We start from the raw sequence: 216,101 nt of genomic DNA, 5'->3' as shown, positions 1-216,101 counted from the left end.
AAAATTTCAGGACAGGCCTATTTCTTTTTATACTTTTTTTATATTATTGCACTTTTTTACACTTTTTCCCTTTTACACCTCATGGCCGGCCTTGAAACATTCTGCTTCATATTCCTTCGGAGAAAGACCGGCGATCTTTTTAAATACCTTACTGAAATAAAAAGGCGTATCAAAGCCCAGCATATCGGAAATCTCATACATCATATATTGATGGCCGGCGATCAGTTCCTTGGCCTTTTCAATCTTTACGGCTGACACGAATCCTGTAAAGGATTCCCCTGTCTGCTTTTTAAAAGCCGTGCTTAAATACCCCTGGCTGATACCCAAGGCTTCAGCTGTCTGTCCCAGAGTGATCCGTTCCTTATAATGGGTCATTACATAATCCCGGACCATTTCCGCAATCTTATCCGTGCGGCTGTCTCTTCTCCGATCCAAAATAGCAGATATAGAAGCCTCAAACCAGCGGATCCATTTCAAAATCTGTTCCAGTGTGCCAAAACGCCCCAGCTTTTCCATAATGTTGACCTCGTAGGGAAAACCGCCTTCTTCATCATCCTCAAAAAAAGATGCTATAAAAAAATACAGATTGGCACAGGCATTCACAGCCTGTTCCCTTGAAGGGTGATATTCCTCCAAAAGCTGCGTCAACTGACCGATTACCTGCCTTAAGCGGCTGCTGTCATTTAAGGCGATCGCCTGGGACAGATCTTTTTTCAGGAGGCCGATATGAAAGCTTCCCGGGTGACCCGCATCTGTTTCACACTGTCTGGAATAAAAGACTACCGGATCTCCGGAATGGCCGAAATAATAGCTGGTAGCGCTCATGGCCTCATAGAGCAGGGCCGGAAATTCATGCAGGCTTTCCTTTCTGGTGCTGACTGCCACGGATACCGGCACCTCAAAGTAATCCTTTACCACAGACCGGATTTTTTCGCCCAGACTTCGGATGACCGTCTGATAATTTTCCACTCCTGCAACAGACAGTACAAGCACCAGGCTGTCCAGCTCCCGGCACACCAGACAGCTGCTGTCGAAATAACCTCCTGTCATCTGACCGATAATATTTTCTGCAAAGGAAATCACTTTTTTCTGGTCTTCTCGGGTAAATCCCTCCGAAAAGCCCTCAAACCCGTAATTGAAGCTGATAATCACAAGCACTGGCTCTTAAGCGTCTCCTCTGCCTCCTTAAACCCTTCTGCGGGCTCGTCTCCGACCAGAAGCTGCTCGATCAAACGGCGGATCCGGTCTGCTTTGGAGGGAAAGCCCGGGGACGCTTTTTCATTTGCAAGCCGTGTCAATTCGCAGCGCTCTTTTGCAAGCTTTAAGGCCTCTGAAAGTTTCTCCTCTGTCAGTTCCATTTTTACCAGATATTCTACGGCTCCTAAAGACAGCGCCTGACGAGCCAGGTTAAATTCCTCCAGATTGGTGAGAATGATAAAAACAATATCATCCCAGCCCCGTTCCTTTACAGCCTTCATAAAGGAGATTCCATCCATTCCCGGCATCTTAATATCTGTGATCACAATATCCGGTCTCTGTTCCTCCATCAGCTTTAAGGCCTGTTGTCCGTTCCCTGCCTTTCCGGCGATCACACACTCCTGCTTTTCCCAGTCTAAAAGAGAGGCGATTCCTGCAAGAATCAGCGGCTCATCATCCACAATCATAATCTGATACATTCCTCTTCCCCCTGTTGCATTTATATTTTAAAATTCCAGCGGCATGGTAACGGTAATTTCCGTAAATTTTCCCTCTGTGCTGTCAACCATCAGGCTATAGGACTCCCCATAATTTAACTTGATCCGGCGGTCTACGTTGGGAAGCCCGATCCCGCTCATGGAATTTCCCTTTACTTTTTCTGTATTCTCAAGAAGTGTTTTTAACCGTTCCTTTGGAATCCCCACACCGTTATCCCGCACGGTAAGAACCAGCATATCCTCTTGTCTGGATGCCCGGATTTTGATAATTCCATGACGGCCCTTTGGTTCAATCCCGTTGAAAATAGCATTTTCCACCAGAGGCTGCAGTGTCAGCTTAATCACCTTTGCTTCATAAAGCCCGGGATCATCCACCTGTATTTCCAGATCAAACAGCTCCACATACTTTACCTTTTCGATGGTTACATAGTCATTTAAAAATTCCAGTTCTTTTTTCAGAGTCACTTTTTCATTAAAGCCTTTTGCCATGTTTTTAAGAAGGCCTGATAAGGCAGTCACCATTTTTACAATGCCGCTGTTTTTCTGGATCACTGCGATCCAGCGGATGGAATCCAGCGTGTTGTAAAGAAAATGAGGATTGATCTGGGCCTGGAGCATCTTAAGTTCTAAATCTCCCTTTTCTTTTTCTGCCTTCAGCTGCTGATCCATCAGTTCTTTGATCCGCAGAGCCATATCATTTACCACACAGCCTACACGGCCGATTTCATCCTCGCCTTCTATCGAATCGTCCCTGATAAAATTTCCCGCCGCAATGGTTTCAATGTGAGCAGTCAGACGGTCAATAGGCTTTTTTATCTGCTTTGTAATCCGCGCGGATAACAGAAGTCCAAAAATCAAACAGGCCAAAAACATGATCACTACAGTCTGTACAATCATCATCCGGTCATTGGAAAGCTCATCTAAGGGCATGGTTTCATATACCATGATCCCGCTTTTATCATAAATCTCATATGTTACCAGACTGTCTTTCCCATGAACCTTCATTTCCAGTAGTCCTTTTTCCGTTCCTGAAGGCTGCGGATAATCCGGTCATTTTCCTCTCTGTGCTCCCCCCGGTTCTTCAATAGAAGCAATCCGGTCTCCGGCCGCAGTTACGATCACCGTTTCCTGTCCGTTTGCCGTGTCCAAAAGCATATCCTTAAAGAGATCCGTAGAAAGACACAGCACCGCCCAGCCGCCGGAGCCAGAATGCTCCAGCTTCCTGGCAATTGGAAGGATATTTCCCTCATACTGGGAAAATGGAGATGATTCCAGATCCAGCTGATAACGGTCCATGGTTTTTTCAAGCTCCCGATCCAGCCAGCCGCTCTCTATGATCCCCTGCGCGTCATCTGTGCTTCCAAAGGAAGAGCCTGTCTGAACCAGATTTCCCTGATCATCAAAGACAGACAGCTTTACAATATAGTTTCCGTACTCTGTAATCGCACAGTAATCTCTTATAAGCTCCGCATAATCCAGTCCGAGTTTTCTGGTTCCTGAGGTATGTCCTCCGTTTATTCCGGACAAATCAAAGGTTTTCCGCTCTGTACAGTTTAAGATAATATTGAGCATTTCCTCATATGCCAGCCGGCTTCGGTAGGAAATACTTTCTACATGGTGTTTCTGAGAATTTTTTGCCACCTCCAGAGTTTTCTGGTTCGCAGTTATGTAGGTACAGATACTTACAAAGGTTGCAATCAGGCATATGATCAGAAATGATAGCGCATCAACTGAACGCGCAGTGTTTTGGTTCGGATATATTTTTCATGGTTTTGTTTCCTTTTTCATTTTCATCCCTTTAAAAACCACTCTGTAAGCTCCCTGTGGGGCCGGTTCGGATCCTTTTCAAAGAGATTTACAAAATTCAGGGCAGCGCCCCGCTCTTTAAAAGCCGGGTATAAAAAGCCAAACTCCGGCTCTCCCGGCTCATATTCTCCGGTTAAAGGGCTGATAGCGCAGATCAGGTATTCGTACACCTCTTCAGAACCTTCCATCCACGCTTTATCCAGCCCTTTTACCGGCACATCGTATCGGCCATGAAAAAGGAAGCAGGACCATGGACCGTCCGGACGGTATTTCTCTCCTAAAATCTCATAAAACAGATCCGTATAGGCGTCATTTTTCATGCCGCATTCCTTAATGGCGCTTAAAAGCTGCCACAATCCTCCCGGCCGTCTGGCTTCTTTGGTAAGCGTATATTCCTTTAGCAGAGAATTTGTCTCAGAAAAAAGCACAGTCTTGGCGATGGAAAGGTTCTTTTTCCTCTCCGGTACGGAAAGCTTTAAGAAATTGATATTAAAGGTACCGTCCACATAGCCCTCTGCATCAAAGTACGCTCCAGCAATCCGGCCCACAGAAGAACGCTCCGGCGTTAGCCTGCGGGTCAGCTCCAGCATATCATTTCGGTCAATCATCCTGTTTCTTCCTCCCCTTTGTTTTTAAAGCTTAAGCTGGAAGTAAATCATGTCGTCCAGCTGTTTTCCTCCCTCATAAATCGGATGGTCATAGTGATCCATGAAAAAATGCGGAATCACAGATCCCCGTATAAAGCCGCAGTGCTCGTAAAACGGCACTGTAAGAGGGCTGTCTCCCGTTCCTGCCTGAAGGGTATGGAACTGATTTTTATATTTCTGACAGATAAAACGGATCAGCCTGCGCCCATATCCCTTTTTCTGGCACACCGGCTCCACCGCGATGTTTTTAAGCTCTAATACCCCATCTCCCTCATCTGTCACTACACAAAGAGCCATCCCTAAGGGCGTTTTTAAAACATACATATCTCCGCGTTCCAGATACCGGTCAATCATTTCTTCTTTCTCATCCCCCAGAAGCAAAAGCTCTAAATACTTCTTTTTGTTTTCTGTAATATTTATTATCTCTTCCAAATTTATTTTCCTTCCGTTCCGTCTTTTTTTTCCGGCTTTTCCGATGTATTTACAACAAAAATTCCAAGACTTACCAAAATCAGCGCTGCCAGTACATTCCATGATAAAGCCTGGCTGCTTTCCCCTAAAAAAACGGCTGACAGCAAAACTCCAAAGACCGGGATCATAAAGCCAAAAACAGTTACACGGCTGACCGGATTGTATTTTAAAAGAATACTCCAAAGCGTATAGGCCACAGCAGAGATCAGCCCCAAATACAGAAGAAGAACCACAGCTTCAGCTCCTGCCATAAGATCAACTCTTCCTCCGCAGCCAAGTCCGATCAAGATCAAAATGATCCCTCCCATGGTAAACTGATATCCGCTTAAAACAACTACGTCATACTGTTTGGAGTAGCGTTTTACCAATGCGCCGGATAAAGCATAAAAAATCTGTGCAATAAATACAAAGCCTTCTCCCCGGAAGGATACATCAAACAGCCCTTCGGATGTCTGTCCGGAAAGGTTGACCAATACAATGCCTGCCAGTCCAAACAAGCAGCCAAGCAGCTTTCTTCCTGTAAGCTGTTCATATCCAAACAGAAGGCAGGCGATCAGGATTGAAAGAAATACATTGGTACCTGTTATGATCGCCCCATGAACCCCTGTTACATAAACCAGCCCCATATAAAAGAAGTAATACTGGAGCACCGTCTGACATAGGCAGAGCTTTAAAATGCAGCTTCCTGCTCCCGCCGGAGGCAGGATCAGCCTCTTTTTTTGTATACAGTAAAAGCCGATCACCATCAATCCGGCAAGCAAAAAGCGAAGTCCGGCAAACACGATAATACTCCATGAATCCGTACCTTCGATGTGGAATTGTTCATAGCCGATCTTTATGGCTGGAGTGGCGCTTCCCCACAAAAAGGTACAGACGACAGCCAGGCAGATCACCACCGGAAGCCGGGACAGGGTTGTATCTTTATGATTTTTTGTCTCTTCCATTTTTTCACTCTCTTCTTTTCTTCTTTTTTTCTGGTTTCTTTGTCCGTCTGAGACAGAAAAGAAAGGCAGATGCCGCCATAAGATCAAAAGCGCCTAATGCGGCTCCCCACAGAGGAAAGGCAGGATAAATCACCGGCTTTAAAAGACCGGGGTCTCCCATCCTCTGGCTGTACTCTCTGTTTTCCGCTCTGGCATTCAAATACATATAGAGCACCTCTTTGGAGGTTCTGCGAAGAGCATGATAATAGAAAGCCTCATTTTCCTCCGTCAGGAAGCGGAATTTTCCATCATTTAAAATCCCATCCATCCACAGGCTTCCTCCGGCCCGCAGAGCCTGATCCCCGTTCATATATTTATGGTGATCCGCATAATCTGTGACAATGGCTCCATGAAAGCCCCATTCCTCTTTAAGGATTCCGGTTAAAAGGGCCTGGCTCCCCCCGGCCCACACCGCTCCGATCCGGTTATAGGCTGTCATAAAGCCAGTTGCTCCATAATCCTGAACCAGCATCTGGAAGGGCTTTAGATACAGTTCCCTGAGCGTCTGCTCTGTCATCCAGGTATAAATGCCGTCCCGGTAAATTCCCGATTCCTGATCATTGCAGATCAAATGCTTTACATAGCAATATACGCCCATATCCAGGCTTCCCCTCACTACAAGACCACCCATATGGCCTGAGATCAAGGGATCCTCCGAATAATATTCATAATTTCTTCCGTCAAAGGGGCTGCGGTGAAGGTTCACCGCAGGAGCATACCAGCCGCTGTAACCAAACTGGCCTGCTTCTTTTGCAATTGCTCTTCCCATTTCCCAGGCCAATGCGTTATTCCAGGTCTGAGCCAGTATGCCGGCATTGGGGAAGCCAGTTCCTGCCGGAATCTGGTGAAAGCTTCCGATCTGGGCTGGTCCGTCTGCCTCTCTGGCTAAGGGTTTTCCCAGTACAGATAACGGCTCAGTCTTTACATAGCCATGCAGAAAGAGATTTTCCATATCAGAAAAGGTAAGCTGATCCAGTACCTCTTCCCATCTGGGATCTTCCCAGTTTTTTCCAAGCCCATATCCCAGATCTGTAAGGCTTCCCATTCGTTCTACCATAAGCGTAAGCTTTTTTACAGACTTTTTGTCCCGTAACGCTTCATCTGAAGCAGTCCATGTCTCATCTGAATGCCAGGTATCCGCCAGTTCTTTGGTATACAGATTCAGGGCCGCCCCTTTATGAGAAAGACGGCGTACCGGCACATTGGCTTTTGGAAAGGTTTTATTAAAATCAGCCCGGCTCAGATAATGGATCGCTCCTCCTGCATCAGAACCGTCTATGGAAACACCGTCCTGAGCCTGTTCCCCCGTAAATTTATTGAAAACAGGAGCACCTGTGATCCGGTCTGTATCATAAAGCGTTCCAGCTGGTACATACAGACGGATGGTATTTTGATCCATGGCTGCCGGATGGTGGGCATCCGAGCGCAGAGACAGCTCATATATGCCTGCCTCCAGTTCATAACCCTGAAATCCGTTTTTATTTGCATCCTTTTCATCATAGGAAGCAAAGGAAGAAACAGGAACGGTAAGCGTAAAAGTTTCACAGGCTCCCGGCTCAAGGAGCGATGTTTTTGCATAGGCTGCCAGGGCAACGGATGATTTCTCAATTCCCCCCGGAGTATACGGAGGCGACACATACAGCTGGATCACGTCCTGACCGGCCCGTTTTCCCGTATTCGTGACACGGACCATAACAGAAATTTCTCCGAATGGATCCGGAACCGTCTGTTCCTTTGGAGCCTCCAAAAGTTCCCATTGAAATTCCGTATAGGAAAGGCCGTATCCAAACGGATACTGAACCACTCCATCATAGCCCCGCCCATATCTGTTTTCTACCCCATCCCAGAAATGCTGTGCATCTGCTGTCTCATACCATCGATAGCCCACATAGATTCCCTCTGCGTAGTCTACATAGGAAACCTGATCATAGGCAAAATTTTCTCCCAGATTGCCGCATTTCGTGCCATCTGCAGGATAGAGCGTCTCTGCGTTGGTATAGCGTCCCACACCCTCTCCTCCTGCATTGGCGTAGCTGGCGGCTGTGGAAAAATCATAAGCCCAGGTATCCGTTGTCCGTCCGGAAGGGCTTACGCGCCCCCAGAGGATTTCCGGCAGTACGCCCGCTCCTGATTCTCCCGTAAGGCCTGCATAAAGGCAGGCATCAATGCCGGAAAGACGTTCGATCGCACCCAGAGCCATCACATTTCCCGTATTTAAAACAAGGATCACATTTTTATAGCTTACACCCAGATAGCGCAAAAGATCCTCTTCCTCTTTAGACAGATCCAGATAGGTCCGGTTTGGATCCTCTGTAATTTCTCCCCCTTTTTTTGTCTGCTTATACTGTACCTTGGGACAGTCATTACTCTCGCCTGCAAACCGGCCGATCACAGCGATCGCTGTGTCCGAATAGTCTCTGGCATGGTCTAAAAGTTCCTCTGTATAATACTCCCGGTCTGAAATATGAGGTTCATAAAGGCGGCAGGATTCCTGCGGCCAGCTGTTTAAGGTATCACTATAAGGACGTTTGGGCTGAAATTCACGGTACATCCCTATCAGTTCTTCATTATAAGAAACCCCCGCATCCCTTAAGGCAGCCAGAAAATCCGTCTTAACCTGGGTGATCCGTCCGGAACCGGAGCCTCCGCCCAGCCACTGGGTAGACGCCCAGCCAAATACATTTACCTGGCGGACCGAATCAGAAAGAGGAAGTGTATCTTTGGTGTTTTTTAAGAGTACGCTTCCCTCTTCCTGTATCCTGTGAGACAAAAGCTGACTCTCCTGCGTTGTCTTTTCCATCTCCTCTTCCGATACTCTGGTACGGTCTGCTGCCAGATACAGATTTACTATATCTTTAAAATAAACCGCCGTTCCCGTTACTCCAATACTGACGGCAAGAAGAAGGGAAGTAATCACAAGGCCCGGCCTTATAGCACCTTTCTTTTTGGAATGTGTTTTTTTCTGTCGTATCATAAGGTCAAACTCCTGTCTTTTTTGCACTTCTCCGTTAGTTTAACGCGGATTTGCCATAATATCAATCATTCTTTTTAGCCTGTGGTAAATATGTCCTGACTATTTTATTTTTACGGCTATTTATTGTGCATAAAAGAGAACCTTTGTTTTTTTGCGTCTGCTGCGGTATAATTTTCAATCTGGGTATTGATTTTTACAGCCGATTTCGTTTATCCTTAGATAGAAGCTACATCAAAATTTTACATATAGCGAGGTATATGACATGAAACCGTTCAAAGAAGGAAAAGTTCGTGAGATTTATGACAACGGCGACAGCCTGATTATGGTTGCTACTGACCGGATCAGCTGCTTTGACGTAATCCTGCACAACGTTGTGGCCGGGAAGGGTACGGTACTGACCCAGATGTCCAGATTCTGGTTTGATTTTACAAAGGACATCCTTCCCAACCACATGATTTCCGTAGATGTAAAAGATATGCCTGAATTTTTCCAGCAGCCTGAGTTTGAAGGAAAAAGCATGATGTGCAAAAAGCTTACCATGATCCCGGTAGAGTGCATCGTGAGAGGCTATATCACAGGCAGCGGCTGGAAGAGCTATCAGGAAAACGGCACCGTATGCGGCATCCATCTTCCTGAAGGCTTACAGGAATCAGAAAAGCTTCCTGAACCCATCTACACCCCTTCTACCAAGGCCGAAATCGGTGATCATGATGAAAATATTTCTTTTGAGCAGAGTGTTTCCCACCTGGAGAAATGTTTTCCTGGAAAGGGCGAGCATTACGCGACCCTGATCCGCGATTATACGATCGCTCTCTATAAAAAATGTGCAGACTATGCATTAAGCCGTGGCATCATCATTGCTGATACCAAATTTGAATTTGGTCTGGATGAGGATGGCAATGTGGTTTTAGGCGACGAGATGCTGACGCCTGACAGTTCCCGCTTCTGGCCTGCACAGGGCTATGAACCCGGCCACTCCCAGCCTTCCTTTGACAAGCAGTTTGCCAGAGACTGGCTGACCGCTCATCCGGGCAATGACTGGACCCTTCCTGAGGAGATTGTGGAAAAAACTATTGACAAATATCTTCAGAGCTATGAAATGCTTACAGGAACCAAATTACAGTAAGCGACTTCTGTCCCATACCGCTGAGACAAACATTCAGGCAGAACCCTTTTATACAGGATTCTGCCTGTTGTTTATAATGCTACAGCACTCCGCATTCCCTGAGAAGTTCTCCTATCTCCGTATGTTCAATTTTTTTAATCGCCATTTTCCCTGCTTTCTCAAAACATGCCGGAAGCCTTTTCTTTAAAGGTGAAACTCCATCCATAAGCTTCACAGAGGCATTTAAAAGCTCTCTCATATCATAAGCGCTGCCCCATACCTCCGGTACCCCCCGGTCTACGCCGCACAGGCCGTAAACAGCCTCCATAGCCGTGCGCACGGAATACTCCGTTGTAAAAACCGTGTCTCTGGGAGTTTGGGCAAACTGGCCGATAAAGGCGGCATTTACGCTTCCTTCAGGAATTACATCCGGGCGGTCTCCCTCTCTTCTGGGCATGAAAAAGGCCGTAATATAGGGCATCATAGCCGGAACGCAGACCGCTCCCCAAGCAGCCAGATCATGAATCTGGTCAGCCGGAACTCCCAGATGATACAGCCATTCCTCCGTGATTTCCCTTCCCGTGCATTCACTCATAGGCTTGGGCACGAAATTTCCCACTCCATTTGGAAATAATCCATAGAGCCAGATGCATACCTCTTCTTTCTTCTGAGCCTTAAACTGACCCTGGCGGTTGACCGTCCAGCTTAAAAGCCAGCCGGAATCCTGACAGCTGACAATTCCTCCCGTAACTACCTTTCCTGTACGCGGATCTCTTCGGGCTATCTTTTTTATATAAGAAAGGATCGTCTCATCCGATGTAGTAATTGTGGCTGATTCCCAACAGGTCTTTTCACGGTTGGAGCAGAATTTTTCCGGACGTCCAAAGGACGTATCCTGTACTGCTATATTTTTCCAGAGTGTCCAGCAGTGTTCAGCCTCCGACTGTCTTTTCGGATCCGGTTTATGATCCTGGTCTCCGTAAACCGTTCCCTCTGTACAGCTTCCATTTGTAATAAATACCAGATCCTGTTCTGTAAGAGGAATCTGTGCTTTTGCGCCATTTATCATGCAGTCCAGAAATTTTGCCGTCTTTTTTCCCTCTCTGATGTCAAACTCCACATTTGTCACTGCAACTCCAAAGCGAAATTCCACACCGGCTTCTTCCAGATACCGTTTCAGAGGAAGGATCAGTGATTCATACTGATTGTAGCGTGTAAATTTCAATGCTGAAAAATCAGGAAGGCCGCCGATATGATGAACAAAACGCCTGAGATAAAGCTTCATTTCCAGAGCGCTGTGCCAGTTCTCAAAAGCGAACATGGTGCGCCAGTAAAGCCAGAAGGGCGAGTCAAATACTTCATTGTCAAATACATCTTCTATGGTTTTATCATACAGGTCTTCATCGCAGGTAAAAAACAGCCTCATAATCTGACGTCCCGCCTTTTCGCTGAGACCAAAATACCCCTGTGTACAGGCAGGCTTTCCCTGTTTTTCCGTTACCCTGCAGAGGGAATAATTGGGATCAGCCTTATTAAGCCAGTAAAATTCATCCAGCACCGAGGCCCCCGGCGTATCAAGCGAAGGGATGGATCGAAACAGATCCCACAGGCATTCAAAATGATTCTCCATCTCACGTCCGCCGCGCATAATATATCCTCTCGATGAATCCAGAATTCCGTCGCAGGCTCCCCCTGTACGGTCAGAGGCTTCCAGAATATGGATTTTATCCCCGGACATTCCGGCATCCCGGATCAGAAAACAGGCCGCCGCCAGAGAAGCCAGACCACCGCCGATTAACCAGGCCGACTTTTCTTCTATTCCCTCAGGTTTTTCAGGACGGGCAAATGCCTCATAATTGCCTTTGGAATAATAAATCCTCTGATTTTCTCCCTTTGACCCTTTATTTTTACAGGAGGAATTGCTGTCCGTAAGCCTGTGCATCCGTCCCTTTTTCCGGCTGGCCATCATAAGGACTGCTCCTGTTCCCGCAGCCATTATCCCTGCAGCCCCCGCCTTCCACATTTTTCCCTTTTTCATAGACTTTCCTTTCGTTTTTACCAAGTATCCGGCACAGGCCTTTCATTCGCCCATGCTGCAGATCTGATGATAGTCTGTACCGAAAGCCGGATTTTTAAACGAAAAGCGTTTTTCTAATTCCAGGGCATTGGCTGGGAATGAATCTCACAGCCCTCTGACATGACAGCCTCCCGGAGCAGCAGAGCCATATAGCTGTCCTGAAGAGCATCCCTTAAAGGATAAATTTCTTTTCCCGAATCGAGATACTCTCTCATATCATAAAGCATACAGGCAATGGCATATTCATCCTCAATCTCATCCAGATACAGCTCAGGCTTCCAGCCCCGGACACAATCCCTTAAACGTTTTGTTTCAAGCTGTCTGTACCGTGAATCTAATTCCGGCATAAGATATAGGGTTTCAGGGAAATTTTCTTCTGTAAGCCTGTAAAGAATCTGATCCGTAAGCTCTCCTTTCTGTCCGCGAACGGTCACATGGCGGCTGCGTATAAAAGACCGGTACTGTTCCCCCGAAAAATCATAAAGCGCCGTCTTTCCGGAAGCAAATTCAAACAGAGCCATGATTCTCCCCCGGCTGCTTACAGAACCATCCGTAATAGCCCCCTGACGGGAATCTGTCTCTGTCAGCGGAAACGTAAACTGCTTTCCTATAACAGAAAAGCGTTCATGTCCCATCAAAAGATATTTTCTGATCAGACTGGCCCCATGGTATTCATGTACCAGCGACAGATACATGGAGTCTGGCTGCCCTATGGCTTCATTTTGAATCTGATGCAGTCCTGCCCTGAGTGTGGGACAATGAAAATACTGCTCGCAGACCTGAATTTTACAATGGTATTTCTCTTTTAATTCCCAGATTCGTCTTAACTGTTTCAGACTGCATCCAATCGGTGTTTCAGTAAGCACAGGATAGCCCATCAACGCCCATTTCTCTGCCACATCTGCAATATTCCCTTTATTTACTGCCACAACCACGAAATCCGGTTTGGAGTTTTTGCAGTCCTCGTCTGATACAGTTGTGGGAAAGCCTGTTTCCCCATGAACCTTTGCAGCCTTCTCCTCAGATCTGCATAATATGTATTTTAGTGTAAACAGCTCCGGATACCGTCTGGCAATTCTCCCGTAAAACATGGCTCTGAAACCGGAGCCGATGATAACAAATGACAATGGTCTCATATTTCCTCCCTGATCCGTTTTTCCAGCTCCCTCTCATACTGCACTTCGTCTATCGGAAGAGAAACAGGCGCTCCCATCCAGGCAGAAAGATAGGCGGCATTGGTAAGCTCCAGAGAATTTAAGCCTTCCAGCCCATTGACTCTGACCGGACGTTTTTCCAAAACAGCCTGTGCAAAATCCGCCAGCATTTCCTCATAGGGTTCTTCATCCTGAGGAAATGTTTCCTCTGTAACTCTCTCCTTCAGTTCTTCTCTGGAATTGCAGGAAGCCGTCCTTTTATATTCTTCCAGATCCCGATCATACAGATGAAGGGTCAGATGGCTGTCCTCCAAAAGAAGCGTTCCCTTAGATCCCACAATTTCCAGCCGTTCGGTCCAGGTTCCTTCTCCCGTAGTAAGAATAAATACTGCTGTTTTCTTATCCGGATATTTCATCACAATCGTAGCCTCATCATCCACTGAAAAATCGTTATATTTTCCATAGGGAATCAAAGCGTAAAGGCTTTCCGGCATTCCAAAAAGCCACTGCCAGATATCAAGCAGGTGCTGTCCCTGGTTTAAAAGCGCACCGCCTCCTTCTCCCCTCCAGCTGCTTCGCCAGCTTCCGGATTTATGATAATGCCAGGTTCTGTAATATCTGGAGTTCTCCATCAGAATGCGGCGGATCTGTCCCAGAGTCCCACTTTCAAGAAGCTCATGGATCCGTTCGTACTTTGGATACATCCTCTGATGAAACATCATTGCAAAAACAAGATCCTTCTCTTCTGCCTTCTGACGGATCTTCAGGCACTGCCCCATGGAAACGCCTATGGGCTTATCACAGAATATATGCTTTCCCTTATCAAATGCCTGTATAATCATCTCCGGATGCAGCTTATGGGGCGTAACTATAAGACAGGCGTCAAACAGCTCTGAGGCGTCAAACAACTTCTCTGTGTCCTGAAAGACAGGAATCTCTCCGCCAAGCTCCGCTTTTGCCCACTGACTGCTTTCATGGCTCCTGCAGCAGACTGCCCCAAGACACATCCCGGAAATCCTTCCCTCCTGTATCATTTTCGCATATTTTTTTCCCATTGTACCGATCCCAATAACGGCCATTCTGATTTTTTCCATCCGCCTTCCCTTCCTTTCTGTTTTAAGCAGCAGGCGGGCCGGAAAACGTTTCCCGGCCCGCCTGATTCATCATTTACTCCGGATCATTCACGGCGCAGCCGTAAATAAAGAATCCTCTATGGGTATTGTAAACACCTTATCACCAGAATGCAATAGACAGATTAAATAGCTTTCAACGAAGATAGCTTATTCTCCAATACAACGACTGCTTTGAACCCTGATTTAAAATCAGTGCTAACAAATTGAAATAGGCAGCCTTTTTTATAGCTGCCTACCCGCCAATGGAATATTTGGATTCGGGCATTACCCATGCCTTCCTACGGTCTATTTTATTATATTCACAAACAGACCCTTTATCCATGCAAGGACAATATTTTATTATATAAATCCCTCCAATTTGTCGGTAAAATGTTCATCTTATATATATCCAGTTTCGTTTTCCATATAAGTTTATCCAATTCCTCTGCCAACATATCCCCATCCTTCTGCGGCAGTATTTTCTTTAACGCATACAATCTTGAATACAGATTTGTATTATCTGGAAGAACATCGGAACTGTCCCTATTATCTGGTATTACCACTGAAGAAGTCATACCTGCCAGCATAGAATGATGCGCACAGTAATTTCTAAGATTCCTGATCGCATCCAGCCATGTATCCATCTGTTTTGTTGTTTCTTTTTTATAATTATTTCCCGGATAGGTATAATTCAATACTTCCTTTCGCAAATCACCACGCAAATATGAATAAAGCATAACAATCGTTCCCATTTCAAAATATGAAAATGCCGCCCATACAGGCAATACATTATTTTGATGGGTTCCTCCCCTGCGATACTCTTTCAATTCCGGATGTTTAACCACATCTCTTCTCAGTTTTTCTTCATCACTGGTCAAGCCGGCAAAAAACCTTGTATTAAAAAATAATACATTTTTATTTCTGGTCTTTTTATCCTTTTCACTTCTGGTAGGAGTATAATATTGCTTATCCAGATAAAAACCTGCATCTCCAGTCTTTAGTGAAATCGCATTCGCAATCGCACTTTTAAAATAGACTTCTGCCTTCTTACAATATTTGAATAATAACAATCTCAGCTGCATATCGAAATCATACAACTCAAAGAAAACCTTTGCATCTGCTTTACTTCCAAATACATTGACCTGTGTTAATAGATATTTTCCATAACGGCTTGCTCTAAAGTATCCTGCATATTCTAAAAAATCTCTCATCTTTTTTCTCTGTCGAAAGTTTACATACTTTTTCATAAGTACCACCTGATTTTCCAAATCTATAGGCAATTCAGTACTTGACACTCATAACACCTTCTTTCATAGTAAAAAAAAAGAATGGATATACCATTCTTAATCCCGCCAATGGAATATTTGGATTCGGGCATTACCCATGCCTTCCTACGGTCTATAATTATAGTAACACATGCAAAGCAAAACTTCAACCACCTTTTTCACCTGAACCTTCGCAGTTGAAGCCACCCAAAATAAATAAGTATGTACCCCTGAACTACGCAGCATGCGGGCCGGAAAACGTTTCCCGGCCCGCATGATTCATCATTTAGTTATTCTGCAGCCTACTCAATGGGTTCAAAATCAGCTGCGCCATGCTTGCACAACGGGCAGATAATATCATCCGGCAGAGTATCTCCCTCATAGATATAGCCGCATACCTTGCACACAAAGCCCTTCTTGCCATCTGTCTGAGGCTTCGGCTTTACATTGTTCTGATAATAGGTGTAGGTCATGGTCTCCCGATCGCTCATCACCCTTGCTTCTGTTACGGAGCAGATAAACATACCGTGAGTATCCAGATCCACATACTGATCTACCTTTAATGACATAAAGGCATTGATATACTTGGGCAGGAAAGCCAGGCCATTGTCCGAACGGCAGATCTTCATACCTGCAAATTTATCTGCCTGACGTCCGCTTTGGAATCCAAAGGTTTCAAATATCTTGAAGGGAGCTTCCACGGACAGGCAGTTTACATTCATAATACCGGTCTGCTTGATCACATGATGGGAATAATTGGCCTTGTTAATATTCACAGCTACCCGCAGAGGCGTATCTGTTAGCTGCGTTACCGTATTTACAATGAGGCCGTTATCCCTTGTTCCGTCATTTGAGGTCACTACATAAAGACCATAGCCGATCTTAAAGAGAGCCTTCATATCATGCTTATTTGCCGTGACCTGAGAACGGGCAATATACTCCTCACAGAGTTCAGCAGCCATTCTGTCAATCTGCTCTCTGTTCTCACTGCTCAGTGAGGACTGAATGGTAATTTTATCCTTTAACCAGGTAATATCCTTTGACTTTTCAAACATAGACTTCATGGTCTTTGCCGCCAAAGGTGCCCAGGAACCATTTTCAATCAGGCCGATGGTGCGCTTGCAGTATCCCCGCTCTGTCAGATGGTCAATAAAGGTTCTCATAAACGGGAAAATCTCCGCATTGTAAGTAGTAGTTGCCAGTACCAGCTTTCCGTAGCGGAAGGCATTTTCCACTGCCTTTGACAGATCCATACGGGCCAGGTCGCAGACTACTACCTCCGGACAATTTTTTTCACGCAGTCTGGAGGCCAAAAGCTCAACTGCCTTCTTTGTATTTCCATAGACAGAGGTATACGCAATAACCACACCCTCTGACTCTGCCTCATAGGAGGACCAGATATTATATTTTTCAAGATAATGCCCCAGATTTTCCTTGAGAACCGGTCCGTGAAGAGGGCAAATCGTCTGGATATCAAGGGCTGCAGCTGCCTTTAAAAGCTTCTGCACCTGTGCACCGTACTTTCCCACAATACCGATATAATAGCGGCGGGCTTCATCGTCCCAGTCCTCCTCTGCATCCAGAGCACCGAATTTTCCAAAACCATCCGCAGAAAACAGCACCTTATCTGTACTGTCATATGTCACCATAACCTCCGGCCAGTGTACCATAGGCGCAAATACAAAGGTCAGTACATGAGAACCCAGAGTAAGCGTATCTCCGTTTTTCACCTCAAGAGTATGTCCCTCCAAATTCATATCCGGAAAAAACTGTCCCATCATGGCAAACGCCTTGGCGTTGGATACAATGGTTGTATTGGGATAATTTTTCATGAAATTATAAATATTTGCGGAATGATCCGGCTCCATATGCTGGATAATCAGATAATCCGGCGCCTTTCCCTTTAAAATACCGGACAGATTGTCCAGCCATTCGTGAGTGAATCTGGCATCAACCGTATCCATAACAGCACACTTCTCATCGCAAATCACATAGGAGTTATAGCACATCCCGTTGGGAACCTTATACTGTCCTTCAAAAAGATCTACGCTGTGATCATTAACGCCTGCATAAATAATATCTCTGGTAATTTCCATTATTATGCCCCTTTCTTCGTGATAGCTTTATTTTACCACGAATATGACGATTTTTCTATTAAAATCAGGTCTCATATTGTTAATTTTTTATTAATCCTCCCAGAGCATAACATATTCCTTCTGCCCTGTCATCTCATCGGTTTCTTCCATCTGAATCCGGAAGCTCTCCCTCTGATAAAAACGTACAGCTCTGGTATTTTTTGCATATACCCTCAGAGTCAGTCTGGAATGCTGCTTTTTTATATAGTCAAGGAGACGGCCCCCTATCCCCTGTGACCAGCTCTGGCTTTGCACAAAAATCCCCGCAATATACTCTCCGTCCAGTCCCACAAAGCCCTGAACTTTTCCTGAACCCTCTTCTTCCCATACATAAATTTCAGCCTCTGCAAGCATTCCCCTCACCGCTTCAAAATGATCCCTCCAGTATGAGGCAGGAATAAAATCATGTGCCTTAATATTTGTATCCAGCCAAATCAACGCAACCGGATCAAGATCTGATTGTTTCATACTACGTATCATACTATACTCTCCAATTTTGAATTTTCTAACAGCAAAAAGCACCCGCATCGTTTAAACCATGCAGGCGCTTTTAATTTACAACTTTTTATTGGTTGGTGCAAGTTTTTTATTTCTTTTTCAAGATTTATTATACTGCTTATGCTTATAAATATATCAGAACATTTTTCCAAGTGTACAGATATGGCTAAAAATTACATCTTAAATATAACGGCAAATATGATCCACTGCTATATCTGAAAACCCATAGGCTTCCGCCTTTGTCATTTTTCCATTGCAAACCTCTATGACTTCCTTTAACAATCGTTCTCCCGCTTCTTCAATCGTACAGGTTCCTTCCATTATCTCACATACACCTATATCAATGTTATCATGCATACGTTCAAACGTATCTCGATTTCCGGTTACTTTAAGAACTGGTGCCAGCGCATGTCCCGTTGGTGTTCCCCTGCCTGTGGTAAACACAATAAGACTGCCCCCCCGCTACCATTGAGGTAACAGATGCAATATCATAGCCAGGAGTATCCATAATAATTGCGCCTTGTTTTGTAGGTCTTGCTGTCTCAGGCAGAACTTCCACAATGGGCCTTGTACCTCCTTTACGGATACATCCCAAACTTTTTTCTTCCAATGTAGATAATCCCCCTGTTTTATTTCCCGGTGTCGGCTGGCCTGTCCGGCAGTCCTGTCCTGCTAAAGCCAGATGCTTCTCATAATCTTTACAAATCTGGATAATCTGATTATGAATCTCAGGAGTTGCACCACGTTTTGCTCACTTAGACAAATTTTATTATCTATTTACAATAGTTATATGATTTAGAAGCAGAAGTCAACATTTTTCATTATTTTCTTTATAAAGTTGTATGTTTTATAGCTATTTTTACATTAGTTGTAATTTATATCTTTTTATATTTTGACGTTTTATACAATCAGCCCCCGGTCTGTGTGGTCATTTTATCATTTTTTTGGTATTTTGCGTCCTGTTTTATGTTTTTTTACAATTAAATGCTGTCCAGGTGAACAATAACCACTTCCGGCCTGTTATTAAACCGTACCGGAATGATACTGTTTCCTATTCCTCTGCTGACAATCATAGTTGTAAGGTTTTCTGAATAGGCTCCTGCATCATATTTGGGAAAAATCCCCTGACCAGGCGCGATCAATCCACCGATAAAAGGCAACCTGAACTGTCCGCCATGGGCGTGTCCGCTTAATACCAGATCAATGCTTTCGGACACATAGGTTCTGAAATACTCCGGTCTGTGAGACAGCAAAATGCAGTAATCTTCCGTAAGCTTCATCCCCTTTATTTTATTTTTTAATGCGCTTTCTTTTTCAGATAAATTCCCAGTGGTAAAATCCGGATCGTCCAGACCTGCAATCTGTATCCTTTCATTATCCTTCATAAGCCCTACGGATCTGTCATGCAGGATGATAACACCTGTATCAAGCAGTTTCTCCTCTAATTCCTGATACCGTCCGCCAATCCACGCTTCATGGTTTCCTGTCACATAATAGCATGGTGCAATCTCTGTAAGTCTTTTTATCAGCTCCTCCGCTATTTTCATATCGGTTCTTTTGGAATCTACAAAATCTCCAGTTACAGCAATCATATCCGGACTTTCTTTTTTGATTATGGACGTCAAACGGCAATTATTTTCTCCATACTCCCCATTATGCAGATCCGATACAACGGCGATTTTGTATTGGTCAAATGCAGCCGGAAGACTGTCGCTTAAAACAGTATAATGTGTAATACCAACCGTGTTATTCTGCCAGCCGGTCCATATTATCAACGCCGCTGCTACCGCCGCCAGTTTTATATGTTTCACTATTTTCACCTCCGGGGAAATTTCGTCTATGATCCATCCGTTATTTAAAAATCAAATACAGTGCAAGGATAATCCCATTCATCTATCTACCATTTTCCTTCCTTAGCGTGTTTCTGTTTTACCTTTCATCTGTGTTCTTTTCCAGCACCTGGGTAATCTGCTCATAGCCATGTCTATGCAGAACCCTGCTCCAGTACAGGCCAAACCAGATCCTGATATACACCTGCATTATAATCTATAGATTAATGCATCGTAAAGCGCAAATCCGTTTCAAACCGCAAAAAACCCTTGAAAATGCCCATTTCTGAGCTTTTCAAGGGTTTTAACCTAGATTTTATTCAGGAAATTACTTACCCATCTGAGCCGCAACCTCAGCTGCAAAATCCTCATTCTTCTTCTCAAGACCCTCGCCGGTCTCGAAACGAACGAACTTCTTGATCTTAACGTCTGCATTGTTTGCCTTTGCAACAGCTGCAACATACTGAGCTACACTCTGCTTGCCATCCTCAGCCTTTACATAAACCTGATCTAACAGACAGAATTCCTTTAATTCTTTGTTGATACGTCCCTGGATCATTCCCTGGATTACCTTCTCAGGCTTGGAAGCCTCTTTAGGATCATTCTGGATCTGAGCCATCAGGATGCTCTTCTCATGCTCGATGAAAGCCTCGTCAACCTCATCTCTGCTGGTGAACTGCGGCTTTAATGCAGCTGCCTGCATAGCTACGTTTCTAGCCATCTCTTTGATCTCGTCATTTACAACGTTGGTCTCAACGTCAACCAGAACGCCGATCTTTCCGCCTGCATGGATGTAGGAAGCAACAAAACCGTTCTCCTCTGTTACCTTCTCAAAACGGCGGATATTCATGTTCTCGCCGATGATGGAAATCTGAGAGGAAAGAGCCTCTTTTACAGTCAGGGACTCATCCTTAGCCCACTTCTCAGCCATAAAGCTGTCCATATCAGCTGCGGAAGAAGCCAGAGCCTGTGCTGCTACGTCTGCAACGTATGCCTGGAATACGGCATTCTTTGCAACGAAGTCAGTCTCAGCATTAACCTCTACTACTACTGCGGTCTTCTCATCAGCAGTCAGTAATGTATCTACGATACCCTCAGCCGCAATACGTCCAGCCTTCTTAGCTGCGCCTGCAAGTCCCTTTTCTCTTAAGAACTCAACAGCCTTTTCCATATCGCCGTCTGTAGCTGCAAGAGCCTTCTTGCAGTCCATCATTCCGGCACCGGTCATCTCTCTCAACTCTTTTACCATTGCTGCGGTTACTGCCATCTTGTCATCCTCCAATATTAAAAGTTTTAATTACGCCTCTGCACCCTCTGCTTCAAATGCATCTGCAGGTACTTCGATCTCCATTGCGCCCTCTAAAACTTCGCCCTGCTTAGCCTCGATCACAGCGTCAGCCATCTTGGAAACGATCAGCTTAACGGCTCTGATAGCGTCGTCATTGCCAGGGATCACATAATCTAACTCTTCAGGATCGCAGTTTGTATCAACGATACCTAACAGGGTGATACCCAGAGTATGAGCCTCCTGAATACAGATGTGCTCCTTCTTGGGATCTACTACGAAGATTGCGTCTGGAAGCTTCTTCATATCCTTGATTCCGCCCAGGTTCTTCTCTAACTTGTCCCATTCCTTCTTTAACTCGATTACTTCCTTCTTTGGAAGAACATCAAAGGTTCCGTCCTCAGACATAGCCTCGATCTCTTTCAGTCTTGCAATACGGCTCTGGATGGTCTTGAAGTTGGTCAGCATACCGCCTAACCATCTCTCGTTTACATAGTACATACCACAGCGCTCTGCCTCAGTCTTGATTGCTTCCTGAGCCTGCTTCTTTGTACCTACGAACAGGATAGTGCCGCCCTCAGCTGCGATATCAGATACAGCCTTGTAAGCCTCATCTACCTTTCCTACAGACTTCTGTAAGTCAATGATGTAGATGCCGTTTCTCTCTGTGTAGATGTATGGAGCCATCTTAGGGTTCCATCTTCTTGTCTGGTGACCGAAGTGTACACCAGCTTCCAGTAACTGCTTCATAGAAATTACGCTCATGTTTATACCTCCGTTTGGTTTTTAGCCGAACCGCTGAGCATGGGTTCCGGCATCGTCCGCCTGCTTCTCATGCTTCTTCAGAAGACCTCAGGCTCTGCCCCAGGCACCTTTCCAAAAAATCCACAGACGTGTTTTTTCAGCCTTTCTACTATATCATAAAAAAAGACAGCTTGCAAGCACTTTTTGCAAACTGTCCTTTATCTTTTTGATAAAATCCTATTTCAGATTTGAATTAGACGCCTTAATGGCCTTTAACTCATCAAACACCACGTCGTTGAGAACCTTGATATAGGTACCCTTCATGCCGGAGGAACGTGACTCAATCACACCGGCGCTTTCAAACTTGCGAAGTGCATTTACGATCACAGAGCGGGTAATACCAACCCTGTCTGCAATCTTGCTGGCTACCAGAATGCCCTCATTTCCGTTAAGCTCTTCAAAAATATGGATAATGGCTTCCAGCTCCGAGAAAGACAGGGTGCTGATGGCAGACTTTACAATCTGAACTTTTCTTGTCTCCTCTGCATTTTCCTCATTCACAGAGCGCATCATCTCAAGTCCTACCACCGTAGTGCCGTATTCGCTGAGGATGATATCATCAATATCATACTGGCTGTCTGATTTATAAATAAATAATGTACCCAGACGCTCCCCTGCAATATCGATGGGGGTAATAATGGCCTGATACTTTTTCACGTTCTCCTCCGCAAAGCCCAGCGTTGCCAGGTTTACGTTCTCCTTTGTAGACAAAACACTGAGAAGACGTTCATTTAACATTTTGTCAACAAAGCCGCCTACCTGATCTTCGATCAGCTCCTCGATCTCATCCACACCTGGGCAGAGACTTACGCCAAGGACTTTGCCCTTCCTGCTGATAACAAGGATATTGGATAACAGGATCTCACTCAAAACTTTGCAGATGTCATTAAAAACAACCTTATGTGAATTGTTGTTATGCAATAGCTTGTTGATTTTTCTTGTTTTGTCCAACAATTGAACGCTCATAATCGAAACCCTCCTTATCTCAAAGGTATACTATACTAATAATTGAATTTTAGCACAATTCCAAAGCAATAACAAGAGTTTTTTGAAGTTTTCGATTATTTTAAGATATTTGTCTTTTTCTACTTTTCTTTTTCTGCCGGATCCATACGATAACCGCAGGTTTCATCCGCGCAGAGCAGCTTACTGCCCTTTTCTACCATATAAGAGCCGCACTTGGGACATTTTTGAGTGGAAGGCTTCTGCCAGGACATGAAGTCACAGTCCGGATTTGCCTCACAGCCGTAATAAAGACGGCCCTTTTTCGTCTTCTTGCGCACCACCTCTTTGCCGCACTTGGGACAGGGAACGCCGATCTTTTCCAGATAGGGTTTCGTATTTTTGCAGTCCGGAAAGCCAGGGCAGGCCAGGAACTTTCCATGGGGACCGTATTTGATCACCATGTTCCTTCCGCAGAGTTCACAGATTTCATCCGTAACCTCATCCTCGATCTTAACCGATTCCAGCTCCTTTTCCGCGATCGTTACCGCCTCGTCCAGATCTGGATAAAAATTACTTACCACGGTTTTCCATGCCACCGTGCCGTCTGCCACCTTATCCAGAAGGGATTCCATATTTGCGGTAAAGCTCACATCTACAATGCTTGGGAAGGACTGCTTCATGATCCGGTTTACTACCTCTCCCAGCTCTGTCACATAAAGATTTTTATTTTCCTTTGCAACATAGCGTCTGGCAATAATGGTAGTAATGGTGGGCGCATAGGTACTGGGACGTCCGATTCCCTGCTCCTCCAGCGCCTTTACAAGGGAAGCCTCTGTATAGTGAGCCGGCGGCTGGGTAAAGTGCTGGCTGGGCTCCAGTTTTTCCAGAGAAAGCGCACTTCCCTTTTCCATGGCTCCCATGGTCTGGCCCTTCTCCTCTTCATCATCTGCATCTACATATACAGACATAAAACCGTCAAAGGACAGCCGGGACGCAGCTGCACTGAACAGCTGGTTTCCTCCCCGGATTTTTACCATGGTCGTCTCATACACGGCCGGAGCCATGCGGCTGGCAGCAAAACGCTTCCAGATCAGCTGATACAGACGGAAAAGGTCTCTTGGAAGAGATTCCTTTACCATTACAGGAGTAAGGGATATATCGGTAGGGCGGATAGCCTCATGAGCATCCTGGATCTTTCCCGCATTCTTTTTGGCCGGTTCGCCTGCAGCCATATAGTTTTCTCCATAGTGCTCTTTTACAAAGGCTCTTGCCGCAGCATCTGCTTCTTCCGCGATACGGGTAGAATCGGTTCGCAGATAAGTGATCAAACCAATGGTGCCGTGCCCCTTTACCTCTACGCCCTCATAGAGCTGCTGAGCCAGGCGCATGGTCTTCTGGGTCGAAAAATTAAGAGCCTTTGAGGCTTCCTGCTGCATGGTACTGGTGGTAAACGGAATCGGTGCTTTTTTCACACGCTCTCCCTTTTTCACCTCATCCAAAAGGTAGGATACGTTTTCTAAATCCTTCATAACCGCATCCAGCTCTGCCTTGCTGCGGATCACCGTCTTTGCGCCCTTTGCCTTTTCCTCCTTTCCGCTGTCTGCAGGGCCGTAATAACGGGCAGTCAGAGGCTTTTTCATTCCGGCAATTTTAAAGGACGCGTCCAAGTTCCAGTATTCCTCAGGAATAAATGCATTAATCTCATCCTCACGGTCGCAGATCATGCGCAGGGCCACAGACTGAACGCGGCCGGCGCTTAAGCCTCTCTTAACCTTTGCCCATAAAAGCGGACTGATGCGGTAGCCTACCATACGGTCCAACATCCTGCGGGTCTGCTGAGCATTGACTAGATTCATATCCAGCGTTCTCGGAGCCTTTAAGGAAGCCTTTACTGCATTTTTAGTAATCTCATTAAAGCTGATGCGGTAAACGGATTTATTCTTTACCTCATCCAGCTTTAAAGCCTTCATCAGATGCCATGAAATGGCTTCTCCCTCACGGTCCGGGTCCGTTGCCAGATAGATCTTATCTGCCTTTTTTACCTCCTTGCGCAGCTTCGCAAGAACATCTCCCTTTCCGCGGATCGTAATATATTTCGGTTCATAACCATGCTCCGGATCAAAGCCAAGCTGGCTTTTAGGCAGATCCCTTACATGGCCTCCGGAAGCGTCTACCTCGTAGCTGCTTCCCAGAAACTTTTTTATGGTTTTCACCTTTGCAGGTGATTCTACGATTACCAGATGATTCGCCATGGTGTAAAACTCCTTATTTTGTGTTACTGATTCTTTCTGTCAGTTTCCCCTTGGGGCCATATCATAAATCCCCTCTGACATAGTACAGACCTGTTGTCCGCACTGCATAGCCTTCCAGCTCCAGAGTGAGAAGGACATCCATGGACTGGCTTACAGAAAGTCCTGCCCTCGCTGCGATTTCCTCTGCATGGAGCGGTTCGGAATCCAAGCAACTATACACCATTTTTTCACGCTTTGCAAGTCCCTTCTCAATTTTTCCCCCTGCCCGGTCTTTCTTTTTGTAGGAAATGCCCATGTTTTCCAAAAGGTTTTCCGCAGACAGGAGGACAAAAGCACCGGAAGCGATAAGCTGATTACAGCCTTCGCTTAAGGAATCTGTAATCCGTCCCGGAACCGCATAAATATCCTTTCCCTGATCCAGTCCTGTTTGTGCTGTAATCAGGGAACCGCTCTTTTTTCTGGCCTCTATCACCAAAACTGCGTCTGAAAGACCGCTGATGATCCGGTTTCTCATGAGGAAATTGCGGGCCAGAGGCGGGGTATCCGGGGGATACTCCGATATAAGACCGCCCTGTTCCCCAATTTGAGTATACAGGCTGTAATTGGATCTGGGATAACAGATATTTACGCCGCAGCCCAGAACTGCAAAGGTTTTTCCACCTCCATCCAAAGCGCCTTTATGTCCGGCTCCATCGATTCCCCGAGCCAGGCCGCTGATGATCGTTACGCCTGCCTCTGCCAGCTCTTTCGCCATATGCTCTGCCGTCTGCCGGCCATAAGCCGAACACTCCCTGGCACCGATAATAGCCGCCGCCGGTTCATCTTCTTTTGGGAGATCTCCTTTCACATACAAAGCAGCCGGAAAGTCATACATGGAAAGAAGACGGGACGGATAATCCGGATCCAGATGCGTGATAAAACGGATTCCTTTTTCTGCCAGACGGTAATATTCCTCTTCCATCGGATAAAATTCCTTTTTCCAGGCATCATACCGTATGCAGCTTTCCTCTGTCTTTAAGATCCCCGCTTTTTGAAGTTCCATTCCTTCTATATAATATGCATTTCGATAGCTTCCTGCAAATGCTCCGATCCGTTTTACAGTCACAGCTCCCATTCCCTCCATCCGGATGAGCCAGTGCAAAAACAGCCGTTCTAATTCTTCTCCCGTCCCCATAATCGTCCCTCCAGTGTGCGGTATCCAAATGCCTCTGCCAGGTGTTCCCGCCTGATATTTTTCTCTCCTGCCAGATCCGCTATGGTTCTGGCTGTCTTTAAAACCTTATGATAACTTCTGGCACTTAATCCTCTTATTTCATAAACTTTTTCGGCAAACTCCCGTTCCCTTTCTCCCAACGGACAAAAACGCCGGATTTCCGCCGGCCCCATCCGGCTGTTAAAGCGGATTTTCGTTCCTTCAAAGCGCTTTTTCTGTATTTTTACGGCCCGTTCCACCCGTGTGCGGATCTCTTTTGAGGATTCATTTTCCGCCGGAGTCTCTTCCAGCTCCCGAAAGGAAACGGGAGCCGCCTCCACCCCCATATCGAAGCGCTCTAAAATAGGGCGGGACAGCCTTCTTAAATATCCCTGGATCTGCGCCTCTGTACAGCTGCACCGGTTACGGTTCGGAAAAAAGCCGCAGGGGCAGGGATTCATGGCTCCCACAATGAGAAAATCCGCCGGAAACTCACAGCTTCCCCAGACACGGCTGATCACAATTTTCCGTTCTTCCATAGGCTGACGCAGCGCCTCTATGGCGCCGCGGCTGAAATGAGGCAGCTCATCTAAAAACAGCACGCCTCCCGAAGCAAGTGAAAATTCTCCGGGAACCGGAAAGCGGCCGCCTCCTGTAAGGCCCTGAGGAGAAATCGTGTGGTGGGGACTGCGGAAGGGCCGCTTAGAAAGCAGCGGACGCCCAGGGGGAAGCTTGCCGCAGACGCTGTAAACTCTGGATATCTCTATATCCTCTTCTCTGGTGAGACCAGGAAGAATCGTGGGGATACGGGAGGCTACCATAGATTTTCCGGTTCCCGCACTGCCGCACATCAAAAGGCCGTGCATTCCCGCCGCAGCCACCTCTGCGGCCCGCCGCAGCACTCCCTGCCCGTTTATTTCCTTAAAATCGACCAAATCTCCTTCGCAGGATCTATCCTTCTCCTCCTCTTCTGTCTCCTCTTTCTGTCCTGTACTTTTCCAGTCCGGCCTGGCCAGCGTCTGGACCAGCTCTTTCAGCGAGCGGATCCCGATGATCTGTATTCCTTTTATGAGCCTCCCTTCCCTTTCATTTTCCCCCGGCAGGATACACTGTCTCAATCCCCCTGCTCTTGCGGCCTCCGTATGGACCAGAACTCCCGGAACTGGTTTTACGCTTCCATCCAGCCCCAGCTCTCCAATCACAAGACATTCTCCCAGTCCGCCTGTATCTAAGACCCCAAAAGCACCTAATACTGCTACTGCAATGGGAAGATCAAAGGCCGTTCCTCCCTTTTTTACACCTGCCGGCGATAAATTTACCGTAATCTTTTTAGCCGGAAGCTGAAAGCCGGAATTTTTTAACGCGGTCCGGACCCGCTCCTGTGCTTCCCTGACCTCTGTGGACAGCTGACCGGATATGGAAAAACCTGGAAGACCATTTGCCACATCCGCCTCCACAGACACCGGATATGCCCCGATTCCCTGTATTCCGCTGCTGTTAATCCTTGTAAACATAAACCCACCTCCTGTTTCGTTAAAAAGGTACACTTCGCCCCTGACTCGCCAATGGTAAACGGGAATAAAAAAGATAAAACCAATGAAATTCAGATATGATCAAACAGATTTGAAAAATTTGTTTAATAGATCAAACAGATATTTTTACTATACCGGATAACCTGCAAAATAGCAAGCAAAATTTAAGAGCCATACCAGCCGTTGGAACTCTGTCCGCTTCTGCTGATATGGCTCCTGTATTTTATTCTCTGTAGCCGTCCGGATTCATGGACTGCCATCTCCAGGAATCGGCACACATTTCCTCGATTCCCTTTTCAGCAACCCAGCCTAACTCCTCTTTTGCCTTTGTGCAGTCCGAGTAGCAGGTTGCGATATCTCCGGCCCTGCGGGGCTGAATTTCATACTTTAAAGTTTTGTGGCAGGCTTTTTCATAGGCATGAAGCACATCAAGGACGCTGTAGCCTACGCCTGTACCCAGGTTGTAGATGCTGACACCCTCTTTGGATTCCAGCTTCTTCATGGCCTTTACATGGCCTTTCGCAAGGTCTACCACATGGATATAATCTCTTACGCCTGTGCCGTCCGGTGTGTCATAATCATTTCCGAATACATTTAAATGATCTCTCTTACCGATCGCTACCTGCGCAATATAGGGGACAAGATTGTTCGGAATTCCCTTGGGATCCTCTCCGATCCTTCCGCTCTCATGGGCGCCGATTGGGTTAAAGTAACGCAGCAGCATTACATTCCACTCCGGATCTGCAGTATGGAAATCAGTCAGGATCTGCTCCAGCATTCCCTTGGTGCGTCCGTAGGGATTGGTAATCTCACCCTTGGGACATTTCTCTGTAATGGGGATCTGTGCAGGATCGCCGTATACCGTTGCAGAAGAGCTGAATACAATGTTCTTTACGCCGTGATTTCTCATCTCATCACACAGGATCAGCGTTCCTGTAATATTATTGTGATAATATTCCAGAGGCTTCTGAACGGATTCACCTACTGCCTTTAAGCCTGCAAAATGGATCACAGCCTGGATGGATTCCTGATCGAAAATCCTTTTTACCGCCTCGCGGTCCAGCAGATCTGCCTGATAAAATTTCAGCTTCTTTCCCGTGATCTCCTCAACACGCTCCAGGGCCTTCTCACTGGAATTGTAAAGATTGTCTACGACTACTACCTCATAGCCTGCATTCAGCAGCTCTACGCAGGTATGGCTTCCGATATATCCGGCGCCTCCCGTTACTAAAACAGCCATGTCATTTCCTCCTTATCCTGTCTTTCCTACTCAGTATAAACGGAAATCATTTCCATGACAATGCATATTTTTTTAATTTATTTACACTTTTATCCTGTATTTTAGATATTTATGGCGCTGCCGCTTAAAAATGCTCAAATTCTGCCCGAAGCTTCCCTATCGCCCGCTTTTCAATCCGGCTGACATAGGATCTGGATATCCCCATACGGGCTGCAATTTCCCTCTGTGTATGCTCCCTGCCCCGAAAGAGGCCGTACCGCATGGAAATGACCTGTTTTTCCGGATCTGTCAGGCAGCGGTCAAAGGCCCGGTACATTTCCCTGATATCCTGATCCAAGATCAGCCCGTCTATGGTTTCGGGATTTTCCATCTCGATCACGTCCATCAGACTTACGGTTTCTCCGTCCTTGTCTACTCCGATGGGTTCATAGAGGGATACCTCTCTTGCAAGTTTCTTATTGCTTCTGAGCTTCATCAGCACTTCGTTTTCCACGCACCGGGCCGCGTACGTCGCCAGTTTTGAACCTTTGTCTGCATTAAATGTATTGACTGCTTTTATCAGTCCGATGGTTCCCACCGACAGAAGATCCTCTGTTTCGTAATCCGGGCACTGATATTTTTTTACCACATGGGCTACCAGACGCATATTATGCTCAATGAGCATATTTCTGGCAGACTGGTCGCCCCCTTTGCAGCGCTCCAGACACTCCTTTTCTTCCATCTGGGATAATGGTTTTGGAAAAGTTTTCAAAGAAAGCCACCCCTGCATATTCTTACTTCATCATATGCCGGAGCAGCTTGCCAGGTGTACGTACTATTTTTCCAAAATGATCCTGCGGTAAAAAATCAGAGTGAGCACCGTTGCTGCGATCCATCCAAAGGGCCAGGCCATCCAGATTCCGGTGCTTCCAAAATGCGGAGTTAAAAGTTCTGCCATACAGATCCTTAAGATCAGATCCGGCACCGTAGCGATCACAAAATATTTCATAGCCCCAGCTCCCCGGATAATGCCGTCTGTCATCAGCTTTACCGCTATCATAAAGTACATGGGGCTTACGATCCTTAAAAATAATACACCTGCTTCGATCGCATCTTTGCTCTCCCCACTCAAAAACAGCCCCATCATCTGCCTTCCAAAAAAAACATACAAAATCACAAATGGAAGGGCCGCAAACAGCGACAAGCCGATCCCTGTGTGAAATCCGGCCGGAAGGCGCTCCCTTTTTCCTGCCCCCAGGTTCTGGGCCGTATAGCTGGAAAGACAGCTTCCCAACGCCATGAAGGAATTGATGGCAAAGGTATTGAGCTTGATCGCCCCGGAATATCCTGCGATCACCGCAGAGCCGTACCGGTTTACAATCTCCTGGACAAACATATTTCCCACAGACAGGACGCTCTGCTGAAGGATGCTGGGAACCGCAATAGCTGCAATCTGGCCCAGAAGCACCCAGTCAAACAGCCGCGGCCTTCCCTCACAGGAAATCTTCGTAAGCCGGAACCTCAGCGTCACAAGTGCCAGTACAGCGGAAATCCCCTGAGCAATAAAGGTCGCCCAGGCCACGCCTGCCACTCCCAGGCCAAGTCCTGCCACAAACCAGAAATCCAGAAAAATATTTCCCAGAGAAGAACCGATCAGAAAATACAGAGGCTTCCTGGAATCTCCCAGGGCCGTAAAGATTCCCGTACATACATTGTACAAAAACAAAAAGGTCAGTCCATATACATAAATCTTAAGATAGAACTCACCTTCTGAAAAAATATTTTCCGGCGTATGTACCAGCTCCATCATCCAGCTACAGAAAAACCAGCCAAACAGCGTTAAAACCGCGCTTAACACACCGCAGGCAATAAAAGCCGTGCTGACTGCAGATTTCATCCTCTTTAAATCTCCGGCTCCAAACAGCCGTGACACCACAACCGATGCTCCCAGATTGCTTCCTACGGCAAAGGCCATAAATATCACTGTAATCGGATAGGAGGCACCTACTGCCGCCAGCGCATCTTCTCCTGCGAACCGTCCTGCAATGCTGCTGTCCGCAACACTGTAAAACTGCTGAAACATTACGCTTGCCAGCATGGGAAGAAGAAAGCGCCACAGGGTGTGACGCGGATGCTCTCTTGTCAGATCTTTCATTCTCATTATCCTCGTTTCATGCCGGTATAATTTCCCATAATTTTCCTTTTTAAATCGGATAAAAGGCCCATGGACCATTTGGCCCATGAGCCGTGTCTTTTGGCGGGATCCTTTCAGCTGCTCCGATGGATGCAGTACAGCTATGCTTTAATGATGGAACAGGCGGATTCCCGTAAATGCCATCACCATGCCGTACTGATCGCAGGTTTCGATCACCTGGTCATCCCGGACAGAGCCTCCCGGCTGTGCTACATATTTTACACCGCTTTTATAAGCCCTGTCAATATTATCTCCGAAGGGGAAGAAAGCGTCCGAGCCAAGAGCTACGTCCGTAAGGCCGTCCAGCCATGCCCGCTTTTCCTCTTTTGTAAATACAGGGGGCTTTTCCTTAAAAATGCGCTCCCATCTTCCCTCTGCCAGCACATCCATATAATCCTCGCCAATGTATAAATCAATGGCATTATCTCTGTCTGCCCGGCGGATACCGTCGATAAAGGGCAGATTCAGCACCTGGGGTGCCTGGCGCAGATACCAGTTATCTGCCTTGCTGCCTGCCAGTCTGGTGCAGTGTACTCTGGACTGCTGTCCTGCTCCGATTCCGATGGCCTGACCGCCTTTTGCAAAGCAGACGGAATTGGACTGGGTATATTTTAAGACAATGAGAGAAATCAGAAGATCTCTTGCTGCATCCTCTGGAAGTTCTTTTTCCTTTGTAACAATATGCTCGAGCAGAGTCTTGTCAATCTTTAAATTATTGTGACCCTGTTCGAAGACAACGCCAAATACCTGCTTGCGCTCCAAAGCCTCTGGCTCATAGTCCGGATCGATCTGGATCACATTGTAATTGCCGTTTTTCTTGGTCTTTAAGATTTCTAACGCCTCCGGCTCGTATCCGGGAGCGATCACACCGTCTGAAACCTCTCTCTTAATCAGCCGGGCTGTGTCCACGTCGCAGACATCCGATAATGAAATAAAATCTCCAAAAGAAGACATACGGTCTGCGCCTCTGGCTCTGGCATAGGCACAGGCTAAGGGAGAAAGCTCTCCAAGATCATCCACCCAGTAAATTTTCCTTAACACCTCATCCATGGGAAGGCCCACGGCGGCGCCAGCAGGCGAAACGTGCTTAAAGGAGGTGGCTGCCGGAAGTCCCGTTGCCTCCTTTAACTCTTTTACCAGCTGCCATCCGTTTAAGGCATCCAAAAGGTTGATATAACCCGGTCTTCCGCTTAAAACTGTAATGGGAAGCTCTCTGTCATTTTCCATGAAAATCCGTGAAGGCTTCTGATTGGGGTTGCATCCGTATTTTAATTCCAGTTCTTTCATGCTTCTCTCTCCTGACTTATTTTTAAAATGGCTATTGATTCTTATTTACAATTCTTGTCTCTGTCTCACCTGTAGCAATGTCGATATATCGCACAAAGAGGGATACCTTGTTATCCTCATTTAAGCTGTTCCAGACCATTGAGGTAAATTCGTCAATGGTTCCCTCAATGGCTACAGCCTTTGGCTCACCCTCAAAGCTTGGAAGAGGACTGCCGTCATGCATATAGGTATGGATGAAATGGCCCATTCCGGCTGCAGGGTTCTGATATGCATAGGTAAAACGCAGACAGGAGGAGGGGTCACCCTGATTGCTCTTTAAAATAGACATGGCATAGCTGTAACGGCCATTTTCCGTGTGAAGGATACCGGAAATCCGGGGCGTATAGTTGGGAGCATCTGGCTCAAACTCACGGCTGCGCAGAGACTGCTCAAAGGTAAGCTGATGATCCATTCCCTCATAAATGGTATCCGTCTGATCACCGTTTGTTACAATGGTTTTATTGCCCAGCACACGGACCGGAGCATAGATGATCAGGCTGGGATCTTCCAGTTTTTCAGGATCAAAGGCCTGAGTACGGATTCCTTCTCCCTCTGTCACAAATACGCGGTTGCGGCTGTTTGCGCTTCTTCCCATGATAAAATAGGCGGTCACCGCATATCTGCCATCCCCAGTCTCTCCGATGACGATCCCCCGTCCCGGATACGCATTGGTCTTTAATTCCTGTTCCAGTGATCTTACATTCATGTTTTGGCCTCCATATATAAAAGTAAAATAAAAAACCGGTCTCCTGGTACACATTGAAAAAGGTGCCCAGGCGGCCGGCTCGTAACTGCGAACATATTCTGTCCCGTTTCGCGTGCTCCCTGTGGTTATTCCCACCATCCGCCAGTCACACGCTCGCTCATTCGCTTTCAGTATATATGATTTCTGCTTATATTGCAAATTAATTTTAGAAGCATTACTTATTATTTCTGCTTATGAACCGCCCTGTGCCCTATTCGTTCCGAATAGCTGCCAGAGGGCTTAATTTCATAGCGCGGACTGCCGGCATAAAGCCTGCGGCCATGCCTACAAAAACAGCAAAGCCAATGGCTGCCATGGAAAGCCATGGTGGAATCCGGGACAGATCTCCCGAAAGCCCCATGGACTGGGACATATTTACAAAACGGTTTACAATCGCGGAAACACCATAGCTTAAAGCCACTCCTATCGTTCCGCCCATAAAACCGATAAAGCCTGATTCAATCAGAAACATATTCCGTATATTTCCCATATCGCAGCCCAAAACCTTCATCACACCGATTTCCTTGGTACGTTCATAAATCGACATCATCATGGTATTGGCAATACCGATGGCGGCTACAAAAAGGGATACCGCGCCGATCCCGCCCAAAACAGCCTGGACCATGTTGGACTGCTGTCTGGAGCTTTCCAGAAAGTCCATCTGGCTGTTTACCTGATAGCCCATAGCTGCCAGCTGTTCCTGTACCTGGGTCACATTTTCCATATCGTCTACAAAGACCTCTGCGCTGTTGTAAACCAGTTCATTTAAAGGCTTTCCCTTTTTATTGGTGGGCTGTCCGGGGATGGGTGTTCCCTTTTTAAATACTTTTTTTAACTGGGCTTTCAGGCCGTCAATATCCGTAAATACATACCAGGAATAATTGCTGTAGCCGTTTTCCCCTCCTGCCAGCATTCCCGTAGTTTCGATCATGTACTTTTTAGGCGGCTTTACAGGAGTCCCGTCTGAAGAGCTGCCGGAACCCTGACTTTGATAGTAAGCATCCATGTCAAAAATGACAAACATGGGTTTTCCCATAGGATCCACATCCGGCATCTCTCCCGTATCCCAGTAGCCCTTTCCGGTCTTGGCATTCGTAAAATCACGGATTACCCCATTTCCAAATACCAGCCCCAGTTCTCCCGGCTGCGGGAGCCGTCCCTCTGCCAGCTCTAACTGCTCCAGATAGGACTGGCTTACTCCCTTTAACTGGACATAGGTAGAAATATAGGCCCCCTGGCGCATGACTACATTCATGTTTAAAACGGGAGAAACACCCGTCACATGAGGAATCCGCTTAAAATTGTCTATTACCTTATCTGTGATATAGTTCGGTTCCGATTCGCTGTTCTGAGAGGACATCGCCGCTCCCATCATCTGCATCCCCCCGTCGGAACTCTGGCTGTACACTTCAATGGTAGTCAGACTCCCCCAGGACGCAATCTGTTCCATAGTCATCTCATTTAAACCGATTCCCAGGGAAACCATAACGACGATCGCAGCTGTTCCTATGATGACTCCCAGTACCGTCAGCACCGTCCGCAGCTTCCTGCGCCTTAAATTATTCATGCTCATGATCAGAAGATCAGGAAATTTCATCTTCTATATCCTCTTTCTCCTTTGCCGCCCTGCGCTTTTTACGGATATGACGCACGGTGACGAAACCTACAGCCCCTGCAGCCGCTGCGCCTCCCATCAGAATCCACATTTTATATGCTTCAAAAAAGGACGGCTTCTCCTGCTCCATAAGCTCAGGATCCATAGTAAGGGACGGATCAAACTCTGTTTCCATTTCCTCCGTCACCATCAGATTCAGTTCTTTTTCCACCGGCTCCGCCGCCTGTCCGTTTTCATCCTCATAGTGGATCTGAAGACGGATGGTGCCGTCATCCATAGTCGGAGCAATGCCCGTAAGCATGGTATCCACATTTCCCGTCTCTCCGGGCTTAATATTGCCTACATATGTATCCACAGGCTTGATGGAATCTCCCTCAAAGGTTACGTTTACATTATAAAGGATCACCTTTCCCGTGTTGTTGATGCCAAACATCACGTTGGATTCAGAGCCAACCGACATGGTATCCGGCATTACATCAATATTGCTGGTGCTCAGACGGGCATACTGCTTTACGGGAATATCCACAATAATGCTTTCCTCTGCATTTTTAAACTCAGGGCTGTCATACTTTTCTTTTACCGTAATGCCATAGGAGCGCTGATCCACACCTGCCTTGGCTGTGAATTTAGCCCGGATCTCTGTGGTCTGGCCCGGAGCCAGAGAATCCACAACCATAGAGGCCGTACCGGACTCTGTGGTAAAAACAGCGCTGTCGGAAACCTTTTCCGATTCCAGATTAAACAGGATATTCGAGGCCGGAACCGTAGTAGAGGCATTTTTCATATTTAATACAAGCTCAAATTCATTGCCCGCATAGACCTCCTCCGGCACCGTATGATATCCCTCTACGATCACTCTGGCCCGGACTCTGTCATTTGCGTCAAATTCCCCCAGGTCGTCCTCCTTATCCTTGGACACCACATGAACGTAAAATACGCCCTCCTCTGTGTGAAGGTCGCCCTCAGAGCTTAAGCGGAAGGTAATGGTAAATTTGATTGGATAATAGCCTGTATAGGAGTCCTCACGGATGGCCATGCTGTACTGGGCAGCCACGGTTTCTCCCGGACTGACCCGCTCAAAGGTTCGGTCATAATTGCCGTCATTGATCTCAAAGGGGAATTTGGCGTCGTCTTCCGAAAGCCCCATGGAAATGGTTACATCCTGGGCTGTGGTTTCTCTTTTATTGCGGAAATTGACGCCAAAATCAATGACATTGGGATAAACTCCCCTGGGTGTGGACTGATTTTCACCGATCACAAAATAATTTCCCTCTTTTTTATCCTCTTCCTCATCCTCAGAGGTAGTGGAACTGGTGGAAATCCAGATATTGATGTAATCCACATCATAGCCCCCATCCCACTCTAACTGAATGGGGATGCTGTAATAGCCCTGGGCGGCATCTCTGCGGACTCTGGCGGAAAGGGAAACACTTTTTACATTGCCCGCCTTTATATTTCCTACATTTTTCCCCACAAAGGTGGTTTCCATAATTTCAAATGGATAGTAATCAACTGTATAGTCGCTTTCACCTTTTGACTCGATCTGCTGAAATTCCGTTGTTTCAAGAAGGCTTACCTTTAGATTATCCATATCCTCATCCGTCGCCCGAACCCGGAATGAAATGCTCATAGACTTGCCGATATTCCCCTTGGGAGACTTGGTTGTGAATATATGATCATTATCACTGGCATTTGTGTTGTAGCCTGTCTTAAAATCACTGGCCATAGACGGGATGCCTCCCGCTGCTGCCATAAAAGCCGCTGCAAGCATAAGCAGGGCCTTTGCCTTTTTCCATGCTTTCATACTGTTTTCTCCTCCGTCTCATCTAAGGCTGACCGGCCCCCGGTCTCTATGCCCGTGATCTTCCCGTCCACGATCCGGATCCTGCGGTCTGCGTAGGAAGCCAGGTTGTTGTCATGGGTAACCATCACAAGTGTCTGCTTCTGTTCTCTTACAATGCGCTGCATTAACCGCAGTACCTCCATGGTGGTCTTGGAATCCAGATTCCCCGTAGGCTCATCCGCAAAAATGATCTGCGGGTCTACCACCAGAGCCCTGGCGATGCCCACTCTCTGCTGCTGGCCTCCGGACATCTGGTTTGGCATATGCTTTTCCTGATCTGCCACCCCCATCAGCGCCAGAAATTCCCTGGCCTTTTTAAGCCGCACTCTTTTGGCCACTCCCCGGAACGATAAGGGAAGGGCTACATTTTCAACGGCATTCATGGTATTTAAAAGATTATAGGACTGGAAAATAAATCCAACCTTTTCCCTCCTGAATGCCACAAGCTGTTTTTCCGTCAGCCGTTCCATATGAACCTTTCCTATGATGATCTCGCCTTTGGTGGGCTTCTCCAGTCCGGCCAGCATATTCAAAAGGGTGGATTTGCCGGAACCGGAGGTTCCTACAATGGCTACAAACTCTCCCTTATAGATTTCAAAATCCACGCCGTTTAATGCCCGTACCTTTGTCTCTCCCACCCGGTAAATCTTATACAGATTCCTTACACGGATTACGGGAATCGGAGCTTTCTTCTCTGTTTCTGTCAATGAACTCTCCTTTGCCTGCCTGTAAAAGGCATGGTTGTGTTGTCTGTCTTTAGACAGTATACCATAAAACGTCAATAGCCGCTGTCCCTTTTTCCTTTAAAGTTCCTTAAATATTTTTTACGGCCGCCCAAATTCTACTTGACTTCTTTGTCATTCTATGTAAGAATATGACGAGGCACAAATCAGTGCCATATCTGGCTGTCCGGCTATCGCACTGGTTCAGTGTGGACTATTTCCCAAAATCACTTAAAATAAAATAGAAAAGGCAAAGGAGAATCACATGAGACACTTACTGAATCCCTTAGACTTCTCTGTGGAGGAAATCGATGACCTTTTAGCATTAGCCAGAGACATCGAGAAAAATCTTCCCAGATATGCGCACGTTTGCGACGGCAAAAAGCTTGCTACCCTGTTTTATGAGCCCAGCACCAGAACACGCTTAAGCTTTGAAGCAGCCATGATGAACCTGGGCGGCAATGTTCTCGGCTTTTCTTCCGCTAATTCCAGTTCCGCTGCAAAGGGAGAAAGCGTTGCCGACACCATCCGTATGATTTCCTGCTACGCTGATATCTGCGCCATGCGTCATCCCAAGGAGGGTTCCGCATTTGTAGCAGCCCAGAAGGCAGAAATTCCTGTCATCAATGCAGGTGACGGCGGCCATCAGCATCCTACCCAGACTCTGACAGACCTTATGACCATCCGCTCCTTAAAGGGACGCCTGGACAATTTAACCATCGGCCTGTGCGGCGACCTTAAATTCGGCCGTACTGTTCATTCTTTGATCAGCGCCATGGTCCGCTATCCGGGTGTAAAATTCGTTCTGATCTCCCCGCCGGAGCTTCGTATTCCAGACAGCATCCGCGAGGACGTACTGGAAGCCAACAACATCCCATTTGAAGAGGTAGGAAATCTGGACGACGCTCTGGGAAGCCTGGATATCCTTTATATGACCCGCGTGCAGAAGGAGCGCTTCTTCAATGAAGAGGATTACATCCGCTTAAAGGACTGCTATATCCTGACACGCAAAAAGATGAAGCTGGCAAAGCCGGATATGTACATCCTTCATCCCCTTCCAAGAGTAAACGAAATCTCTGTGGAGGTAGATGACGATCCAAGAGCTGCTTACTTCAAACAGGCCCAGTACGGCGTATATGTCCGTATGGCACTGATCATGACATTACTGGAGGTAGAAAAGCCATGTTAAATATCAGCGGATTAAAAGAAGGCATTGTCCTTGACCACATTGAGGCAGGAAAGAGCCTGGATATTTACTATCACCTGGGCCTTGACAAATTAGACTGCCAGGTTGCCATCATTAAAAATGCCCGAAGCAACAAAATGGGCCGCAAGGACATTATCAAGATCGAAGGCGGTTTAGATAAGCTGGATCTGGATATTCTGGGCTATATCGATCACAACATCACCGTAAATATCATCCGTGATGACAGAATTGCTGAAAAGAAGGCCTTAAAGCTTCCCAAAAAGATCACCAACGTGATCCACTGCAAGAATCCGCGCTGCATTACCTCCATCGAACAGGAGCTTCCACACATCTTCTATCTGGCAGATGAAAAGACAGAAACCTACCGCTGCCAGTACTGTGAGGAGAAATACAGCGAGTACAATCAGTAATACGCTCCGTCCAGTTGGACGCAGCCCGTTAAAAAACCGGCTCCCCGCTTTAAAGCGGAGGCCGGTTTCCTTTTTCCTTCTTTATTTGTTTTCCGGAACAATCTCAATCCAGTATCCATCCGGATCGGAAATGAAATAAATTCCCATAGCCGGATTTTCATAGCAGATGCAGCCCATTTCCTGGTGCTTTTTATGGATCGCGTCATAATCATCCACATGGAAAGCCAGATGGAATTCGCACTCACCCAGATTGTAGGATTCTGTGCGGTCCTTAAGCCAGGTCAGCTCCAGAGTAAAGTCGCTGAGACCGTCTCCTAAATACACCAGCTTAAAGGAGCCGTCAGAAGCATCCTTTTCTCTTACCGGCTTAAGTCCCAGGGCTTTCTCATAAAACTCCAGGCTCTTTTCCAGGTTCAGTACATTAAAATTAAAATGATTGAATTTTACCATATATTTACTCCTGTTTATTTCTGAGGAATCATAACTTCCATTCCGCCCATATAAGGCCTTAATGCCTCAGGGATCTTTACGCTGCCGTCTGCCTGCAGATTGTTCTCCAGGAAAGCGATCAGCATACGGGGAGGCGCTACTACGGTGTTGTTTAAAGTATGTGCCAGATACTTGGTTCCGTCTTCGCCATTTACACGGATCTTTAAGCGGCGGGCCTGAGCATCTCCTAAGTTGGAACAGCTTCCCACCTCAAAATATTTCTTCTGCCGTGGGGACCATGCCTCTACATCACAGGACTTCACCTTAAGATCAGCCAGATCGCCGGAGCAGCACTCTAAGGTTCTTACCGGGATATCCAGGGAACGGAACAGATCTACGGTATTCTGCCACAGCTTGTCATACCATACAGGGCTTTCCTCCGGTCTGCAGACAACGATCATCTCCTGTTTCTCAAACTGGTGGATGCGGTATACACCTCTCTCTTCAATGCCGTGAGCACCCTTCTCCTTGCGGAAGCATGGGGAATAGCTGGTGAGCGTCATGGGAAGCTCTGCCTCCGGCGTAATGGTGTCAATAAACTTTCCGATCATGGAATGCTCGCTGGTACCGATCAGATAGAGATCCTCGCCCTCGATCTTATACATCATGGCATCCATCTCGGCAAAGCTCATAACGCCTGTTACTACATTGCTGCGGATCATAAAGGGAGGTACACAGTAGGTAAAGCCGCGTCCGATCATGAAGTCTCTTGCATAGGAAATCACTGCAGAGTGAAGTCTGGCAATATCGCCCATCAGATAGTAGAAGCCGTTTCCTGCTACTCTTCTGGCAGCATCCAGATCAATGCCGTTAAAACGCTCCATGATATCTGTGTGGTAGGGGATCTCAAAATCAGGAACCACTGGCTCACCGAACTTCTCGATCTCTACATTTTCACTGTCATCCTTACCGATGGGTACGCTTGGATCGATGATATTTGGGATGGTCATCATGATCTTTAAGATCTTCTCGGCAAGCTCGCTCTCCTTTGCCTCTAACTCAGCCAGTCTGGCAGAATTGGCGCTGACCTGTTTTTTCACCTCTTCTGCCTCTTCCTTCTTTCCCTGGCCCATGAGAGCGCCGATCTGCTTGGACAGCTTGTTTCTGCTGGCTCTGAGATCGTCAGCTTCCTTCTGGGTAGCGCGGTTTTCAGCGTCCAGCGCGATTACCTCGTCTACCAGGGGAAGTTTTCCGTCCTGAAATTTATTTTTAATATTCTGCTTTACGATGTCAGGGTTTTCTCTGACAAACTTTAAATCTAACATGATACTCCTCCTGGATCTCCTTACTGTATTTACATACTTGTTTATGAGTATATAACATTTTCCAGTGAAATAAAAGCCTTTTTTTGAAAAAGCTCCCTTCCGGCGCCTATTTGTCCGTCATCTGGCACAGGCTGCCTAAAAGCAGTTCAAAACAGACTCCGTTTTTAACCGGTATCTGAAGCTCTCCGGAACGCACAATGCAGTCTCTTACGAAATCAGCCGCCAGATTAACAGACCTCTTTAGGCTCCAGCCCCGGATGCATCCCCCGGCGATAATGGAGGAAAACACATCTCCCGTACCGGGCCGTTCCTCTCCTGCGGCTTTGCGGCTCAAAAAGGAAACCTCACCTTCTCCCTCTGCCATGGCATTTACCAGGTCAGGTCCCTTTCGGATCCCTGTGATCACAACAGCGGAAGGCCCCAGCTTCTGAAGACGTCTTACAAGGCCGGCCAGCGCCTCATAACTCATTTCCCCGCTCTCGTAGGGAACATCGGCGAGAATACAGGCCTCTGTAAGGTTGGGAGTCAATATGTCGGCCATGGCAGCCAGCTCCCGCATCCGGCTGCACATGGACGGCGTGTAGGTCGCATAGGCGATTCCGTGATCTCCCATAATGGGATCTACCAGAACCTTTGTCCCAGGCGTGCGAAAAGCTGCGATCATATCCTTCACAATCTCAATCTGGCGCTCCGAGCCCAGAAATCCTGTGGCAATGCCGTCAAAGGTAAGCCCCAGCTCCTTCCATTTCTCAATATAGGGCTCCATATGGTCGGTATAATCATCAAAATAATACACTGGAAAGCCTGTGTGATTGGAAAGGATCGAGGTCGGCACCGGACAGCACTGGATGCCCATGGCCGATAAAATGGGAAGAGCCACTGTAAGAGAACAGCGGCCGTACCCGGAAAGATCGTTTATCATTGCAATTTTCTTCTGATGGTAATTTGGCATAACGGATACTCCTTATTTCAGCTTGTCAACCAACCCGGACCGGATCAAAGCCCGGCGAAGGGGCATGTAGATCACAAGGGAAGCAATGGCGGAAAGAACTGCATTGATGGAGGTGGAGGCCACGTTCCATACAAGGGCGAGCTCTGCCGCCGGCTTTCCAAGGATCAGAAGCTTGTAATAATATCCAAACAGCGGATCAAAGATCATATTAAAGACAAGACCGCAGATCGCTCCTGCTGCTGCAAAGCGCAGCACATGGCCCTGGTCGCTGCTTTCATCGATATGCCCCAGCCTGTGAGCCACAAACCCGGTGATCAGACCGATACAGAGCTTCAGGATAAAGGTCTTAGGGGCATATATTACATAGACAGGATCGAAAAGATCCCCAATGGTCATGCCGATGGCTCCGCCCAGACCGCCGTAAAAGCCGCCCAGGATCAGGGCGCCCAGCACACAGACCGCATTTCCCAGATGAATGGAGGTGGCATCTCCGCCGGGAAGGGTAATCTTGATCTGCAAAAAGGTAAATACTACATAGGAAAGGGCTGCAAAAAGTCCGGTCATGGCAATCTTTGATAATTTCATAATCATCCGCTCCTCACTTGCATTTTATGATGCATATGGTACCACTAAAGTGGATGGTTACAAATATCCAGTTTATCACTTTTTAACCAGTCCAGTTTCTCCGATCATCAATCATGAGATTCCACCGCCATCAGAACGCCCTCTGAAAAGGTAATCCGTCCCTCTTCTTCTATGAGTTCATTACTGATGCAGAGGCTGGTACCGATACAGATATCTTTATTTTCCAGCGGATATTTAAAGCCCTTTAAGGTAATTCCTGTTACCTCCTGTGTAAGAGGCAGGAAGGAAATATACGTTCCCCAGACTTCATGCCTGCGAAATACAGTTTCTCCGTCAATCAGATACAGACGGTTCTGAGGATCTATGATGCTGGCACGGATTCCCTTTTGAAGGCAGGGATATAAAAGCTGTATATTACCGATCATATGATCCAGACGTCCTCCGGTGGCTCCAAGGATAACGATTTCTCCTGCTCCCATGGCCATGGCCCGCTTTAAGGCCAGCTCTGTATCCGTATCGTCCTTTTCCGGCTGGTGGACCTCCCAGACAATATGCTCCATCTTCCGGTAAAATGCCAGAACCGCCGGATCAACGGAGTCAAAATCACCTACGATCACATCCGGCACAAGGCCCAGCTCCTTTGCACCTTTCAGTCCGCCGTCTACCGCGATCACTCTGTTAAATTCCTCTGTTTGTAAAAAGGAACCGGCGAAGGCCGGATCAAGCCGTCCGCCGGTAAGGATCAGACATCGTTTCATTTCTCGTATTCCTTAAAAATTTCGACCATCTCTCTTGTGCGGGCTGCCGGATCTGTTCCGAACACGGCGCTTCCTGCTACAAAGATATTGGCTCCTGCCTCTAAAACCTCTCTTACATTGGCTGCGCTGATGCCGCCGTCTACCTGTATGTCTGTCGTAAGGCCCCGCTCGTCACAAAGCCTTCTCACTGCTTTTACCTTTTCGATGGTATAGGGGATGAACTTCTGTCCGCCAAAGCCCGGATTAACGGTCATGATCAAAACCATGTCCACCTGATCCAGAATATGTTCCAGCACAGAAACAGGAGTCGCCGGATTTAAAGCCACTCCGGCCCGACAGCCGGCTTCCTTGATCTGGCTGATCACCCGGTCTAAATGCTTACAGGCCTCGGCATGGACGGTGATCACATCCGCTCCTGCCTTCTTTACATCCTCCACATAGCGGCCCGGCTCCTCCACCATCATATGAACGTCAAACACACGATCCGTTACCCGGCGGATGCTTTTGATCACTGGCATGCCAAAAGAAATGCTCGGCACAAAGGCGCCATCCATCACATCCAGATGGATCCACTCTGCTCCGGCCTCTGAAACAGCCCGAAGCTGACTTCCAAGCTCTGCAAAATCTGCCGCCAGAACTGACGGCGCTACCTTATAATACATGATTTAATATCTCCTTTTCTGCTTAAGTTCTTCATAGATCAGACGGTAATTCTCATAGCGGCTGAGACTGATTTTCCCCTCTTTTACCGCTTCCTTTACCCCGCAGACCCTTTCTCCTATGTGGACACAGCCCAAAAAGCGGCATTCATCCTCAAACTCTGCAAACTCCGGAAAAAACTCCTTCAGCTCAGAAGCCTCTATTTCCGGCGTATACATGGAGCTGAAGCCCGGTGTGTCCATCATATAAGTATCTTTTTCCACAAAAAACAGTTCTGAATGACGGGTGGTGTGCTTTCCGCGCTCAATCTTCCGGCTGATGCCTCCTGTTTCCATGGATGCCTCCGGCTGGATCCGGTTTGTAAGGGAGGATTTCCCTACTCCGGAAGGGCCGGCCAGCACCGTCGTACGCCCTCTTAAAAGCTCACGGACCTGATCCATCCCCAGATCAGTCCTGGCACTGATAAAGTGAACTTCATAACCAGCGCCCTCATATATCTTTTTGTACTCCTCCTCCATGGCACCATCTCCCAGATCCGCCTTATTAAAGCAGATCACTACCGGAATCTCCTCCATAGCCATCATCACCAGAAAGCGGTCCAGAAGATTTAAATTGGGGGATGGCTGAGTCAGGGCAAAGAGTACCAGCGCCTGATCCACATTGGCTGCCGCCGGGCGCACCAGGGCATTTTTTCTCGGAAGGATCTCGTCGATATTCCCCTCTCCTGCCTCTTCATCCAGGATGGAAAATTCCACATTATCTCCTACCAGGGGTTTAATTTTCCTGTTTCTGAAAATACCTTTTGCCCTGCACTGGTACACCCGGTTTTCGCCGTCATTTACATAATAAAAGCCTGCAATTCCCTTGATTATCTTTCCTGTCATATTGTTTCCTGTTCTTTTTTATCCTGCCGGGAAAAAGGATACCGGCCAGGATTGGATCACCTTATCGTCATTATCCACATCTACAACCTCCACAATCCCGCTGTCAACGCCGTATGCGCCCTTGATCCGCGAGAATACAACAGGAATATCCTGAGAGCCTACTACCAGTCTGGGACTGATTAGGTTTGTGTATACATAGGTATTGGCATCCTTGGGATCCTTTTGTTTTAAACGGATCAAAATACGCACGCTGCTTGTCTGGGAAGCAGGGCCAATATAATTGCTTAAGGAGCAGGTAGCGTCAATGGAACCAACATAATATTTCTCTTCCTCTCCTGTTTTTGCCGCAGCAGCCTCTGTGGAAGCCTGAGCACTGTCATTAACTACATAATCCACTGCAGACTGGGGCTCCAACATGGTTCCCGGAAGTTCACTCTGAGAAAGAACCTGCCCATGAGGCTTGGAAGGATCGTACTCATAGGTCACTGTACCACTCACAAGACCGGCTGCCTTTAAAAGAGCATCTGCTGCTGCCGCATCGCCGTCCGTCAGCTTTGGCACCTGTCCCTGAACGGTTTTAGGGCCTGAGCTTACAAAAAGCTCCACCGTATCTCCCGCCTTTGCTTCTTCTGTTCCAACACGGATCACCTTTCCCTTCGGCACCGTATCATTTGCTTCTTCTTTTGCAGACGGAATCAGATCCTTATCTTTTAAAATCTCCTCTGCCTGCTTTTTATCCATACCGGATAAATTAAGCGCCTTTACGTCTACCCGTTCGCTTCCCTTGCTGATGATAACTCCTACGGTACTCCATTTTTCTACTGCTGTCCCCTCGTCCACATCCTGGCGCATTACATAGCCCTTGGAATAGTTTTCGGAGTACTCTTCCCCTGTAACCTTCATTACAATGTCATATTCCTTAAGCTTGCTTTCCGCCATATCTCTGGGCAGATCTAAAACATTTGGCATTATAGTCTCTCCCTCATCCGGGATCACCTGGATTTCCTCCATAGATGCGGACTGGGTGACCGCCTCTGTCTGATTTTCCTGGCTGTCTTGCCCGCTTCCGGGCCAGAACAGCCCTGTAAGTCTTGAAAACACAAAAACAACCACGATCACGACCAGTATGGCAGCTATAATGCCAATCGCAGCGATCATCCGTTCAAACTGTGTGCTTACATCCTCGTCCCGCTTTCTGGAGGGAATCTTTTTATGAAATTCTCTTTTGCGGGAAGAATGATACCTGCTGCGATGATCTCCCGTGCCGTCGCCAAACTCCTCCGCATCCTCTTTAGACAGGCTGTCTGGGGATCCATTTTCTTCATCAGACGTTTCAAGACCCTCTGTCACTTTTTCCGCCTCATCTGCACCAGTCTCCCTGCTTTTACGGCGGTGATGATCCCGGATCTGGCTTAACTCGTCTTTAGAAATAGGGCGTGTCTGATAGGGATCCCCCCCTTCCTCTATTTCCTCATTTTGGTAAATATCACATTCCGGATCCATAAGCACCCGGCGCAGATCGTGGATTACCTCCTCCATGGAGCCATAGCGCCTGTCCGGCTTCTTTTTGGTACATTTTAAAATAATATCCTCCAGCCCCGGATAGACCTGAGGATTATAATCTCCTGGCGGGACCACCGGATCCTCTAGATGGGCCAGAGCCACAGCAACCGTATTGTCCCCCTCAAAGGGAACCCGGCCTGTAACCATTTCATAAAGCGTAATTCCAAAGGAATAGATATCGCTTCGCTCATCACAGTATCCGCCTCTGGCCTGTTCCGGTGAAATATAGTGCACCGAGCCCACAGCAGCCGATGAATTAACCGTCTGGCTGGAAACGGCTCTGGCAATGCCAAAGTCTGCTACCTTTACCTTGCCGTCTTTTGAAATGATCATGTTCTGAGGCTTGATATCCCGGTGGATGATATGCTGCTCATGAGCTGCCGCAATCCCCTGTGCCACCTGGATGGCAATACCGATCGCCTCTTTGCTGTCTAAAAGTTCCTTTTTTTCAATGTAGCTTTTGAGGGTAATCCCCTCAATAAGCTCCATCACGATATAATGAAGATTTTCCTCATCTACTACATCATATACATTTACAATATTGGGATGGGAAAGCCGTGCTGCTGCCTGAGCTTCCATCTTAAACTTGCTTACAAAATTCTCATCTGAGGCAAATTCTTCCTTCAGTACCTTAATCGCTACCAGACGGTTTAAGGTATGGCATTTTGCCTTATAGACAACAGACATTCCACCTGAGCCGATTTTTTCCAGAATTTCATACCGCCCCTGAAGGTAGGTTCCAGGATTTAACATAGGCCGGTTCCCCCTTCCTCGAATTTTACAAGAACAACCGCAATATTATCGATTCCTCCACTCTCATTGGCTTCCTCGATCAGACGCTCTGCCTTTTCCTTAAGAGTGCCGGGTTCGGATATAATGGCGCAGATCCGTTCATCGGCCACCATATTGGTAAGGCCGTCGGAACAGAGAAGTATATAGTCGCCCGACTCTAAATCCGCCTCAAAAAAGTCTGCCTCTACATGGGTTCCGATTCCCATTGCCCGGGTAATGATATTTTTCCTGCGGTTATAGTCCGCACTTCCCCGGACCATTTTCCCTCTGGCTACCATTTCCTCCACATAGGAATGATCCTTTGTAACCTGGCGAATCCGGCCTCCATGGATCCGGTAAAGACGGCTGTCTCCGATATTAGCCGCATAGAGGATCCCATCCTCTATCACCGCTGCTACAAGCGTGCATCCCATACCGCTCAGTTCCTCCCTCTTAAGGGATTCATCGTAAAGGCCTGCATTTACCTGGCGGATCCCCTCCTGCAGCTGAGCCACTGCCGCTCCCTTTTGGCAGCGGTTTAAGTACACCACCAGATGTTCCACTGCATACCGGGAGGCAAAATCACCGGCCTGATGACCGCCCATGCCGTCAGCTACCAGAAAAAGGTTTGGAAGGGAACCAATGGTTTCCTGAGAGGCATAAATATAATCCTGGTTCATGGAGCGGACTCTCCCTATATCTGTCAGTGCATATGCTTCCATGTCATCCCCCTCCTTCTATATAACTCTTTCTTAGCTGCCCGCAGGCTCCGCCGATATCCCGGCCCATCTCCCGGCGGACCGTGGCATTGATGCCGTGGTCTTCCAGATAGTTCCGAAACGCCTCAATGGCCCTGCGGTCGGACTGAACGTAATCCCGTTCCTTGATGGGATTAACCGGGATCAGATTTACATGGCCATGCTGGTCCTTTATCAGTTTCGTAAGGGCTGCGGCCTCCTTTAAATTATCATTTACCCCTTTTACCAGGCTGTATTCAAAGGTCAGCCGTCTGCCGGTTGCTTCAAAATATGTATGGCAGGCATCTAAAATATCTTCCAGACGGTAGCTGTTTGCCACCGGCATCAAGGTTTTTCGCACCTCGTCATTGGGGGCGTGCAGAGACAAGGCTAATGTGACCTGAAGCCCCTCTTTAGCAAATTTTAAGATTCCCGGCACAATGCCGCAGGTGGATACCGTCAGATTTCTCTGGCTGATGTTAAGCCCCTTCTCATGGGAGATCAGGCGCAGGAAACGGATCACGTTATCATAGTTGTCCATGGGTTCTCCGGAACCCATGATCACCACATTGGATACCCGCTCTCCTGTAATGGTCTGGATCCGATAAATCTGATCCAGCATTTCTGAGGCCCGCAGGTTCCGCTCCAGACCGTCCAGGGTGGAGGCGCAGAAGCGGCAGCCCATACGGCAGCCCACCTGGGAGGAAATGCATACGGAATTGCCGTGATGGTACTTCATCCACACACTCTCGATCACATTCCCATCTTCCAGTCCAAAGAGGTACTTTCTGGTACCGTCCACAGCCGAAATCCGTTCTCCTACAACCTTTAATGCCGTAACGCTGTAATGCTCTTTAAGCCTTTCCCGAAGGCTCTTTGAGAGAGTACTCATCTGATCAAAGTCTGTCACCAGCTTTACATGGAGCCAGTCGTAGAGCTGCTTTGCCCGAAAGGGCTTTTCTCCCAATGTGCCAAGCTCTGCGGTTACTTCCTCCAGGGTCATGGATTTGATATCTTTTTTACCATTGCGGTCTGTTAAATCTAACATAAAAAACTCCTGTACTTTAAAATAAACCGGTCTTTTTATCCCCGGCGCTTAAAAACGCTGATAAAAAAGCCGTCAAATTCCTTCCATGGGCCAATCCCCGGCAGGATCTGGATCTGTCCCTCCTGTAAAGAAGCAGAAGAGGCTGCTTCCCATCCCTCCGGGAGCTTTCCTCTTATATCCACAGGCTCAAAGGGAAGATTCCCGCGAATCCAGGAAGCATTTTTCTCATTTTCTCCCTTATTGATGGTGCAGGTACTGTAAATCAGTGTTCCGCCGGGCTTTACATACCGCCATACAACGGATAAGATCTGGCGCTGCAATTCTTCCAAAGCTTTCAGACTTTCTTCTGTCATGTGGTACTTGATATCCGGCTTTCTCCCAATAATTCCCATGCCGGAACAGGGAAGATCTGCGATCACGATATCTGCCTTTTCCTCACTGGACGGGTCAAACACAGTGGCGTCCCATACCTTTGTCTGAATATTTGTCAGACCGCAGCGGGCAATATTGTCCTCAATAAGGGAAACCTTCTGTTCTGTTAAATCCCTGGCTTCTACCAGGCCGGTCCGTTTTAGCTGATCTGCCAGATGAAGGCTCTTTCCTCCAGGAGCAGCGCATACATCAATGATGATATCACCCTTTTTTGGAGCAGCCAGCTGTCCTACCAGGCTGGAGCTGATATCCTGAACCTGGATCCAGCCCTCCAAGAATGCAGTCAGCCCTTCCAGATAGTCATAGCCCCACAGGGCGATCATGGAATCAAAGCCTTCCATACACTCTGCACCGGCTCCCTCTTCCTGAAGAGATTTTAATATCTGAGATACCGGTACGGTACTTTCATTGCATCGAACCCAGGTAGGACGGGGCTCTAAAAAGGATGCGGCAATGATCTCGGCCCTCTCTTCTCCCCAGTCTCTGACCCATTTATCATACATCCAGTCTGGAACACTGAAACGCATGGCTGGATTCTCAAAGGAAATGTGTTCCTTTTCTCTGGAAATGGTACGCAGCACTCCGTTTACAAAGCCCTTTAAACCCTGAAACCGATGCTTCACTGCCAGCTTTACCGCTTCATTGCACACAGCGCTGTCAGGCACCCGGTCCATATAGAGAAGCTGATAGACGCTCATTCTTAAAAGGTTCCGGATCAGTGGCTTCATCTTGTTCGTCTTTGTCTTTGAATACCGGTTGATCACCCCGTCCAGCTGAAGCATATACTCCAGTGTCCCTTCTGTGACACGGGTGATAAAGGCTCTGTCTGCCTTATCCAGATATTGATATTTATAAAGAGCCTGGTTTAAAACAAGATGGACGAAGCTGCCCTTTTCGAGCACCTCCGTCAACACCCCAAGGATTATTTCCCTGTTTTCCAGACCCCTGTCTGTCTGTTTTGCCATAAATCCCTCCTGTTAATTATCCCTGTCTCTGTTTCCGAATAAAAGAAGCAGACGAAGGAGCTGGAGGATGGAAGCTGCTGCAGCAGCTACATAGGTTAAGGCAGCTGCGCCTAATACTTTTCTTGCCTGCCCCACTTCCTGATCCCGAAGAATCCCAATGGAATCCAGAAGCTTTACTGCACGGTGGGAAGCATTATATTCTACCGGCAGGGTCACAAGCTGGAAAAGCACGGCGGCTGAAAAAAGCAGGATCCCTATATCAACCAGAAAGCCTCCGCCTATAAAGAAGCCGATGAGGATCAGGGGCCAGGAGATCTGGGCGCCGAAGTTGGCTACCGGCACCAATGCAGCTCTTAACCGCAGGGGAACGTACTCTCCTGCATCCTGCATGGCATGGCCGCACTCATGGGCCGCCACACCGATGGCTGCAATGGAGGTGGCTCCGTATACCGCATCCGACAGGTTTACTGTTTTGGTGCGGGGGTCATAGTGATCTGTAAGGTGACCGGATACACGGCGCACTGCCACATCATAGATCCCCTGGGAACGGAGCAGCCGCTCTGCCGCCTCTGCTCCCGTAAGCCCGCAGCGGCTTCCCACACGGGCATAGGTGCTGTAGGTAGCGTTCAGTTTTGCAGAAGCCATTAAAGACAGCACCATTCCGATGAGGATCAGAACGTAGGTAGGGTCAAAATAGGGCATATAAAACATATAGATTCACTCTCTTTCTAACGTAACAGCATGATTGCGGGAAACTTACTCTCCCAGTATTTCTCCCTCTTTTACGGAATAGCCTCTGAGGAAGGTTTCCACATCCATCCGCTTCTTTCCTTCCAGCTGAAGCTGGCGGATGGATAACAGCCCTTCTCCTGCAGCCACTACCAGACGGCGGGGATCACAAAGGACTACCTCTCCCGGTCTGGCATCCGTCGTTTCCTTCAAAACATCCCCATCCCAGAGCTTTAAGGTCTTTCCATGAAGGGAGGTATAGGCGCTGGGCCAGGGATTTAAACCGCGGATCAGGCGTTCAATGGCCTCTGCCTCCATAGACCAGTCAATGCGTCCCAGAGACTTTGTAAGCATCTTTGCATAGGTAGAATCCTCGTCCTTCTGAGGCGTCCTTACTGCGGTGCCCTTCTCAAGCTTATCAAGGGTGGAAAGAATCAGCTTTCCCCCTGCCTGGCTGAGTTTTTCAAACAGGCTTCCTCCGGTTTCCTTCGGATCCAGAGGGATCATCGTCTTTTCCAGCATGTCTCCCGTATCCAGTCCCACATCCATCATCATGGTGGTAACGCCGGTTTCCTTCTCTCCGTCGATCACCGCCCACTGGATGGGAGCTGCTCCCCGGTACTTTGGAAGCAGGGAGGCATGGATATTGACGCAGCCATAGGGCGGAATATCCAGAATGGCCTTTGAGAGGATCTGTCCGAAGGCGATTACTACGATCGCCTCCGGATGAAGCTCCTTTAAAATCTCCACAAAAGCCGGATCCTTTACCTTTTCCGGCTGATAGACCGGAATGCCGTACTCTAACGCCTGAAGCTTCACCGGCGTCATCTGTACATCTTTTCCTCTGCCCTTTGGACGATCCGGCTGGGTCACTACCGCAGCTACCTCGTGGCCGGCATCCACCAGGGCATTTAATGCCGGAACGGAAAAATCCGGCGTCCCCATAAATACGATACGCATCTTACATCTCCTCTTCCTCTTCTTCAGCCTCTGTATCCAGCAGCTCGCCTTCGACCAGCTCTACATAGAGCTGGCCATCCAGGTGTGCGCACTCATGACAGATGGCTCTGGCTAAAAGATCCTGTCCCTCTAACTCATACTCCTCCATGTTTTCATTCAGCGCTCTTACCTTTACATAATCCGGACGGGTTACGATGCCGGTCTTGCCGGGAACGCTTAAGCAGCCCTCGTATCCGGTCTGGGCGCCCTGCTGCTCCACAATTTCCGGGTTGATCAGCACATACTGATTGCCGTCCTCTACGTCAATTACCACGATTTTCTTTAAAACGCCCACCTGGGGAGCTGCAAGGCCTACGCCGTTTGCCTCATACATGGTCTCAAACATATCTTCGATCAGCTCTGCCGTACGAGGAGTCATCTCCTTTACCGGCTTGCATTTTTTATTTAAAACTTCATCTCCAATTACACGAATCTGACGGACTGCCATTTTATTATCTCTCCTTTTTCATATTCAAACCATAAACGGCGGATATACAAACCCCTTTTCTGCTGTTTGGCCTATAAAGCCAGATCGGACTGGAGGGAAATCCCTTCCATGCCATCCAAGCAGGCCTCCGCCATTTTTCTGATCTGTATCAGTATATCATAGTTTTCATTCTTAATATATAAAATTTTTCTGTAAATATCATTAACTTTGTACACCGGGGCATTCACAGGGCCAATGCAGGCAAGTTTTTTTCCCGGAAAATGCTCCGGAAAACGGGCTGTCATCTTCTCCAGTACCTCTGCGGCCTTTTCAAGGCGCTCCTCACAGCCGTCGGACAGAGTGAGTGTTAACAGCCCCACTGCGGGAGGATATCCCAGAAGCCGCCTGAAATTCATCTCCTGGCTGTAAAAGCTTTCATAGTCCTGGCTGGCTGCCGTCTGTATGCTGTAATGATCCGGCTGATAGGTCTGGATCACCATATTCCCCGGAATATGGCTCCTTCCGGCCCTTCCTGCTGCCTGGGTTAAAAGATCAAAGGTTTCCTCCCCGCAGCGGTAATCCGGAGCATAGAGGGAGAGATCGGCCGCCAGAGCCCCGACCAGAGTGACCTTTGCAAAATCGTGTCCCTTTACGATCATCTGGGTACCGATCAGGATATCGGCCTCTTCTCTTGCAAAGGCAGAAAGGATTTCCTGATGGCCTCCCTTTTTTGAGGTGGTATCCAGATCCATCCTGAGAATCCTTGCCTGAGGAAACATTTTTACTGCCATTTCCTCAATCTTCTGGGTTCCCGTTCCAAAGGGCGCAATATAGGCGGAACCGCAGGAGGGGCAGAGCTTTGGCTGCATCACCGTATGACCGCAGTAATGGCACATCAGACGGCCGTCTTTATGAAGCGTCAGGGTCACATCGCAGTGGGGACAGCGGATAGCCTCTCCGCAGGAACGGCAGGATACAAAATTTGCATAGCCGCGGCGGTTGATAAAAAGCATGGTCTGCTCTCCTTTTTTCAGCCTGTCCTCCATCAGTTCCTTCAGCCTGCGGCTGAAAATAGAACGGTTTCCCGCCTTTAATTCCTCTCTCAGATCTACGATCTCCGCCTGAGGCAGTGCCGCGCTGGCCTTTGCCCGTCTTGTGAGCTTAAGAAGGATATATTCTCCCAGAACCGCCTTTGTGTAGGATTCCAGAGAAGGCGTGGCAGAGCCCAGGATCAGGCTGGCCTGATTGATCCTGGCCCTCTCCTTTGCCGTCTCCCTGGCATCATAGCGGGGGGACAGCTCGCTCTGATAGGCATTTTCATGTTCCTCATCAATAATGATCAGCCCCAGCCGTTCAAAGGGGGCAAACAGGGCAGAACGGGGCCCGATCATAATATCTATATCCCCGGTTCTTGCCCGTTCATACTGGTCATAGCGCTCCCCTGGGGACATTCTGGAGTGAAGCAGGGAAACCCGGTTCCCGAAACGTTTATAAAATCGCATGACCGTCTGCCAGGTAAGGGAAATTTCCGGGATCAAAAGGATTACCTGCTTTTTTTTCTCCACCACATGGCGGATCAGCTCCATATAAACCTCTGTTTTTCCGCTGCCTGTGATCCCATGGAGCAGATATGTGGCGCGGATCCCTCTGTCATACTCCCGGCAGATGCGGTATGCGGCAGCCTGCTGTTCCTCATTTAAGACGGGAATCGGACTGCTTTCGGAAAAATCCATGGCAGAAGCCCTTCCCGTTTCCCCTGTGAGAAGCCGCTTCATCTCAAGAAGGGGATTTCTGTATTTTTCTACGATTTCTACCCGGATCAGCCCCGCTTCCTCCAAAGGCTTAAGGACCGCCGGGGTCAGGTTCAGACGGTTCATGGCCTGATCGTAGGGAACGGGATTTTTCTCTTTTAACAGGCAAAACAGGCGCAGCCTGGCCTTATAGCCTCTGCGCTCTGCCAGATCCACCGCCTCCCGGAAGGCCTCTTTTTCGCCAATGAGCCGGATCTGCCGTTTGGGAGCTTCCTTTATCTTCTGCTTCACAGGAAGGACTGTCTTTAATGCCTGGTTCATGGTAGAGCCGTAGCGCTCCTTCATCCACCAGGCCAGCCAGATCAGCTGTGACTGGGCTGTAACGCTGTGCTCTACAATCCCTTCTATTTCCTTTAATTTTGCCACATCGTATTCCGGCTCATCCGTAAGCTCCACCACATATCCCTTTCTCCTGCGGCTTCCCGCTCCAAAGGGAATGTAAACCTGCTGGCCTACCTTAAGAGTTCCTCTAAGCTTCTCAGGAACCCGGTACTGAAAGGTCTTATCCACGCTTTCATGGGAAATATCAATAATTACATTGGCATATAATCCGGTCAAATCTCATCCAACTTTCTTTTATAATAGACAAAGCCTGCCAGATCGGCTAAAAACCAGCCAACGGGCACAGCCGCCCAGATCCCGGTTACCCCAATGGACGGAACGGCGGACAGGACATAGGCTAAAATCACCCGGGTGCCCAGGGAAATCACAGTCAGGACCACGGACATTCCCGGTCTTCTCACTGCCCGGTAAAGGCCATAGAGCAAAAACAGACAGCCGATCCCACAGTAAAACGCACCCTCAATCCGAAGATAACTCATCCCCACCTTAAGGATCTCCGTTTCATGGGGTTGGACAAAAATCAGAAGGAGCGGCTTTGCAAATACGCATACCACAAAGGAGATAAACAGGCAAAACAGAACGGAAACCGTCACAGCAGAACGGATTCCTGCACGGATCCTGTCTTTTTTTCCTGCTCCGTAATTCTGAGCTATAAAGGTGGAAAATGCATTTCCAAAGTCCTGAACCGGCATATAGGCAAAGGAATCGATCTTTACCGCTGCGGCAAAGGCAGCCATCACCACCGTTCCGAAGCTGTTTACCAGTCCCTGTACCATAAGGATGCCAAAATTCATCACAGACTGCTGGATACAGGTAAGAAAGGAAAACTGGGAAATTTCTCCTAAAACCTGGCGCTCTATCTTCATATGTTCCCGCTCCACCCGGAACTCAGGCATTTTTACAAGCGTATAAATACCGATTCCAATACCGGAAACAAACTGGGAAATAACCGTGGCCTCTGCCGCTCCCGCTACGCCCCGGTGAAGCACCAGGACAAATACCAGATCCAGTATGATATTTAAAACGGCTGAAATTCCCAGAAAAATCAGCGGCACCAGAGAATTTCCCACAGCCCGCAGAAGAGAGGCATAAAAATTATACAGAAAAACTGCCAGGATACCTGAAAAGATCACTCTCAGGTATTCCCGCATCATCCCGTAAATCTCTTCCGGTACGCACAGAAGGCTCATAATGGGATCGGTAAACACCACCACCGCCAGGTTGACGGCCAGAGCCACCGCAGCAATCATTACAAAGGATACATAGATGCTTATTTTTAAACGGGCGCTGTTTTTCTCCCCAAAGCGCAGGGAAAAGACGGCCCCGCTTCCCATACACAGTCCCAAAAGAATAGAGGTAAGAAAGGTCATAAGGGTATAGGCCGAGCCTACGGCTGCCAGGGCATCCGCCCCCAGAAAGCGGCCTACGATCAGCGTATCTGCCACATTGTAGCACTGCTGTAAAAGATTTCCCAGTATCATCGGAAGGGCAAAGCGCAGCATAGTGCCTGTAATGCTTCCCTCTGTAAGGTCTTTCTGCATGGTTTCTTCTAATCTCCTCTTTCCGTTTATTAATATACCCCTATCCGGCTGACTGTCTTTGCCCGGACGCACTCCGGCCTCTGGGCTTTATGGTGCAAAGCCAGAGGCCGTGTATATCAGGGTGTTTTCCCCCTTATGATCTTATTCCTGATCCACGCGGTAGCAGCCTTTTCCCTCTGCTTTTAAACAGGTATTAAAGAACGTCTTTGCTGCCTGGATCAGATAACAGGTATCCTTTACGCCGGCTGTCTCATAAGGGGAATGCATCGCCAGCTGGGGCAGGCCGATATCCACTGTATTGAGAGCCACATGAGCATTGGAAATATTTCCCAGAGTAGAACCTCCCGCCATATCGGAACGGTTGGCAAAGGTCTGGCAGGGAACGCCGGCCTTTTTGCAGATTGCCCGGAAAATAGCTGCGGATACTGCATCTGTAGTATACTTCTGGTTGGCGTTGTACTTGATTACAATCCCCTCGTTCATGGCAGGACGGTTGGTCGGATCTGCAAATTCTCCGTAATTTGGATGAACCGCATGAGCATTGTCAGCAGATACCATAAAGCTGGAGGCCAGAGCCATCAGATATTGATCCTCGCTGCGTCCCAGACTGCGGTTGATCCGGCGCAGGGTATCCTCTAAGAAGGTGGAATCTGCACCCTGTTTAGTGCCGCTTCCCACTTCCTCATTGTCAAATACGGCTGCAACGGATACGCAGGAAGGATGTCCTCCTGCCAGCAGGCCCTTAATGGAAGAAAAAGCACACTGCAGATCATCCAGACGTCCGCAGGAAAGGTAAGCCTCATCGGCTCCCCAGATGGTTCCCTTGTCCCGGCTGTAAAGGAACAGGTCATGGCCCAGGATATCCTCTGCCTTTACGCCTGCTGCTTCTGCCATCAGGGTCATAAAGCTTCCCTTTGCTTCCAGACTTCCAAAAATAGGAAGCGTATCCTTCTGTGCATTATACTTGTAACCGTCATTGACCTGTCGGTTCATATGAATAGCCAAATTAGGGATCATCACCAGATCACGGTCTATATTCACTAACTTTGATACCAGTCTTCCATCCTCTTCTACAACCAGGCGGCCCGCAATGGATAAAGGACGGTCAAACCAGGGAGACATGATCATGCCACCGTATTTTTCTACGTTTAATTTGATAAAATGGCCCTCTGCCTCCATCTCCGGATTCTCCTTAATCTTAAAAGAAGGGGAATCGCTGTGGCTTGCCATGATCTGAAAGCCTGTAAAATCTGCTCCCGGCACCTTAAATGCAATGACAGAAGACTGATTGCGGGTCACATAGTAAGAGCCGCCCGGTAAAAGCTTCCAGTTTTCCTCCTCACGGATTTCCTCAAAGCCTGCTGCTTCCAGCATATTCGTTATATTGGCAATAGCGTGAAAGCTGCTGGGGCTTTTCTCCAGAAAGTGCAGCAGCTCCTCTGCCGTCTGACGGCAGGTTTCTTTCGTTAATTCCATGTGTTTTTTCCTCCAGATAATCATTTTAATTCGTGAGTTTTTCTCTCATAAAGCTCACGGCTTTGGAAAGCCCCATGCTGTTTGAACCCTTAAACAGCAGGCAGTCGCCTTCTCTTACTGCTTCTGCCAGCCATGTTTCAGTTTCCTCCAAAGTGGAGGTTTTTACGCATGAGATTTTTCCTCCATCCATTTTAAGACCCGTTTCAATCTCCCATGCCAGTTCTCCCATAAGCACCAGCTGGTCAATTGGCTGATGTTTTAAAAAGGCGCCTACCTCCCTGTGGTACGTTATGGTATCCGGCCCAAGCTCCTTCATATCCGCCAGAACCGCAATGCGGCGCTTCACTCCTGCCATGGAGGAAAGCACCTCAATGCCTGCCTTCATGGAAACGGGGCTTGCATTGTAGCTGTCATCTATGATGGTGACGCCCTTTTCCTTAATGATCTGCTGGCGTCCCTTAAAACCATCAAACTGTTCTAAGGCAGCAGCAGCCTTCTGTAACGGTATTCCATACCGAGAAGCCACTGCCAGGGCTGCCAGGGCATTGCTTACCATGTGATTTCCCATTACCTTAAGGTGTACCTGTACCCGCTCTTCTTTGCAGACTGCGGTAAAGACAGGAAAGCCATTTTCCAGATGAAGGTTCTCTCCCCGGCAGTCGCAGCCTTCCCACAGGCCATAGAGGATCCGGCTGCGTCCCTGGTCCGGCATTACCGCTCGCAGGAGAGGATCGTCGCCATTGAGGAAAAGAACACCATCCTCTGCCATTCCATCCTGGATATGGAGCTTCTCTTTTAAAATATTTTCCTTAGAGCCAAGCTGTTCGATATGAGCCACTCCGATATTGGTCATCACTGCACAGTCCGTCTGTGCTACCTGGGCAATCTTTGTCATCTCTCCGGGTTCGCTCATGCCAAGTTCAATAACGCCGATCTGCGCTTCCTTTGGTATATTAAAAACAGTGATGGGGACACCCACCTGGCTGTTGCTGTTTCCCGGCGTCTTATAAACCCTATAACCGGCGCTCAAGGCACAGGCTACCATCTCACGGGTGGTCGTCTTTCCCACACTGCCCGTAATCCCTACCAGAGGAATCTGCGCCTGGCTGCGGCACCAGGCTCCCAGCGCCTGAAGAGCCGCTTTTGTATCCTCTACACAGATCCAGGTGCTTAAAAGAGCCTGTCCGCTCCATTCAGGATGCTCCCTGCACTGGCTTTCAATGGCCTCTCTTACCTCTTTTTCACTGTGATGACAACTGGTGAACACCGTTTCTGCCCCGGCGCTTATTGCCTGACAGATAAACCGGTGTGCGTCTACCCGTTCTCCGACGATAGGAACAAACAGATCCCTTCCCTCCATTTTTCTGGAATCCAGGCTGATGTGGCAGATCTTTTTTTCCGGATCACCGAAAATCACCCTGCCTCCGGCGGCTCTGGCTGCCTGTTTCGCTGTTATCTCTCTCATCCCTGTTCCTTCTCTCTCAGTTCCCTTACTGCTTCTTCAATCACTTCCCGATCCAGAAAATGATGGCGGACACCATTGATCTCCTGATAATCCTCATGGCCTTTTCCAATCACCGCGATCATATCTCCCGGCTCTGCATGGAAAACACTGTATCGGATGGCTTCCCTGCGGTCCGGTATCTCCATAAAGGCTCCGCCTGTTTTTTCAATACTTCCCCGGATATCCGCCAGAATATCCTCCACTTTTTCATATCTGGAATTATCCGCTGTGAGGATGCACAAATCTGCCAGCCTTCCGCCGATTTCTCCCATAGAATAACGGCGGTCCTTAGAACGGTTTCCACCGCAGCCAAATACACACACCAGACGTTTGGGGCTGTAATCCCGCAATGTCTTAAGCAGGCTTTCCATGCTCACTGCATTGTGGGCATAGTCAACCAGCACGGTACAGTGGGAGGATGTATGTACGATTTCCATGCGTCCGTTTACCCGGATATGCTCCAGTGCATGGCTGACCCTTTGAGGATCCAGCCCCAATAAGCTGCACAGGCTGACTGCAGCCATGGCATTTTCCACATTAAAAAGTCCCGGTATGCCAAGGCGGATTTCCATCTCACATCTGCCGGAAACATGAAACTGCGTTCCCACAAAGTCCGGCTCTGCCAGATACCGGATATTCTCTACCATAAAGTCATCCGGCACTTTGCTTTCCTTTCCTGCATTGTAGGTATAAAGCTTACAAGAAACTTCCTTCTTTATGGCCTCTGCATGAGGGTCTGCCCCGTTTAAAAGGCCAATGCGGCAGCTGTCAAGGAGACGTGTTTTATAATACAGATACTCCTCAAAATCCTTATGCTCATCCGGCCCGATATGGTCTGGGGAAATATTAGTAAAAATACCGTAGTCAAACAGGATACCGTCTACCCGGTGCATTTTTACCCCCTGGGAAGAAACTTCCATAACCGCATAGTCACAGCCTGCCTCTGCCATCTGAGCAAAGGCTTTGTGAAGTTCGTAAGATTCCGGGGTCGTGTTCATGGTAGGAGTCACATGCTCTCCAATGACAACACCTGTGGTACCGATCAGACCGGCCTTCTTTCCTGCCGCTTCCAGCACAGTCTTTATCATATGGGTCGTGGTAGTCTTTCCCTTGGTGCCTGTAACGCCGATCAGGGTAAGCTTCTTTGCAGGATATCCAAAACGGGCCGCAGACAGCAGGGCCAGAGCCCTGCGGGAATCCTTTACCCGCAGGATCGTAATCTTTTTCTTCTCCTCTTCATCAAGCTCACAGGCTTCAAGCTCCATATCAATGGGCCGTTCGGTCACAAGGATCCTTGTGCCTGCCTTTAACACATCAGGGATAAAGCAGTGGGCATCGATCCGGGTGCCTGTCATGGCCACAAATACAGTGCCCGGTCCCGCTTTTCTGGAGTCATAAATAACCTCTTCCACCTGAGTATCAGGATTTCCCTGAATCAGGGTATAATCCAGTTCTTTTAACCAGTCTTGCAATATCATGAAACTATATTTCCTCTCTCATACTTAAAACAGTCCCGTGATCTTTCCTTCCTCATTCACATCAATCCCCTCTGCTGCCGGCTTCTTGGGAAGTCCCGGCATGGTCATAATGGAACCTGTAAGAACAACCACAAAACCGGCTCCTGCACATACATAGGCGTCTCTTACGTTGATCTGGAAGCCTGCAGGCCGTCCCAGCTTTGTCTGATCATCCGACAGGGAGTACTGGGTTTTTGCCATGCATACGGGAAGATTTCCAAAGCCCATCTCTTCCATGCGCTTTAACGCCTTTAAAGCTGCCGGAGTGTATGTCACGCCGTCCGCTCCGTATATCTGGGAAGCAATGGTTCCGATCTTATCCTTTAAGGAAGCTTCATTCTCATAAAGCACATGGAAATCAGTGGGACGGTTTTCCAATGTGTTTAATACCTTTTCTGCCAGGGCAAGCCCACCCTCGCCGCCTTTTGCCCAGACCTCAGCCAGAGCAAATTCACAGCCTCTTTCCTCACAGAAATGCTTAATATAAGCATACTCCGCTTCTGTATCGCTTATGAAAGAATTAAGGGTAACTATAACCGGAACGCCAAACTTCTGGATGTTTTCAATATGTTTTTCCAGATTTACAATGCCCTTCTTTAAAGCTTCCAGATTTTCTACGGAAAGCTGATCCTTCGGGACACCGCCATTATACTTTAAAGCCCGGACGGTGGCTACCAAAACAACCGCATCCGGCTTTAAGCCTGCTTTGCGGCACTTGATATCCATAAACTTCTCAGCGCCCAGATCCGCGCCAAAGCCTGCTTCCGTAACAACAATATCGCAGAGCTTAAGAGCTGTCTTTGTGGCTCTTACACTGTTGCAGCCGTGTGCGATATTTGCAAAGGGGCCGCCATGAACCAACGCGCCTGTATGCTCCAAGGTCTGGATCAGGTTCGGCTTTAAAGCATCCTTTAAAAGAGCCGCCATGGCTCCGGTGGCATGAAGATCTCCCGCAGTCACCGGCTCACCTGCAAAATTATATGCAACGATAATGCGTGACAGGCGCTCCTTTAAATCCTTCATATCATCGGCCAGACAGAGGATTGCCATGATCTCGGATGCTACGGTAATGACAAAATGATCCTCTCTTACCATGCCGTCGGCCTTTGCACCCAGACCGATCACAATATTACGCAGCGCACGGTCATTCATATCTTCGCACCGCTTCCATAAAATCTGTCTTGGATCAATGCCGAGGGAATTTCCCTGCTGGATATGGTTATCAAGAAGAGCTGCCAGAAGGTTATTGGCAGAGGTAATGGCATGGAAATCACCTGTAAAATGCAGATTTAAATCCTCCATAGGCACAACCTGGGCATAGCCGCCTCCAGCAGCTCCTCCCTTGATGCCAAAGCAGGGGCCAAGGGACGGCTCTCTCAGCGCTATAATGGAATTTTTTCCCATTCTTCCAAATGCTTCTCCCAAGCCTACTGTCACAGTTGTCTTTCCCTCTCCTGCCGGTGTGGGATTGATAGCCGTCACCAGCACCAGTTTACCATCCGGACGGTCCTTGATCTGATTCCATAGCTCATCGGTCAGCTTGGCCTTATATTTTCCATACAGTTCCAGATCGTCCTCTTTGATTCCATATCTGGCGGCCACCTCTTTTACCGGTATCATTGCAGCTTCCTGTGCGATCTCAATATCTGATTTCATTTGGCTGATCCTCCTCTTTTTCGGCGTCCCGATCAGGTTATGTCTTTCTCCTGCCGGTGCCTGGTAATTTATATTTTATGCCCGGAGTCATTGGGATTCTCCTTTGGACTCCTGATGCATTTTAATACCCCTGTTCCATCATTTCCTCAAACTGTTCCGGACTCATAAGGATCTTTCTGGGTTTTGTGCCCTCCTCTTCGCCCACAACTCCTGCCTCTGCCAGCTGATCCATGATCCGGGCCGCGCGGTTAAATCCGATCTTAAAGGCCCGCTGGAGCATACCGATGGAAGCCTTGTCCTTTTCAATAATGAAGGCTCCGGCCTGTGCAAACAGTTCATCCCGGTCTGCCCCTGAGCTTCCTCCATCCATGGAAGGAGATGCAACTTTATTTACCACTTCCTGGCTGTACTCTGCCACCATACCCTGCTCGGTAAGAAATTCTACCACGCGGCTGACCTCCTCATCCGATACAAAAGCGCCCTGTACACGCTGGGGTTTTGGAAAACCTGCGGGATAAAAGAGCATATCGCCCTTTCCAAGGAGCTTTTCTGCACCGTTCATGTCGATAATCGTTCTGGAATCTACACCTGAGGACACGGAAAATGCAATTCTGGAAGGCACGTTTGCCTTGATCAGTCCGGTGATAACATTGACGGACGGTCTCTGGGTTGCAATTACCAGATGGATGCCTGCTGCACGGGCCAGCTGGGCCAGACGGCAGATGGAATCCTCCACCTCTCCCGGAGCCACCATCATAAGATCGGCCAGCTCGTCGATAATGATCACAATCTGGGGCAGCTTCTTTGGCTTTTTGTCATCATCGATATCATCTAATTTCGCAACCCGTTCATTGTAGCCCTTTAAATCCCGGACATTGCACTCGGCAAACTTCTTATACCGGTCTGTCATCTCAGCCACCGCCCAGTTTAACGCCCCGGATGCTTTCTTCGGATCGGTCACGACCGGGATCAGCAGATGGGGGATTCCGTTGTAGACGCTCAGCTCTACCACCTTGGGATCTACCATGATCAGCTTCACATCGGCCGGATCCGCCTTGTAAATAATACTCATGATCAATGTATTGATACAGACGGACTTACCGGATCCAGTAGCGCCTGCGATCAGAAGATGAGGCATCTTTGCGATATCCGTAACAACCACCTGACCGCCGATATCCTTTCCCACAGCAAAAGCCAGACGGGACTTGTGGCGGCGGAAGGCTTCGGATTCAAAGAGCTCACGCAGATAAACAATGTTATTTTCCTTATTAGGCACCTCGATCCCCACTGCGGATTTGCCGGGAATCGGAGCCTCGATCCGGATATCTGCCGCTGCAAGACTCAGCTTGATATCATCAGTCAAAGAAACGATCTTGCTGACCTTTACGCCCTGTTCCGGAAGGAGTTCATAACGGGTAACAGAAGGACCGCAGCTGATATTCGTCACAGTAACGCCTACACCGAAATTATGAAGGGTCTGCTGAAGCTTGATCGCTGTGGCCTTAAATTCATTTTCAGAAAAAGCGGCATTATGCACAGGCTTTTTCAGCAGATCCGTAGGAGGGAATACATATTCCTTTTTTTCCTCTATCTTTTTATGGATCTCCTGAGCCACCGAAACCTCTGCTGCCTGAACCTCTGCCGCCTCCCGTTTCTTTTCCAGTTTTTTCTGAAGAAGATCCGTTTCCGTTTCGATGATCTTTCCGGAGGCAGTGACAACACGTTTTGTGCCTTCCGGCTGATACAGAGTATCGGGAGCGGCCATCATAGACGGCTGTACCGCTTCGAATGGCTTTGGCGCAGAAGTGGGGCTGCTGTCTGGATCCGGATCCCAGGGAGAGGTTCCGTCACAGTCCGGCTCCTCTGAACCTTCATCCAGATGGATGGTTTCCTCTTCAGGTTCTGTATCCCAGGGAGCAATATGTACAGCCTTTTGCTCCGGCATTTCATCTCTCTCCTGCTTCTCCGGCTCCCTTGCCGGCGCGGGGGCAGATACGGGTTCCTGCCGGTAAACTGTTTCCTGTAATCCACTTATATCCTCTTCAAAGCTTACCGGTCTTGGAGCGCCTACACCCATATCCAGCTCATCCAGAGTTCTCCTGTCTCTCTGAACCCGGATCGTTTCATATATCGGCTCTTCTTCCTCTGCTCCCCCGCAGTCTCCCTGTTCTGTCCGGCTCTGAGGCGTCGGTTCATTTTTGCATTCTCTTCTGGCTTCGGATGTTTTCTCACGGTCTTCCAGCTCTCTGGCCAGACGTCCCGCTTCTCCTTCCGTCCTTTCCTGTCTAGCTCCCACAGTGCCTGCTGTGTCATAGTTTCTGGGAAGCTGGATCCTTCCGCGAAATTCATCTGCTGGAGACGCCTCATTTTCTGCAGGCTCACCCTTTCTTACAGGATCCGCTCCAAATTCCCGTTCAAATGCATCCTCTGCAAGGCCTTCTTCCTCATAAAATTCCTCTGTCCGATCCCCTCTTCCCCCCAGAGCAGTCGCCTCCAGATTCACACCGCGGACACGCTGCTCCTCCTTAAGAAGACGTCTTTCTTCTGCTCTCTGAGCATGGAGTTCTCTCCTGCGATCCATATCCTCCCTTGCATACTGATAGGCCCGGTCACTTCCCTGCTGTACAAAGGATACAAAGGATTTTCCCGTAATACATACCATACAGATGATAAGGAGCACCACCAGTACCAGATATGCTCCGGCCCGTCCCAGAAGGAAGCTCAAAAGGCCGGATAATGCTCCGCCGACCAGCCCGCCTCCTGCTCCATTCACAGAGGATACCGTATAATACTCCATCAGGGAAGCGCCCTCAGGCGCCTTTCCAAACATCAGCTGGAGCAGGCCGCAGAGCGTGAAAAACACTCCTATGACTGCAGCCAGTTTCACTGCTGCGTGGATATTCCCCTGATTGGACAGGTGAAAACAGGTTCCCACAAAAAGCATGATAGGCAGAAGATAGCCGATCATGCCAAAAAGTCCCAGCTGCACGCTGCGCAGCACATCTCCAAACACTCCGCATAAGCGGAAATTGCTTAAAAACAAAAGGATTGCCACAGCAAAAGAGCAGATGATGATCACTTCTGCTCTCATAAATCCCATATCCTCTTCTTCCTCATAAGCCGGGCGTCTTGGCCGGCTTTTATCTCTGGATGTGCTGCTCTGCCTCTTTGCAGTAGTTGTCCCCGTGTTCTTTTTTGTCGTACTTCCCTTGGGCCTCCCCGGTTTTCTGGCGCTGCCCTGCTGTTTCTTTACTGCATCAGACACAAATACAAGCCTCCCATTCCTCGTTCCTATATTAAGTCTTGACTTACATTACTTATAGTATACAAAAATTTAATGGGAATTGCAACGCAGTTTTTTACCGCATATAAGATTGGAAAAAACGGTACGCATTTTCAAAGCAGAATTTTTTCACAGCCCCTTCGGGAATCCCCCGCTCCGCAAGATATGTTCCAAAGGAAGCCGCTCCAAACGGCGAGCCAAGGGAAGGGTCGCAGGTGATCTGTCCGTCCAGATCTGTTCCCCAGGCGATACAGTCCTCTCCTCCCAGCTCCAGCATCCTGTATATATGGCGAAACAGCAGTTCGCGCTCCCCCTCTCCCTTCTGATCCGGAACAGAAAGGAAACGGGAATATAAATTGATGCCGCAGAGGCCGCCCCGGCGTACAAGCTCCACAAACTGATCCTCTCTTAAATTTCTTGGCACCTCACAGCAGGAACGCAGGTTGGAATGGGAGGCAACAAATGGCCTTTTCGTTATGTTCAAAAGATCCTCAAAGCCTGCATCGTTTAAATGGGAGCAATCCACAATGATTCCATTTTCTTCCATAAGCTTCACGGCCTCTTTTCCAAATCCCGTAAGCCCTCCGGTTCCGGCACAGCCGCTTCCCAGCTCATTTTCCCCATTCCAGGTAAGGGTCATCATCTTAATCTTCTTTTTGGCAAAATGGACAATCTTTTCCAGATCTCCTCCCAGGGCTGCTCCCCCTTCTATAGTCCGGATAAATACCCATTTTCCTTCCTCTACCCCTTTCTGCAGCTCAGAAGCGGAATATGCCAGGACTGCCCGTTCCGGGATCATTTCCACAAGCGTTTCCAGATAGGCCAGATGGCTGTCTGTAAATTCTACTGCCGCTCTTCCCCGAATGGAATCCGGTACCCAGACGGCCATACACTGGACAGCCGCCTCAAACCGTTCCTGATCCTGTATGGTAAACTGAGTGGTGCTGTTTAAAAAATTCTCCCCGCGTTTTTTCAATTCTTCAATGGTATCGCAGTGAAGGTCAAAATACTTCATGGCTGTTCCCCCTGTCTTATCTTATGTGTATATCATACGATACTTCTGCTCTTTCTTCTACTGTTTTGCGAGATTTTTTCTCTCGTCGATCATCTCATACAGTTTCGCTAATGCCTCCTTTATCCCGCCGACTGCATCGATCAGCCCCACGTCTACTGCCTCTTTTCCCACAAGAACGGTCCCTAGATCCCTGGTAAGCATCTCTGTATTGTGCATCAGGTCATGGAGCTTGTCATAGGCAATGGCGGAATGCTCCGATACAAAGGTTAAGATACGATCCTGTATCATCTGAAAATAGTCATAGGTCCGCTCAGTGCCGATCACCATGCCCGTCATGCGCACCGGATGAACCATCATGGTCCCTGAAGGTACAATGAAGGAATAGCAGGAGGATACGGCCAATGGTACGCCAATGGAATGGCTGCCTCCCAAAACCAGCGATACTACCGGAATGCTCATAGATGCGATCATCTCAGCGATGGCCAGTCCCGCATCCACGTCTCCTCCCGATGTATTTAAAAGAACCAGCATTCCGTCAATGCTGTCGTCATCTTCAATCTGGGCCAGTCTGGGAAGCACATGATCGTATCGGGTGCTTTTGGAAGAACCGGGGCTGTTTTCGTGTCCTTCCACCTCTCCTATAATAGAGAGCAGATGAATTTTTCTCTTTTTTTCATTTTCTTCCAGAGTCATCTGGCCATACTCTTTTAACCCCCTGTCCTCTTTTTCACGGATTTCCTGCTCTGTCTGCCGTTCTTCCTGTCTGTTCATATAAAAAAGACCATCCTTTCCAAATCGGGCCTTACCACAAAGGGATAGGGGATACCTTATATAAGGCACCCGGCCCATATTCTTTCAGGATAGTCTTTCCTTTTTTCTTTCTTTTAATCCAGCATGTTGCGGATTGCTACCGGAGAGCGGTAATTCCAGGTAGAAATCTTGATGCCGCTGCGCCTGCTTGCCGCATGAACCACCTGTCCGTTTCCAATATACAGAGCCACATGGTTGATACGGCCATTGCTGCCTGCATAGAATATCAGATCGCCCGGCTTCATATTTCCAGAAGTGACCTTCTTTCCCATTTTGGCCTGCGAGCCGGAATAGTGAGGAAGCGATACTCCGAATTTCTGCATTACCTTCATGGTAAAGCCGGAGCAGTCTACGCCGTTTGTCAGGCTGGTACCGCCCCAGACATAAGGATTTCCCACAAACTGAATCGCATAGTTCACTATCTGAGAGCGGCGTGAACCGGAGCCTGAGCTTCCTGAACCTCCGGAGCCGCTTTCAGCAGGTTTAAACTTAATAGCCTCATTGATCACATAACGGACTTCCACATTATTATCTCTTGTAGAAATATAGGCTCCGTCTGATACGCCCCCATCTTCTTCATCCACGGAATCAAGATCGATCTTCAGCCAGCCATCCGGCGTTTCAGGATCGTCGATCACAGGATATTTTTCATCCTTTACGATCTGGGTCCAGATCTTGGCGTCCGTACTGGGTTCTGTGCGGACGTTTAACACATCCGTACTGATCACCGCTTTCAGGGATGCGGTCTGAAGGGCAATATCCTTTGCCTCCCTGCCCGTAGCTGTGTACTGGGGATCAGAGGAAATATAACCTACGATAGGGCCGGATTTCACCTTATACCAGCCGTCCAGAGTTTCCAGGATCTCTCCTCCCGCCTTGCTGGTCATCTTTCCGATAATATTGGCATTTCCTTTATCCTCCGGTGAACTGCGCACATTCAGATAACCGTTCACCTTGGACATCACCAGATTTTCATACTGATTAATGGCCTTTGTTTTTTCATCCAGTTTGCGTCCTTCCTCCAGAGCATAGCTTACCTGGGCAAACTGATCGGAAATATATCCGTCCTTAATCTGGATCCATCCGTCCTCTTGGCTAAGCACCTCAAAACTTTCCCCGTCTGATACGGCTCCTATGACATTGTCGCTGGTGGAATCGTCCGGAGTTTCCCGCACCCGCAGTTTTTCGCCTTCTGTCTCCATAGTAATCACAGCTCTGAGCTTTACATATTTTTCCGCCAGATTTTTTGCCTCCTGGCCGGTTACAAGATACTGGCTGCTCACATAGCCCTCTAAACCTCCTGACTGTATCTTTGTCCATTCGCCCTCTGTTCCCAGAACCTCGCATCCGCCTCCGTCTGCGATAGTACCTAAAACCGTACCGTCTGTTCCCGGAGTCTCACGGATATTTACATAGCCCGACACCTGGATCAGACCCAGATTGGCAAAACGGCCCACAGCTTCCTCCACCTGCTGTTCCCACTGTGTCTCTTCATCGCTCTCTGCAGCCACAGCCGCTGCCGGGTCTGTCTGCGGCTCTCCCGTCTGGAGCTGCTCACCCACCGACCGAACCGCCATTTCCCCAGATTCCGGCTTTTTCATATATTTCACCGCAAAAATAATAGCTCCCACAGCCAGGACAGCTGCCAGGATCAGAATCCACAGCCTGGGATCCGGCTTCTGGCTGCGCTTCCTCCTAGCCTTATTCAGGCTGGATAAATAATCCTTATGCTCAAGCATATTTTAATCGTCTCCATCTCAAATTTGATTCCTGCTTTGCAGTGCAAAACAGCCTGTCCTTTTTATTATACCATAAAGGACAGGCTGGATGGGTGAATTTTTTATGAATTTTTAATTTGCCAGCATCATACGGTCATTTGCAAATTCTTTGCCGCTGGCCTCGGCAAATTTCTTTAACAGGTCATCCACCGTGAGGTTCTTTTTCTCCTCCCCCCTCACATCATAGATAATATGGCCGTCATTCATCATGATCAGGCGGTTGCCGATCTGGATGGCATCCTTCATATTATGAGTTACCATCAGGGCAGTCAGCCGCTGCTCCTCTACGATTTCACTGGTAAGCTCCAGAACCTTCTTCGCCGTCTGAGGATCCAGGGCAGCAGTGTGTTCATCCAGCAAAAGCAGCTTTGGCTTTTTTAAAGTTGCCATCAGAAGGGTTAAGGCCTGTCTCTGTCCGCCGGACAAAAGTCCCACCTTAGAGGTAAGGCGTTCCTCCAGCCCCAGTCCCAGCTTTAAGAGCAGATCCCGGTACAGCTTTCTTTCACTGCCTGTAATACCGGGCTTTAATGTGCGGCGCCCTCCTCTTCTTAAAGCCAGAGCCAGATTTTCCTCAATTCCCATAGTAGCCACGGTTCCATTCATGGGATCCTGGAATACACGGCCCAAAAAGGCGGCTCTTTTATATTCCGGAAGCTTTGTCACATCCCTTCCGTCTATCACGATCTTTCCCTCGTCCACAGGCCACACGCCTGCAATCGCATTCAGGGTCGTAGACTTTCCGGCGCCGTTTCCGCCGATGATCGTAACAAAATCTCCATCCTTTAAGGTGAGGTTCAAATCTTTCAAGGCCTGCTTTTCATTTACCGTGCCCCTGTTAAATGTTTTATTCACATGACAGATTTCCAGCATCAGCTCTTACCTCCCTTTGGCGCACTCTTAAAATATCTTCCCTTCCAGGTGGGGATCGCCAGGAAAACAGCTACCACAGCAGCGGAAAGAAGCTTCAGTAAATCCGTATCAACTCCCAGCCAGATCACAACCTGGAGCACCAGATAATATACAATAGAGCCCAAAGCCACACCCAGAAGGCGGAAGCCAAAGTTGTGGAAAACTTTTCCAAAAATCGCTTCTCCGATAATCACAGCGGCCAGTCCGATGACAATGGCTCCGCGGCCCATATTGATATCTGCAAAGCCCTGATACTGGGATAAAAGCGCGCCGGAAAGTGCGACCAGTCCATTGGAAACCATCAGCCCCAGCACACGGTTAAAATCGGTGTTGATCCCCTGTGCTCTTGCCATGCGGTCATTGCCGCCGGTGGCACGGATGGAACAGCCCAGCTCCGTGCCGAAAAACCAGTAAAGCAGACCGATCAGTACCAGGATCATCACAGACACCAGAAAAATGGTATTTTTAAACAGTGGTACATTGCGGATAAAACGCAGGGAAACCAGCAGGTCATACTTGTCTACATTGATGGCCTGGTTGGCTTTTCCCATAATTTTTAAGTTAATGGAATACAGGCCCAGCTGGGTCAGGATACCGGAAAGAATAGCCGGGATTCCCATAAAGGTATGAAGGATACCTGTGCAGAATCCTGCTGCCATCCCTGCCAGAGCGGCACATAAAAGAGCCACCCAGACATTCTGTCCGGCAAGCATCATCACGATGCAGACAGCGCCCCCCGTACAAAGGGAGCCGTCTACGGTCAGATCCGCAAAATCCAGGATGCGGAAGGTAAGGTATACGCCAATCGCCATTATGCCCCACACTAGTCCCTGGGCCACAGCGCCTGGAAGTGAATTAAATAAGCTCATAATACTCATGATCGGTTATTCCTCGATTGCTTCATAATCATCCGGCACGGCAACTCCCAGTGCATCGCAGATGTTTTTGTTGTACTTCTTTGTAAACTGAGGCGCATACTCGATGGGCATCTCAGATACATTGGCTTCGCCGGAAAGGATCTTTGCAGCCATCTTTCCGGTTGCCGTACCCAGATCATAGTAGCTGATGGATAAGGTGGCAACGCCGCAGCCCGCGCAGATGCCCTCCTCGCCAGCTACCACGGGAACGCCTGCCGGCTGGCAGATATTATTGATGATCTCTGTGTTGGAAGCAACGGTATTATCCGTAGGAACATAGATCACATCGCTTGCAGAAGCTGCATTAGTAGCAATGGTGGATAAATCATTGGAATCGGAAAATGCATAATACTCACATGTATAACCCAGCTCTTCCAGAGCCAGCTTTACCGTATCTACCTGGTACTGAGAGTTAGGCTCTGCAGAGCAGTAGAGCAGACCTACATTTTTCTTATCCGGGAACAGCTCTTTGATCATGGCCGCCTGCTCGTCCAGAGGAGCCAGATCCGATGTTCCGGAAATATTTCCTCCTACGGTTCCGTTAAAATCGGAAATTCCCAGGGCCACACCGTATTCTGTTACAGAAGTTCCCAGCACAGGAATCTCGTTGGTGCCTGCCTGAGCGGCCTGAAGAGATGCGGTTGCATTTGCCAGGATCAGATCCACACCCTCTGATACAAAGCTGTTGATGATCGTGGAACAGGTGTTGGAATCACCCTGGGCATTCTGCTCATCAAACTCCACACCGTCTTCTCCAAAGGTCTCCACCAGAGCATCCTTAAAGCCCTGAGTCGCCGCATCCAGGGCAACGTGCTGTACCAGCTGGCAGATACCTACCTGGTATACCTCCTTACCCCCCTCTGCTTCCTTTGAAGTGTCCGCAGCAGCTGCCGTTGTTTCATTTGTGCCTGATCCACATCCTGTTACAGCCGCAGCCATCGCTCCGGCCAGTACGAAGGAAAAAATTTTTGCCGTCTTTTTCATAACATCGCTCCTCGTTTTTATCCAAAATTTCGTCCGTTTCTTTCGAACTTTTTTTATCATACTACAAAAAAAAGGGCGCGTCAATTTTATTGCTTTAAATTTTTGTGTTTTTAACGCATTGGCGCTTTTATGTATCAAAGTATAGCCCAATTATTCCCATTTCAATGGAATTGTAACCGTAAATTCCGTTCCCTTTTCCAGCTGAGAAGCCACATGGATAGAACCGTGATAAAAATTTACGATATGCTTTACGATTGAAAGTCCCAGTCCCGTACCTCCCTGTTTCCGGCTGCGTCCCTTATCCACCCGGTAAAAACGTTCAAAAATACGGTCCAGGCTTTCCTCCGGTATCCCCACGCCATTATCCCGGACACGGATCACCATCTGTCCGTCCTGTTCTCTGATCGTCACCCAAACCTGTCCTCCCGGATGATTATACTTAACCGCATTTCCGACCAGATTTGTAAGAAGCTCCTTCATCTGCTGCACATTGGCCTTTATGCACAGCGGCTGGCAATCTATATGGATAAAGACCTGGCTCTGGGCGGCTGCGGGCTTTAAGCTTTCTGCGATCTCCTCCAAAAGAGGGCTGATCCGCACATCGGAAAGCACCACCTGGGCATCCTTTGCCTCCAGCCGGGAAATCATCAGAATATCCCCGATCAGCCCTGCCATATTGGAAGCCTCCTTTTTGATCCGCCGGATAAAATCCAGCTTCATGGCTTCATCCTGGATCATCCCGCTCTCCATCAGCTCTGCGTAACCCTGGATCGAGGTAATAGGAGTTTTAAGCTCATGGGAGGCATTGCTGAAAAACTCCTGACGGATCTGCTTTTCTTTCTCTATACGGTTCAAATAATCTTTTACATTATTTGACATTTCCATGGTCGTCTCTGCGATCACATTCAGCTCCTGATACGGACAGGGCGAAAAATGGAGCTCCCCGTTTCCTCCCTTCACCTTCTGAAGCTCCGAAACAATATCCTGCAAGGGTCTTGTAACGGAATCCACAAACCGCCTGGTAAATACAAATGCACAGGCTAAAGCGGCAAGAAAGCTCACAAGGGCAGCCGGCAGCAGCATGGGCAGATATTCGCTGAATCCTGAGTAGGGAACGGAAATGCGAAGGATCATATCTGATCTGTGTGACTGGAAGGCAACGTAAAGAAAATGCTTTCCCATGGTTTTAGAATACCGCTTTGCATATCCCATTCCATTCAGCAGAGCCTCTTTTACCTCTTTGCGGCTTAAATGATTATCCAGATCTTCCGTAGAAGTATCTGTGTCAGATACAACCGTGCCATCTAAATGGATCAGTGTAACCCGCGTATCATCCGCGCCTGTAAACTCCTCCATACGCTCGATCTGGACAGCCAGATACGATTCATCCTCATAATCGAGCAGACGGTCAATCATTTCTATAGTATAGGTCATATCCTCTCTGGCCATCTTTAAGATCATATGACTGCTGATAAGATAAAAGATGACGCTGTTAATACACAGCGCCGCCAGAAGTACCAGTATAAATTTTTTCAGAATAGCCCTTCTCATCGATCCTCCTCCTTTGTCTCCGAGCGCACCAGGCGGTAGCCAACGCCACGGACGGTCTTGATGCAGCTTCCGCCCTCTTCTCCCAGCTTCTGGCGCAGGGTACGGATGTGCATATCCAGTGTCCTTGTCTCTCCGTCATACTCATAGCCCCAGATCTGATTTAAAAGTTCATCCCTGGTTACTACTCTGGCCTGATTCTCCAAAAGATAACATAAAAGCTCAAACTCCTTTAAAGTAAGCTCGCAGACACGGCCGCTGCTGGAAGCCTCTCTTGTCTTTTTATTGATACTGATCCCCTGATAGGACAGTATATCCTTTTTTTCTTCCCGCCTTACCCTGCGCAGGAGACTGCGGATCCGGGCAGAAAGCTCCAGAACGCCAAAGGGCTTTACCATATAATCATCTGCTCCGCAGTCCAGCCCCACTACTTTATCCAGCTCCTTTTCCTTTGCTGTCAAAAGCATGATCGGAAGGCCGCTTATCCCCTCGGTCTGACGGATCTGCCGGATGGCCGTCACCCCGTCCATTCCCGGGAGCATCCAGTCGAAGATCGCCATGGACGGGCATTCCTGCCGGATACGCTCCAGCCCTTCTTCTGCTGTTTCAAACCCCTCTGCCTCAAAGCCAAACCCCTCCAGTGCGATCTTTAACAGATTTCTGATATTTTCGTCATCCTCTATGATGTAAATTTTTTCCATAAATGCTGATTCCTGCCCTTTCCCTGTTATTAAATTTACATATTATGCTTTTTAAAGCCTCATGTAAACAGCATACCAAACAGAAGTAAAATCCGAACCAATGAAATGTAAAATCTGCGTAAATTTTCATATATCATCCTATTCAGTTTATACTACGTCAAAAAAGATGTCAATGAAAAATCCCCATCGCACCATATACGGCAGATGGGGAATGTAAACTCCTTATTCACTTCGCAGCGCATCAATCGGATTTAAATTAGCCGCACGGCTGGCTGGCATATAACCAAAAAGCAGGCCGATCCCCACGGATACGCTAAATGAAATTACAATGGCAGAAAATGTAGGTGTAGCCGAAATGCCAATGGCTGCCCCTACTACTGCAGTAGCCCCGCAGCCAATGAGAATTCCGATCACTCCGCCCAGAGAACTGGTAACTGCCGCTTCGATCACAAACTGCTGCATAATGGTTCCCTTGTCCGCCCCAAGAGATTTTCGGATTCCAATTTCCCTTGTCCGCTCAGTCACAGACACCAGCATGATGTTCATAACGCCCACTCCGGCTACCAGAAGGGAAATCCCGGCGATTCCTCCCAGCATACCGCTCATCATGGCAATCTGTCCGTTCAGGGAATCCAGCATTTCACTCATGGCAGATACCCTATAGTAATCATCATCCTTAAAAATCTCAAAAAGGAAATTCTCAATGAGCGTCTTTGCCTCATCCGCATCATCCGTATCTGCCACTGTAAAGGTGTAGCTGTTAATATTAGCGCTTCTCGCCAGACTAATGGAAGCCGTATATGGAAGCCATACAAAATCATCCGTGCCTCCGTCGCTCATATCGTCCTCATCCTGAATTTCTGCTATGCCCACTACCTTATAGGCATAGCCCCCTACCTTCAGCGTATCCCCAAGAGCCTTTTCAGCACTGCCAAACAGCTCCTGGGCCACATACGCTCCGATCACGCAGACCTTCTGACGGGAAAGAATATCCGAATAGGTGATATTTCTTCCCTGCTGCAGCTCATAGTCCTTAATCTCCAGATACTGCTCGCTGCGTCCTGCCACACTGGTAGAAGTCATGGAATCATTTCCCTTTTTTATCGTCGTGGAAATGGTCACGTTGGGGCTTAAAGCCTCAAATACGTCTGTGTGCTCTTCAAAAAATCCATACATTTCATCTGGACTTACAGTTCGGGATGTCAGATTGGTTACGTTTACATTGATCTGGTTCACTCCCATGCTGGCAAAATTTTCTACGATCATCCCCATGTATCCATTTACCAGGCTTACGAGAATGATCACCGCAGCCACACCGATAATAATCCCCAGCATGGTAAGAAAAGAACGCATCTTATTGCCCCATATGCTTTTAAGAGCCAGTTTAAAGGATTGCAGCATAATCTTTTACATCTCCGTCAAAAATTTTATGCCCGTCTGCAATGCGGATCACCCGCTTTGCCTCCACAGCAATGGAATTGTCATGGGTAATCATAACAATGGTATTTCCCTCCTCATTGATCTGCTTTAAAAAATTAAGCACATCACGGCTGGTTTTGGAGTCCAGCGCTCCTGTGGGTTCATCAGCCAGGATCAGGGATGGATTTCCTGCCAGCGCCCTGGCAATAGATACCCTCTGCTGCTGGCCTCCTGAAAGCTGATTAGGCATATTTTTCCATTTTTCCGCAAGCCCCACCTTTTCAAGGGAAGCCATGGCCCGTTTTTTTCGTTCCTCTGCTCCTGTTCCCGCATAAAGAAGAGGAAGCTCTACGTTTTCCAGAAGATTAAGTTTGGGAAGGAGATTATACTGCTGGAAGATAAAACCGATCATACGGTTGCGGATCCTGGCCAGCTGCTTATCTCCCATTTTACTTACATCCTCACCGCCCAGATAATACTCTCCTGTGGTCGGCACGTCCAGAGCGCCGATAATATTCATCAGAGTGGATTTTCCGCTTCCTGATTTTCCTACAATAGCCACAAATTCACCCTTTTGGATAGAAATATTTACATCGTCATTCGCTCTGACTTCTTCTCCTCCCATATTGTAAATCTTTGAAATATGCTTCAACTCGATCAGTGGATGTGTTTCCTCTGACAGCCGTTCATTTACGTTCATAAGCTTTTTCACCCTTTCTGTCAGCGGCCGCCGGGACCGCCTCCCATTCCACCTCCTGGGCCGCCTCCTGGGCCGCCTCCCATTCCGCCTCCGGGCATCATCATCACAGCATCGCTGCTCTGGCTGGATTCCGCCACATAAACCGTATCTCCTTCAGAAAGCCCGCTTTTGATTTCCACATAGCTGTCGCTTATAAGGCCTGTTTCTACCTCCACGGCTTTAAAGCCTGCGGGGATCGGTCCCTGCTGCTCAGTAACTGTATCGTCCTTTATGTAGACCTGATTTCCCCTCATAAGCGCATCTACGGGAATTGAAAGCACATCCTCTGCCTGATCCAGGGTAATAATACCGTCCACATTCATACCCGGAAGAAGATCTCCTGCTTCATCCATGGTTACCGTTACCGGATAGGTGCTGACTCCGTTTGAATAGGTACTCTCCAGGCTTACGTTTGTAACCGTACCTGAAAAGGTCTGCCCCTCATAGGCATCGGCCGCCACAGCCACTTTCTGGCCCACTTCTACTTCTTTGATATCCAGTTCATCAATGGACATTTCAAAGGTAAGACTGGACAGGTCATAGATCACTGCAAGAACGGTGGTATTACTGGTGTTCTTTGTAATATTATCCCCCACCTTATAATTCTTTGTGATGACCTGGCCGGAAATGGGAGCTGTGATCGTATAATTGTCATAGCTGTCCTGAGTGCTCTCCAAATGGCTCTGGGCCGACTCCACGCTCTCCTGGGCCTTATCCAGACTGTCCTTGTAGCTCTGGATCAGCTTATCCGCCGTTTTTGCCGTCATGCGGAAAACAGGTGTTCCCTTTGTAACGTAATCGCCTTCATTTACCAGCATCGCCTCTATTTCTACGCTGGATGAAAGGTCTGCCTCCATAGAGGTATCAATGGAAGCCTCAAAAAGCCCTTCCTCACTTCCGATCCACTCGCCTACCCGGGCAGACGCTCTGGTAGAAACAGTCAACCCACCAGGATTTGCCACTGTAAAGGTCACATACTGTACCAGACGCCCTCCGGAAAGAGCTTCCTCTCGGTTGGCAACTGCCTTAACCGACGCTTCCACCTGTTCTCCTGAATCAGTCAGCGTAAGGACAGCGGAATTTCCCGGGGTAATCTGGGCTGCTTCGCCGGAAAGGAAGGGGATCCGTATCTCCATCACATCATCACTGTACAGATCCGCCAGCTTTGTATTTCCGCTTACCTTATCGCCTGCACTGATATAAAGTTCCTTGATATATCCCGATTCTGTGGCCTTATATGTATTTCCGCTGTAATCGCTTAAGGCCTGATTATAATCCTCCAGCGCATCCTCATAGGAATTCCGGGACCGGGTCAGGGTATTTTCAGCGCTGGTAAGCTCCGTTGTCATGCTGGAACTGTCGATCTCATAAAGCACCTGATCCTTTTGCACCTGATCTCCCTCTTCAAAAGCGGCGGCAACCACCTCGCCCTCAACCATGGACGTGATGCTGTATGTATCCTTTGCCGCCAGAGTACCGGAGGAGGATAGTTCAGAGGTAATGGTTCTCTTTTCCACGGCTGCCGTATTAAGGCTTTGGGCCCGGGCTGCAGCCGCAGCCTTTGTTTTTTTATTTTTCCAAATCATAAGGCCGGTAAGAAGTACTGCCGCTGCCAGAAGAGCCGCCAGCAGACGAACCCATAATTTTTTCTTTTTCATCTCGTTTCTCCCTTAATATTCAATCGCATCCACTGCCGTATAGCTGCTTCCGCTTCTGCTGCACACCAGCACCACATCGTCCCCCACTTCCAGATTTCCATAGATGGAAAACAGATACTGAAGTTCCGAAGAGTCCAGACTGATATTCAGATAGCCGTCGGAATCCACATCCTCGCTGGTATCAAAATCATCGTCTGAATTTGCCTCATCCACCTCGATGCGCACCGAGGTCGGCGTCATCACATCTGTGGACTGATAGTAGATATTTTTGATCTCTCCCTTGATGAGCACATAGGTGTTGTTGCCCGAATCATCCTTTATATCCCAGCCGGTGGTCGTATACGCCCAGATGGTTTTTGACTTCACATTGTAATACAGTACTGCAAAACCAGACTGCTGCTGGGAAGCCTTTACCGCCGCCAGGGTGCTTTCCACGCCGTTTAAAAACACATTGGCATCCTCCGTATCAAAGGGTACAGACTGGGCCACGCTGAAATTCTTATGGACCAGGATGGGGCCTTTGCGCTCATCCTCCAGTATGGAAATGGGATTGATCTCCCCATCTGAATTCAGCTCGCAGTCCAGCACGGTTCCGTATATCTCGTTGCTGTCCTTCTTTTTTGTTTTCAGCAGATTATAAAAAATATTCATGCAGTCCGTTTCCGTAATCGCTTCATCCGCCTGACAGCTCACATCTTCATTCAGTTCCAGATGATTAAATTTCGAAATCCTGGAGCTGGCCATCTCTCCTGTAAAATCCTCATCTGTATAGCCTAACAGCGTTAAAACGGCCTTCACTGCGTCCTTATATAAAACAGGCTCCTCCGGTTTGAAATTGCCGCCCAGATATCCGCTCATCCAGCCCTGAGAAGCTACCACACGGATATAGACCGCGTTTGGATGGTCTGCCGGCACATCCGCATATACCGACACGCTGGAAGAAGGAAGATTTTCCCGGTAGCTGGACGCCTTTACCAGCATCTTCGCAAAATCTCCTCTTGTGATCTGCCCCCGGAAGCTGGAAATCTCCATGATTCCCGTAAGCTTTACTACCTGACGGCGCAGGTCAAAATTGGCGCTGGAAATATTGTCTGCAAGCACTGTAAGAGACAAAAAGGGCGAAACGGCAAACGAAACAGCCAGAGAACCACAGATAAAGCGGCCATAGGATTTGGAACCTTTCATACATAAACTCCTCTAAGTAATTATACATATCAATGATTAACTGTCACTAATGTACCATCCGTTTGTGACGATTTTGTGTTCTGGCTGTGTATTTTTTGATAAACAAAAAGCGCCTACATAAGAGGCGCGATCAGACGCAGCAGCCTTCCTGCCTTGCGGCCCAGCCAGCTGTAGCTATAACAGGTTTCAAGGGTGACCGGAATACATTTTTTTAGTGTTTCCTGATAATCCGCTTCGATTTTTTCAATAACCGGATTGCGGTATAAAAAAGTGCCGCACTCAAAATGCAGGTACAGACTGCGAAAATCCAGGTTGATGGTTCCCACCGTGGCTTTCTCATCATCACTGGCAAAAACCTTCGCGTGGACAAAGCCCGGTTCATATTCAAAAATCCGGACTCCTGCCTTTAAAAGCTCCGGATAATAGGTTCTGGCCAGCAGATAGGCATATTTCTTATCCGGAATATGAGGCATAATGATAATAACCTCCACTCCCCGTTTTGCCGCATAGCACAGGGCGTCCTTCATGCCGTCATCCAGGATCAGATACGGCGTCATAATGTGGACATATTCCTTTGCCTGGCTGAGTATGTCCAGATAGACCTGCTCGCCGATCTGTTCCTTGTCAAAGGGGCTGTCCCCATAGGGGATCACATAGCCTTTCTCCATCCGTCCGGCTGCGGCTTCTCCTGCCGGAGCAGAAAGATATTTCCTGTAATCCTCTTCCTTTTTCTCTGTCACATCCCACATCTGAAGAAACATCATGGTAAAGCTCTTTACCGCATCTCCCCTTACCATCAGAGCCGTATCCTTCCAGTGGCCAAAGCGCACTTTGCGGTTAATATATTCATCTGCCAGATTTACTCCTCCGGTAAAGGCACAGCGGCCATCAATGACTGCAATCTTTCGATGATCCCTGTAATTCTGATGGGTCGAAAGCACCGGGATAATGGGAGAAAACATTTTACAGCGGATCCCTTTCCGTTCCAGCTGCCTGGGATAGTGAAACGGAAGAAGCATCAGACAGCACATTCCGTCATACATCACCCGGACTTCTACTCCTTCATTTACCTTTTCCTCCAGAACCTTTAAGATCTCATCCCACATATATCCCCTGTCAATGATAAAAAACTCCATAAAAATGAAATGCTTTGCCGCCTTCAGCTCTTTCATCAACCGTACGAACATATCCTCTCCCAGGGGAAAATACTCGATGTCCGTATTTTTATATACCGGCGCTCCAGCCATACGTTCCAGGTAATCCGCCAGTCCGGCCGTACGGCCGTCCAGGGCCTCAAGTTCCTTCCTCACATCCTCATTCTGGTTCAGATAGGGTCTTGTTTTGGCAGTGGATGCTGCCAGACGTCTGGCCAGAGCTTTGGTCTGAAACTGCATCTGTACGAAAATGTATAAAAGTACGCCGAACACCGGTATCACGAGTACCGGTATGATCCAGGCCATCTTAAAGCTGGAATCAATAGGTTCATTTAAAATGGCGATCACTGCAAGAGCACTTAAAAGCACACAGAGAATATAAAAATAATGAAGATACCCATTCAAAAACTTAAACGCCGCTATAAATACCCAAAGCTGCAGCCCCAGCCCTGCCATTACAAAAGCAGTCCTGCCAAAGATGATCCTAAAAAGACCTCTCAGTTTTTTCTTCATATGTATGTCCCTTTCTTCTAAAACAATGGCCCCATATTCTTTCCCGAGAGAAAATACGCGGCCAGCCCCAAAGAAGCTAAACCGCGTATTATTATCTCATATATTTTCTTTTCTGGCAAGTATACGAAGCTGCCTCCATTCTGGCCGCTACTGCTGATCGATCTTTTTCACGTCCATATCTTTTGGAAGGATCAGGCTTAAAACAATAGATACTACAAACACTACCGCTACCACATTGGCAGAAAATACGGACTGGATCATCGGCGGGAAGATATCCCAGATCCCGACCTCGCTGGCTGTGGTAAAACCGATTCCGATGGATAAGGACAGCGCTGCAATGGTAATATTTCTCTGAGAGAAACCGCAGTCAGCCACCATCTGAATACCAGAGGTTAAGATAGTTCCAAACATCATGATCGTACATCCGCCTAATACTGCGTCCGGAAGGGAAGCAAAGAAATTTCCCACCGGCGGAAGAAGTCCTGCTAAAATCATGCAGGCAGCGCCCGTCATGATCGTAAAACGGTTCACTACCTTTGTCATATTGACAAGGCCTACGTTCTGTGAAAAAGAAGTTACAGGAGGACATCCAAAGAGACCGGAAATAACGGAACCATAGCCGTCACAGCCCAGAGAACCTGAGATTTCCTCTCCTGTGATCTTCCGGTTTAATCCGCCTGCTACCAGAGCAGAGGTATCGCCGATGGTCTCAGCCGCAGACACCAGGAAAATGATACATGCGGAGATAATAGCTCCCGGATAAAATTCCGGCTTAAAGGGCATCAGATGGGGCAGGGAAATGATTCCACCGGACATGATCATAGACAGATCTACCTTTCCCATGGTGATCGCCAGAATATATCCTACTACCAGGCCGGCTAAAACGGAAAGCTGCTTTAGATATCCCTTTGCAAAAATATTCCACAAAAGACAGGCAGCCAGTGTTACGGTTCCAAGGATCAGGTTCTGGGCAGAACCGAAATCATCATTATAGCCGCCGCCAAAAGATCTGGCTCCTACTGTAAAAAGTGAAAAACCGATGGCTGTTACTACAGAGGCCGCTACGATCGGAGTAATGATCTTTCTCCAGTATTTTGCCATCAGTCCTAAGGTTCCTTCAAAGAGACCTCCCACCAGAACCGCTCCTACTACAGCCGGATAGCCGTAATTGGCTGAAATGGTACTGAGCACCGTTACGAAGGTAAAACTTACACCCATAACCACAGGAAGCTTTGATCCGATCCGCCAGATGGGATAAAGCTGGATCATGGTAGCAATGCCTGCTACAAACATGGCGTTCTGCAGAAGCATACCCAGCTGGGCCGGTGTAAGCGGCGTCTTGGACGCTCCCGCAATAATGGTGATCGGCGCCAGGTTTGAAACGAACATGGCTAAAATATGCTGCAGTCCAAAGGGAATAGCCTTTCCGATGGGCACTCTTCCCTCCAGTCTGTATATGTTGTTAATACTGCAGTCTGCTGCATTTCCTGCTGTTTTTGCTGTTTTCCCCATACGATTTACCGCCTCCATTCTCATGCCGGCAGCTGTCTTTATTTATCTCCCCAGACCAGACATCTGCCGGCACACTCATTCTATGCTTCTTTATGTGTGGTCTGATATACTTCTTCCACAATCCGTTCCATAGCGTTTAAAATGTTCTCATAGCCCGTGCAGCGGCACAGATGACCGGAAATGAGCTTTTTAAGCTCTTCGCGGTTATACTTCTTTCCCGTTCCCACGATCTCAACCGCACTCATGATCAGACCCGGCGTACAGAAGCCGCACTGGACGGCCGCCTCCTCAATGAATGCCTTCTGGATCGGAGAAAGCTCGCCGTTTGGCCCCTTTAAGCCTTCTACGGTCATTACGCTCTTTCCATCTGCCCACATGGTCAGATAAATACAGCTGTCAATGGCCTCTCCGTTTACCAGTACCGTACAGGCTCCGCACTCTCCTACCTCACAGCCCTTTTTCACCGAAGTCAGCCCCAGGCGCAGACGCAGAGTATCTAAAAGGGACTCTCTCTCGTCCACTGCCAGTTCATGCTCTTTTCCGTTTACTTTCATATGTATGATCTTAAGCATTGCAATTACCTCCTGCTCTTGTGATAGATTCTGCCAGTGCACGCTTTGCTAACTCCTCAATGAGCTGTAAGCGGAATTCCTTGGATGCTCTCCAGGAAGAACGGGGATTTACTTCTGTGAGCGCTGTTTTTGCAAACTGCTCTGCCGCCTCTTTGTCATCCACTCTTGCTCCTTTTAAGCCTTCCTCTGCGTTCCGGCAGCGAAGGGGCGTAGGTCCTGCCACTCCGTAGCCCAGACGCACATCCTCAATGACCGTCTTGTCTTCTGAAAGCTTTACCCGGACTGCACAGCCTAAAGTGGCAATCTCCATGGCCTTTCTCTTTCCGTACTTTACATACTGGCCGTACCAGCCCTCATAATCCTCTTTTGCAATGAGAAAGCCCGTACATACCTCTTCTCTGGCTCTTACGGTCCGTCCGGGACCTGTATAAAACTCGCAGATGGGAACGATTCTCTCCCCTTCCGATCCCACTAGGATCACTTTGGCATTTAAGGTCCACATGGTAGAAGCTGAATCTGCAGAAGTAGCTCCATTGCAGATATTTCCGCCGATGGTTCCTGTGTTGCGGATCTGAGGTCCACCCACCATATCCACTGCCTCACCCAGCATGGGGATCAGCTTCTGGATCAGGGGATCATTTGTAATATGGGAAAATGCAGTAGCTGCTCCGATCCAGAGATCTCCGTTTTCCAGAACATTTACTCCCTTAAGCTCCGGAATATTGTGGATAGATACAAGGGCTTTTCCTGCATCCTTTCCCTCTCTTACACGGATCAGTACGTCGGTACCACCGCTGATCACCTCTGCATCCGGCTCATTTACCAGAGCCTGCACAGCATCCTGTACATCCTTTGCCTCGTAAAATGATTTTATATCAAACATGCCTTATTTCTCCTTCCTTCTTAAATAAGTCCCTTTTCTTTAAACGCTGCGATCAGACGCTGGGCTGTCATAGGCGCTGTATTCATATGTACGCCGGTTGCATGAAGGATGGCGTTCCGGATCGCCGGAGCAACCGGAATTGCCGGCGGCTCGCCCAGAGATTTGTTTCCATAAGGGCCTGTAGGATCGTCTAACTGGATAAATTCCACATGAAGCTCCGGAGCATCCATAGCGGTAGGGATCTTGTAATCCAGAAGGTTATTATTTAACGGTTTTCCAGTCTTTTCATCTACTAAAAGCTCCTCAGAAAGTCCAAAACCAAGGCTCATGCTCATACCGCCGTGTACCTGTCCGGCGGCTGTCTTCGGATTGATCAGGATACCGGAGTCATGGACATTGATCACATCCTTTACAGTCACAAGACCCAGAGGCATATCGATTTCCAGATCCACAAAGCAGCAGCCGGAAGCAAAGGTATTGTCCTTGCACTGGTTTGTAACCTCTGCTGTGATATGGATAGAGCGGTCTAAGGAATAGAACGCTGTATCAGCTACTACCGCCACATCAAAGAGTACCGGATCGCCGCCGTTTACAACCACCTGGCTGTCCGCAATGTCTAACATCTCCCAGGTAATTTCCTCCTCTGCATGAAGCCCCAGAACCTGACGTACCTTACCGGCAGCCTCCTTTACAAGATCTGCATAGACCGTCTTTGAAAGATCTGTCACATCATGGTTCAGCATATAGGCAGCATACTCTAAGACCTTCTGACGGAACTCTAAGGCACACTTTTTGCAGGCCATGCCGGATACATAGGTCTGACGGGACGCATAAGCACCTGTATCAAAGGGAGTTACATCCGTATCCTGTGTGGAATTGATATATACCCTGTCTACGCTGATTCCAGTAGTCTCTGCCGCCATCTGGGTGAATACGGTATCTGCTCCCTGTCCGATTTCCGTAGCGCCCATGGAAAGCTGGATGGAACCGTCCTGATTTAAAGTAATGCGGGCAGAAGCAGTTTCCAGAGAAATGGGATAAACGCCTGTTTTGTAAATAAACATCGCCATTCCCACACCTCTTCTCACCGGTCCGTTCTGATTCTTATAGGCCTCTCTCTTTTCGTCCCAGTGAATGTACTCCCGGCCTTTTTTAATGCACTCGGTCAGGCCATATGTATGGAATGTAATACCGTTGGCCGGATCCACAAAGCCTGCATCCAGACAGTTTTTTAAGCGGAATTCACAGGGATCTATACCGACTGCATCTGCCATATCATCTGTCAGACACTCTGCAAACCAATCTGCCTGGGGGATGCCGTATGCTCTCATGGCTCCTGCCGTAGGGGAAGAGGTATAAACGGTCCAGCAGTCTACCTCTGTACCCAGCCGGTCTTTATACAGATCCTTAAATACATTTCCGCAGTTGGCGCAGATAGCGTGACCATGGGAGGCATAGCCGCCGTTATTGGCAAAGGCCTCCAGCCGTCTTGCAAGTACGGTTCCGTCCTTTGTAACAATACCCTTGCACACGCCCTTGATCGCATGGCGGGTACGGGTTCCAGAAATGGTTTCCTCGCGGCTGATCTCCATCCGGACGGCTCTTCCGCCTACACTCATGGAAAGGAAGGCATTTAACGGCTCATAAAGTACATCCTGCTTGTTTCCAAAACCGCCTCCGATATAGGGCTTAATCACGCGAACCTTACCAACTGGGATTCCCAATGCCTGAGCCGTTACACGGCGTACAATATGGGGAAGCTGCGTGGAAGAAACAATGGTCACTTTTCCGTTTGTATCCACATAGGACCAGGAAACGGGAAGCTCAATATGGCAGTGGGAAATCCTTGGAGTATCATATGTTTCATCAATCTCCACCAGATTTTCCTCTCCGTACTCTTCAATGGCTTTCTTTCTTCCCTCTTCAAAAGTAAAATCAGAAGATCCCATGGTCATATGGGAATGAACGACTACGTTGTCCTTTCTGAGATCGGGATGAAGAGGTGTTGCCTCCGGCTTTAATGCCGCTTCTACGGTAACAATGGGTTCGTACTCCTCGTACTCAACCTTGATCAGACGAGCCGCCTGAGCCGCAGCCACTTCATTTTCAGCCACAACTGCCGCAATATCATCCCCATAAAGGCGGACTCTCTGATTTAAAAGCTTTCTGTCACAGATATCCTGATGCTTTAACTCCACGCTCCAGGGATGACCTGCGGTGGGAAACTGGATATCCGGAACATCAAAACAGGTGACGATCTTTACCACCCCCGGCACCTTTAACGCCTCGTCCAGATCAAAGCTCTTTACAAGGCCATTTGCAATGGTGGAATGGACGACTTTTCCATGAAGGATATCTCTGGGTTCCAAATCTGCGGTATACTTGGCTTCACCGGTCACTTTACCGAAAGCGTCCACGCGTGTGATTTCCTGGCCAACAACTTTCATTGTATTTCCTCCTTACTTTACTGTCTGTTTCTGCATCCCGAACGATCGTTCCGATTCTTTCATCCTCGGATAAACGGACAGCTCTCTTTTTATACCAATGCCGCAAGCATGAATTTTTCAGGTAAAAATAACTGTTAAAATCCAACAACGCCCAGCTTATAAACAGGTACAAAAAAAGAGCTGACTACATAAATGTATGTAGTCAACTCTTAAGGTAGTTGGTAGAGACTCTGGGCCAATCCCCAGGATATACATATCAGACAATTTGCTTTATTGAATTATCTATATTATATACCCTTAAAAAAATTTAGTCTATCTGCATTTTTCTCAAATATTTTCTTTATTTTTATGCATTTTTCACAAAAACAACCTAAAAATTTTTGCATTTTATCGTTATATTTTCACAAGAATAACGTCTTATTCCTCTAATGCCTGACGAATATCTTCTATGATATCCTCTGCGTCCTCAATACCGACGCTGAAGCGGATCATGGACGGATCAACGCCTGCCTCTACAAGCTGCTCATTGGTCAGCTGTCTATGCGTATGGCTTGCAGGATGAAGAACGGCTGTGCGGGAATCAGCCACATGGGTTTCAATGGAGCAGAGCTTTAACCGATCCATAAATCTGGCTGCTCCCTCTCTGCCGGATTTTAAGCCAAAGGAAATAACGCCGCAGGTACCATCCGGCATATATTTCTTTGCAAGCTCATAATATTTGTCGCCTTCCAGTCCGGGATAATTTACCCAGGCCACATCCTCTCTGGATTTCAGATAGGAAGCTACCTTATATGCATTTTCACAGTGCCGGGGCATTCTCAGATGAAGGGTCTCAAGGCCTACGTTGATCAGAAAGGCATGCTGGGGAGACTGGATCGATCCAAGGTCACGCATCAGCTGTGCAGTAGCCTTTGTAATATAGGCCATTTTCCCGAATTTTTGCGTATAGATTACACCGTGATAGGACTCATCCGGCTCTGTCAGGCACTTAAACTTATCGTGGTGAGCCTCCCAGTCAAAATTGCCGCTGTCTACGATACAGCCGCCTATGGTCATGGCGTGGCCGTCCATGTACTTGGTGGTACTGTGGGTTACAATATCTGCTCCCCACTCAAAGGGACGACAGTTGATAGGAGTTGCAAATGTATTGTCCACAATCAGGGGAACACCATGGTCATGGGCTGCTTTTGCAAATTTTTCAATATCCAGAACCGTTAATGCAGGGTTGGCAATGGTCTCTGCAAATAATGCCTTTGTATTGGGGCGGAACGCTGCTGCCAGCTCCTCTTCAGTGGCATCCGGGCTTACCAGGGTACATTCCACTCCCATTTTAGGGATCGTAACCGTAAAAAGGTTCGTTGTGCCGCCGTAAATAGCCGCAGAGCTTACCACATGGTCTCCTGCCTGACACAGATTCATCACCGCATAAAAATTAGCCGCCTGGCCTGAGGAAGTAAGCATGGCGCCCACACCGCCCTCCAGCTCGCAGATCTTGGTTGCGACCGCGTCATTGGTGGGGTTTGCCAGTCTTGTATAGAAATATCCGTTTTCTTCCAGATCAAACAGACGTCCCATCTGCTCGCTTGAGGTGTACTTAAAGGTCGTGCTCTGGTAAATAGGCAGCTGTCTTGGTTCGCCGTTTTTCGGCTCCCAGCCACCCTGAATACAGATAGTGTCTAATGAACGCTTTTTTGTCATACTTCTCTTCCTCCTGGGGTCGGTTTCCGTAAAATTTGATACTGTTTGGAACAGCTGCTTTTTATTATAACCCAGGTTGGGTGGGGATTCAACTTGAAATTGTGAGAGTTGTCGTATGGGCGTCCTGCCTCCTGTCTGTCCGGGCTCAGGTTTCCGGCCATAAGAAGATCTAAGGGGCCTGGATTTTTCTAAAAACAAGAGCCACATCAAAAACTCGCTGCGCTCAGACAGGTTTGATGTGGCTCTTAACGAAAAATCCAGCCTCCTAAGACCTTCTAATGACCTCCAAAAATCGCCCGGACAGACAGGAGGCAGGACGCCCCGGCTGGGGATATAATAGCCGATGGGACAAAAATTAATATAATCTCTGATACTGAATGTGTTTAAGCATCTACATAGAGATATACCAATCCTGATAAGATCAGGTAGAACCAGGTGGTTGGGTTGGAGAACCAGGTGGTAAAGAAGGACAGAACCATGTACATGGCGATCTGGGCGTAGATGATGTGGCCTGCGGGGCAGGTGAGTTTTTTCCTGAAACGGACCAGGCCGTAGCAGGCCGCGCCCAGAAGGGTTCCGAAAAAGATCATGCCGAAAACGCCAAAATCGTAGTAGGCATCGTAAAATAAGGTGACCGTCGTCAGTTCCTCTTTTGTTACATATAATGGAAAGTTCACAAGAGACGGAAACAGGAATTTAAGGCCTGTCAGCGCCCATAATGGAAACAGTCCCTTGAGTCCGAAGCTGTGGCGGCCCAGCTGTTCTACCAGGCAGTTGAAGTTGTCGTAATTATTAGCAATGTAGATATAAGGCTGGGTGATGAAAATGGGCATATGGCTGTTTTTCATCTCAAAGATGCCGTTTAAATATTCTACACTGTGGCTTCTTAATACGGTGAGGATCAGGTAGGCCGGGATTAAAAGGACGATCAAAATTCCTGCGTGTATCAGACTGAAGCTTCCGGTCATAGAGATATAGGTGAATACCGCCATGCCTGCTGCAAGGATCAGCTGAAATCTGGATACACATAAAAGCGGGATAGAAAGAGCCACCACATCCAAAACCACTGCCAGCCAAAAGCCTCTGTCTCTTGTAAGTCCTCTTCCCCGTCTGGCTGTCATTACGCTGTAAACCACGGAAAGACTGGGAACCAGTACGCAGGATACGGTAAAGTAATGAACTCCGCTGATGTGGAACTCTGAATAGGCGTGAGGTACGCCGTAAGAAAACATGGGAACAAAGCCCAGTCTCCAGGCCTCAAATAAAAAGGCCAGAAGGGATACTGCAGTGATGACGCTCATGGAAATCAGGATGCGCTTTGCCTGCAGAGGCGATTCCCCGGAGGAAAAAAAGCGGTAAACTGACTGCATGTCCTTTTCCGACCAGCCGTCAAAAAGACGGGTGAGTATCTCAAAGACCGTCCAGAAAAAAACGACAGCCAGAAAAAGGCTGATCCAGGTCATAAGCGCCCAGTCGGTCTGAAGCCTGGAAAGCTTAAAGCAGGAGATTCCCTGTCCGCCCACAAAAAAGAGATAGAACAGTCCCCGAAGATGGATTAGGTTTCCTGTTCTCATATAATCCTTTATATACAGCCACAGAGCTGCTCCTAAGAGCACAAGGCCGGACAGCACATAAATGTGCTGCCAGGCCAGGATAAAACTTACAATGTAACAAATGAGGTAAACTAACATCAGTCGGTCATCTTCTCCATAAATTCTTTCATATAAGCTTCCACTTCTGCCGCTGTAGCAAAGCTCATTGCCTTCTCTGCCACTGCCTGCAGCTCCTTAATGCTAAAGCCTGTTACCAGCTTTCTGGTGCGCAGCACTGCAGAGGCGCTCATACTGAACTCATTTAAGCCAAAGGCAAGCAGCAGCGGAACCATCATGGGATCGCTGGCAGCCTCGCCGCACATTCCTACCATAATGCCTGTTTCCCGTCCGCAGGCAATAATATGGCGGATACTTCTAAGGACAGCCGGATTAAAGGTGGAGTAAAGGTAGGAAATCTTTTTATTTCCGCGGTCTACCGACATGGTATACTGGGTCAGGTCATTAGTTCCGATGCTGAAGAAGTCTGCTTCCTTTGCAAAAATATCAGCGATCAGGGATGCTGCCGCAGTCTCCACCATGATACCTACCTGAATATCCTTCTTATAGGCAATTCCCTTTTCATCCAGTTCCTTTTTGATCTCTTCGATCAGGGCCTTTGCCTCTCTGAATTCATCGATACAGGTTACAAGAGGAATCATGATGCGGATGTTTCCAAATGCACTGGCTCTTAAAAGGGCGCGCAGCTGAGGCTTATAGATATCCTCCTTACGATCCAGGCATAACCGGATAGCACGGTAGCCAAGGAATGGATTTTCATCCTTTTCAAGTCCCATATAAGGAATTTCCTTATCGCCTCCGATATCCAGGGTACGGATGATCACCGGCTTTCCGTTCATAGCGGCAGCTACCTTTTTATAAGCCTCAAACTGCTCCTCCTCTGTAGGCATTGCAGTGCGGTCCATGAATAAGAACTCCGTACGGAACAGACCGATTCCCTCTGCGTCATACTGAAGCACCTTATCAATATCCTCAGGCTTTCCGATATTGGCTACAATCTCAACCTGTACACCATCCTTTGTCACAGAGGGCTGTCCGATATATTTTTCCAGCTCCTTCTTATCCATTAAAAACTGCTCTCTCTTTGCCTCGTAGGCAGCCTTTACCTCTGCCTCCGGATTTACATAAACCTCTCCGGCGCTTCCGTCAAGGACAACCGTGTCTCCATCCTTTACCTTATCTAACAGGCCGTTTACGGCAACTACCGCAGGAATCTCCAGGGCTCTTGCAAGAATTGCACTGTGGGAGGTACGTCCGCCAAGTTCTGTTACAATACCGGTTACATTCGCCGGATTGATGCCTGCTGTCATAGACGGGGTCAGATCCTTTGCCACCAGGATCGTTCCTGCCGGAAGGGCAGATACGTCCACAGACTGAAGTCCCATCAGGGTACGCTGCATACGCACCTTAATGTCCCGCATATCGGTCGCTCTCTGCTGCATCAGCTCATCGCCCATGGACGCGAACATATCTGCATACATATTGCAGACATTTTCAATGGCAAACTCACTGTTTACCTTATCATTCTGAATAGAATTTTCAATCTCCCCTGTCAGCATCGGGTCAGATAAAAGCATCATATGGCCCTGCATGATCTCGGCTTCCTTTTCACCCACACGGGCAGCCAGATCCTCAGCCATTTTTTGGGTTTCAGCAATGGTTGTTTCCAGCGCTCCCTTAAAACGCTGCACCTCTGCCTCTGTATCGTTTACTTCTCTCCTTGTAATGATAAGCTCTGCTTCCTCCACAATCACCGCAGTACCGATGCCGATACCGTCAGAAGCATTTGTTCCCTTATACATATGTATTTCCTCCTTAATATTTTGAAATCCCGGCCCATACCGGTATTTCCTTATTTATACTCACAACCTTTGGTTGCCGTCATCATTCTCCCAGACGGTCGTCCACCAGACGGATAATGGCTTTAAGAGCCTCTTCCTCATCGGAACCATCACAGATAAATTCCACTTCCTCACCGCATTTGACACAGGCTCCAAGAACGCTTAAAACACTCTTTGCATTGGCCGTAACGTTGCGGACCCTGAAGGATATTTTTGATTTAAACTTTAACGCTTCCTTGCACAAAATTCCTGCCGGCCTTAAGTGAAGGCCGGATGGATTTTTAATTATAGTTGCCTCATTTACCATATAACTTCACTCCTGTCTTATCCATAATACACGCTGCTATGACTGCTCGGAAGCAGAGGCGCTTTCTTCCTCTGTCTCTGCCTGGCTTTCCGTTTCCATGCTCTCTTTTGATTCCTCTGTCCGGTCATGGACAATGATCTGAAGAGGATCACAGCTTACCAGCTCATAGGCGGCTCCCAGCTGAAACGTTACTTCTGCCGTATGGGTTCCGGGCTGCATATCGCTTACATCCACCTCTGCCTCCAGGCTTTCCTCGGTCAGCTGATCCAGATCCTCCGCCAGCCCCTTGATGGTAACCGTGATCTGATCCCGGTCAAACTGATAGCTATAGTGGCTGGATGCACCTACCTGGCGGACTGCATCGGCTCCCAGCACAATATCCTTTGTTTCAAGAGGCTCTACCTTGATGGTAACCGTAATCTGACTTTCCTCTCCTGCAAGAGATACTCCGTCCGGCAGATACTGTTTCAGATCAATATTGACCTTGCGGTCTGAATCAGCTCCGTCCATATTCAACTCTGTCTTCGGAATGGTAATGGAATTGATTCCCGCCAGATCGGATTTAAGTCCGACTACTTCCACCGAGTTAATGCTGGACTCAATCCCTGTATAGCGGTATCCTTCTGCCACACGGCCCTCTGTTTCAAAATTCAATCCCAGATTCTTTACCTTGAGAATAGACTGATCATAATCCGCCTCCGTCCGGCTTAAAATAACCCGTTCATCCAGGGCAATCTCCTCGCCATTGGCATCGTAACATTTAATGGGCCTGGTACCGGTAAGATCCTCCGTCGCCCCGCTTAAGTCGATTTCAATCCCCACGCTGCTGATCTGTCCTACCAGAGACTGGGGGCCGCTTACAACGATCTTAGAGGGTGACAAACTGACGCTTCCCTGGCGGTAGCCTTCCTCCGCCTTTCCTACATATTTAGGCGTAAGCTCAAAAGGCTTCTCCTGCAGATCCTCTGTCCTTACACGGATCACTCCCGGCTTGGCCTCTACCGAATCCACACGGTTATTTTTAACCTCTATCTTGACAGGAACTGCACCTGTAGGCTCATACATATCTGCCAGATCAATATAGGCTCTGAAATCTGAAGGAGAAACACCTCCTGCGTCCAGAGTCCGGACCTTGTAGGAAACAGTAACCGTACTCCTGTCGTCTAAAAGCTCATAGGTCTTTTTACTGGAGGTAAGCACAGATTCATTGATCACATCCAGAGACACGATCTGGGTTGCTGTAATATCAGGGTTTGATATATTTACCACAGCCAGCCATACAAAGAAAGCGATGAATACGGAAAGAATTTTCAGTTTTAAATTATTTATCAGCTTTTTTTCCATTGATCAGCCTTCCCTTCCATAACCTAAACCGACTGCCAGACGGTTCGGCTGTTTCCCGGATCCCGGACAGGATCGTTCTGAGGGTTTCCGCGTCAGATACCGTCTGAAGATGTCCTTCCTGAGCAACGGAAACACGTCCCGTTTCCTCTGATACAACAATCGTCAGGCTGTCTGTACTTTCACTAACGCCTACTGCCGCACGGTGGCGTGTTCCCAGAGCCTTGTTGATGGACATATTATCCGACAGAGGCAGGTAGCAGGTAGCTGCTGCTACCCGATTTCCCCGGATCACCACTGCTCCGTCATGAAGAGGGGTATTGTGCTCAAATATATTGATCAGAAGCTGGCTGCTGATCAGTCCGTTGATCTCAATTCCCGTACGCTCAATCTCCTTTAAGGAGGTGCCGCGTTCAATCACCATCAGAGCTCCCGTCTTTACCTTTGCCATTTCAAAGGTGGCGCGGACCAGCTCATTGACCGTACGCTCATTAAATCCGCTTCCTTCTTTACCGGAAGAGTCTACCGGAAGAAAATTGGTAATAATATTCTGGCTTCCCAGCTGCTCCAAAGCCTTTCTGAGTTCCGGCTGAAATACAACTAAAAGAGCCGTTACCGCAATGGCTGTAATATTTTTGATGATCCAGAGAATGGTATCGAGCTTAAACAGCACCACAACCACTGAAAAGGCAAAAATCACCAAAAGGCCTTTTAGAAGAGTCCAGGCTCTGGTGTTTTTGATCCAGACCAAAAGCTCGTAGACAAGAAAAGAAATAATAGCGATCTCCACTATATTTTTGGCTGAGATCCTGGGCAGCAGAGACAGCCAGGATGACAGCTTATCCAGCACTTCCAGAAAAATATCCATCTTCTATCGCCCTCCTCTCACAAATATCATATGTTACGGCTGCCTTGTTCCTCCCGGCTCACGCTCTCTTGCGCTCCGCCTGTGCGTATTGATCTTTTTTACCCGCACATCTGTGGTACTCATAGTCATCTTTGGAACAGCTTTTACATAGTAGTAATAGTCATCGTCCTCAAACTGCACATACTCCGTGCGGGAGTAGTCTACTGAAAAAATAAAGAAATTATACAAAGCCGCCAAAGCCGCCGACACCAGCATCCCCACAACCATTTCAAGAGGTGCTGCCGGCACGCCAAACACAAAATCACCGATAAAGATCACCACAAGCTCTGCTACAGAACCTGTCACAATGGCTGCCAGCCAGGCATAGTCAATGGAAAGGCGGCGGATCAGGTATACCACAAGAATACCTACCGCACAGGTAGCGATCATCACCGTCATGGTCTGATTTAAAAATACGGACCGCACAATCTGGCTGTAGCGCTGTACCATGTCCACGGCGGCTTCTCCTGTGAGAACGCCTGCATTCTGCTTTACATACATGATAAGGTAGTAAAAAAAGATGCCGCAGCCCACAGGGATCACGGAACTTAAGCTTCCTCCCAGTCCTACCAGAAGCGGAACCGCATAAGGGATTTTAAACAGAAATGCCAGCGGCGTAAGAACCATAAGCCAGCTGTCTCCCGGTTTAAAGCCATAATAAAGGATGCCTATTATCATCATCACAAGAACCGCGATCAGCGCCATTTCTACAGACACCGCATACAGATGAACTGCCAAAAATCCCCCTATGAGAAATACCAGCATACAGTTGGGAAGCAGCGTTCCGACCAGGCAGACCATAAAAACCACCAGTGGATTCTTAAGTTTTGCCATATATCCAACAGTAGAATTGATGCTTAAAACAGTGCACAATGTAAACAGAAAGCGGATCAGCGGATGGAGCAGCTGATTATATTTCTGATAAAATCCCTTCAGATGCTCTTTCCAGAGCAGCAGTCCTGTCATATAGCTCTTCCTCCCCGTTTTTCTCTGCCTGTATCCGGCTGGTCTTTTCCATATCGTCTGATCAGATGTTTTAAGCGGGCTGTAAACATCGTCTGGCTCCGTGCGGCTATCTCATAGCGCCGGGAGCTGATCTTCCAGGTAACGGCAAGATATAAAACCAGACCTCCCACATATGCAAACGTCCCGTTTTTAATCCAGCCAAGAACCGTGTCGGGCCCGGCCCCGCCCAAGATCACATCCAATCTGTACATCGCCCAGGTGAAAACGATCAAAAGGAAGCTGAAGGTATAGCCGAAAAAGCCCCTGAACATCTGACCGCCCACATAATCGCTCCTAAAAAAACGGTTTACGGGAAAAATCTTTCTGCCTTCATTCTTTTCAAATATGGCCAGCTCTGTCATATAGCGGATCTTCTCTTCATTCAGCATAGGAACGCTCCTTATTATATGCCCGGAAATGATTTACAGGCACAGGATTCTCAAAATATGTCAATTCAGTATACCACAACTTTTTATATTTTGCGACACTTTAAATGAACTTTTATTTTTGTATGTCCGAAAAGGACAGACAGGTTTCTTTAAAGCAATCGCCCGGAAGCGGCTTATTAATATAGTAACCCTGGATCATATCGCAGCCCATTTCTTTTAAAATATCTGCCTGTTCCTTTGTCTCCACGCCCTCGGCCACCGTACGGATCTTAAGGCTTTTGCAGGCCGCAAATACGCTCTGGGCCACAATTCCCGCCTTTGGATTGTGGAACATATCTGTGACAATGCTTCGGTCTATTTTCAGGATCTTGATCGGGAGATCATAAAGCACATGGATATTGCTGTACTCCGTTCCGAAATCGTCCAGGGAAATACCATAGCCGGCCTCTGTAAATGCTGTGGTAATGGCCTTCAGGCTGATATTGTCTACTGCGCTGATAGTTTCTGTAATCTCAATGGAAATAAGCCTGTGCGGAATACGATAACGGTCTGTAATACCGCAGGTTTCTTCTAATATCCCCGGCTCTAAAATCGTAATTCTGGAATAATTAAGAGAAACAGGAAATCCTTCCCAGCCTTCATCCAGCCACTGGCGCATCAGGCGGCAGCTCTCCTCCAGCACAAAAAGGTCAATATAGCGGATCAGCCCGGCCTTTTCAATTTCCGGCAGAAATTTATCCGGCGTAATTACACCCTTTCTTTCATGTTGATAGCGCACCAGCGCCTCTGCTCCACAGATACGGCCTGTTTTTAAGTCTGCCTTGGGTTGGAAAAAAGCAGTAAACCCGCCTCTTTTTATCGCCTGTTTAAGCTCAGAAAGCATTCGGGCTGCGGCAGGCGTCCTTCCGCCATAGGCCCTGGTACTTCTCTGGTTCATGGCGATCTGCAGTTTTTCCTCCACCTGCTGCTGAAGCTTCATGGGCGCCTGAACCTGAGCTGTCCACACATATTCGCAGAGAATCTGCCCCGGACACAGCGTTTCTGCTTCCATCTGAAACCGCCTGCCTTGTTCCTCAAACCGGTCTTTTGTTACATCTGCAAAACGGATCAGAAAGCCCGCTCCACTGATGCGGTAGCAGTCCGCCCCCTTAAAAATTTCCCGTATCTTCTCTCCCAGCTGTGCTAAAAGCCGGTCGCCTCCTGCATGGCCATAGCGCTGATTATATCCCTTAAAATCCCAGATATGGATCCCTGCTACTCCCATGGATGAATAGATTTCCTGATTTTCGTGGCTCAGGCACCGGATATAGGACTGATAATTTAAAAGCCCGGATTCCCTGTCATGGGTCATAACATAGCTGTATTTTTCCTGCATCAAACGGTACTGGGCCATCTTTCCCACAAAGCCAGACATTTCCCTCAATACTCTGGAACACTGTTCCTTATCCCATACCCCTTCTGCTACAAGCAGGCCTGTAAGGCAGTCTCCCCAGCAGCCAGTCCACAAAAGCGGGAATTGATACGATGTTTCTTCCAGCAGGCCTTCCAGCTCCCCATAGGCAGCTTCCTCCCTCTTTTCTGCTTCAAACACCTGTTCCTGTCCAGATCTTGCACCCAGACATTCCCATAAAAGAGAAGCTTCTTCTGCTGGAATAAAAGAAAGCCTCTGCGCAGCCGCTGCTTCTCCAAAGGCCGGTGGTATAATACCGGTATCCCCAATTTTGAAGCATTCTCTTAAAAGCTCCCAGGAAAGCTCCTGCCTCTCTGCTGTCTCACTCCTCTCCCCATAGACCTTCATCTGGTTTTTGCCCTCATATTTAGCCCGTTCCAGAGCTTTTAAACTCCTGTGATACAGCTGGTCGTATGTAACGGTTTCCTCACAGCTGCAGCAAAGACCTGCCGACCAGCTCATATACAAAAGCTCGTTCCCCGCCTGATACGTCCGGCACAGCAGCCTGCGCAGTCTGCCAGCCTCCTCCCTGATCTCATCTGCTGAGGAGATATCAAAGTAAAAGATGAGAAATACATCCTGCTCCAGCCGTCCTGCCACGGAAAGGGGCGGAAGGCTGCTGCGCAGGATCGTGCTGGCCTGACGGAGAACCTCTTCCTTTTCGCCTCTGGACCAATTTTTTCCTGTTTTTGAAAAATCATCCATATCCAGGATCAGCGTAGCATGAATACCGTTTTTGCTGTTTTTATTTTCCAGTATGCTCTGGATCATAAGGCGGACGGTTGTCTGATCATAAAAACCGCTGACAATATCAGTTCCGGCTTTGTATTCCAGCGCCAGCTCTCTCTTTTTCTGCTCATCAATGTTTCTGGCATAGCCATATAAAAGAAGATCTCCGTCATTCTGCCGCACTGCATGGAAATCCATTCTGGCCCACCGGATCCTTCCTTCCCTGTCCTTTTCCCTGAATTCAAAGGACGGAACTGCCCGTTTTAAAGTGATATCCCGCAAGATCTCTTCTCTGTTATATCTGAGTCCAAACCGCTTCCTGTCATCCTCGCTGGCAATATGGCTGTTGATGTAGCCTAAAAGGAAGGAAAGGCTTCTGTCACTGCTCTCTCTGTTAAGCTTCTCATCCAACCCCCAAAGCTCCTCCAGCCGTTCTCTGGTCAGATTGAAACGGAAGGAAAAAAGAAGTTCCTTCTCTCCCAGAGTTTTATCCGCACTTCCCTTCGAAGCCCGTATAATAGCCGTCGTCAAAAAGGAATCCAGCTCCTTTTGTCCCACCGTAGTTCTGGCAATTCCCGGTTTTGGAGCCATCAGGCTCTTTTCATGTTCTTTATCCAGATTGCGGATCACCCCTGCAAACAGCTCCGGGCGGCCATTTCCATCTCTGTACATCCGCCCTCTGCATAAAAGATGCTTCCATGTGCCGTCTGCTGCCTTCGCCCGGTATACAATGGCATGGCGGTCTGCCCTTCCGTCTGCAATCTCCTGATTACTGTCCAAAAACATTCTTGCGTCATCCGGATGGATCCTGCGTTTCCAAAAGGAAGCTGCATTTTTTACCACCTGCCCGGGAAGCCCAAAGTCCTCCGCCATCTGCCAGGTATAACGAAACTCTCCTGTCTTCAGATTGCCTACAAAGATATAATCGTCAATACTCTCCGACAGGGCGTCTAAAAGCTGGTCTTTATGATAGGAAAAAGCGTTTCCTCTCGTCGCCGCTTCTTTGCTGAGCCGTCTGGCTGCCTGCTTTCCGGATAATATGTGATAATCTCTCTTGCGTATATACATCTGCATATCCGCTACGGAAAGAACGTCGGAAACAGAGAGCCTGTGGCCTCCATTCACAGTCACCAGACCGTAGCTGAAGGTTGCCTCATAATCGATGCCAACGGACTGTCTGCGCTCCTTTAAGCGCGCAAGGATTTCCTCAAGAATACCGGCTGCCTGATCAGAATCCTTATTCTGGAAAACCAGAATGAACTCATCTCCGCTGAGGCGGAAAGCAAAATCAGAAGCCTCTATTCCTTCCTGCATGGTACAGGCCGTAACCTTTAAAAAACGGTCGCCTTCCAGATGGCCATATGTGTCATTGACCCATTTCAATCCATTTAGATCGCAAAGAGCTACCGTACAAAGCCCGTCCTCCTTTAAGGAGGAAAGAACCTCGCTTAGATGATTTTTTCCCGCATTTCGGTTTAAGAGCCCGGTCAGTTCGTCAATAGAGGCCTCAATGGACAGCTGAAGAAAGGAGGTAATATCCACGGAATTCTGTATGTGATACCTGCGCCCGTCCCATTCCTCCAGCCAGTCATAATTGATATAATCACGGCCTGAAGCCTCATTGTGCTCCCGCCAGACAATGGCTTCTCCCAATTCTTTGTCAGCCAGAGCCGGTATTTTGCAGAAAGGACAGGGTTCCTTCATATCCTTTTGCAGAATCTCCCAGCAATATTTCCCCTCCGGCATTTCACAGTTAAAAGCCTCCTTGATATATCCGTTGGTATAAAGAATCTCATGTGTAACAGGGTCTGTAATATAGAGGCTGGACTGCATCCGTTCTATAATCCTCTTTAAAAATTCCGCATCAAATTCATAATCCATACTCCTGCACCCCTCTGCCGTCTATTCTCTCTTTCCTGTCCGGAAAAGAAATGTATTCTGTCATTTATTATATCCGCAGTTCCATGTAATGTAAATAGTGAACCAGACAGATACGCTGTTTATCATTCATAATTGAATACTATATGAAGTAAATATTAATTTTTTATGAATTTGTTTAAAACTCTTGTATTATTTTAAAAATATGCTATTTTTTTATATTGATTCTAATACTGTGATTCTGTATCACAAACAGGATCCAAATATCATGTAAAGAGGTTAGATATGAATACACTGCGAATGCTTCATTATTTTAATTTTGTAATGGCCACTATCTTTGTTGTGTTTTATTTCTATCAGATTGGCTATCTGCTGTTAGGTCTGTGGAAACGGCACACAAAAGAGACAGATGTCTCCCATGCCCTTCACCGCTATGCAGCTGTGATTTCTGCCAGAAATGAGGCAAATGTAATCGGCGGCCTGATCGCAAGCCTGAAGGCCCAGGATTACCCTTCCGAGCTTCTTGATATCTATGTGATCGCCGATAACTGTACCGATAATACGGCTCAGGTAGCCTTAGAGGCAGGCGCCAAGGTATACCGCCGCTTTAACCGCCAGCTGATCGGAAAGGGCTACGCTTTGGATTATCTGTTTAAATGTCTGTCCGCTTCCGGAAAGGATGTTTATGACGGCTACTTTGTATTTGATGCCGATAATTATGTAGATCCCAATTTCGTACGGGAAATGAACAATACATTTGACGGCGGCCACTATGCGGCTCTGACCAGCTACCGCAATTCCAAAAACTTCGGAGCCAACTGGATCTCTGCCGGATATGGACTGTGGTTTCTGCGCGAAGCCCGCTTCCTTAACTTTCCCCGTATGCTTTTGGGAACCAACTGTGCCATTTCCGGCACCGGGTTTCTGGTATCCGGAGAAGTCATCCGTGAAAAGGGAGGCTGGCCCTTCCATCTTCTGACCGAGGATATTGAATTTTCTGTAAACTGCGCCATTGATGGAAAAGTGATCGGCTACTGTGACAAGGCCGTTATCTACGATGAACAGCCCGTAGACTTTAAACAGTCCTGGAGACAGAGACTGCGCTGGTCTAAGGGATTTTATCAGGTTGACTGGCACTACAGCCTGGATCTCATCCGCGGCTGCTTCCGTCCGGGCAGAAAGGGTTTCTCCTGCTATGACATTTTTATGACGGTAGCACCGGGAATGTTTTTTACCCTGGCAGCACTGATCATCAACGTGGTCATGCTGGGCGCCTATCTTACAGAACCCGGCTATATTGCCCGGATGATCGTGGAGGAAAATATCTTCTTTCTTGGAAGGACGCTTGGAATGTTTTATGTGAGCCTTCTGATCTACGGCGCTATCACCATGGCGGTAGAATGGAAACAGATCGCCATGTCTGCGGGCAGGAAGATCCTTTATACCTTCACCTTCCCGATTTTTATGTTTACCTATATTCCGATCTCTGCCGTTGCCCTTGTCAAAAAGGTAGAATGGAAACCCATCTGCCATGGAAATACGGCCGGAGAGCTGATTCCAAACAAGGGACAGGGGCGATAGGATTTCCCCTACAGCACATGGCGGAAAGGACTGATTACGATCCGAAGAAGCGCGTATACAGCCCTTTTTGCCATATCCTGCTCCCTCGGCTCATAATTTTGTCCGTCCTCAGTCCGGCCATCCGGGCTCATGTGGCGGCTTTTTTCTTTTAATGGTCGTGCCTGTTCACGGATAGAGGCGTTTAATTCAGGGCAGTCTACTGCCAGCATCATTTCCGTATTCAGATATACGCTGCGCATATCAAAATTGCAGGATCCTATGATGCTCAATTCCTCTCCTACTGCCAGCGATTTGGTATGCTGCGCCTGGTCTCCCAGATACTCATAAATATGGACTCCAGCCTGGCAGATCTTCTTTTTCTGATTAAGATAATCGGTACATCCAAAGGGGTTGGTGCCGCTTTCTACGGCATTAATCACAATGTCCACTCTGGCGCCCTTTTCACAGACAGAGCGAAGATCCTCATACATCTTTCTGCTGCAGATCATATAGGGAGTCTGTACCAGGATATCTTCTTCCCCTTCCATGGCTGCGATCATCCTTTCCCATACAACAGGCTCCTTATTTTCCGGCTCTGTGGGATTCGTCCACAGTTCAATCCCCCTGGTTTCCATGGTAGCCTTCTCCCAGTCCTCTTTTGAATAAATCCGGTCAAAGGCTTCCGGATACCGCTCTTTCACCCGCTCACAGCACTGCTCCAGCCCGCCTATACCGCCTTTTGCATCAAACTCCTTACAGCAGGGCTGATTCCAAATCTCATGAAAATATGCTTCCAGCGCCTGAAAAGAACTACCTTGTCCCGGCTTCTCTCCATAGACCAACAGATCCCTATCCTCGTTATAGCTTTCCTTATAATATCCCAAAAACCGGTTGTCTGTATTTCTGCCTCCCAAAATATACCCCCAGTCATCTGCGATCAGATACTTGTCGTGCATCCTGTAATTCGTCCTCCAGGGCCTGAACAGATCAATGGGATTATAAAACCGGGCTTCCACCTGCTCATGGGAAACCAGCTGCTTAAAATGACTGCTGTCTGACAGAAAAAACATTCCATTGATTCCGTCTACCAAAATCTGCACCTTCACGCCCCTCTGAGCCGCCTCCCACAAAGCCGCCATTATATCCTGTCCGCTTTCCTCATCTCTGAAATCAAAGGTAGTGAGAATGATCCGTTCTTTAGCAGCCCCGATCAGTCTCAGTCTCCAGATCAGAGCCTCTTTATTATCATCAATACAGAGAATCCGTTCCGGCGTACTAAAGCTATCTCCTTCTGCATCCTCCCCTGGGCCATATCCTGCTTCTTTATGAAACAGCGGCGGGATCACCAGACAAAGGATCACGAATAAAAGCCACAAAAGCAATATCAGAACGGTATATCGAAGCCATTTTTTCATTTGCAGCTTCCCCTTTCATTTTCAGATGTTATAAAAAGAAGTATATCACAGATAAATAAAAATTCTTAAAAATTTTAATAAAAAAATATTACTTTCATTTGAATATTTCATAGAAATATGATATCCTAGTAAAGTTAAACATTTTAGAAAAGGAAGGTTATCAATGGAAAACACAAAGAAAATCACCTGGTACACCCTGGCATTCATGGCCTTTTCTACGGTCTGGGGCTTCGGAAATGTACTCAACGGCTTTGTATACTTTAACGGTATACAGGTTATTTTCAGCTGGATCCTGATGTTCGCACTGTATTTTGTGCCCTATGCCCTTATGGTAGGCGAGCTGGGATCTGCTTTTAAAACTTCCGGCGGCGGCGTCAGCTCCTGGATCCACGAAACGATCAGCCCGAAATTTGCCTACTACGCAGGCTGGACTTACTGGGCCTGCCACGTTACCTATATCGCCAGCAAGGGAAGCGGCGGCTTAAAGGCATTAAGCTGGATGTTCTTCCAGAACGGAACTACTTATGACCAGTTCCCAACCATCTGGATCCAGCTGGCTACACTGGCTGCGCTTTTATTCTTCTGCTGGGTAGCAAGCCGCGGCTTAAACCCATTAAAAAAGCTTGCAACCATTGCCGGAACCAGTATGTTCGTTATGTCCATCCTGTATATCCTGATGATGTTTGCAGCTCCTGCCATCAATCCAAACGGCGGCTATGTTACCATGGAATTCAGCAAGGAGACACTGATCCCTCAGTTTAACCTGGGATACTTTACCTCCTTATCCATCCTGGTATTTGCCGTAGGTGGCTGTGAGAAGATCTCCCCTTATGTAAATAAGGTAAAGGATCCTTCCCGCGGTTTCCCCAAGGGTATGATCGCTCTTGCCATTATGGTTATGGTCTGCGCAATCCTTGGAACCATCGCTATGGGTATGATGTTCGATCCTGCTGTGATCAACGAAAGCTCTGAAAGCTTTAATTCCTATGTATCCAACGGCGCTTACTGGTCCTTCCAGAAACTGGGTGAATACTACCATGTAGGAAACCTGCTGTTAATTATCTATGCAGCCTGCAATGCCATCGGCCAGTTCTCTACTCTGGTTTTAAGTATCGATGCTCCGCTGCGTATGCTTCTTGACAATGAGGATGCAAGACAGTTCGTTCCTACCAAATTGTTAAAGAAGAATCAGCATGGCGCTTATATCAACGGTATCTTTATGGTAGCCGGCCTGTCCGGAAGTATTATTCTGATCCAGTCCTTCGTTCCCGGAGCCGCAGCTGTACTGACACAGTTAAACAAGTTAAACTCTGTCACCATGCCTCTGCGTTACCTGTGGGTATTCGTAGCCTACATCGCTCTGCGCAAGGCAGCAGACAAATTCCATCCGGAATACCGTTTTGTAAAAAATCAGGGCATTGCTCTGACTGCCGGCATCTGGTGCTTCGTTGTCACTGCATTCTGCTGTATCTTTGGTATGTATGTAGAAGGCGATCCGGCATCTACGGCTTTAAACGTGATCACTCCTTTTGTGCTTACTGCTCTTGGCCTGATCCTTCCGATCATCAAGAAAAACGAAAAAGCTGCCGGCTGAAAAAATACCTGAAAAAAGCCCTGTGCATCCGTTCATCCGGATCTCACAGGGCTTTTTCCTTTCAGACTTTCATATCTTCCATTTTTTCGTAATAGCTGTACCTTCTTTTTCCCTTCTTCTTGCTCTCATACAGGGCCGTATCTGCGCATTTGAGCGCTTTTTGATAATCAAAGCCTTCTCCCGATACAAAACAGATACCGGCACTGCAGAAAAGAAAGTCCCCGCAGGAATCATTCAGCCGACTAAACAGCTGATCCATTCTCCTATCCAGGATTTCCTTATTTTCAATGCCTTTTACAAATACAAGAAATTCATCTCCGCCCAGACGTCCAATCAGATCGTGGCTTCGGAAGGTATGGCGCAGCACTTCTGCCAGTGATTTCAATACCTCATCTCCCTTTAAATGGCCAAAGCGGTCATTGACCTGTTTAAAATCATCTAAATCCAGGATCAGCAGCGCTCCCCTTGCAGAATCTTCACCGGTTGTCATAAAATCAGATACCTCTTCTTCAAAGCTGCTCCGGTTGTATACCCTGGTAAGAGGATCACTTTTGGCCGCTGTCTCAGCCGCAAGCTCTCTCCTCTTTTCAGCATCAATATTTTTCAGATACACAAGAGCATACATATTTTCTGTATAATGATCCTGAAATACGTGGATCACCAGCTTCATCCAGCAGAGGCGCTCTTTCACATAGTGGCGGAAGCACAATTCAACCGTATTGGTTCCGCTTTTATACATTTCCTTCATATAGGAAAGATCCATATACGATGCATAAAGCTCCCGATCCTCACAAAAAATCTGATCACTTCTCATCTGCTGCTGAATAATGCTTTCAAAATCCTGTTCCTGATCCTTGCTCTGGACGAATGCCCACAGCCCTGCTGCCTCCATAATATGGCCGCTTTCCACATCTATCTCTGCATGGGCCACAGTTTCCGAAAGAAGAGCCTCATAAAAATCCGTCTTTTTCATATATTCCAGCTCTATGGCACGTTCCTGATCTGCAGGATCCATGAGCACTGCAACTGTATAAACATCCTCCTTTTTATCGCTGAGGTGACGGGTCTTTACCTTAAACCACTCATAGGAACCGGATTTGGTCCGAAAAAGCATCTCGCTGCCTGCCCGATTCCACTTATCCTTAACATCCCGGAACATAGTTTGAAATTCATCTGCAAAATGAGGATGGACAATCTGTTTTCGGATCCAGCATTCCGGAAAATCCTCTTCCCGGATCTTATCTCCCGCGATCATCTGACGCTTCGTATGGAAATAAATGGTTTTCTTATGCTCGTTGTATTCAAAGATCTCGCTCTTAAGACCGCCAGGCAGAAAATCAGGCCGTTCCAGATCGCTGATGATCCGGTGATACCCCTCCAGCCAGACCGTGCTGTTCTCCCTTTTGGCCCGTATCATCATACAGCGTACCGTAACCTCACCTCTGGAAGGATGATTCCATGTATACTCGACCTGTGTAATCTTACCCGTTTCAACCGCACTCTGGATCGCAAGGTTAATATAGTTGTAATATCCGTCATTGATCCTGTTGTACCAGTGGAAATAACATTCTTTTGGCGAAAGAGCCGTTTCCACTCCCATGACCCGAAGCATCACCGGATCTGCATACAGCTCGTAGCACTCTGTTTCAAAATCTGCGCATATCCTCCACAGTCCCAGGCTGGTATGCTCCAGAATGTCTTCATACGTCTCCTCCGTACGCTCTTGTGTACCATCCAGCTTTCCGTCTCTGGCAGCCGGACACCTGAATTTTAACAGCCACTCTCTCCGTTCCTTATAGGCCTTTGAATCCCGGTTCAGATAGGTCTGTTCAAATTCCTCTTTTCTGCAGGGTCTGGCAAAAAGATATCCCTGAAGCACATCCGGACACAGTTCCTTTAAAACAAACAGCTCTTCTTCCGTCTCAACGCCTTCACAGCAGACACGTATCCGGGCGCTGTGAGCCAGCTGTATTACATTATCCAAAAGCCTGTAGTTGTAGGCATTTTTCTGGATACGATTCACAAAACAGCGGTCAATCTTTGTTTCATCAATATCAATGCTTTTTAAATAGCTTAAGCTGGAGTATCCTGTTCCGAAATCATCAATGGCAATCTGGATTCCTTTTCGCTTCCAGTCATAAAAGATCTTATTATAATAGGTATAGTCCTGAAGCTGCATACTTTCCGTCACTTCCAGAGTGAGAGCGTCTCCCGGCAGTCCTTCTTCCCTGAGAATACCTAAAACCTCTTCCTCGATTTCCTTTTGACGAAGCTGCACATAGGATATATTTACGCTGATATGAAAGCTTGGAAGAATCCTGCGCCATAATACGCTCTGTCGGATGGCTGTCCTCAGTACCCATAATCCTACTTCACAGATCAGGCCGCTCTGCTCCAGCAGAGGAATAAACTGATCGGGCCCTACCATCCCGCGTTTTCCTGATTCATAGCGAAGCAGCGCTTCGGCTCCGTACAATCCGTAGTTTTTACTGTCAATCTGGGGCTGATAACAGAGATAAAATCCCCTGCAGCCCTGATCAACAGCTGACTTAAGCTCATCCAAAAGCTCAATCTGATCCAGTTTTTTCTGATAATCTTCGGGAGAGAAGAAAATAAGCATATTTTTTCCCTCTTTTTTTGCCCGGTCAAGGGCATTTTCCGCAAACTGGTATACGGTCCAGCCATCCATGCCCCGGTTAGGGGAATAAGCGGCAGCTCCCGCTGATAAAGTGCACTCTTTTTCCATCTCCTGCCTGACGGTATCGTAAAAGGAGAATACTTCCTTTTTCCCTTTTCCCGGAAGGGTTGCTGCAAAACAGTCTCCATCCAGCCGATACAGCGTAACCGAACAGTCTGCATTTTTTTCCAGACTTTCTGTCATCCGCTTTAAAACATCATTTCCAAAGGGTCTTCCATTTTTTACATTGATATGCTTAAAATTATCAATTCCAAAAACGATAAAATATCCCTTTTCTTTTAAAACAGCAGATTCCAGATCCTCTGTACACTTATCATAATTCCACAATCCGGTCAGACTGTCGATCCTCTGTCCCAGGACAAGCTCATCCATGCTCCCTAAAAGGACTGCCGGCTTTCCTGACTTATCCGCATGCACCGTTGCACGCCAATGAACGCCCACCCGGTTTCCTTCCCTGTCGATCATCCGGCATTCGATATCACAGCCGTTTCTTTTACCCGAACGGACCGCCTCCATATCGTCTTTTATGAGCTTTACATCCCGGTCATAAATAACAGCTTCCCATTCTTTAAACGGGATTCCCTGCTCTCCGGAAAAAGGCAGTGCAAATCTGCGGCAGATCTTATCTGTAAAATACATGCGGTCATCCTGCAGATCACAGGCATAAAGATATCCATTGACGCTTTCATCCAGAAGACGGATGATCTGCATATATATATTCAAATCTTCCCTTATATCCATATGTATCAAATCTCCTTTATTGATACTATGTATTTTATCATCTAACCGGAGATTTGTGTAAAAAATTTCATTCTTTTCAGATCTTCTTCCAGGTCCTCTTCATGGAACTGATGGCCCCCTTCATAACAGCGGTGGACCAGACATTCTGCGGCGCCGTTTAACCCATAGGCTTTTCGTACGATCTCCACCTGTTCCTCTGCATTGACAATGCCCCTTGGGCCGTTTAAGTGATCTGCCCTGCCGGACTGGATCACAAGTGGTCTGGGCGCAATGAGGGACGCAATATCTCCCATATCCAGCGCATTCCAGAGCCCCGGGACATAATTGCAGCTGCAATTTCCATTTAATTCCAGAAGGGAGTCTTTAAATCCATACAGATAACCGCTGATCACTGCATAACGTACACGCTCATCCAATGCAGCCAGATACAGCGTCTGAAGTCCTCCGCCAGAAAAGCCCACGCAGCCCAGATGCTCTGTATTCCATTCTCCCCTCTCTTCCAGATAGTCGATCAGGCGCATCAGATCCCAGGTATTCATTCCTGCCACAGTCATTCCAAGGGGCTCTGCCATATGGGCCAGATAGAAACAGGTTCCGCGCATAAATGCATTTTCCTCATCCTTCTGAAAAGCCAGATCCCTCCGCTCGCCAAAGCCTCTGGCATCGGGACAGACGGCAACATATCCCAGCCGGGCCAGATAGAGGCCGTAATCGTAATGGAAACGGTCAATCGCCTCTGCCACTGCCGGAATCTCACTGCAGCCGGCCACACTGTATTTTCCCGCCCCCTGATGTCCATGGGGAGCAAGGACACAATCGGAATGACGTCCGCTGCCCGGCGGGATCAGCAGATACACCGGCATCCATATATCCGGTTCCACCTGCAAAAGAAGCTTTTCCCTCAGGATTCCTCCGTCCAGCATGACTCGTTCCGCTATTTCAGGGCAGGGGGAGCAGATTTCCATTTTGTCCATTCCCAAAAGCTCCCACAAGCGTTTCTTTTCCTTATTTTTCCATCCCGTCCATTCTTCCACGTTCGTTCCTGAAAAAGCCTCCTGCCTTGCCAGACGGTCATATTTTCGCTTCATCCCGTTTAGGCTGTCATAATAGCGGCTCACTGGCAGGATCCGTTCTCCTGTGTTACTCATCTTCGTCCTCCTTACTGCTATTTTCCCTTATCCTGTCAAAGGCTCTGCGTATATGGAAGGCATTGACCACAAAAAACAGCGGACAGCCGAAAATAAGAAAAATAATGGCCGCCTGGGGCAGAAAGGCAATACTGAATACTGCAGCGATCCCCAGTACAAGATCCTGAAGGATCATGGCAGAGGTTGCCCCCCAGTTTGATGCTGCCATCATGTATGCACTTTTTATGCTTCCCATCCATGTATTTTCAAAGGTTACAAGTACCGGCCACAGCCACAGCATAAGAATCCCGTAAAGAATGGAAAGAAACACGGTAAGAGCCAGCATAAAAAGTCCCGCCGCTCCCTTTGGCTGTACCGGGCCGGAAAGCAGGTACAGATCGGTTCCGATCACCGCACCGGCTAAAAGACTTATAACTCCCAGAGGAAGCGCCTGAAAAAAATTAATCCGGAAGGCTTTAAAAAACATGGAGCACACAGAGCCGCCTTCATCCCTGACAATCCGCAGGGCTGCATAATGGGCGGCTGCCAAAGCAGGTCCTGCCGTTATAACCGGCAGGCTGCAGAGGAGCCAGAGTACGTGAAGGATGATCATGTCTCCCAGTTTCATTAAAAACGTTATAAATGGTCCGTCATATCGCAGCATATTTTCCTACCTCACCATTCTCTGAAGCTGTTCCATCTGATAAAATTCTCCTTTTTTTGCCATCAGCTCCTGATAGCTTCCCTGTTCCCTGATCCTTCCCTGTCCGATGACAAGGATCCTGTCGGCTCCGCGCACGGTAGAAAGGCGGTGAGCCACAATAAAGGTAGTCCTTCCCTTTGTGAGGCGTTCTAAGGCCTCCTGGATCTCCGACTCAGAGATGCTGTCCAGAGCCGACGTAGCCTCATCCAGAATAATGACCTGAGGATTGCGGATCAGCGCCCTTGCAATGGAAATCCTCTGGCGCTGGCCCCCGCTTAAATTGGCTCCATGCTCTTCGATCATGGTGTCAAGCCCCTGGGGCAGCCTTTTTACCACCTCGGACAGATTGGCTGCTTCTACCGCCTGCGCGATCTGTTCCTCGCTCACATGTTCCAGACCATAGGTAATATTTTCCCGCACCGTTCCGGTAAACAGTACCGGCGTTTGGGGCACCACGGACAGAAAACGGCGGTAGGTTCTTAAATTCAGGCCTTTCATGTCTTTCCCGTCTAACATAAGCTGTCCCCCAGAAGGCAGGATAAAACCAATGAGCATATTTAAAATAGTTGTCTTTCCAGAGCCCGACTCGCCTACCAAAGCAATGGTTTCACCCTGTTTTACCGTAAAATCCAATCCGTGGAGCACTTCTTTGCTGCTGCCCGGATAGGAAAAACTTACCTGTTTAAAAGCGTATTCTCCTCTTAGGGAAAGCAGCTCTTCCTTTCCTTCATTTTCCTCTATCTCATCCGAGGACAGCACCTCCCCGATGGAGGAAACGGATTCCAATCCCTTTGTAAGAATAGGAAGCAGATTGATCAGAGCAGAAAACTGATTCACTACCGTCGTAAAGCTGGACTGATAAAAGGTCACATCCCCCACCTTTATGAGACCAGACATAGCCATAAAACCAGAAACCGCCAGACATACCACCTGAAATACCTGAAATACCACCCAGCTTACGGCCCCAAAGTGGGCCTGCACCATATCCAGCCGGTAGCCCCGGTTGGCTGTTTCTTCAAGGAGGGCGCTGATCCTGGCCGCTTCCTTATCCTCCAGGGCATGAGCCCTGGCGACAGGGACCATTTCTACCATCTCCATCACCCTTGCGCTGGTTTCCTCCATTCCCTGACGGAAGGAGCGGTTTTCCCTGTGGATCTTGGCTCTGAATGCCACTACCGCTCCGGCAGCCACCGGAGCAACCAGAATAAAAAACACAAGGATGAGCCTGTTTTTTACGGCTGTGATAGACAGTGTGATAACGAGATTCATCACAATATTAAGCAGATTGACAAAAAGCTGGGATGACAGGGTTTCCACCGCCTCCACATCACGCATGATCTTTGACTGAAGGCGTCCCGACTGACTGCCCGTATGATAAGGAATGGACAGCTCCTGGAGTTTTCTTACCAGAGCCGCCCGAAGTCCGGCTTCCGTATTTCGGATCACACGACTTTTCAGCTGATTGTGGATCCAGTTTGCAGGCAGATGGATGCTCAAAAGCCCCAGCCAGATTCCCACATTAATAAAAATTGCCCTGCTCCCGGCTTCTCCTCCCTCGATCACCCCATTGACTACATTTGCGATCAAAAGAGGGGAAAGGAGGGCCGGGGAATGTTTCAGCAGGAAAAAGAGAGTGGAGAGAAGAAATTTGTGATACTGTCCCCTGTAGAATTCCAGAAGCACCCGTACAGAGTGCTTCCCATGCTTTTGATAACAGGCTGCAAAGCGGCGCTCCATCTCCTGATACCGGTCCATTTTACTGCTCCTCCTTCTCCTCTGCCAGAAGGCTGCTGTATGGCTCTCCCAATGCCCGAAGGCCCTCTGCAAGGAATCCGGCCATCATAACGGCCCCTTCATATTTTAAATGGGTATTGTCCTTTGGCCACACAAACAGCGGACGAGACCACAGTTCCCCCACCTGTGCCAGATACTGTTCTGTCACAGTAGTAAGATCCACAACCGGAACGCCTGCTTCCTTTGCCGCCTCTTTCATCGCCCTGGGATAGGCACCGTGGCTTCCCGGTTTAAAAGTTCCGTTTTCATCAAACAGACGTCTGGCAATGGGGGTAATAAATACGGCCTTTGCACCGCAGGCCTTTGCTGTCTCTGCAAACATCCGAAGATTTTCCTTAAAATCCGTATCCGGATCGGTGTGACGCGCTTCATCTGCTTTTGAATCATTGTGACCGAACTGGACGAACAGATAATCCCCCTTCTTAAGTTCCTTCTCAATGGCGGCAAGCCGTCCCTCTGCAATAAAGGACCTGGTGCTGCGGCCGTTTTTTGCAAAGCTTATTACCTGGATATTATCCTTCAGATACAGCGGAAGAGCCTGGCTCATACCGGTCTGGGGATATGTATTGATCTTATTAAATGCTACGGTGCTGTCTCCAGCATATAAAATTCGTTCCATTGTTATACACTCCTGTCATTGCTCCTGTAAAGCGTTTTCCTTTTTTTAATCCCTCTGAACAAAGGGATGTAACGTGATCCAAAACGCCGACAACGGTTCCATTGATATAGAAAGACCGCTTAAGCCCTTCTGTGACTATTTTAAGGTAAACATGGCTGCTTCCCGGCTCGAAATCCTGCTCCAGACAGCGGACATAGGCATTGTCCACATATTCTCTGACAAACAGGCAGCGATCCTTTATGCCAAATTTTATAAATGTGTTTTCATCATAATATAAGGTAAGTCCGGCGTCCCGGTATCCATCCTCATCCGGAGCCCACATTTCATATTCGCAGGTAAAGTTAAAATCCGGCTGGCGTTTTACCAGAAGGCTGACGCAGCTTCTGTCATTTAAGTCCTTTCCTTCTCCTCGGATACGAAGGATTCCTTCGGGAGAAACGAAGCTACGCTCTCTGTCAATGGTTCTTGGACAGAGCCAGCCTTCATAAGGAAGCTTAACCGGATCCGGTTTCTGCAATCCATTAAGAGGAAGCTTTGCCATATAAGAGGGGCCTTTTCTCTGATTTACCAGCGGCCAGCCATCGGGTGTCCAGGTAATCTCATCCAGACACGTTTCTCTTCCCAAAATTCCCCATTTTCCGTCCAGATACCGCGAACAGAGATATACCATATACCAGCGTCCGTCTGGAGTACTGACCGGTTTTCCATGGCCGCAGCACTGGATGGCTGCAGCCGGATCCTTCTGGGTCATGATCGGGTTATAGGGACAGTCCTCATAGGGGCCCATAAGCTGCCGGGAGCGGGCCACCGTAATTTTGTGTCCGATCCCGGTTCCACCCTCAGCCAGGAAACAGTAATACCAGCCGTCCTTTTTCAAAATATGAGGCCCCTCAGGCCCATGCTTATCCCAGCCATACCAGATCAGCTCCGGTTCTGAAAGACATTCTTTCCCGTCCTCAGAGATCTCCATGATGCGTGCTCCGCGGTTAAGAAGCATATAGGTGCGCCCGTCCTCATCATGGAAAATGGAGGGATCGATTCCTAAAACTTTGTGGATCACCGGTTTCTCATAAGGGCCTTCCGGCTTTCTGGAACGGGCCACAAACTGGGTTTGGATACAATCCGCGTCATCATTCATCCGAAGGGTGGCACAGACGGTAAACCAGCCGTCATGATAGCTGATATCCGGCGCCCAGAAGCCTCTTCCGCCCTCTAACGGCCCCAGATACTTCCTGGCCCAGTCCGGATCCGCCGCCACATATCCAATGGTTTCCCAGTGGACCAGATCTCTGGAATGGGACACCGGAATTCCCGGAAAAAAGATAAAGCTGGAATTAACCATGTAGTAGTCTTCTCCCACACGCACAATGCTGGGATCTGGGTACATCCCCCGGACCACCGGATTGCGGTAGCAGGCTTCATGGGAAAAGCCGCAGACGGAAGCAATCCAGGCTTCCATTTCCTCTGCCGCCAGATCGCCCGGATGCTCCTTGGCCTGGATATGAGCCAGATCAAAGGGCGTTACCAGATCTGCATTGGCCCAGGTCAGATCCAGCCCTCCCGCTTCTGTAAGGAAACGCACCAGCTCAAGATTTTTGCTTCTTACCGCATAATGAAGGAGGCTGTTCCCTTTCTCATCACAGGTTTCCAAATGGAAGGTATGGCCTGCCAGCTGCTTTACTTTGTCCAGATCGCCCAAAAGAGCCGCCTGAAAGGCCTCCTCAGCGATCTTTTTTGTGGCTGATGTGTATGTAATCATATTCTCCCCATCCTCCTGATGCGATATTGTTCCGATTGCAGGCCCACAGGCAGAGCTTGGCCCCTGTCCAGGTTCCCTTTGCCAGATGGAAGGAAGGGCCGAAGGGAAGGAAGGTGCTGCCGTCGTCAGAAACAGAAAAGAAAAACATTTTGTCTTCACCAAGCTCCATGCGCAGCCACAGGGCTTTATCCTGATTCCACTCCTTTGAAGCAGCCAGTCCCTCCATCGCCTGGCCTTCAAACTCTTTTCCTGTGACAAAGCCTTCGTAAAGGCGCAGCCAAAGCCTTTCGTTTTCCCGTTCCAGACCGCAGAACGCATAGTGATGGCCCGTCATGCCCAAAACGGCCATATCGCCGTCACAGCCCTCTGTCCCGTCGCCGCCAGACAGCTTAAGCTTTACTTCTGCCGTAAATGCATTGGACTGAGGGATCTGGGTCATCACGTTGGGAGCATACCATAAAAGATTCTCACGCTCTGGATTTGCCAGACAGGCCAGCTTAAGGCTTCCCTTTTTTGCTTCCTGCGCAAAAAAAGCTTCTCTGGGGTTGGACTGCCACTGCCACTGCAGGCCCGGACGTCCGGTTTCAAATTCATCTGAGTCCGCAATCCTGTAAGCAGGCTGTCCTGCTTTAGGCAGCTCCCACTCCTCTACCGGCTCTCCGATCATATCGCCGTTTGTTTCACAGCCGATAAAGGGCCAGCCATCCTGGAAGCACATAGGCTGCAGATGGACAATGCGTCCTAACTCTCCTACGTCCTGAAAATGGATAAACCAGCTGCTTCCTTCCGGCGTGTCCACCCATGCGCCCTGATGAGGCCCATTGACGGCTGTATTCCCTTGGTGCATTACAATCCTGTACTCATAAGGCCCCCAGATCTTCTTTGCCCGCAGAGCAGACTGCCAGCCAGTGGCAACACCTCCGGAAGGCATCAGTACATAATACCAACCATCCTTTTTATACAGTTTTGGCCCTTCGCTGGTAGGCGCAAGCTGAGTGCCGTCAAAAATCACCTTTGGCTCTCCCTTTAACCGGGTACATTCCTGATCCATTTCCACCAGAGCCAGACGGTGCTTAATCCCGCAGCGGCTTCTTGCATAAGCAAAGATCATATAGGCTCTTCCGTCCTCATCCCAAAACGGGCACGGATCAATCCAGCCTCTGGATTCACAGAGGCGGTTCAGTGTAAATATTCCCTTCGGATCTTTGGAGCGCGCCACAAAAATCCCCTCATCCGGCAGTGGAATAAATACAAAAAACTCTCCCTTATGATACCGGATGGATGGCGCCCAGGTTCCCGAACCATGAGCCGGCCGGTCATATTTCTCAAAAGGCAGAGCCGGTACGCAGTAATTGATGATCTCCCAATGAACCAGATCCCTGGAATGAAGGAGAGGCACCCCCGGAAGATATGTAAACGAAGATGCCACCATGTAATAATCTTCCCCGACCCGGATTGCATCCGGATCGGAGTAGTCTGCATATAAAATTGGATTTTGATACGTTCCAGTGTTCATACATTTCTCCTCCCTGCGTCTGTCACTCTTTGACAGCGCCGATATTCACGCCGGAAATAAAATACTTCTGGCAGAATGGATAGATGATCACAAAAGGAAGAATGGCTACAATAACTGCCGCATTCTTGATCGTGTTCTCCGTTGCGCTTCCCACTGCAGAGGGAAGGTCGCTTCCTAAGATCAGGGAGCGCAGCTTCATCTGGAAATTATACAGGTTTTCATTTGTAATGTAAAGTTTATAATTGGTGTAATCATTCCAGTACTGAACCGCAAACATCAGTCCGATGGCTGTTAAAGCAGCCTTGGATAAGGGAAGGACGATCTTAAAGAAAGTTCCCATAGGAGAACAGCCGTCAATCTCAGCAGACTCAAACAGGCTGGCCGGAATTCCTTCAAAGAAGTTTCTCATCAGAACCAGATTGTATACATTGATCGCAGGAAGCAGAATTACAACCCAGAGCGTATTCGTCAGGCCGAGAGCCTTCATAACCAGATAGGTAGGGATCATACCGCCGTTAAAGATCATAGTAAATAAAAGGAAATTTGCCAGCAGCTTGCGTCCCGGCATCTTCCACTGGATCAGCACATAAGCGCCCAGTGTGGAAATGGCAAGTCCTGCGAAGGTTCCCGCAATGGTAGTCACACAGGAAATCAGAAACGGCTGGAACAGGGTAGGATTGGTAAATACGGAAATATATCCGTCCAGTCCAAACTGCTGAGGCAGAAGACGCATTCCATAAGCGGTCTTTAAATCAAAAGAATCCACCAGAACCTTATAAATGGGAATCAGCATGATCAAACTGATCATTACAAACAGGATGACTGAAATTATATCAAAAACAGTCCTTCTTTTCGTTCTCATAATTTTTATTCCTCCTATACAATGCCTCTGCCGCGGACCTTATAGCTTGCCCGGTTGCACAGCAGCACCAGAATACAGCCTACAACAGACGCTGTCACACTGACTGCCGTGGTATAACCAAAATCAGGAAGCGCTCCTGAGTTAAAGGTCTGGGTATAGATATAGGTCTGAAGTACGTCTGCCTTCTGGATCACCGCGTCATTCTGCAGTACAAATACAGACTCGAACAGATTCATAACCTTTGCAAGATTCAAGATCAAAACAGTAATAATGGTATTAGCAAGGGCGGGAAGCGTAATGTATCGGATCTGATTCCAGCGGTTTGCCCCGTCCATGGAAGCTGCCTCATAAAGCTCCGGATTGATGCCGGATAAGGTAGCCATGAAAATGATCGTTCCCCAGCCCGTATCCTTCCAGATATTGATCGCATAGAACATACTTCTCCACCACTCTTTATCTCCCAGAAAATAGATTCCCTCATCAATAATCCCCAGCTTGATCAAGATTGAATTTACCAGTCCTGCATCACCGGGAGAAAGGATCAGGGTGAATACAGAGGCAGTCACAACCCATGACATAAAATGGGGCAGATACACGATGGTCTGCGTTACCTTTTTAAACTTCATAAACCGCAGCTCGTTGAGCAGAATGGAGATCAGCACGGCCATAAACGTATTCAGAAGAAGCTTTACTACGCTTAACAGGATCGTATTTCCAAACGCGCTCCAGAAGCCCGGCATGGAAAACATACGCTCAAAGTTTGCCAGACCGATAAATTCCGGCGCCTTAATGCCCTTATAGGAAAACAGGGAATAACGGATTCCCAGCATTGGCAGATAGTGAAATACGACTGCAAAAATAAATACAGGGATAAACATAATATAGAAGCTTCTGTAATAATAGATCTGCTGCTTCAGAGATTTTTTATGCACCGTTCCCGTTCCCGGGTTTGATGTTTCTTTTTTCATTCTATTTTCCTCCCATTTCTCTTTTGTTTACCTGGATGACTCTGCTTCCGCCAGGCGGTTAAGGGAATCCACGATCATATTAGACCACTTTACACCGTGCTCCTTTTCAAACCTCTGGTATGCCTCCTCTACCGGCATTCCCTGAACGACTACATCTGCCACAATGGAACGCTTTAAGGTTGTCAGATCGCCGTTATAGGTAGCCATTTCCGTTGTGGAGGGAACCATAAGGGACTGTTTGCAGTTTTCATTAAATATCTCCTGTGAACGCTTGGCAGCCGGAGCAACGGAGTCAATACCGGGATCATTTTCCCACTCTACAATGGAAAGCGTCGGATCCATATGTCCCTTTGTGTACTGGGTTCCCGGCTTATCCATACTTTCCAGACCATGGAACTGGCCTTGCTCATAGGTGTTTCCGCAGACCGTCTCAGCCTGAACAGACCAGTGCACGCCCTCTACGCCATATGTCCAGAGCGTCTGCATATCGCCGCCGTCCATCATGGATTCAATAAAATATTTGTACACTGCCTCCGGATATTTACAGGAATTGGTAATACACCAGACAGCCGGCGTTCTCTCTATATAATTTCCCAGCTCCTTGATCGGCGGAAGGGGAACCAGCTCGTCATCCAGTCCATTCTTTGCCAGATTGCTCCGCAGGTTTTCCGCCCAGGTTCCGGACCAGTAGGTAAATACGCCGCAGCGGTCTTCGTAAAACTTGTTGCGCACATCGCTGGTGCCGTTGGTCAGCGTTTCCTTATCAACATATCCGTTTACATAAGCATCCCTTAAACGAAGCAGAGAATCCTTGAAATCCTGCTCCATAAAGCCGTCATACCACATTCCATTCTCATCCTTTGTAAAGGAAGGATAGGAATTCTGATAAAATTCCGGCAGGTAGTTGGTATAAGGAGATTCCTCACCCATAAAGCCGGCTGCGGAAAGAGCGTATGTATCGCCGTTCACACCGTTTCCGTCCGGATCTCCCTCTGTAAATGCTTTTAACATATTCATGTATTCGTCATAGTTTGTCGGCACTTCCAGATTACAGTTGTCCAGCCACTTCTTTTTTACATAGGTAATACATCCGCCGCCGCGGTTTACAGGAAGTCCGTAAAGCCGTCCGCCGATGCGCATTCCGTCAATGACATCTTCTCCTGTCAGCCGCCCGGATTTCTTTAAATCAGAATTTTCATACGTCTCTGTCAAATCCCACAGAGCACCTTCCTCCGCATAGCCGCTGTAATAGGTAGAACTTAACAGGATCACATCCGGCCAGTTTTTAACGCCAGAAGCGAATGTCTGTCCTACTACGTCGTAATAAGCGCTGTGATCCGGCTGGATAAATTCAATATCAATCCCTGTCAGCTCTTCCCAGCGCGCCTCAAAGGCATCGCGTCCATTCCGTTTCGTAAAAACCGTACCGTCTGTCATAACCGTAATTTTTTCCGGTTTGATCAGTTCTCCGTCTGCTGTGTACTTCTCCACATTTTCAGGTGCTGTCACGCCATTCTGACCACAGCCGCCAAGCAGAGACGCTGCCATGACCGCTGCAGCGAAGGCTGCGGTACACCTAACCCTTTTGTTCATGGTTTTCCCTCCATATCATAGATTTCGTATGCTGATTTCACCACACGTTTTTATGTGTCTACAAAATTATCACTCTTCCTGCTCCATATCAACTGTTAAAATTTCATTTCATTGTGCATTTTTCATGAAATTCTTTGTTTTTATGTCTATTTCTTTTTCTTTATAGCATTCAAAGTTTTTTCACGTTTCCATTAAGATCTGGACTGCAAAACATACATTTTTTACGGATAACATACATTTTTCTCTTTTTCAGTTGATTCTCTCCCGTTCTTATATTATAATGGCACCTATAAAAACACAAAAAAACATATCCTTTAAAAACAGGCTTGCACTGTCATACAGTTTTATTCTGGCCCTGATGCTGATCAGCGCAGCTATTTTTTATCATACATCCTACCATCATTTAAAAAAAGGGCTCCATTCCCAGACAGTCAGCGTACTCTCATCCTCTGTCCGTCAGATGGATGATCTTTTAAAACAGATCCATACTGCCAGCCTGCAGCTTTCTTCCAGTTCTTCTTTTAAAGCCCTGGCCGATTCTGAGAATATGGAAACGGAATCCTTTTCTTACTCCGCATGGAGGGTTCAAGAGCAGCTTAAACTGATTCTCCCTTCAAAGGAGCTGAATACAGGCGGACAGCTGTTTATCTATCTGAAAAACAGCGGATATATCTTATCCTCCAACTTCTTTTCCGAACTGGAGCTTGCCAGAAAGCATGATTCCCGCTACACATTTTCCGTCGACTTAATGTCCCCGTCTGCATGGAGAACATTTATTCCGGTCAATGAAGGAGATAGCTTTCTCTATATCTGCCCTGTAAGCAGCTCTCTTATTTCCATAAATGGAACGGTAAACAGCGTCCTCTGCTTTATGGTTGATCGAAACAGCATGGAACGCCTTTTTCCTGAAATCCGCCTGTCAGACGACTATCAGATCTGTGCATTGGATAAAGATGGCAGCCCTTGTTTTTCCATCCGCGGCTCTGCCTCTCCTGAGATTGACCTGCAGCTTCTTTTCGGTCTTTCCTATTCGGATAAAACGGCTGATTTTAAAGACAAGGGGCGTTCCATAAGCGCAGTACAGACAGTATCGGACTATAACGGCTGGAACTGGTATCTCATTCAGCCCTCTTCTACCCTTTATTATTCTGCTGAAAACTACCAGCGGCTTTCGATTGTACTGATCATTCTGACCGTACTGTTAGAAAGTGGCTTTATCGTCCTTTTAACGGCTTATAACAGCAGATCCGTTGCCGATCTGAGCAGTGAACTGGAAAATCAGCATCATCTGGCTTCTGCCCTGACTACTATGGTAGAACAGGCAAAGCCTCTTGTATCGGAATCCTATATCCGTAAAGTGATGGAGGGTAATATTACAACGAATGAACAGATGGAGCGGATCACCTCTGAACTGGGCTTAAAACGGGAAGGATGCCGCTATCAGGTTCTTTATATAGGGGCAGCTCCCCGCCATGCCCATAACCTGGATGCAGAAGCCCTAAAGCTGTGTATTGAAAACCATGATATCCTGGTACAGGAAGCGCTGAAGCGCTACTTTCCCGACACCGGACATATCTATAAACCCGGCGATGCTGCCTTTGCCTGTTTAATTGCCGTTCCCTCCGCTCGTTCGGACAATGAAAATACCGAACAGAATATACAGATATTCCGTTCGGTCCATCAGGAGCTTTTAAAGCTTTATGATATTGAGATCAGGGGCGGTCTGGGAAATATCTGTGAAGTAGTTCCCTATATCTGGAAATCATACCAGGAAGCCCACAACGCATGGTCCATGACTACCGATCAGCGCTGTATCATCAGCAGCCTGCGTCTTGATTCCTCCACCGATACATACTATTTTCCTGAAAGTCTTGCCGTACAGCTAAGCGGCTTTATTTCTACCGGAAGCAGTTCTCAGACAGAAGCTCTTTTTTCCTGTTTAAAGGAAGAAAACCTGGAGAAACGCACCCTTTCCTTTACACAGCTTCGCTGGCTTGTTTCCGATATAAGAACGGTTCTTTTCAGAAAACGCCTGTCTGTTGACCCATCCTTAACAGATGCTCCGGAACGAAAGGAGCTGTTGGATCTGATCGACCGTCAGTTTGAAAATGAGATCAGCCTGGATTCCCTGCAGTCCATCGCACTGCAGCTGTGCAGCTTTTATGGCTCTTGCGGCGACTCCAATGAACTGATCCAGAAAATCCAGAATTATCTGAATCGTAATTATATGGACTCCTCCTTATCTCTTTCTAAAATCTCTGAGGAATTCCATATTTCGGAAAATTACTTCAGCTTTCTTTTTAAAAAAGAAGTTTCTGAAAATTTTTCCGTATATCTGGAAAAACTGCGGATGGCAAAGGCAAAGGAACTGGTACTGGAATCCTCGATTTCCATTTCTGAGCTGTACCAGTATACGGGCTACAACAATGCGGCTTCCTTCCGCCGGGCATTTAAGAAAAAATTCGGCGTATCACCAAAAGAAATGCGTGAAAAAGCAGCCTCCGGTCTATAAAGCGCCCTTTCCCAAAAACTCTGCTCTTTCTCCCAGCTCTTCTTCAATCCTTAAAAGACGGTTGTATTTTGCCACCCGTTCGCTCCGGCTGGGAGCCCCTGTTTTGATCTGTCCCGTATTCAGGGCAACTGCCAGATCGGCGATCGCCGTATCCTCCGTTTCTCCGGAGCGGTGGGAAATAACCGCCGTGTACCCGGACCGGCGGGCCAGTCGGACCGCTTCCAGCGTTTCTGAAATCGTTCCGATCTGATTGGGCTTGATCAAAATGGAATTACCGCATCCCCATCCAATACCCTTTTTCAGCCGCTTTGTATTGGTAACAAAAAGATCATCGCCTACCAGCTGGATCCTGTTTCCCAGTTTCTTTGTCATATACTTCCATCCTTCCCAGTCCTCTTCATCAAGACCATCCTCAATGGAATATATGGGATACGTTTCACACAATTTCTTCCAGTGCTCTGTCAGCTCTGAAGAGGTAAACTTTTTTCCGCACTTGGGAAGAATATATTCTCCCGTCCTTTCCCCTTTCCATTCGCTGGCCGCCGCATCCAAAGCAAGCACAAAATCCCTTCCCGGCTCGTATCCGGCCCGTTTTACCGCCTCTAAAATACAGAGGATTGCTTCCTCATCGCTTTCAAGATCCGGAGCAAATCCCCCTTCGTCGCCTACAGCAGTAGCCAGCCCCTTTTCTCTTAAGAATGCGGCTAAGGCATGAAACACCTCCGCGCACCAGCGCAGTCCTTCCCTGAAGCTTTCTGCTCCTGCGGGCATGATCATAAATTCCTGTACGTCAACCGTATTTGCCGCATGGGCTCCTCCGTTTATAATATTCATCATGGGAAGCGGCATGCAGCCCGCATTGACGCCTCCCAGAAAACGGTACAGCGGAAGTCCCAGGGCATTGGCCGCTGCCGCTGCACTGGCCATAGATACCGCCAAAATGGCATTGGCTCCCAGCTTTGACCGGTCTGCTGTGCCGTCTGCCTTGATCATGGCATGATCCACCTCATAAATATTACAGGGATCCATCCCCCGCAATATTGCATGGATATCTGTACGGATATGTTCTGCTGCCTTTAAAACACCTTTTCCGCCAAATCGGTCCAGATCGTGATCCCGCAGCTCCAATGCTTCAAATTCTCCGGTGGAAGCGCCGCTGGGAGCTGTTCCCCGGCCCATAGTCCCGTCTGTCAGATGGACCTCTGCTTCTACCGTAGGATTTCCCCTGGAATCCAGAATTTCTCTTCCTGTAACAGATGCGATTTCCAAACGTTTCATATTCCTTTTCCTTTCCCACAGTCTATTTTACCGGATTTTTGTCTTTTATTTATCATTCTATTGCATTTTTCACAATAACAGGGTACAATATCTACACAAAATTTTTCTGATATAAAAAATATTTTTGTATTTCAACAGATCTGGGAGGTATGGTACCGTGAATTTTTACAAAAATGCAAAAAACTATCTTATTTTTTCTGCCGGTGTGTTGATCAGCTCCCTGGGGATCGGTTTTATCACCAGAGCCGGTCTTGGGACTTCTCCCATATCCGGCATACCTTTTATCCTGAGCCTGGTTACGGCTCCCTCCATGGGTGTCTATACCTTCTGTTTTAATATGCTCTTTGTACTGGGAGAAGCACTGATCCGCCGCAGGTTTTCCTTTATGCAGGCGATGCAGATCCCGGCTGCCCTGCTGTTTTCCCTCTGCATTGATGCCGCTCTCTTTATCATCCCCACACAATATGGAGGAGCCTATATAAATTCCATCATCTATCTGGCAATCGGCTGCATTGTCATGGCCTTTGGCATCTCTCTGGAAATACGGGCCAATGTGATCATGCTTCCCGGAGAAGCTCTGGTACGGGCTATTTCCCAAAGGTTCAGATATCCCTTTGGAAATGTAAAGGTGATCTTTGACAGCACCCTTACCCTTATAGCCGTGGTTCTTGCCTTCCTTTTCTTTCACCGGTTGAACGGTGTACGGGAAGGAACCGTCTTTTCCGCCCTGGCAACGGGACAGATTGTCACATTTTTCTCTTTCCTGCAGAAAAAATTTACCATTTAAAAAATTCCCATCATCCCGCCGATCCAGTACACGGCTCCTAACGCCCAGCTTGCAAGAACCCCGTAGAGGATCACCGGGCCTGCAATGGTAAAAATCTTGCATCCCACGCCAAATACTTCTCCCTCTGCGTGAAACTCAATAGCCGGGGCCGCCACAGAATTGGCAAATCCGGTGATGGGAACAAGAGCGCCGGCTCCTCCAAAGGTTACCAGTTTGGGATAAATATTAAAGCCTGTGAGGAGAACACTGAGAAGGATCAGTGTCAGAGAGGTCCAGGCTCCTGCCGCTTCCTGCTCCAATCCCCGGCTGTTCATCAGCCAGTTATTTATAAACTGGCCCAAGGTGCAGATCAGGCCACCCGTAAGAAAGGCTTTTCCCAGAGTCGGCCAGAACGCATGAACCGGGGTGATGCGCTTTACATATTCCTCATATTTCTTTTTATCAATTTCCATAATGACTTCCTCCTCAGCTAAACGGCCAGTCCCTTCCAGAAATAAATCCAGGCCCCTGCAAACTTCCCTGCAGCAATGCCCAGTATCAGATACTGCAGCCCTGCCGCCAGACCGATCCTGCGGCTCATGGCAGGAAGAGCCTTCAAAGTCTCTGCTAATGACATAGCCAGACAGCCGACAAAAACGCCGATGGAAAGGCCTGCTGCCGTTAAAAAAAGCGTTCCGGGGCCTTTGCCCAGTATCATGGGGATTTCATAAATGTCTGCTGCATTTCCCAAAATCCCTCCTGCTATAATCCATTTTTCATACAGACGCGCCTTTTTCCCGGTGTTTGTCCGCCCCATAAGACGGACAAACACACCGATCATAGCTAAAAAGGCATATACACCTGCAGCGATCACGCCTCCTGCACAGATCCCAAAAAAGATAAGGAACGCATATTTAAGAAATGTCAATCTTTTTCTCCTTCCTCTGTGCATTATCAATGAGGGTTTTACTGATGTTTTCCTCGTAAAGCCGCATTTCTACCTCCAGAGGAGTCGGATCTGTATTCACCTTGCCGGCAGAAATATGGTTAAAGAACACCATGATCCCAAGAGACAGCCCCACACAATAGCTTGCCTCCAGCACAGTAAAGCCCGCTGCCTCATACCCCATCACCAGACGATAGATCTCATGAAATACGCTGGTGACGCTCACATCATTATTAAATGTCATAATAGCAAAGGCCGCTCCAAAAAAACTGATCAGGCAGATACAGGCTGTCTTACACCACTGCCGTCCATAGGCAGGAGGAGCGGCCGGCTTGTAGGCAATGATAAAGTCTGTCTTTCCCATATGCTCCACTTCAATCCCCGGATCCAGAGCCTCCAGCTTTTTGGTCACATCCAGAGCGCTCATCACATACCGATGGGCTTCATCTGAGCGCACGGTCATGATCCTGCATACGCTGCATTTATTCTGTATATTCTGATCCCGGCAGTAGACCTGGGCAACATCCTTTAAAAGAATATCTTTGTGGGTCAGTTCCGTAATCTCATCCAGCTTTACATAAACCGTATGGGTCATATTCATACCCCCTGACATTTTTGAATATAAACCATCACTCCCTCGTTCTCGTATCCTTTGTCTCTGATCCCCCAGACTGCATACCACGCAAAAACGCCCAAAAGAATCGCTGCTGCTGCCAGAATGCCGATGATCCACTTATATTTTCCTGATTTCATGCGTCTCACATCCTTTCCGGTTTTGATGCATCATCAGCGGACAAGGATGATTTCGTCTGCCTTTATCCGCTGATGGTAGTATGGGTTTTTTTATCGTTTCTATTCAACTATTTTTCAGCTGCTTCCCTCCTCATAGCGTTTCCGCATCTCCTTTAAGATCCGTTTTTCCAGACGAGAAACCTGTACCTGAGAAATGTTAAGCGCCTTTGCTACCTGAGTCTGAGTCTGGCTGTAAAAATACCTTCTCAATATGATTTCTCTGTGCTGGTCTGTGAGTCCTTCCATCAGTTCCTTTAAAACAAGATGGTTTAACAGTTCTTCGTGGCTGTCATGCTCCTCCTCCAGCCGGTCCATCAAAAGCAGTTCCTTGTCACCGCTGTTTCCCAATGGCTTATAGAGGGATTCCACCTCTGCCGCCGCCTCCAGGGACGCTGCTATCTCCTCACGGCTGGCCCCTGTTTTCTCTGCAATCTCTTCAATGGTAGGCTCCCGTCCCAGTATTTTAGTCAGCTCTTCTGCGGCATTTCTGGCCTTAAAGCCCAGCTCCTTAACGGAACGGCTTACCTTTATCATTCCGTCATCTCTCATAAAACGCCGGATTTCTCCTGCGATCATAGGAACCGCATAGGTGGAAAATTTCACTTCATAGTTGGTATCAAACTTATCAATGGCTTTCATAAGACCAATACTTCCAATCTGAAATAAATCTTCCAGCTCGTATCCTCTACCTGCGAACCTGCGGACAATGCTCCACACCAGTCCTGTATTTTCCGTTACCAGCCGGTCTCTGGCCGCTTTATCCCCTTGGTGGGCGTTCTGGATCTGCCTGATGGTCTCTTCCATGGGCGTCACCTGCCGATATATTTTTTCATGGTGACCTTTGTTCCGCATCCGGCCTCTGATTCCACTGTGATCTCATCCATAAAGGCTTCCATAAAAGCAAAGCCCATTCCAGACCTCTCTCCTGATCGGTCTGTGGTATACATGGGTTCCATGGCCTTTTTTATATCTTCTATTCCGGTTCCCTGATCAGTCACTTCTACGGTCAGGCTCCGTTCTGTGCGGTCTGCCGTCAGCTCCATAACTACCGTTCCACACTTCTCTCTATAGCCGTGGATCACTGCATTGGTAACAGCCTCCGATACCGCTGTTTTCACATCATCCATCTCTTCCAGTGTAGGGTCTAAACGGCTCATAAACACAGCCGCCACCACTCTTGCAAACTCCTCATTGCTGGAACGGCTTTCCATTTCCAGCCTTATATGCTCTCTGTCCCCTTCCATATCCTGTACCTCCTTTTTATTTCAATGCTCCCACTGCCTGCTCCCTGCTTTCATATCCTTCCATCAGCCTGCAGATCCCGCTCAGTTCCATGAGTCTTCGCACCCGTCTGGATGCTCTGCAGTAGCATACGCTTCCCCGGCTGGCTTTCATCTCCTTATATCGGTTTAACAGCACTCCGATTCCTGAAGAATCCATAAATTCCGTTTTTTCAAAATCAAAGATAATCCTCCTGACACAGTTTTCCTCCAGCATCAGATCCGTGTCCGTTTTCAGTTTCCTGCAGTTGTGGTGATCCAGCTCCTTGGGCATATGGATGATCAGCGTATCCTCATATGCCTCATATGTAATTGTTCCTGCATCCATCCCATTTCCTCCTTCTTCTCTTTTGGGCAGATATTTTCTATAACAAAAAAGGCAGAAGGTACGATCCTGTGATCCATTTCTTCTGCCGTAAAAAGTGTATTTTATTTAATAGCCTCTTGCATTTCTGGCCCGCTCTGCATACTCTGTATCGCCATGCTCGCCTACCACCTTGTCAAAGAGTGCGTTTGCATTTTCCGTATCTCCCGCATCCTGATAGAGACGCCCTGCATAAAACATAGCCTCAGGGTTGTCAGGCCTTATTTTTAAGCTTGCAAGGAAATACTCCTGAGCCTGGGTCTTATTTCCGCCATTCCAGAGCTGCAGTCCCTTATCAACCAGCGTCTGGTAGATGCTTCCTGTCATCTCCTGACGTATATTATCCACAATCCCCTGAATATTCGCATCCTCGATCAGATCAAAGCTGGACTCGGCAAAGGTCTTTGCCGCCGATACCATATCCCCGGTGCGGTAGGACTGGAGCACCCAGATGAGGCTCTGATACTGGGCAATAATACTGGTGTTGCCGGTTGTGAGCGTATCCAGCTGCTCCTGTACCTCTGCCATCTTGGCTTCGATATCCTCATTTTCCTGCGCCAGAATATCATTTTCCTGATTGGCGCTGTTTAATTTCTGCATATAGACCATCAGCTCATCATCACGCTGGCGGTTCAGGCGGTTTTCCACTGCCGGGAGCACCAGCACATAAAAGGCCACCAGGCCGAAGATCAGGCCCAGGATAATGTGAAACACCGTAGAAAGCCCCGTAGACTCTTTATAGGTGTTGGGGATGATCACATCATCATCCTCCATCTGTCTGTGGGAAAATGCCTTTACCATCCGGCGCTTTTCCGCCTCGGCCCGGCCCGTATTCTGCTTTACAATGGACATATAGTAAAGCGCCTTGGAATTGCTCTTATCAATCTGGAGGATCTTATACAGAGAGCGGCCGGCCTTATTATAATCCTCCCGCCTCATATATAAAAGAGCCAGAAGAAGATGGGCTTTGACAAAATGGGGCTTGGCTGATACCACTCTGGCAAGCTGCAGGGCCGCCAGATCATCGCTGCCGTTCTGGGCATGCCACAAGGCCTGGTTAAAGGTCTTTACTGCCTGGCTTTCCGCTTCTAACTGTCCCGGCTTTCTCTGGATCCGTTCCAGATAATGATCTGCCAGATTATTTTCCGGCTGCAGGCTCATACTGATAACCCACTGCACCAGAGCATCCGCCACCTCGCCGTTCTCGTAGTAGATCAAACCCAGCAGATTTCTGGCGTCGATCTGGTATTTGCAGAAATGAAGGCTCTTTTTCAGGCACTGGGACGCTCCGGAAAGATCCCGTATCCTTGCTTTCTCCAGACCCAGGTTATAATAGCTGTTGGCAATCTGTCTGTTTTTTGCCTCAATCTCCATCACCGTCTTTTCCCGTCTCTTTCCCGGATCATCTCCATCATAATATCCGTCATATCCGTAAGATCGCTTTTCACAATGGCGTCCTCTACCGCCTCTACATCCAGACTGGGTTTAAAGCGCTGGATCTCCTCTTCAAAATCGATCATGTATCTTCTCTCCTTTCCATGCCTTTAAGCTGTACCTTCAGCTCCCCGATCAAATACAGGGAGCCTGCGCAGAATAAGAGCTCATCTCCTGCCTGCTTCTTCATCTCCCGCAAAGCTTCCCCTGCGGTTTCAAAGGCTCTCACCGGCCCTTTATATGCCTGCGAAAATGCTTCTGCCAGAACCTCTGTGTCCATGCTCCGGCTGCTGTCTATATGTACCACACCGATCCCCGCCCAGGAAATCCCCTCACAGAGCAGCCGAGCCATAGCCCTGTAATCCTTGTCCGATACGGCGCCAAATAGCAGATACGCCTTTTTTTTCTGCCGGGCAGCCATAGATGCGGCTGCCTGAATAAAGGCTTTTATGCCGCCCGGATTGTGGGCTCCGTCCAGATACAGATTTTCTCCAGCCCGCTCCATACGCCCGGCCCAGCGGGCAGTCCGGATCCCCTCTGTAATCTGAGCCTCTGTCAGACGGAAACCCCTTTCTCTCTGCCCTAAAACAACCGCTGTTTTCACAGCCAGCATGGCATTTTCTGCCTGATAAGGTGCTTCAAAGGGAATTTCAAGCACCAGAGGGCCTGCCGCGGCAAACGCCTGAGCAGCTTCTCCCTCAGCTCTTATAGAAAGTCCTTGATCTTTGGTTTCCAAAATGGAAAAATCTCCCTTTCCCACCGGATATGCCTTTGACGCCATCTGTACCGCTCTCTCACGGATCACCTCAGAAGCCTCAGGCACGGTATCATCGTAGATCACAGGAACCTGCCTTTTTATGATCCCTGCCTTCTCTCCTGCAACCGCTTCTATGGTATCTCCCAGGTACATGATGTGATCCAGACTGATGGAGGTAATCACACAGGCCAGGGGATTCTCAACCACGTTGGTAGCGTCCAGGCGGCCTCCCAGCCCGGTTTCCAAAATCACAAGCTCCGGCGTTTCATCTGCAAACAGCGCCATTGCCATATAAAAAAGAAACTCAAAATAGCTGGGGTGGGAATACCCCTTTTCTTTCATGATATTTACAGTCTCAAGAACCGTCTCAAAGGCAGCCTGAAGCTTCCCGGGCGAAACCATTTCATTATTTAACAAAAACCGTTCCCGGACGGTTACCAGATGAGGAGAGATAAAGGTTCCGGTGCGAAAACCGGCGTTTCTGTACAAAGAGGTAAGAAAGGCGCACACAGAGCCTTTTCCGTTAGTTCCCGCCACATGAATGATGGAAAGCTTCCTGTCCGGGTCTCCCATTTCATGCAGAAACGCTCTTATATCTGTAAGAGAATGTTTTTCCCTGGTCCACATGGGAATCTTCTCTAAGTATTCTTCTGCCTGCATCATTACTCATCCTCCTGCCTGTTCCCTCTATTTTAAATGATTTTCCCCAAAGTTTCAACATCATGTTCTCGCCCTGCTTCGCCAGGAAGCGACAGCCTTCTTTCCTAACCTGCAAAGACAGAGATCAGTACCGGAACTGCAAAAGAGCAGAGCATTCCGTTTAAAACCGACAAAACAACCGTTTCTTCATTGGTATATTTTAGCATCACAGGAAGGGTGGTATCTTCGCTGGTCGCCCCGGCAGGCGCAATACAGGTAAGGTCATTGAGCTTAAGGGCGATCAGGGGAATCAGGAAAAAAGAAAAAATTTCCCGCATGAGATTGCTCATAAAGGCAATGCTTCCCAGCTTTGCCCCTCCCAGCTCGCTGATCGCCGCCCCGGCCAGACTGTACCAGCCCATTCCGCTGGCAATGGCAGTTCCCTGCCCCACCGGAATTTTAAGAAGCAGGGAACAGATGATCCCCCCCACAATGGAACCGGCTATAATTCCTGCGGGAATGATAAATATTTTAATATGGTATTCCCTGATCTTGCTTAAAATCCCCCGGTGCATCCCAATGCTGATGCCGACAAAAAACATCAGGGCATACAAAACTCCGTCCGTGTTCTTTAAGATCAGGGAAACAGCCGGAATATGAAAGCCAAAAATCCCGTAGGCAAGTCCTCCTAAAAGGGATATGAATGTAAACAGAATAATCATTTTTCTTTTTTCCCCCTGGTTTCATACTTCTTTCTTCCCATAAAATTCCGGGTCAAAATGTATACAAAGACAATGGAAAAAAAGGTGGGAAAGGCAAAAAAGAGGAAGCTGGCGCCTCCCAGGGAAAGAAATTCCCGGACAAAATTTTCTCTCTGCCCCAGCGTTCCTCCCATTGCGAAGATCAGAACAAAGGTACAGGCAAGGGATAAAAGCTCATTTACCTTCTTTATCCTGCCGGACCGAAACAGCCGTCCCACCAGGATTCCCATACACATGACAATTAAAATATCCACCGGATGACTCCTTTCTGTTTTGCTAATATCTGCAAAAGGGGGCCGCCGCAAACTGCGCGGCAGCCCCGGTTATGACGGGATCTGTTATTTTACAAGCTGTGCCAGACGAGCCTTTACCTGCTCCATCATCTGGGTATATTTCTCCAGCTTTGCACGCTCCTCGGCAATCTTTGCCTCAGGCGCACGGCTTACGAATTTCTCATTATTCAACATGCCGTTGGAACGGGCCAGCTCGCCGTTTAAGCGCTTCTCTTCAGCCTTTAAACGCTCGATCTCCTTTTCGATGTCTACCAGTTCTGCAAACGGCATATAGATCACTGCCTTGTGGATCACTGCGGATACGGCGTCCTCGCCGATGCCTGCCTTATCCTTCTGAAGGATTACCTCTCCTGCATAGCCTAAGGTGGCAAAGAAGCTGCGGCTATGCTCAAAGATACCTAAAATATCCTCATCCTCAGATACAACATAAACGGTCGCTTTCTTGCTTGGCGGCACGTTCATGGAAGTGCGCACATTTCGGATGGCTCTTACGGCAGCCTTGATGGTCTCTACGGCCTGCTCCTCAGAGGCGAAGTTCCATTTTTCCTCATACAGCGGCCAGGAAGACAGCATAATGGTCTCCTCTTCCTCCTGCAGGTTGCAGAAGATCTCCTCTGTGATGAAGGGCATAAATGGATGAAGAAGCTTTAATGCCTGGATCAAAACGTGCTTCAAGGTCCAGAGAGCGGCAGCCTTTGTATCGTCTGCTTCATTGTACAGTCTTGGCTTTACCATCTCAATGTACCAGTCGCAGAACTCTTCCCAGATAAAGTCATATACCTTCTGGAGAGCAATTCCCAGCTCATACTTGTCCAGATTTTCCGTTACATCCTTTGATAAGGTATTTACCTTTGAAAGGATCCACTTATCTGCCAGCGTAAGCTGATCCTCTGTAACGCCGGACAGGTCGGAAGCTTTTTCAATGTTCATCATGATAAAGCGGGAAGCATTCCAGACCTTATTTGCAAAGTTTCGGCTGTTCTCCACACGCTCCCAGTAGAAACGCATATCGTTTCCGGGTGCATTTCCCGTAATCAATGTCATACGCAGGGCGTCTGCGCCGTATTTGTCAATTACCTCCAGAGGATCAATGCCGTTTCCAAGGGACTTGCTCATCTTGCGGCCCTGGGAGTCTCTTACCAGTCCATGGATCAAAACAGTGTGGAAGGGCTCTTTTCCGGTCTGCTCAAGGCCTGAGAATACCATACGGATGACCCAGAAGAAGATAATATCATAGCCCGTTACCAGCACATCTGTGGGATAGAAGTAATCCAGATCTTCTGAGTTTTTTGGCCATCCAAGAGTGGAGAAGGGCCATAAAGCAGAAGAAAACCAGGTATCCAGCGTATCCTCATCCTGTTTAAAATGGCTGCCGCCGCACTTGGAGCAGGTATGGGGCGCTTCCTTTGCTACAACCGTTTCTCCGCAGTCCTGGCAGTAATAGGCCGGAATCCGGTGCCCCCACCAGAGCTGTCTGGAAATACACCAGTCACGGATATTTTCAAGCCAGTGAAGATAGGTCTTTCCAAAGCTTTCCGGCACGAACTTTAACCGTCCGGATTTTAAAGCTTCAATGGCCGGCTTTGCCATCTCATCCATGCGCACAAACCACTGCTGTTTTACCATAGGCTCTACGGTAGTCTTGCAGCGGTCGTGGGTACCTACATTGTGGGAATGGGGAACCACCTTTACCAGAAGTCCCTGATTCTTTAAGTCCTCTACCATGGCTTTTCTTGCCTCGTAGCGGTCCATGCCAAAGTATGGGCCCGGTACATTTACTGTGGCATCGTCATTTAAAATAACGATTTCCTCTAAACCATGGCGCTTTCCTACCTCGAAGTCATTGGGGTCATGGGCCGGAGTAATCTTTACGCAGCCGGTTCCAAACTCCTTATCTACGTATTCATCTGCAATAACAGGAATTTCACGGTCGGTTAAAGGCAGCTTTAACATCTTGCCTACAATATCCTTATACCGCTCGTCCTCCGGATTGACAGCCACAGCCGTATCGCCAAGGAGCGTCTCCGGACGGGTGGTTGCAATCTCAACAAAGCGGCCCGGCTCTCCCACTACGGGGTAGTTGATGTGCCAGAAGAAGCCGTCCTGTTCTACGTGCTCTACCTCCGCGTCGGAGATAGAGGTCTGGCATACAGGACACCAGTTGATGATGCGGGAACCCTTGTAGATGTATCCTTTCTCGTAGAGTTTTACAAATACTTCCAAAACTGCGTCGGAGCAGCCTTCGTCCATGGTAAAGCGCTCTCTGTCCCAGTCGGCAGAAGAACCCAGCTTGTGAAGCTGCTTTACGATCCGGGTGCCGTACTCCTCTCTCCACTTCCAGCACTCCTTTAAGAAGCCGTCTCTTCCCAGGTCTTCCTTGGAAACGCCTTCTTTTTTCAGCTTGTCAATGACCTTTACCTCGGTAGCAATGGCTGCATGGTCTGTTCCCGGCTGCCATAAAGCCTCATAGCCCTGCATTCTCTTATAGCGGATTAAAATATCCTGCATGGTATTGTCCAGAGCATGGCCCATGTGAAGCTGTCCTGTGATATTTGGCGGCGGCATCACAATGGTAAAGGGCTTTTTGCTGCGGTTTACCTCTGCATGGAAATATTTTCCATTCAGCCATTTTTCATAAAGACGGTCCTCAATGGCCGCCGGATCATATGTCTTTTCCAGTTCCTTCATATATATCCTCCTTTTTTCCTATGAAATAAAAAACGCCCTCTGCCTCTTCCTCTAAGGAAAAGCAAAGGGCGATCATCTCGCGGTACCACCTTTGATTCTGCCATATGGGCAGTAAGCCTGCCCGGCAATCTCTGTCCCCTTAACGCGGGAAATACGGGAAAAACTACTAAAGGGAAGCTGATTCCCCCGTTGGCCCTTCCGGCTCAAAAGCTACCTTCCGCACCTTCCTCCGGGGCCGCCTTTCAGCCTTCGGACTGCCCTCTCTGCCGGTTCCCTGTACGTACTCCTCTTTTTCACAGCCATTTTCTTTTCATCTGTTGTCTGCATTTAAGCATAAATAGATTTCACTGTTTTGTCAAGCAGATTTTCACACCATCTTGCGGTACTCGCTCTTCCACCGCCCAACGATCCGGGCCGCGCCCTCCATCCGGTAAGGCATATCCCGCTTCATCAGAGTCCGCAGCCCGCGCACCTCCTCCGCCTGTTCCCCATCGGTTCTGGCCTGGCGCAGTTCTTCCTCCCAGGCGCCTTTAAATTCCGGCTTAAAAAGCGGCCCATAGGTATCTGCCGCCTCCAGCTCCGGAGCCAGAACGCTCAGGAAATAAATGCGTTTTAATACCTCTCTGTCATGATCCAGACCGTAGGCCTTATCGTATGCCCGATATGCCCGGTGGAACTGGAACATCTGGGCATAAGCTGCCCCAAGGCTCTGATAAAGGGCTCCCATAAAGGCCGGATCCTCCTTTTTTTCCTCTGTTTCCGCTAAAAGCTTCTCATAGCGGACAGAAGCACGGCCATACTGTTTTTTCCCAAACAGATAATCGGCCACTGCCTTTTCATACCGTGGGGCCGGGAGACTGCGGTAAGCTGCCGCTGTCTGCCGAAACCTCTGGCTCTCTTTTTCCGTACAGTAATCGCATTCTGTCAAAAACAGGTACAGCGCCTCTTCCGGGCGGCTTCCGGTTTCCGAAAGCTTTTCCATCCTGCCTGCCACAAAGCCCATGCCAAGCTCATTTTTTACAAAGCTGTAAAGAGCTTTTCCCACAAAGCCGTCCATTACAAGCAGAGGATGGTTGCAGATCACATAGCACAACTCCTGAGAAGAGTAGATATGGATCCCCAGTACCTCAATATAAAACGGATGCTTTACCGGCTCCCTTCTGCACAACAAAAGACTCATAAGCTTACCTCTTGCCTTACCACAGCCCCGGAAGCAGGAAACAGATCCCCAAAGCCTCTGTCCTTGATCACCGTGACCATGGTATTTTCATCTTTAAAACCAATATTCATCTCAATCCGGGTCGTTTTTGGAGGACGGTCCGGAAAACCGGAAAGAGGCACCTTTACAACCTTTTTCTTTCTGGAATCCAGATGGGAAATGATAAATTCAATCTCCTTTTCATCCTCCAGGATCAGCTCCAGAGAACTCTTTGACTCATACCAGTTATCTCCATAAGAGGCCACAGCCAGGAGGATCTCCTTCCCTTTCTGCATAACCTTTAAATCAACCTCTGCTTTTAAACGTCCCTCGCAGACAAAAATATAGGGGTATTCGGTAGCGGAATTAAGATAATCCTGTCCCTTAAACGCCGCTCCCCTGGAAAAAAGCTCCTTTTCCACAAAGCATCTTCTCCTGCTGCATACCAGCTTCATAAACCCGCCGGCCCAGTCCTGGTGCTCGAACCCTTTTCCTGTGAGAAATACGGTGGAGAAGAGTTTTTTGCTCAAAAGTTTTTCCCCGCAGGAAGTAAGGATCTGATCTGCAAGCTTCTGTCCGGAAGGCGTACCCAGGATATCCAGATCAAAGGCTTCCTCCTGGTTCTGAGCTTCTGCCTGAACCATGTTTCGGCGCATTCCTCTCTGAACCTTCATTTCATAATAGCACAGACGGTCTGCTGCCAGCTCAAACAGCCCTACCTGATTGGACCAGAGCTCCCGTTTCTGGCTCAGCACATAATATACAAAACTTTCTGTGTGACTGATCACATGGACCCTGTCTCTGGAAATGCCCATGGCATCCGCGCAGTACATCAGTGTGTCCGTAAGCCTTGCATCCATCTCCTGCATGGTCACTACCAGCTGGGAAACGGTCTTTTTCCCCTCTTCCTTTAAGGGATATTCTAAAACCTGCTGCAGAAAAATACGCAGCAGAAGGGCGCCTGTATAGCACACCCCTCCAATGGTAGAGGTGCCTTCTTTTTGCACCATCTTTAAAAGCTTATCTACGATCACCCCTTCGCCCAGAAGCGTGGCCGCATAGGCCTCCTCCCCTGTAAGCCAGATTTCCTCCTCTTTTTTCCTGCAGATCACCGTGGGGATCGTCCAGGATATTTCTTTTCCATAGCAGCTGATCTGAGTATACTCATCATTCAGATCCAGACCGATCACTAGGCCGTCCATCCGCTGTCTCCTCCATCTATTCTTTCACCGGAAACAGGCTTCCCAGCACGGCGGACCGTTTCAGATAGTCCTCCATGGCACCAGCAAGCTTTTCCTCATTTTTCTCTTTTAATGCTGCTCCCATGCGGTTTAAGCAGGCAAAACGGCTGTTTTCCCTCCCATCCAGCTTATGGTCGCAGGTAAGCCTTCCCTCGGCTGTCAGAACCCTTCCCCGGCTCCCTCTTTCATAAATCTGGTACTCTAACGTCTCTCCCTCGAAAAGCACCATTTCCTTTACATAAATCCCCTGGTAAACCCTCCGCATTTCCTCCCGGTGAAAAGAGGTTTCTTCCGGCAGCAGACGGACTTCCATCCAGGGCGCCCGATCCCTGTCACCATGGTACTCCACCATGGTCTTATCCAGGATATCCTCCGGAACAGGAATATGGCGGGACAGGTCTCTGGTATACGGAAATATGAGTCTCTGCTCCAAAAGGAGACGTGTCATAAATAAAAGCAGCTCTTTATCTTCCGGACTGATTTCAGGGATCCCTGCAAAATATTTGGTCAGGGAAAGCAGATACAGCGTAGGAAGCTTTTCTCTGTTAAGGCTCATCCTGGCGGCTTTTTTCAGGTAGTCAAATACCTTGGGATCCATTTCCTTTCCTTCCAGAAAATACTGGGCGCATTTTTCTGTAAAATAAGCCTTCACAATACTTTCTCTGGTCTTTTTGCGGCTCATATACAGATCAAATACAGAATCTATGCGGTCGCAGCAGCCGGTAAACAACATCTGAGCCAGCAGCCGTTCCTCCAGATCATAGGTTTCGATATGCTCCTGCACGCCCCGGATCAGTATCCCGTACATCTGAGACACCGTTCCGTTAAAATGCTCGCAAAGGTAATCCAAAACCACACTATCTGCCTTTCCTGCTTCAAATACACGATAGGAAAAAGATAAAAGCCAGTCGTCCTGATCAAAAAGCTGCTGTAAGATCATCCGGCTGCACAGTCTGGAAAGAAGCTGTACATCGATATCTGTGATCTTAAACCTGCAGATCATATCATAAGCTTCCCTGAGAAAATCCTGTCCGATCAGGGTCTCACAGATCCGCTTTCTTGCCTTTTCGCTTAAATCCTCCTTATCCATCTGAACCAGACAGGCACAGTTTGCACTGTTTTTGTCCTCCCTGTCATCCTCTTCCATACGGCAGTAAAATTCCACTACCTGTTCCCTCAGTCCGGTCTCAAACACAGGATTTAACCGGAGAAGATGCGCTGCCTCATCTAACATATGAGCTTCCTGAAGAGTATGGATCCCTTCTCCCATCACCTGACAGCAGGCCCTTAAAAGCAGCATGGGATGATCAGGAGCCAGTTTAGCGCACCGGTCCAGCAGTTCCTTTTTATCCATTACAGGATATTTTCTGTGCTTCACATCCAGATACCGGTTTCCATAGGCATCCTGGAACATTAAGATCATATGGCCGGAACGGGCCGGAACGTATGCCTCTCCCTTTTCCAGAGCATATGTTTCCTCATCCTGCAGCTCTTCACAGCGGACGACCACATACTTCATTCCGGGCTCCTCACAAATAATGCGCCGGGAGCAAAGGATGGCAGGCAGGACCTTTGCCGCCCGCTCATCAATCATATCCTGGTAGATCATATGCTCATAGATCACCGCCAGCCGGCTGTCAATCCGCAGGGCAAAGAGCTGCTCCATGGCAAACTGCTCCATTTCCCTAATGTATGACTGATAAAGCTCAGACGAGGGATTCATGTACAGCAGGATATTCCTGTAAAGAATGCACCGATGCTCCCGGTCCAGAGTCTTATCATAGGAGAAATATAAAAGCACCTCTTTCGGCAGCAGACGGTTATAGTCGTCTGGCAGGGAATAAAGGAAATACTCATACAGCCTTGTAATGTTGATATGAGCCTCCTGGGCCTTTTCATACCATAAAAACGCCTCTCCAGTCTTTTGTTCCCCACGGATCAGCAAACCGCAGACCGCCTCTAAAAGTTTCCGCTCCGGATATGCCTTATAGAGCTGTTTTGCCAGTCTCCACACGGGCTTTCTATAATATTTCTGTGCGGAAATAAAATCTGCTGCCTTTAAAACTGTCTCCCTGTCTAAAAGCCCTTCCCGGATCCCAAGCTGAAGCACCTGAAGTTCAAATGCACCCAGCTTTAAAAACAGTACCGGATGTTCTGTAAGCAGACGGCAGGCTCTTCCGTAAAGGAACGGGCTTCTGCACCCGTTGGCAAAGAGCATTTCCATAGAACGGTACAGATCCAGAGGATTCTGAAGACAGGTCTCATCGGTACGGATCAAAAGGAGCAGCAGCCATGGGGATGGACTGCCCTTTTCCCAGAGATGCTTCCTTATATAACGTATCAGTTCTTCCTTTCTGCTTTCTGAGGGATTTAATAAAAGACACAAATATTCATAATAGCAGTACAGCCACGGCATCTTTTCCTGTTCCTTCAGGACTTCCTCCCGCACCTCTTCAAGAGCCGCCTGCGCTGTATCCTTGCGTCCGGAAAGCATCAGATGCTCTGCCCTGAGAAGACGCACCCTGCCATCCTTTGGATAAAGAATGCGAAGCTTTTCTGTTTCCTGGAGCAGCTCCTCCTCCCATTCTCTGTCCGTAGAAGCAGCAAGTTCATAGAGGAGCCGCTTCTGTATATATTCCAGAAATCCTTTTTTATCCTCTGCCGTTTCCCTGTATGGATCCCGGCGTTTCCTTCTCTCGGCCTCAATAGGGATCACAAACTCCCGGCGCGGGGTACGGATCACGATCCGCCCCATGTTCTTTCCTCCGTGAAGAGCATCTGGTAAAATTCGATAAGGGATCTGGCAGCGGTTTTCCGTAAAATCCCGGTCTGTCACAGAAGACGTTTCCAGAGAAATAAACGCTCCCTCTGCCTGAAGCACGGCCTCTTTATATCCCCATCCGCTGAGCGCCAGCTCAATAAAGTCTTCCTTCTCCTCTTCCAAATCCCTATAGCATCTGGGCGATGTATCTGTGCTGATCCTCACCGGCTCCTTTACATGAAGAGCCACCAGAAATTCTTCCAGCAGATTTTTCCTTCCGTTTCTTCCCCGCAGGCCTTCGTAAATGCTTCTGGCTTCCGGTTCCTGCATAAAGGGCGCCTGTATAAAATCCTGATACTCAAACAGACGCAAAGCCAGCTCTATATTTTTCCGCGCAAGGTTTGCAAAGTCTCTGGCCGTCTTTAAAGATGCCAGTTCCTCCCCTCCGGTTCCCGTCTGAATGCGCAAAGAATAAGGAATCTCCCTCTCACCTCCATTGGTGACCAGGTAAAAAGATCCCTTGATTTCGTCTCCATCTTCCATACAACGGGTGTCGACCTCATATATAATATGGCTGCGAAGGCCTCCAAAAGCCTCATTTACAGCCCGTACTCTCTCATTGCTGGAATAGACCAGTCCTTTTATGTACAGATCATTCGTACTCTGCACAAGAAATTCGCCCTTTACCGTCTGGCCTGCCCCAAAGGAGCCTTCCAGACGCTCAGGCTTTATCATCAGCCCCGGAACACCGCCGTCAACGATGCCTCTGGCCAAACGGTTGATCCGTTCTCTCATACACCTACCACCTGTGTCTTCCTCTTATGCTTTTTGCTTACGTTTCATGATAACACATTTTCATATAATTTAAAAGAGAAATCTGCACTACAGCTTGATTTACCCCCTTAAACTTGGTATGATAGACGGTAAGAATTGCAACAATTTTATTCAATGGAGTGCGCGATATGCTGACTGAGCCTATGACCCTATATAAACTGATGAATCTGTATATGTTAAAGCAGGTGAACTTCCCCTTAAGCAACGCCCAGCTGACCAGCTTTTTTACGGAGCACGAATATACTACCTATTTTACCCTTCAGCAGGCCCTAAATGAACTGGAGGAAGCAGGACTGATCCATAAGGAAGCCAGCCACAGCAGCACACGCTATGAGATTACAAAGGAGGGGGAAGAAACCTTAAACTTTTTCGGCAAAAATATATCCCCAGCCATTGTGGAGGACATGGATCAGTATTTAAAGGAAAATAAATTCCGACTCCGTGAAGAGGTAGGAACCACGGCTGATTTCTATAAAGGCACCAATCAGGACTATATCGTTCACTGCGAGGTACGGGAAAACAAATCCGTCCTGATCCGTCTGGATCTGTCCGTTCCGGACAAGGATCAAGCCGAGGATATGTGCAGCGCCTGGCGCTCTAAAAGCCAGGAAATCTATTTCCATATTATGCATACGCTGCTGTCGTAACATAAACGGAAATTTCGTTTTCAGAAAGAAACCATTTTATGCCTTTGTTAAAACCCAGACTTTATACATCGGATGATTACTGGAATCTGCCAGAAAATACCCGGGCAGAGTTAATTGACGGACAGCTCTATAACATGACTCCTTCCAGCCGAATCCATCAGAGAATATCCGGACAGCTGTATATCACCATTGGAACATACATTGAGGAACATCGGGGAAACTGCCAGATCTATGCCGCCCCCTTTGCTGTCAATCTGGACTGTGAGGACAAAAACTGGGTAGAGCCGGATCTTTCTGTCATCTGCGATCCTGACAAGCTGACAGACCGTGGATGCTCCGGTGCTCCGGATCTTATCATCGAGATTGTATCCCCCAGCAGCCGGAGGATGGATTATGTTCAAAAACCCGTCCTGTACTTAAATTCCGGCGTCCGTGAATATTGGATCGTTGACCCGGTCAAAAAATGTACAACTGTTCATCTCTACGATCAGGATCCCGCCGAATTTGCCCCTGTTATCTTTCCCTTTGAGAGTGATATCAGGGTGGGGATTTATTGGATCTTTGTATTAATATCAGTAAGCTGTTGTAAAAAGGGCTCCCCGGCTGAATGGATATAGCCGGGGAGTCCCTTTTTCTTTATTCTTCTGTTCCCAACGCCACACTCTCAATCAATTCCCATATCTCCTCTCTCCCCTGCTTTGTCTCAGCAGAAAAAGGAATCAGGATATCTTCTTTCTCCATTCCCAGCCCTGTGCGGATGGTCTTTACGGCCTTTGGCACCTGGCTGCGTTTGAGCTTGTCCAGCTTGGTGGCGATGATCACCGGATGGTAGCCATTGCTCACCACCCAGTCGTACATCATTTTGTCATTGGCAGAGGGCTCGTGGCGGATATCCACCAGCAGAAACACCAGCTTAAGCATGGGGGATTTCTGCAGATACCGCTCGATCATCTTTCCCCACTTTGCCTTGGCCTCCAGAGAAACCTTTGCGTAGCCGTATCCAGGCAGATCTACATAGTACAGCGCCTGATTGATGTTGTAAAAATTGATGGTCTGCGTCTTTCCCGGCTGGGACGAGGTTCTGGCATAGGACTTGCGGTTCATCAGGGCATTGATCAGGGAAGATTTGCCCACATTGGATTTGCCTGCAAAGGCAAATTCCGGCAGCGTATTTTCCGGCAGACGGCTGGTGACGCCGCATACGGTTTCCAGATCTACGGATTTAATAATCATGCAAATGCCTCCTTTACCACTGATTCCATGTTTTTAACAAATACGATTTCCAGTCCTTTTGTGATCTCCTTAGAAAGCTCTCCGATATCCGGCCTGTTTTTCTCCGGCACAAGAACCTTCTTAATATGGGCCATCTTGGCTGCCAGGATCTTTTCTTTTAAGCCTCCGATAGGCAGTACCCGGCCTCTTAAGGTAATCTCACCGGTCATGGCTACCTTTGCAAGAACCTTCTTTCCTGTCACAGCAGACAGCATGGCTGTCGCCATGGTAATGCCTGCTGATGGGCCGTCCTTTGGCACAGCGCCCTCCGGGATATGGATATGCAGGTCATGTTTTTCAAAATAATCGTCTGCCAGCCCGTATTCCGGGCAGATAGAACGCACATAGGTAAGAGCCGTCTGAGCGGATTCTTTCATTACATCTCCCAGCTGTCCGGTCATTAAAAGATTTCCCTTTCCAGGCATCACATTGACTTCGATCTGAAGAGTATCGCCTCCGGCGCTGGTCCAGGCCAGTCCCCGTACGATTCCCACCTCGTCCTCCTCATTTGCATCCTCAAAGGTAATCTTTTCCTTTCCCAGATATTTTTCCAGATTGCTTTCCGTGATGCGGATACGGCTGTGCTTCTTATCCTCCAGATACCCTCTGGCGGCCTTGCGGCACACGTCTCCGATCCGGCGCTCTAAGTTTCTCACTCCGGCCTCTCTGGTATAATTGTGGATAATCTTTTCCAGGCTCTTATCGGAAAATACGATCTGCTCCTCTGTCAGTCCGCTTCTCTCTCTCTGCTTTCCTACCAGATAATCCTTTGCAATGTGGAACTTCTCATTTTCCGTATAGCTGTTTACCTCAATGACCTCCATACGGTCCAGAAGAGGCCCTGGAATGGTCTGGGTTGTGTTGGCCGTGGCAATGAAGAGAACCTGGGATAAATCAATGGGCACCTCTATGTAGTGGTCCCTGAACCGCACATTCTGTTCGCCGTCTAAGACCTCTAAAAGAGCCGATGAGGTATCGCCCTTATAATCGCTGCTTACCTTGTCAATCTCATCAAGAAGCATCAGCGGATTGCTCACTCCCGCCTGACGCAGTCCCTCTGCCAGACGGCCGGGCATAGCGCCAACATATGTTTTCCGATGGCCCCGGATCTCAGCCTCATCCCGGACGCCACCCAGACTGATGCGCACATACTTTTTATTCAGCGCTCTGGCTACAGATCTGGCAATAGATGTTTTTCCCGTTCCCGGCGGGCCTACCAGACAGATAATGGGACTGGTGCCCTTCTTTGTAAGGCTGCGCACAGCCAGATACTCCAGAATACGCTCCTTTACCTTTTCCAGGCCGTAATGGTCTTCATTAAGCACTTCCTGGGCATGAAGGATATCATCATTATCTTTTGACATTTTTTTCCAAGGAAGCTCTAAAAGGGTTTCAATATAGGTCCGCAGCACATTTGCCTCCTGGCTTCCCGTGGGCATGGTACGGAAGCGTCCGACTTCCTTTAAAAGCTTTTCCTTTACTTCCTTTTCTGCCTCTAACTTCTCTGCCTTTTCCTGATAATCATCTGCATCTGACAGGGAAGTATCCTCTCCCAGCTCCTGACGGATGATCTTCATCTGCTCTCTGAGGATGTATTCCTTCTGATTCTTATCGATATCTGCCTTTACCTTTTCCTGAAAATCTTTTTTGATCCGGTAAACCTCCATCTCGGTAAGCAGCGTCTGAAGCACGGTCTCATAGCGGACGGAAAGCAGGGTGCACTCAAGCACATTCTGGCGCACCGTATAATCCCAGGGAAGCTGGATCGCAATCTGATCCAACAGCTCAGACAGGTCGTTGATCAGAAGAAGGGACGGCAGGTTTTCCTTGGCTGCCCTTAAGTTTACGGTTCCATACTCCTCCAGTTTTTCCCGGATGATCCGCACCATGGCTTCCTTTGCCAAGTCATCTGCATCCTCCTGCTCCGGCTCCATGGAACTGATCTCTCCGATCAGACAGGGCTCCTGCGAATCAAAATCAAGAAGCTCCGCACGCTCAAGCCCTTCTACCAGCACCCGCACTGTCTTTCCCGGCAGCTTCACCAGCTGCTTTACGACTCCAATGGTACCTACCTGGTATAAATCCTTAAGCTCAGGATCCGGAATTTCCGGATGCCTCTGGCTGACTAAAAACAGCTTCTGATCTCCGATCATGGCCTTTTCCACCGCCGCTACGGACCTGGGCCTGTTTACATCAAAATGCTGTACCATTCCCGGAAGAATGGTAAGTCCTCTTAAGGCCACTACCGGCATGGTTATCACTCGTTCTTCCATCTGTTTGTCACCTCGTATCTTTAAAAAGGCCGCTGCAAATGCAGGAATCTGGTTTGCAGCGGTCTGAAATGTTCTTGCTAATTTTCATCGATCAACGGTACGCCTTAAGCGATCTCCCCGTTTCTTCCTCCTCTGATCCGTTCGGATAAAGGCTTTCTGGCTGCCGGCTGCATATCTCTGTATACAAACTCCGGCTCCCCTGTTTTATCGATCACAGCCTTTGTAATGGTGCAGATACCAATGGAATCATCGGAAGGAATCTCATACATCAGATCCATGATTGCGCTTTCCAAAATGGAACGCAGTCCTCTGGCTCCGATCTTGCGCTCTACCGCCAGTCTGGCAATCTCCTCCAATGCTTCTTTGGTAAACTCAAGCTTTACATTGTCAAGTTCGAACAGCTTCTGGTACTGCTTTGTCAGAGCATTCTTCGGCTCAGACAGGATGCGCACCATAGCTTCCTTTGTCAGCTGCTCTAAAGATACCTCTACCGGCACACGGCCGATAAACTCAGGGATCAGGCCGAATTTTGTCAGATCCTGAGGCTCTACCTTGCGCAGAAGCTCATCAATATCCATCTCATTGCGGTTTACCACCTCAGCATTAAAGCCGATAGAGCCAGCGCTGATGCGCTGTTCCACGATCTTTTCCAGACCGTCAAAGGCGCCGCCGCAGATAAAGAGGATATTGGTGGTGTCGATCTGGATCAGCTCCTGATGAGGATGCTTTCTGCCTCCCTGAGGCGGAACGCTGGCAACGGTTCCCTCCAAGATTTTAAGAAGCGCCTGCTGTACGCCTTCGCCGGACACGTCGCGGGTAATGGAAACATTTTCTGCCTTTTTAGTGATCTTGTCGATCTCATCAATGTAAATAATGCCGTACTCCGCACGGTTTACATCGTAATCAGCCGCCTGGATCAGCTTTAAGAGAATATTTTCCACGTCCTCGCCTACATATCCTGCCTCTGTGAGGGCCGTAGCATCTGCAATGGCAAAGGGGACATTCAAAATCTTCGCAAGAGTCTGTGCAAGATAGGTTTTACCGGAGCCCGTGGGGCCGATCATCAGGATATTGCTCTTCTGCACATCCACATCCATATGCCTGCAGGAGGTGACGCGCTTGTAGTGATTGTACACGGCAACGGAAAGAACCTTCTTTGCCGCCTCCTGTCCGATCACATACTCATCCAGAAATGCCTTGATCTCCTTTGGCTTTAACAGATGGATATCATTTAAGACAGAAGCCTCCTCTGCATCTCCCTCTAACTCCTCCTCCAGAATCTCAGAGCACAGTTCAATACACTCGTCACAAATATATACATTACTGTCGCCCGTTCCGGCAATCATCTTGCGTACCTGATCCTGCGTCCTTCCGCAGAAGGAACAGCGGATCGTGTCATCTGGTCTAACTGGCATACTATACCTACCCTTTCCTATCTCCTAACTCTTCTCAATGATGTGTGAGGATCTCATCGATCAGGCCGTATGCCTTTGCTTCCTCAGCAGACATATAGTTGTCGCGCTCCGTATCCCGCTCGATCTCCTCAATGGATCTGCCTGTATTGGCTGCCAGGATCTCATTTAACTTTTTCTTGGTCTTTAAAATGTTTTCAGCTACAATCTTGATCTCTGTCGCCTGGCCTCTGGCTCCGCCGGAGGGCTGATGGATCATGATCTCGGAATTGGGAAGAGCAAAGCGCTTGCCCTTTGTTCCTCCTGCAAGAAGGAATGCACCCATGCTGGCTGCCATGCCGATGCAGATCGTAGACACATCGCATTTGATGTATTTCATGGTGTCATAAATAGCAAAGCCTGCGGATACGGAACCGCCGGGGCTGTTGATATAAAGGTGGATATCCTTGGAAGGATCCTCCGCCTCCAGAAACAGAAGCTGAGCCACAATAATGCTTGCGGAAGTATCATTTACCTCTTCGCCCAGGAATATGATACGCTCCTTTAACAGCCTGGAGTAGATATCGTAGGAACGCTCTCCCCTGCTGGTCTGTTCAATGACATAGGGTACTAAACTCATGTAACCATCCTCCTGTAATTCTGTATAATAAAACACTTATTTTCAAAATGAAACCAGGGAGATCCTCCCTTTCCTGCGCCTTTCAGACACACGAAAGAAGGGATCCCCCTGCCATCCTGTGTGGATTAAACCAGCTTAGCCTCGGATACTAACAGATCAACTGCTGCCTGAACTGCAAGGTCCTGCTTCATCTGGTCCTTATCGCTGTCCGTCATGTAGCTCTTAAGTTTGTCAGCCTCCATCTTGTAGGCCTCAGCCATCTTTGCGATCTCCTCATCTAACTTCTCCTCAGAAGTCTCGATGTTCTCAGCCTTTACAACTGCCTCAAGAACCAGTCTGGTCTGGATGCGCTTTACAGCCTCAGGACGCATCTGATCCTTCATCTGATCTGCAGTCATGCCTGTGTACTTCATGTACAGATCCATGGACAGACCCTGGCTCTGCATACGCTGTGCAGTTTCCCGAAGCATGTTGTCAACCTGAGCGTCGATCATCTTCTCCGGAATCTCCATGGAGGCATTCTCAACTACCTTTGCAACTACGCGGTCTTCATTCTGGGAAGCGGCTGCCTTCTCTTTTCTCTCCTGGAGCTTCTTCTCGATATCCTGCTTGTACTCATCCAGAGTATCAAACTCGGAAACCTCAGATGCGAACTCATCATCCAGGGCAGGAAGCTCTTTTACCTTGATCTCCTTTACAGTTACCTTGAACATAGCAGGCTTTCCTGCCAGCTCTGCTGCATGGTACTCAGTTGGGAAGGTAACGTTTACTTCGCACTCCTCACCGATGTTCTTGCCGATAAGCTGCTCCTCAAAGGTATCGATGAAGGAATGAGAACCAATGGTTAAAGGATAATCCTCAGCCTTTCCGCCCTCAAAGCCCTTGCCGTCTACAAAGCCCTCAAAGTCGATGACAGTCTGGTCGCCGTCAGCTACCGGACGATCCTCAACAGTCAGCAGTCTTGCATTCTGTTCCTGTACTCTCTTAAGCTCTGCCTCAACATCCTCAGCAGTTACAGCAGCGTCTGCCTTCTCAACCTCAACGCCCTTGTACTCGCCTAAGGTAACTTCCGGCTTAACAGCAACTAATGCGCTGTAGATGAATGCCTGATCCTTACCAATCTGCTCTACTGTGATCTCCGGTCTGGAAACGATATCCAGTCCGCTCTCCTTCATAGCCTCAGCATAGGTAGAGTTGATCGCTTCGTCAGCAGCATCCTCATAGAATACAGCCTCACCGTACATCTTCTCGATCACAGCCTGAGAAGCCTTGCCCTTACGGAAGCCGGGGATTGCAAAACGGTTCTTTGTCTTGTTGTAAGCCTTCTTGATCGCAGCCTTAAAATCTTCTGCGCTGACTTCAACGGTCAGCTTAGCCATATTTTTCTCTAACTTTTCTACCTGTACACTCATTATTACGGGTTCCTCCTTAAAATATATGTGATTCGCCCATAACCATGAGGGCGCTACACTTCAATGTAGCATTATATCATGGAGACGGGAAAAAGGCTAGTATTTTTTGAAAAAGTTAAGCAGATCCGTCTATTTTGCCTGATTGTACTGGATCGCAGCCCTAAGGCCGGCAGCATGCTGGGATCCTAAAAGAAGGCGTACCAGTTCCAGGCCCAGATCCAGCGCATAGCCAAGTCCTCTGGCTGTAGTGATATTTCCGTCTGTCACTACGCCCTGCAGCGTATGGGAAGCCCCGTGAAGCATGTCTTCAAAGCCAGGATAACAGGTGGCAGTCCGTCCTTTTAACAGATCCATCTCTCCCAGGATACTGGGAGCCGCGCAGATGGCCGCCAGCCTCCTGCCCTGCTTATTAGCACGGCAGATGGCTTCAGACAATCCCTCATGTGCTTTTAAGTTGCTGGTTCCGGGCATCCCTCCCGGAAGAAACAGTACGTCCGCCTCATCCGTATTTACCTCTTCAAAAAGAACGTCTGCCTGAAAGTGGATTCCGTGAGCGCCGGTAATGTCTTTCCGGCCCATCACCGATACCAGTTCTGTATCCACGCCGGAACGCCTCAAAACATCCACCACTGCAAGACACTCTACTTCTTCCAGTCCGTCTGCCACAAATGCAAAAACCTTTGACATAATATATTCTCCCTTTATCTTATATTGACATTATTTTATCATTTCTCCCTTTCCCTGAAAAGAGATAAATGATATGATAGTCTCTGCGAAAAGGGATAAAATATAGATAAATCTCACAAAGGAGTGTTTTAAATGGAAATCGAACGTAAATACAAGATCGAATGTCTGAATGATCTGCCGGAAAATTACCGGGCCTTTCCCTGCCATGCCATTGAGCAGGCCTATCTGTGCACTGATCCCGTGGTGCGTGTGCGCCGGGAGGACGATTCCTATTATCTCACCTACAAAGGAAAAGGACTCCTTGCAAGGGAAGAATATAATCTTCCTCTCACAAAGGAGTCCTATGAACATCTTTTAAAAAAAGCCGACGGCCTGGTTCTCACAAAAGTGCGCTGGCTCCTTCCCCTGGAAGGAAGGACCGATCTGACCATTGAACTGGACATCTTTTCCGGCTGCTACAAGGGACTGATCTTAGCGGAGGTGGAATTTCCTACCATAGAGGATGCAGATTCTTTTACGCCGCCGGACTGGTTTGGGGAGGATGTTACCTTTTCGGGACTGTATCAGAACAGCCGCCTTTCTAATCCTCATAAACAGCCGTAAGGACATGTTCGCCTGTCATGGCTACTCTTGTGTCAGCTTCGATCATCTGACCGCTGTAAATCCATCCCTTAAAGGATACGCCCGTTTTTTCAGGTTCCGGAAGTGCTCCGTACACTTCCCCATAGGTCACAAAAACCGGTTCTGCCTCTGTCTTTCCATCTACCGTTCCCCCATCCAGATCAAACTTAACCAGAACAGAGGCAGGCTTCCACTGGGCAGTCAGCGTCATATCTCCTTTTACCTGATCGTGCTCAAACGACCACTCCCCTTCTGCCGCTTCTCTCTTCCAGCACACAAATTCATATCCTGGCTTCTGAGGTTCCTCAGGCTTTTCCACTAATTTTCCATAGCGCAGCTTCTGATAGGGGATTTCTCCGCCGCCCCGGGTGTCAAAAGTCACACGGTATCCTCCGTTGATACTGAAAATAACGGTCAGCACAACTGCTAAAAGGATCATTCCCACGATCAGGCCATCCAGGATCCGTATGGGCACATCCTTGCTTCCATAAATCCCTCTGCCAAAAAGCTTTTTCTTCTCTTCTTCCATGCGGAAACCTCCTTGTGTCACATTCATACGATAATCGTTCAGACAAAAATTGCTGCGGATGCGTACAATCCGCTTCCGCAGCAATAAAAATTCAGCTTATTATTTTCTTACCAGATACTTTCTCATATCGATGGAGCATGCCACCAGAATGATAAGTCCCTTGATAATGTACTGCAGGTTCTGGTTAATGGACAGGAAGTTCAACGCTACGAAAATGATCCGCAGAAGGAACACGCCCAGTACCACGCCGCTGATCTTACCAGTACCGCCTACAAAGGATACACCGCCGATTACACAGGCTGCAATCGCATCACACTCATAGTTCAGACCTGTATTGGCAGTATTGGAACCGATACGTGCAGACTCGATAAAACCGGTCAGACCATACATCATACCTGCCAGAGTATGTACCATAATGATCGTCTTGTTTACATTAACACCGGATACATTGGCCGCTTCCGGATTGGAACCTACGGCAAACATATTTTTGCCAAACGCAGTTTTGTTCCAGATAAACCACATTACGACTACGATAACAATTGCATACCATACATAGTTTGGAATCGGAATGCCGCCCAGAGACAGCTTGCTGCCTGTTACAAAGCTCTTAAAGGAATCATCCAGGCCGGAAAGAGGCTGGCCGTTGTTTCCATTGATCATAACATACATCAGCAGAGCGCCGTATACGATCAGCTGGGTAGCCAAAGTAACGATAAAGGGATGAAGCTTAAACTTGGCTACGAAAAAACCGTTGACCCATCCTACAATACCTCCCACAACCATAACCAGAGGAATTACAACCCAGATAGGCATAACCGGAAGGTCAGGGAACATTCTTGTTGCATAACTTAAGGACTGCAGCAGGGATGCGGAAATACAGGCAGTCAAACCTACAACGCGTCCTGCAGAAAGGTCTGTACCGGTCAGTACAATACATCCTGCAATACCACAGGCAATGGGGATGTTTGCTGCTGAAAGGCTGACAATGTTTACAATGGAGTTTCCTGAAAGGAACTTGTGGTTCTGAGAATAGGTGTAAATAATAGCAATGATCAGCAGGATGTAAAGCGCATTGTTGATCAGGGTTTCCTTCCAGTAGGTGGTTTTATCTTTTGCATCCAGACTTTTGTAGTAATCTATTTTCCCCTGGATAGCTGCGAAAATATTCAGTCGGCTCATTTGTCCATATCCCCCTTTTATACATATTTAGCTGCAAGTGTCATAATTTCTTCCTGAGTGGTATTTTTGGCGTCAACTTCTCCTGCCAGCCGTCCTCCCGACATTACCAGAATACGGTCGCATACGCCTAAAAGCTCCGGCATCTCCGAGGATACCATGATGACTACCTTGCCTTCATTTGCCAGGTCAATGATCAGCTGATAAATCTCATATTTCGCACCTACGTCGATTCCTCGTGTAGGCTCGTCCAGAAGCAGCACCTCCGGCTTTGTAAGAAGCCATCTTCCCAAAATAACCTTCTGCTGGTTTCCTCCGGAAAGACTGCGGATCTTTGTTTCCTGGGTAGGCGTCTTTGTATGCATGGCGTCAATGGACCACTGGGTATCCTGTCTCATCTTTTTGTCGTCCAGCATCAAAGGAAATGCCTTGCTCCGATAATTTTTAAGGTTCGAAATAACCGTATTTTCACGAATATCCAGAATACCGAAAATACCGGTTGCACGGCGCTCCTCGGTCAAAAGAGCAAAACCATTTTTGATGGACTCTCTTGCATTCCGGTTTAAGACCTGCTTCCCGTCCAGACGGATCGTTCCCGACTTTCTGGTGGCAATACCAAACAGATTCTCAAGAACCTCTGTCCGTCCGCTTCCATCCAGGCCTGCCAGTCCAATGATCTCACCCTTTCTTACATTAAAGGAAACATCATTTAAAAGAGAATACTGGCCGCTTAAATGCTCTACCTCAAGGGCCACCTCTCCTGCCTTGTTTGTCTTTGGCGGGAACTGATTGTTCAGTTCACGGCCTACCATCAGTTTGATGATTTTTTCTGTGGTCAGCTCCTTTGCCGGCTCCGTGGCTACCCAGGTACCGTCGCGCATAACTGTTACTTCATCAGAAATACGCAGGATTTCTGCCATCTTATGGGAAATGTAAATAATGCCGCAGCCCTTGTCACGAAGCATATTGATGATATCAAAGAGGTGCTCTACCTCCTGCTCCGTAAGGGATGAGGTGGGTTCGTCAAATACGATCACCTTTGCGTCATAGGATACCGCCTTTGCGATCTCCAGCATCTGACGCTGGGATACAGGCATGGTGCTCATAATCCGTCTGGGATCTACATCGATTCCCAGATCGTTAAACAGCTTTTTTGTATCCTCATACATTTTGTGTTCGTCAATCATAACTCCCTTGCGGGGATAGCGCCCCAGCCACAGGTTATCCATTACACTGCGCTTTAACGCCTGATTCAGCTCCTGATGCACCATGGCTACACCATGTTCCAGAGCCTCTTTTGAATTTTTAAAGTTAATTTCATTTCCTTCCAGATAAATATGTCCGCTGTCCTTATTATAGATGCCGAACAGGCACTTCATCAACGTAGATTTACCAGCGCCGTTTTCACCCATAAGAGCATGGACAGTCCCTCTTTTTACTGTCAGAGAAACGCCGTCCAGAGCCTTTACACCCGGAAACTCCTTACAGATATCTGTCATTTGCAGCAGCACTTCTTTATCCATACAGCTTCCCTCCCCGCTTTCCTTTTACTGCGTGTATTCCTTTTAAAAAGCGGCCCTGCCGCTTGGGGCAGAGGCCGCTTTCAAAATCAGACTTTCATCATTCGCCTGTATAAGCAGCGTATGGGATATAGATCTTGTTGCTTACATTCTCAGAAATGTTATAGCTGTCTGTTCCATCCATAACAGCCTTGCCTTCTGCCACGTTCTGTGTCAGGAATGCAATTGCCTCTGCCATACCTTCAGCATCCTGCTTGATGGTACCTGTCATCTTGCCGTCTGCGATCAGCTGCTTTGCAGCATCTGTAGCATCTACGCCGAATACAGGAATTGTGGTGCTGGTTCCATCGCCAAGGTTGTAACCCTTATCATTTAATGCGGAGATAGCGCCCTCTGCCATACCATCGTTATTGCAGATGATCAGCTCGATCATGTTGTTGTTCTCTTTATTATACTGGGACAGGTTGGTGTTCATATAGTTGTTTGCTGCAGTTGCGCTCCAGTTGCCGTCCTGGTCAACCTGATAGCAGTCCTTGTTGGAGGAATCAAAGTACTGAAGCTCAGCTTTTCCAGCTTCTGTCAGAACCTTGTTTGCATCCTCTACAGCATACTGTGTACGGTAAATTGCCTCTACGTTTCCTAACTGGCCCATGAACATTGCATAGCTGATGCTTCCGTCACCATTTAAATCTACGGCATCAAAGTTCTCTACCAGATACTTACCGATCATATCGCCCTGCATATGGCCTGCCTCGGGAGCATCGGTTCCTACAAATGCGCACTTGTCATAGCTTCCAAGTACTTTGCCCTCTTCCTCATCAGACTCAACGGCACGGTTAAAGAAGATAACAGGAATGCCTGCCGCCTGTGCCTTGTCTACAATAGCCTGAGAAGCGTCAACAGAACCGGAGGTAACGATATTTACGATCAGAAGATTGGCACCGGTGCTGATCGCAGTATCGATCTGCTCATTCTGTGTAGTCTGATTGCTGTTTGCATCATAATCCTGGAAATCAATCCCAGCTGCCTTTAAGGACTCGTCCAGGGCGGTACGGACGCTTGAAATATATGTGTCGCTGTATGTATAATAGAATACACCAACGGTCATATCCTCAATCTTCTTGCCCTCTTCCTTTGCGGCCTCTGTAACTGCCTCGCTTACCTTCTCAGCTTCAGATCCTGCTGCGGTTGTGTCAGCTGCTGCAGCCGCGGTTGTTTCCTTTGCTCCGCCTCCGCATCCTGTTACGGAAAATGCCATCATGGCTGCCAGAGCAACAGCTGCTGTTTTTCTGAATTTTCTCATCGTTGTAACTCCTCCCATTTGTTTGTTTTTATTGGACACCATGTCCGTTTGACAAGATATATTTTAGAATGTTTTTATGCATTTTTCAATACATTTTTATTTTCCACATTATCGAATTTATTTGATTTCTTCTTTTTTCGATATTTTTCTTCATTTTTTTGTGATTTTATTCTATTTTTCCTGTCTCCGGCGCTTCATCTTTCCTCTTTCGTATCTCAGGATAGGAAGGACACCTGAAATATGCTCCTCTTTCCAGGCTGATGTCCTCCGGCGTCCTGCCTGTCTCTGCCAGAGACAACGCCATGCGCATCATGGTTTTTCCATAAGTTTCTCTGTCGATCACCACTGTTCCAAGCATAAAACCAGACTCCACTGCATCCAGTCCAGCCGGAGTGCCGTCAATCCCTGCCACACACACCGGCCGGATAATGCCCAGGCGGCGCAGCGTATCAATAGCCCCCAAAGCCATATCGTCATTGTTGCTGAGCACCAGCTCAATCTGCTCCGGAAATTTCTCCAGCCACTGCCCCATAAGGGCATCTGCCTGGCTTCTTTGCCAGTTGGCGATCCCCCCGGTGAGTTTTTCCAGATCCACCCCGCGGTTCTTTAATGTCTGCACAGCCCATTCTGTCCTCATAAGAGAATCCTGATGTCCTCTCTCTCCTTCCAAAATCACATAGCTTACCTTTCCATCCCCGTTCAGATCCAGAATTTCAGGACAGGCGTCATAGGCGTCGGCAATCATATTCCCCTGGCAGACCCCCTCTTCCTTCGGATTGGCCCCAACATAAAAAAGTTTTTCCCAGCGGTTTAAATCCTCACTCACAGGTTCCCGGTTAAAAAAAATCACCGGGACCTCCCGGTCCATAGCCTTATCAATGATCACAGAAGCAGCAGATCGGTCTACCATATTGACACAGATCACATCACAGCCCAAAGCCAGGAACCGGTCCACCTGGCTATTCTGGGTATTCTGATCCTCCTTGGCATCCATCACATCCAGGATCATCCGTATCCCTTCCGTTTTCTCATACTTTTTTGCTTCTGTTTCCAGAATACGGCAGATTGAATTGATAAACGTATCGTCGTCTCTGTAAAGAGTAATGCCGATGCGCACCGATTCCGGTTCTTTGTGATCCGGGCGCCGTTCTGCAAAACAGCGGTATAACGCAAAAGCCCCAAGAATCACCGTTAAAAAAAACAGTCCATATCTGTATCGTTTCATTTTCCCCCTCCTTGCGGCTAATCCATGGGATAAAGCATTTTTTCAAATTTACGGCTGCGGATGTCCGAACGTTCTATATAGTAGGAATCAAGACAGATACGTTCCTGTTTCATGCCCTTTTTTATCCCATCAGCCGCTTTCTGAATGGACAGATATCCCTCATTATAACTGTTATGAACTACCAACCCCCGAATCAGTCCCTTATCCATCTGATTCAGCAGATACGTGGTGCTTCCCACCCCGAAAACACCTGCCAGACGACCCGTATACCGGTCGTCACTATTTAATATCTGTGCTGCCTCTGTCATGCTTTCTGCATCCAGGGCCGCTATCGTTGCTTTCGGAGCTTCCGGATAAAGGATGGTTTCAAAAACCGTTTTAAAATCAGAGCCGCTTTCCCTGCTACAAAGCACGGCTTCAAAGCCTTCTGTTTTCAGCATTTTTACAAAAGCCTCGTAAATAGGACGATTATTTCCAGCGGACTTTTCTTTCGCAAACACATAAACCGGCGATACGCTGTCAATCTGTTCCGCTACCGCACGTCCCAGAAGTTCCCCCTCCTTTTCATAATCTCTGATCACAGAGGTAACAGGAAGCTCTTTTGAAGGATGATTCCCCAAAAGAATGATAGGGCAGCTATATGCCAGTGATTCCAGACGTTCCGGATCATTTAGCTCTCTTACAGGAGCTACGATCACCGCCTGCGCTCCTCCTTTGATCTCCCGTTCAATAAGCTCCTCCTGCTGCAGGGCATCCCCCTCCTGATAAAGCGTTACAAAATGCACATCGGCGTTATAGTCTCTGGCTGCCTGCTCTACCCCCTTTTTGAAATTGGCATAGCACTCATCTGTGGTAGAATCCAGAACAACCGATATAGGATAAATCTCCGCCTTTTTTTCCTTTATGATCAGATCTGTGAAGGAAAGAAGGAATAAAACTCCCAAAATAGCACCGAAGATACACCATATCAGTTTTTCACGTTTTGTCATGCTCCTCCTTTTGACGGATCTCGCTGTATGCCACTGCCGGAAGATGGATCGTTACCACAGTTCCCTCATCCGGTTCTGATTCAATGGAAAGTCCATATTCACTGCCAAAATACAGCCGGATCCGCTCATTTACATTTTTCACTCCAATCCCGGAACCTCTGGACGAGCCGGTATGGGGCGTATCAGAAAAGAGCCGGGCCACCTGTTCCTCTGTCATGCCCAGGCCATTATCAGACACCTTCAGGTACAGATCCTCTCCCTCTTTCCAGGCGCTTATAAAGATTTCCCCGTCGCCATCCATAAACTCCATGCCATGGTAGATGGCATTTTCCACCAACGGCTGAAGCATCAGTTTCAGGCTGGCAAGTTCCAGTACCTCATCCTCCGCCTCTATGGTATAACTGAACCGGTTTTTAAACCGCATATGCTGGATCATAAGATAGTTTCTCACATGTTCCAGTTCATCTTTCACTGTAATAATGCTCTTTCCGCGGCTTAAGCTGATCCGAAAAAAACGCGCCAGAGCAGTGACCGCTTTCACTGCCTGATCTGGTTTTTCATTTTCGATCATCCACACAATAATATCGAGGGTATTATAGAGGAAATGGGGATTAATCTGAGACTGCAGCGTATCAAATTCCTGCTTTCGTTTCTTTTCATGCTCCGATACTATATCTGCCATCAGCACCTGGATCTGCTTTGCCATATTCTGAACTGACTGGCCCAGATGCCGGATCTCATAAGATCCTTCCGCATCCACCTTTGCATTCAAATTGCCTTTTTCAATTTCATTGACAGAAAGCTCCAGCTTTCGTATGGGTGTAGTGATTCTGGATGAAATATAGGAATTAACAAGAGACATAAGAAAGAGGATAAAGGCAGCCACAAAAACCACCAGAAGCTGGGTCTTAAGGCTGTTGAGGGAAACGGTCTGCCTGGGGGCTACGCCGATCAGCTTCCAGCCTGTGTAGCCGACTGATTTTACGGTAATTACCCTTTCTTCTCCATGAAAGGTTTCCTGATAGATCCCATCCCTGTATTCCGATACAGCCCGATTATTTTCATGTTCAAGTCCCGAATCGATCAGCTGGGCTCTTGGATGATAAATGATCTCTCCGTTTCCGTCTATGAGATAAATATACCCTTCATTTCCCAGAGTAACGCCGTCCAAAAGCAGCTTAAGTCCTGTATAATTCAGATGGATCAGCAAAATCCCCTGAACCGTATCCGTACCCTTCGTAATCTCCACCACCCGCGTCATGGGGATCACCCAGCGGTACTGATCACTGCTGCTCTCAAAAATCTGCTGAACCTGCGGAAGAAAAAAATGCTGATTCTCCGTCCGATCCAGCGTATAGGAAAACCATGCCTCCCTTGTTACATCCAGATTGTTTCGCACACGAAGAGCCGGTACCGATTCCAGCAGTTCCCCATCAGCCGAAAAAAGAGCGATACTATCTGTCTGATCCATATTATTTTCATAAAGCAGGTTAAACCGTTCACCGACGGACGGATCTGACAGGTCTGCATTTTTAATAATACTGTAATACAGGGAATCAGACAGCTTCATAACCGTTTTCAGATAATTTTCCACAGAACGGTTTACCTGATCGATCAGGATCTGATTTTCCTCCATTACTGTTTCAGAAACCTGCCCAGACATTCTCGTATACAGAGAGAGGCCAATAAAAATACTGGCAGCTGCTGCTGTAATTGTAAAATACAGGAAAATAATAGAACGTATACCGCCATTCCCAAAGGGCAGCTGCCGCTGTCTGAATGTTTTCATTTACTTTGCTCCCCTGAATTTCGTGGGAGATACCCCGAAACGTTTTTTAAACACATAGCTGAAATAGTTCTGTTCCTGGTATCCTACCTTTGCCGCGATCACATAGGTCTTGTCATCAGTCTTATTTAAAAGTTCCACCGCCTTGTCAAGACGCACCTCTGTCAGGTAGGCAACATATGTTTTTCCCGTTTCCTTCCGGAACATAGTGGAAAAATATGCCGGGCTCATATGCAGATGACGGCAGATCTGTTCCACGGACAGCTCCGGCTCCTGATAGTGCTCCAGAATATACTGTCTCGCTTCCCGGATCACCTGCTTCATGGTATTGTCTCTTTCCCGGTTCATGGCCTGGTGGATATAGAGCGCTGTATTTAAAAGCCAGATGGAAAAATCCTCCTTTTTCTGCAGGCCAGGGAGCATCTCAAGGCTTCCGTTTTCCTTTAACTCTCCATTAAACACAGCCTCCATATCCAAATCATACAGCTGCAGCAGCTGGATCATAGAATTTGCCACCGACAGCATATACGCCTGCTGCTGGCGGAAATGAACCTTTGCATCATTCATCCTGTCCATGATCTGAGCCACAGCCTTCTCAATCTTTTCTTTGGGGCCGAATTTAATAGCTGCCGTCAGCTCCGCTTCTGTCTTGCCGTCAAGCTCCAGCTTTCCCCGGCTCACCGGCTCCATATCATTAATATAAATGGTACTTCCAATGCCTACGATGGCCTTGTAGCCCAGAGAATTAACCGCCTCCTTATAGGAATCGCTGACCCTGCAAAGCTGGGCGGAATTATTTCCAATGCCGATGGTAACAGGAACAGCCAGGATCTTTCTGGTTTCCTTACAGATATCTCCCAGTACATCAATAAGGCCTGTCTGGCTGTTTTCCCCGTCAATGGCGGCAATGACCGACAGACCGGATTCCTGAACACCGGCTGCGTTAAAAAGAGCAAAACGGCAGTAAGCACCCAGCTTTTCCTCCAAAATCTGCATCACGGAAATGGGGATCAGATCCTTTTCCTGATGAATGGCCAGCTGGCCCATGCGCTCCTTTTCCGGCTCCTCGATGTCAATCGCAGCAGCGATCCACTTCTTGGCTCCCAGAAGATCCAGATCGTATTCCCGCATCCGGCTTTCCACGATTGCCGGATCCATGGAATGGCTTACAAGTTCATTTAAAAAGTTTTCCCTTAAAATAGGAAGGCTTCTGATATAGTTCTCTCTCAAAAGGTTTACATTCCGCTTCTGCTCGATTTCCTGATCCAGATTCACCTTGATCCGTTTTAAGATTGCTGTCAGTTCCTCCACATTCACAGGCTTTAAAATGTACTCTGTCACGTTGAGCTTAATGGCCTGCTTGGCGTACTCAAAATCATCAAACCCCGAAAAAATAACGATTTTCATGGAGGGGTATTTCTGCCGGATCCGCTCTGCAAGGGTAAGGCCGTCCATATAGGGCATACGGATATCGGTCAGCACTACATCCGGCTCCAATGCCTCGATCTTTTCCAGCGCATCCTCTCCGTTTTCCGCATCTCCTGCCACAAAAAAACCGGCCTCTTCCCAGTCAATCTTTCGGATAATGCTCTTTCTTACTTCTTCTTCATCATCCACCAGGATGATACGGTATAATTCCATATGCAGTTCCCCTCTCCCAGTCTGTCTTATCGCCCGCTCATCCAGCCGTCATTTCCTCCAAGGACGCGCTCCCGGCTGTAAGGTTCCAGCTCATCTTCAGAAAGAATCCTTACCCATTCCGGACGCTCCTCAGGCACAGCTCCAGGGCCCGTGCTTCCTGCCTCGGCGAAATACAGGGTGTCATGCGCCTCCCGTTTGCCCCAGTCATGCCATCCTTCTCTGCGGATATGCTCCTCCATGCGGCAGTGCAGCAGCACGGTTTTTGCAAAATTTCTCCATGGACGGCCCAGATAAACGCTCCTTGGAGGACAGTTGCCTGTAAAATGGCAGCCCTCAAATACATAGCCATATTCCTGTCCCTCAGGAGTAGATGCCGCGGTCACATATCCGTTAATCTCCCGGCCAATATCCTGGGAATACAGCTCACAGTTTTCAAAATATGCCGTGGCGCTTCCAAAAATAAAATCAATATCTCCCCTGATAAAGCAGTCCTTGTAATAATGACGGCCATTGATCCTGGGGGCATACTGCTTGGGGCCGATAAAACCGTTTGGTTCGATTTCCTTTGGCGGAAGGGGACCTGTAAAAATGGTGTCCTGGCTGGCCAGCATCCGGCAGCGGTCAAACAGGATCCTGTCTCCATCCACATAAAGGGCCAGAGCCTGTCCCACTAATGCCCCCAGTCCGGCGCTGTTTTCAAAGGTCAGATTTCTGGCCGTAAAATCATGCGTGTCAATTAAGACAGAATAGCTGCGGAAGGTTCCTCTGCGGCTTCCATCTTCCATCTCCATCTTGGCTCCCAGATTATAGGTGATCACTGTTTCATTCATATCCTCGCCCTCAAACGTTACAAAGGGCCGGCGGATAGTCAGACGTTCCTTATATACACCTTTTTTTATGTAGATAAGCGCCGGCTCCCCTTCTTCTCCCAGAGCTGCCAATGCCTCTGTAACAGTGGAATAATCTCCGGTTCCGTCTTTGGCTACCACAAGGGTAAAGGGCTTTTTTTCTGTCATATCTTCTCTCTCCTGTCTGATAAAATTGTCCTCTTTTTATCCTTTGTATTTGGAATTATTATACAATGAATTGTCATTTTTTGCAATTCCGGCCGTTTTTGATTTTCCCTTCCCCTGTTTCTTTTTCCCTTTCTTATATATTTAATAAGTATAAATAATAAATGTACCCTATTGTTATTTTATTTTAATATATGTTATGATATCAGAGTCAAACAAGAACACATCATGTTATGATACATACATGGATTCTTTACAGAAAGGAAGTAATCTCTATGGGCGGTTTTTTTGGAGTTGTTTCAAAACAGAGCTGTACGCTGGATCTGTTTTTTGGCGTAGATTATCATTCACATCTTGGAACCAGACGAGGGGGCATGGCTGTATATGAAAAAGGAAGAGGCTTTGCCAGATCCATTCACAATATTGAAAATTCCCCCTTCCGCACAAAGTTCGACAGCGATCTGGATGAGCTTACAGGCACGATGGGGATCGGATGTATCTCTGACAGCGATCCCCAGCCCCTGTTGATCCAGTCCCATCTGGGCAGTTATGCCATTACCACAGTAGGAAAGATCAACAATGAAGAGGAACTGATCCGATCCGCTTATGAAAACGGTCACATCCATTTTATGGAAATGAGCGGCGGGCGCATCAATGCTACGGAGCTGGTGGCTGCTTTGATCAATCAGAGACCTACCATCACAGAGGGGCTTCTCTATGCTCAGGAGCAGATCAAGGGCTCCATGAGTATTCTCCTTCTTACAGAAGACGGCCTTTACGCATCCAGAGACCGCCTTGGACGTACCCCCATTGTGATCGGTCGAAAAGAAGGCGCCTTCTGTGCATCCTTTGAAAGCTTTGCCTACATCAACTTAGGCTATACTGATTACCGGGAGCTGGGTCCGGGAGAGATCGTAAAAATCCATGCAGACGGCGTAGAAACCTTAAGCGCTCCTAGAGAAGAAATGAAGATCTGCTCCTTCCTCTGGGTTTACTACGGTTATCCCACCTCTACCTATGAAGGTGTGAATGTAGAAAAAATGCGCTATGAATGCGGAAAACGTTTAGCCCGCCGGGATGAAGCCCAGCCGGACATTGTGGCAGGTGTGCCTGATTCCGGTATCGCTCACGCCATTGGCTATGCCAATGAATCCGGCGTTCCCTTTGCCCGTCCCTTTATCAAATATACACCTACCTGGCCCAGATCCTTTATGCCTCAGAATCAGAGCCAGCGAAACCTGATCGCCAGAATGAAGCTGATCCCCGTAGATGCTCTGATCCGGGGAAACAAGCTTCTGCTGATTGACGATTCCATTGTTCGGGGTACACAATTAGGAGAAACCACAGAATTTCTCTACCAGAGCGGAGCAAAAGAGGTACATATCCGTCCTGCCTGCCCGCCGCTGCTCTTTGGCTGCCCGTATTTGAACTTTTCCCGTTCTACCTCTGAACTGGATCTGATCACCCGACGGATCATCCGCGACCGTGAGGGAGACAATGTATCTCAGGAAATCCTTGACAGCTATGCAGACCCGGACAGCCAAAATTATGCGGAAATGATCGAAGAAATCCGCAAACGGCTGAATTTCACCACACTCCGCTACCACCGTCTGGATGATCTGGTGGAATCTGTGGGAATCTCTCCCTGTAAGCTCTGTACCTATTGCTGGAACGGGAAGCATTGATTTTACCGCCGTATCGCAATATGATTTAAAATGATTTAAAACGCTCCCGTACACAGATCATGATATATGGGAGCGCTTTTATTTTTATATCTGTATGGATTTTGCTTTAAAACTGTGATAAAATCGGCCTGAATATACCAAATTCACAGAGCACAGCAGGAGGAAAGAGAATGGATCTTAAAAAACGGGCAGAGAAATTAAAAACAGATATTCCTGCTATATTTTTGGCGCTGAAAGACAAAGATACGCCGCTTCCCGCAAAGGTATTTGCCGGCCTTATCATAGCCTATGCTCTTTCCCCTGTGGATTTTCATACCTGATTTTATCCCGGTTCTGGGATATCTGGACGATGTGATACTGTTTCCTGCACTGGTATCATTGACGGTCAAATTCATTCCTGAGGATGTTCTGAAAAAAAATAGGAGAAATGCTGAGGGAATCTGGAGCGGCTGGAACGCCTGGAAATGGTATTATATGATTCCGGTTGTGGCAGTGTGGGGGATTATAATTGGGGTATTGGTGTTGTAAAATGAAGTGTAGCGATACTCCTTTTTCTCTTTTAGGATTATTGATTGGTTGCGTAGGATTTTTCTTTGTTTTTAGAAGTGCAAAGGAAAAATAGGACAATTAGAATTGACCGAGCTGAAAGCGAGGGATGCTTCTTGTCCGAAGGGCAAGAAGATGCGATGATAATATTATTCGTATCGGAGATAATGCTTTAATTGCGCCAAATCTACAAATATATACAGCATTTCAGCCGACAAATGCGTTTGACCGTTTTGGTGAGCCTAAAGAAGATGGTTCATTTGAATTTTGCAAAACACAAACTGCACCAGTGATTATTGGTAATAATGTATGGATTGGTGGCGGAGCTATTATCATGCCTGGTGTTACAATCGGAAATAGTATTGTCATTGGAGCAGGAAGTGTTGTGACAAAGGACATTCCTGATAATGTTATAGCTTATGGGAATCCCTGTAAAGTAGTAAGAGAGAATAAATAAACTTCCAGTTTATCAGTGAATTAAGCGAAACAGTAACCTGCACCGATTACAAAGACAAGATTTGAAAATTGATATGTCATATGCAGAAAAGCACTGAAAAAAGATCCCACATGGCTGCATTCCGGATTCGGACCGGACCCTTCCGGGCTACGAACCCGGCGTCCCCAGGACCCTTGTCCATGTGGCGATCTGTTTCTATCTTAACATAATCGATACCTATTTACAATCGCTTCTCTCAGACCATTTTTTTCATATCTGCCACCAGGGCAAACTGTGTTCTGCAGCGATCCAGATTGTGATTTTCACGGTGAATCTTCCTGCTCCTCCCAATCTCTTTCCGGATCCAATTTCCGTTTTTTATCCCCTCCTCACACCTGATACAGCAGCGCATTGCACAGCGCAGCCGCCACGTTGCTCCCGCCTTTTCTTCCCCTGGCTACAATATAAGGCGTATGGGGAAGCGTCAAAATCAGTTCCTTTGAGGGAACCACATTTACAAATCCCACCGGAGCGCCGATGATAAGGGCGGGAGAAATCCTCCCCTCCTGCACCAGCTCATAGAGACGCACCAGGGCCGTAGGGGCATTTCCAATGGCGAAGATACAGGGACGGGAAGCATTTCCATAAAGCTCTGCCGCCTTTTCCATGCTGGCAACAGCCCTGGTGGAACCGGATGCGGCTGCCCGGGCTGCTACGGACTCATCTGCCATAAAGCACACTGCTTCTCCTCCAAGGTTTGCCAGCTTTTTCTTATTGATTCCCGACCAGGCCATATTTGTGTCCGTAATGATCACAGCCCCCTCCCGCAGTGCGTTCAGCCCTGCTTCCACGGCTCCTTCGGAAAATACCAGATTGTCCGCATAGTCAAAATCTGCCGTAGTATGGATCGCCCTGCGGATCAAAAGATCCTGCACCGGATCCAGAACCTTTCCCATGGCAGCCAGCTCATCCTGAATGATCTCAAAGCTTCTGTTCTCAATCTCAGCCGGAAGTACCTGCTCCAGCTGGATATGTCCTGTATGCATCTGATATTCTGTATTTCTTTTATCTTCCAAAAACCTCACTCCTTCCGGCCCTCAAGTCCTAAAACCTTATAAATCAATTCCATATTTAAAGCCTTTCTCAGTTCCCCGGCCAGCTTGTCATACTGGCGGTTTCGGTAGGCGTCATACTCTTCTTTCAGATTTGTTTCCAGCTTAATGCCCTTTTTCTCAGCCAGAGCATTTACCAGCGTATCCGCCACACCCGGAGCATCAAATATGCCATGGACATAAGCTCCGTAACAGTTTCCTCTATTCCAGCCATCCGGCTGCACCTGCTTTGTATCCCCTTTAAAAAGATAGCACATGGGACGGCAGATTTCCGGCTCTTTCCTGTCCGGAACCAGCCTTGCGGTTCCGGCAGGCCCCTCCGGACATGCAATTTCCGTCCGCCCCATATGAATCTCATAACCAAATATGCATTTGCCGGACAAGGGCGCAAACACACCGTCCAGCTCTGCCAGCGAGCCCTCTGAGCGGGTACGGATTTTTTCTTTTTCAAAAACCGTCCGCAGAGGAAGAAGGCCCATAGTTTCAATCCGGCGGCATTCCCCGGATTCGGCTCCTTCCTCATCGATCACCTCTTCCCCCATCATCTGGTATCCTCCGCAGATTCCCCATACAGGCACATTCCGTCCGGCCAGTTTAAGAATGGCTCCTTCCAGACCATTCTGGCGCATCCACAAAAGATCGCTTATGGTATTTTTCGTTCCGGGAAGGATCACCAGATCCGGTGTGCCAAGCTCGGACACCTTCGTCACATACCGCACCGTCACGCCGGGAATCCTCACAAATACATCCAGATCTGTAAAATTGGAAATTTTAGGGAATCGGATGACCGCCAGATCCACCAGTCCCTTTTCCCTTTGACCAAGCTTTTCGCTCAGGCTGTCCTCATCCTCAATATCTACATCCATATAGGGAACTACTCCCGCTACCGGGATACCGCAAAGCTCCTCCAGCTGCCGAATCCCCGGCTCTAAAATAGAGGAGTCTCCCCTGAATTTATTCACGATCAGGCCGCAGATCCGTTTTCTTTCACTTTCTTCCAAAAGAGCCACGGTTCCGTAAAGCTGCGCAAATACGCCGCCCCGGTCAATATCTCCTGCCAAAAGCACCGGAGCATCCACCATGGCAGCCAGACCCATATTTACAATATCATCCTTTTTTAAATTGATCTCTGCCGGACTTCCTGCTCCCTCTATGACAATGATATCATAATCCCCGCACAGACGGTTATAAGCCGCCAAAATCTCCGGAATCAGCTCTTTTTTATAGGCAAAGTAATCCTTCGCCCGCATATTCCCTCTGGAAATACCGTTTACGATCACCTGAGAGCCTATGTCTGTGGTGGGTTTTAAAAGGATGGGGTTCATATCTGCCCGCGGCTCTGTCCCAGCCGCCTCTGCCTGAACCGCCTGAGCCCGCCCCATTTCCAGACCGTCTGCGGTGATATAGGAGTTAAGAGCCATATTTTGGGATTTAAAGGGAGCGACCCGGTAGCCGTCCTGGGCAAAAATCCGGCAGAGGCCGGCAGCCAAAAGGCTTTTTCCCGCATTGGACATGGTTCCCTGTATCATGATGCATTTTGCCATTATTCTTCTCCTTATAGCGTTTTGAAGGAAATCATCTTCCCACAGCCTCTGTAAGATATCGGAGGAAACAGTCATTTTCTTCCGCTGTCTTTACGCAGATCCGGTAATAAGAGCCGTCTAATCCGGGATAATTGCCGCAGTTTCTGATCAGCACGCCCTGGCGCAGCAGTCTGTCATAAAGGGAATCCCCTTCCTTCCAGACAGGATCTCTGAAAAAAATATAATTGGCCTGGGAGGGATAAACCTGAAAGCCAAGCTCTACAAGCTTCCCCTTCATCCGTTCCCGCTCCGGCCCAATGAGCCTTTTTGTAGCTTCCAGATAATCCCTTTCTTTAAGTGCTGCAATACCGGCCCTCTGAGCCGGTCCGGAAACAGACCAGGGCTGACGGACTGTTTCCAGGCGGATGTTTAATTCCTGATCTGCACAGAGGCTGTAGCCCAGCCGCAGCCCGGCCATGGCATAAATTTTGGTAAATGCCTTTAAGACAATCACATGATCCAGATCCTTTAATTTAGGGATTACTGAATATGCCTCAGGTTCATCCAGAAAATCACAGAAGCATTCATCCACAGCCAGCCAGGTTTCTGTCTCTTTGCACACCACTCCGATTTCTTCCACTATTTCTTTTTTTACAGGAAGCCCCGTAGGGTTATTGGGATTGCATAAAAACAGGATATCGTATGGCTGTTTCTCTGCCCTGGCGCGAAACAGCGCTTCCTTCAACCTGAATGGGTCCAGCGAAAAGTCCTCATCTTCCCTCAGCATAAATGAGTCTGTTTCACACCCCCACAGATGAAGGGCCTGGCTGTATTCCAGAAAAGAGGGCGCTAAAAGCAGCGCGTGCCTGGGCCTTAAGGCTGCCACCAGTGCAAAAATCAGATCGGCCGCCCCGTTTCCGCAGCTAATCCACTCCTTTGGAACATGATGTATTTCTGATAAAGCCATTTTTAAGCTTCGGCAGGCGCTGTCCGGATAAATGCAGCATACATTTTCCTCCACGCAGCAAAGCAGCTCTCTCTTTACCCCTTCCGGAAGACCCAGAGGGTTAATGTTTGCAGAATAATCCATTTTTATGGGGCGGCTGTAGATATCGCCCCCATGAGTATAAGGAATTTCCATAAGCTCTCCTAGAGTAACAAAAGTAATATCACAAGGCCTGCCATCAAAAGTCCCTGAGCTCCAAACATAAGGCTGCAGACTCCTTTGATGTCGTCTGGACGGATAGGCCGGTCATCATCGCCGATATAAGGCTTTTTATAAAGAGTTCCAAAGTACCAGGCGTCCCCGGCCAGACGCAGATGAAGAGCTCCGGCACAGGCCGCCTCTCCCTGGGCGGAATTGGGGCTGGCATGGTTAAAACGGTCCCGTTTAAAGATTCTCCAGGCATTTTTCCCATCCATTCCCGGAAGAAGCCAGGCGGCGGCGGTAAGGAGCATCCCGGAAAGGCGGGCTGGAAGCCAGTTTACAGCGTCATCCAGCTTTGCCGCCGCCCTTCCGAACAAAAGGTACGTTTCATTTTTATATCCCACCATGGAATCCATGGTATTGACTGCTTTATAGAAAAATCCTCCTGCCGGGCCAAATACCGCCATAAAGAAAAAAGGCGCAATCACTCCGTCCGAAGTATTTTCTGCCACCGTCTCCACCGCCGCTCTGGCGATTCCGTCCCGGTCAAGAACCGCTGTATCCCTTCCTACGATCATGGATACGGCTTTTCTGGCTTTTTCTATATCCCCTTCTTTCAGAGCCGAACAGACCTTCATGCTCTCAGTCTGTAAGCTTCGGGCCGCCAGAAGCTGTCCGCAAAAAAAGCTTTCCAGAACAAACAGGCAGATATAGATCCAGTGTCTCTGAATGCCAAAGGACAGAAGACCTCTGTATATCCCCAAAAAGCCCAGTACAGGAATCAGAGTCCAGAACAGGCACATGAAGCCAGCAAGCACCCCTCCTGCAAGCAAAAGATGCTCAGGAAACAAGCGCCGAAGCCTCGCTTCAAGCGCGCTTATCATATTTCCCATAAACCGGATCGGGTGAAACAGCCAGTAGGGATCTCCCATCAGCCAGTCTAAAATACAGCCTGCAATGAGAGCCATGCTGTGAAATTTCCATAGGTGGAACAAACTCATTTCTTAACATTCCTCTTTCTGTTCATCGTTATTTCAGCCTCTGTCCCAGGCCGCAGGCCACGCGCCATACCTGCTCAGACCGGGCAGCCAAAAGACAGCAGATCCGCCCGGTTTCCTCCCTGTATTCCCTTTCAAAGGGATCTAAGGGTACAATGCCAAGGCCGATCTCATCTGTTACCAGAACACGGCCGGGACAGGCTTTAAAAAGACGTTCCGTCAACGCCTCCCGATCCGGCAGCCGGCAGCCGTTTCGTTTTTCCATAGTGCCGTACACCCAGTCGGGTGCATTTAAAGAAGGCTCTCCCAACAGCAGCCTGCGGATAAAAAGATGGAATTCGCAGACATAGGGGCTGTCCAAACACTCATCAAAACTGGTCTGCCCCCCTCGGATCCAGAGTCCTGAGATTTCTGATGGTTCTCCTTCCCCAGAAGCTATGTTTTTCTCCCAAAAGGCCCGTTTTCCCTGAGCCCGTCCTCCTGTAATCAGGATCATTTTCTCATCCTCCCACATTATTTGAAACCCAGCCGGCGAGAACCAGTGCTGCGATCAGACAGACCAGCTCTCCTGCCTGAAGGTAAAACCCGGCCAGATCTCCCGTAATCCCTCCAAACTGCTTTTTGCTCCACCGGTAAAACCAGACAAACAGGATCAAAAGCAGTACAAAAAATACGGCTGCTGCCAAAAGCCAGCTTAAACCTCCCAAAAGCCAGGACACTGCACCTGTGGCTAACGGCCACAGCATCATTCCCATACGGTCTGTTTTCTTCTCTGCAGCCTGTGCAAAAGAGGCTGCCAGGCCGTCTTTTTTGGCAGAAGGAAAGGAAAGCACCGACAGGCCGCTGAAGGCCCGCTCCATGGTCATAAAAAGCACAGGGAGCAGCCGTGCGCTTCCCTCTGCCCTTGCTGCAAATTCACAGGAGGCTCCGGCATAAAGGAGCATATATGCAAACGTATAGATAACCGCAAAAGCCCCCAGATGGGGGTCCTTTAAAATTTCCAGCTTTTTTTCCCGATCCCCATAGGAGCACACTCCGTCCATGGTATCCAGAAAGCCGTCCATATGAATCCCTCCCGTGATAAGCACAGGAAGAGCCGCCGCCCACAGGCCGGTCATAGCAGGAGACAAACGAAAGACCTCCTCTGCCAGCCACAGCCACAGCGCCAGAAACAGGCCCTGGATCAGACCCACCAGAGGAAAAAAGCATAATGCATGCTTCATCCGCTCCTTCGTCCATTGGATCTGGGGCATAGGAATCCTGGAATACATGGAAATTGCTATGATACAGGAATACAGAAGCTTCATTTTCCCTTCTCTCCTTTCAGGACAACCGGAATCCCATAAACCACCTCAACTACTTCACTGGCCCTTTCAGCCAGCAGGCAGTTAAGCCGCCCCATAAGGCGGATATACTCCATGGTTTCCGGCGTATAGTCCTCCCCATCTGCTCCCACCTCATTTGTGATAACCGCCAGAAAATCAGCCTGGGAATCCAGATAAAGAATATCGTCAAAGAGCCCTTCTGCCAGTTCCTCTGTATCCGGCTGTATGCCCTCCTTTTCAAACATGGCGTTGGCAGCCAGATTGGACACGCACTCTAAAATGACAGCCTTTTTTCCTTCTCCTTTTAAGCTTAGTCCGGACAGGCCTCTGGGCCTTTCAAGGGTCACAAAGCCTTTTCCGGCTCTGAGAGCCCTGTGGCGTTCTACCTTCCTGCGCCCCTCTTCCCCGTAAACCTCCATGCAGGCCACATAGAAGCGAAGGGGCATCTGCTCCTCCATCACCCTATATTCCCCATATTCGGATTTTCCGCTGCCGCTGCCCCCTGTGATCAGGATCATTCTTCCTCTTCCTTTCCAAAACGGCGGTACTGCTCCACATGGATTTCCTCAAATGACTCCATCTGTCCGTACACAGCCGCAGCCATGTCAAGAAGGGGAAACAGCGCCACGGCTCCCGTTCCCTCTCCCAGACACATTTCTCCGTGGATCGCAGCCTTTAAGCTCAGCGCCTCTAAGGCCATAGCTCCCGCAGGCTCTGCGGATACGTGAGAAGCCAGCAGATAATCCCTTACCGTCGGAGAAAGCTTCACAGCCGCCAGAGCAGCCGCAGCCGTAATCAATCCGTCCAGCACCACCGGGATCCGATAACAGGCACAGCCGATATAAAAACCGGCCAGAGCAGCCAGATCAAGGCCGCCAACCTTGGAAAGCACGTCGATAGCGTCCTCCGGATCCGGATGGCAAAGCATGATTCCCTCACGAATGACACGGATTTTCCGGTTCAGCGCCTCATCCGAAAGTCCTGCCCCCCGGCCAGTCACCTCTTCCGGCTCCTTTCCCAAAAGGACAGAAAGGACAGCGCTGGACGTAGTTGTATTTCCAATTCCCATTTCACCGCAGCCTGCCAGCCGGCAGCCCTTTTCTTTTAGAATCCCTGCCGCTTCCATCCCTGTTTCCATGGCTTTTACCGTTTCCTCCCGCGTCATGGCAGGCTCTTTCAGGAAATTCCGGGTTCCATAGCGTATTTTCCGGTTTAAAATCCCCGTCCCTTCCATATCTGAGGCAATTCCCACATCCACAGGAAGTACCTTTGCCCCTGCTTTCGCAGCCATCAAACAGACGCAGGAGGCCCCTCTTGCCATATTTGCCGCTACTACGGCTGTTACCTCCTGTCCGGTCTGGGTAACGCCTTCCTCCACAATGCCGTTGTCTGCGCACATGACGGCAATCCACTTCTGATCCAGACAGACCGCCTCGCTGTTCTGAGCCCCGGCAATGCGTACCAGATCCTCTTCCAGGATCCCCAAGCTGTTTAAGGGCTTTGCCACCTGGTCCCAGCGAAGCCGGGCCGCCTTCTTTGTCTCACTGCTTACCGGACGTATCTGCTGCAGCGCTTTTTTTAGCGTCATTTTTCCTTCTGTATTTTGTATCATTCTTCTGCCTCATCTCTTTTCCGTTTGTATCTTACACAGGCTTTGGCAAAACGGACGGCAAAAGCCGGGCAGGAGGGGTAAAATAAATGAGGAAAACCGGCCATCACCTGATTCTTTATGCGTATACAGGGCCAGCTTCTGTTTCCTACCGGCTTTTTTGCTCTCATTACCCATTCTTCTTCCAAAACCTCGCAATCCCAGTAATGAAATTCATGACCCCTGATCTGTTCTCCCGGCTTTAAATACAGGCTGTCTTTTTCCGCTTCCACTCCAATGTAGCCAAAACGGCTATTTTTCCCCTTTTTATATCCTTTTCCCTTCAAAACGCCTGTCATGGGCCAGATCCGTCCATCTTCCGCCTCCAGCTCCTCCAAAAGATACAGATATCCTCCGCACTCTCCCAGAACAGGAAGCCCCCCTTCTGCCGCCTTTTTCACAGCTTCCCGCATGGACTCATTCAGCGAAAGCGCCTCGCAGTAAAGCTCCGGATACCCGCCTCCTAAGATCAGGCCGTCCAGCTGTTCGGGAAGGCTCCTGTCATGAATGGGGCTAAAGTATACCAGTTCTCCTCCCAGACGCTCTAAAAGCCGCAGATTATCCTGATAATAAAAGCAGAATGCCTCGTCCATGGCAATTCCCAGACGGAAGCTGAAAGCCGCTGTACAGGAAGCTTCTGTGTTTTCTTCCTCTAAAGCATCCCTTTCTTCTTTTTCTGCTCCCAGTTCTGCCAGAAATTCCCAGTCTATCGTTTCCTCCAGACATTTTCCAAGGCGGTTCATCTGCTCTCTTAATCCGGCAATTTCCTCTGGCAGCACCAGTCCCAGATGACGGCTTCCCACCTTGAGAAAATCCAGCTCCGGCACAAAACCGGCTGCCCGGATGCCGGTTTCCCGTTCCACCAACTCCCGGATCCTTGGATAGAGCATAGGGGACATTCTGTTAAAGATCACAGCCTTTATCTGGCTTCCCATGGATCGTTCAAACTCCAGAAAGCCCTTTATAAGTGCAGCCAGCGATACGCTGGCTCCTCTGGCATCAACCACCAGCACTGCCGGAAGATCCAGTATGTGAGCCACCTCCCAGGAGCTGGCTCTTGTGGTGCTTCCTCCAAGGCCGTCAAAATATCCCATGACCCCTTCCACCACCGGCAGATGGCCTTTAGACAGACGGCTGTATTTATCCCGAAGTTCCTCCGGAGCCTCAAAATAGCTGTCCAGGTTCATTCCTTCCAGCTCCAGCACCTGTTTGTGAAACAGTCCGTCAATATAATCCGGTCCGCATTTGCAGGCCAGGGGATTTAAGCCCTTTCTTTTAAAAAGCTCCAAAATCCCGCAGGTAATCATGGTTTTCCCGCTGCCGCTGGAGGCTGCTGTTATCATAAATCCTGCCACTGAAGCTCCTCCCCATCCTCTGCCGGATGCTGCATCACCGCAATATACACAGGATTCTGAGCCTTTGGCATATGGTAGCTTCCCACCTGCTCCACTGCAGATGCCTGAATCTGAAGAATCTCTCCTTCTTTAAAGCCATACTTTTTCATACATTCCAAAATTTCCGTCACCGTTTCCAGAGAAATTGCGTTTGCCACGATCCGCACCTTTGGATTCATCTGCAAAAGCACCTCTATCATCTCCTTCATGCGTCCCCCGCTCCCGCCGATAAACGCATGGGTAGGCGTCTCCAATCCCTGAAGGGCCTCAGGAGCTTCCCCGGCTACGATATGAAACCCGGACCAGTCACCGTGAAATTTTCTCCTGTTAGCGTCAATCAGCTCCAGTGCACCCGGCTCCCGCTCAATAGCATATACCCGGCCTTCTCCGCACTGCCTCCGGATGGCCAGTCCCATTTCTACAGAAACAGAACCCGTTCCAGCACCGATATCAAAACAGACCGCATCTGCGCCAATACGAAGCGTTTCTAATGACAGACGCCGTACGCTTTCCTTTGTCATGGGCGTCTTGCCCCGGATAAAATCAGAATCCCTGGGATGAAGTTCAGGATAGATCCGTGCTTCCACTGCATGAGGATTTTCCACGATCGCACAGGCCAGGCTGCCAAAGGGATGTACTTCTTCCTCCATGAGGATTTCTGCCGGTTTCCGTTTCCAGAGGATCCGTTCCTCTCTATATGAGAGTTTTTCTCCTGCCCAAAGATCCACATGACCCAGACCGCTGCTCACAAGGCTGCGGCAAAGCTCTGAAAGCCCCCCTTCTCCTCCCAGGAGGACAAAGCAGGTTTTATGGTTTCTCACCCAGGCCGGAATATCGCACTCCCGTCCATGGCTGCTTACCGGATATACATCCTGCCAGCTTCGGCCGATTCTGGCGCAGAAATAGGAAAGACTGGAAATTCCCGGAATATATTCCACATCCCAGCCTTCCCGTATAAAGGCCTTGGAAGCAGCCTCTGCCCCGCTGTAAAAGCCCGTGTCGCCAGAAAGCACCAGAGCGGCCTCCGTCCATGAAAAGGAACCAAGCCACTGAACCATCTCGCTGGGCTTATAGGCTGTAAGCACCGGCTTTCCCTGTATATACGGCTCTACGGAACCTAACATCCTGCCTGCTCCCATGACAGCCTCTGCTCCCTCCAGGCGGTCAATGGCCTGCCCGGTAAGCTGATCCTCACCGCCCATTCCAATGCCGATCAGATAGACCACAGGACGTTCCTGTCTATATGTTTCATCCTCTCTCATGAGTTTTTCCACTCCTTTACTTCTCTTATAACCGCTTCCAGGCTTATCCCCTGATCGAAAGGGCGCCGGATCACCAAAACCTCTGCTCCCGCTTCCTGGGCGCCTTTTAATTTTTCTTCAAAGCCGCCCGTCTTTCCTCCATCCTTTGTAACCAGAAAACGGCAGTTATATTCTCTCAGATGGGCCCGGTTCATTTCCGCAGAAAACGGACCCTGCATGGCGATAATATGGCGGCCCTCATACCCCTGCATCCTGCAGCAGCGGATGGAATCCTCCAAAGGCAGGACGCGGACATAGACCCTTTTCCTGAAATCCGGGATCTGCGAAAAAGCCTCCAGATCCTTGCTTCCTGTGGTAAGAAGAATATTTCCCTCCTGCCCGGACAGCCAGGAGACTGTCTCTTTAACCGAAGCCATCTCACGAACAGGGGCGGCAGCTTCCGATTCCCCTTCTTCTCTGAGACACCGGAGAAGCTTCACATTCGGAACATGACTGCAGGCTTTGCGGATATTCGCTGTGGCCTGATCTGCATACGGATGAGTGGCATCAATGACAAGGGAAGCATTCTCTCTCCTGATCAGCGCTTCCATTTCTTCCTCATCCAGCCGGCCGGCCCTGATTTTCAGGCTGTCTTTTACCCCTGTTCCATCCCTGTTCCTTAATGAACACACCCGTTCCATTTCTTCCTTAAGAAGCTCTTTTCCATATTCCGTCGCAGCGCACACGACTCCCGAAATTCCTTCTTCTGCCAGTTTTCCTGCCAGAATCCTTCCCTCAGTAGTTCCTGCAAAGAGGATCAGTTTCCTGTTTTTACCCATCTCCTCATGCGTCCTTTCCAGAGAAATATTTTCGTTCATAGCCTCTGGGCGTTACCATGTGTCCGCCGATCTGTTTTGTGGAAGAATTGCCGATATAAACGGTGGTAAACATATCCGCCTCTGCCTCCATAAGCTCTTTTAAGGTCAGGATCTCCGTTTCTTCTCCTTCCCGTCCGATGCGCTTTGCCAGGCCGCAGATCGTCTGAGGAGAACGGTATTTTAAAATCCGCTCACAGGCCTGGCGCAGATAATCCGGCCGCCCCTTGCTGCGGGGATTATAAAGGCAGATCACAAAATCTGCGGCGGCTGCCTTCTCAACCCGCTCCCAGATGGTTTCAATAGGGGTCAGCCGGTCGCTTAAGCTGATGACGGCAAAGTCATGCATCAGAGGCGCTCCCAGGGCAGCTGCACCGGAGCAGGCAGCCGTCACTCCCGGCACTACACAGATTTCCACCTGAGGCGTTTCCTCTGCCAGCTCAAGCAAAAGACCTGCCATGCCGTATACACCGCCGTCTCCGCTGCAGATCATCGCTGTATCCTTTCCCTCAAGGCAGCAGGCGATTGCCATGCGGCAGCGCTCCTCTTCTCTTGTCATGGGAGTGGTCAGATACTCCTTTTGGGGAAATTCATCCCGCACCAGGTCTGCATATACAGTATATCCGGCAATCACCTGGCATCGCTCCAGAGCCTGCCTGGCCTCTCCTGTCATCCCTTTTGCAGAGCCGGGGCCGATCCCCACCACATATAAGCGGCCTGTTCTGCCTTCCTTTTGCCTTAAATCCCCTGTTTTTTCATCTTCCGCCTTCCCGCAGGCCTCTCCCATCTCCGGGTTCTGCGCCTTCCGGTACTCTGTTTCAAAGCACGGATCATACAGCTTAGACCGCTCATAGTCCTTCTGTCCGACTGCCTCTCCTACGATGATCAGCGCTGTCTTTGTAATACCTTCAGCTTCTGCCGCCTCTGCCAGATTCTTCACCTCACAGCGCACGATCTTTTCCTCCGGCCAGGTAGCCTTATACACAATGGCAGCAGGCGTATCTGCCGGATATCCTCCCTTTATCAGCTCTGCAGACAGTTCCCTTAGCATCCCTGCGCTTAAAAACAGAACCATAGATGTCTGGTGGACCGCAAAGGAAGCAATGCTTTCCCGATCCGGCACCGGCGTTCTTCCCGCCATCCTGGTGATGATCACGCTCTGGGAAATTCCCGGAAGCGTATATTCCATCCCCAAAGAGGATGCTGCTCCGCAGAAGGAACTAACGCCGGGGCAGATTTCATAGGGGATTTTCTCCTTATCCATGGCGTCCATCTGCTCTCTGATCGCCCCATAGATGCAGGGATCCCCTGTATGAAGGCGCAGGATCTCCTTTTTTTCCTTCCAGGCCCTTTTTATCACCGCCATCACCTCTTCTAAGGTCATGCGGGCGCTGTCGTAAACTTCAGCTCCTTCTTTTGCCAGCTCCAGCAGTTCCTTATTTACAAGGGAACCTGCATAAATGATCACATCCGCTTCCTTTAAAAGTCTAGCTCCTCTCACGGTGATCAGGTCTGTGGCCCCTGGGCCTGCTCCAACAATATGTACCATACTGCATCCTTTCATTCAAATATTATTCTGTCTCAAATTCCTTTAAAAGCGCCTCTGCCCCCGATGTCATTCCCAGTATTCCCCGTTCGTTGGTAAATATGATGCACTCTGCCTGAAGGCGTTCTCCGGCTCTCTTTTTCAGATGAAATTCCACTCGTTCCATCACCCTGGACATCACCGCTTCCAAAAGTCCCGGCGTTTCGTCCAAAACAAAAAGGGCCTGTTCCACCGTCACTGCCTCCAGGATCCGGCAGATCCGCTCGGAAGACGCGCCCAATGCTCCCCCCCAGGCTCCAAGCACTTCCATACGTCCGTCTGCCGCGGAGGAATGGGTATTCATCACCCCGGCTGCAAGCTTAATGAGTTTTCCTCCATGTCCCACCAAAAGAACCTGGCGCAGCTTTTCCTGAACCGCCAGATCCAGGGTATCTCCGATAAAATTGCTGCACTTGACCGCCTGATCCAGCTCAATCCCCAGGTGATCTCTTAAAAATGCAGTCCCGTAATTGCCCGGCGTAAGAATCAGGCGTTCACAGCCTGCCAGCCGTTTCTGCCGCAGCTCCAGCCCTATGGTTTCAAGGAGGGCCCTCTCACTCATGGGTTCTACCATCCCGCTGGTGCCCAAAATGGAAATACCTCCCAAAATCCCCAGTCTGGGATTAAAGGTTTTCTCTGCCTGCTCTTTTCCGCCTGGAACCGAGACAGAAAGCTTAATACACCCCTGAAAACCGGATTCCCGGCAGGCTCTTTCTGCCTGATGAAAAATCATGGATCTGGGAACCGAATTGATGGCAGGCTTTCCCACCGGACAGTTAAGTCCCGGCTTTGTAACAACGCCTACGCCTTCTCCTGCCATAAGCTCAATCCGAACGCCTTCCCGCTCAAACACATATCCATTCTCCGGCTCTCCCTCTGCGCTTCCTGTTCCATATTCTGCACGGGAGTACACAAGCATTCCGTTCGTCACATCCGGATCATCCCCTCCATCCTTGCGCACCGCACAGGAAACCCAGTTTTCCCCCATCTGAATATCCTCAATCTCCAGCTCCAGACGGACCCCTTTTGGCGTTGTAAGGCTTACCAGTTCCGTTTCCTTCCTCCCGAGCAGCATGAGAACAGCGGCTAGAGAAGCCGCCGCCGCACAGGTCCCTGTGGTATAGCCCCACCTTAATTTTTTCTGGTTTCTGTATGTAAAAATCTGTTCCATCGTTCACCCGTTTTTTTCATTCTGCCAAAAAGTATACCATATGGCATTTCATTGCACAACGAAAAAATACGGCCTAGCACTACCGTTCTCCAAATCCCTTTTCACACAAAATCACATCTAAAGCCTTACACGCGGCTGCCACGGCCGTTCCCTCTCCCGTCCTTTTTTTCAAAATCAGCCTTCCGCCACCAGCGCAGGCCGCCCGTTCGCATACATTTCCGATCCCTACCGTCTCTCTCACAAATTCTGATTCTTTAAAATCTCCCTGCACCAGAGCCAGTTCCTCTGCGGTATAAAAGCAAAGCTCCAGTCCCCGCTCCTTTGCCAGCTGTAAAATCGCCGGCTCCTCCTTTTTCCGGTCAACGGAAGCCAGCCTCTTTACCGCCTCAGGTGCAATTTTCGCCTCCTTCAGGCATGCATCTACCCGTTCTTTCAGAACCGGAAAAGGAATCCCCTTTCGGCAGCCAACGCCTAACGTCACTGCCCGCGGTACCAGACGCAGCACCTTGATCCCCTGAGGCATTTCCTTTGGCAGCCGGTCTTTTATGGTAATCCAGATGGTATACTCCTGCCAGTAAGGCGCACAGCCCTCCGGTACTCCATCTGTGGGGAAATCGCTTATAAACCCAACGGTTTTCCCCTCCAGGATCCGGGCAGAAATTTCTCTTGCCATCTTCCGGTCCGTCAAAACCAGCCCGTTTCCTGCCGCAAAGAGATCCACTGCAAAGAGTCCGTTTCGGTCCGTAGCCGTAGTGATCACCGGCACTGCGCCAAGAAATGCTGCCAGCTCACAGGCCAGCTCATTGGCTCCTCCCACATGACCGGATAACAGAGGGATCACAAATCGGGCCGTTTCATCGATCACAATTACCGGAGGATCCGCAAACTTGTCCCGGATCCACGGAGCCGCCGCCCGTACGGCAATCCCCGCAGCGCCTATAAAGATCATAGCATTTTTCTCCGAAAACTGCCGGCCGCTCCACTGGGTCAGGTTTTCCTTTCCCCGGCTCTTCATCCCATCTGCCTTCCAGTCCTGCTCTAAAAACCGCTCCGGCACACAGGCCTCACAGTTCACTCCCTGTGCTTTAAAATATGTATACAGGCGCCTACTGATCAAAGCGCCCTTCTTTGTAAAACAGATAACTGCAAGCTTCATCCTCTATCTCCTGTCCTTTCTCCGGCCGCCGCCTTCGCCTAGATCTCATCCTAAGTATAGCGGATGAAGCCCCTTCTTTCAACTATCCTTTTCCTTGCCTGCAGCTTCCTTCATCTGGCGTCTGCGCTTTGTCATCATTCCTCCGATACGTCCGCTTTCTTTGGATGTCAGGCTCCGCCAGCCTTGTTCCAACACCTTCGCATCCAGTCCCAGCTCCTGTGCAATTTCAAATTTCAGCTGCTCCTGCAGGCTCATATGCTCCGGGTCAAAGTTTTTTTTATGCGTGCTTTTCTCCATGCTGCCAAACTCCTTTCCTTCCCTTTATCTATAGACAAAAGGGATTCATTAAGGAAAAGTCTATCCATATTTTTACAATATATTCCGATTTTTCTTGCTTTTTGAACTTTTGTATATTATACTGAAAGTGAAGAAAATATATCGTTTCATAATGAAAAGCGAAAATTTTTTTCACCGCAATTCAGAAAGCGGCCGGCCATAGCAGCCGGAAGAAGGGGTTACTTTGAATATTGCAATCGTTGATGACTGCGCTCAGGACAGCTGTCATTTATCGCAGCTCCTTGGCGCTTACTGCTCTGCCTGTTCTCTGGCCTTACAGGTATCGACTTTCACTCGTGCGGCGGATTTTCTCAGATCATGGAAATCCGGCGTTTTTGATTTAATCTTCATTGATATCTTTCTGGACAAAGATTCCGACACAGCATCCGGCATCCGTCTGGCAGAACACATCCGCCGTGAAGATACCGGTTGTACCATTATCTTTACCACAGTAAGCCCGGACTTTGCATTAAAAAGCTATTCTTTAAAGGCACTGGACTATCTGGTAAAGCCCATTTCCACAGCGGATTTTTCTCAGACCATGGATTATTACCTTTCCATGAAGGCGAAGCGCTCTTCCCATTATATTGAGGTAAAGGAAAGCCGGGTCATGGTAAAAATTCCCATTGATACAATTTTATACACCGATTACTTTAATCACTACATACAGATCCATCTGGCTGACCGGATCGTAAAGACCTATATGCGGTTTGAGGACTTTTCGAAACTTTTGCTGTGTTACCCACAGTTTATCAGCTGCTATCGCAACTGTATCATTAACCTGGACAAGGTGGTTCGTCTGGAAAAAACCTCTTTTGTCCTTACGTCCGGTGAACATCTGCCTATTACCAGAAGCCTCAGGCTCCAGATTCATCAGCAATATGCGGATTATCAATTCCGGAAGATAAATGGAGGTATTGAATGAACCTTTTAAATCTTCAGCTTTCCGCACTGCTGGTGTTGGATCCTCTCTCAGTGATCCTTCCATTTTTATGGATCTTTCGTTTAGAATGGCGTTATGATGCCCACAGAATCGCAGGTATCCTTTTCGGATATCTGTTTATCATCTGTGGGCTGTTTCTTTTTTTCCTGCGCCTGCTTCCCGGCTTTTCCAGACACGGCCTGATCTGGCCTCTGCTTCTTATGGCATTTTCACTGTCTTTATGCCTCCTTCTTACAAAGGTAAAAATACAGGCAGCTGCCTATACGCTCTTCCTCTTTAAAAATGTTTCCGACTCCGCTTCCCTGCTGTCCCGCTTTCTCACCGTTTTAATCACCTCTCACAATCCCTCTATCCCGCATACCGCCTGTGTCCGTTCTCTGGAACTGCTTCTGATTCCCGCCGCAGTCCTCATCATCACAGCCGTCATTGGAACACGGCTGAGACAGGCTGTTTATTATACCCGTTTTCTTCCGGTATGGAGAAGAATGCTTTTGATCCCCGCCTTTTTCTTTCTCATGTACTATATGGATATGGGGCTTATCTATATGCCGGAGCTTCGCCCTGATGATTATAACTACAATGTTCTCCTCATTACCCTTTTCTGGCTGATCTGTGTATATACCGTGCACATCACTACCCTGCAGATCCTCTTTCTCCTCACTCAGAGCTTTGCTCTGAAGGAGGAATACCGAACCATGAAGGTAGTGTCCGATGCTCTGACCTCCCAAACGGCCAATCTTCAGATCAACTTAGAGCAGCTGTTAAAGGCACGGCATGATTTCCGCCACCATCTGGCGATCCTAAAAGGGCTGCTGGGACAGAAGGAGTACACGGCTGCATCCGATTATCTGGAAAGCTACCTGGGCAGCCAGGAAAGCTGCGATACATATACCTACTGCTCCAACGCTCCGGTCAATGCACTGTTAAATTATTATCTCCAGACAGCCAGAGAACACTCGGTCAATGTAACTGCCAATGTGTGCCTTCCTGCTGCTCTCCCTATGCCGGACATGGACTTTTGCACCATCTTGGGAAACCTGCTCTCCAATGCCCTGGAGGCCTGTCTGAGACAGGAGGGAGGAATACCGGCTATCTCAGTCACTATAAACTCTGTAGGCCAGTCCATGATCACCCTGTCCATCCGCAACTCCTATTCCCATGAAATAAAAGAACAGGACGGCCAGTTTATCTCCTCCAAGCGGGACGGGATCGGCATTGGCACCTCTTCGGTGCGCTACCTCACAGAGCGGTATCACGGCTTTCTCAATTTCAGCCATGGAAACGGCATTTTTGAGGCTTCTGTTTTTTTAAATCCATCCATGGACCGCGCAGCACCTTAAAATACATCGAAAATTTTCTGCTGTGCATACGCCGCTAGGCACACCATACTACAACAAGGCCCCGCGGAAAATCCGCAGGGCCTTATTATTTCATGCCTTATTGGCTGTTAGTTGGAATAGGAATCGATGTCTACATCAGCAACATCCTCATTCTGAGGAGCTGCAAGGAGAGCCTTTACGCTTAAGCTGATCTTGTGATCGTCCTCGTTGAAATCAACGACCTTAGCCTCAATCTCCTGTCCGATCTTTAATACATCAGATGGCTTCTCGATATGCTCTCTGGAAATCTGGGAAACATGAAGCAGCGCGTCTACGCCTGGCTCTAACTCAACGAATGCGCCAAAATCAGTCATACGTGCTACGCGGCCTGTTACCACATTGCCTGCTGCATACTTCTCAGCAGCCTGTGCCCATGGATTTGCCTCCGGGAACTTTAAGCTTAATGCGATCTTCTCGCCCTGGATATCCTTGATCAGAACAGTTACCCGATCACCGGACTTGAATACCTTCTTAGGATTCTCTACACGGCCCCAGCTCATCTCAGAGATGTGAAGCAGGCCGTCAGCGCCGCCCAGATCGATAAATGCACCAAAGTCTGTTACGTTCTTTACAGTACCCTCAACCTTATCACCTGGCTGGATACGTGCAAATAACTCTTCCTTCAGCTTTGCCTTCTCAGCAACTAAAAGCTGCTTTCTGTCGCCGATGATACGTCTTCTCTTTGGATTAAACTCTGTGATCACGAACTGGATGTCCTGATCTGCGTACTTGGACAGATCCTTCTCATAAGTATCAGATACAAGGCTGGCTGGAATAAATACTCTTGCGCCCTCAACCTCAACGCTTAATCCGCCGTCTAATACCTGAGTAACCTTGGAAGTTAAAACCTCCTGATTCTCAAATGCCTCCTCCAGACGCTTGTTGCCTCTGTCGGCTGCCATACGCTTGAAAGATAAGGAAACCATGCCTACGCCGTCATTTAACTTGATAACCTTAGCTTCCATCTCTTCACCAATCTGTACTTTTGTAGTCAGATCCACACTGTTATCGTTGCTGTACTCGTCGCGGGTGATAACGCCCTCGGACTTGTTGCCCGCGATGCTCAGAATAATCTCATCTTTGCTCACTTCGATGACCTGACCGGTGACTATCTCTCCTGTACGTATTGGTTTGGTTGATTCTTCCTCTTCCTTTAATAACTCTGCAAAACTCTGCTCTGCCATTCTGGTATGAACCTCCTCAATAATCTTTTTTGGGGTGGATGCCCCAGCTGTAATACCTACGCTGCGCACAGAAGATACACTGTCAGGATCTAAATCGCCGAGTGTCTGAATGTAAAAGGTGTTCTTACATTCCTTGAGACAGATTTCGTAAAGCTTCTGGGTGTTGGAAGAATGCCTGCCGCCAATAACGATCATGGCGTCCACCCGAGAGGCGATCTTCGCTGCCTCCACTTGTCTTTCCTGTGTTGCATTGCAAATCGTATTTAAAACACTACTATCATAACCCTTTTTTAAAATTTTTTCAACTAAATCTTGAAATTTGTTGTAATTAAATGTCGTCTGAGACACTACGCACAGCTTTTTCCCCTCCGGAACCACATAATTTTGCGCTTCCGCCTCATTCTCAATCACTGTGGTGTATGTATTGCCCCAGCCTCTTATACCCTCCACCTCCGGATGAAAAGGACTTCCTATGATAACAACCGCATCCCCAGCCGCCGCATGCTCATCTACAATGCGGTGGATCTTCTTTACAAAGGGACAGGTGGCGTCTGCGATCCGGATCCCGCGCTCTTTTAAAATATCATAGATATGGCGGCTGACGCCGTGGGAACGGATAATAACTGTCCCCTTTCCCTCAGGAAGAGCTTTTAAATCCTCCTCTGTGTCCAGAACGGTTACGCCCTTTTCCTCTAAGTCCCGTACCACTTCTTCATTGTGGATAATGGGACCGTAGGTATAAATGGGGCCTTCTGCCTTTCCCTCTTTCACTGCCTTAATCTGTTCATATACCTGATTTACCGCCCGCTCTACACCAAAGCAAAACCCGGCCGTCTTTGCCACGGTGACCGTACGGCCCTCCGGAATTTCAAAAGAAGCAGCCCCTTTTACCTGCGCATTCATCTGTCCTCCCCCTTATTTCCAAGAGCACTGACAGCTGCGCTGCAGCCCTTCTCTGCCGCAATAACAAAGATAGCCCGTACCACCTCATCCAGAGTCATATCTGAGCTGTCAAGCAAAACCGCATCCTCTGCCTGCATAAGCGGAGAATGCTCTCTGTGCATATCCTGATAATCCCGGCTTTCGATATCCCGCTCAATCTCCCTTAAATCAGCGTCAATGCCCTTCTCTGTCAGCTCCTTATAACGTCTCTCGGCCCGTACCTTTACAGATGCAGTCAGATAAATCTTAGCCGGAGCATCGGGAAGCACACAGGTTCCGATATCCCTTCCGTCCATAACAACATTTTCCCGCTTTGCAAGCTCCTTTTGAAGCTCCACCAGCTTTTCTCTCACAGGAAGATAGCCAGAGGTGGCGGAAGCCGTCTTTCCCACCTCCTCGGCGCGGATCAGGCCGGAAACATTTTCCCCATTTAAAAGAACCTGCTGGACGCCGTCTTTATAGGCGATCGTTACATTTACATTTCTGCAGGCTGCGCTGACTGCCGCCTCATCCTGAGGATCGATGCCTTCTCTTAAAATATGCAGCGCTATGGTGCGGTACATGGCCCCGGTGTCAACGTATACAAAACCCAGGCGTTTTGCAGCCAGCTTTGCGATGGTACTTTTTCCTGCTCCCGCAGGTCCGTCAATTGCAATATTAAAGTGTTCCATTGTTTCCTCCTGTTATTATAGGGTTGTGTCCTTAGCCGCAGCCTTTCCCGCCTGCCAGCCCGTAGACCAGGCAATCTGCAGATTAAAACCTCCGGTTACTGCGTCAAGATCCAGAAGCTCTCCTGCAAAATACAGACCCTTTACCCGTTTTGACTCCATGGTGGAAGGATCCGTCTCCTTCACGCTGATGCCTCCCTGGGTAATAATAGCCTCCTTAAACGGACGAAGACCGGTGAGCGTAAAGGTAAGTCCCTTTGTAGCTTCCACCAGCCTGCGCCGTTCCTGTCTGGTGATCTCATTGACCTGCTTATCCGGGTCAATACCGCTGCGGCGGATGATCTCCGGAATCAGCTTTGCAGGATAAAGATGACTTAAGCTGTTTTTAAACTGCCTGTTTTTCGCTTCTGCAAAATCCCTCAGGATACGCTCATCCAGCTGTTCTCCTGAAAGAGCCGGTTTTAAATCGATAACCAGCTTTAAGGCCCCCTTTGACACCGCCTTTGCACAGAAGGAGCTGGCGCTTAAGATCACGGGGCCGCTGACTCCGAAATGCGTAAACAGCATCTCGCCAAATTCCCGGTAAAGCTCCTTTTTCCCGTTATAGACAGCAATTTCAATATTTTTAAGAGAAAGCCCCTGAAGAGCCTTTACCTCCTCTTTCTCCGCCGCTTCAAAGGGAACCAGGGCCGGAAGAAGATCCGTCACTTTATGGCCCAGCATTTTAGCCCATGCATGTCCGTCCCCTGTGGATCCGGTAGACGGGTAGGAAACACCTCCCGTAGCCAGGATCACACGATCCGCCGGCACCTCTTTTTCCTTTCCGTCCGGCCCTTCCAGACAGATCCCGCAACAGACCTGCCGGACCGCTCCGGTATCCGTATCCTCTTCGCTTCGCACTGCCAGCCCCTTAATCTCCTGCCTTAAGTATACCTTTACACCTGCCTGGCGCATCATCCGCTCCAGAGCGGCAATCACATCGGAAGAATGATCGGAGCAGGGGAACACACGGTTTCCGCGCTCGATTTTAAGAGGCAGCCCCGCCTCCTCAAACAGCTCCATCACGTCCTCATTGGTAAAGCCGTAAAAGCTGCTGAACAAAAACTTGCGGTTTGTCACAACGGCTCCAAAAAGTTCTTCCATATCACAGGCATTTGTCACATTGCAACGTCCCTTTCCTGTAATAAACAGCTTCTTTCCCAGCTTTTCATTTTTTTCATACAGGCTGACTTTACAGCCCTCTCTTGCAGCGGCTACTGCGGCAATCATTCCTGCCGCACCTCCGCCTGCGATGATAATATGCTTTTCTTTATTCATGAATCCTCTCTTGTTCTCTGCCGCGGCATATATTCTGTGTTGAACGTAAGTATACCACATTTTTCCATCAAATAAAACGGCCCAGGCCAAAAAATCCCGCCCGGGCTGTTTTCACTGTATAACTCCCGGCCGATCCCTACAGATCTGCCAGTACAAAAATATCATAGATGGCCCGAATTGCTTTCTCAAAGTCATCATTCTTAACGCCGATGATAATATTCCACTCACTGGAACCCTGATCGATCATCTTTACATTCACTCTTGCATGAGCCAGGGCGGAGAACACACGGCCTGCTGTCCCGCGATTAGAGCGCATGCCTCTTCCAACCACAGCGATCAGAGCCAAATCGGATTCCAGCTCCACCACATCCGGCTCAACAGCCCGGTGGATTCCTGCGATCACAGACTGCTCATGATCCTCAAACTCAGACTGATGAACAAAAATTGTCATCGTATCGATACCGGAAGGCATATGCTCAAAAGAAATACCTGACTTTTCAAACACGCTTAAGACCTTTCTCCCAAAGCCCACCTCTGTATTCATCATGGCCTTTTCAATGTTGATGGCGCAGAAGCCCTTCTTTCCCGCTACGCCTGTGATCGTGTGGCGCGGCTTGCGGCAGGTCGTTTCTACGATCAGCGTTCCCTTATCCTCCGGACGGTTGGTATTGCGGATATTAATGGGGATCCCCTCTTTTCTTACAGGGAAGATCGCATCCTCATGAAGAACGCTTGCTCCCATATAGGAAAGCTCCCGGAGTTCTCTGTATGTAATGGTCTCGATTACCTCCGGATCCTCTACAATCCTTGGGTCTGTCACCAGAAAGCCGGATACATCCGTCCAGTTCTCATACAGATCTGCATGAACCGCTTTTGCCACAATGGAGCCCGTCACATCGGAACCGCCTCTGGAAAAGGTCTTTATGCTCCCATCCGGACGGGAACCGTAAAAGCCCGGAACCACAGCCCGTTCCACATGGGACAGACGCTCAGAAAGCTCTTTATCGGTCAGATCTGCCTCAAAGTTTCCCTGCTCATCAAAGAAAATCACCTCTGCAGCGTCAATAAATTCATATCCCAGATAATTTGCTATCACAATACCGTTTAAATACTCTCCTCTGGAAGCAGCATAATCCCTGCCTGCCCCGGCAAGAAAATTCTCCTCCAGTTTTGCAAACTCATGATCCAGATTCAGGTTTAAATCCAGGCCCTCGATAATCTCCTCATACCGGCCTCGGATTTTCTCCAGGATCTTTTTATAGGAACGCCCCTCAGATGCTGCATCATAGCATGCATAGAGCATATCCGTTACCTTTTCGTCCTTGTCATTGCGTTTTCCCGGTGCGGAGGGAACCACATACCTCCTTGACTTATCTGCCCGGATGATATCTCCCACCTTTTTAAACTGCTTTGCACTGGCCAGTGAACTGCCGCCGAATTTAGACACTTTCTTCATAATCGTAGATCTCCTCTTGCCACATTTTCGAAGGTAATGCTTTCTGGAAATGATATCCCACTTCTATAAAAAAGTCAATAGTTTTTACTCAGAAACTTTGTGTACTGAGCACATTTGTCCGCGTGATAAAGACTTTTTATTCGCAGTACAAGTGGATCCCCTGTGACTCAATAAGGCTTCTCCACTCATCAGAAAGCTCGTCATCTGTAATGATACTGTCAAAATCCTTCAGATGAGAAAAGGCTGTTGGAAAAATCCTTCCAAACTTGGAAGAATCCGCCAGAAGTATTTTTGTCTGTCCGCTTTCCATCAGGGCTCTCTTTAAATCCATCTCATGGGGGGCAATGCAGGTAACATTCATCTTTTCACTGATGCCGGCTGCCGTAATGAAGGTCTTATTGATGCATGTTCGGTTTATCATGGAAATTCCCTCCGGACAGTAAAAGGTCTTTGTATTGGAATAAAGATAACCGCCGGAACAGATGATATCGCAGTTGTAATGGTCATTTAAGTCCAGAAGAACATTAAAACTGGAAGCCAGAACCGTCATATGGATATCATAGGGCAGAGCCCTGGCAAGATAGGCGGCCGTAGATCCGCTGTCAATGGCAACTACGTCATTTGCTTCAATAAGAGAAGCCGCCCGTCTTCCAATCCTCTCCTTTTTCTGCGGAAATACCAGGCACTCATCATTTAAATTGTACTCCGGGTACAGAGCCGTTTTTTCTGCCGCATGATATATGGCGACTCCGTTTACCAGCCTCAGACAGCCCTGTTTTTCCAGGAGCTTTAAATCCCTTCGGACGGTAATCTCCGACACATCCAGCTTCCCTGCAAACTCCCTGATGGTAATCCCGTTTTCCGTCATCAGCATTTTTCTCATCCGGTCCAACCGGTCTGTTTTCCTGCCGCTCATCCTGTTTTCCTCCTTTTTCTAATCTGTATTTTTTTGTATTATACTGAAAAATTTTTATGCTGCTGATATAAAATGATCAAAACATTTAATTCCCTCTGCTATAATGATTCAATCCATCATAAATATAACATTTTTTCATATTTTTTGATAGTATTTTATCATTTTATCAATTTTATTTTGCAATATTGACAATGAGTATGATAAGAATTACAATATTTTTATACAACATTTTACCATTTTTCAAACAGAGAGGAGTACAAAATGGAACTGCGACTTGTAGACCTGGTCAAGGATTTCTCCGGGACAAAGGCCGTTGACACCGGCAGCTTTTCAATCTCAGACGGAAAACTCACCGGACTTTTAGGCCCCAGCGGCTGCGGCAAATCTACCCTTCTTTACCTCATCTCCGGTTTATTAAAACCCACCTCCGGAAGGATCTTTTTCGGAGACCGGGATGTGACAGAGCTTCCTCCGGAAAAAAGAGGAATCGGCCTTGTTTTTCAGAATTATGCCCTTTATCCCCACATGACAGTTGCGCAGAATATCGCCTTTCCTCTGGTAAACCGCAAGGAAAACAGAGAGCTCATCCAGCAAAAAACGCAGCAGATGGCAAAGCTGGTGCAGGTAGAGGAGCTTTTGTCCAGAAAGCCGGGACAGCTCTCAGGAGGCCAGCAGCAGAGGGTTGCCATCGCACGGGCTTTAATTAAAGAACCGGACATCCTTCTTTTAGATGAGCCTCTCTCCAATCTGGACGCGCGCCTCAGACTGGAAATGCGGGAGGAAATCCGCCGCATCCAGCTGGAAACGGGAGTTACCACTATTTTCGTTACCCATGACCAGGAAGAAGCCATGAGCATCACCGACGAGATCGTACTGATGAAAAAGGGCATCATCCAGCAGCAGTGTGCTCCCATTGATATGTACTTACAGCCTGTAAACCGTTTCGTGGCATCCTTTATGGGAAATCCTCCCATTGACTTTTTCCATTTTCCCATAAAAGACGGACGCCTGATCCTCTCAGAAAGCTATGCACTTCCCATCCGCACAACCGCCAGCGGAACCGTACTTACAGGAATCCGTCCGGAAGCCTGGGAGCCTGGACCGGGAATACGGGTAACAATTGAAACCTTGGAACAGAGAGGCCGTGATGTACTGGCCGGTTTTACCCTGACAGGCGCAAAAGGCAAGGCGCTCTTAAGCATTACAGACCGGGTCCGCACCGGCGATACGGTCGAACTCTCTTTAAAGCGCAAGGATCTTTTGTACCTGTTTAATGAAGCAAACGAAACTCGGATCGATGCAGAGGTAGCCTATGAAAGTTAAAGGTTTTTGCAGAAAGCCCCGTCCTGAAAATCCGCTGGGAAATACAGAATACAGCCTGAAGGCTTACTTTTATCTGCTTCCTGCAGCTCTTATTTTAGCTGTATTTGTATTTTTCCCTATTATAATGACCCTGCGGATGGGCTTTTATGAAAGCTATGTCTATCTGACCGATGTAGGAAAAGGCTTTGGTCTTGCTTCTTTTCGCTATGTGTTAAAGGATCCAGCCTTTCGGTCTGCGGTACGCAACACACTGATCATCACCTTTATCGGCGTTCCTATTACGATCGTCCTGTCGCTGGGAAGCGCCCTGTTTATCAACTCTCTGGGCAAAGGAAAAGGGCTGTTTCAGACGATCTACTTCCTTCCCTATGTAACCTCCACCATTGCCATCGGCCTGGTGTTCCGGTGGCTGTTCCACTCAGACTATGGCTACATCAACCATGTTTTAAGCTTTTTTGGCCTCCCGCCTCAGAAATGGCTTACAGATCCCAATCTGACTACCATTTCCGTCACGATCTTTACGATCTGGAACGGAATGGCCTTTAAGATCGTTCTGTTTCTGGCAGGACTTCAAAAGATCGATCCTCAGTATTATCAGGCGGCACGCATGGACGAAACTCCGCCTTCCCGTGTGTTTTTCCGAATCACCATGCCTCTTTTATCCTCTACCTTCTGGATGGTAACCATTGTATCGGTCATTCACGCCTTTAAGACCTACAATGAAGTTTACTCCATGTTCGGAGGAAACGGGGCCGGCCCCGGAAACAGTGCCATTACCATTGTTTACTATATCTACGATATGTTTTTCAACCGTTCTCAGGTGCACTACGCATCAGCCGCCGCTATTATCTTTTTCATCATTATACTGGCGCTGACTGCCCTGCAGAAATGGGTATCGAAAAAATTCGTTCACTATGTATAAGAAAGGAGACGCCTCATGACAGAAAAACTGAAAAAAGCAGCCGTCTGGATCCTTTTAACAGCCGGAGCACTGGTTATGATGTTTCCTTTTATCTGGATGTTAGCCACCTCCTTAAAGACGCTTCCGGAAGCCACTGCCATTCCGCCTACGCTCTTTCCTGCAAAGGCTATCTTTGCAAATTATGCGGAAGCTTTCACCATGGCGCCTTTTGGACGGTACCTTTTTAACTCCATCCTGGTAGCCGGGCTGGGGACGCTCCTTACTCTGGTCATCACCGTATTAGCCGCCTATGCCTTTACGGTTTTTGAGTTTCCCGGAAAATCCGGCCTCTTCTTCTGCTGTCTTGCCACCATGATGATACCGGCAGAGCTTTTGATCATCCAGAATTTTATCACCGTTTCCAAGCTCCACTGGGTCAATACCTTCCAAGGTATCATCATACCAACCATTGCCAGCGGATTCTATATCTACATGATGCGGGAATACTTTCTTCAAACCCCTTCTGTGCTTTATAAGGCCGCCAAAATCGACGGCTGTACGGACTGGCGCTATCTGTGGCGCATTATGATGCCTATTAACAAAAATGCCATTGCCACCATCGGCATCCTGACCTTTATCAGCCAGTGGAATTCCTTTATCTGGCCTCTGATGGTATCCAAAGATGACGCCCACCGCGTCATGGCAATCGGTCTTTTACATTTTAAAGATGCCGTCAGCTCCCAGATCAACCTGCAGATGGCCGGTTCCACCATTGTCCTTTTGCCTATGCTGATTTTTTATCTGATCTTCCGCAAACAGATCATTGAGGGAGTATCCCGCGGAGGAATCAAAGGATAATATTTATTTCAAGTCAACCAACCAAGGAGGAAAACAAATGAAAAACATGACCTGTCTTCTTTTAGCAGGAACCGCTGCACTGTCTCTTGCTGCCTGCGGCTCTGAGTCCGCGCCTTCCCAGACATCTGATGGGATTGTCACAAAAATCACCAAGCCTGTAGAGCTTCAGTTCTGGCATTCTATTTCCAATCCTGTCCATGCAGAGGTTTTAGATAAGCTGATCGCCCAGTTTAATGATACCGTCGGAAAGGAAAAGCAAATCACTGTAACCGCTACCTTTAACGGAAGCAGCTCCGACTTATATTCCAATGTAATCGCTGCCATTAAGGCAGAAACTGCCCCGGATGTAACTCTGGCTCTGCGCCCCTATGTGGCCGATTATCTTCAGACCGACCTAGTCGTAGATCTTACCCCCTACATCCAGGATGAAACTGTGGGAATGCCTGACTACGAAGATATATTTGAAGGTTTGAGAAATGGCGGAACCACCTATGCCAAGGAAGGAACGTATTCTCTTCCCATCCACTCCTACTCAGAAGTGCTTTATTACAACACCGCCTTTTTTGAGGAAAACGGCTTAACGGTTCCCGCCACCTGGGACGAGCTGATCGAAACCAGCAAAAAAATCCATGAGATCACCGGTGCTCCTGCCTTTGGCTGGGACAATCTGGCCGGAAGCTTTATGACCCTTGTAAAGCAGTACGGCGGACGGTATACAGATCCGGAAGGAAATATTTACTTTGCAGAAGAGGATTCTGAAACGGCTTTAAAGGTATTAAACCTCTGGAAGGAAAATGTAGGATCCGGTATCTGGAGGACTGCAGGTGAGGATATGTTTTTCTCCGGGCCCTTTGCAAACGAACAGATCCCCATGTATGTAGGAGACAGCGTAGAAGCCAGCTATATTCCTGCCAAAAATCCGGAACTTAAGTGGTCAACCGCTCCCATCCCACAGGTAAGCGATGATACGGCAGCCAACTTAAGCGCCGGTCATGTCATCACGGCCTTAAACCAGTCCGGAAATCCCGAAAAAGCCTATGCTTCCTATGAGCTGATCAAGTTTTTAACCTCCAAAGAAGCCAATCTGGCTGTGGTAACCGCAGGCACCGGCTATCTTCCCATCCGCCAGTCTGTGGCTGACAGCGAAGAATATAAAGCTTACGTTGCCGATGGACATGATTTTCTTACCGCCGCAGTAGAGCAGAATGACCGCTATTTCTACGAGCCGGCCTTTACCAACGATACCACTACCTCCAGTGCCGTTACCAGCGCCGTGCGTACTATGATGCAGGAGGTTGCAGAAAACGGTACAGACCCGCAGACTGCTCTGGACAATTTAAAACAGACCGTAGGACTGAATTGATTTTCCGTCCTTCTGTCAGAAAGACGAGGAACAAATTTATGGAGATTCTCTATCATCATATTCTTACTCCCTGCGGAGAACCGGCAGATATTATCATCTCAGCTCTGCAGAAATTCATCCGCAGGGGAAAAACGGAGGAAGCGGCCCGTGCTGCCTATGAGCTCTATCTGTCCGGCGAGGAGCTTCGCGACTATCTGTGGCAGAGGCTTTTAGTCATCAGCGCAGAGGACGTGGGGCTTGGACAGCCGGCTGCACCGTCGGTTGTGCTTTCTCTGTACCACGCCAGCCAAAAGCTTGGAGCAGACAGCATGGATTACCCTCTGTTTTTTGTCCATGCAGTCCGCTATCTGTGCAGCTGTCCCAAGGAACGGGGTTCCAGCACTCTGGCCAGTCTGACCAAGCGGCGGATCCGCGACCGCGTCCCCTTCCCCCTTCCGGACTATGTATTTGACATGCATACCATCGAAGGACAGAATCGTGGCCGCTCCTATGAACATTTTATCTCTCAGGCGGCTGTCGTTTTCCCGGAAGCCGTTTTAAATGACAGTACAGCTGGTCAGAATGACCGCTGGGAAGCAGAACTTACAGAAAGACGGAAAGGAGAGGAAGACATATGAACCGGACACTTGTCATTTCCATCGATGCATTGATCAGCGCTGATATCGAACGTTTAAAAAAACTTCCCAATCTGGGGCGTATCATGAAGCAGGCCTCCTGGGCAGAGGATATCCTGTGCTGCTACCCCACTCTTACCTATCCCTGCCATGTAACCATTTCCACCGGCTGCTGGCCGGATCGCCACGGTATCTGCAACAATGAAAAGTTCCAACCCCTGTCAAAAGACCGGCCGGAATGGTACTGGTTCAGAAAGGATATCAAAACGCCTACTCTCATTGACTATGCAAAAGCAGCCGGGCTGACCACTGCAGCCATTACCTGGCCTGTAATGGGTGATTGCGGGGCAGACTACAACATTGCGGAAATCTGGGCTCCCCATGAAGAGGATGACCCCACTCCTTACTTTGACTTAGCAGACAGCCCAAAGGCCAAAGAGATTTTTGAGCGCAACAAGCATATGCTCCGCTGGATGAAAACGCCCCAGATGGACGAATTTGCCGCCCAGTGTGCCGTAGATATTATAAAAGAATACCGGCCTGACCTTATGTTCCTGCATTTATCCTATGTGGATCATCAGCGTCACAAACTGGGGGTACGAAGCGAACAGCTGGATCATGCCTTTGCTTTTGTAGATGAACAGCTTGGCAGGGTATTTGACGCCCTGGATGAAACAGGAGGCCTTGAGAATACCAATATCGCCGTCCTTGGGGATCACGGCCAGCTCTACTGCGACCAGATGTTCCACTTAAATACCGTGCTGCGCGATATGGGCTTTCTGACAGAGGAAAACGGAACCGTGACCTCCTGGAAGATATATGCCGCCCAGTGCGCCTTCAGCGCACAGATCTACCGCCAGCCGGATGTAGACCCTAAACTGGTCTATGAAACCCTTTGTAAAATCCGCGACCAGTATCCCGGAAGTATTTCCCAGATTTTTACAAAAGAACAGGCGGCAGACCTGCATCTGACCGGAGAATTTGACTTTGTAGTAGAAGCCGGGGATCGGACAGCCTTTGATAAGACAGCCAATGCCACTGAGTACTTTACTTCTGTGGATGAAATCCGCGAATACAAGCTTTCTGTTTCTACCCACGGCCATCTGCCGGAAAAAGGGGACAAACCGCCCTTTATCTTAAGCGGCCCGGATGTAATCCCCGGAAAGGTGCAAAAGGGCGGATACCTGGTGGATGAAGCACCTACGCTCCTGCGTCTTTTAGGTATTACAGAAAACCATATGGACGGAACCCCGTTTACCTGGATGACAAGGCTGTAACAAGAAGGAGGGCCCTATGACACCACGCTTCATCTGTTTTGACCTTGACGGAACCCTTTATCTGGATTCCTGCGTATACCTGCGGATGATTGATCATTTTTTTCATGACACGCCTTACAGAGACTGGATTTTTCCGGTTCAGGAGCAGATGAAACAGGTACTCTCCGGCCAGAGTTCCTTACGATGCGGGCAGTTTGTTCCCAAGCAGAAGGCAGAACATCCAAAAACTCCTGAAGATCTTTTTGATGTACCGGGCACGGCAGCCCTTCTTCTGCCTGATCCCTCCCCCTGGCTGGATCGAACGCTTTATTCCTACATTTCCGACGGCTGGACCCTGGGTATGTATCTGGCCCGCAGAATCGGCTGGGAAGGAGAAGACTTCTGGAAGCGGTTCCGGCTGGTGCGGAACGATCTGATCGATCCATACTGGGGGCCTGTACCGAATCCGGCTCTTCCTGTCCTTCTTAAGGAATTAAAAAAGCAGGGAATCCATGTGGTTCTCTGCTCCAACGCCCAGGAGACTAACTGTATTGAGCTTTTAGATTACCTTGGCTTTGATGACTCCTGTTTTGAAGAGCTGTGCTTTGACGCAGACAAACCCCATACCTTTCCCCAGAGAATTGCACAGTGGGGCAGACAGTTTAATCTCTCTCCAAAGGAAATGCTTTTTATCGGTGACCAGGGCTATTTTGACCTGTATTCCGGCAAAACATGCGGCGCTTCAACCCTCCTTGTTTCTCCATGGAATGCAGCGGATGCAGAATTGTGGGATCACATGGTACAGACGCCAAAGGAAATGGAGGCATATTTACGGGAGCTTTGTCTGAAATAGGGGACTGTTTTTAAATCTGGTCCGTATTTCTCTTTCTGTACGGCAGATTTTACGGTATTCCTCTGCTCCAAGCCCCAGATCATGAACCGTTTCCTTCAGCTCCCCTTCATTGAGCCGAAGCCATGAGCCGTTTTTTGTACGCACGGCCTCCAAAAATAATTTTTCAAAAGACAGCGTGAACCCATCCGCTGTCTTTTCTGCTTTCAGCCCACGGATCACCATAAAATGCTCCCGGACAACCAGCCCCTCCGATCCCATGACCTGAAACACGCACCAGTTTTCTCCCTTGGGAAAAAGCATTCGGCCACCCGGCTGATCCAGTTTCCAGAAAATCTGCGGAGCATTTTGTTCAAAACAGTCGTTTTCCTCTTTCATACACATTAAAGGAAATGACAGATGCTCCCTTTCCCTTTTAATATCTGCCCCGTACCCCCAAAAACGGTCTGAATCCGTTCCATCTGTATCCCATAACTCATTTTTCCAGATTTCATATCCATGATACACGGTTCCTGTAGGAAATCCCTGTTCAGGATATACAAAGCGGCAGCTTCCTCTGCTTCCTCTCTTATCCGTATCCTCCTGAACCCGTCTGCGCTTTGTCAGTTCCCAGCGCCTTCCAAGGACACCATCCAGTTTCTCAAAAAGCCGCTCAGACCTGGCATCCCCCTGATCCAGCCTTATAAGTCCGCCAAACATAGCCAGCTCCACTGCATTCCCCTGATAATGCACTTTTTCCCCATTTCTTCGGAATACCCGCTCTGCCTGATCCAAAACCGTCTCATACGCCTCTGATGATGCCAGAAGCACAAACTTATCGCCTGCAATACGGAACAAATGATCTCCCTCTCTCATTTCTCCTTCTATTCTCTGCAGGCAATCCAGCACAAAACGCTCCCCTCCTTCTCCGCCAAATACGGTTTTCAGATAGCGGATTCCCGGCGCCTCCATATCAAAGCACACAATCCAGGTGTGCTCCCTGTGTTCCAGCATCTTTCTCATATCCTCCAGACAGAATCTCCGTCTGAATACGCCGCAGTCATCACAGAAAAAATCCTGTCTGGGAAAAAGCTGCCAAAACCGGCGTCTTTTTCTGAATCTGGCCGGTGTTTCCTGCCACATTTTCTTAAATGCTCTTGTAAATACCTCCTGGGATGCAAAGCCATATTCCAGGGCAATCTCGCAGACGCTTTGTGAGGTGGATAAGAGTTCCCCTGCTGCCTGAGTCAGCTTCCGTCTGGCTGCATACTCCATCATCCCATACTGGAATACTTTCTTAAAAAGAGCTTTTGTGTTGGATCTGGAATAATAGCAGGCTGACGCGATCTCCTCTGCCGAAAGAGATTCTCTTATATGCGCTTCTATATAATCAATTACATTTTTTAATCCCTGTTCTTCATTCATAGCTGCCCTCCGGGCTTTCATACAGGCTCCGCACCATCTCATCCAGCCCTGCTTTTTCCTTTCTGCAGACCTGTCGTCCAATCTGGTAAAAGTCTTCCAGCGGTTCATCCAGCATCTTCTTTCCGTGATCGATCAGAATCACCCGGCTGCAGATTTCATCTATATCCATCATATCATGGCTGGTCAAGAGAATAGTTGTCTGCTTCTCCCGGTTCAGCTCCTTTAAAAATTTCCGGATCCTGTCCTTCGCCACCACATCCAGTCCTACTGTGGGTTCATCTAAAAACAGCACTTCCGGATCATGGAGCAGAGACGCCGCCAGCTCTGCCCGCATCTTCTGCCCCAGGCTCAGGCTTCGCACCGGTTTTCTTAAGAATTCCTCCATTCCCAGCAGCTCTGTAAAGCATTCTACATTACGTTTATAGATTGACTCCGGGATTCGGTACATCTTTCGGTACAATTCAAAGGTATCCTCCATGGGAAGCTCCCAGTTTAACTGAGATCTCTGGCCGAAAACCACCCCCATGTGAAGGGCATTTTCCTTTCTCTCCTTCCAGGGAACACGGTCGCCGCACAGAACGCTTCCTCCATCAGGAACCAAAATCCCTCCAAGCATTTTAATCGTAGTGGATTTCCCTGCCCCGTTTGGCCCGATATATCCCACCATTTCCCCTTTTTGGATGGAAAATGAAATTCCATCCACTGCCCGTTTCTCTGTATAGGTTCTGTGGATCAGCGACCGAAGGGCTGCCCCTGCGCCTTTTGGACGCTCATACACCTTAAATGTTTTCTGCAGATTTTCAGCCTCAATATATGCCATTCTATTTTCCCCTCTTTCTGTTTTAATTATGAGCCTGCCCCGCTGTAGGCCCGCAGACCCAGCCGCCAGAACAGCCTGGAAAGCAAAAACACACCGCAGCCTACAAGGGGTGTCAGATACCGCAGAATTCCCGGACAGATCCCCTCCTGGCGGTCAATGAAATACTGTACGGGATAGTAATTGATAAATGCATATGGGAGCACAAAGGTCAGCAGCTCCCGGATCCCCCGGTGATAAACAGACAACGGATACTGGATAAATTCCGTCAGATTTTTATAGAGAAGGCGATACAAGCCCTCGCTCTCCCCAATCCAGAAGGCAGGAACCGCTGTAAATACAAAGCCCGCCGCCTGTATCAAAGATGCTCCCAAAAGATCCGCTGCCAGCCAGAACAGATGAACGGGCGTCAGGGCAATATCCAGCCGGATCAGGCAGATCACAAGCACAGCTCCGCCCATAAGATAATTGCTTGTATAGCCGGCGCTTACATGGGAAGCTGCCAGATATATCATCGGGTCAGCCGGCTTTGTCAGCACAAGATCCAGTTCTCCCTGGCGGATCAGCCGGTGCAGTTTTCCAAATGATCCCATAAAAAAGGTCGCTGCAACCGAGTAGGACAAAATATCAAAGGCATAAAGAAGAAGGATTTCTTCCCGGTTCCAGCCCCCGATCTGTCCGAACCGTTCCAAAAGGATCAGCACCATAATCATTCCCGTAGACCAGCCCATAATCTTTGCAAGCATCCGCATGGCATATTGTCCCCTGTGGGCCATCTGTGTCAGAAAACCATTTTTAAGAAACGCTCCGTATACTCCCATTTTCTCATCCTCCCTCTATCTCAAGCACCGTTCCGATCCGGTTCCAAAGCCATTTTTCAAGCACCGTTACCGCCAAAATCCAGATAAGCTCCAAAATGAGCAGCCTGATGCATTCTGCATGGGTATACCGGCCAAGCCAGATACAGACAGGTTCATAAACGGTCAGGCGAAAGGGAAGATAACCACAGAACTTCTCCAGCCACTGAGGATAAAACCACAAAGGAATGGACAGGCCGGAAAACAGCGTAAACAGGCTGTCTGTAATCATCCGGGTATAGGTTCCGTCCTTCATCCAGAACACCAGAAGTCCGGTGGTATACTGGATGCTGTAGCATAAAATCACGGCGAAAACCACAGCCAGACTACCAAAGCACATGGAAGAAACCGAAGGCAGAGGCAGATTCCAAAGACAGAAAGCAAAGGGAATCAGCACTAACCCTTCTGCCAGAAAGCGCAGTACATTCTCCCCTAGCTGATCAAAGAAAAAATACCATTTTAAGGAAATAGGGCGGATCAGATCTACTGCGATCATTCCGCTTTTTACCCGGTCTGCCAGCTCTCCGCTGATCCTGGTATCCGTGAGGATCAGAATCAGAAGGCTGATCAGAGTATAAGCTGCTGTCTCCGAAAAACCGTCTTTCAGGAGCGCCAGCCAGATACAGCCTTTGATATAGAGCCTCAGCATATCTCCCACCAGCCTGAGAGCCATCCCGGCCCGGTACTGGATCTGCCGTCTCCAGCCGAATTTTAAAAGAATACCGTACATATTGCCACCGCCTTCTGTTGATTGTGTGCAGAACCACATAAATGCGGAGTTTAGTATACTACGGGACAGGGATGGATTTCTTGATGTTTTGGACAAAAATCCCGGTCTAAAAAAATAAAAAGAGACGCCTGGGCTTCCCGGCATCTCCAAACGGTCAGATTACTTTATTTTCCAGATAACATTCCAACAGATACGAGGGATTTTCATAATACATACTGCTGTTGTAATCATCAATTTTACTGCTGATAAATGAATTATAGACCTTTATCAGGGCGTCAGTCACTTCTATCTTCTCGCACTCTGCCACAGACTTTATCAGTCTTTTATAAACCTTTCCAATATCCCAATGGGACGGAATGGCATATCCACAAGCTGCTACATTGTCAAAATTTCCCATTTTGATTCCTGCTTCTCTGATAAAATCATCACTCACACGCTCTATATTGTCACAGTGATAGACATCCGCCAGATCATAGATTTTCGCAAGGTTCTTTTTCCCTAATGCATTTACGGTATCTGCTCTTGTATTTTTCGTTTTTCTTGCAATATAATCAATCAGGCTGCATGTAAAAAACAGATCGTTATCCTTTGCCGACTCTCTGCCTGGATTTTCCATCATAAAACCTCCTCAAAACCTCTGTATTCGAGACATTTCAGCGCTTCTTTTGTGCAGAAGTTAATCTGATGCGTTGGGTACTTAAATTTTGCCAATATCCAAAACTGTTCTCTTGTAATGCTCCCATCCAGATAATCAGATATATAATTATAAATCTGATCATCTGCCATTGCCCCAATTACAATATCATATGCATGTTTCTTTCCGTTCCTGCAGTCAATAATAAAATCCACTTCCAAAATCCTTTGTGTTTTTTCCAATACGGATCTCCGGGATTTCAATCGGTGTGTAACCACCGTGATAAACTGTCATTTTTGCCATTTGATATCTGCCTCTCTATCTAAAGCTTCTCCGCTAACCTGTCTTAAGCTACAATATTAACTGCATTTTCTTTAATTTCAATAATTTTTTTCATCAGCGCGGTTCTTGTTTTGGCATCAAACAGCTTAACAAAGCTGATCGGCTTATCAAAAGGCGGCTTCATAAGCTCCTTAATGTCTTCCATATAACCGCTCTGCTCCATGTGATTTATAATCTTACGTACAAATGCAATCTGTTTCTGATTCAGTGATGCATCATCGATAAACGCGGAGAATGCCTCCATTGCCGCATCGTGATCAAGCTTTGCAATTTTTCTGATAAGAAGCCCAAAGGGTGTATCTCCATATTCCCGCTTATAATCCTCTTTACTTCCAAGCTCTTCTGTGAGCACACGCTCCAACGCCTCATAATCCCCTGCGGTCAGCGGGATATTATGTGTAAGCTTATGAATCACAATGGAATTGCCATGTTCATTTACATAGCGGTTTACCTTCTTTTTGTAATCCTCAAAATCATATGCAGGATCCAGCTGTTTCCCTTCTGTCGTATCAATCACAGGATCTGTGAGATTTGTAATAATCCGTTTTTTCGGTTCTGCATCATCAACGAGGAATTTCATTAAATCACGAAGTTCTCTCCTTGTTTTCTCAAAAACCAAAATATCATTCGCTTCCCAATAGGAGTCTGTATTAACTTCCCTGATAATTGAAAGTTTGGCTTTAATTTGAGGAATGGTTATCTTTTTTTCAAATGATGCTGCAATCTCACATAGCTGTTTTCTGGCATATTTGAAAGACGGCATCGCTTCCAAACATGCAATCATCATTCCATATATAAAATTATCAAAACGCTTTGCATATTCATCCGGGTCATTCATATACACCAATGGTGCAATATGGTCAATCAACTCTCCCTTTGCCCCTTCACTTATATAGGTAAAGCTTCCCAGCTTACGATATTTCTCTACATATTCACGCCTGAGCCGCACAGATACAAGCTCTGTGTTAAGGGCCAGAACCTGGGCATTGCATTCTGTTACCAGCTCCTTTCTCCACTCCTGGTAACACTCCTCTGCAAATGTGCTTTCCTGCATGGCAGCAGCCAGCCGCACTTTTTTTCCAAATATATTTTCTGAAAGCGATTTTGTATCATTTCCTTCCATTCCATTCGGCTTCTGTCTGAAATATTCAAAATTTCCGCAATAATCAAAAATTATGAAATATTTCTTTCCGGTATATTCACCGTTTATACCATCGACACAATTTAAGTAAGGCGCTAATCGGGTGCCGCGGCCAATCATCTGCCAGAACTTTGTTTTTGAGCGGATCTTCTTAAAAAATACAAGATTTACACACTCCGGAACATCAATACCCGTATCCATCATATCAACCGACACGGCAATTCTCGGCTCCTTATCCGGCTGTTTAAAATCATCTATGATGGTTTGCGCATAGGCATCATCACAGATAACCCGCTGTGCAAATGTTCCTTTATGCTGAGGATATAATTGATTAAACCGTTCCAAGATAAATTCTGCATGTTTTTTATTTTGAGCAAAAATAATCGTTTTTCCAATGAGATCTCCGCCCTGAACCTTAATGCCCCGCTCCATTAAATCCTGCAGTACCATATCTACCGTATTTTCATTAAAGACAAACTGATTCAGTTCGGCAGAAGGAATAAAGTCCGGAATATATCCGTCCTCAGCAAAGTCGTCCTCATATCTTTCCTTATCCTCTTTTGATAAATCATCATACGTAATTCCCTCTTCCAGAAATTTTGTTTTGACCTCATAGTTATAATACGGAACAAGCACATGATCCTCATTTACAGCCGTTTCATAATCGTATGCATACGTGGGGACGCCATCCTCCATTTCAAAAAAGTCATATGTATTCCTGTCTACATCTGTCCTTGGAGTCGCCGTAAGCCCTACTAAATATGCGTCAAAATATTCAAAAATAGCCCTGTATTTCTTAAAAATCGACCTGTGACTTTCATCAACAATAATCAGATCAAAATGCGTGGGCGTAAATAGCGGAAGCCCATCCTTTGTCTTACATTCATCAATGGCATTCAGCATGGTCGGATAAGTAGAAAATACAATCCTGGCTGTTTTATCATCCTTACTTGAACACAGATTACAAAGAGACATATCGGGAAGATAGTTTTTAAAATCATCCTTTGCCTGTTTCACCAAAGCAGTTCTGTCTGCCAGAAATAAAACATTTGTCACATATCCGCCCCGGCTTAATACATCCGTCAGACTGGAGGCGGTTCTTGTTTTTCCGGTGCCAGTTGCCATGACAAGGAGATTTTTCCGGAATCCCTGCTCAATATGACCGCATACTGCCCGGATTGCTTCTTTTTGATAATATCTGTCTGTAATTTTATCATTAATCGGAATCTCGTTTAATGGCTTTCTTTCCGTTCTGCGGTTCATAAGGCGCTGAAGATCCTCTTTTCCAAACACCTCACTCACCCGTCTCTGCGGACTCGTCTGATCATCCCAAAAATAGGTCTCAAATCCATTTGTGGTAAACATCATGGGTCTCCGGCCAAATTTTCTCTGTAAGCAATCCGCATACAACATCGCCTGTTTTCGTCCAATATTCGGGTCTTTGCTGGTCCGTTTTGCTTCAATCACAGCCAATGGCAAACCGTCTTTTCCAAACAGCACATAATCAACGTATCCCTTTTGCCCAAGGACTCCTGCCATACCATCCACTTCATACTCTTCCCATACATCGGCATCACTTCCATCAAATTTCCATCCTAACTGTTTCAAATCAACATCTATGAATCTCTTTCTGGTTAAAAATTCGGAAATATCCTCCGGTTCAAAGCTTCGGCTCTGCTGATTCTGTTCCTTGGAAGCAGTGAACTGTTCTGACATAGATGCAATTTTCTTGCGAAGCTTCTCTATTTCTGCATCTTTTTCCCCAAGAAGACTCTCCTGCTCTTTTATCTTCCTGGCATCAACAATCACCCTTTCTCTTGGAATCTCTTCCTCTCTGAAATACCGTTCTTCATAGTTAAGCCCATAGCAGTAATCCACCCATTCAATAAACTCAAATAAGCTACGCAGCGACATAAGGGCATCACCGGCACTGACACTGCGTTCTGTATGTACTGCAAGATTACCTAATTTTACAATAAATGGAAGCTTACCCCAGGTATGATAATCGACCGAAAACCGAAAGCTGGGCTCATGGATCAGTGACTGCAGATTATCCTTATACGGCATCTGCATAGAATCGTCCGCAGAATACACCCATTTCACAGCTAATTCCAACGCTTTTCTGCTCCCAACAGCTGACATGGCCGGAGAAGTCGCATAAACCTTTTCTGCTTCTATCGCAGCGTTTGCAAATAATATATATTCTTTTTGGTTCTTTAAAAATTCAAAATTTGCCATTTTTTATGTTCCTCCTTGTAATTTCTGTCTATTTTGTTGAGATTGCTTCTCAAAAAAGCATTGTTTGAGCAATATATGGGTTGTTTTTAGGAATTGGATTTCCTTAAATTTTGATTTGTTGGTCTGGGTGACAAAGGCGGCGAACCGCTCCTGAATCTCCATAGGTGGAACTGGCACAACCAAATTAAGAATATCTTTATTTGAAATATTAGCCTGTCGAACACCTCTACTAATACCTGTGAGTCTTTTCTTAATTTGCGTAAACTTAAGTAATTGCGACAAATAATATTTATCTATTCCTTCCATTATTTCGAGTTTTGCATTCCGCTGATTAAGATAATACTTTCCATAATCATTGCCTAAGATGCATATGTTACCATAATCATCTTTTCCAACAGTGCCTGTTAAAGACATAACCAGCTCCCCTGGATATACAATGTATCTTTCGAGGCTTTCATCTTCGTGCCAATAAACTAGATTAACAGGTCTAAAAAATCCCGCATTTATATTTCCAATTCTAAGAACAGGAATACCTCTTTCCTCATCAAATTGATCGCTCTTAAAAGCATATCCTCCAACCACATTTACTTTTTCAGATAAAGCACACTCTTTCCAGCCTTTCGAGTTCACATCAGGATCCCCAAACAATTCGATAAATCGGGATTCGATAAGATTCTCTAAATACTGTAACTCTTTTTCCCGCCAATCAATTACTCTCTCCAATTTAGAAAGTATCTTTGCGATTCTGTTTTGTTCTTCTATAGTTGGAAGATTCAACTCCAGTTTATTAAGTTCCTTTGCTGAAAGATGCTTTACAGTAACAAAGGCGGTTTTTCTTTCAATGTCCTTTAATGACTTTGTCATTGCAAAGCGAAGGTATTCTTCATTAGTTCCTTCCCTTGCAACAAGTTTACATACTCGTTGATTCAATAGAGCCTTCTGACTTTTCCAATGTGCTATATTAAATTCTCCATCCATCCCAACAAGTAAATCACCTACATGTACTATATATTTTTCTGGATATTCTCCAGCATAGAATGTCTCTGAAAATCCACGCTTAATATCCCTGATTCTAACTAACGGCATATATGAATTATCTTCTGTAAAACATTTTGAATCAAAAGCATAACCATATTGAATATCACAAACATCTGTTAATTTTACCATCTACCGCATCCCTCCACAAATCTGAAGAGCTCAAAATTTGTATCAGGCTATAAACCTTCTATGAGATGATTTTACATTACTTTGATTCACCATTGCATACTGCATTGTTGTATCAATTTGCTGATGACCTAATAATTTCTGAACCTGTTCTATCGGCATTCCTTTATCTATGGCTCTGGTAGCCATAGTTCTTCTGAATTTATGAGGGTGTATTCGTTCCAAATTCAAGCTTCTTCCCAACATTCTCAGGCGAATTTCTACTCCGCTAATCTGTAATCTTTTATTAGGACTATTCAATGTTACAAATAATGCCGGGTTATCATCATGTCTTTGTTCCAGATAATCCTGTAAGTGTAATTTCGCTCTTGCATCAAAATATACTCTCCGTTCCTTGTCACCTTTTCCATAGACTACGCATTCACGTTCATTAAAATCAATATCTGCAATATCCAGATTTACAAGTTCCCCTACTCGCATTCCCGTTGAAAACAATAAATCTATAATAGCTAAGTCCCTTTTTTCTTCACAGTGATCCCTCAATATTTCTATGCTCTCATCAGAAATAACCTCTTTAACAATCGTTTTTGTCTTTATCTTATGAATTCGCTTTATTGGACTTTTTAAAATATGATCTTCTTCCTCAAGCCACGAAAAGAAACTTGATAAATTCCGTCTCACATTATCCAATGTAACTTTACTACAGTTATTAATCTTCTGATATTCTATCAAATATTTACGTATATCTTCTGTATTCATCTGGCGAAGCGGAATATCCAGTTGTTTCAGCAAATGTTCGGCTGTCATTCGATAATACTGTATCGTTCTCCTAGAACATCCCTCAATCTGCTTTGCTGTTAAAAACATTTCTAAATATTGTGTATTAGAAGGACTGTCTTCCTGCTTGTTCACCCCATCTAAGTGAAGAATCAACACCTGTTGAAGCTTCTTCATCTGTTTTACGCTAAGAAAATCTATCATTTCATCTAAAATTGCACTAATCTGCCCACTCATTTTTTCAGGCTCCTCTTTTTTCAAAAAGTATACCAAATTTAATGAAAAAGTGCTTATTTTAGTGTGAATTACACCCGATTTTTAACCAAAATACTTTTGCATCAGACTATCAAACAATAACTGAGCCTCATCTAAGGATTTCTGTACAGCAGATTTTGATTTGTTGGTCTGGGTGACAAAGGCGGCGAACCGCTCCTGAATCTCCATAGGTGGAACTGGCACAACCAAATTAAGAATATCTTTATTTGAAATATTAGCCTGTCGAACACCTCTACTAATACCTGTGAGTCTTTTCTTAATTTGCGTAAACTTAAGTAATTGCGACAAATAATATTTATCTATTCCTTCCATTATTTCGAGTTTTGCATTCCGTTGATTAAGATAATACTTTCCATAATCATTGCCTAAGATGCATATGTTACCATAATCATCTTTTCCAACAGTGCCTGTTAAAGACATAACCAGCTCCCCTGGATATACAATGTATCTTTCGAGGCTTTCATCTTCGTGCCAATAAACTAGATTAACAGGTCTAAAAAATCCCGCATTTATATTTCCAATTCTAAGAACAGGAATACCTCTTTCCTCATCAAATTGATCGCTCTTAAAAGCATATCCTCCAACCACATTTACTTTTTCAGATAAAGCACACTCTTTCCAGCCTTTCGAGTTCACATCAGGATCCCCAAACAATTCGATAAATCGGGATTTGATAAGGTCATCGAATTTTAAAAGTTCTTGTCTCCTCAGATGTATAATTTTATTGATCTTTTCAAGATGGGTTGCGACCTCAATTTGTCTATCGTAATCCGGAACATTAATTTCTATATTTGACACAATTTGTTTTGAAATTTCCTTAAATGTAGCTCCTCGACCTAATGATTGCAAAAAAGCTGTATTCCCCTTCAAAAACCAATACAAATATTTATTATTAATTTTATTTTTGCAAATTAAATTTTTGAATCCCTGATTACAATACATTTCACAACCTGCAATTGCAACCTTCCCAATAGGTGCTCTTGAAGAAAGAATCACTGTGCCTTCCGGAAACAAAGACAGATTTGTTTCTTTTACAGCTAAAGATGTTATCTTACGTACAGTGTCTGTAATAATATAAGAATCCTCATTAATTTCAGCTGGTGTAATCCATTTCAAATCTCCATCCCAATAATCTTTATTTTCTGTTTTGGGTGTACTACCTGAAACTATCTCACAAATATCTCCAATTTTATATTTTTCCACTTCCTCATCCCTCTACAAATCTGAATTTACAAACCATCCTGTATCCATTTCCCTGCCTACAAAAGCAGTTTCTCCAACTCAGCCATTTCCTCAGCTATTTCTTTTTCCATTCTCCTCAATTCAGCCATAATTTCATGAGTTGGCGGATAATTTACTTGTACATATTCAATTTTCTTATATTTATTGATTGATAAGTCATAATCATTATCCACGATTTCCTGTTTTGGAACAAAAAAGCTCTGCTCTGTTCTTTCCCTGCTGACCTCTTTTTCCAGATTATGGAATCTCTCAATAATATCAGGAATGTCATTGTCCTGGATCTCACTTCTCTTATCATCCAAGCTGTATCCGTCTGCTTTCATGTCATAAAACCAGACATTCTCTGTTCCGCCAGCTCCTGTCTTTGTAAATACAAGCACTGCTGTTGAAACTCCCGCATACGGTTTGAAAACACCGGAAGGCATGGATATAACTGCCTGAAGCTGGTGGTTTTCAATGATTTCTTTTCTTATGGACTTATGAGCATTACTGCTGCCAAACAATACGCCATCTGGTACAATACAGGCACATCTTCCGCCCTTTTTCAGCAAACGGAGAAATAACGCCAAAAACAGCAGCTCTGTCTTCTTGGTATTTGTAACCGCTTTTAAATTATCATTGATGCTTTCTGCATCTATGGTTCCCTTAAAGGGAGGATTTGCCAGACATACCGTATACTTGGAGCTGATATCATTCTGTTTTGAAACACTGTCCTTATAATCCACATCCGGATTACTGATCGAATGCAGCATCAGGTTCATTGCAGATATTCTCAGCATCGTTCGGTCTGTATCAAATCCGGAAAACATGGTGCTGGCATAGGCATCCCACTGGTCACTGGTCATTGTATCCTCGTAATGTTCTCTGATATATTCCGCAGCAGATACCAGAAAACCAGCTGTTCCGCAAGCCGGATCACAAATGATATCATCCGGAGTCGGTGCAATTAATTCAACCATCATTTTTCTAATATGCTTTGGTGTCCGAAACTGCCCGTTACGCCCTGCAGTTGCCAATTTTCCCAGCATATATTCATATAAATCCCCCTGCATATCCCTGTCTGCAATATCATGTGTATACAGATCTTCCAAGCCTGTAACGATCTTCTGCAGCACCTGTGGAGTTGGAATAAGAAACATTGCATCCTCCATATATCTGGAAAATGCTGTATTTACGCTGTTAAAATCTGCGCTCATTTCATCTATTTCAATTAGCTCACCTACTGCATTAAAATCCGGTAATTTTCCATTTTTTATTTTCTTTACTGCCGGAAATACCCTTTGAGATACGATATCAAAAATATCTCTTGGATCTTTATCCTTAAATTTACTCCAGCGCATAGACTGCCCTGACTCTGTCTGTGGAAAAATATAATCTCCAGACTCTCCCATCATATTGGCAAATTCCTCATTTTCCAACTCTTTTTCATCCAGAGATCGAATAAACATCAAATATGTAAGCTGTTCAATTACAGTAATCGGATTTGTAATTCCTCCTGCTGCTATATCATCCCAGATTTTATCTACTTTATTTTTTATTGCTCCTGTTACCATTCCTTTTCTCCATTCTGCTTTTTATCTCGCTTATAGCATACAATTATACCATGCCCTAACCGCAAAATCCATATATACCCACGCAAAAAGACAGCCCCCCAGGATTCCAAAAACCACTCCCAGGTGCCGTCTTTTCACTCAATTTCTATCTTCCTATATTCACTTCTCTATCAGATCTTAAAATACTTCACACCAGACTCAAAGATCTTCATATCCTGTTCGCCGTAGATATTGACCGCTACTGCCTCGCCCCGTCTCTCAGAGTGGGCCATCTTGCCGAGGATACGGCCGTCCGGGCTGGTGATGCCCTCGATTGCCATGTAGGAACCGTTTGGATTCCAGTATTCGTCCATGGTTACATTTCCCTTGTCGTCCACATACTGGGTGGCAACCTGCCCGTTTGCGATCAGGCGGTGAAGCCATGCGTCATTTGCTACAAAACGTCCCTCGCCGTGGGAAGCAGGATTGCAGTACACGCCGCCAAGTTCGGCTCCTGCCAGCCATGGGGATTTGTTGGTAACTACCTTTGTGTAAACCATCTTGGAAATGTGGCGTCCGATGGTATTCATAGCCAGCGTAGGAGAATCTGCCTTCTGCTCCGTGATGGTTCCCTCCGGTACAAGACCCAGCTTAATGAGCGCCTGGAAGCCGTTGCAGATACCCAGCATCAGGCCGTCCCTCTCGTTTAAAAGCTTCTCAACCTCTTCCTTGATTACTGCATTGCGGAATACGGTCGCAAAGAATTTAGCAGAGCCCTCCGGTTCATCACCTGCGGAAAATCCGCCAGGGAACATGACGATCTGAGCCTTTGCAATTTCCTTCTTATACTCCTCTACAGACTGACGGATATCCTCCGGGCTCAGGTTCTTGAATACTCTTGTCACAACCTTTGCACCGGCCCGTTCAAAGGCCTTTGTGCTGTCATATTCGCAGTTGGTGCCTGGAAATACGGGGATAAATACGGTTGGCTGTCCGATCTTGTGGTCACAGATATACACTGCGTCTGTATGGTAGAGCTTTTCTTCTACTCTGGCCTCTTCGCCTGTCTTTTCCTTTCCTGTTACCGTCGGGAATACCGCCTCTAACGTACCTGTCCAGGCCTTTAATGCCTCGTCCATGGAAATATGTACGTTTCCGTACTCAAATACGCCCTGGTCTGTCACTTCACCGATCACGGTATATGGAATGGACAGCTCTCCCATCTTGCCCTCTGCTACCTCGCAGACAATATCGCCCCATGCAGCGGCAAAGAAATCTCTTGGGTCTACATTGTGCTCGATCTTTACGCCAAGTTTATTTCCAAAGGCCATCTTGCTCACTGCCTCAGCAGCTCCATGGCCCTCCACTGCGTAGGCAGACAGAATTTTTCCAGCCTTAATGTCCTCAAAAATCTTGTGGTAACCTTCCATGATCTGACCGTAATCCGGCAGATCATACTGGTCTCTTGGCGCCTTAAATACCACAATCCGGCTTCCGGCCTTCTTAAACTCCGGTGTAATGATATTTTTGCTGCTGTTTACATCGACTGCAAAGGAAACCAGCGTAGGCGGAACATTGATTTCACCTGTTTCATCGTCAAAGGTTCCTGACATACTGTCCTTTCCTCCGATGGAAGGAAGTCCAAAGCCCATCTGTGCGCTGTATGCGCCAAGGAGGGCCGCAAAAGGCTGACTCCATCTGGATGGTTCCTCACTCATCCGGCGGAAATACTCCTGGAAGGTAAAGCGGATCTTTCTGTAATCGCCGCCTGCTGCCACGATCTTTGCAACAGAGGACACAACTGCATATACGGCTCCGTGATAGGGGCTCCAGCTGGACAGGTAGGGGTCAAAGCCGTAGCTCATCATGGTTACCGTATCCGTATGTCCCTTTAATACCGGAAGCTTGGCTACCATGGCCTGAGTTTCGGTAAGCTGATATTTACCTCCATAAGGCATAAATACAGATCCAGCACCGATGGAACCGTCAAACCGCTCTACCAGGCCCTTCTGAGAGCATACATTCAGGCCGGAAAGCATCGTAAGCCATTCCTTCTTAACATCTCCTACCTCTCTGCGCTCAAAGAGGCTTCCCTCACGACCCGGAACCTCCAGGGTAACATCTGCCTCCTGATGTGCTCCATTTGTATCAAGGAAGGCACGGCTGATATCTACAATGGTTTTTCCACGCCAGTTCATCACAAGTCTTGGACTTTCCGTTACTGTAGCTACGGTTACAGCCTCCAGATTTTCCTCTGCCGCATATGCCAGAAACTGCTCCACATCCTTCGGATCTACCACTACTGCCATACGCTCCTGGGACTCGGAAATGGCAATCTCTGTGCCGTCCAAGCCGGCATATTTCTTAGGAACACGATCCAGATCAATCTGAAGGCCCGCTGCCAGCTCACCGATGGCAACGGATACGCCGCCAGCTCCGAAATCATTGCATTTCTTGATCATGGAGCTGACCTCCGGGCGGCGGAACATTCTCTGGATCTTCCGCTCTGTGGGAGCATTTCCCTTCTGTACCTCAGCGCCGCAGACCTCGATGGAGGCGGTTGTGTGAACCTTGGAGGAACCCGTTGCACCGCCGATGCCGTCACGGCCGGTTCTTCCTCCTAACAGGATAATAATATCTCCCGGATCAGAATTTTCGCGGATCACATATTTTCTGGGGGCAGCGCCCATAACAGCGCCGATCTCCATACGCTTTGCCACATAGCCTGGATGGTACAATTCCTTTACATAACCGGTTGCAAGTCCGATCTGATTGCCGTAGGAGGAATATCCCTGGGCCGCGCTGTTTACGATTTTTCTCTGAGGCAGTTTTCCCTTTAAGGTCTCATTTAATGGCCTGGTGGGATCGGCTGCTCCGGTTACGCGCATGGCCTGATATACATAGGTACGTCCAGACAGCGGATCGCGGATTGCTCCTCCCAGACAGGTAGCAGCGCCGCCAAAGGGTTCGATTTCTGTGGGGTGGTTGTGAGTTTCATTTTTAAAATTCACCAGCCACTCTTCCGTTACGCCATCGATTTCAACGGGAACCACGATGCTGCAGGCATTAATCTCGTCGGAGATCTCCATATCCTCCAGCTTTCCCTCGCTTCTTAACTTCTTCATGGCCATCAGCGCAAGATCCATCAGGCAGACATACTTGTCATCTCTTCCTTTATAAATTACCTCTCTGTCTGCCAGATACTGATGATACGTATCCTCGATTGGTTTTCTATACTCTCCCTCTGTAAAGGTCACATTTTTAAGCTCTGTAGAAAATGTGGTATGACGGCAGTGGTCGGACCAGTAGGTGTCCAGCACACGGATCTCTGTCACGGTAGGATCTCTGTGCTCTTCCTCTGCGTAATACTTCTGGATATGAAGAAAATCCTTAAAGGTCATGGCCAGATTCAGTGTACCGTAAAGTTCCTTCAAATCCTCTTTGGATGCATGGGCAAAGCCATCAAAGCTCTTAATATCCTCCGGCACCTCAAATTCAGTCACCAGGGTCTTCGGCTTGGTTTCCTCAGCCTGACGGCTGTCCACCGGATTGATACAGAAATGGCGGATTGCCTCCTCCTGTGCCTGGGTCAAAGGCGCAGTGATCACATAAGTTGTAGCAGTGCGGATCACCGGCTCCTCATCTTCCTTTAGCAGCTTTACACACTGCTCTGCGGAATCGGCTCTCTGATCGAACTGACCCGGCAGGTATTCTACGGAAAATACGAGATCGCCGGGATTTTTCGGAAACTCCTCCTCGTATACCTCATCTACCGGAGGCTCTGAAAAAATCGTCACAAGAGCCTTTTTATAGGTTTCCTCTGACAGATTTTCAATATCATAGCGGATCAGAACCCGCACATTTTTTACCCCTTTTATATCCAGATAGCTTTCCAGTTCTTCTCTCAGCTCACCAGCCTTTACCGCATAGTCTGGCTTCTTCTCTACGAAAATTCGTCTTACGCTCATTTAAAAACCTCCTGTGGTTCGCCATACCTGCACTCTGTAAAATCAGAATACAGAATCATACATTACCATTGATCTACCTATATCATAACACAGGTGGTATAAATTAGTAAAGTTAATATATTTAATTACTGTTATTTTTTATACTTATAAATATTCCGCTGCTTTCCAACATATCAGAAGTCTTCGTGCCGAATTTCCATTTTTAAAAACACACTCTGGCACACTAGCCCGAACTATGCTATACTAGGAAACAGTTGATCCGCTGTCTGCTGCGGATTATAAAGAATAAAATATTGGGAGAACGAAAGACATGAAGATCGGATTTGACAATGATAAGTACCTTTCCATGCAGTCGGAACACATCAGAGAACGGATCGGCCAGTTTGGTGATAAGCTTTATCTGGAATTTGGAGGAAAGCTGTTTGATGACTACCACGCCTCCAGGGTTCTTCCCGGCTTCGCACCTGACAGCAAGCTTCGGATGCTCCTTCAGCTGGCCGACCAGGCTGAGATCGTCATTGTGATCAGCGCCTCTGATATAGAGAAAAATAAGGTACGCCAGGATCTGGGGATCACCTATGATGTGGATGTACTGCGCCTGATTCAGGAGTTTCAGGATAAAGGCCTTTATGTGGGAAGCGTTGTGATCAACCTGTATCAGGGCCAGGCCAGCGCAGATATCTTTAAGGCCAAGCTGGAGCATATGGGAATCCAGGTATACCGCCATTACTGCATCGAGGGCTATCCCAGCAATATCCCTCTGATCGTCAGCGACCAGGGCTATGGAAAAAATGATTATATCGAAACCAGCCGTCCTCTGGTCATTGTGACTGCTCCCGGACCGGGCAGCGGCAAGATGGCTACCTGCCTGTCCCAGCTTTATCATGAAAATAAGCGGGGCGTAAAGGCCGGATATGCCAAATTTGAGACCTTCCCCATCTGGAATCTCCCCTTAAAGCATCCGGTGAATCTGGCTTATGAAGCAGCTACCGCTGATTTGAATGATGTAAATATGATCGATCCCTTCCATCTGGAGGCTTATGGAGAAACAACCGTCAACTACAACCGTGATGTTGATATTTTCCCGGTACTGAATGCAATCTTTGAAGGCATCTACGGAAGCAGCCCCTATAAATCCCCCACCGATATGGGTGTAAATATGGCAGGTTTCTGCATCTTTGACGATGAAGCCTGCAGAGAAGCATCCAACCAGGAGATCATCCGCCGCTATTATCAGGCCATCAACCATCTGGCCAAGGATGAGGGAAATTCCGAGGAAGTCTACAAGCTGAACCTCCTTATGAAGCAGGCCAAAATAAAGCCGGAGGATCGAAAGGTGGTAACGCCCTGTCTGGAACGTGCCCAGGCATTAAATGCTCCTGCAGCAGCCATTGAGCTGGAAGACGGAACCATTGTCACAGGAAAAACCAGCAGCCTGTTAGGCGCTTCCGCCGCAGTCCTGTTAAATGCCATCAAGGTACTGGGAGAAATCCCCCATGATACCCACCTGATCGCACCCTCTGCCATTGAGCCCATTCAGACCTTAAAGACTACCTATCTCGGAAGCAAAAATCCCCGTCTCCATACTGACGAGGTTCTCATTGCCCTGTCCATGAGCGCTGCCACGGATCCGGTTGCAAAAAAAGCCCTGGGACAGCTTCCCAAGCTTCAGGGCTGCCAGGTACACACCTCCGTCATGCTCTCCAATGTGGATATCAAAACCTTTAAAAAACTTGGCATGAATCTGACCTCCGAACCGGTATACGAGCACAAGAAGCTGTATCACTAAGAGAAACAGATCCATTCTGAACAAACTAAATGCCGGACAGCAGGATTTTCCAGTTCCCGCTGTCCGGCATTTTTACCGTTTTTTTCTATTTTTTCTCCACATCTGTATAATACAGGTGTCTTGGAAGCCCATCTGTCATAATAGGCGTAAGCTCCGCCTGGATCAGCGGGCGGATATAATTGACAAACTCATCTGTCACATAATCGCCGGCCTCATTGATCCACTCCCTCGGCACCTTCTTTTCTACATTTGCCACCTTATGTACGTCATAAATGTCTGTGACACAAATATAAGGATCATCTGACACTCTCTTTAAAATGATCATCTTGCCCGTTTCACCCTCAAAGGCTTCCTTAACGGCAGCTCCGCCTACCTGATATGCCTCTGTGATATCTACCCGGGATACTATATGGGAAGCGCATCTTTGGAGAGAGTTAAACTCAATGGCTCTTGTCTTGCATCCCACCTCACGGTTGATCTTCTCTGCCAGGAAACGGGCCGTTCCTGTAAGCTGCTTATGGCCGAAGGCGTCTACAAATTCAATTCCGTCCGTAAGCTCACAGACATAACGGCCGTCTGCTGTCTTTACCCCCTCAGATACAGCTACCACAACCGACTTTTTCTTCTTGTGAAGCTCTGCTACCTTGTGCATAAATTCATCTACATCAAAGGTAACCTCCGGAAGGAAGATCATATCCGGACCTTCACAGTCCTCGCACTTTGCAAGGGCAGCTGCGCCGGTGAGCCAGCCTGCATTGCGTCCCATGATCTCTAAAATCGTTACATTCTGCTGGTCATATACCAGGCCGTCACGGATCACTTCCTTTGTAATGGAACCGATATACTTTGCAGCGCTTCCGTAGCCCGGAGTATGATCCGTAGCCGCAAGGTCATTGTCAATGGTCTTTGGAACACCCATAAACCGGATCTTGCTTCCATTTAAAAGAGCATAGTCAGAAAGCTTCTTTATGGTATCCATGGAATCATTTCCGCCGATGTAAAAGAAATATTCCACTTCCAGGCCATCCAGAATTTCAAAAATCCTGTCATAAATCGCTCTGTCCTCTGAAATCTCCGGAAGTTTGAAGCGGCAGGAGCCCAAATAGGCGGAAGGCGTACGCTTTAACAGCTCAATGTCCAGATCATTTTTAATATGCTCCGACAGATCTACATATCTCTCCTGCAAAAGTCCCTGAATCCCATGGAGCATGCCGTAAACCTTTTTAGCCCCTCTGTCCCTGGCAGTCTTATAAACACCAGCCAGACTGGAATTGATTACTGCAGTTGGCCCTCCGGACTGGCCTACGATCACATTGCCTCTTACCTCATTCATAATGGATACCTCCTAAAGAATCTTCCTCACTCAGAAACCAGCCGTTTTCCGGCCTTCTCATTTTGTAAGCGCTTACAATCATATTGCTATTTTAATACCAATATTTGTAATTTTCAAGATAGAAACAGGCATTTTTTTACAAACATCTCGTCTTTTTTTTAACATAATAGAGTCATTTCGACAAATACTTCCATTAATCTCCCAAATAATATACAGCCAATATGGTTCCTTTGCTGTCATAGAGAATCCAGTTTCCCCATTCTTCTTCAGACAGGCTCAGCTCTCTGGGCTGAGCGGATGCCAAAAGCAGCGACACATGGCCGCCGCAGACAGCGCCTTTGGCAATCCGTATCTCTCCTTTATAAACCGGCTTCATAATCGTATCATCGCTGTCCTGCCACAACTTATAAACACCTCTTTCATAATCATAGTCAATGCCTATATAGGGATTCCAGCCTGGGTCTGCAGCTGTTTCCCCTTTTTCATGAAATACAAGAATTTGATTTTCCATCTCCAATATCTTTGTCTTACCAGTGAGTTCATCCACCGTTACCTCTTCCTGCCCTCCCTCCTGCACCGCTTTCATCTGTTCCTGCGTAACAGTTACAGGACAGGAAATAACTCCGGGCGCTGTAAAATACGTTCCCCGATCTTCCGCCTGCGCCATATCAAAGGAAATGCCTGTATCTCTGGAAACATGGGTTCCTGTGAGAGGTGATGACTCACCTTCCCTCTGATTTAAAAGAAAGGGAAGATAGGGTGCCTCTGATATACCCTCAGGGCCTCTATAGCCCTCCTTTACCCGCTCCTCAAAAGGAATATTCTCCAGTTCCCGGATCAGCTGCACATTGGCCCGCTCTGTGTCTGTAAGCAGCTCCTCTGCAAATGCTTCCGGCTCTATCCTGCCCCTGTACCAGATTTTCTGCTGGAAATATTCATTCAGGCTATCTGTTTTGAATTTTCTCCCATGGTGTGCGTAAATGGTGTTTCGTAAAAGAGAAAGATTCTCTGAAGGCAGACATGCAAGTTCTGTACGCGTATAAAACCGCTCTGACAGTCCTATTTCCTCATAATTGCAGGAAGAATAATAAGTACCTCCATATGCTCCCTCACTTTCTACTTCAATCCGCGTACCTGCCTGTTCATCTGTTATAAAAGCAGCACAGGCCGACTCCTCTGTTTCCCGTTCCAGTACCCCGTCTGCATACGGACGGACATTGATGACCATTTCGTATTTGTCCTTTCCCGGCTCCAGCACAAACTCTGCCACAGCCGAAGCATTCTCTCTGTCATCTGAAAAAAAGAGCTGAATCCTATGGGAATCCATAAAGCTCTCCCCTTCATCCGGGTCGATATAAACCATGCAGCTGATTCCGCTGTCCCCGGCCAGATAAAATGGTTCGGAAAGCAGGCTGGCCTCTGCTCCCAGATCCTCCAGTACGCGGACGGAAGCCGAATCATTCAGGGGCAGCTCACCATGAGCAGACTCCTCCCTGCCCGCATCATCCATTTCCACTATTTCGTCCATTTTCCCCTGTTCCATATCAGGAGCAGAGCTATATTCCATTTCTGTTTCCCGTCCCGGCCTCTGGCCTGCACATCCTGCCGATAATCCGACAAAAATCAAAGCCATCGCTGCCAGCTCTGCTCTAAAAACCGGCTTTTTCATAAAACACACTCCCTCCTGACAATACCTTTTTTATTTTTATTATACTCCCTTTTTCCGGAGCCTGTTTTACGTTTTCCTTACAATCTGTCCCACCCGGAAATCCCTTTCGCGCTACATAGTTTCCGCCTCAGCTGCACCATGTCAAAAGCTCCATGCTGCAGACACAGCACAGAGCTTTTCTACTGAAACAATATAAAATGTTTTAATCCAAATGATCGCACCGGTCAAAATCGACCAAAACTATTCTTCCCGTCTCCGGGGCATACTCAAAGGTAGTAATGCTTGCATTATGCACAACCCGCTCCCCGCCTTCTTCGCCGCTCCCCTTTAAAAGCTGCTCCATAAAATGGGCCAGCAGCCCTCCATGGGATACAATGGCCGTATCGCCGGTTATCTGGCTTTTAATGAACTCCCAGGCTTTCAGGCAGCGGTCATCTACCTGTATCACGGTTTCCCCTCCGGGGGGAGCCACCTCTGCCGGGCGATCCCACCAGGCTTTATAGCGATCCCCGTCTCGTTCAAGCAGCTCCTGTGCTGTCTTCCCTTCCCAGTCTCCGTAGTTAATCTCCATCAGCTCCGGCAAAGGGATGATAGGAACAGGATTCTCTCCTGCTGCTGCCTGAGCCGTGGCATAGGCCCTGATCTGAGGGCTTGTATAAATGGCGGTCAGCTTTTTATCCTTCATGGCCTTTGTGAGGCAGGCGGCCTGGGCACGTCCGGTTTCATTTAAGGGGATGTCCTGCTGTCCCTGAATCCTGCGCTCAATATTCCAGTCTGTCTGTCCATGGCGTATTAAGTATAATTTCATGCCCTTCTCCTAACTGTTTAAATCCCAGCCGTCTCTCATAGGATCATAGCCCAGGGATGGACGGCCGCTTCTTCCATATCCGTCTCTGCGGAGAGCAGGAGCCGGTTCTGTTTCTTCCTCTGCCTCCCCGTCAGAAGCCGCCGTACCTTCCCCGTTTACCGTCAGGGCATCCAGCGCCAGCTTCATGATATCCTTGATCTCATCCGGCGTCATCTTCATCTTTTCCGCCAGTTCCTCTACGGTAGCCTCCCTGCCCAGCTCCTTTGCCATGACCTGGGAT

The 216,101-nt window shown here is 47.9% G+C and carries 175 protein-coding genes, 4 pseudogenes and 2 riboswitches (1 of these 181 running past the window's edge); of the genes and pseudogenes, 24 read left to right on the top strand and 155 right to left on the bottom strand.

Annotation, left to right across the window (positions count from 1 at the left end; all coding sequences use genetic code 11):
* Positions 1 to 72 precede the first annotated feature (72 nt).
* The 7 genes and pseudogenes from WKT10_RS03995 to WKT10_RS03960 form a co-directional block, all read right to left on the bottom strand.
* Positions 73 to 1,676: pseudogene (locus tag WKT10_RS03995) on the bottom strand (response regulator transcription factor).
* A gap of 27 nt (positions 1,677 to 1,703) precedes the next feature.
* Entirely contained in the window at positions 1,704 to 2,699 is a 996-nt protein-coding gene (locus tag WKT10_RS03985; RefSeq protein WP_340275584.1) for a sensor histidine kinase, read from the bottom strand.
* A 45-nt stretch (positions 2,700 to 2,744) separates the two neighbouring features.
* Positions 2,745 to 3,335 (bottom strand): hypothetical protein, encoded by a 591-nt coding sequence (locus WKT10_RS03980; RefSeq protein WP_337933173.1) that lies wholly within the window; start codon positions 3,333 to 3,335, stop codon positions 2,745 to 2,747.
* A gap of 149 nt (positions 3,336 to 3,484) precedes the next feature.
* Positions 3,485 to 4,108 carry a DUF4317 family protein gene (locus tag WKT10_RS03975; RefSeq protein ID WP_066548049.1) on the bottom strand — a complete coding sequence of 208 codons (624 nt, stop codon included), beginning with the start codon at positions 4,106 to 4,108 and terminating at the stop codon, positions 3,485 to 3,487.
* 24 nt (positions 4,109 to 4,132) lie between these two features.
* Positions 4,133 to 4,579 carry a GNAT family N-acetyltransferase gene (locus WKT10_RS03970; RefSeq protein WP_066548047.1) on the bottom strand — a complete coding sequence of 149 codons (447 nt, stop codon included), beginning with the start codon at positions 4,577 to 4,579 and terminating at the stop codon, positions 4,133 to 4,135.
* A 2-nt stretch (positions 4,580 to 4,581) separates the two neighbouring features.
* Positions 4,582 to 5,562 (bottom strand): DMT family transporter, encoded by a 981-nt coding sequence (locus WKT10_RS03965; protein WP_340275581.1) that lies wholly within the window; start codon positions 5,560 to 5,562, stop codon positions 4,582 to 4,584.
* Positions 5,563 to 5,566: 4 nt separating this feature from the next.
* A complete protein-coding gene (locus WKT10_RS03960; RefSeq protein ID WP_340275579.1) occupies positions 5,567 to 8,575 on the bottom strand; it encodes a glycoside hydrolase family 3 protein in 3,009 nt (1,002 codons plus the stop codon).
* 262 nt (positions 8,576 to 8,837) lie between these two features.
* Between WKT10_RS03960 and WKT10_RS03955 the strand changes: the two genes are divergently transcribed.
* Positions 8,838 to 9,701, top strand: coding sequence for a phosphoribosylaminoimidazolesuccinocarboxamide synthase (locus WKT10_RS03955; RefSeq protein WP_445292988.1), 864 nt, complete (start codon positions 8,838 to 8,840; stop codon positions 9,699 to 9,701).
* Positions 9,702 to 9,780: 79 nt separating this feature from the next.
* On the opposite strand, the gene WKT10_RS03950 is transcribed toward WKT10_RS03955, so the two are convergent.
* The 22 genes and pseudogenes from WKT10_RS03950 to WKT10_RS03845 form a co-directional block, all read right to left on the bottom strand.
* Positions 9,781 to 11,718, bottom strand: a complete 1,938-nt coding sequence (locus tag WKT10_RS03950) for an oleate hydratase (RefSeq protein ID WP_340275577.1) — start codon at positions 11,716 to 11,718, stop codon at positions 9,781 to 9,783.
* A 113-nt stretch (positions 11,719 to 11,831) separates the two neighbouring features.
* Positions 11,832 to 12,893, bottom strand: a complete 1,062-nt coding sequence (locus WKT10_RS03945; RefSeq protein ID WP_340275575.1) for a Gfo/Idh/MocA family protein — start codon at positions 12,891 to 12,893, stop codon at positions 11,832 to 11,834.
* A complete protein-coding gene (locus WKT10_RS03940) occupies positions 12,890 to 14,005 on the bottom strand; it encodes a Gfo/Idh/MocA family protein (RefSeq protein ID WP_340275573.1) in 1,116 nt (371 codons plus the stop codon). The genes WKT10_RS03945 and WKT10_RS03940 overlap by 4 nt, the downstream gene beginning before the upstream one ends.
* Positions 14,006 to 14,358: 353 nt before the next feature.
* The gene (locus tag WKT10_RS03935; protein ID WP_340275571.1) at positions 14,359 to 15,270 is read right to left on the bottom strand and encodes an Abi family protein; all 912 of its coding nucleotides are present in this window, start codon (positions 15,268 to 15,270) and stop codon (positions 14,359 to 14,361) included.
* 320 nt (positions 15,271 to 15,590) lie between these two features.
* Positions 15,591 to 17,384, bottom strand: coding sequence for a flavin reductase (locus WKT10_RS03930; RefSeq protein ID WP_066548024.1), 1,794 nt, complete (start codon positions 17,382 to 17,384; stop codon positions 15,591 to 15,593).
* 90 nt (positions 17,385 to 17,474) lie between these two features.
* Positions 17,475 to 17,903: a GNAT family N-acetyltransferase gene (locus WKT10_RS03925; RefSeq protein ID WP_066548022.1), complete on the bottom strand. Its 429-nt coding sequence runs from the start codon at positions 17,901 to 17,903 to the stop codon at positions 17,475 to 17,477.
* Between the two features lie 198 nt (positions 17,904 to 18,101).
* A pseudogene (locus WKT10_RS03920) lies at positions 18,102 to 18,627 on the bottom strand (hypothetical protein).
* A gap of 274 nt (positions 18,628 to 18,901) precedes the next feature.
* On the bottom strand, positions 18,902 to 19,732 hold the full coding sequence (locus WKT10_RS03915; RefSeq protein ID WP_340275568.1) for a metallophosphoesterase: 831 nt from the start codon (positions 19,730 to 19,732) through the stop codon (positions 18,902 to 18,904).
* A 346-nt stretch (positions 19,733 to 20,078) separates the two neighbouring features.
* The gene (gene tsf / locus WKT10_RS03910; protein ID WP_296038797.1) at positions 20,079 to 21,017 is read right to left on the bottom strand and encodes a translation elongation factor Ts; all 939 of its coding nucleotides are present in this window, start codon (positions 21,015 to 21,017) and stop codon (positions 20,079 to 20,081) included.
* 30 nt (positions 21,018 to 21,047) lie between these two features.
* Positions 21,048 to 21,800: a 30S ribosomal protein S2 gene (gene rpsB, locus WKT10_RS03905; protein WP_066548014.1), complete on the bottom strand. Its 753-nt coding sequence runs from the start codon at positions 21,798 to 21,800 to the stop codon at positions 21,048 to 21,050.
* 216 nt (positions 21,801 to 22,016) lie between these two features.
* Positions 22,017 to 22,805, bottom strand: a complete 789-nt coding sequence (codY, locus tag WKT10_RS03900) for a GTP-sensing pleiotropic transcriptional regulator CodY (protein ID WP_066548012.1) — start codon at positions 22,803 to 22,805, stop codon at positions 22,017 to 22,019.
* 119 nt (positions 22,806 to 22,924) lie between these two features.
* Positions 22,925 to 25,036 carry a type I DNA topoisomerase gene (gene topA / locus WKT10_RS03895; protein WP_340275564.1) on the bottom strand — a complete coding sequence of 704 codons (2,112 nt, stop codon included), beginning with the start codon at positions 25,034 to 25,036 and terminating at the stop codon, positions 22,925 to 22,927.
* Between the two features lie 61 nt (positions 25,037 to 25,097).
* Positions 25,098 to 26,210, bottom strand: a complete 1,113-nt coding sequence (gene dprA, locus WKT10_RS03890) for a DNA-processing protein DprA (RefSeq protein ID WP_340275562.1) — start codon at positions 26,208 to 26,210, stop codon at positions 25,098 to 25,100.
* A complete protein-coding gene (locus WKT10_RS03885) occupies positions 26,189 to 27,742 on the bottom strand; it encodes a YifB family Mg chelatase-like AAA ATPase (RefSeq protein ID WP_337933151.1) in 1,554 nt (517 codons plus the stop codon). The genes dprA and WKT10_RS03885 overlap by 22 nt, the downstream gene beginning before the upstream one ends.
* Before the next feature lie 241 nt (positions 27,743 to 27,983).
* Positions 27,984 to 29,000, bottom strand: coding sequence for a UDP-glucose 4-epimerase GalE (gene galE, locus WKT10_RS03880; protein WP_340275559.1), 1,017 nt, complete (start codon positions 28,998 to 29,000; stop codon positions 27,984 to 27,986).
* A gap of 124 nt (positions 29,001 to 29,124) precedes the next feature.
* Positions 29,125 to 29,769 carry an RNA polymerase sporulation sigma factor SigK gene (sigK, locus tag WKT10_RS03875; protein WP_278284200.1) on the bottom strand — a complete coding sequence of 215 codons (645 nt, stop codon included), beginning with the start codon at positions 29,767 to 29,769 and terminating at the stop codon, positions 29,125 to 29,127.
* A gap of 45 nt (positions 29,770 to 29,814) precedes the next feature.
* On the bottom strand, positions 29,815 to 31,134 hold the full coding sequence (locus WKT10_RS03870) for an MATE family efflux transporter (RefSeq protein WP_340275552.1): 1,320 nt from the start codon (positions 31,132 to 31,134) through the stop codon (positions 29,815 to 29,817).
* A gap of 147 nt (positions 31,135 to 31,281) precedes the next feature.
* Positions 31,282 to 32,460 (bottom strand): phosphoribosylaminoimidazolecarboxamide formyltransferase, encoded by a 1,179-nt coding sequence (locus WKT10_RS03865; RefSeq protein WP_066547986.1) that lies wholly within the window; start codon positions 32,458 to 32,460, stop codon positions 31,282 to 31,284.
* Between the two features lie 31 nt (positions 32,461 to 32,491).
* The gene (locus WKT10_RS03860) at positions 32,492 to 33,205 is read right to left on the bottom strand and encodes an IMP cyclohydrolase (RefSeq protein WP_066547984.1); all 714 of its coding nucleotides are present in this window, start codon (positions 33,203 to 33,205) and stop codon (positions 32,492 to 32,494) included.
* 57 nt (positions 33,206 to 33,262) lie between these two features.
* A riboswitch (ZMP/ZTP riboswitch) is annotated at positions 33,263 to 33,364 on the bottom strand.
* Positions 33,365 to 33,455: 91 nt separating this feature from the next.
* Positions 33,456 to 34,841: an ABC transporter permease gene (locus WKT10_RS03855; RefSeq protein WP_340275549.1), complete on the bottom strand. Its 1,386-nt coding sequence runs from the start codon at positions 34,839 to 34,841 to the stop codon at positions 33,456 to 33,458.
* Positions 34,828 to 36,663, bottom strand: coding sequence for a COG1361 S-layer family protein (locus WKT10_RS03850; protein WP_340275547.1), 1,836 nt, complete (start codon positions 36,661 to 36,663; stop codon positions 34,828 to 34,830). The genes WKT10_RS03855 and WKT10_RS03850 overlap by 14 nt, the downstream gene beginning before the upstream one ends.
* The gene (locus WKT10_RS03845; RefSeq protein WP_242962988.1) at positions 36,660 to 37,409 is read right to left on the bottom strand and encodes an ABC transporter ATP-binding protein; all 750 of its coding nucleotides are present in this window, start codon (positions 37,407 to 37,409) and stop codon (positions 36,660 to 36,662) included. Before WKT10_RS03845 ends, WKT10_RS03850 begins: the two co-directional genes overlap by 4 nt.
* A 280-nt stretch (positions 37,410 to 37,689) precedes the next feature.
* Here WKT10_RS03845 and pyrB point away from each other — a divergent pair, with 280 nt between their 5' ends.
* A complete protein-coding gene (gene pyrB / locus WKT10_RS03840) occupies positions 37,690 to 38,613 on the top strand; it encodes an aspartate carbamoyltransferase (RefSeq protein WP_317438391.1) in 924 nt (307 codons plus the stop codon).
* On the top strand, positions 38,607 to 39,041 hold the full coding sequence (locus tag WKT10_RS03835; protein ID WP_066547976.1) for an aspartate carbamoyltransferase regulatory subunit: 435 nt from the start codon (positions 38,607 to 38,609) through the stop codon (positions 39,039 to 39,041). The genes pyrB and WKT10_RS03835 overlap by 7 nt, the downstream gene beginning before the upstream one ends.
* 81 nt (positions 39,042 to 39,122) lie before the next feature.
* Here WKT10_RS03835 and WKT10_RS03830 read toward each other — a convergent pair whose 3' ends face one another.
* The 47 genes from WKT10_RS03830 to WKT10_RS03600 form a co-directional block, all read right to left on the bottom strand.
* Positions 39,123 to 39,491 (bottom strand): VOC family protein, encoded by a 369-nt coding sequence (locus tag WKT10_RS03830; protein ID WP_066547973.1) that lies wholly within the window; start codon positions 39,489 to 39,491, stop codon positions 39,123 to 39,125.
* A 14-nt stretch (positions 39,492 to 39,505) separates the two neighbouring features.
* Positions 39,506 to 40,795, bottom strand: coding sequence for a serine--tRNA ligase (gene serS / locus WKT10_RS03825; protein WP_066547970.1), 1,290 nt, complete (start codon positions 40,793 to 40,795; stop codon positions 39,506 to 39,508).
* Between the two features lie 106 nt (positions 40,796 to 40,901).
* On the bottom strand, positions 40,902 to 41,747 hold the full coding sequence (locus tag WKT10_RS03820; RefSeq protein WP_337433768.1) for a pyridoxamine kinase: 846 nt from the start codon (positions 41,745 to 41,747) through the stop codon (positions 40,902 to 40,904).
* Between the two features lie 12 nt (positions 41,748 to 41,759).
* The gene (locus WKT10_RS03815) at positions 41,760 to 42,338 is read right to left on the bottom strand and encodes an ECF transporter S component (protein ID WP_340275543.1); all 579 of its coding nucleotides are present in this window, start codon (positions 42,336 to 42,338) and stop codon (positions 41,760 to 41,762) included.
* A 101-nt stretch (positions 42,339 to 42,439) separates the two neighbouring features.
* The gene (locus tag WKT10_RS03810) at positions 42,440 to 43,090 is read right to left on the bottom strand and encodes a thiamine diphosphokinase (protein ID WP_066547957.1); all 651 of its coding nucleotides are present in this window, start codon (positions 43,088 to 43,090) and stop codon (positions 42,440 to 42,442) included.
* Positions 43,087 to 43,752: a ribulose-phosphate 3-epimerase gene (gene rpe, locus WKT10_RS03805; RefSeq protein ID WP_066547949.1), complete on the bottom strand. Its 666-nt coding sequence runs from the start codon at positions 43,750 to 43,752 to the stop codon at positions 43,087 to 43,089. The genes WKT10_RS03810 and rpe overlap by 4 nt, the downstream gene beginning before the upstream one ends.
* A 3-nt stretch (positions 43,753 to 43,755) precedes the next feature.
* Positions 43,756 to 44,634 carry a ribosome small subunit-dependent GTPase A gene (gene rsgA / locus WKT10_RS03800; RefSeq protein WP_337433769.1) on the bottom strand — a complete coding sequence of 293 codons (879 nt, stop codon included), beginning with the start codon at positions 44,632 to 44,634 and terminating at the stop codon, positions 43,756 to 43,758.
* Between the two features lie 18 nt (positions 44,635 to 44,652).
* On the bottom strand, positions 44,653 to 46,950 hold the full coding sequence (gene pknB / locus WKT10_RS03795) for a Stk1 family PASTA domain-containing Ser/Thr kinase (RefSeq protein ID WP_337933138.1): 2,298 nt from the start codon (positions 46,948 to 46,950) through the stop codon (positions 44,653 to 44,655).
* A complete protein-coding gene (locus WKT10_RS03790; RefSeq protein ID WP_337433771.1) occupies positions 46,944 to 47,690 on the bottom strand; it encodes a Stp1/IreP family PP2C-type Ser/Thr phosphatase in 747 nt (248 codons plus the stop codon). The genes pknB and WKT10_RS03790 overlap by 7 nt, the downstream gene beginning before the upstream one ends.
* A gap of 1 nt (position 47,691) precedes the next feature.
* Positions 47,692 to 48,753, bottom strand: coding sequence for a 23S rRNA (adenine(2503)-C(2))-methyltransferase RlmN (gene rlmN, locus WKT10_RS03785; RefSeq protein ID WP_296036861.1), 1,062 nt, complete (start codon positions 48,751 to 48,753; stop codon positions 47,692 to 47,694).
* Between the two features lie 35 nt (positions 48,754 to 48,788).
* A complete protein-coding gene (gene rsmB, locus WKT10_RS03780; protein ID WP_340275538.1) occupies positions 48,789 to 50,150 on the bottom strand; it encodes a 16S rRNA (cytosine(967)-C(5))-methyltransferase RsmB in 1,362 nt (453 codons plus the stop codon).
* 12 nt (positions 50,151 to 50,162) lie between these two features.
* A complete protein-coding gene (locus tag WKT10_RS03775; RefSeq protein ID WP_317438382.1) occupies positions 50,163 to 50,861 on the bottom strand; it encodes a zinc metallopeptidase in 699 nt (232 codons plus the stop codon).
* A gap of 45 nt (positions 50,862 to 50,906) precedes the next feature.
* A complete protein-coding gene (gene fmt / locus WKT10_RS03770; protein WP_340275536.1) occupies positions 50,907 to 51,839 on the bottom strand; it encodes a methionyl-tRNA formyltransferase in 933 nt (310 codons plus the stop codon).
* A gap of 1 nt (position 51,840) precedes the next feature.
* The gene (gene def / locus WKT10_RS03765) at positions 51,841 to 52,326 is read right to left on the bottom strand and encodes a peptide deformylase (protein ID WP_066547920.1); all 486 of its coding nucleotides are present in this window, start codon (positions 52,324 to 52,326) and stop codon (positions 51,841 to 51,843) included.
* A gap of 71 nt (positions 52,327 to 52,397) precedes the next feature.
* A complete protein-coding gene (priA, locus tag WKT10_RS03760) occupies positions 52,398 to 54,674 on the bottom strand; it encodes a replication restart helicase PriA (RefSeq protein ID WP_340275533.1) in 2,277 nt (758 codons plus the stop codon).
* Positions 54,671 to 55,999, bottom strand: a complete 1,329-nt coding sequence (locus WKT10_RS03755) for an MATE family efflux transporter (RefSeq protein ID WP_340275531.1) — start codon at positions 55,997 to 55,999, stop codon at positions 54,671 to 54,673. The genes priA and WKT10_RS03755 overlap by 4 nt, the downstream gene beginning before the upstream one ends.
* A gap of 141 nt (positions 56,000 to 56,140) precedes the next feature.
* A complete protein-coding gene (locus tag WKT10_RS03750; RefSeq protein ID WP_317438378.1) occupies positions 56,141 to 57,475 on the bottom strand; it encodes a M18 family aminopeptidase in 1,335 nt (444 codons plus the stop codon).
* A 25-nt stretch (positions 57,476 to 57,500) separates the two neighbouring features.
* Positions 57,501 to 58,940: a UDP-N-acetylmuramoyl-tripeptide--D-alanyl-D-alanine ligase gene (locus WKT10_RS03745; protein ID WP_337433776.1), complete on the bottom strand. Its 1,440-nt coding sequence runs from the start codon at positions 58,938 to 58,940 to the stop codon at positions 57,501 to 57,503.
* Complete coding sequence (locus WKT10_RS03740) at positions 58,937 to 60,457, bottom strand: UDP-N-acetylmuramoyl-L-alanyl-D-glutamate--2,6-diaminopimelate ligase (RefSeq protein WP_337433777.1); 1,521 nt, start codon at positions 60,455 to 60,457, stop codon at positions 58,937 to 58,939. The genes WKT10_RS03745 and WKT10_RS03740 overlap by 4 nt, the downstream gene beginning before the upstream one ends.
* Before the next feature lie 24 nt (positions 60,458 to 60,481).
* Positions 60,482 to 62,152 carry a formate--tetrahydrofolate ligase gene (locus WKT10_RS03735; protein WP_296036882.1) on the bottom strand — a complete coding sequence of 557 codons (1,671 nt, stop codon included), beginning with the start codon at positions 62,150 to 62,152 and terminating at the stop codon, positions 60,482 to 60,484.
* Between the two features lie 121 nt (positions 62,153 to 62,273).
* A complete protein-coding gene (locus tag WKT10_RS03730; RefSeq protein ID WP_337433778.1) occupies positions 62,274 to 65,417 on the bottom strand; it encodes a DNA translocase FtsK in 3,144 nt (1,047 codons plus the stop codon).
* Positions 65,418 to 65,511: 94 nt separating this feature from the next.
* Positions 65,512 to 66,450: a dipeptidase gene (locus WKT10_RS03725; protein ID WP_337433779.1), complete on the bottom strand. Its 939-nt coding sequence runs from the start codon at positions 66,448 to 66,450 to the stop codon at positions 65,512 to 65,514.
* Positions 66,451 to 66,507: 57 nt separating this feature from the next.
* Positions 66,508 to 67,221 carry a ClpP family protease gene (locus WKT10_RS03720; RefSeq protein ID WP_340275527.1) on the bottom strand — a complete coding sequence of 238 codons (714 nt, stop codon included), beginning with the start codon at positions 67,219 to 67,221 and terminating at the stop codon, positions 66,508 to 66,510.
* 113 nt (positions 67,222 to 67,334) lie between these two features.
* Positions 67,335 to 68,999 carry a C40 family peptidase gene (locus WKT10_RS03715; protein WP_296036888.1) on the bottom strand — a complete coding sequence of 555 codons (1,665 nt, stop codon included), beginning with the start codon at positions 68,997 to 68,999 and terminating at the stop codon, positions 67,335 to 67,337.
* A gap of 111 nt (positions 69,000 to 69,110) precedes the next feature.
* Positions 69,111 to 69,908: an ABC transporter ATP-binding protein gene (locus WKT10_RS03710; protein WP_317438372.1), complete on the bottom strand. Its 798-nt coding sequence runs from the start codon at positions 69,906 to 69,908 to the stop codon at positions 69,111 to 69,113.
* Positions 69,908 to 70,825 carry an ABC transporter permease gene (locus WKT10_RS03705; protein ID WP_066547892.1) on the bottom strand — a complete coding sequence of 306 codons (918 nt, stop codon included), beginning with the start codon at positions 70,823 to 70,825 and terminating at the stop codon, positions 69,908 to 69,910. The genes WKT10_RS03710 and WKT10_RS03705 overlap by 1 nt, the downstream gene beginning before the upstream one ends.
* Positions 70,826 to 70,831: 6 nt before the next feature.
* Positions 70,832 to 71,848: an ABC transporter substrate-binding protein gene (locus WKT10_RS03700; protein WP_066547890.1), complete on the bottom strand. Its 1,017-nt coding sequence runs from the start codon at positions 71,846 to 71,848 to the stop codon at positions 70,832 to 70,834.
* Positions 71,849 to 71,998: 150 nt separating this feature from the next.
* Positions 71,999 to 73,399: a sensor histidine kinase gene (locus WKT10_RS03695; RefSeq protein WP_066547888.1), complete on the bottom strand. Its 1,401-nt coding sequence runs from the start codon at positions 73,397 to 73,399 to the stop codon at positions 71,999 to 72,001.
* Positions 73,396 to 74,097, bottom strand: coding sequence for a response regulator transcription factor (locus WKT10_RS03690; RefSeq protein WP_066547885.1), 702 nt, complete (start codon positions 74,095 to 74,097; stop codon positions 73,396 to 73,398). Before WKT10_RS03690 ends, WKT10_RS03695 begins: the two co-directional genes overlap by 4 nt.
* 222 nt (positions 74,098 to 74,319) lie before the next feature.
* Positions 74,320 to 75,498 carry an ABC transporter permease gene (locus WKT10_RS03685; RefSeq protein ID WP_340275521.1) on the bottom strand — a complete coding sequence of 393 codons (1,179 nt, stop codon included), beginning with the start codon at positions 75,496 to 75,498 and terminating at the stop codon, positions 74,320 to 74,322.
* The gene (locus tag WKT10_RS03680) at positions 75,482 to 76,216 is read right to left on the bottom strand and encodes an ABC transporter ATP-binding protein (RefSeq protein WP_066550739.1); all 735 of its coding nucleotides are present in this window, start codon (positions 76,214 to 76,216) and stop codon (positions 75,482 to 75,484) included. Before WKT10_RS03680 ends, WKT10_RS03685 begins: the two co-directional genes overlap by 17 nt.
* A 20-nt stretch (positions 76,217 to 76,236) precedes the next feature.
* Positions 76,237 to 77,913: an efflux RND transporter periplasmic adaptor subunit gene (locus WKT10_RS03675; protein WP_340275518.1), complete on the bottom strand. Its 1,677-nt coding sequence runs from the start codon at positions 77,911 to 77,913 to the stop codon at positions 76,237 to 76,239.
* Positions 77,914 to 77,925: 12 nt separating this feature from the next.
* The gene (locus tag WKT10_RS03670) at positions 77,926 to 79,098 is read right to left on the bottom strand and encodes an S-layer homology domain-containing protein (protein ID WP_340275516.1); all 1,173 of its coding nucleotides are present in this window, start codon (positions 79,096 to 79,098) and stop codon (positions 77,926 to 77,928) included.
* 113 nt (positions 79,099 to 79,211) lie between these two features.
* Positions 79,212 to 80,765, bottom strand: a complete 1,554-nt coding sequence (gene cls, locus WKT10_RS03665) for a cardiolipin synthase (RefSeq protein ID WP_340275514.1) — start codon at positions 80,763 to 80,765, stop codon at positions 79,212 to 79,214.
* A gap of 147 nt (positions 80,766 to 80,912) precedes the next feature.
* Positions 80,913 to 82,277 carry a uracil-xanthine permease family protein gene (locus WKT10_RS03660; protein WP_340275512.1) on the bottom strand — a complete coding sequence of 455 codons (1,365 nt, stop codon included), beginning with the start codon at positions 82,275 to 82,277 and terminating at the stop codon, positions 80,913 to 80,915.
* Positions 82,278 to 82,357: 80 nt separating this feature from the next.
* Positions 82,358 to 82,849, bottom strand: a complete 492-nt coding sequence (xdhC, locus tag WKT10_RS03655; RefSeq protein WP_066547877.1) for a xanthine dehydrogenase subunit XdhC — start codon at positions 82,847 to 82,849, stop codon at positions 82,358 to 82,360.
* Complete coding sequence (gene xdhB / locus WKT10_RS03650; protein ID WP_340275510.1) at positions 82,842 to 83,732, bottom strand: xanthine dehydrogenase subunit XdhB; 891 nt, start codon at positions 83,730 to 83,732, stop codon at positions 82,842 to 82,844. Before xdhB ends, xdhC begins: the two co-directional genes overlap by 8 nt.
* Before the next feature lie 20 nt (positions 83,733 to 83,752).
* Positions 83,753 to 86,179: a xanthine dehydrogenase subunit XdhA gene (gene xdhA, locus WKT10_RS03645; RefSeq protein WP_337433789.1), complete on the bottom strand. Its 2,427-nt coding sequence runs from the start codon at positions 86,177 to 86,179 to the stop codon at positions 83,753 to 83,755.
* Between the two features lie 179 nt (positions 86,180 to 86,358).
* Positions 86,359 to 86,454, bottom strand: a riboswitch (purine riboswitch).
* 142 nt (positions 86,455 to 86,596) lie between these two features.
* A complete protein-coding gene (locus tag WKT10_RS03640; RefSeq protein ID WP_340275507.1) occupies positions 86,597 to 87,877 on the bottom strand; it encodes an O-acetylhomoserine aminocarboxypropyltransferase/cysteine synthase family protein in 1,281 nt (426 codons plus the stop codon).
* A 383-nt stretch (positions 87,878 to 88,260) separates the two neighbouring features.
* Positions 88,261 to 89,568 (bottom strand): O-antigen polymerase, encoded by a 1,308-nt coding sequence (locus WKT10_RS03635; RefSeq protein WP_337433790.1) that lies wholly within the window; start codon positions 89,566 to 89,568, stop codon positions 88,261 to 88,263.
* Positions 89,568 to 91,289: a phosphoenolpyruvate--protein phosphotransferase gene (gene ptsP, locus WKT10_RS03630; protein ID WP_340275505.1), complete on the bottom strand. Its 1,722-nt coding sequence runs from the start codon at positions 91,287 to 91,289 to the stop codon at positions 89,568 to 89,570. The genes WKT10_RS03635 and ptsP overlap by 1 nt, the downstream gene beginning before the upstream one ends.
* An 82-nt stretch (positions 91,290 to 91,371) precedes the next feature.
* Positions 91,372 to 91,635 (bottom strand): HPr family phosphocarrier protein, encoded by a 264-nt coding sequence (locus WKT10_RS03625; protein ID WP_066547853.1) that lies wholly within the window; start codon positions 91,633 to 91,635, stop codon positions 91,372 to 91,374.
* Positions 91,636 to 91,671: 36 nt separating this feature from the next.
* The gene (locus WKT10_RS03620; RefSeq protein WP_337433791.1) at positions 91,672 to 92,979 is read right to left on the bottom strand and encodes a CdaR family protein; all 1,308 of its coding nucleotides are present in this window, start codon (positions 92,977 to 92,979) and stop codon (positions 91,672 to 91,674) included.
* Positions 92,957 to 93,844: a diadenylate cyclase CdaA gene (gene cdaA / locus WKT10_RS03615; protein ID WP_066547848.1), complete on the bottom strand. Its 888-nt coding sequence runs from the start codon at positions 93,842 to 93,844 to the stop codon at positions 92,957 to 92,959. Before cdaA ends, WKT10_RS03620 begins: the two co-directional genes overlap by 23 nt.
* Positions 93,845 to 93,877: 33 nt before the next feature.
* The gene (locus WKT10_RS03610; protein WP_337934070.1) at positions 93,878 to 94,849 is read right to left on the bottom strand and encodes an ABC transporter permease; all 972 of its coding nucleotides are present in this window, start codon (positions 94,847 to 94,849) and stop codon (positions 93,878 to 93,880) included.
* Positions 94,846 to 95,277: a hypothetical protein gene (locus WKT10_RS03605; RefSeq protein ID WP_066547840.1), complete on the bottom strand. Its 432-nt coding sequence runs from the start codon at positions 95,275 to 95,277 to the stop codon at positions 94,846 to 94,848. The genes WKT10_RS03610 and WKT10_RS03605 overlap by 4 nt, the downstream gene beginning before the upstream one ends.
* A gap of 112 nt (positions 95,278 to 95,389) precedes the next feature.
* On the bottom strand, positions 95,390 to 99,337 hold the full coding sequence (locus tag WKT10_RS03600) for an EAL domain-containing protein (protein ID WP_340275499.1): 3,948 nt from the start codon (positions 99,335 to 99,337) through the stop codon (positions 95,390 to 95,392).
* Between the two features lie 282 nt (positions 99,338 to 99,619).
* Between WKT10_RS03600 and WKT10_RS03595 the strand changes: the two genes are divergently transcribed.
* Positions 99,620 to 100,915 (top strand): glycosyltransferase family 2 protein, encoded by a 1,296-nt coding sequence (locus WKT10_RS03595; RefSeq protein ID WP_066547824.1) that lies wholly within the window; start codon positions 99,620 to 99,622, stop codon positions 100,913 to 100,915.
* Between the two features lie 8 nt (positions 100,916 to 100,923).
* Here the strand turns inward: WKT10_RS03595 and WKT10_RS03590 are convergent, their stop codons facing one another.
* Positions 100,924 to 102,309 carry a phospholipase D-like domain-containing protein gene (locus WKT10_RS03590; RefSeq protein ID WP_340275496.1) on the bottom strand — a complete coding sequence of 462 codons (1,386 nt, stop codon included), beginning with the start codon at positions 102,307 to 102,309 and terminating at the stop codon, positions 100,924 to 100,926.
* Positions 102,310 to 102,472: 163 nt separating this feature from the next.
* Here WKT10_RS03590 and WKT10_RS03585 point away from each other — a divergent pair, with 163 nt between their 5' ends.
* Complete coding sequence (locus WKT10_RS03585) at positions 102,473 to 103,903, top strand: amino acid permease (RefSeq protein WP_340275494.1); 1,431 nt, start codon at positions 102,473 to 102,475, stop codon at positions 103,901 to 103,903.
* A 61-nt stretch (positions 103,904 to 103,964) separates the two neighbouring features.
* On the opposite strand, the gene WKT10_RS03580 is transcribed toward WKT10_RS03585, so the two are convergent.
* Genes WKT10_RS03580 through WKT10_RS03535 form a run of 10 tightly spaced genes read right to left on the bottom strand, consistent with a single transcriptional unit; the run spans position 103,965 to position 118,283 of the window.
* Positions 103,965 to 107,342, bottom strand: coding sequence for a bifunctional diguanylate cyclase/phosphodiesterase (locus WKT10_RS03580; RefSeq protein ID WP_340275492.1), 3,378 nt, complete (start codon positions 107,340 to 107,342; stop codon positions 103,965 to 103,967).
* A 41-nt stretch (positions 107,343 to 107,383) separates the two neighbouring features.
* Positions 107,384 to 108,490 (bottom strand): dienelactone hydrolase family protein, encoded by a 1,107-nt coding sequence (locus tag WKT10_RS03575; RefSeq protein ID WP_242962987.1) that lies wholly within the window; start codon positions 108,488 to 108,490, stop codon positions 107,384 to 107,386.
* A complete protein-coding gene (locus tag WKT10_RS03570; RefSeq protein ID WP_340275490.1) occupies positions 108,483 to 109,133 on the bottom strand; it encodes a YesL family protein in 651 nt (216 codons plus the stop codon). The genes WKT10_RS03575 and WKT10_RS03570 overlap by 8 nt, the downstream gene beginning before the upstream one ends.
* Before the next feature lie 6 nt (positions 109,134 to 109,139).
* Positions 109,140 to 110,927, bottom strand: a complete 1,788-nt coding sequence (locus tag WKT10_RS03565; RefSeq protein ID WP_296036943.1) for an ABC transporter ATP-binding protein — start codon at positions 110,925 to 110,927, stop codon at positions 109,140 to 109,142.
* Position 110,928: 1 nt separating this feature from the next.
* Positions 110,929 to 111,585 (bottom strand): rhamnogalacturonan acetylesterase, encoded by a 657-nt coding sequence (locus WKT10_RS03560; RefSeq protein ID WP_296036945.1) that lies wholly within the window; start codon positions 111,583 to 111,585, stop codon positions 110,929 to 110,931.
* Entirely contained in the window at positions 111,542 to 113,344 is a 1,803-nt protein-coding gene (locus WKT10_RS03555; protein ID WP_340275487.1) for a family 43 glycosylhydrolase, read from the bottom strand. The genes WKT10_RS03560 and WKT10_RS03555 overlap by 44 nt, the downstream gene beginning before the upstream one ends.
* Positions 113,307 to 114,860, bottom strand: a complete 1,554-nt coding sequence (locus WKT10_RS03550; RefSeq protein ID WP_296036949.1) for a glycoside hydrolase family 43 protein — start codon at positions 114,858 to 114,860, stop codon at positions 113,307 to 113,309. Before WKT10_RS03550 ends, WKT10_RS03555 begins: the two co-directional genes overlap by 38 nt.
* A gap of 22 nt (positions 114,861 to 114,882) precedes the next feature.
* Complete coding sequence (locus WKT10_RS03545; RefSeq protein WP_296036951.1) at positions 114,883 to 115,722, bottom strand: carbohydrate ABC transporter permease; 840 nt, start codon at positions 115,720 to 115,722, stop codon at positions 114,883 to 114,885.
* 14 nt (positions 115,723 to 115,736) lie between these two features.
* Positions 115,737 to 116,690: an ABC transporter permease gene (locus tag WKT10_RS03540; RefSeq protein WP_296036954.1), complete on the bottom strand. Its 954-nt coding sequence runs from the start codon at positions 116,688 to 116,690 to the stop codon at positions 115,737 to 115,739.
* A 27-nt stretch (positions 116,691 to 116,717) separates the two neighbouring features.
* The gene (locus WKT10_RS03535; protein WP_340275485.1) at positions 116,718 to 118,283 is read right to left on the bottom strand and encodes an extracellular solute-binding protein; all 1,566 of its coding nucleotides are present in this window, start codon (positions 118,281 to 118,283) and stop codon (positions 116,718 to 116,720) included.
* A gap of 358 nt (positions 118,284 to 118,641) precedes the next feature.
* On the opposite strand from WKT10_RS03535, the gene WKT10_RS03530 reads away from it, so the two are divergent.
* Positions 118,642 to 120,795, top strand: a complete 2,154-nt coding sequence (locus tag WKT10_RS03530; protein WP_340275483.1) for a helix-turn-helix domain-containing protein — start codon at positions 118,642 to 118,644, stop codon at positions 120,793 to 120,795.
* Here WKT10_RS03530 and eno read toward each other — a convergent pair.
* The gene (eno, locus tag WKT10_RS03525; RefSeq protein ID WP_340275481.1) at positions 120,790 to 122,073 is read right to left on the bottom strand and encodes a phosphopyruvate hydratase; all 1,284 of its coding nucleotides are present in this window, start codon (positions 122,071 to 122,073) and stop codon (positions 120,790 to 120,792) included. The genes WKT10_RS03530 and eno overlap by 6 nt on opposite strands.
* Before the next feature lie 157 nt (positions 122,074 to 122,230).
* On the opposite strand from eno, the gene WKT10_RS03520 reads away from it, so the two are divergent.
* On the top strand, positions 122,231 to 122,860 hold the full coding sequence (locus tag WKT10_RS03520) for a YczE/YyaS/YitT family protein (RefSeq protein ID WP_340275480.1): 630 nt from the start codon (positions 122,231 to 122,233) through the stop codon (positions 122,858 to 122,860).
* Here the strand turns inward: WKT10_RS03520 and WKT10_RS03515 are convergent.
* The 16 genes from WKT10_RS03515 to WKT10_RS03440 all read right to left on the bottom strand — a co-directional run bounded on the left by WKT10_RS03515 (position 122,857) and on the right by WKT10_RS03440 (position 138,788).
* The gene (locus tag WKT10_RS03515) at positions 122,857 to 123,312 is read right to left on the bottom strand and encodes a SpoVA/SpoVAEb family sporulation membrane protein (protein ID WP_066547763.1); all 456 of its coding nucleotides are present in this window, start codon (positions 123,310 to 123,312) and stop codon (positions 122,857 to 122,859) included. The genes WKT10_RS03520 and WKT10_RS03515 overlap by 4 nt on opposite strands.
* A gap of 17 nt (positions 123,313 to 123,329) precedes the next feature.
* A complete protein-coding gene (locus tag WKT10_RS03510) occupies positions 123,330 to 123,767 on the bottom strand; it encodes a stage V sporulation protein AB (RefSeq protein WP_242962986.1) in 438 nt (145 codons plus the stop codon).
* The gene (locus WKT10_RS03505; protein ID WP_066547758.1) at positions 123,754 to 124,380 is read right to left on the bottom strand and encodes a stage V sporulation protein AA; all 627 of its coding nucleotides are present in this window, start codon (positions 124,378 to 124,380) and stop codon (positions 123,754 to 123,756) included. Before WKT10_RS03505 ends, WKT10_RS03510 begins: the two co-directional genes overlap by 14 nt.
* Positions 124,381 to 124,382: 2 nt before the next feature.
* Positions 124,383 to 124,538: a hypothetical protein gene (locus WKT10_RS03500; protein WP_167544877.1), complete on the bottom strand. Its 156-nt coding sequence runs from the start codon at positions 124,536 to 124,538 to the stop codon at positions 124,383 to 124,385.
* 114 nt (positions 124,539 to 124,652) lie between these two features.
* The gene (locus tag WKT10_RS03495) at positions 124,653 to 125,381 is read right to left on the bottom strand and encodes a SigB/SigF/SigG family RNA polymerase sigma factor (protein ID WP_066547756.1); all 729 of its coding nucleotides are present in this window, start codon (positions 125,379 to 125,381) and stop codon (positions 124,653 to 124,655) included.
* Positions 125,382 to 125,386: 5 nt separating this feature from the next.
* Positions 125,387 to 125,821: an anti-sigma F factor gene (gene spoIIAB, locus WKT10_RS03490; RefSeq protein ID WP_066547753.1), complete on the bottom strand. Its 435-nt coding sequence runs from the start codon at positions 125,819 to 125,821 to the stop codon at positions 125,387 to 125,389.
* Between the two features lie 16 nt (positions 125,822 to 125,837).
* Complete coding sequence (locus tag WKT10_RS03485) at positions 125,838 to 126,185, bottom strand: STAS domain-containing protein (protein WP_066547750.1); 348 nt, start codon at positions 126,183 to 126,185, stop codon at positions 125,838 to 125,840.
* A 105-nt stretch (positions 126,186 to 126,290) separates the two neighbouring features.
* Complete coding sequence (locus WKT10_RS03480; protein WP_340275477.1) at positions 126,291 to 127,595, bottom strand: tetratricopeptide repeat protein; 1,305 nt, start codon at positions 127,593 to 127,595, stop codon at positions 126,291 to 126,293.
* On the bottom strand, positions 127,595 to 127,741 hold the full coding sequence (locus tag WKT10_RS03475) for a hypothetical protein (protein ID WP_167544876.1): 147 nt from the start codon (positions 127,739 to 127,741) through the stop codon (positions 127,595 to 127,597). Before WKT10_RS03475 ends, WKT10_RS03480 begins: the two co-directional genes overlap by 1 nt.
* Entirely contained in the window at positions 127,738 to 129,075 is a 1,338-nt protein-coding gene (locus WKT10_RS03470) for a bifunctional folylpolyglutamate synthase/dihydrofolate synthase (RefSeq protein WP_066547746.1), read from the bottom strand. The genes WKT10_RS03475 and WKT10_RS03470 overlap by 4 nt, the downstream gene beginning before the upstream one ends.
* Before the next feature lie 101 nt (positions 129,076 to 129,176).
* A complete protein-coding gene (locus tag WKT10_RS03465) occupies positions 129,177 to 129,773 on the bottom strand; it encodes a lysine exporter LysO family protein (RefSeq protein WP_066547744.1) in 597 nt (198 codons plus the stop codon).
* Positions 129,770 to 130,066, bottom strand: a complete 297-nt coding sequence (locus WKT10_RS03460; protein WP_066547743.1) for a hypothetical protein — start codon at positions 130,064 to 130,066, stop codon at positions 129,770 to 129,772. The genes WKT10_RS03465 and WKT10_RS03460 overlap by 4 nt, the downstream gene beginning before the upstream one ends.
* Positions 130,067 to 130,150: 84 nt before the next feature.
* Complete coding sequence (locus WKT10_RS03455; RefSeq protein ID WP_340275469.1) at positions 130,151 to 132,793, bottom strand: valine--tRNA ligase; 2,643 nt, start codon at positions 132,791 to 132,793, stop codon at positions 130,151 to 130,153.
* A gap of 367 nt (positions 132,794 to 133,160) precedes the next feature.
* Positions 133,161 to 133,973, bottom strand: coding sequence for a hypothetical protein (locus WKT10_RS03450; protein WP_337433802.1), 813 nt, complete (start codon positions 133,971 to 133,973; stop codon positions 133,161 to 133,163).
* Entirely contained in the window at positions 133,970 to 135,193 is a 1,224-nt protein-coding gene (locus WKT10_RS03445) for a DUF5716 family protein (protein WP_340275467.1), read from the bottom strand. The genes WKT10_RS03450 and WKT10_RS03445 overlap by 4 nt, the downstream gene beginning before the upstream one ends.
* 16 nt (positions 135,194 to 135,209) lie before the next feature.
* Complete coding sequence (locus WKT10_RS03440; protein WP_340275465.1) at positions 135,210 to 138,788, bottom strand: DUF5717 family protein; 3,579 nt, start codon at positions 138,786 to 138,788, stop codon at positions 135,210 to 135,212.
* Between the two features lie 167 nt (positions 138,789 to 138,955).
* On the opposite strand from WKT10_RS03440, the gene WKT10_RS03435 reads away from it, so the two are divergent.
* Complete coding sequence (locus tag WKT10_RS03435) at positions 138,956 to 139,474, top strand: DUF4364 family protein (protein WP_296036999.1); 519 nt, start codon at positions 138,956 to 138,958, stop codon at positions 139,472 to 139,474.
* Positions 139,475 to 139,512: 38 nt separating this feature from the next.
* Positions 139,513 to 140,091, top strand: coding sequence for a Uma2 family endonuclease (locus tag WKT10_RS03430; RefSeq protein ID WP_340275462.1), 579 nt, complete (start codon positions 139,513 to 139,515; stop codon positions 140,089 to 140,091).
* Between the two features lie 19 nt (positions 140,092 to 140,110).
* Here the strand turns inward: WKT10_RS03430 and yihA are convergent, their stop codons facing one another.
* From yihA to WKT10_RS03400, 6 genes are all read right to left on the bottom strand, one after another.
* Positions 140,111 to 140,707 carry a ribosome biogenesis GTP-binding protein YihA/YsxC gene (yihA, locus tag WKT10_RS03425; protein WP_337433806.1) on the bottom strand — a complete coding sequence of 199 codons (597 nt, stop codon included), beginning with the start codon at positions 140,705 to 140,707 and terminating at the stop codon, positions 140,111 to 140,113.
* Positions 140,704 to 143,019, bottom strand: coding sequence for an endopeptidase La (lon, locus tag WKT10_RS03420; protein ID WP_340275460.1), 2,316 nt, complete (start codon positions 143,017 to 143,019; stop codon positions 140,704 to 140,706). Before lon ends, yihA begins: the two co-directional genes overlap by 4 nt.
* Before the next feature lie 104 nt (positions 143,020 to 143,123).
* Complete coding sequence (clpX, locus tag WKT10_RS03415; RefSeq protein WP_066547721.1) at positions 143,124 to 144,434, bottom strand: ATP-dependent Clp protease ATP-binding subunit ClpX; 1,311 nt, start codon at positions 144,432 to 144,434, stop codon at positions 143,124 to 143,126.
* A gap of 34 nt (positions 144,435 to 144,468) precedes the next feature.
* Positions 144,469 to 145,050 carry an ATP-dependent Clp endopeptidase proteolytic subunit ClpP gene (clpP, locus tag WKT10_RS03410; RefSeq protein WP_066547717.1) on the bottom strand — a complete coding sequence of 194 codons (582 nt, stop codon included), beginning with the start codon at positions 145,048 to 145,050 and terminating at the stop codon, positions 144,469 to 144,471.
* 125 nt (positions 145,051 to 145,175) lie between these two features.
* A complete protein-coding gene (gene tig, locus WKT10_RS03405; RefSeq protein WP_066547714.1) occupies positions 145,176 to 146,462 on the bottom strand; it encodes a trigger factor in 1,287 nt (428 codons plus the stop codon).
* Positions 146,463 to 146,591: 129 nt separating this feature from the next.
* Positions 146,592 to 147,149 carry a DJ-1 family glyoxalase III gene (locus WKT10_RS03400; RefSeq protein WP_066547711.1) on the bottom strand — a complete coding sequence of 186 codons (558 nt, stop codon included), beginning with the start codon at positions 147,147 to 147,149 and terminating at the stop codon, positions 146,592 to 146,594.
* 132 nt (positions 147,150 to 147,281) lie between these two features.
* Between WKT10_RS03400 and WKT10_RS03395 the strand changes: the two genes are divergently transcribed.
* Positions 147,282 to 147,752 (top strand): CYTH domain-containing protein, encoded by a 471-nt coding sequence (locus tag WKT10_RS03395; protein WP_337433808.1) that lies wholly within the window; start codon positions 147,282 to 147,284, stop codon positions 147,750 to 147,752.
* Here the strand turns inward: WKT10_RS03395 and WKT10_RS03390 are convergent.
* The 9 genes from WKT10_RS03390 to WKT10_RS03350 form a co-directional block, all read right to left on the bottom strand.
* Positions 147,730 to 148,299 (bottom strand): InlB B-repeat-containing protein, encoded by a 570-nt coding sequence (locus WKT10_RS03390; protein ID WP_340275456.1) that lies wholly within the window; start codon positions 148,297 to 148,299, stop codon positions 147,730 to 147,732. The two genes, WKT10_RS03395 and WKT10_RS03390, sit on opposite strands and share 23 nt — an antisense overlap.
* Before the next feature lie 99 nt (positions 148,300 to 148,398).
* Positions 148,399 to 149,478 carry a galactose/methyl galactoside ABC transporter permease MglC gene (locus tag WKT10_RS03385; protein WP_337933311.1) on the bottom strand — a complete coding sequence of 360 codons (1,080 nt, stop codon included), beginning with the start codon at positions 149,476 to 149,478 and terminating at the stop codon, positions 148,399 to 148,401.
* 17 nt (positions 149,479 to 149,495) lie between these two features.
* Positions 149,496 to 150,998, bottom strand: coding sequence for a sugar ABC transporter ATP-binding protein (locus tag WKT10_RS03380; protein WP_340275454.1), 1,503 nt, complete (start codon positions 150,996 to 150,998; stop codon positions 149,496 to 149,498).
* 97 nt (positions 150,999 to 151,095) lie between these two features.
* Positions 151,096 to 152,298 carry a galactose ABC transporter substrate-binding protein gene (locus WKT10_RS03375; RefSeq protein WP_337933308.1) on the bottom strand — a complete coding sequence of 401 codons (1,203 nt, stop codon included), beginning with the start codon at positions 152,296 to 152,298 and terminating at the stop codon, positions 151,096 to 151,098.
* A gap of 166 nt (positions 152,299 to 152,464) precedes the next feature.
* Positions 152,465 to 153,523, bottom strand: coding sequence for a galactose ABC transporter substrate-binding protein (locus tag WKT10_RS03370; RefSeq protein ID WP_340275451.1), 1,059 nt, complete (start codon positions 153,521 to 153,523; stop codon positions 152,465 to 152,467).
* A gap of 17 nt (positions 153,524 to 153,540) precedes the next feature.
* The gene (locus tag WKT10_RS03365) at positions 153,541 to 154,512 is read right to left on the bottom strand and encodes a substrate-binding domain-containing protein (RefSeq protein ID WP_340275449.1); all 972 of its coding nucleotides are present in this window, start codon (positions 154,510 to 154,512) and stop codon (positions 153,541 to 153,543) included.
* Positions 154,499 to 156,301, bottom strand: coding sequence for a sensor histidine kinase (locus WKT10_RS03360; protein WP_337933302.1), 1,803 nt, complete (start codon positions 156,299 to 156,301; stop codon positions 154,499 to 154,501). The genes WKT10_RS03365 and WKT10_RS03360 overlap by 14 nt, the downstream gene beginning before the upstream one ends.
* Positions 156,302 to 157,939, bottom strand: coding sequence for a response regulator (locus WKT10_RS03355; protein ID WP_340275447.1), 1,638 nt, complete (start codon positions 157,937 to 157,939; stop codon positions 156,302 to 156,304).
* Between the two features lie 26 nt (positions 157,940 to 157,965).
* Positions 157,966 to 158,955 carry a pectinesterase family protein gene (locus WKT10_RS03350; protein ID WP_066547678.1) on the bottom strand — a complete coding sequence of 330 codons (990 nt, stop codon included), beginning with the start codon at positions 158,953 to 158,955 and terminating at the stop codon, positions 157,966 to 157,968.
* 272 nt (positions 158,956 to 159,227) lie between these two features.
* Here WKT10_RS03350 and WKT10_RS03345 point away from each other — a divergent pair, with 272 nt between their 5' ends.
* The 4 genes and pseudogenes from WKT10_RS03345 to WKT10_RS03335 all read left to right on the top strand — a co-directional run.
* Positions 159,228 to 160,637, top strand: a complete 1,410-nt coding sequence (locus WKT10_RS03345) for an amidophosphoribosyltransferase (RefSeq protein ID WP_066547676.1) — start codon at positions 159,228 to 159,230, stop codon at positions 160,635 to 160,637.
* 170 nt (positions 160,638 to 160,807) lie between these two features.
* A complete protein-coding gene (locus WKT10_RS03340) occupies positions 160,808 to 160,957 on the top strand; it encodes a hypothetical protein (protein ID WP_337933296.1) in 150 nt (49 codons plus the stop codon).
* Positions 160,926 to 161,165: a YkvA family protein gene (locus tag WKT10_RS16010; RefSeq protein WP_317438959.1), complete on the top strand. Its 240-nt coding sequence runs from the start codon at positions 160,926 to 160,928 to the stop codon at positions 161,163 to 161,165. Before WKT10_RS03340 ends, WKT10_RS16010 begins: the two co-directional genes overlap by 32 nt.
* A 157-nt stretch (positions 161,166 to 161,322) precedes the next feature.
* Positions 161,323 to 161,640: pseudogene (locus tag WKT10_RS03335) on the top strand (DapH/DapD/GlmU-related protein); the annotation flags it as partial.
* A 368-nt stretch (positions 161,641 to 162,008) separates the two neighbouring features.
* Here WKT10_RS03335 and WKT10_RS03325 read toward each other — a convergent pair.
* The 15 genes from WKT10_RS03325 to WKT10_RS03255 form a co-directional block, all read right to left on the bottom strand.
* Positions 162,009 to 162,665 carry a precorrin-8X methylmutase gene (locus tag WKT10_RS03325; protein WP_340275605.1) on the bottom strand — a complete coding sequence of 219 codons (657 nt, stop codon included), beginning with the start codon at positions 162,663 to 162,665 and terminating at the stop codon, positions 162,009 to 162,011.
* A 35-nt stretch (positions 162,666 to 162,700) separates the two neighbouring features.
* Positions 162,701 to 164,275, bottom strand: a complete 1,575-nt coding sequence (locus WKT10_RS03320; protein WP_340275444.1) for a cobyric acid synthase — start codon at positions 164,273 to 164,275, stop codon at positions 162,701 to 162,703.
* A 31-nt stretch (positions 164,276 to 164,306) separates the two neighbouring features.
* On the bottom strand, positions 164,307 to 165,389 hold the full coding sequence (locus WKT10_RS03315; RefSeq protein ID WP_340275603.1) for a pyridoxal phosphate-dependent aminotransferase: 1,083 nt from the start codon (positions 165,387 to 165,389) through the stop codon (positions 164,307 to 164,309).
* 14 nt (positions 165,390 to 165,403) lie between these two features.
* Complete coding sequence (gene cbiB / locus WKT10_RS03310; RefSeq protein WP_340275442.1) at positions 165,404 to 166,402, bottom strand: adenosylcobinamide-phosphate synthase CbiB; 999 nt, start codon at positions 166,400 to 166,402, stop codon at positions 165,404 to 165,406.
* A gap of 28 nt (positions 166,403 to 166,430) precedes the next feature.
* The gene (locus WKT10_RS03305) at positions 166,431 to 166,895 is read right to left on the bottom strand and encodes a bifunctional adenosylcobinamide kinase/adenosylcobinamide-phosphate guanylyltransferase (protein ID WP_066547671.1); all 465 of its coding nucleotides are present in this window, start codon (positions 166,893 to 166,895) and stop codon (positions 166,431 to 166,433) included.
* Positions 166,896 to 166,899: 4 nt separating this feature from the next.
* Complete coding sequence (locus WKT10_RS03300) at positions 166,900 to 167,706, bottom strand: adenosylcobinamide-GDP ribazoletransferase (RefSeq protein ID WP_066547668.1); 807 nt, start codon at positions 167,704 to 167,706, stop codon at positions 166,900 to 166,902.
* Positions 167,703 to 168,242: a bifunctional adenosylcobinamide kinase/adenosylcobinamide-phosphate guanylyltransferase gene (locus tag WKT10_RS03295; protein WP_296037092.1), complete on the bottom strand. Its 540-nt coding sequence runs from the start codon at positions 168,240 to 168,242 to the stop codon at positions 167,703 to 167,705. The genes WKT10_RS03300 and WKT10_RS03295 overlap by 4 nt, the downstream gene beginning before the upstream one ends.
* On the bottom strand, positions 168,239 to 169,312 hold the full coding sequence (cobT, locus tag WKT10_RS03290) for a nicotinate-nucleotide--dimethylbenzimidazole phosphoribosyltransferase (RefSeq protein WP_066550720.1): 1,074 nt from the start codon (positions 169,310 to 169,312) through the stop codon (positions 168,239 to 168,241). Before cobT ends, WKT10_RS03295 begins: the two co-directional genes overlap by 4 nt.
* A 20-nt stretch (positions 169,313 to 169,332) precedes the next feature.
* Entirely contained in the window at positions 169,333 to 170,727 is a 1,395-nt protein-coding gene (locus WKT10_RS03285) for a cobyrinate a,c-diamide synthase (protein WP_340275439.1), read from the bottom strand.
* Positions 170,712 to 172,028: a bifunctional cobalt-precorrin-7 (C(5))-methyltransferase/cobalt-precorrin-6B (C(15))-methyltransferase gene (locus WKT10_RS03280; protein ID WP_066547662.1), complete on the bottom strand. Its 1,317-nt coding sequence runs from the start codon at positions 172,026 to 172,028 to the stop codon at positions 170,712 to 170,714. Before WKT10_RS03280 ends, WKT10_RS03285 begins: the two co-directional genes overlap by 16 nt.
* Positions 172,025 to 172,846, bottom strand: a complete 822-nt coding sequence (gene cobK / locus WKT10_RS03275; RefSeq protein WP_340275436.1) for a precorrin-6A reductase — start codon at positions 172,844 to 172,846, stop codon at positions 172,025 to 172,027. The genes WKT10_RS03280 and cobK overlap by 4 nt, the downstream gene beginning before the upstream one ends.
* 4 nt (positions 172,847 to 172,850) lie before the next feature.
* The gene (cobM, locus tag WKT10_RS03270; RefSeq protein ID WP_337433822.1) at positions 172,851 to 174,431 is read right to left on the bottom strand and encodes a precorrin-4 C(11)-methyltransferase; all 1,581 of its coding nucleotides are present in this window, start codon (positions 174,429 to 174,431) and stop codon (positions 172,851 to 172,853) included.
* A gap of 22 nt (positions 174,432 to 174,453) precedes the next feature.
* Entirely contained in the window at positions 174,454 to 175,638 is a 1,185-nt protein-coding gene (gene cbiD, locus WKT10_RS03265; RefSeq protein WP_296037105.1) for a cobalt-precorrin-5B (C(1))-methyltransferase CbiD, read from the bottom strand.
* Between the two features lie 79 nt (positions 175,639 to 175,717).
* Positions 175,718 to 176,794, bottom strand: a complete 1,077-nt coding sequence (locus tag WKT10_RS03260) for a cobalt-precorrin 5A hydrolase (protein WP_340275433.1) — start codon at positions 176,792 to 176,794, stop codon at positions 175,718 to 175,720.
* A gap of 78 nt (positions 176,795 to 176,872) precedes the next feature.
* On the bottom strand, positions 176,873 to 177,091 hold the full coding sequence (locus WKT10_RS03255; RefSeq protein ID WP_340275431.1) for a small, acid-soluble spore protein, alpha/beta type: 219 nt from the start codon (positions 177,089 to 177,091) through the stop codon (positions 176,873 to 176,875).
* A gap of 223 nt (positions 177,092 to 177,314) precedes the next feature.
* Between WKT10_RS03255 and WKT10_RS03250 the strand changes: the two genes are divergently transcribed.
* Together WKT10_RS03250 and WKT10_RS03245 are read left to right on the top strand one after the other, a co-directional pair.
* Complete coding sequence (locus tag WKT10_RS03250) at positions 177,315 to 178,055, top strand: LytR/AlgR family response regulator transcription factor (protein WP_296037110.1); 741 nt, start codon at positions 177,315 to 177,317, stop codon at positions 178,053 to 178,055.
* Positions 178,052 to 179,413, top strand: a complete 1,362-nt coding sequence (locus WKT10_RS03245; protein WP_340275428.1) for a sensor histidine kinase — start codon at positions 178,052 to 178,054, stop codon at positions 179,411 to 179,413. The genes WKT10_RS03250 and WKT10_RS03245 overlap by 4 nt, the downstream gene beginning before the upstream one ends.
* A gap of 107 nt (positions 179,414 to 179,520) precedes the next feature.
* On the opposite strand, the gene WKT10_RS03240 is transcribed toward WKT10_RS03245, so the two are convergent.
* The 5 genes from WKT10_RS03240 to WKT10_RS03220 all read right to left on the bottom strand — a co-directional run bounded on the left by WKT10_RS03240 (position 179,521) and on the right by WKT10_RS03220 (position 185,935).
* Positions 179,521 to 181,539, bottom strand: coding sequence for a bifunctional 4-hydroxy-3-methylbut-2-enyl diphosphate reductase/30S ribosomal protein S1 (locus WKT10_RS03240; RefSeq protein WP_066547632.1), 2,019 nt, complete (start codon positions 181,537 to 181,539; stop codon positions 179,521 to 179,523).
* Positions 181,536 to 182,249, bottom strand: coding sequence for a (d)CMP kinase (gene cmk / locus WKT10_RS03235; protein WP_066547630.1), 714 nt, complete (start codon positions 182,247 to 182,249; stop codon positions 181,536 to 181,538). The genes WKT10_RS03240 and cmk overlap by 4 nt, the downstream gene beginning before the upstream one ends.
* 15 nt (positions 182,250 to 182,264) lie before the next feature.
* On the bottom strand, positions 182,265 to 183,563 hold the full coding sequence (locus tag WKT10_RS03230) for a BaiN/RdsA family NAD(P)/FAD-dependent oxidoreductase (protein WP_066547627.1): 1,299 nt from the start codon (positions 183,561 to 183,563) through the stop codon (positions 182,265 to 182,267).
* 136 nt (positions 183,564 to 183,699) lie between these two features.
* Positions 183,700 to 185,019: an aspartate kinase gene (locus tag WKT10_RS03225; protein ID WP_317438972.1), complete on the bottom strand. Its 1,320-nt coding sequence runs from the start codon at positions 185,017 to 185,019 to the stop codon at positions 183,700 to 183,702.
* A gap of 136 nt (positions 185,020 to 185,155) precedes the next feature.
* The gene (locus WKT10_RS03220; protein ID WP_337433826.1) at positions 185,156 to 185,935 is read right to left on the bottom strand and encodes a DeoR/GlpR family DNA-binding transcription regulator; all 780 of its coding nucleotides are present in this window, start codon (positions 185,933 to 185,935) and stop codon (positions 185,156 to 185,158) included.
* A 261-nt stretch (positions 185,936 to 186,196) separates the two neighbouring features.
* Between WKT10_RS03220 and WKT10_RS03215 the strand changes: the two genes are divergently transcribed.
* The 7 genes from WKT10_RS03215 to WKT10_RS03185 are packed head-to-tail and all read left to right on the top strand — an operon-like array spanning position 186,197 to position 193,103.
* Positions 186,197 to 187,258 (top strand): ABC transporter ATP-binding protein, encoded by a 1,062-nt coding sequence (locus tag WKT10_RS03215; RefSeq protein ID WP_066547621.1) that lies wholly within the window; start codon positions 186,197 to 186,199, stop codon positions 187,256 to 187,258.
* Positions 187,248 to 188,180 carry a carbohydrate ABC transporter permease gene (locus tag WKT10_RS03210; protein ID WP_337933274.1) on the top strand — a complete coding sequence of 311 codons (933 nt, stop codon included), beginning with the start codon at positions 187,248 to 187,250 and terminating at the stop codon, positions 188,178 to 188,180. The genes WKT10_RS03215 and WKT10_RS03210 overlap by 11 nt, the downstream gene beginning before the upstream one ends.
* Positions 188,181 to 188,195: 15 nt before the next feature.
* On the top strand, positions 188,196 to 189,017 hold the full coding sequence (locus WKT10_RS03205; protein ID WP_340275419.1) for a carbohydrate ABC transporter permease: 822 nt from the start codon (positions 188,196 to 188,198) through the stop codon (positions 189,015 to 189,017).
* A 37-nt stretch (positions 189,018 to 189,054) separates the two neighbouring features.
* Positions 189,055 to 190,380, top strand: coding sequence for an extracellular solute-binding protein (locus WKT10_RS03200; RefSeq protein ID WP_242962985.1), 1,326 nt, complete (start codon positions 189,055 to 189,057; stop codon positions 190,378 to 190,380).
* Between the two features lie 38 nt (positions 190,381 to 190,418).
* The gene (locus WKT10_RS03195; RefSeq protein WP_066547616.1) at positions 190,419 to 190,997 is read left to right on the top strand and encodes an AAA family ATPase; all 579 of its coding nucleotides are present in this window, start codon (positions 190,419 to 190,421) and stop codon (positions 190,995 to 190,997) included.
* Positions 190,994 to 192,271: an alkaline phosphatase family protein gene (locus WKT10_RS03190; protein WP_066547614.1), complete on the top strand. Its 1,278-nt coding sequence runs from the start codon at positions 190,994 to 190,996 to the stop codon at positions 192,269 to 192,271. Before WKT10_RS03195 ends, WKT10_RS03190 begins: the two co-directional genes overlap by 4 nt.
* A 16-nt stretch (positions 192,272 to 192,287) precedes the next feature.
* On the top strand, positions 192,288 to 193,103 hold the full coding sequence (locus tag WKT10_RS03185; RefSeq protein ID WP_340275415.1) for an HAD family hydrolase: 816 nt from the start codon (positions 192,288 to 192,290) through the stop codon (positions 193,101 to 193,103).
* Here the strand turns inward: WKT10_RS03185 and WKT10_RS03180 are convergent.
* From WKT10_RS03180 to WKT10_RS03125, 12 genes and pseudogenes are all read right to left on the bottom strand, one after another.
* On the bottom strand, positions 193,080 to 194,504 hold the full coding sequence (locus WKT10_RS03180; RefSeq protein WP_340275413.1) for a helix-turn-helix domain-containing protein: 1,425 nt from the start codon (positions 194,502 to 194,504) through the stop codon (positions 193,080 to 193,082). The genes WKT10_RS03185 and WKT10_RS03180 overlap by 24 nt on opposite strands.
* On the bottom strand, positions 194,497 to 195,324 hold the full coding sequence (locus WKT10_RS03175) for an ABC transporter ATP-binding protein (protein WP_337433832.1): 828 nt from the start codon (positions 195,322 to 195,324) through the stop codon (positions 194,497 to 194,499). Before WKT10_RS03175 ends, WKT10_RS03180 begins: the two co-directional genes overlap by 8 nt.
* A gap of 26 nt (positions 195,325 to 195,350) precedes the next feature.
* The gene (locus WKT10_RS03170; protein WP_337433833.1) at positions 195,351 to 196,142 is read right to left on the bottom strand and encodes an ABC transporter permease; all 792 of its coding nucleotides are present in this window, start codon (positions 196,140 to 196,142) and stop codon (positions 195,351 to 195,353) included.
* Positions 196,143 to 196,146: 4 nt separating this feature from the next.
* Positions 196,147 to 196,908, bottom strand: coding sequence for an ABC transporter permease (locus WKT10_RS03165; RefSeq protein ID WP_337433834.1), 762 nt, complete (start codon positions 196,906 to 196,908; stop codon positions 196,147 to 196,149).
* Between the two features lie 154 nt (positions 196,909 to 197,062).
* Positions 197,063 to 197,527 carry a hypothetical protein gene (locus WKT10_RS03160; protein WP_066547605.1) on the bottom strand — a complete coding sequence of 155 codons (465 nt, stop codon included), beginning with the start codon at positions 197,525 to 197,527 and terminating at the stop codon, positions 197,063 to 197,065.
* A pseudogene (locus WKT10_RS03155) lies at positions 197,524 to 197,845 on the bottom strand (DUF3990 domain-containing protein). Before WKT10_RS03155 ends, WKT10_RS03160 begins: the two are co-directional and overlap by 4 nt.
* A 43-nt stretch (positions 197,846 to 197,888) precedes the next feature.
* Entirely contained in the window at positions 197,889 to 201,263 is a 3,375-nt protein-coding gene (locus WKT10_RS03150; RefSeq protein WP_340275410.1) for a DEAD/DEAH box helicase family protein, read from the bottom strand.
* 3 nt (positions 201,264 to 201,266) lie between these two features.
* Positions 201,267 to 202,430 carry a restriction endonuclease subunit S gene (locus WKT10_RS03145; protein WP_340275408.1) on the bottom strand — a complete coding sequence of 388 codons (1,164 nt, stop codon included), beginning with the start codon at positions 202,428 to 202,430 and terminating at the stop codon, positions 201,267 to 201,269.
* A gap of 42 nt (positions 202,431 to 202,472) precedes the next feature.
* The gene (xerA, locus tag WKT10_RS03140) at positions 202,473 to 203,441 is read right to left on the bottom strand and encodes a site-specific tyrosine recombinase/integron integrase (protein ID WP_337933214.1); all 969 of its coding nucleotides are present in this window, start codon (positions 203,439 to 203,441) and stop codon (positions 202,473 to 202,475) included.
* A gap of 81 nt (positions 203,442 to 203,522) precedes the next feature.
* The gene (locus WKT10_RS03135) at positions 203,523 to 204,683 is read right to left on the bottom strand and encodes a restriction endonuclease subunit S (protein ID WP_340275404.1); all 1,161 of its coding nucleotides are present in this window, start codon (positions 204,681 to 204,683) and stop codon (positions 203,523 to 203,525) included.
* A gap of 56 nt (positions 204,684 to 204,739) precedes the next feature.
* Positions 204,740 to 206,275 (bottom strand): class I SAM-dependent DNA methyltransferase, encoded by a 1,536-nt coding sequence (locus tag WKT10_RS03130; RefSeq protein ID WP_340275402.1) that lies wholly within the window; start codon positions 206,273 to 206,275, stop codon positions 204,740 to 204,742.
* Positions 206,276 to 206,445: 170 nt separating this feature from the next.
* Entirely contained in the window at positions 206,446 to 210,222 is a 3,777-nt protein-coding gene (locus WKT10_RS03125; RefSeq protein WP_066547585.1) for a phosphoribosylformylglycinamidine synthase, read from the bottom strand.
* A 310-nt stretch (positions 210,223 to 210,532) separates the two neighbouring features.
* On the opposite strand from WKT10_RS03125, the gene WKT10_RS03120 reads away from it, so the two are divergent.
* Positions 210,533 to 212,011 carry a DUF1846 domain-containing protein gene (locus WKT10_RS03120; RefSeq protein WP_340275399.1) on the top strand — a complete coding sequence of 493 codons (1,479 nt, stop codon included), beginning with the start codon at positions 210,533 to 210,535 and terminating at the stop codon, positions 212,009 to 212,011.
* An 85-nt stretch (positions 212,012 to 212,096) separates the two neighbouring features.
* On the opposite strand, the gene WKT10_RS03115 is transcribed toward WKT10_RS03120, so the two are convergent.
* The 4 genes from WKT10_RS03115 to WKT10_RS03100 form a co-directional block, all read right to left on the bottom strand.
* Positions 212,097 to 213,344, bottom strand: coding sequence for a 6-phosphofructokinase (locus WKT10_RS03115; RefSeq protein WP_066547579.1), 1,248 nt, complete (start codon positions 213,342 to 213,344; stop codon positions 212,097 to 212,099).
* Between the two features lie 193 nt (positions 213,345 to 213,537).
* Complete coding sequence (locus tag WKT10_RS03110; RefSeq protein ID WP_340275397.1) at positions 213,538 to 215,013, bottom strand: DUF4454 domain-containing protein; 1,476 nt, start codon at positions 215,011 to 215,013, stop codon at positions 213,538 to 213,540.
* A gap of 202 nt (positions 215,014 to 215,215) precedes the next feature.
* Positions 215,216 to 215,821, bottom strand: a complete 606-nt coding sequence (locus WKT10_RS03105) for a histidine phosphatase family protein (protein WP_066547564.1) — start codon at positions 215,819 to 215,821, stop codon at positions 215,216 to 215,218.
* A gap of 9 nt (positions 215,822 to 215,830) precedes the next feature.
* On the bottom strand, positions 215,831 to 216,101 hold the 3' end of the coding sequence (locus WKT10_RS03100; protein WP_340275394.1) for a sigma-70 domain-containing protein. The gene runs 380 nt beyond the window's last position; only the last 271 of its 651 coding nucleotides appear in the window; the start codon falls outside the window, past its right edge; its stop codon occupies positions 215,831 to 215,833.

Source organism: Enterocloster sp. HCN-30185 (assembly GCF_037890305.1).
Taxonomy (GTDB): Bacteria; Bacillota; Clostridia; order Lachnospirales; family Lachnospiraceae; genus Enterocloster.
Note: the sequence above shows the minus strand (reverse complement) of the source record. Positions and strands in the feature narration are given on the sequence as shown.

Excerpts from the sequence above, each read along its gene's own strand:
- WKT10_RS03325 (WP_340275605.1), bottom strand. The coding sequence starts at position 162,665 with ATGCATACAGGACATATCCAGCTGGAGCAGGTACTTCCGGCTGAGATT.
- WKT10_RS03145 (WP_340275408.1), bottom strand. The coding sequence starts at position 202,430 with ATGGTAAAATTAACAGATGTTTGTGATATTCAATATGGTTATGCTTTT.
- WKT10_RS03440 (WP_340275465.1), bottom strand. The coding sequence starts at position 138,788 with ATGAGAGAACGGATCAACCGTTTGGCCAGAGGCATCGTTGACGGCGGT.
- WKT10_RS03505 (WP_066547758.1), bottom strand. The coding sequence starts at position 124,380 with ATGACCCATACGGTTTATGTAAAGCTGGATGAGATTACGGAACTGACC.
- WKT10_RS03830 (WP_066547973.1), bottom strand. The coding sequence starts at position 39,491 with ATGGTAAAATTCAATCATTTTAATTTTAATGTACTGAACCTGGAAAAG.
- WKT10_RS03670 (WP_340275516.1), bottom strand. The coding sequence starts at position 79,098 with ATGAAAGGTTCCAAATCCTATGGCCGCTTTATCTGTGGTTCTCTGGCT.
- WKT10_RS03850 (WP_340275547.1), bottom strand. The coding sequence starts at position 36,663 with ATGAAAGCATGGAAAAAGGCAAAGGCCCTGCTTATGCTTGCAGCGGCT.
- WKT10_RS03975 (WP_066548049.1), bottom strand. The coding sequence starts at position 4,108 with ATGATTGACCGAAATGATATGCTGGAGCTGACCCGCAGGCTAACGCCG.
- cdaA (WP_066547848.1), bottom strand. The coding sequence starts at position 93,844 with ATGGATATTTTTCTGGAAGTGCTGGATAAGCTGTCATCCTGGCTGTCT.
- WKT10_RS03170 (WP_337433833.1), bottom strand. The coding sequence starts at position 196,142 with ATGGGAGTATACGGAGCGTTTCTTAAAAATGGTTTTCTGACACAGATG.
- WKT10_RS03185 (WP_340275415.1), top strand. The coding sequence starts at position 192,288 with ATGACACCACGCTTCATCTGTTTTGACCTTGACGGAACCCTTTATCTG.
- WKT10_RS03550 (WP_296036949.1), bottom strand. The coding sequence starts at position 114,860 with ATGAACACTGGAACGTATCAAAATCCAATTTTATATGCAGACTACTCC.
- WKT10_RS03115 (WP_066547579.1), bottom strand. The coding sequence starts at position 213,344 with ATGAATGAGGTAAGAGGCAATGTGATCGTAGGCCAGTCCGGAGGGCCA.
- WKT10_RS03960 (WP_340275579.1), bottom strand. The coding sequence starts at position 8,575 with ATGATACGACAGAAAAAAACACATTCCAAAAAGAAAGGTGCTATAAGG.
- WKT10_RS03580 (WP_340275492.1), bottom strand. The coding sequence starts at position 107,342 with ATGGATATAAGGGAAGATTTGAATATATATATGCAGATCATCCGTCTT.
- WKT10_RS03955 (WP_445292988.1), top strand. The coding sequence starts at position 8,838 with ATGAAACCGTTCAAAGAAGGAAAAGTTCGTGAGATTTATGACAACGGC.
- WKT10_RS03160 (WP_066547605.1), bottom strand. The coding sequence starts at position 197,527 with ATGATGGAAAATCCAGGCAGAGAGTCGGCAAAGGATAACGATCTGTTT.
- WKT10_RS03965 (WP_340275581.1), bottom strand. The coding sequence starts at position 5,562 with ATGGAAGAGACAAAAAATCATAAAGATACAACCCTGTCCCGGCTTCCG.
- WKT10_RS03600 (WP_340275499.1), bottom strand. The coding sequence starts at position 99,337 with ATGGATTATGAATTTGATGCGGAATTTTTAAAGAGGATTATAGAACGG.
- WKT10_RS03640 (WP_340275507.1), bottom strand. The coding sequence starts at position 87,877 with ATGACAAAAAAGCGTTCATTAGACACTATCTGTATTCAGGGTGGCTGG.
- clpX (WP_066547721.1), bottom strand. The coding sequence starts at position 144,434 with ATGCCAGTTAGACCAGATGACACGATCCGCTGTTCCTTCTGCGGAAGG.
- WKT10_RS03620 (WP_337433791.1), bottom strand. The coding sequence starts at position 92,979 with ATGGAAAAAAAGCTGATAAATAATTTAAAACTGAAAATTCTTTCCGTA.
- rpe (WP_066547949.1), bottom strand. The coding sequence starts at position 43,752 with ATGTATTATAAGGTAGCGCCGTCAGTTCTGGCGGCAGATTTTGCAGAG.
- WKT10_RS03720 (WP_340275527.1), bottom strand. The coding sequence starts at position 67,221 with ATGAACAGACAGGAAGAACGGCAGACAGAGCAGGAAATCCGTGAAAAA.
- WKT10_RS03590 (WP_340275496.1), bottom strand. The coding sequence starts at position 102,309 with ATGAAAAAATGGCTTCGATATACCGTTCTGATATTGCTTTTGTGGCTT.
- WKT10_RS03450 (WP_337433802.1), bottom strand. The coding sequence starts at position 133,973 with ATGAGTCTTTTGTTGTGCAGAAGGGAGCCGGTAAAGCATCCGTTTTAT.
- WKT10_RS03375 (WP_337933308.1), bottom strand. The coding sequence starts at position 152,298 with ATGAGAAAATTCAGAAAAACAGCAGCTGTTGCTCTGGCAGCCATGATG.
- WKT10_RS03930 (WP_066548024.1), bottom strand. The coding sequence starts at position 17,384 with ATGGAAATTACCAGAGATATTATTTATGCAGGCGTTAATGATCACAGC.
- WKT10_RS03125 (WP_066547585.1), bottom strand. The coding sequence starts at position 210,222 with ATGAGCGTAAGACGAATTTTCGTAGAGAAGAAGCCAGACTATGCGGTA.
- WKT10_RS03705 (WP_066547892.1), bottom strand. The coding sequence starts at position 70,825 with ATGAGTATTATGAGCTTATTTAATTCACTTCCAGGCGCTGTGGCCCAG.
- WKT10_RS03355 (WP_340275447.1), bottom strand. The coding sequence starts at position 157,939 with ATGGAATTATACCGTATCATCCTGGTGGATGATGAAGAAGAAGTAAGA.
- WKT10_RS03855 (WP_340275549.1), bottom strand. The coding sequence starts at position 34,841 with ATGAAATTTCCTGATCTTCTGATCATGAGCATGAATAATTTAAGGCGC.
- serS (WP_066547970.1), bottom strand. The coding sequence starts at position 40,795 with ATGTTAGATTTAAAGTTTGTCAGAGAAAACCCTGACATCGTAAAGCAG.
- WKT10_RS03210 (WP_337933274.1), top strand. The coding sequence starts at position 187,248 with ATGAAAGTTAAAGGTTTTTGCAGAAAGCCCCGTCCTGAAAATCCGCTG.
- dprA (WP_340275562.1), bottom strand. The coding sequence starts at position 26,210 with ATGGGGACGGGAGAAGAATTAGAACGGCTGTTTTTGCACTGGCTCATC.
- WKT10_RS03340 (WP_337933296.1), top strand. The coding sequence starts at position 160,808 with ATGGATCTTAAAAAACGGGCAGAGAAATTAAAAACAGATATTCCTGCT.
- codY (WP_066548012.1), bottom strand. The coding sequence starts at position 22,805 with ATGAGCGTTCAATTGTTGGACAAAACAAGAAAAATCAACAAGCTATTG.
- WKT10_RS03735 (WP_296036882.1), bottom strand. The coding sequence starts at position 62,152 with ATGAAATCAGATATTGAGATCGCACAGGAAGCTGCAATGATACCGGTA.
- WKT10_RS03295 (WP_296037092.1), bottom strand. The coding sequence starts at position 168,242 with ATGATCCTGATCACAGGGGGCAGCGGCAGCGGAAAATCCGAATATGGG.
- WKT10_RS03610 (WP_337934070.1), bottom strand. The coding sequence starts at position 94,849 with ATGACAGGACTGCTGCTCTGGAAAGAGCATCTGAAGGGATTTTATCAG.
- WKT10_RS03715 (WP_296036888.1), bottom strand. The coding sequence starts at position 68,999 with ATGCTTGAGCATAAGGATTATTTATCCAGCCTGAATAAGGCTAGGAGG.
- WKT10_RS03215 (WP_066547621.1), top strand. The coding sequence starts at position 186,197 with ATGGAACTGCGACTTGTAGACCTGGTCAAGGATTTCTCCGGGACAAAG.
- WKT10_RS03515 (WP_066547763.1), bottom strand. The coding sequence starts at position 123,312 with ATGGAAATTGATAAAAAGAAATATGAGGAATATGTAAAGCGCATCACC.
- WKT10_RS03595 (WP_066547824.1), top strand. The coding sequence starts at position 99,620 with ATGAATACACTGCGAATGCTTCATTATTTTAATTTTGTAATGGCCACT.
- eno (WP_340275481.1), bottom strand. The coding sequence starts at position 122,073 with ATGAAACGTTTGGAAATCGCATCTGTTACAGGAAGAGAAATTCTGGAT.
- tsf (WP_296038797.1), bottom strand. The coding sequence starts at position 21,017 with ATGGCAGTAACCGCAGCAATGGTAAAAGAGTTGAGAGAGATGACCGGT.
- cbiD (WP_296037105.1), bottom strand. The coding sequence starts at position 175,638 with ATGGAACAGATTTTTACATACAGAAACCAGAAAAAATTAAGGTGGGGC.
- WKT10_RS03585 (WP_340275494.1), top strand. The coding sequence starts at position 102,473 with ATGGAAAACACAAAGAAAATCACCTGGTACACCCTGGCATTCATGGCC.
- pyrB (WP_317438391.1), top strand. The coding sequence starts at position 37,690 with ATGAGACACTTACTGAATCCCTTAGACTTCTCTGTGGAGGAAATCGAT.
- WKT10_RS03790 (WP_337433771.1), bottom strand. The coding sequence starts at position 47,690 with ATGGAAGCATATGCACTGACAGATATAGGGAGAGTCCGCTCCATGAAC.
- WKT10_RS03495 (WP_066547756.1), bottom strand. The coding sequence starts at position 125,381 with ATGGAAGAGACCATCAGGCAGATCCAGAACGCCCACCAAGGGGATAAA.
- rsmB (WP_340275538.1), bottom strand. The coding sequence starts at position 50,150 with ATGGCAAAACAGACAGACAGGGGTCTGGAAAACAGGGAAATAATCCTT.
- xdhC (WP_066547877.1), bottom strand. The coding sequence starts at position 82,849 with ATGCTTAAGATCATACATATGAAAGTAAACGGAAAAGAGCATGAACTG.
- WKT10_RS03700 (WP_066547890.1), bottom strand. The coding sequence starts at position 71,848 with ATGAAAAAGACGGCAAAAATTTTTTCCTTCGTACTGGCCGGAGCGATG.
- WKT10_RS03560 (WP_296036945.1), bottom strand. The coding sequence starts at position 111,585 with ATGGAACGAATTTTATATGCTGGAGACAGCACCGTAGCATTTAATAAG.
- WKT10_RS03305 (WP_066547671.1), bottom strand. The coding sequence starts at position 166,895 with ATGATCCTGATTACAGGAGGACGGGCTCAGGGAAAACGGGCCTTTTGG.
- WKT10_RS03725 (WP_337433779.1), bottom strand. The coding sequence starts at position 66,450 with ATGAAGTATTTTGACCTTCACTGCGATACCATTGAAGAATTGAAAAAA.
- WKT10_RS03200 (WP_242962985.1), top strand. The coding sequence starts at position 189,055 with ATGAAAAACATGACCTGTCTTCTTTTAGCAGGAACCGCTGCACTGTCT.
- WKT10_RS03320 (WP_340275444.1), bottom strand. The coding sequence starts at position 164,275 with ATGGCAAAATGCATCATGATACAGGGAACCATGTCCAATGCGGGAAAA.
- topA (WP_340275564.1), bottom strand. The coding sequence starts at position 25,036 with ATGGCGAATCATCTGGTAATCGTAGAATCACCTGCAAAGGTGAAAACC.
- cbiB (WP_340275442.1), bottom strand. The coding sequence starts at position 166,402 with ATGAGTTTGTTCCACCTATGGAAATTTCACAGCATGGCTCTCATTGCA.
- sigK (WP_278284200.1), bottom strand. The coding sequence starts at position 29,769 with ATGCAGGGGTGGCTTTCTTTGAAAACTTTTCCAAAACCATTATCCCAG.
- xdhA (WP_337433789.1), bottom strand. The coding sequence starts at position 86,179 with ATGAAAGTTGTTGGCCAGGAAATCACACGCGTGGACGCTTTCGGTAAA.
- WKT10_RS03810 (WP_066547957.1), bottom strand. The coding sequence starts at position 43,090 with ATGAAACGATGTCTGATCCTTACCGGCGGACGGCTTGATCCGGCCTTC.
- pknB (WP_337933138.1), bottom strand. The coding sequence starts at position 46,950 with ATGTTAAATCCTGGAACCTACCTTCAGGGGCGGTATGAAATTCTGGAA.
- WKT10_RS03395 (WP_337433808.1), top strand. The coding sequence starts at position 147,282 with ATGGAAATCGAACGTAAATACAAGATCGAATGTCTGAATGATCTGCCG.
- WKT10_RS03175 (WP_337433832.1), bottom strand. The coding sequence starts at position 195,324 with ATGGCATATATTGAGGCTGAAAATCTGCAGAAAACATTTAAGGTGTAT.
- WKT10_RS03350 (WP_066547678.1), bottom strand. The coding sequence starts at position 158,955 with ATGACAGAAAAAAAGCCCTTTACCCTTGTGGTAGCCAAAGACGGAACC.
- WKT10_RS03940 (WP_340275573.1), bottom strand. The coding sequence starts at position 14,005 with ATGGAAAAAATCAGAATGGCCGTTATTGGGATCGGTACAATGGGAAAA.
- WKT10_RS03180 (WP_340275413.1), bottom strand. The coding sequence starts at position 194,504 with ATGAATGAAGAACAGGGATTAAAAAATGTAATTGATTATATAGAAGCG.
- WKT10_RS03165 (WP_337433834.1), bottom strand. The coding sequence starts at position 196,908 with ATGTACGGTATTCTTTTAAAATTCGGCTGGAGACGGCAGATCCAGTAC.
- WKT10_RS03190 (WP_066547614.1), top strand. The coding sequence starts at position 190,994 with ATGAACCGGACACTTGTCATTTCCATCGATGCATTGATCAGCGCTGAT.
- WKT10_RS03260 (WP_340275433.1), bottom strand. The coding sequence starts at position 176,794 with ATGAAGCTTGCAGTTATCTGTTTTACAAAGAAGGGCGCTTTGATCAGT.
- WKT10_RS03945 (WP_340275575.1), bottom strand. The coding sequence starts at position 12,893 with ATGAGACCATTGTCATTTGTTATCATCGGCTCCGGTTTCAGAGCCATG.
- WKT10_RS03230 (WP_066547627.1), bottom strand. The coding sequence starts at position 183,563 with ATGAATAAAGAAAAGCATATTATCATCGCAGGCGGAGGTGCGGCAGGA.
- WKT10_RS03380 (WP_340275454.1), bottom strand. The coding sequence starts at position 150,998 with ATGGATAAAGAAGTGCTGCTGCAAATGACAGATATCTGTAAGGAGTTT.
- WKT10_RS03985 (WP_340275584.1), bottom strand. The coding sequence starts at position 2,699 with ATGAAGGTTCATGGGAAAGACAGTCTGGTAACATATGAGATTTATGAT.
- cls (WP_340275514.1), bottom strand. The coding sequence starts at position 80,765 with ATGAAGAAAAAACTGAGAGGTCTTTTTAGGATCATCTTTGGCAGGACT.
- clpP (WP_066547717.1), bottom strand. The coding sequence starts at position 145,050 with ATGAGTTTAGTACCCTATGTCATTGAACAGACCAGCAGGGGAGAGCGT.
- WKT10_RS03110 (WP_340275397.1), bottom strand. The coding sequence starts at position 215,013 with ATGAAAAAGCCGGTTTTTAGAGCAGAGCTGGCAGCGATGGCTTTGATT.
- WKT10_RS03245 (WP_340275428.1), top strand. The coding sequence starts at position 178,052 with ATGAACCTTTTAAATCTTCAGCTTTCCGCACTGCTGGTGTTGGATCCT.
- WKT10_RS03120 (WP_340275399.1), top strand. The coding sequence starts at position 210,533 with ATGAAGATCGGATTTGACAATGATAAGTACCTTTCCATGCAGTCGGAA.
- WKT10_RS03755 (WP_340275531.1), bottom strand. The coding sequence starts at position 55,999 with ATGCAGAAAGACCTTACAGAGGGAAGCATTACAGGCACTATGCTGCGC.
- WKT10_RS03535 (WP_340275485.1), bottom strand. The coding sequence starts at position 118,283 with ATGAACAAAAGGGTTAGGTGTACCGCAGCCTTCGCTGCAGCGGTCATG.
- WKT10_RS03690 (WP_066547885.1), bottom strand. The coding sequence starts at position 74,097 with ATGGAAAAAATTTACATCATAGAGGATGACGAAAATATCAGAAATCTG.
- WKT10_RS03475 (WP_167544876.1), bottom strand. The coding sequence starts at position 127,741 with ATGATCGATTTTGAAGAGGAGATCCAGCGCTTTAAACCCAGTCTGGAT.
- WKT10_RS03195 (WP_066547616.1), top strand. The coding sequence starts at position 190,419 with ATGGAGATTCTCTATCATCATATTCTTACTCCCTGCGGAGAACCGGCA.
- WKT10_RS03745 (WP_337433776.1), bottom strand. The coding sequence starts at position 58,940 with ATGAGAGAGATAACAGCGAAACAGGCAGCCAGAGCCGCCGGAGGCAGG.
- WKT10_RS03385 (WP_337933311.1), bottom strand. The coding sequence starts at position 149,478 with ATGAGCCGACTGAATATTTTCGCAGCTATCCAGGGGAAAATAGATTAC.
- WKT10_RS16010 (WP_317438959.1), top strand. The coding sequence starts at position 160,926 with ATGCTCTTTCCCCTGTGGATTTTCATACCTGATTTTATCCCGGTTCTG.
- WKT10_RS03695 (WP_066547888.1), bottom strand. The coding sequence starts at position 73,399 with ATGAGAAGGGCTATTCTGAAAAAATTTATACTGGTACTTCTGGCGGCG.
- WKT10_RS03105 (WP_066547564.1), bottom strand. The coding sequence starts at position 215,821 with ATGAAATTATACTTAATACGCCATGGACAGACAGACTGGAATATTGAG.
- WKT10_RS03465 (WP_066547744.1), bottom strand. The coding sequence starts at position 129,773 with ATGATTATTCTGTTTACATTCATATCCCTTTTAGGAGGACTTGCCTAC.
- WKT10_RS03225 (WP_317438972.1), bottom strand. The coding sequence starts at position 185,019 with ATGAAGAAAGTGTCTAAATTCGGCGGCAGTTCACTGGCCAGTGCAAAG.
- tig (WP_066547714.1), bottom strand. The coding sequence starts at position 146,462 with ATGAGTGTACAGGTAGAAAAGTTAGAGAAAAATATGGCTAAGCTGACC.
- WKT10_RS03605 (WP_066547840.1), bottom strand. The coding sequence starts at position 95,277 with ATGCTGAATGAAGAGAAGATCCGCTATATGACAGAGCTGGCCATATTT.
- WKT10_RS03815 (WP_340275543.1), bottom strand. The coding sequence starts at position 42,338 with ATGATTATGAAATTATCAAAGATTGCCATGACCGGACTTTTTGCAGCC.
- WKT10_RS03710 (WP_317438372.1), bottom strand. The coding sequence starts at position 69,908 with ATGCTGGAAATCTGTCATGTGAATAAAACATTTAACAGGGGCACGGTA.
- WKT10_RS03390 (WP_340275456.1), bottom strand. The coding sequence starts at position 148,299 with ATGGAAGAAGAGAAGAAAAAGCTTTTTGGCAGAGGGATTTATGGAAGC.
- WKT10_RS03885 (WP_337933151.1), bottom strand. The coding sequence starts at position 27,742 with ATGTTTACAAGGATTAACAGCAGCGGAATACAGGGAATCGGGGCATAT.
- WKT10_RS03300 (WP_066547668.1), bottom strand. The coding sequence starts at position 167,706 with ATGAAGCTTCTGTATTCCTGTATCATAGCAATTTCCATGTATTCCAGG.
- fmt (WP_340275536.1), bottom strand. The coding sequence starts at position 51,839 with ATGCGTATCGTATTTATGGGGACGCCGGATTTTTCCGTTCCGGCATTA.
- WKT10_RS03485 (WP_066547750.1), bottom strand. The coding sequence starts at position 126,185 with ATGGATGCAGGAACAATTACATATGAGGCATATGAGGATACGCTGATC.
- WKT10_RS03430 (WP_340275462.1), top strand. The coding sequence starts at position 139,513 with ATGCCTTTGTTAAAACCCAGACTTTATACATCGGATGATTACTGGAAT.
- ptsP (WP_340275505.1), bottom strand. The coding sequence starts at position 91,289 with ATGTATAAGGGAACAAATGCTTCTGACGGTATCGGCATCGGTACTGCG.
- WKT10_RS03740 (WP_337433777.1), bottom strand. The coding sequence starts at position 60,457 with ATGATATTGCAAGACTGGTTAAAAGAACTGGATTATACCCTGATTCAG.
- rpsB (WP_066548014.1), bottom strand. The coding sequence starts at position 21,800 with ATGAGCGTAATTTCTATGAAGCAGTTACTGGAAGCTGGTGTACACTTC.
- galE (WP_340275559.1), bottom strand. The coding sequence starts at position 29,000 with ATGGCTGTTTTAGTAACGGGAGGCGCCGGATATATCGGAAGCCATACC.
- WKT10_RS03865 (WP_066547986.1), bottom strand. The coding sequence starts at position 32,460 with ATGAAAGAACTGGAATTAAAATACGGATGCAACCCCAATCAGAAGCCT.
- rlmN (WP_296036861.1), bottom strand. The coding sequence starts at position 48,753 with ATGTTAGATTTAACAGACCGCAATGGTAAAAAAGATATCAAATCCATG.
- WKT10_RS03750 (WP_317438378.1), bottom strand. The coding sequence starts at position 57,475 with ATGGAATTAACGAAAGAAACCTGCCGTCAGACGGCAGAGGAGCTGCTG.
- WKT10_RS03775 (WP_317438382.1), bottom strand. The coding sequence starts at position 50,861 with ATGTTTTATATGCCCTATTTTGACCCTACCTACGTTCTGATCCTCATC.
- cobK (WP_340275436.1), bottom strand. The coding sequence starts at position 172,846 with ATGGGTAAAAACAGGAAACTGATCCTCTTTGCAGGAACTACTGAGGGA.
- cobM (WP_337433822.1), bottom strand. The coding sequence starts at position 174,431 with ATGGTACATATTGTTGGAGCAGGCCCAGGGGCCACAGACCTGATCACC.
- WKT10_RS03470 (WP_066547746.1), bottom strand. The coding sequence starts at position 129,075 with ATGATGCAGGCAGAAGAATACTTAGAGAAGATTCCCATGTGGACCAGG.
- lon (WP_340275460.1), bottom strand. The coding sequence starts at position 143,019 with ATGGAAGAACGAGTGATAACCATGCCGGTAGTGGCCTTAAGAGGACTT.
- WKT10_RS03935 (WP_340275571.1), bottom strand. The coding sequence starts at position 15,270 with ATGAAAAAGTATGTAAACTTTCGACAGAGAAAAAAGATGAGAGATTTT.
- WKT10_RS03685 (WP_340275521.1), bottom strand. The coding sequence starts at position 75,498 with ATGCTGCAATCCTTTAAACTGGCTCTTAAAAGCATATGGGGCAATAAG.
- WKT10_RS03150 (WP_340275410.1), bottom strand. The coding sequence starts at position 201,263 with ATGGCAAATTTTGAATTTTTAAAGAACCAAAAAGAATATATATTATTT.
- WKT10_RS03445 (WP_340275467.1), bottom strand. The coding sequence starts at position 135,193 with ATGGACGGCCTAGTGATCGGTCTGGATCTGAATGATGAGTATACTCAG.
- WKT10_RS03280 (WP_066547662.1), bottom strand. The coding sequence starts at position 172,028 with ATGAGAGAGGATGAAACATATAGACAGGAACGTCCTGTGGTCTATCTG.
- WKT10_RS03370 (WP_340275451.1), bottom strand. The coding sequence starts at position 153,523 with ATGAAACGATACAGATATGGACTGTTTTTTTTAACGGTGATTCTTGGG.
- WKT10_RS03530 (WP_340275483.1), top strand. The coding sequence starts at position 118,642 with ATGCTGATCAGCGCAGCTATTTTTTATCATACATCCTACCATCATTTA.
- WKT10_RS03360 (WP_337933302.1), bottom strand. The coding sequence starts at position 156,301 with ATGAAAACATTCAGACAGCGGCAGCTGCCCTTTGGGAATGGCGGTATA.
- WKT10_RS03870 (WP_340275552.1), bottom strand. The coding sequence starts at position 31,134 with ATGAAAGATCTGACAAGAGAGCATCCGCGTCACACCCTGTGGCGCTTT.
- spoIIAB (WP_066547753.1), bottom strand. The coding sequence starts at position 125,821 with ATGGAAGGGGACAGAGAGCATATAAGGCTGGAAATGGAAAGCCGTTCC.
- WKT10_RS03680 (WP_066550739.1), bottom strand. The coding sequence starts at position 76,216 with ATGAACGTAAATGAACGGCTGTCAGAGGAAACACATCCACTGATCGAG.
- WKT10_RS03240 (WP_066547632.1), bottom strand. The coding sequence starts at position 181,539 with ATGAATGCGCAGGTAAAAGGGGCTGCTTCTTTTGAAATTCCGGAGGGC.
- WKT10_RS03345 (WP_066547676.1), top strand. The coding sequence starts at position 159,228 with ATGGGCGGTTTTTTTGGAGTTGTTTCAAAACAGAGCTGTACGCTGGAT.
- xerA (WP_337933214.1), bottom strand. The coding sequence starts at position 203,441 with ATGAGTGGGCAGATTAGTGCAATTTTAGATGAAATGATAGATTTTCTT.
- WKT10_RS03500 (WP_167544877.1), bottom strand. The coding sequence starts at position 124,538 with ATGAAATCAGGAAAATATAAGTGGATCATCGGCATTCTGGCAGCAGCA.
- WKT10_RS03575 (WP_242962987.1), bottom strand. The coding sequence starts at position 108,490 with ATGAGTAACACAGGAGAACGGATCCTGCCAGTGAGCCGCTATTATGAC.
- WKT10_RS03565 (WP_296036943.1), bottom strand. The coding sequence starts at position 110,927 with ATGGACCGGTATCAGGAGATGGAGCGCCGCTTTGCAGCCTGTTATCAA.
- WKT10_RS03635 (WP_337433790.1), bottom strand. The coding sequence starts at position 89,568 with ATGTTAGTTTACCTCATTTGTTACATTGTAAGTTTTATCCTGGCCTGG.
- WKT10_RS03130 (WP_340275402.1), bottom strand. The coding sequence starts at position 206,275 with ATGGTAACAGGAGCAATAAAAAATAAAGTAGATAAAATCTGGGATGAT.
- cobT (WP_066550720.1), bottom strand. The coding sequence starts at position 169,312 with ATGACGCTAAAAAAAGCGCTGCAGCAGATACGTCCGGTAAGCAGTGAG.
- WKT10_RS03435 (WP_296036999.1), top strand. The coding sequence starts at position 138,956 with ATGCTGACTGAGCCTATGACCCTATATAAACTGATGAATCTGTATATG.
- WKT10_RS03625 (WP_066547853.1), bottom strand. The coding sequence starts at position 91,635 with ATGGTAAATGAGGCAACTATAATTAAAAATCCATCCGGCCTTCACTTA.
- WKT10_RS03860 (WP_066547984.1), bottom strand. The coding sequence starts at position 33,205 with ATGAATGTAAGATCACTGGAACAGGAATTAAAGACCAATGCGTATCCG.
- xdhB (WP_340275510.1), bottom strand. The coding sequence starts at position 83,732 with ATGTTTGATATAAAATCATTTTACGAGGCAAAGGATGTACAGGATGCT.
- WKT10_RS03555 (WP_340275487.1), bottom strand. The coding sequence starts at position 113,344 with ATGATTACATACACATCAGCCACAAAAAAGATCGCTGAGGAGGCCTTT.
- def (WP_066547920.1), bottom strand. The coding sequence starts at position 52,326 with ATGGCAGTCCGTCAGATTCGTGTAATTGGAGATGAAGTTTTAAATAAA.
- WKT10_RS03950 (WP_340275577.1), bottom strand. The coding sequence starts at position 11,718 with ATGAAAAAGGGAAAAATGTGGAAGGCGGGGGCTGCAGGGATAATGGCT.
- WKT10_RS03570 (WP_340275490.1), bottom strand. The coding sequence starts at position 109,133 with ATGCTGCGATATGACGGACCATTTATAACGTTTTTAATGAAACTGGGA.
- WKT10_RS03660 (WP_340275512.1), bottom strand. The coding sequence starts at position 82,277 with ATGGGGAAAACAGCAAAAACAGCAGGAAATGCAGCAGACTGCAGTATT.
- WKT10_RS03835 (WP_066547976.1), top strand. The coding sequence starts at position 38,607 with ATGTTAAATATCAGCGGATTAAAAGAAGGCATTGTCCTTGACCACATT.
- WKT10_RS03400 (WP_066547711.1), bottom strand. The coding sequence starts at position 147,149 with ATGTCAAAGGTTTTTGCATTTGTGGCAGACGGACTGGAAGAAGTAGAG.
- WKT10_RS03675 (WP_340275518.1), bottom strand. The coding sequence starts at position 77,913 with ATGAAAAAGAAAAAATTATGGGTTCGTCTGCTGGCGGCTCTTCTGGCA.
- WKT10_RS03820 (WP_337433768.1), bottom strand. The coding sequence starts at position 41,747 with ATGCCAAATTACCATCAGAAGAAAATTGCAATGATAAACGATCTTTCC.
- WKT10_RS03205 (WP_340275419.1), top strand. The coding sequence starts at position 188,196 with ATGACAGAAAAACTGAAAAAAGCAGCCGTCTGGATCCTTTTAACAGCC.
- WKT10_RS03255 (WP_340275431.1), bottom strand. The coding sequence starts at position 177,091 with ATGGAGAAAAGCACGCATAAAAAAAACTTTGACCCGGAGCATATGAGC.
- WKT10_RS03455 (WP_340275469.1), bottom strand. The coding sequence starts at position 132,793 with ATGAAGGAACTGGAAAAGACATATGATCCGGCGGCCATTGAGGACCGT.
- yihA (WP_337433806.1), bottom strand. The coding sequence starts at position 140,707 with ATGATTATTAAATCCGTAGATCTGGAAACCGTATGCGGCGTCACCAGC.
- WKT10_RS03220 (WP_337433826.1), bottom strand. The coding sequence starts at position 185,935 with ATGAGCGGCAGGAAAACAGACCGGTTGGACCGGATGAGAAAAATGCTG.
- WKT10_RS03540 (WP_296036954.1), bottom strand. The coding sequence starts at position 116,690 with ATGAAAAAAGAAACATCAAACCCGGGAACGGGAACGGTGCATAAAAAA.
- cmk (WP_066547630.1), bottom strand. The coding sequence starts at position 182,249 with ATGGAACACTTTAATATTGCAATTGACGGACCTGCGGGAGCAGGAAAA.
- WKT10_RS03925 (WP_066548022.1), bottom strand. The coding sequence starts at position 17,903 with ATGATACGTAGTATGAAACAATCAGATCTTGATCCGGTTGCGTTGATT.
- WKT10_RS03545 (WP_296036951.1), bottom strand. The coding sequence starts at position 115,722 with ATGAGAACGAAAAGAAGGACTGTTTTTGATATAATTTCAGTCATCCTG.
- rsgA (WP_337433769.1), bottom strand. The coding sequence starts at position 44,634 with ATGACAGGAAAGATAATCAAGGGAATTGCAGGCTTTTATTATGTAAAT.
- WKT10_RS03365 (WP_340275449.1), bottom strand. The coding sequence starts at position 154,512 with ATGACAAAACGTGAAAAACTGATATGGTGTATCTTCGGTGCTATTTTG.
- WKT10_RS03480 (WP_340275477.1), bottom strand. The coding sequence starts at position 127,595 with ATGGAGATTGAGGCAAAAAACAGACAGATTGCCAACAGCTATTATAAC.